Consider the following 230,686-nt stretch of genomic DNA (forward strand, 5'->3'; position numbering starts at 1 on the left):
GCCAACATAAATTCATTTAACAGTTTCTTCATAATTATATTTGGTACTTACCTTTTTATTTTAGTAAATTTCCTACAATTTATAAAGTAAATAACTATAAACCAAAACATTTTTCCTTCCCAAGTCAGGAAAACATTAAACAGTATTCCATGAAAAAAGCATTAAAAACCTTTTTATTGCCTATTGCTGCTTTGTTATTTTTTTCAATAAATAGTAACGCACAAATCAATAGTAACCGATACACGGTTAACTTGACACCTGAAAATTTGGCTACCTGTGGAGGCGTCAACAATTCTCTTGAAGAAGTTTTCATAAGAGGTAATAACCCTACGTGTCATGACTTTAGTATTACTTTTGATCTTCCGCCTGGTGTAGAATATGTGGCAGGGACAGCAAGTATAACTTCGCAAACAGATTCATTTGGAAATCCAATTACTTCGGCAACGAAAATATATACTATTGGAGAAGGAGGCACACCCTCTGACCCAATTTTCACTATTTTACGAGATAGTGATGCTACATGGGATAATGGGGACGAAGTGACTTTTACTTTTGAACGTAGTGCAAATTGTGATGCGGTAGCGCATTCTAATTCAGGTGGACTGTTCAAAGATGCTCATACCATTAACTTTCAAGACATTAATGGAGCCAATTCAGATTCTGATACGGAAGTAACTTTATCTTCATATCCATTATTGGCCGCTTCACTAAATATTTCTGCCATACCTACCGTCAATGCTAACGTAGGGGATACGTATACAAGAGATATTACTTTAGCGCAAGGGGGTAATGGGTGTACAGAAAAATTCACCTATTATGTAGATATCGGTGAAGATGTAGATGACGTTTATGAACTATATTATTTAGAAAGTCCGTCAAACCCAATTCTTTTAACTCCTGAATCTAAAGTAGGTCAAATTTGGACATATATAATTGACTTAAATGCCGCTTTCTTAAATACTACTTTAAATCCTGTATTTAATGGTAATGTGGGTAACGGTGATAATTGTTTTGATAATGGCGAAGTAATTATTTTCCAGGAATCTTTTAGGGTAGATGACTGTTTAGATACCGCTATTGTTCATAATACGTATTGGGGCTGTAGCCCTGGCGAAACTTGCCAAGCAGCTGAAAGCCAAACAGGTTCTGTAAACTTTGGAGCTAATGTTCCGGAAATAGCTATAACAAAAATAGGTACAACTACGCCAGATTTATGTCAGGCAGTAACCTATACCGTACAAATAGAAAACACAAAATTAACAGCAGGGTCTATGGCCCTAGACGTTGGAATAAATTTAGGTTTAGGAGCTAACACCACACCAATTTCAACAGCTGCAAGTAATACTCTATGGGACTTTGACTACCATGGAACAAGAAGTGTTTCTAATTTTAGATTTGGTACTAATCCAACTTTTAACCCGGATAATAGAGCAAGTACAAGCTTTCCGACTAGAGGTTCTGGTAATACGATATCTATTCCTCCAAATTTTTTCAGCTCTGATCCCGACGGACCTGGTGGCTTTGATGATTTGGATAACGACGGCTTTTATGATGATTTGCCTCCTGGTGCTTCTACGCAGCTCTCTTTTGACTTTGCTATTGCTCCTAAAGACAATTGTGGAACAGGAACTTACAATTACATGGAATGGGAACATACCTACTTTGATGCTTATTTCAAAGATCAATGTAAAAGTGATAGATTACCAGAACGTATAGATCTTAATTACTTTAATATTATTAGAGATTACAGAAGTGTAACTGAAGTTGAAGCTCCTACCGATATTGTTAACAATGAAGATTTCGTAATAAGAATTGCACCTTCAATCCAAGCAAATGGAAATGGAACCCCACTTATTGGTGGTCAACCTTTATTTTCTACTGGCAATAACTCTACATGGAGCGTAACGATTACAGTACCTACGGGAATGGCTTTGCAAGGTTCAGTACCAACTGGTTTTACACAATCTGGAAACCAAATTACATATACAACTACAGATATTAGTGGTCCTGAATATAAAGAATGGGTAGAATTCCCTTTAACCTTTACCTGCGGTCCAAATGGGGTGCAAGCTATTCCTTATACTACAAACTATACGGCAACAAGTGGTGGTAATGTTTGTTGGTCTCAAGATATTCATTGTGGTACAGTAAACATATACACGCATTGCCCAGGTGGTTGTGTTGGTCCTGCAATTGAAGGCTTTACGGCCAGAAGACTTACCGCTGGTTGGACAGATGATACCATGACCACTAAAGTTATTTTAGATGACAATACAGATGGTATCAAGAAATATTTAGCAGGTGATCAAATGAAGATTACGACTACAGCTTCTATCAACAGTATTTCTTTAGATAATCTATATTTCGATTTGACCTATGATACTTTTAGCGCAGCAGCAGGTGGATCAGGAATCATAACATTAGTAGATTCGAAAATTACCATCATTGATAATAGTGCTGGCACATCAGATTCGCGTGCAATTACTACGGCTCCAGTTTTAACAACCAACGGTACTACGGAGCATATGCTCAGTTTTGATTTAAGCGATGAAAGAGATGTAATAAGTGCTGCTTATTTATATGAAGGGGATGCTACAAATAGAGATATTGTAGAAGTTGAATTGACTTTTGAGTTTAGTAAAGATTTTAAAGACATTGATTATTTTGAACTAACCAATTTAAGAGGCGAATTTTTCGCTTTCACAGATTACCCGTCAAATACTGCGCTCAATAGAGTTGGCTGTGACACTTGGGGAGATAGGGCTTATTATTCACGCCCTAGAATTTATGGTAGTAACCAAACAAGAGCTACCAGCGGTTGTACTCCTTCTAATGGATGGCTATACTTCCAACATAATATGGCACCTAGTGATATGCATACAGATGAATACAGACCTCTTACCAATTGGACATCTACAGTAGTAGACATTCCTGAAGGGGCTAGATTTACTGGTAATGTTACATCCGCACAATTTCAAGGAGCTTATTCAACGACTAGTACAGATTTTATAGCTACAGAAAGTAATGGCCAGGTAATTATTACGCCAGGACCTAATTTTAAAAATAAGGATCAAACAGCATTAACGCAACCAAGATTCTATGTAGAATTTATAGGCACTTGTGAATCTCCTGCATCAGCTCGATATGACTATACCATAAATTATGACGATTTTGCGTATGCAACTCCAGTAAGTTCTAGCTTTACAAATACAAATACTTTTAATTATACCCAACCTACTTTTATTATACAATCTCCTTTACCAACAGTTAATGGTGATGCGTATACAGTATATTTTGATACCAACATAAGCAATACTAGTCCAGATGCTGTAGATTATAACTGGTTACAGGTTACTTCACCAGTGGGTATAAATATTACTAGTGCATTTTCTGTCAATGCGGGTGCTGAAACACCAGTTAACTTCTATCAATCTGGAGATAAAACTTGGATCGAAGCTGGTTCCGTTGCTTCGGGTGCAACAAAATCTATACGTTTCAAGGCAGACTTTGATGATTGTCAAGATCTAACTGTTCTTGTTGAGCATGGCTGGGATTGTTCAGGCTACCCTGGCTATCCAAATACAAGTATAGATACTTCTGACTTTCAAGGAGTGGGAGCAACATGTTATCAAAATTCTACTTCTATAACATTAGAGCCTAAAGGTTCACAAGTACAGGTAGCTATTACGAATCAACCTAGTATGTCACAAGATTTATGTACTCCGTTTGATATAGGAGTTGATGTTATTAGTGCACAACTGGCAGATTTAATAAATCCTTCACTACAGTTTGCCATTCCTGGAGGAGCTGGTGGTATTACTATAGTAACTACAAATGTTACTTATCCTAAAGGGTCTACTATTGCAACTGACACTCAGGCGGTAACAGTTACTATAGAAAACGGTATAGCCAAAGTAAATCTATTGGAACATACAGGTATACTTGCTTTAAATGGCATAAAGGGTAATCCTGCAGTCAACTCTATAAATGAAAGAACGGCACATGTTGATTTTGAAATTCAATTGGAGTGTGAATTTATTTCCAATTCTAAATTCACCTTTAAGGTATTCGGTGAAGAGCCGTGCGGTGATATTGCGGCTGGTAATGGTTCTAGAATAGTTTCTAATGCTATTCAGGCAAATGGCGCCGTAACTCCTTATAATGCAATAAGCAATATTTACTTACCTGGTTCGCCTATCCAAGGCTGCGGGGTAACAGATAATATCAATGTAGTTACTACAATTACGGACGGTACCACAGGTAGCTCAGATTTTGGAAAAATAATACTAAGATCTGGTCTAGAATATGTTGATGCCACCTTTGCAAGTGCAGATGGAGCTACATTCAATAGCATAGCAACTGTCGGAGACCATCAAGAATTAATATTGAACTATCCACCAGGTATTTCTGGAGGGTCTACGATAACTTTTAACTTTGATTTTATCACTACCAACGATGGTATTTGTGATGATGAAGCAGAAGTACAGATTGTAAACTATGTAAGCGTTACTGGCGTTACTTGTGCTACACCCAGTTCTACAAATAATTGCCCTGATTTTCAAGTTGCTACAGGTTCTTCTTATGAAATAATGCCTTTAGAAAAGCCAATTTTAGTTGGAACGGCAAATGAAAGTTTCTTTTCTGTAGATACTGGTAATAATTATGAATATCATTTAGCTCTAGATATTGAAAATACAGCTCTTGTAGATGCAGATGCTGGTTATGCGTATAGCGTATACTGTGCAGATGTTAATGGTGATATCGATGGCGCTGCTATCGCAACAGGTACCATAGCCGATGTAATTCCTAATTCGTCTACAATTACAGATGAAATAATATTCACTACTGCCGGTGCCGCTTGTACAGGTACTAATTTTATAGTAGAGTTTTTACCTTCAAGTACCAACTGTCAGTGCGAGGCTATCTTAATTCCTGTTTCTGTAGCTTCGGGTGCGCCATTAGATTTAGATGATGATAATGATGGTATACCAGATGTTATTGAAGTTTATAATGGCGATGCAGATGGTGACGGAACTTTAGATTATGAAGATCCAGATTTCTGTGCTGCAACCTTTGATGGTATTAATGGATGGGATTGTGCAACAATGGGCTTACCTGATCCAGATGATGATTTAGATGGCGACGGTACTCCAAACTACTATGACACAGATTTCCTAACTTGTGGCGGATTAAATGCGAACGGTATATGTATCAATTTTGATACAGATGGCGATGGTGTTCCAAATCAATTAGACCTAGATTCTGACAATGACGGTATTACTGACCTTGTTGAGGCAGGCTCAGGTAATATAGATGCAGATGGCAATGGTGTTATAGATATTATTACAGATATAGATAAAGATGGTCTTGCAGATGTAGTTGATAATGATACTACAGACGGACCAGAAGGTAGTGCACCTTGTACTCCACAAAATGGTTGTGTACAGGTAAACTCAACTTCAAATGTTTTTGATACAGATGGAGATGGTACTACTGATGATAGTGGAGATTTTGATGGCGACGGTATACTTAATGCTTACGATTTAGATAGTGATAATGATGGTATTTTAGATACGGTTGAAGCACAGACTACAAGTGGCTTTAATACCCCGGGTACTATTGATCCATTAACAGGTATTCCTGCAGTAGGGTCAGATACAGATGGTATTGATCCAATTGATACTGATGGTGACGGTAATCCAGATTACTTAGATTTAGATGCAGACAACGATGGTATCACAGATACTTTAGAAGCTGGTGGCGAAGATATTGATGGCGATGGTGCCGTAGATGGTTTTGTTGATGCTGATGGTAACGGTGTTGCCGATAGCGTAGATACTACTCCTTTACCAGATGAAGATTCTGATAACGACGGTATTCTAGACCGATTAGATTTAGATTCTGATAATGACGGAATTACAGATACTACCGAAGCTGGTGGTATGGACGGTGACGGTGATGGTATCATTGATACGTTCATGACCGATACCGATAATGACGGACTAGCAGATAGTGTAGATCCAGTGGGTCCTGCTACTCCAGGTACGCCAATTCCAAATCCAGATACGGATAATGATGGTTTAGATGATAGAATAGATTTAGATTCTGAAAATGATGGTATTCCAGATGTTATTGAAGCTGGTGGTTCTGATCCAGATAACGATGGTAGAATCGGTGCTGGTCCAATAGATGATACAGACGGAGACGGACTTTCAGATCTAGTAGATCCAGATGATAATACGACAACTGACTTTGCAGATGGTACAGGTACTCCATTACCAATTGATAATTTTGATAGTGATAGTGTTCCAAATCATTTAGATATAGATTCAGATAATGATGGTATTACAGATACTACAGAAGCTGGTGGTCTTGATGTTAATGGTGATGGTCTAGTAGATGGTTTTGATGATACCGCTACAACAGATGGTTGGGATGATGCTACGGCTTTATCTCCACTTCCAATACCAAATACAGATGGTACAGGTGGTGTAAACTATTTAGATATCGATGCTGATGATGATGGTATTCCAGATAACGTAGAAGCACAACCAACTGCTGGGTATATTGCTCCTGCAGATGCTGAAGCTGCTAACGGATTAGATACTAACTATCCTGTTGGTTTAACTCCTGTAAGTACAGATGGTGATTTAATTCCAGATTATTTAGATTCAGATTCTGATAATGATGGTATTGATGATGTTGTAGAAGCTGGTCAAGATACCATCACAGATCCTTTAGCCGATGCTGATAATGATGGCTTGAATGATGCTTTTGATGATACTCCTGGTAACGATGTAAATAATGATTTAGATACTGGTGCAATTGCAACAGATAATGTAGATGATTTAGATACTGCTGAGGTTGATTTTAGATCGATATTAGATTCAGATAATGATGGTATTATGGATACTGTTGATATTGATGATGATAATGATGGAATCTTAGATAGTGTTGAATGCGCTTCTGTGAACCCTTCTGGAAAAACAGTAACACCTTATGCTAATTTACTACAAATATTTTCTTTTACACCTACAGTAACTTTAAATGGAAACTCTACTACCTCAAGTTTAACTACTCCTTTTGGTACAGTAATAGCTACTATAACTCATTCCGGTAATCCTATAGAATCTATAAATACTTCTGCAGTAAGACCTGCTGGGACTTTTTTAGATATTAAAAGTAATCCTAATGATGATGGGTTTAGAGGAGTAAATTCTGGAGGTAGTTATACCTTAACATACGATTTTGATAAACCTATTGATGTTTTCTTTTTTGATGCCGAAGCAAGTGTTAGCGGAGAAAATTACTCCACAAGTACAAACGGAAATGCTTTTGAAATTATAGATAGTAAAAATATTAATTTTGCAACAATAACTGGATTAGGTACTAAAAACATTAATGTAGCAGCCAATAATACTACAATAGCTGATGCACCTGTTATCCTTTTTGTTTCTAAAAACACTACCCAAATTACCTTTAACATTTCTCAGTTACCTGGTGGAAAAACAGGAATGGGAGTAGGTTTATTTTCTTCTTTATGTATTGATACAGACGGTGATGGTATTCCAGATAGTATTGACTTGGATTCTGATAATGATGGTATTCCAGATTCTATAGAAGCTGGTGGTACAGATACAGATGGTGATGGTCATATAGACTACCCAATTGCGGGTGACCCAACTTCTATGACAGATATCAATAATGATGGTCTTGCAGATGAAATTGCAGATACTCCTTTACCAGATGAAGATTCTGATGGTGACGGTATTGAAGATAGAATAGATTTAGATTCAGACAATGATGGTATTCCAGATGTAACAGAAGCTGGTGGTCCAGATGCAGACAACGATGGTGTTATAGATACTTTCGCTACAGATACAGACCGTGATGGTTTGGCTGATAGTGTTGACCCTGCAGATGCAACTACTCCTGGTACGCCTTTAGAAAGTCCTGATACAGATGATGACGGATTTGATGATAGAATAGATACAGATTCTGATAATGATGGTATTCCAGATGTAACTGAAGCTGGTGGTTCAGACCCAGATAACGATGGTGTTATTGGAACAGGAACTATTGATGATGCAGATGGTGACGGACTTTCAGATATCGTAGATACAGATGATAATACAAGTCCTACGGCTACAGATGGTCCTGGTACCGCTTTACCAATCGATAATTTTGATGGTGATGCTAATCCTAACCACTTAGATATAGATGCTGATAATGATGGTGTTCTTGATCTAGTTGAAAATGGAACAGGTCCTTTAGATACCAATAACGATGGTGCTATTGACAGTACTGATGATGTATTCTTAGATGCAAATGATAATGGTCAAGCTGATGCTACAGAAGGTACAGCCCCATTAAATACAGATACAACAGGTGGTGCAAACTATGTTGATATTGATGCAGATGATGATGGTATTCCAGATAATGTAGAAGCACAAACTACGGCAGCTTATGATGCTCCAGATGATGCTTTTGACGCTGAAGGTTTAGATACTCAATATCCAGGTGGAATTACACCTGCAGATACGGATAATGATTTAATTCCTGATTACTTGGATCCAGATTCTGATGATGACGGTACGCCAGATGTTATTGAAGCTGGTCAAGGAACATTAACTGATCCTTTAGCTGATGCAGACGGTGACGGATTAAATGATGCTTTTGATGATACACCGGGTACAGATGTAAACAATGATTTAGATACTGGTGCAATTGCAACAGACAACGAAGATGATTTAGATACCGCTGAGGTTGATTTCAGATCTATATTAGATCGCGACCAAGATGGTATTATGGATATCGTTGATTTGGATGATGACAATGATGGTATTTCAGATTTAGATGAAGCCAACGGAGTTGACCCAAGTGCTGATGATGATGGCGATGGAATCGTAAATTATTTCGATGATGCTCCTGCTGATCCATTAGTTGGTGATGTAAACGGAATTGTTGAGCCAGCATTCGACTTTGATGGTGATGGTATTCCAAATCACTTTGATATTGATGCTGATAATGACGGAATCTTTGATGTATATGAAGCTGGCAATGATGCTTTAGATACTAATAATGATGGTGTTATCGATGGTGTTGATGACAATTTTGAAGATAATGATAACGATGGTCAGGCTGATAGCTCTGAAACTACTTCACCTATCAATACTGATACGACAGGTAATGCAGATTTCTTGGATATTGATGCAGATGACGATGGTATTCCAGATAACGTAGAAGCACAACCTACTACAGGTTATGTTGTTCCTGCAGATGCTTTTGATTTCAATGGTGTAGATACTAACTACCCTAACGGATTAAGACCTGAGTATACAGATACAGATCTTACTCCTGATTATTTGGATACTGATTCTGACGATGATGGTACGCCAGATGCAGTGGAAGCGGGTCAAGGTGCAATTACAGATCCATTGGCTGATGCTGACGGTGACGGATTAAATGATGCTTTTGATGATACACCAGGTAACGATGTCAATAATGATTTAGATACAGGTGCAATAGCAACCGATAATGTGGATGATGTTGATACTGCTGAGGTTGATTTTAGATCTATATTAGATTTTGACCAAGATGGTATTATGGATATTGTTGATTTAGATGACGATAACGATGGTATCTCAGATGTAGATGAAGCCAATGGAGTTGACCCAAGTGCTGATGATGATGGCGATGGAATCGTAAATTATTTAGATGATGATCCTGCTGATCCACTTGTTGGTGATGTAAACGGAACAACAGAACCAGCATTTGATTTTGACGGTGACGGTATTCCTAATCACTTTGATATCGATGCTGATAATGACGGAATCTATGATGTATACGAAGCTGGTAACGATGCTTTAGATACGAATAATGATGGTGTTATTGATGGTCTTGATACTGGTTTTGAAGATAATGATAATGATGGTCAGGCAGATAGTTCAGAAACTACTTCGCCTATCAATACAGATATGACAGGTAATGCAGATTTCTTAGATATTGATGCCGATGATGATGGTATTCCAGATAACGTAGAGGCACAACCAACAACTGGTTATGTGGTTCCTGCAAATACTTTTGATGTTAACGGTGTAGATACAAACTACCCTAACGGATTAAGACCTGAGGATACAGATACAGATTTAACTCCAGATTATTTGGACGATGATTCTGATAACGATGGTATTTCAGATATGCTGGAAGCTGGACAAGGTACTCTTGTAGATCCTTTAGCCGATGCTGATGCAGATGGATTGAACGATGCTTTCGATGATACCCTAGGTACAGATGTAAACAATGATTTGGATACTGGTGCAATTGCAACAGATAACGAAGATGATACAGATGTGGCTGAGGTAGATTTTAGATCAGTACTTGATTTCGATCAAGATGGTATTCCTGATACGGTAGATCTTGATGATGATAACGATGGTATTTCAGATTTAGATGAGGCTAACGGAATCGATCCAAGTGCAGATGATGATAACGATGGTGTTCCAAACCATTCCGATGATGATCCTGCTGATCCACTTGTTGGTGATGTAAACGGAACAACGGAACCAGCTTTTGATTTTGACGGTGACGGTATTCCAAATCATTTTGATATTGATGCTGATAATGACGGAATCTTTGATGTGTACGAAGCTGGTAATGATGTTTTAGATACTAATAATGATGGTGTTATTGATGGTCTTGATACTGGTTTTGAAGATAATGATAACGATGGTCAGGCAGATAGTTCAGAAACTACTTCGCCTATCAATACAGATACGACAGGTAATGCAGATTTCTTAGATATTGATGCAGACGACGATGGTATTCCAGATAACGTAGAAGCGCAGCCAACAACTGGTTATGTGGTTCCTGCAAATACTTTTGATGTGAACGGTGTAGATACAAACTACCCTAACGGATTAAGACCTGAGGATACAGATACAGATTTAACTCCAGATTATTTGGACGATGATTCTGATAACGATGGTATAAGTGATGTCTTAGAAGCTGGACAAGGAACTCTAGTAGATCCTTTAGCCGATGCTGATGCAGACGGATTAAACGATGCTTTCGATGATACCTTAGGTAACGATGTTAATAATGATTTGGATACTGGAGCAATTGCAACAGATAACGAAGATGATACAGATGTGGCTGAGGTAGATTTTAGATCAGTACTTGATTTTGATGGTGACGGTATCCCTGATACAGTAGATCTTGATGACGATAACGATGGCATCTCTGATTTAGATGAGGCTAACGGAATCGACCCAAGTGCAGATGATGATAACGATGGTGTTCCAAACCATTCTGATGATGATCCTGCTGATCCACTTGTTGGTGATGTAAACGGAACAACTGAACCAGCGTTCGATTTTGACGGTGATGGTATTCCAAATCACTTTGATATTGATGCTGATAATGATGGTATCGTAGATGTTGTGGAAGCTGGTAACGGTGACCTTGATACAAATAATGATGGTGTTATTGATGGTCTTGATACCGGTTTTGCTGATACTGATGATAACGGTCAGGCTGATGATTCAGAAGGAACGACTCCACCAAATACCGATGGTACAGGTGAAGCTAACTTCTTAGATATTGATGCAGATGATGATGGTATTCCAGATAATGTAGAGGCACAACCTACTGATACGTATACCGTACCAGCAGATGCTTTTGATGCAACCGGATTAGATACCAATTACCCAGGCGGAATTGAGCCAGAAGATACCGATATGGATGGTATTCCAGATTATATCGATACTGACTCAGATGCAGATGGTGTAAGTGATGCTTTAGAAGCAGGTCAAGGTACTATGACAGATCCATTAGCAGATGCTGACGGAGATGGTCTAAACGATGCTTATGACGATACACCGGGTAACGATGTAAACAATGATTTGAATACTGGTGCAATTGCTACGGATAACGAAGATGATGCTGATTTAACTCAGGTAGATTTTAGAGATATCCTAGACTTTGATAAAGATGGTATTCCTGATTATATAGACCTTGATGACGATAACGATGGCATCTCAGATGTAGATGAAGCTAACGGAATCGACCCAAGTGCAGATGATGATAACGATGGCGTTCCAAACCATTCTGATGATGATCCTAACGATCCATTAATTGGTAATGTAAACGGAACAACTGAACCAGCATTTGATTTTGACGGTGATGGTATTCCTAACCACTTTGATATTGATGCCGATAATGATGGAATCTATGATGTGTACGAAGCTGGTAATGATGCTTTAGATACGAATAATGACGGTGTTATTGATGGTCTTGATACTGGTTTTGAAGATAATGATAACGATGGTCAGGCTGATAGTTCAGAAACTACTTCACCTATCAATACAGATACTACAGGTAATGCAGATTTCTTAGATATCGATGCCGATGATGATGGTATTCCTGATAATGTAGAAGCACAAACAACTGCTGGGTATATTGTTCCTGCAAATACTTTTGATGTTAACGGTGTAGATACAAACTACCCTAACGGATTAAGACCTGAGGATACGGATACAGATTTAATTCCTGATTACTTAGACTTAGATTCAGAAGATGATGGTATTTCAGATATGCTAGAAGCTGGTCAAGGAATTATGACTAATCCTTTAGCAGATGCTGACGCAGATGGTCTTAACGATGCTTTTGATGATACCCCAGGTATTATTGTAAACAATGATTTAAATACAGGAGCAATTGCTACTGATAACGAAGATGATACAGATGTAGCTGAGGTTGACTTTAGATCAATGTTAGATAGCGACGAAGATGGTATTCCTGATACTATTGATCTTGATGACGATAATGATGGTATTTCTGATTTAGATGAAGCTAACGGAATCGACCCAAGTGCAGATGATGACAATGATGGTGTTCCAAACCATTCCGATGATGATCCTAACGATCCATTAATTGGTAATGTAAACGGAACATCTGAACCAGCATTTGATTTTGACGGTGATGGTATTCCTAACCACTTTGATATTGATGCCGATAATGATGGTATCGTAGATGTAGTGGAAGCAGGTAACGGTGCACTTGATACAAATGGAGATGGTGTTATTGATGCTAATGATACTGGTTTTGCAGATGCAAACAATGATGGTCAAGCAGATAGTTCAGAAGGAACAGTACCACCAAATACAGATGGTACAGGTGAAGCTAACTTCTTAGATATTGATGCTGATGATGACGGTATTCCAGATAACGTAGAAGCGCAGCCTACCTTAGCGTATGTTGTTCCTGCCGATGCTTTTGATGCAAGCGGATTGGATACGAACTACCCAGGCGGATTGGTGCCGGAAGATACGGACGGTGACGGAACTCCAGATTACTTAGACCTTGATTCTGAAGATGACGGTGTGCTAGATATTGATGAAACAGATGAAGGTACTTTTACAGGTGTTGATTCTGATAATGATGGTCTAGATAACGGCTTTGACAGAACTCCTGGTAACGATGTAAACAACGATTTGGATACAGGTGCCGATGGTACTGACAATGACGACGATGCAACGACACCAGAAGTAAACTTTAGAGAAATAGGTGACAGTGATGGTGACGGTGTTCTTGATACGCAAGAAGAAGCAGACGGTACAGATAAAAATGACCCATGTGACTACGTAATAGAGAATATTACGCTTGATTTCTCAGGTGATTATCTAGTTGCAGATTGTGACGGTGATGGTGTTCTTAATGGGCAAGAGCTTGACGATGATACCAACCCAGAAGATCCTTGCGATTATGATGAAGGCAGTATTACCGTTGAACAAGGTGGCGATTATTTGATCTCTGATTGTGATGAAGATGGTCTAACCACTTCTCAAGAATTAGCGATAGGTACTGATCCAGATGTAGCAGATACTGATGGGGATACCATTCTAGATGGTCAAGAAATAACAGACGGTACTGATCCATTGGATCCTTGTGATTCTATTGGTGGGGTCCCTACCCTAGCAGCTGGTTGTACACCGGAAGTGGTAGACTCTGGTATTGCTGTTACCAATGAAATTCTAACTCCTGATAATGATGGTATAAATGATTTCTTTAGGATTGAAAACATTGAGTCTTTCCCGAACAATACGGTTCAAATTTATAACCGTTGGGGAGTGGTAGTCTATGAAATGGCCGGGTATGATAATCAATCTAACGTATTTAGAGGTATCTCTAATGGTAGAGTAACTATCAGTACAGATTCTGAATTACCAGTAGGGGTTTATTTTTACGTAATCAAATACGTTAAAGACAATGAAAACCTAAGTAAAGCTGGATATTTATACATTAACCGATAATAAGCATTAATCATTAAGAATAAAACATGAAAAAATATTTGATCATAGCACTCTTTGTCTTTGCAGGGACCACCACTCTCTCTGCACAGCAAGATGCACAATACACACAGTACATGTACAATACCATCTCGGTGAATCCTGCTTATGCAGGATCACGAGGGGTACTGAGCATTGCTGCTTTACACCGCTCACAATGGGTGGGCCTTGATGGCGCGCCAACTACGCAAACCCTAAATATACATGCTCCTGTTTCTAGAAGAATAGGTTTAGGACTTTCTATCGTAAATGATGAAATAGGAAATGGCACCAATCAAGATACGTATTTTGATGCCGCATTTTCCTATACCATCCCTACTTCTGAAGAAGGTAAACTTTCATTTGGACTGAAAGCAGGAGGACATTTCTTAAACATCGATTTCTCTAAACTTAGAAATTATGGTGCAGAAAGTAATTTGCCTAATGTAGATAATAAATTCTCTCCTAATTTTGGAGCAGGGGTATATTACCATACCGATAAGTTTTACTCTGGACTATCTCTTCCTAACTTTTTACAAACAGAACATTTTGATAGTGCAGGAACCAATAGCTCCTCTTTCTTAGCAGAAGAGCGTTTGAATATTTACTTTATAACAGGTTATGTATTTGATTTAAATCCCAACCTAAAATTCAAACCTGCAGGTCTTGTAAAAGCTGTAAAAGGAGCGCCTTTACAAATAGATGTCTCGGCTAACTTCCTCATTAATGATAAATTTTCTGTAGGAGCTGCATACCGTTGGGATGCTGCAGTGAGTTTATTGGCAGGATTCCAAATCTCTGAACAGTTAATGCTAGGATTAGCGTACGATAAAGAAACAACAGATCTTGGGGCTACCCGCTTTAACGATGGGTCTTTTGAAATCTTCTTACGCTATGAATTCTTAACGCGATACAAAAAAGTAATTACACCTAGATTCTTTTAAGACTATTAACATGAAAATTAACTTATCACATATTGTTCTCTATACTGCCTTTGCGTGCTTTGGCTTGCAAGCACAGGAAAAACAAGTGGAAAAAGCGCAATCTAAATTTAATAGTTTTGATTATGCAGATGCTATTAGTACGTATGAAGATTTAATCAAAGAAGGATATTCTTCTGAAGAAGTCTATAAAAATCTTGGAGATGCAAACTATATGAATGCTCAATACAAAGAGGCATCAACTTGGTATCAAAAATTGTTTGAACTGGAAAATACTACGATTGATTCTGAGTATCTGTACCGGTATGCTCAAACCTTAAAATCTTTGAAAGAATATGATGCCTCGGATGCCTGGATGGAAAAATTTGACCAAGCAAAAGCTACTGATGGCCGTGCTCAAAAATTTAATAGCGAAAAAGACTATCTAACCGCTATCAAAGAAAATTCTGGTCGCTACACCATTAAAAATTTACCAATCAATTCTAAAGAATCTGACTTCTCTCCTGCTTTCTATGAAAATGAATTAATATTTTCTTCTGCAAGAGATTCAGGAACCGTAACCAAAACAATTCACCTTTGGAACAGAAAATCATTCTTAAACTTATACAAAACAACGGTAACAGAGAATGATGATTTTACAACCCCTACAAAGCTTTCTAAAACAGTGAATAAAAAAGCACATGAATCTTCTCCTGTTTTCACTAAAGATGGTCAGACTATGTACTTTACCCGAAATAATTTTAAAAATGGAAGCTTTTCTAGAGATGAAGAAGGTGTGAGCCATTTAAAATTGTACAAAGCAACTTTAAAGGACGGGGCATGGACAGATATTACTGCATTGCCTTTTAATGGAGAAGACTATTCTACGGCACACCCTGCATTAAGTACGGATGAAACTAAATTGTATTTTGCTTCGGACAGACCCGGAACTATAGGGGCTTCTGATATTTTTTATGTGACTATTAATACTGATGGCTCTTATGGAACTCCAGTCAACTTAGGAAGCTCTGTAAATACAGAATCTAGAGAAACGTTTCCTAATATTTCTGATGCAGCTATTTTATATTTCGCCTCAGACGGACATCCTGGATTAGGAGGCTTAGATGTTTTCGGAATTGATTTAGCCGAATTAGAACGAACGAAAGCAAAGAACTTAGGGCAACCTTTAAATAGTGAGCAGGATGATTTTTCATACATTATCAATGACACAACTAAAAAAGGCTATTTTGCTTCTAACCGTGAACATGGTGTAGGTAGTGATGATATTTACAGTTTTTCAGAATCAAAAGCCCTAGACTTTAACTGTTACTCAAATTTAAAAGGCATCGTAAAAGATGAAAAAACAAAAGAAATAATAGCTGATGCTATATTAAATATCACCAATGCAAACGGTGAAATTATAGGAAAAGGTATTTCTGATTCTGAAGGAAACTTTGATCTAGACAGCTCTTGTGAAAAAGGAACATATACCATCATCACCTTAAAAGAAAATTACGCAGAAGCAACTACCGCAGTTGAAATAGGAACAAACTTAGAAATCAATAATATTGAAATTTTTCTTATTTCTAATTTTGCTCCCGCAGATTTAGGAGCAGATCTTGCTAAAAAATTAAATTTAGAGAAAATCTATTTTGATTTTGATCAATCTTATATTAGAAAAGATGCACAAATAATAATGGAAAAGGTCATAGCTTATTTAAACCAATACCCAAATACTAAAATAAGAATTGGTTCTCATACAGATGCTATAGCAAATGATGCCTATAACAGTAGGCTTTCTGAACGAAGAGCCAAAGCTACCTATGAGTACTTAGTGAAGAAAGGTATTGCTGCTTCCCGATTAACATTCAAAGGATTTGGCGAGACGCAATTAAACAACGAATGTAAAAACACCGTTAACTGTAGCGCTGAAAAACACCAACTCAATAGAAGATCTGAGTTTATTGTTATAGAATAACAAACTCCTACTCTAAAAAAGCGGAAAATCTCTGTGTGAGAATTTCCGCTTTTTTATTTTAACACCCCTTGAAACATCCCCAAACTTTCTTCATAAATTGAGCAAAGAGTAGTAATTTTGTAAAATAAAAAAGTGAATGCAAAAGTACTTTAGAAAAATAGCCCAAATAACCTTAGTATTGGTGTATTTGGTGATCGTAGCAGGAGCTGTCGTGCGCATGACGGGGAGTGGAATGGGATGTCCTGATTGGCCTAAATGTTTTGGATATTACATACCTCCTACAGATGAATCTGTTTTGAAATGGGAAGAAAATAAAGATTTTGAAAAGGGTCAAGTAATTATTCACCGTGAAGCTTTAAAAGTTGCTAAATCAGACTTTACGACCTCAGCAACCTACAATACATCTAATTGGGAGAATTACACCAAACACGATTATGCTATTTTTAATGTTTGGCATACCTGGATTGAATATATTAATAGACTTTTTGGAGCACTAGCTGGTTTTGGCACCCTTATACTTGCAATTTGTTCTTTTGGATATTGGAAAAAAAGTAAGCTTATAACAATACTCTCTTGGCTGGTAGTTTTCGGGATGGGGTTTCAAGCATGGTTAGGAGCTACAGTTGTCTATTCTGTATTAGAACCTGTTAAAATTACCGTACATATGGTCATGGCTCTTGTAATTGTAGCTATGTTAATCTATATTATTTATAAAACTGCTGTAGCAGGTAAAGAGCAGAACGCAAATCCTAACTTATTAAAACTACTTTGGGCTTCTTTAATAGCTACCCTTATCCAAATTATAATAGGAACTCAAGTACGGCAATTTGTAGACTTGCAAATAGATATTTTTGGAGAAAACGCTAAAAATCAATGGCTACTGAATCCCAATATTCAATTCTACATCCATAGAACTTTTTCCATTTTTGTAGCTTTATTAAATCTATATATCGCATATCTAATTTACAAGTTTGGAGTAGGCTTTGAAAAAATAAGATGGGTATTATTATTATTATTGTTAGAAATTGTATCAGGAATAACCATGTATTATATAGATTTTCCTTTTGGCAGTCAGACCTTTCACATGGTTGTAGCGTCTATTCTTTTTGGCGTGCAATTCTATTTGGTTTTAGAGGCCTCAAAAACTAAATCAAACCCTAATTCTTTGTAACTTTGTACCCCTAAAAAAATCAACATAATGATTTATAAGATTCGAATAATTTTAGATACAAAGGAAGATATCTTTAGAGACATTGAAATTGAGGCAAGTACCACGCTAGAAGATTTTCATAATGCCATAACCCAAGCTTTTGGGTTTTTAGGTAATGAAATGGCATCTTTCTATACTTGTGATGAAGAATGGATTCAAGATGAAGAGATTGCTTTACATGACATCAGTGAAAATGGTTCTGATATTCGTTTAATGAACGAAACGTTTCTAGAAGATATTATCACAGAAGACACCCCTAAACTTATCTATGTCTATGATTTTTTAAGTATGTGGACCTTCTTTGTAGAGCTAGCAGATATTGTTCCTAAAGAAGATGGTAGAACCTATCCTAACATATTATTTAGTTTTGGTGAATTACCAGATTCTCCTCCTGAAAAAAAATTTGAGGCTGACCCCTCTTTTGATTTTGATGATACTTTTGACAATTATGACGATTTAGATTTTGATGAAAACTGGAATTAAGACTATCCTTTTTTTATTTACCGTAAATACACTAAAAAGCAAAAACACTAATTTACTTTTATATAAACTATGATTAATTTATACGCGACTCAAATAGAAAGTATCTCGCTTCATCGTGTGGGTAACAAAAATAAAAACGAAGCTATTTTCTTATCAGAAACACCGCATAGTTTAAATGATGAAACTACAGGTCTATTAAAAGAATATTTCTTTAAACCTTTTAGAGAAAAAGAAGAAAACTACTTCAACTTTGCTAATGATGTTGACGTAGAATTCAATGAGATGTATAAAATTACTTCTGAAATTTTTGCTGATCCAGATAGTATTCATGCAAATTCGAAAAAAATTGCTTCATACTTATATGAACAATCTAACCACCCACACATTAAAAGTGGTGAGGTTTATGTTGCCCATCTAAGTGGTGTACTTTTAGATAATGTAAAAGTAGATGCCATTGGTATCTTTAAAAGTGAATTAAAGCATGACTTTATTCAATTTGAAGAAAAGGGAAGTAATTTAGATATTGTTATTCAACAAGGTATTAACATTAATAAATTAGACAAAGGATGTTTAATTTTCGATACTGGAAAAGAAGAAGGGTATAAAGTCTTATCTGTAGATAGTAATAGGTATGATACTAAATATTGGCTAGAAGAATTTTTAGGTGTAGAACCACTTTCTGATGATAATTTTAAGACTAAAAACTATCTGAAATTTTGTCAGAACTTTGCAAAAGATGTGGTTTTGCCTGCGGAAGATAAACAGCAAGAAGTACTTTTCATGAACAGAGCAGTGAATCATTTTGCTAAAAATGATTCTTTTGAGGAAAGCAATTTCTTGAATGAAGTAATGGCAAATCCAGATTTGATTCCTGAATTTCAAAATTATAAGACAGAAAAAGGTCCTAAATTTAGCGTAGAGGATGTTTCTACATTTGATATTGCCAACAAAGCAGTGTCTGATGCTAGAAAAAAAATAAAGAATGTTATTAATTTAGATACCAATATTCAAATAAAACTAGACTTCATCAATCCAGAATCAGCAGAAAAATTTGTTGAAAAAGGATGGGATGAAGAAAAGCAAATGTATTACTATCTAGTGTATTTTAATAAGGAACAAAAAAGCTAATTAGTGTTAATTCTATGTTCCATGATTTGTTTCATGCTTACATCTTCATAATTACGTTTCACAAAATCTAGGGCGAGGTTTAATACTTCGCCCATTTTTTTGCATGTTTTAAAATCCATATCTAAGGTAAGTTCATAAATTTCTGATTTTAAACGCTCTGTATTTTCTTTTGTAGAAATAGTATCTACTAAACAAGCCTTTAACAATCTTTTTATTCTATTTCCTGAACTTTTCATTCTTTTAGCTACAATAGAACGTTCTTCTAATTTATATTGATCTACAGACTTAGATTGTAGTTTAGCCCTTACCAATTCTACCATTTGGTAATTCTCTTTAAAAAATTGAGGACGATACACCTTCAATTTCCCTTCATAACACTGTTGATCAAAATCTATAGCTCTAATTTTATACACGACATGATCAAAATCGTGCGTAGGTACTATTACATAATTATAAGAACGCATATCTCCTAAAAGGCGAATCATACATCGCTCATTAAATTTTACAAATTCTTTAGCCAATTGTGCTTTTTCAGATTCAGTACAGTTTGGAAGCATCTCTTTTATAAAAACATCTCCAGGAATACCTGCTATATGCTCTTCAATCAATGTATTTTTATAGACCAAAAAATTTAAATTATAAGGCGATAACATATGCTCTAACTCCAAACCATAAATCCGAGAAGCATCCGTTTTCTTTATATAAAAATAAGTGAAATTATCATTTAAAATATTCCTCACCTTTATTCTAAAGGGTTTAGAGTTACCAAACGTACAATAATCAACTGCATCAATATTTAAATATTGAAAAATATGATCACCTCCATCGGCTAATAAAATAGAATATACTTTTTTTAGACTTTCATCAATTTCTCGTCTTTCAAATTCTGAATAATACACACGCACCCAAAGGCTATCTTCGTCATTAGAATCATACACTACAATGGACCCCGAAAAACGAAGTAAATCCTCATAAAAAATAGGAATCTCAATATTTCGATTGTACAATTCCAAATAGGCATTTAGTTTCTTGCTCACAGGATAAGCAGGCTTCTTTTTCGACATTAACTTTTCTTCAGACATAAAAGCTGGCTAATTATATTGATTTCTTCTAAAGTTATTATTTATATTCAAAAAAACGAATAAAAAGCGCAAATAGCGTCATAAAAATTTTGTCCTACATAAAAAAAACTTTTCTTACACAAAATATTAAGCCAACACCCTTTCAATACTTCACTACAAGAGGATCGTTGTACACAACAAAGTTTTTTTTAAGTGACCAAAATTCATTTTTTTTAGGGTAAAATCTATTTTGAATTCCTTTTAAAGCATGAAAAAACAGCTACTCCTCCTACTTATAGTACTATCTTTTAGTTCCGTTAGTTATGCCCAATTAAGTGACCTTCATTACTTGCCACCTTTAAAACAGGGGCAAAATAACCAAGGAATACAAAATCAAGCTATATACCTTTCTACACCAGAACCAACAACATTTACCGTAAATGCCTATAGAGGTACGAATACCAGTCCTATAGCAACATTTTCTATATCAAATGTGAGTCCGGCTGTATATACACTAAGTAATGGAGACAACAACATAACGTTAGTAGACAATAGTAACACAGGAGTGGTATTAACTAATAGCGGACTCCGATTTGAATCGCCTAGTGGAAATAAATTTTACGTAAATTATAGAGGATACTCAGCTTCTCAAGCAGCCTCCTTAACTTCTAAGGGTAGAGTCGCTATGGGGACTAAATTTAAATGGGGCGGAATTCCTAATTTAGGAGAACACTCATCTAAGTCTAATACCTTAGGGATTATGGCTACAGAAGACAATACCATTATAAACCTTTTTGGTTATGATCCAAACTGTGTATTTAGACTAGGGAACAACGTTTCAGGAATAACGGCAAATACCTATCAAATTACCTTAAATAAGAATGAATCTTTTGTTTTTGAAGCTTATGTAGGTAATTCTCCTACACAAGCGCAAAGAGATGGGTGGATTGGAGCTTCTATCACCGCAACTAAAGATATTGTGATTAGTAACGGCGCTATGAATTTTGGTCGACAAACAGGCTCATCCAACCGTGATGCAGGGATTGACCAGCCTGTTCCTGAAAATAAACTAGGAAAAGATTATGTTTTTGTAAGAGGAAATGGGAATACCAATGGTACTACCGAATTTCCTTTAATGATCGCAATCGCTGATAACACACAAATTTTTGTAAATGGAGGCACTACCCCTATAGCAACTATAAACAATGGAGATTATTTTGAAGTTCCTAGTAGTTATTATTCTTCTAATACAGTGGGTGCAAATATGTTTGTACAAACCTCAAAAGATACGTATGCCTATCAATGTATGGCTGGAGCTAGTGAAGTATATACACAAGGATTAAACTTTGTGGCCCCCGTAAACTGTTTGTTACCAGATGTCATGGATAATATTCCGGACATTAGAAATGTTGCCGGGACTATTATGTCTGGTGGCGTAACTATTATCGCTGCTGTAAATACTCCAGATGCAAACATTGTAGTTTCAGATGGTAGTGGTACCGTATCCTTACCTTCCTCTGTTCCTGTTGCAGGAACCAATGATTGGAAAACCTTTTTTATACCAAATTTAAATGGAGATGTAAGTGTACAATCAACGGGACCTATTGCCGTTGGTTTTTTTGGTTATAATGGTGCGCAAGGTGTTGCCGGATATTTTTCTGGATTTGATACCGTACCTGAAGTTACTTTAGAGATTAGAGGAGGAAGTGGGTGTTTTATTGGTTCTGAAATATTTGAAGCCTCTGGAAATTTTGATGCCTACCAATGGTTTGAGGACGGAGAGCTTATCCCTGGAGCAAATAGTCCAAGTTATGCCCCTTCTGGAGCTGGAGAATTCTATGTAAGAGGTACAAAAGGTCCTTGTACGTACGATTCTCAAACCATAAATGCACTATACTGCGATCCAGATGTAGTACTAAATAAAACAGTTGATAAGTCCGAAATTGTGGAGGGCGAAACAGCAACGTTCACGATAAAAGTAAAAAATTTAGGTCTTGGTCCATTAACCAACCTTAGAATTACCGATAATATTCCTGCAGGACTAACCCTTGTTTCTAACTTTACCATATCTGGTACTTTCAGCGGTACTATTTGGAATATAGGTACTCTTAATGGTGGAGAATCTGCTGAATTAGAATTAGTAGTTCGTGGAGATGAAATAGACATACTTCCTTTATTGAGCCTAGTAAATATAGTAACTAATACACAAGACCAAACAGATAACAATATTACGACTGATAATCCTTCTGCAAGAATTATTGTACATAATGATTATGATAAGGATGGTGTTATTGATTCTATAGATTTGGATGATGATAATGACGGAATCTATGATTCTGTAGAACAACTTTGTACTATTTCAAGTGGAGTAACCTTTGGCTCTCCATCCTCTACGGTGCAAGGTGGAACCCCAATAACTGAAATTTTTACCAATTTTAATGATTTGTGGAGAAGTTCTTCTGCAAGTTTAAATAGCACAAGACCAAATCTTTCTCATGAATTATTGGCTTTTACTTCCGGTGGTACTACATTTTCTACGGGTGTTCTAGATGATGATATTTTTGATACCAATAATAATGGTTTGATGGATGGTATTGATACTAATAATGACGGTTCGGCGGATTTAAATATTTCGGAATCTAACTGGTTAGGCTTAACACCTTCTAATAATATCTATGGCGAAATGACTATAGAAGCTAGTCTTAATGATGGTGATGCAAATAACGCTTTAGGCTTAACGGTAGTAGGCGACCCTAGCTCAGATCCATTAAATCCGTTACTAACCAATGGTCAAAATAGTTTAGACTTAGGTACTGGAATAGCAAATATTGGAAATAATTGGGTGTATGAAATAGACCCAATTGTAGCATCTACCGTTGGAGATGGTGTTCCAGATATTTTATTGACACAGATTGCTCAACCTGGAGGATCTGGCCATATTATTAGCTTATACGATGCTAGCGGTGCGCCCTTGGGTAATGCCGTACAGGTACAAGATTCAGGAAGTGGTGCGCTATCTACCGTAGTGGGTTCTTACAAATTAGATGTCTATAACGCTAATGGGAGTGTTTTTGCCGCTAATACAACTAGAGATTACCGTTTAGCAACCATTGAATTATCAGAATTTGGTATACCCGCTAGCAGTATAAATGATGTTGCATTTTTACGTTTAGAATTATCTAGTAATGCAGATATTGCTTTCTTAGCTTATAATACTGATTCATTCTCTGGGTTTTGTGCAAATTTAGACACAGATATGGATGGTATTCCTGATCATTTAGATTTAGATTCTGATGGTGATGGTTGTAGTGATGCAAATGAATTTTATAAAAGCGATACCGCTGATGGTGGCGATGGCGGAGAGTATGGAACTGGAGTACCTGCGGTAGACCCTACAGATGGTACTGTAATTGCAGCTTCGTATATTCCTGTATTTGCGCCTGAAATATTTTTAGGAAATACTGCTGAAAATTTAGGAGGTACTGATATTAACGGCCAAGCAGTAACCTTAGGACAGAGTTTAGAATACGTACTTCGTTTTCAAAATACTGGAGATGATAATGCTGTAAATTATACAATCAGAAATATACTACCTAACAATGTAACTTTAGATGGGGTAGATTTTTCTGATGCTCCTGGAGCATCGTATACCGAAGATGTTGCTAATAATACCTTAAACTTCACAATTCCAAATAACTTAGTAGAAGTTGGCGATCCCGAATATAGTATCCGTATTGCAGTTTCTATAACTGGAAACTGTTCTGATTTCGTAGCGGCTTGTTCTTCTACCCTAGAAAATATAGCGTATTCTACGTATCAAGGGGTATTAAATACTAATACGTTTACCGATGAAGGTGGATCTAATTCAATTGGCGCCTGTGAGAGAACTATAGAAGTTGCCAGTAACTCTATCTTAAATGATTTGTCTGGATGTGATGTAGCAAGAACAGTTCAACTCTGTGGAGATTTTACAATCTTAACTGCAGGTGAAGGTTTCCTTACATACAATTGGGTATTAGACACCAACAACAATGGCGTGATAGATGCATCAGATACGGTATTAAATGACGGTGATCCTGATGGCGACCCTAGAACCTACCGTACTACCGTTGTTGGAGATTTTATTGTAGAAAAAACTACAGATGGTAGCTGTCCAAATTTAATAGAACGTATTAAAGTAGAGCGTTTTGGAACCACACAAACAAACCCTATTGTAGATTATTTTAATCAAGTAAATAATGATACCAATCCTGACAATGATATGCAGGGAGAAATTGCAACCTGTTCTATTGATGGTGATTTATTACCTAAAATATACTTATGTGGTGCTGCAGATGAAGTAACACTACAATTGGGAATCACCGATGCTCAAAGTATTTCTTGGCAATTGCTCGATGAAGCTAGTTGTGCAGACAGTGGAGAAGATTGTGGGAATAAAAACGGAACTTGTACTTGGTCTGAAATATCAACGCTCAACAACTTTACGGCTACAGATAGTGGCGAATATAGAGTTGTATTAAATTATACCAATGGATGTTCTAGCCGTTTCTATTTCACGGTATATAAAAATGAGTTGGATTTAGAATTTACTTCTAAGAATATTTTATGTGATACCGATGGAAATATCAGAATAACAAATGTAGGTTCTGGTTATGGTTTTCAGTTATTAGATGCGATTAGTGATGCTATTGTAGTTCCTTTTTCTGCCAACAACGGACCAAATTTTGATATTGCTACTAATGGAACCTATAAAGTACAGGTTACCCAATTAAATCCTATAGATAATACTCCAATAGCTGGTGCTTGTATTTTTGAAACAGAAGATATAGGAATTAGAGAAGAGGACTTTACGGTTACTGTAACAACTACCCCAGAAGATTGTAATGATGGAGGTACTATACGCGTACAAGTATTAAATGCATTGCCAAATTACGGGTATGAACTTCGTTTAGACGATGGCACCAATGGTGGTGATGGTTCTCTAATCAGTACTCATCCTACCATAAATGATAATTCTTATGATTTTACAGGATTAACTGCAAATGATTACATTGTAATTACAACGACACAAGATGGTTGTGCAGATACTCAAAATATCACAGTAGCTAGTATTGAAGAACTTGATCTAGTAGCGGTAACTTCAGAAAATATTACCTGTACTGCGGGTATTGTAAATTTATCTGCCTCTGGCGGACTTCCAAGTCCTATCTATGAAATGGCTATTTACAGTAAAAATGGCGTGCCTTTATATGGTGATGAAGCAGCTGTACCCGATGCGGCCTTCACTGAAAATTCTAGTTTCTTCTTTGGTTATAGAGGTTCTCCATTAACCTACTACCCAGGAGAAGAAGGTGATTACACCTTTATCTTAAGAGACGGTAATGGTTGTTTTGGAATCTCTAATTCGGTTCGTATAGAAGATTTAGGTGCGCCAGAAATAACCCCAACTCATAGTACAATAACCTGCGCAGATTCTGCAACGGCTACACTAAGTGTTGGAGTAACTGGCGGAACCGCTCCTTATCAATACAGTTTAGATGGCGGTACGACCTACCAATCTCCAAATACGTTTAACAATTTAGCAGCAGGCATATATACGATTACTGTAATGGATTCTAGTGGAGAAACAGCAGCAACAGGTTGTATAACTAGTTTTGATTATGAGATAGACCAACCTTTTAGATTAAATGCATCTGCAGCTATATTAGAAGATGCCTCTTGTAATCCTGCTGGTGCTCTTGTAAAAATACTAAACCCTTCTGGTGGTGATGGTACGTACGAATACAGTTTTGATGGCGGGACTACTTTTACAAGTACTGCTTCTAGCTTATTGGCTCCTGGAGATTATGACTTGGTATTAAGAGATGGTTTAGACTGTACGTATGAAATGAACCTTACAGTGCCAACAGCACCTGCAGATCCTAGTTTTACAAGTAGTATTGCTTATGATTGTGATGGATTAGGCACCGTAACGATTACCCCTTCAAACACAACAGATTTTGAGTATACGTATCAACTAAACGGTACAGATAATGCACCGATTGATAATAATATTTTTACCGGAGTTAGTAACGGTTCTCAAACAGTTACCGTAGGATTTTCGGGTACCATAACTCCAGATCAAAGCACCTTATTCTTTGAAAACTTTGGAGCTGGCCTCTCTACGAAAATAGCAGAAATAGGAACCGACTATTGTTACGAGCCACAAACTGGTGCAGCCACTGCTTGTAATCGTGGACCAGCAGGAATTTTAGTGAATGGTGAATATACAGTTACCAATCTCGTAACCAACCCAATCCCAACCTTAAGAAGTCCAAATGACCATACAGGAATAACAGATGGTCGTTTCTTAGCTATAGATATTAGCACCTTTTCAGATGTATATCCATCTCCAGTATTAAATGGTATTTTGTGGTCTAAAAACGGAATAGAAGTACAACCTAACCTAGAAATTACCTTCTCTCTTTGGGCTTATAACTTAATGCAAGTTAGTGGAAGTGGTAACAATCCTGAAATGACCATAGAATTGGTTGATGGATCTGGTACTGTTATTTCTAGTGTTGCTACTGCAGCAATTCCTAAAAACACTAATGCAGACGACTGGCATAACCGAACAGTTACTTTTAACCCCGGAGCGAACACCGTTGTGGGAATTGTTATCCGTAACAATGTAAATAGTAATGATGGTAATGATTTAATTATAGATGATATACAAGCATCTCAAGCCCCTGAAGTTTGTGAAAAAACACAAGATGTAACTGTTATCGTAGAAGATAATAAAGAGTTTTCTGCACGTTTATTAGGAACGTCAGATCCTAGTTGTAACGCTGGAAGCGACGGAAGCATACGTTTTGAAGTAACTAATTTTGATGCCGTTACAGGTTTTGAATACTCTGTAGATGCCGGTACTACTTGGACAACTTCATTAGTTTCTCCAGTGACTACTGCTGCTACTTTAGCAGAAGGAGCATATACCGTACAAATACGAAAAATAAGCGATAATACCTGTATTACGACGGTAACGGCAAGCTTAACAGCGCCCGCAGCCATCATTCCTAGTTTGAGTCAGACTGCGGAATATACCTGCTTTAATACAGGTGGAACTTTAGAGGCAAGCGCTACAGGAGGTTCTCCTGGATATGAATATCAAATAGAAACTACATCAAATGTAATTGTTCGCGCATATCAAACAAATCCTTCATTCACCAATATTACAGAAGGAGATTATGTAGTTCGTATTAGAGACGCAAAAGGGTGTATTGTGGTAAGCACAGTTCCTGTAACTATAGATCGTTTTGATGATATTGATTTTGACCTTACCGCAACTTCTTGTTATGATGGCTTAAATAATGCTACAATTTTAGTTACTGTAAATAGTGGTAACGGAAATTATACCTTTAGAGTAGACGGTGGCGCATGGATCACCCCTACCCCAGCTACTGCTAACACACATACATTTACAGGTCTAGCAAATGGTAGTTATGATATAGAAGTTACAGATGCTTTTGGATGTATATCTGTTTTAAAAACTATTGACATTCAACTTAATTTAAATGCAACAGTAACTACCGTAGATGTTAGCTCTTGTGGAGACGGTAGTATTAGCGTTACCGCAACAGGTGGTGATGGCAACTTAGCCTACGCTTTTGTTCCAACAACAACCCCAATAACCGCAGCAGATTTTAGTACAACAAATACATTTACGGTTGCAGCAGCAGATGCGGGCACCTATGATGTGTATGTTTGGGATAATGGTGCCGCAGATCCACATTGCGAATATATGGAAACCGTTACCGTAGCCCCTGCAACTCCGTTAACCTTTACGGCAACACCAACAGATCCTGAATGCTATAATGGTCTTGGAACACTAGCTGTTGAAGTAACTTCTGGTGTGGCACCCTATACCTATGAAATAATAGACTTAGACAATGCAGGAGCATCAAATGCTACAGATACAAACGTGATTAGTACTACAAAAACGTTTTACAATTTAGCATCTGGAAATTATACCATTAACATTACGGATGCGAGTGGTTGTACGGTAACAACAACTCCTAATATTTTAATTAATAACCCTGATGAGTTAACAGGAGAATATAGAGGTGTTTTACCTACGTCTTGTACGAGCACTGATCCAAATGAATATGGTTTTGAGTTTTTTAACTACCCTACTACATTAGGTACTATAGAGTTCAGTGCAGATGGTGGTCTTACTTGGACAGCAGACAATACGGTTCCGGGTACATCGGATAGAATAACTGGTTATTTATCTGGTGAAAGTGTTTACCCTTCTATGAGAACGGTAGATGGTTCTGGAAGTACAATTTGTCAAACAGACTTCCCTAGATATATAATTCCTTACCCATTAGATAACTTAGATATTCAATTAACGGCTATTGTTGTAAATTGTAATGAGTTACAAGTAAAAGTACAAGGTACTGAAGGTACGCCAGGGTATGAATATGCATATTCAGACAATCCTTCTAATTTTGACCCTACTTTGGCTGTTTGGAATGCAGGTGGCACTACCAATGATTCATCAGGTACGGCAGTTACTGTAACCGCAGGTCATGGTAATTATGTATGGACAGGATTAATTCCTGGTAGAACCTATGTTTTTTATGTAAAAGATTTAAATGGGTGTGTACGTGAAAGCGATAGAAATGTAAACGATATTATAGATCCTCTTCCATTAGCAATAGATTTTGTTTCTACACCTTCTTGTGACGGAGCTTCTAACGGTAGTATCACCTATACAATTACAGATAATCAAACTCCTTTTGGTTCTCAATTTAGATGGGAGCTATTTGATATGTCTACAGGTAGCGCTACTTTAGTTACAGATAGTGGAGGAAACACAAGTTTTGTTTCTCCTCAGGATGTGAATATAACTGGTTTACCTGAAGGTGAGTACTTTATTCAGATAACAGAAATTGATGGAGCTACAGATACCTGTATATCCGCATCAGAAAATTTATTGTTGGAAGAGTTAGCTCCTATAACAGCAACCTTAACTAAACTAGAAGATATTGCTTGTGCTAACCCAGGATTGATACGCGTTGATGCTATCACTGGCGGTGGTGGCACCTATACTTTTACGGTAACAGATCCTTCTGCTGTAGTAATAGCGACGGGTACAACAGACAATCCTCTTGAGATACCAGCTGGTTCTGTTGCAGGAGATTATGCGGTAAGCATCAGTGACCAATACGGTTGTGCTTATCCTTTAGGTACAGTTACTATGGCATTATCTGCACCTCCTACGATTACCAGTGTAGCGGTAGATAACTGTAGCACCTCAGCTATAGTTACCATTAATACTACTATAGGAGATTCTTCAACCTTATTATACTCCATAGATGGAGGTGTTACGTATGTGAACAACTCAGGTGTCTTTACGAATGTAGCCGTAAATACCTATACTGTTTTTATAAAAGACGGTAATGGCTGTACAGCTTCAGATACTGTAGAAGTATACCCTACCATACAAGCTTCAGCTACTTTAGAAGAAAGTTTAGGTTGTACCAATGATGCTGAAATTTTAATAAGCGCATCATCAGGTTCTGGTGCCTATGAATATGAAATTATAGATTCATCTAGTGGAATATTTACGGCAAGAACAGCATTTACGACACCAGCAACGGCCTTAATAAATACTGCAGATACATATACCATAAGAGTATATGATACCAATACCGCTAGTCCAGAATGTTTCAGAACATTCACGGTAAATGTTCCTGTAGCCATACAACCAGACTTTACGGCAACACCAAAAGATGTTACGTGTAATGGTGCTTCAGATGGTACTATTGCAATTGCAGAAGTAAATAATGGTAATAATCCTTTAGGCTACACGATACTGCCTAATAACGGAAGTTATGACACAGCCACAAATTCATTTATAGGGCTTCCTGCAGCTACGTATGAAGTAACAGGAACAGGTCCTAACGGATGTATTACCTCTAGAACGACTATTGTAGTTGGAGAGCCAAATACCATTACGTTTGACCTACCAACAGTAAATAGATTTGGTTGTACAACAGACAATACCACCACTAATGCTACTATTGTTTTAGATGCTTCTAGTATCTTAGGGGGTAGCACTACCTATGCTCGTTTTGAGTTTGAAAATGTTGCAACAGGTACTATTTTGCAAAACGGTACTGCAACAACCTATACGTATACAGATTTTGCCGGTGGCGATGTTATTGTTCGCGTGTTTGATTCTAAAGGTTGTAATGCACAGATGACCGTTACGGTTCTTCCTTATGACCAACTAATTTCAGCAGCTACAAGCGTTACAGAAGCTATTAGTTGTGCCAATCTAGGAGAAGATATCAGTGTTAATGTAACGAGTAGTCTTTCTACTTACGCTACAAATCCTGGAGATTACAGCTTTAGGTTGTTACCTTCTGGAGCCGCACAAGGATCTAATCTATTTTCAGATTTACCAACAGGAACGCATACCATTCAAATAACCAATACGGTTACAGGATGTGTGATTACCACGCAACATGTGGTAGCGGAACCGAACACTTTTAGTGTTGCTGTAGAAAAATTATCAGATGTGATTTGCTTTGGTGATGATGGCAGTATCCGTTTGACCATGAGTGATGCTACCTATACCGGAAGTTATACCTATTCTATTTACAATACGAACGGTACACCTAATGACCCTAGTGATGACGGTGCTTCTATCTTTACTGATAACGTACCAAATGCGGGTCCAACTGCAGCAATTTTTATAGCCGCAGGAAACTATAGGGTTGAAGTTATTCAAGACGGACTACCAAACTGTCCGCAGAATAGAGTATTTAGTATTGCTACACCAAGCGCTCCAATAAGCCTAGCTCCTATTACTACGGAAGATGTAGGATGTACAAATGATCTAGGAACTGCTAATGTAGATCCAACAGGTGGATTAGCGCCATACACGATTACCTTAATCAATGAGGGTACGAGTAGTACGGTTGAAATTGCAACGAATGTAAATGCGTATCTATTTCAGAACTTACCTGCGGGTAATTATGCGGTGAATGTTGAAGATGCCCTTGGGTGTTCTATTCCTTTTGCTAATGCATTTGAACTAGTAGTACCAGATCCTATTACAGGAACTATGAGCAATACCAACTTGGTTTGTCAAGGAGATACAGATGCTTCTGTTACGTTTAATTTAACTCCGAGAAATGTAAACTCTAATTACAGATATAGGTTGAATACATATAATGACGCAACAGGCACTACCTTATTACGTACTTCTGTTAGTCAAGTTTCAGCCACATTCAATAATCTTGCCGCTGGTTTTTATACTATTAGTGTTTTAGATGACATGAATTGTGATTTTGAATCAACGGTGGTAGAAATTGTAGATCCACTAGAGCCTGTAGGGTCTTTAGTAACCGTAGCTCCTTTAGGATGTACTGTAGATGCACAGTTGCAACTTACAGGAACAGGCGGTACAGCACCGTATACTTGGAGTGTTGATGGGGCAACTTTTAATGCCATGAACGAAATTAATGGTAGTGATACGCACCTATTCCAAAATAGTACTGCAGGAACCTATAAGTACTTTATTCGAGATAGTTTTAATTGTATTTCAACTGTTTCTAATACCGTAGTGATAGATCCAATTGAAACTTTAACTCTTGCTGTAGACACCTCAGGAGCTGTTATTAACTGTAACGGAGAAAGTACAGCTGTAATAAGTGTGAGAGCAGACGGCGGATTAGGAAACTATCAATACGGACTATTTGCTGATGCAGGTTTAGTTACTGAGATAAGACCATATCAAATATCAGAAGTGTTCGCTGATTTACCAATGGGTACCTACTATGTAAATGTCCAAAGTAATGATTGTGAAGCCATATCTACCCTTATACAAATTACAGAGCCAACACCGCTAGTAGTGACTCCAGAAATAACGAACATAAGCTGTTTTGGAGAAAATGATGGAAGCGTTGTAGTGAATATGTCAGGCGGTACAGGTATATATCAATATGCAATTTCGCCAAATCTTAATAAGTTTGATGAGACAAATGAATTTAGCGATTTAGCTCCTGGTATGTACACGATTATTGCGCAAGACAGAAATGGTTGTTTTGAACAATTAGAAGTTACCATTACAGAGCCTACCCTATTAGAATTTACAACCAGTACCACTCCAGAGATTTGTTTTGGTGATGAAGATGGTACTATTAATTTAACCATCAATGGCGGAACAGCGCCTTATAGTAGCAGTCTAAACTCTGATGCTGATGCCGATTTCGTAGCCGGATTAATAGCCTACCAAAACTTGGCAGCAGATACGTACACCGTATATGTCAAGGATGCTAATGGCTGTATTACCAATCAAACCGTAATTGTTGATGCCGGAGCAAATTTAAATGCTACAGCAACCGTAATGTATGTATGCACAGGTGATACTCCTGAAAATAACTTAGAAATAGTGTTTGAAGATCCTACGGTAAGCGGCGACGTATTATATGGCCTTGATTCGGTAGATCCTAATGATTTTGTAATGGATTCTAACTTTACAAATATGAGTCCTGGAGCTCATTATGTAACTATTGCCCATGCGAATGGATGTATCAGAACATTTAATTTTGTAGTAGAAGGTTATGAACCTCTTATGTTGAATCTTGAACAAAGGGGAATTAATGAAATTACGGCTATTGCCACGGGTGGAAAAGAAGGATATACATTTTACTTCGATGATAGAGACAATGGAGATGATGACACTTTCTATATCAAACGAACAGATACCTATGAAGTACGTGTAGTAGATGAAAATGGTTGCGAATCGGTATCTAGCATCTACATGGAATTTATAGATATTGAAATTCCAAATTTCTTTACTCCAGATGGTGATGGAACGAATGATTTATGGGTTCCTATAAATATAACTCAGTTCCCTGAAATCTATATTGTAATATTTGATCGTTATGGTAGAGAAGTTTATAAACTAATTGATAACCCTAGCGGTTGGAATGGTTTGTATAAAAACACAGATTTACCAACAGGAGATTACTGGTATATAATTAAATTAAATGGAGAAGATGATACCCGCGAATTTGTAGGTCATTTTACACTTTATAGATAAAATAATACCTAAAATAATTTAATAGAAAACCGAATGAACCAGTACATACAGTTCATTCGGTTTTTATTTTTTAAAGTTTTCTGTAACAATTAGTCTCCTCATTCGTCAAACAAACACAACCTTAAATAAATAGATTTTGAATACCATATTATCTGTCTCTAACTTAACAAAAAAATTCGGGTCCCTTGTCGCCGTCAATGATTTATCTTTTACTATAGAAAAAGGTAATGTTTACGGTATATTAGGACCTAATGGTAGTGGTAAATCTACCACCCTAGGAATAGCTTTAAACGTCGTAAACAGAACTTCCGGTGAATTTAGTTGGTTCAATGGAAAGATTTCTACTCATGACGCATTAAAAAAAGTAGGCGCTATTATAGAAAGGCCTAATTTCTATCCGTATATGACGGCAGTTCAAAACCTAAAATTAGTTTGTAAAATTAAAGAGGTTCCGACCACAAAAATTGAAGAAAAACTAGAACTAGTCGGACTCCTAGACCGTAAAGATAGCAAGTTTAAAACGTATTCTTTAGGAATGAAGCAACGTTTAGCCATAGCCTCTGCTCTACTTAATGATCCTGAAATTTTAATTTTAGATGAGCCTACCAATGGCCTTGATCCTCAGGGAATACATCAGATTAGAGAAATTATTAAAAAAATTGCATCGCAAGGAACTACCATTCTCTTAGCATCACATCTTCTTGATGAGGTAGAGAAAGTATGTAGTCATGTCGTCATTCTTCAAAAAGGAGTAAAACTATATGCTGGAAGTGTAGATAATATGTTAGCGAGTCATGGTTTTTTTGAGCTTAGAACTTCGCAAGAACAAAATCTTATTACCTTTTTAGAAAGTGATGTAAGATTTGGAACGATCAAGAATGAAGAAGGTTTAATCACTGCTTACCTTAAAGAAGATTTACTCGCAGAAGAATTAAACAAATCGTTATTTGAAAAAGGAATTATACTATCGCACCTTTCTAAAAGACGCGAAAGCCTGGAAGAACAATTCTTAACCTTAACAAAAAACGCCTAAAACTTCATAGTCTACACCAACAAAAAAACAGTCTAAAATGATACGTTTACTTCAAATAGAATTTATAAAACTTTGGAATAATAGAGCTAGTAAAGTTTTAATTCTAGCATACTTCTTCTTATTAACCACTATTGCACTTGCGGCTGCAATTAAATTTGACTTCGGTCCTTTTCAATTTCACTTGGCAGAACAAGGAATTTTTAACTTCCCTTATATCTGGCATTTTAACACTTTTATTACTGCCTTTTTTAAACTTTTCCTAGCCATAGTAATCGTTTCAATGATGGCAAATGAGTACAGTAATAAGACCATTAAACAAAACTTAATTGACGGGCTTTCAAAAAAAGAATTTATCCTTTCTAAATTTTTAACAGTACTTACATTTTCTTTGATATCAACACTTTTCGTTTTTGTTGTATCCTTGATTTTAGGCTTAGCTTATTCAGATTTTACCGAATTTTCTATAATTTTTTCTGATTTAGAATTTATACTAGCCTATTTCGTAAAGCTAATGGGATTTTTCTCTTTCTGTTTATTCCTTGGAGTTTTAATAAAACGATCTGCATTTGCATTAGGTTTTTTAATCTTATGGCAGATCATAGAGCTTTTTATTAGAGGAATTATCCGTTGGCAGTTATTTGATGGTAAGACTACCGACATTATTATGGGATTTTTTCCTTTATCTTCTATGTCTAATCTAATTAAAGAGCCATTCTCTAGATTTAAAGTGGTACAAAGTGCTGCTGCAGAATTAGGTCAAAAACTTGAATTAAATTATCATGTACACTGGTATGAGCTTCTAATTGTAGTTTGCTGGACGGCTATTTTCATCTATTTATCTTATGTATTATTAAAGAAAAGAGATTTGTAGTATATTGTAGCGTCTGAGAAACGCAATGAAAATGACTATTGAAGTAACCAAAACTATACCCGCTATAGCATTGGTTACTTTACCTATTTTCATCTGAGCGATAAAAACAGCAACAGATGAAAAAAAAATATTTTAGTTTTCTATTTTTTATTTTCACGCTCTTTACTACTGTAGCACAACGCGAAACTTCTAATTGGTACTTTGGTTTCGGTGCTGGCATTCATTTTAATGATAATGGCTCTGTAACTCCTTTAACCAACGGGAAATTAAATACCCTTGAAGGCTGCACGTCTATCTCTGATGCAGATGGCACCCTATTAGCATACACAGATGGTATTACGGTTTATAACAAAAACCATCAAATAGTTCAAAACGGTAATGGCTTACTTGGCGATCCTTCCAGCACACAATCAGCAATTATAGTCCCTAAGCCACAAGACCCAAATATCTATTATATTTTTACTGTAGATACCTCTGCGATAGAAGGTGATCCTGATTTTGGACTCAATTATTCTGTATTAGATATTTCACAAAATGATGGCAATGGAGCTATCACAGAAAAAAACAAAAAACTTCTTACTGATAGTTCTGAAAAAATTGCTGGAGTAATAAAAGATTGTTTTGATCAATCTATTTGGGTCATCACTTTAGCGTCAGAAAGCGGAGGAGTAGGTTTTTTCAATACCTATCATTGTTATGAAGTAAGCACTGCAGGAATAAATACCAATGCGGTAAAAAACACTTTTCCAGACTTACTAATTAGTGATCCAAGAGGCTATTTGAAACTATCTTCCGATGGAACAAAAATGGTAAGCGCAAATGCTTATGACGGATTGTTTGTTTATGATTTTGATCCAAAAACTGGGATCCTTAGCAACCAACTACAATTAACCGTACCAACGTCAAATACAATTCCCTATGGTGTAGAGTTTTCAACGGAAGGGCAATTTTTGTATGTAAATACTTTTAATGATGAAGAAATAAGCAATGCATCTTTAATTCAATATGACCTTTTTGCTAGAAATATTTCTAATTCTGCTGTTGTTTTAGATGAAAGAGCAGCGTATAGAGGTGCGCTACAAATGGCAGAAAATGGAAAAATATACCGTACGACTCCAAAAAATTACTTTGAAGGTAGCGCCTATTTAAGTGTTATTAACACCCCTAACGTTAAAGGAACCGCAGCAGACTATGTACATAATACTGTTTCTTTAAATGGAAAAATGGCAATGCAAGGGCTACCTCCATTCATCCAATCTTTTTTTAATAAGATTGATTTGATAAAAAATCCTGATGGCAGTACGAGTACCTCCTTAACTATTTGTGAAAAAGAAACATTCATTCTTGAGGTTGATGAATATTTAGGAGCAAAGTATGAATGGGAAAAAGATGGAATACCTTTAGTAAACCCAAACAACCACTATTTAGAAATACCAAGTGCATCATTAGCAGATGCTGGAAAATACAAATTAACACTAACTTTAGCAGACCCTAAAGAATGTCCTATTATCGGAGAATCTGCTATTGTAGTAAACCCTGTACCAATAATAGAAAATCTACAAATCATTCAATGTGATATAGATGAAAATAGCACCACAGACGGAATCACATCGCTTAATTTAGAGCAAGCCTACCTTTTAAAAAACTATCCTGAAAATTACAAATTTTCGTTTTTCGAAAGTACCTCGGCAATCACTAACAATCAACCTATTTCAAACCCAATTGGATATAGAAATACAACTCCCTATAATCAAACAATTTATTATACGGCTACCAATGAATATGGTTGTTCTTCTGAAGGCATTTTGGAAATAAGCGTACAAGCAACGACTATAAATACGAATAATGAGAGTCCGTTTTACGCCTGCCAAAGCAATTTAGATACTGCTGAAATAGTAGGCATTTTTGATATAGAGCAAATTAGACAGAATAGTTACCCCGCTATTAATGCTACGTTTTACACAAGCTTAGAAGATGCCTCTTTAGAGCAAAATGAAATTTCGGGAACCTACACTACTCCATCCATCAATTTATATGTGCGTCTTGAAAAAGACAATGAATGCCGAGGTGTAGAAACCATAGCACTTATTGTAAATGCAGCACCCTCTTTTACCTTTCCCGAAGAACATTATGTATGTACAGACGGAGAATATCTAGACTTGATGGCTCCAAGCGGTTATGATTCTTACGAATGGAGGAATACAACAAACAATTCTGAAGTTATAATTAGCACCGCTCCTACTATAGCCATCTCTGAACCTGGAAATTATAGGTTAACACTCGGTTATGACTATAGTACGCTAAGAGAAACGCTACTATGTACGAATAGTGTTGATTTTACAGTTTACCCTTCTAACAGGGCACAAATTGAAAACATTATCATAAAAGATATTTCAGATAACAATACTATAGAAGTATTAGTTACCGGTGACGGGGACTACGAATACTCTTTAGACGGAATTGACTACCAACCCAACCCGAAGTTTTTAAATCTAGCACCAGGTTTTGTTACTGTTCACGTACAAGATAAAAAAGGCTGCGGAATTACTATCGAAGAAATTTCAATTATTGGCTACCCAAAGTTTTTCTCGCCTAATGGTGATGGCACAAATGATTATTGGCAATTAATTGGTGTTGATGAACTATTTCAAGCGGATAGCGAAATAACTATTTTTAATCGTTACGGTACTCTAATAACAAGTATTACTCCTAAAAGTGAAGGTTGGAATGGAAATGCAAATGGAAAAAGTTTACCTGCCTCTGACTACTGGTTTAAAGTAAACCTTGAAGATGGTAGGATTTTCACGGGTCACTTTACTTTAAAGCGATAAATTGAGTTAAAAATAAGCGCACCTGTGTCTATTTATTCAAGCTTCCTTTCGTAATTTTATGCTATGAAATTTAAGGTAGTATCAGAATTCAAACCTGCTGGAGATCAGCCTAGTGCCATAAAACAACTTGTTGAAGGTCTTAATACCGACGAAAAATATCAAACTTTACTCGGGGTTACCGGTTCTGGTAAAACATTTACAGTTGCCAATGTTATTGAAACTGTTCAGAAACCAACACTCGTTTTAGCACATAATAAAACTCTTGCGGCCCAATTATACTCTGAGTTTAAACAATTTTTTCCTGAAAATGCAGTAGAATACTTTGTATCCTATTACGATTATTATCAGCCAGAGGCTTATATACCGTCATCTGGACTTTACATTGAAAAAGATTTATCTATTAACGAGGATATTGAAAAACTACGTTTAAGTACAACATCATCTTTATTATCAGGAAGACGTGACGTTATCGTTGTTGCCTCTGTTTCTTGTTTGTATGGTATTGGAAACCCTGTAGAATTCCAAAAGAACGTAATTTCCGTACATAAGGATCAAGTAATTTCAAGAACAAAATTTCTTCATCAATTGGTACAAAGTTTATATTCTAGAACTACAGCAGATTTTAGAAATGGAAATTTTAGAGTAAAAGGAGATGTAGTTGATGTATTCCCAAGTTATGCAGATCATGCATTCCGAATTCATTTTTTCGGAGATGAAATTGAAGAAATTGAAGCCTTTGACCCTTTAAAAAATACCAAATTAGAGAGCTACGAGAATCTGAATATCTATCCTGCTAACATGTTTGTTACTTCACCAGATATTCTACAAAATGCGATTCGACATATTCAAGATGATTTGGTTAAACAGATTGATTTTTTCAAAGAAGTAGGCAAACCTCTAGAAGCTAAAAGACTAGAAGAGCGTACAAATTTTGATTTAGAGATGATTCGTGAATTAGGGTATTGTTCCGGAATCGAAAACTATTCGCGCTACTTAGATGGTAGAGAACCTGGTACCAGACCATTCTGTTTATTAGATTATTTTCCAGACGATTATTTAATGGTGGTTGATGAAAGTCACGTTACTATATCTCAAGTACATGCCATGTATGGTGGTGACCGTTCCAGAAAAGAAAACTTGGTAGAATATGGTTTTAGACTACCTGCCGCAATGGATAACAGACCACTAAAATTTGAAGAATTTGAAGCCTTACAAAACCAAGTAATTTACGTAAGTGCAACACCTGCAGATTACGAATTGCAATTAAGTGACGGAGTTTTTGTAGAGCAGATTATTAGACCCACAGGACTTTTGGACCCCATTATAGAAGTACGACCAAGTTTAAATCAAATAGATGACTTGGTTGAAGAAATTCAACAACGTAATGAAAAAGACGAACGTACTTTAGTAACTACACTTACTAAGCGTATGGCAGAGGAATTAGCAAAATATCTAGATCGTATAAATATACGTTGTCGTTATATTCATAGTGATGTAGATACCTTAGAGCGTGTCGAAATCATGCAAAACTTAAGGAAAGGAATCTTTGATGTTCTTATTGGCGTAAACCTATTACGTGAAGGTCTAGATTTACCAGAAGTATCTCTTGTTGCTATCTTAGATGCCGATAAAGAAGGGTTCTTACGTAGCAATAGATCTTTAACCCAAACCGTGGGTAGAGCTGCAAGAAATCTAAATGGGAAAGCAATAATGTATGCCGATAAAATTACAAAAAGTATGCAGCAAACTATTGATGATACCAACTACCGTAGAGAAAAACAAATGGCATATAACGCCAAACATAACTTAGTTCCAAAAGCGTTAAATAAAAGTTTAGACAGTGTACTGGCCAAAAATTCTGTGTCTACCTATCATTTTGAAAAGGAAGTGGCAAGAGCTGCAGAACCAGATTTAGATTATCTAACAAAAGAGCAAATTGAAAAAATGATTCGTGAAAAACGAAAAGATATGGAAAAAGCTGCTAAAGAGTTGGACTTTATGCAAGCTGCTAAACTTCGTGATGAGATAAAAATGCTTCAAAAGCAAGAATAAAAAAACGCCTCGGAAATACCGAGGCGTAATTAACTAACCAACTTAAACCAACCATTATGAAAACCTTACAGTTCACACAAATTTGTATTGCATTACGCCAATTCAATTAAACGCTTTGGCTTTGGTAATGCTTCTTCCTTTTTCGGAAGATTAAAACTTAATATTCCATTTTCATAAGAAGCTTTAATATCTTCTACATTTACCGTATCAGGTAATGTAAACGCTCTTTTAAAAGAGGTAAACGAATATTCTTTTCTAGTGTATTTCACTTTCTCAACTTCTTTGCTATCCAAAGTTTCTGAAGATTCTTTTTTTACCTCAGAAGAAACACTCAATAAATCATTATCTATTTCTATTTTAAAATCTTCTTTTTTTCTTCCTGGAGCAACTAACTCTAAAACAAAAGAAGTATCACCCTCTCTAATATTAACTGCAGGAACTTTACTATTTAATACCTCTGCCCCACCAAACCAATCTGGCTTAAATAGTTCATTCATTAATGCTGGGATTGAAACTACATTTTTATGTGTTGTACTCATAACTATTTATTTTTTATTAAAATTATTTGTTCTTTGGTTTAGAAGAAACAAAATACATACCAAGAGACAAAAAACGTCATTTTGTCACTACTCGTGCTATTAAAGATGACATATTGACTCTTTTTAAGGTTTTTAAGGACTAAATAAGGCAGTACTTCCTATTATTCCTTAACAGATAGCAGGAAACGATTAGAAAAACCTAGAACTTTAGTATAAAATAGTACCTTGCAGCAAAATTATAGTATATGACTAATAATGATATTCTTAAGAAGCTAAGAGTAGCACTAATGTTAAGGGATGATGAAATTGTAGACATTCTAAAGCTTGTAGATTTCAAGATATCTAAAGCAGAACTTGGTGCTTTTTTCAGAAAAGAGGATCATCCAAATTATATGGAATGTGGAGACCAAATACTCCGAAACTTCTTAAACGCACTTGTAATTCACTTTAGAGGTACTAAGGAGAATCCTAAAAATCCAAAAGAGGAACTAGCCAATATTAAAAAAGGCCCTCAAGGTAAAAAAGGATACGATCCAGACTTTAAAGCAAAACAAGAAAAAAAAGTAGATAAAAATATTATCCACGGAAATTATAAAAACAAGAAAAAATCCTGAGTTTCCTCAGGATTTTTTTTATAGTAAACAACATAAAGAAATTACTTATGCTTTAAGTCTTACTGGAACGGTATACATTCTACCTTCTCTGTAATTTTCTAGACTTACTTTTTGGTAATTTAATTTCGATTTTACAAATTGTGCTATAACTTCACTATTTGTAGTCACAGATAAAACTACAATCTCTCTATCTTCGTTTAGTGTAAATAGTACATTGGCAGTTAGCTCATCTTCAATCACTAAATTACTATTACTTAACAATGTTGCTATTTGAGTTGATAGATTTTCTGATGGCTTTTCAGATTTCTTAACGTCATTAGCTAAAACTGATCCTGTAAATAACAATAGTGCACTGACGAATACTAGACTTAATTTTTTCATGATAATTTGTTTTAAGATTGATATTTGATTAATTGATGCTATTAGAAAGACGCCTCAAGAATTATAGTGTTACACTCGAATCTCATTTTAACACATCCTTAACTTCGCGATGCGGCTTCTAATTTCATTACAAAATTAGATGTTATACTCACCTAAAACTAATTATCAAAGTAGTCTTAACCCATACTTAAACTTCATAACACTAGTTTAAAATTGCGCATTCTAAAATAAGATTTTTCTTACTTAATGATTCTTCAAAAAAAAACCACACAACAAACATTATTTATAACTCGCAATACAGAAACATTGCATTATGTGTAGTTAATGATCATTTTCGTTACCAACAAAAAAATGGGCAATGTTAAGATAACATTGCCCATTTTAAGGATATATTTTTCTGAGTTATGATACTATTAACCCAATACAGCTTTTACTTTATCTGCAGCTTCTTGGAATTGTACAGCAGACTGTACATCTAAACCAGAATTATCAATTAATTCTTTTGCTAAATCTGCATTTGTACCTTGTAAACGAACAATAATAGGCACGTTTATAGTTCCCATATTCTTATATGCATCAATAACACCCTGAGCAACACGATCACAACGAACGATACCACCGAAGATATTAATCAAAATTGCTTTTACTGCAGGATCTTTTAATATAATTTTAAAAGCAGCCTCTACACGAGCAGCATCAGCAGTACCACCAACATCTAAAAAGTTAGCTGGCTCACCACCTGCTTGCTTAATTAAATCCATAGTTGCCATTGCTAAACCAGCTCCGTTTACCATGCACCCAACGTTACCATCAAGATCTACGTAATTTAAACCTAAAGCACCAGCTTCAACTTCAATTGCATTTTCTTCACGAAGATCACGCATTTCTGCATATTGTTTTCTTCTAAAAAGTGCATTATCATCTATAGATACCTTAGCATCTACAGCCATTATTTTATCATCCGAAGTTTTTAAAACTGGGTTGATTTCAAACATACTTGAATCACTTTCATCATATGCTTTATATAAAGATGCTACGAACTTTGTCATTTCTTTAAAAGCAGTACCAGATAATCCTAAATTAAAGGCAATCTTACGTGCTTGAAAAGGCAATAACCCTGTTCCAGGATCAATCTCTTCTGTAAAAATTAAATGAGGTGTATTTTCAGCTACTTCTTCGATATCCATACCACCTTCTGTAGAATACATAATCATGTTTCTACCAGTACCACGGTTTAATAAAACAGACATGTAAAACTCTTTAGTTTCACTTGCTCCTGGATAATAAACATCCTCTGCAACTAATATTTGGTGTACCTTTTTACCTTCAGCAGAAGTTTGAGGCGTAATCAAAGTCATTCCAATGATTTGTCCTGCAATTTCTTCAACCTCTTTTAAATTCTTAGCTAATTTAACTCCACCACCTTTTCCGCGGCCACCAGCGTGAACTTGCGCTTTTATAACGTGCCATCCAGTCCCTGTTTCTGCTGTTAATTGCTTTGCAGCATCTACAGCTTCTTTTGCAGTATGAGCTACAATTCCTCTTTGGATACGTACCCCAAAACTTGCTAAAATTTCTTTTCCTTGATATTCGTGAAGATTCATAAGTAAATCGTGTCTTTATTTAATGATGACAAAAATAACAAACCATTGCTAATTACCCTAATGAAATTAGAAAGCTATTTCCTTAAATTTTAAATTATCATCAAAAAATAACATATTAGGTATTTTTTTAGCTAAAATATACGCTTAATTCTCATATAAAATCTTTAAAAATAATGATCAAAATAAATGATTGCTTAAACAATTGCCCCTCAACTCCAAACCCACAGGGTTGTTATAAATAAAACAATTTGTTGTATTTTGGTTTTTTGATGTTTTATTTTGTTCAGAACAAAGAAGAAGTATAGATTTGCTTTAAAATTATAGTGCAATGACGAATCACGATTTATTGAACATCGCAAAAACCTACGGAGATCCGGTTTATGTGTATGATTCTGAAAAAATAATAGCCCAGTTTAACAGGCTTACTAACGCATTTAGCGGAGTTAAAAAACTAAAATTAAATTACGCCGCTAAGGCCTTATCAAATATTACTATATTAAAACTAATGAATAGTCTTGGTAGCGGCTTAGATACTGTTTCTATTCAAGAAGTGCAATTAGGTCTTCTTGCTGGTTTTAAACCTGAAAACATCATCTTTACCCCTAATGGAGTTTCTTTAGAAGAAATTGAAGAAGCTGCTAAATTAGGCGTACGTATTAATATAGATAACTTATCTATATTAGAACAATTTGGAAGTAAGTTCCCTAAAGTTCCAGTATGTATTCGTATCAACCCTCATGTAATGGCTGGAGGAAACTCTAACATTTCTGTAGGCCATATTGATTCAAAATTTGGAATTAGCATTCATCAAATACCGCATTTATTACGCATTGTAGAACTTACACAAATGCATATAAATGGCATTCATATGCATACTGGGAGCGACATATTAGATATTGATGTATTCCTTTATGCTTCTGAAATATTGTTTGAAACTGCTAAAAACTTCAAGGAATTAGATTTTATTGATTTCGGAAGTGGTTTTAAAGTACCTTATAAAGAAGGAGACATTGAGACAAACATAGAAGAATTAGGTAGTAAACTAACTGAAAAGTTTAATGCTTTCTGTAAAGAATACGGAAAAGAATTAACCTTAGCTTTTGAACCTGGTAAGTTTCTAGTGAGCGAAGCGGGCCAATTTCTTGCAAAAGTGAATGTTGTAAAACAGACAACATCTACGGTTTTTGCTAGTATTGATTCTGGATTTAATCACTTAATTCGCCCTATGCTTTATGGTTCTTACCATCAAATAGAAAACATCTCCAACCCAGAAGGTAGAGAACGTTACTATTCTGTGGTAGGCTACATTTGCGAAACGGATACTTTTGCTAGTAACCGTAGAATTACAGAAATATCTGAAGGAGATATACTTACCTTTAAAAATGCTGGTGCTTATTGCTTTACCATGGCAAGTAATTACAACAGCAGATTTAGACCTGCCGAAGTATTATGGCACAAAGGAGAAGCTGTATTAATTAGAGAGCGCGAAACTTTAGAAGATATCATTAAAAACCAAGTAGATGTAAAAAATCTTTTTTCAAAAAAAGAAAAAGCAACTGCTAAATAATAAAGTAAAATAATACCTATCTAAAAAAATCCTGCAATGCAGGATTTTTTGTTTTACAACGTTTTACTATTTTTTGGAAATAAAATAGCAATTAAAACGTTATTTTTATACATGTTAAGAGACTAAACAATCAAATAGTACAAAATGAAATTAACCTTATACGCTTTCTTTATCGTTAGCATGTTAAATATATTTACCACAAATGCTCAAGAAGTTACGTGGTTATCCTGGGAAGAAGCTGCAAAACTTGCCGAAACAGATAAAAATCCGAAGAAGATTTTTGTAGATGTCTATACGGATTGGTGTGGCTGGTGCAAAAAAATGGACAAGGATACTTTCCAAGATGCTACTGTAGCAGCCTATATGGAAAAGAATTTCTATATGGTGAAACTAGATGGCGAAGGCAAAGAACCTATAGAATTTAAAGGAAAGACTTTTAAGTTTGTTCCCTCTGGAAGAAACGGATATCATGAATTTGCTGCTGCATTAATGCAAGGAAAATTAAGCTACCCTACTACTATATTTTTAGATGAAAAAATGAATATGCTTTCTCCGATTCCAGGATATCAAAAACCGGATGCATTTTTACAAATAGCGAAGTACTTTGGAGACAATATCCACAAGGAAAAAGACTGGAAAACGTATACCGAAGGAAAATAAAATTTACAATACTTTTTGTGCCCACTCTGTCCATGATCCGTCATAGACAGATTTTTTATTTTTAATACCCACTAGTTCACTCGCTAATAAAAGTATACATGCAGTGACTCCCGACCCACAACTAAATACTAATGGTCGAACGTCATTTTTTACATTTTCAAACAGTTGTAGCAATTCCGTTTTATCTTTAAATTTATGATTATCAAGCACTGTGGTGTAGGGTATATTTATTGAATTGGGTATACTCCCGCTCCTTAAATCTTTTCTAGGTTCTGCCGCCGTTCCATTAAACCTACCTTGCGATCGTGCATCAATAAGTATGGCTACTTCTGATATCGTATTTTCTAAAACGGAGTTAAAATCGACCACCATTTCACTATTGAAAGATGCTGTAAAGTTCCCTCTTACATACGTTTCTTTCTTATTTTCTTCTAAAGGTAAATTATGATGAATCCACTCTGGTAAGCCTCCGTCTAAAACTGCAATATTTACATGTCCCATAGCCTTAAATAGCCACCAAACTCTAGGGCTCCAATAAATTCCCATAGCATCATAAACCACCAGTAGACTATTTTGATTAATTCCAAGATTTTGACACTCCTCTTGAAATTGCTCAGGGCTTGGTATCTTATTTGGATATGGATTTTCCGTTTCTGAAAAATTAGTTTTCAAATCAAAATAGCGCGCACCCACAATTCTAGTACTTATATTTTCCGAAAGAGCGCCTGACATTGGATTTGCAGCACTCGCGTCTAAAATTATCAAATTAGAATCGTTTAAATGTGCCTGCAGCCATTTTGATGAAACTATAGAAGTTTGTATTGTGCGCATTCTTTACATTTAATTGGCGTCACAAAAATTGAGCATAATTGCCTCGCGTTCCACAAAATCTGAATCTACAGTATAATCGATTATATCAAATTTATCAACAGGATAAACAATATTAGCGGGGTTACATATATTAAAAACTACACCTTCTAGAATTTGATTCCCCCCTAAAGCAGGTTCTGTTCCAAAACCAGAAAACACCAAAGCATCAGATAAGGGTACTCCTCGGTTTTGTCCTAAATCTCCACAAATATTATTTTTTACGCGTACTCTTCTAAAAATCACATTACCCGAACCATCTACAGATGATACCGCGCCATTACCCATTTGTAACAAATCAACATCCTCTACCAAACCACCGAGTCCACCTCTTGCCTCTGGGTCATTTTGATCTTCAAATAAAATACCAACACCATACGGGCTATTGTTTCCTATAATTAGTCCTTTTTTAATTTGTTGTCCACCGCTTTTATAAATACTAATATTATCCTCTGTCCAAGCTATTTCTCGATCGTTAATAACTGAAAAGTGTTCTAACAAACCGCCGTCACATTTATCATACTGAACAAGCTGACCTCTTGGGTACGGACCTCGCATGTTATGCCCTTCCAAAAAGGTAATTTTAGAATTATCACATTGATTCATTCGAACTCCTGTAGAACCATCTTCAACCTTGACTTGGTTTATAACTAAATCTTTAGAATTAAACCCATCAATACAATTTCTTTCTGCATCGGGCAATGGCCCTTGTGCAGGTGCATTTATATACTTAATTGAGCAGTTCTCTATGGTCAAATTATCTGCCTCAGAAAACTTAATACCCATATGAGCTCCGGTATATGTAATGATGCAATTTGAAATTTTAACGCCAGAAAAACCTGCTATAGCTATAGCGTCACTAGAAGTCGCAGTAATAAATACATCCTTGATTATTTGGTTATTCTCAGTGACAACAATTGGGCCTGAAGCTTTGAGATCTAATCCAATACATGATGCTTCTAAAACTGTACTTGTTGTTGTATACGAATTCTCAGTGCCATCTTCAGCCGTAACTGTATACACAACAGAATCAGAAAAGTCTTTTGCAACTTTAGAAGCAGGAAAAATAGTAGCATTATTTGAATAAACAATAGTAGGAATGAGCACATCTAAAGGGGTGCCCGGTTCAAACAGTGCATTTATTGTTTTTCTCTCCTTATCAATAGTAGCGCGAATATCTTTAGCTAATATTGGGTTATCAGCAGCTAAAAACGAAAAAGACAAAATTATTTTCTCACTACTTTGTTTTATTTCAGATTGTGTAGAATCTTCTTTTTTACATGACGTTAGCACTAAAAAAAGCAAAATTGATATCCTAATGTTTTGCTCCAGTATTGATGTTTTAAAATTCATACCGTTTGATTTTAAAATACCTTTAAAAAGGGTAGTATATTCCTAGTGCTAACGTATTATTTAAAGTTTTATTTAGAATTAAACGGTAAAAAACTATCTACTATAATTTGGAGATTCTTTGGTAATCGTCACATCATGTGGGTGACTCTCATTAATACCACTAGCGGTAATTTTCACAAACCTTCCAGTGTCTTGTAGTGTTGCAATATCTTTTGCTCCACAATAGCCCATACCTGCTTTTAAACCTCCAATAAATTGGTGAATACTTTCAAACAAATCGCCTTTATAAGGCACACGCCCTACTATACCTTCTGGTACTAATTTTTTAATATCGTCTTCTACATCTTGGAAATAACGATCTTTAGAGCCTTGTTTCATAGCTTCAACAGACCCCATTCCGCGATATGATTTAAATTTTCTTCCTTCGTATATAATAGTTTCTCCTGGAGATTCTTTAGTACCTGCTAAAAGCGAACCTAACATAACGGTATCTGCTCCAGCTGCAATAGCTTTTGGAATATCGCCTGTATAGCGAATACCTCCATCTGCAATTACAGGCACTCCACTCCCTTTAATAGCTGCAGCTACTTCTAGCACTGCCGAAAACTGAGGAAAACCAACTCCTGCAACTATTCGAGTGGTACAAATAGATCCTGGGCCTATACCAACCTTTACGGCATCTGCACCAGCTTCTACCAAATACTTGGCAGCTGCTCCTGTTGCAATATTCCCAACAATAACATCTAAATCTGGAAACCTTGCTTTTACTTTCTTTAAAACTTCAACGACTCCTCTGGTATGCCCATGCGCAGTATCAATTACCACAGCATCAACACCTGCATTTACTAATGCTTCTGCTCTTTCAACTGCATCAGCAGTAACTCCTAAAGCAGCAGCTACTCGTAAACGACCATATTGATCTTTATTGGCAATAGGCTTCTGCGTAAGCTTTGTTATATCTCTAAACGTTATTAATCCAACTAGTTTGTAGTTTTTATCTACTACTGGAAGTTTTTCTATTTTATTCTCTTGTAAAATATCTTCAGCCTGTTCTAGTGAAGTACCTTCTGCTACAGTTACTAAATTTTTAGTCGTCATCACCTCAGAAATAGGGCGATCATTATTTTTTTCAAATCGCAAATCACGATTAGTCACAATACCAATTAATTTACCATCGCCATCAACAATAGGAATTCCTCCTATTCCAAATTCTTTCATGTTTGCTTTGGCGTCACGAACAAAGGAATTTAAAGGTAACGTTACCGGATCGATAATCATACCGCTTTCTGCCCTTTTCACTTTACGAACTTTCATTGCTTGCTGTTCGATAGTCATGTTCTTGTGTAAAACACCAATACCACCTTCCTGAGCCATAGCAATTGCCATTTTAGACTCCGTAACGGTATCCATAGCGGCGGAAACTATAGGAACATTGATGGTAATGTTTCGGGTAAATTTTGTTTGAATATTTACTTCTCTTGGAAGTACTTCAGAATAAGCTGGGACTAAGAGTACGTCATCGTAAGTAAGACCTTCTCCAACTATTTTATCAAGATGTGCTTGCATGGCAATTAAAGATTAATTGCGTGCAAATATACGATATTAATTGGTTTCTATTATCGAACCTACAATTATATAATCATTTCATAAAACAGATTAGAAAAAGACCGATTAAACTTAAAATTTAAATTGTAACGTAGTATAAAATGTTCTTGGTTGAGAAGGCAAAATACCAGGCCCTGGATACCCCGTAGCTCTACGTGTAAAATAGCTATTATCTAAAAGGTTATTTACGCCTGTCTCTAATTTAAAATATTTATAAGCGTAAGACAACGAAAAATCTAAAATATCATACGCTGGTATCTCACCAATGATACCACTTTGACTATCAAAATCTCTTGGAGAATTGGTGGCATCTGTAAATTGACTTCCTAAATAGGTATACTGCAAACTTCCCAACAGATCTTTATATCCAAAATTCAAGCCTGTTTTGATATTATAATCAGGAATAAACTCTACTTTATTTCCTTCTACGTTGTTAGCTCCGGATGAAATATACTCGCTACCTGTAAATGCCATATTTACAAATACATTCAGCTTACCATTTTTGTTACTTGATAGTACCTCCCACAGATTGAAATCTAAAAAACTTTCAAAACCATAGGTTACCGCATCTCCAATATTTCCTCTAAACTGTTCTTGCTCAATATCACTAACTTCCCGTAAAACAACCCCTATACGATTGTCATAACGCAATAAAAAAGCCCCTACATCATAAGAAAGCACATTTCCTAACCTTCCTCTTGCTCCCAAATCAAACGTATACCCACTTTCATCTGAAATATTAGGATCTACAACTAAAGACGGATTATTAATACGGATATCATTGAACGTAACCGATCTAAAATTTTGACTAAAATTACCATACAATTCTACCGCATTAAAAGGCTTGTAACTTACCCCTACCCCTAGTAAAACAAACTGACGTGAAAAATCTCTATTATCTGGCACCTCAATATTTAGAATTGGGTTACCCGCATTATCCAAGTTTATTTGCTTGTATGCTCCCTGACTTTCTGTTTTTATATATTCAAAACGAGCACCTGGAGTAATGGATAGATTATCTTTAATATTAAAAATGTTTTCAGCAAAGAGCGCTAAGTTTAAGTTTGGAAATTCAAAATCGCTCTGTCTGGAGTAATCTGGATATTCATCATCTGCAAAACCAAAATTGGCATCTGCTCCATTAGTCCCTGGGCCCTGACGTTCCGAGTTTTTAGACTGATAGTACTTAGAACCCACCAAAAACACGTGGTCTCCATCTAGTAAACTGTAGCGAGTTAAGACTCTTGCTTCTGCTCCCCAGTTATTAAAATTACCAACGATAAGCTCTCTTGGCGCCGTTAAATCATCTTCCTGAGAAACTCTATTTTCTCTAAAACCTACCGATTTTCTAAAAGCATTTAAGGCAAATAAGTTAAGACTAAAATCTGTTTTATTTGAAAAGGAATGATCTAACCTCACGGAATATAATTTCCAGTCTACATTAAACCAATTTCTTGTTCTATTACTAAAAGTTGGATCATCTTCAAATTGTTGATCTGTTAAACCACCAGGCTGATGCGCCAAATAATTTAAATAACTAAACTCAAAGGTCAGTTTGGTTTTATCTGAAAAATTATGATTTACATGCAAATAACCGTTATAGGAATCAAATTCTGAATTTGGCCGAAAGCCATCTCCTGTTTTAAAATTATAAAAAGCATAATACTGTGTTTTACCAACCGTTCCTCCAAGACTATTAAAGCTGGTAATTAAATTATTAGACCCCAAAGTTTGTCTAGAAATCCACTCAATTTCTTTATCAGGGTTAGGCTGCTTCATTTTAAAATTAATAAGCCCCCCAAATTGAGTTCCGTATTGTAAAGATGCTGCCCCTCTAACCACTTCTATTTGAGCTACAGCTTCTGCCGGTGGCGTATAATAACTTTCTGGATATCCCAAAACATCAGCAGAAATATCATATCCATTTTGCCTTGTATTAAAGTTAGATGTGCGGTTTGGGTCCAAACCTCTACCTCCTATATTAAGCTGCAAACCAGCATCACTATTATCGTATATATTTAAACCAACTACCTGCGCGTATAATTGCCTAGCAGTACCACTAGCAAGATTTGCTGTTAAATTTTCTACCAATACAACCTCACTTTTTTTACCTTCATAAATTGCAGTACCTTCTACTGCTTTTAATTTATTTAAGGCGAAAATCTTTTCTTTTCTAGCCACCAAAACAACTTCCGATAATTGTTCTCCAAGCGTTTCTAAGGCGATAGCTAAAGAAGTATTACCTACAACTTCAATAGTTTGTTCAGATATGCTATATTCAAATGAAAAAACAACAATTTTATAATTTCCTGGCTTCACATCACTGAATTGGAAAGTCCCATCTGATGCGCTAACAACCTTCTTTGACAACTCATAGATGTATACTTCTGCATCTACCACAGGTGCATTAGTTTCTGCGCTAGTGATTGTTCCTGAAATGGTAAATTGTGCCTGCGCTGCAGCGGTAAATAGTAAAAAAATTACCCCTACAATTGTTTTAAAGTCCTTTAATATCATCATTAAAATTAAGTATCCATTTTTTTGGCGCAAAAGAATCTTTTTCCTTTGCTAAATCAACTTTTGGGTCTATATACGGCTGACTCAATCTTCCGTTTATAGCCACATAACTTTCTACATACACTTCTATATTCTTTGAACCATTCTCTGAAAAATGATCTGCCAAATAATGCGCATATTGCAATATAAAATCAGGCTGTGTACTCATTTGCTTTTCCTGAAACGAGCTTAAAAAATCATTATTATCTATTAAAAATGATTTTCCAGTAGCGCTATCAACCACTTTAAATTGTGCATAACCTGCTTTTTCCATTAACATAACACGCCATGAAAACCGATACCCTTCCTCTGTCCAGAAAAGCTCCTTTTCATAAAGCAAATAACGCCATGGCAAAAGTAATTGTAATAATAGAAATAGGCCTATTATTAGTAGTGGAATTTTACGAGGAGACTTCCGTACGACTGCTGCGTTCTTTAAGGGTTTTAATTTCAATAATTCTGAGGCTTTATTGATTAATTTCTCATGAAAATCACTATCAAAGAAAATTAAAGCACTTACGATCATCACGAAAGGAAATACACCTATCGGAAACAAAATTCTTGTGAGCACATGAAAAACTACGACCATAAAGAAACCAAACCAACGGGTAGGTTTGTATAGTAGTAAAAAAGGAATCATCAAATCATAAAGCGCTCCTCCCCAACTAAAGGCGTAATGCACCCATTCTTTTTGCAACCAACTCCCTAAGACTGGAAGATCATAATTAGAAGGCAACCATATTTTAAGCGGCATAGCCTCTACCAACCAATCACTATTTAATTTAGCCAAACCCGCATAAAAATATACGATGAATAGCATTACCTTAATACAATCTACATTCCATTTTGGAATATATTCTTGGTTTAATGAGTTATCTAGATACGCATCTAAAGAAAATCTTCTATTGGCTGGTAAAAATAACAATAGAAAGCTAAGGCAACTCACAAAATAATAATGGTTAAGATAGGTGGTCTTATCCATCAATTCAATATAGGTAAAGCATAAAAAGAAAATGATTATGCTTGGTTTATATTTATAACCAATAGTTATTAGAACTGAAGTTATGAGGCACACTATAAATAGTAGGTAGGTATAATTACCTAAAGGCTTAATCCATTCAAAACCATAATAAGAAAAGAAAAATTTAGGTTGTATATACAGCTTTTCCACCCAACCATAACTAATAAACCTTATAGCACTATAAAACATCATTAATCCAAAAAAAATACGAAAGACCGCTAAATTAGCGGTCTTAATATTTTTATCTAAATATGTATTTAAAAACGATTTCATTAATCTCCGTCGGCATCAACAAAATCGACATTTATACTTAAGGCTTGCAGCATATCAACTTTAAGTAAAATTACATTACGTTGTAATTCATCATAAGTCTCTGTCATTTTAGAATTATCGGTAGTCACTTGAAGTGCTAAGTCATTCCCTAACTCCGCCGCTTTCGTCTTAGAACTCTCAAACTGATTATTGATAAGGCTACTTAAATCATCTCCATTCTTAATGGTATTTAAAAAATCTAAATATGATTTTAAGCTTTCCCCTTCTGAAGCTGATGTAAAGCTTTTTCCGTTAAAAAAGTTCTGAGATGCTGTAATTGCAGCTAACAACAATTCTTTCCCAATTTCTTTACTATATAGTGCTTCAACTTTTTCTGGCAATGGATCTACAGAGAAAACCCCTGCTGGAATTCCAATCTTACCTGCTCTCAACGATTTTTCATAATAGAAAAGAAAATCATTGACCAACTTATCTACAGAACCTGTTGCCGATGAACTTGTCCCCGTCACAAAAGCACTTCTATAACTGCCTTCCCAATCATTTAAAACGGTATTTGACAATTCTAAAACAGTATTAGTCAATTCATTTAAATAGCCGTTATATCCTGTAGCAGTAGATTCTGAATTATAAAAAGCCACTATTTCTGCATCAGTACTAGCTAAGCCGTTAATCAAATAATCTATTGCAGGAAAACCTTGAATGGCAATATTGGAAGGCAATGAAAAATTATACGTGTTATTGCCTATATTTTGTTCAATGCTTGTTACATCCGTTGGATACACATTTAAACGGTTTCTAAAGTTTAACTCTTCTGCTTTCCCTATCTCAAACATAGATACAGTTTGAAAAGATACGTAAGCATCTTTCCATGCGCTACGTAAATTCTGAAGATTTTCTTCTGTAGGAGTTTCTGTAAATACAGAAGAAGCCTGTACCATTACAGCAACATCTGCATTAAAAGCAGTATATGCCGGAATAATAATATTGTCTGCCCAATTTATAAGCATTGCACTACGGTTGAAATTATCATTATTCTCTTCCGAACTACTTCCTCCATTATCACTAGTGGAGCAAGCGAAAACAATTAAACTCAAAAGGATAATAAATCCCCAAACTTTTGTTCTTTTCATACTAACTTTTTTCAACAACCAAGCCTTATTGTTTTAAATAAGGCTTGGTAATTTATGTGTTTTTCTAATAAAACTTATTCAATACTTGCAGCCTGTGCAACAGTAAAATCGAATTCTGCAGCTATAGCTTCTGAAATACTTTCTATAGTAGCTACTTCCAAATCCCAAAGACCATTCTCACCATCTCCAGTTAGTTGTGAAAGCAATGCATCTACTTCTTCCTTACTAAAGTAAGCGTCATTTGTTCCTGGCACTCTTGTAAATCTAAGGCTATATATAAATCCGTAAGCTTCAGATAATGCATGGAAAGATCCAGTAACTTCACCATTTGCAATTTTAGTTTTTGCTTGTTGTAGGTAGTAAATTCCTCTAACCGCGATTACTTTAGAAATATTCTCACGAATTATTTCTGCTTGCTCATCACGTACTTCGTAATCTTTAGCAACAATAGCAGCTCTACCTAATTTAAAAGCTTCAAAAATATCTGCTGCAATGGTAGCAAAATCTGTGTCATCATTTACACGACCTGTATATTCATTTAAAAACTTATCATCTTCACCAATTGTTAAGTTAGGATTTGCAGGGTTTTCAGAAGTACCATAAATGTAGCCATACGCTTCATCCCACTTATGCTCCATTGAAGTATATGATTTTCCCTCTTCTACGATATCACTATCATTGTTAGCTCTATTACTTTCTGCATCTAAAACAGCAGTACTTAAATAGTTATTTAAGATTTGATCTACCATTAATGCGCCTAATACTGATTTTGCAAACATTTGATTGTATTCCAATCCTAGAGCATTAACATATCTTGTAGACGTACCATCCGCTACTTGACCTGCAACACCCGCAGAAGCAAGTACATTTTCATTAGGAAATACTTCATTGATCTGCCCTTCTATATATTCTGCAAACTCTCCTTTAATAACAGCCGCTTCGGTCGTATTTGCAGCAAAGAAGTCTGCAGAAGCAGCCACTTTACTCTCTATACTTTTATCTGAACTATTTAAATCATCTTCTGAAAAATCAGTAGCACCTTCTACATGCGCAAACATAGCTTTTATAGAAGCTTCTGTTGCGGTCTCAAAAGCTTTAAAGGCATCAGATGTTTCTCCCGCCATTAAAATTCTTGTCGTTTGTCCGTCAAAACTCACCGTAGAAACACCATCTCTTTCGAAGGTATATAAAGCAGGGGTTGAAATATCTGGTGTATTATCTCCAGAAACATTATCATCATCATTATTGCAAGAAGTGAATAAAAGAGTAGCACAAAGTGGTAATAAAAGCAATTTTTTCATAGTAATACTTATTAAGATTTAATATAAATAATCTTTCGAGTGCAAATTTAATATCAAAATTGAGACTACCAAATTTTATTTATATTAAATCTAAATAAATATTAAAAATTAATTTTAAATTTTCTAATGGTACGCTTTAAACAGTTCTGTTGCTTTATTATAAGCTGCTTCAAAAACCATCCAATTAACATTAGTAGCTACTTTTTCTGATGTAAAATAGGAAAGCATTTTTTCTGTAGGCATATTGCCTGTGAGTTCATCCTTTGCCATAGGGCAACCTCCAAAACCTTGTATGGCTCCATCAAATCTGCGACACCCAGATGTGTAGGCTGCATTAATTTTTTCATGCCATTTTGTTGGCGTAGTATGAAGATGAGCACCAAATTCAATATGTGGATATTTTGGAATTAAATTAGAGAACAGATAGGTGATCTGTTCCGGAGTAGAGGAACCTACAGTATCGGAAAGTGATAAAATTTTTACGCCCATTGCTGATAATTTCTCCGTCCACTCCCCTACAATCTCCACATTCCATGGATCGCCGTACGGGTTACCAAAACCCATAGAAATATAGGTAACTACCTCTTTGTTTGATTTATTAGCCACCTCAAGGATTTCTTTTAATATTTCAACAGATTCTGCGATTGTCTTATGGGTATTCCGCATTTGAAAATTTTCTGAAATAGAAAAAGGATAACCTAAGAAATCTATTTTCTCTTCTTTTGAAGCCTCCTCCGCACCCCTAACATTAGCTACAATGGATAATAACTTACTTTGTGTTTTAGATAAATCTAGCAATGAAAGTACTTCTGAAGTATCTATCATTTGTGGAATAGCTTTAGGAGACACAAAACTACCCACATCAATAGTATCAAAACCACAGCCCAACAAAGATTGAATATACTTCACCTTTTCTTCTGTAGGAATAAAAGTCTTTATTCCTTGCATTGCATCACGAGGACACTCTACTATTTTTACATTGTTAGTCATAAAGCCAATTGTAATCTATTTCAAAATTACCACTATTTATTTAAAAATAAGAGGTAGACGCCAATCCCAATAAAAACAACAATTTGCATCCACTTTAAAATAAAGCCCACTTTTTTATTAGATTTTATATATTTAGACACCATACCTGATAAAATGGCAATAATAACAAAAACTATAAATGAAATTAGTATAAAAATAAATCCCAAAATATAGAACTGAAATTGAACACTAATATCATCGCTAAAAAGAAAACCAGGAAAAAATGCTAAGAAAAAAATAGTCACCTTAGGATTCAAGACATTCATTATAAACCCTTGTCTAAAAAGAGATACGATGTTCTTTTTGGGAATGGCATCTGATTTTAAATCAATCTGTCCAGAACTTTTAAACACTTTATAGGCCAAATAAAATAGATATAAAGCTCCAAATACTTTAATACAGGTTAAAATTAAAATATTTTCTTTTATTAATGCAGAAACACCAAAAGCCAATAAAGTAGTATGAATTAAACAGCCACTAACCAACCCAAAAGCCGTAGCTATGCCGTCTTTTCTACCATTTATCACACTTTGCATTAATACATAAATGATATCTGGACCTGGTGTTATTGCAAGTGCCGCTGTGGCTATAATAAAGGTATAAAGGAGATCGTAATTCAAACCGAAAATTTATAATAAAGCTAAATATACTCTTAAAAGGTAAAATATTTAGGCCGTATTACCCTATCTTACCTAAAAGATTTCTTATGAAGAATATTGCTTTAGTTTTAATCTTGCTCACCATCACATCAATTCATGCGCAAGACGAAACAATAACAACGGAAAAAATGACAGAAACTATAAGTATTAACGACAACAAATTATTAAGACATGTTGTTTTATTTCAGTTTAAAAAGGGTACTACTGCTGAAAAAATAAAAGAAATAGAATCAGCTTTTCATAAGCTACCCTCCAAGATTAAAGAAATTTCCAGTTATGAATGGGGATTAAACAATAGTCCTGAAAATTTAAACAAAGGCTTTACGCATTGCTTTTTTATAACATTTAAAAATGAAGAAGACCGCGCTAAATATTTACCACACCCAGACCACAAAGCTTTTGGAGAATTATTAACACCACATTTAGAAGATGTACTTGTATTAGATTACTGGACCAACTAACTTCTTTTTAAGATAGCCTTGTTAATTCTCTTCACTAAAGCAGGGCCTTCGTAGATAAAGCCTGTCCATAATTGAATTAAATCTGCGCCAGCATCTAATTTCTCTAGCGCTTCTTCTGGAGAAGTAATTCCGCCTACCCCAATAATAGGGAATGCTTTATTACTTTTCTCAGATAAAAACCTAATAACTTCCGTACTTCGCTGCGCTAAAGGTTTTCCGCTTAAACCACCAGCTTCTTCTAAAAGCAACTGATGAGACTTTAAACCCTGTCGGTTAATTGTCGTATTAGTCGCTATAATGCCGTCTATCTTTGTAACAGCAACAATTTCAATAATATCTAATAGCTGACTATCCGTCAAGTCTGGAGCAATCTTAAGTAAGATTGGTTTTTCTTTAACTGCTTTGGCGTTGGCTATTTTAGTGTTTTCTAATTTTAGTTGGTTCAATAATTTAGTCAAAGGTTCCTTATCCTGTAACTCTCTTAAGCCTGGAGTATTTGGCGAACTTACATTTACGACAAAATAATCGACATGATCAAAAAGAGCATCAAAACAAATAAGATAATCTGAAGTTGCTTTATCGTTAGGTGTAATTTTATTTTTACCAATATTTCCACCAACAATAACTCTATGTTCTTTTTTTAGCTCCGCTACAGCTTCTAAAACCCCTAAATTATTAAATCCCATTCGATTAATAATCGCTTGATCTGCCTTTAATCTAAAAAGTCGTTTTTTAGGGTTGCCTTCTTGTGGTTTTGGTGTGAGCGTACCTATTTCTATAAATCCGAATCCGAAATCAGATAACTCATTATACAGCTTTGCATTTTTATCAAACCCTGCTCCTAATCCTACTGGGTTTTTAAATGTAAGACCAAATAAGTTACGTTCAAGCTTCTTATCCTCTATAACATAGATTGATCTAATGAGTTTTGAAAAGCCCATTTTACCTAGTAGATTAATCATAAAAAAAGAAAAATGATGAATCTTCTCTGGATCAAACAAGAAAAATATAGGGCGTAGAATAAGTTTGTACATGAATGGATAAAATTTTCACAAAAATACAAACATCAACAAGGAACTTTACCAGTTACTCCTAATTTTATTAACACAACAATACACCTTATTCTATAAGTTTCTCAATTGGTGTTCTTTTTGCAGATTCGCACAGTAATTGATAGCGTTCATATTGTTTTTCGTTAAATAATGAAATCAGTTTTTGATCATAACTCACTGTAATTGCAAACATTTTATCTTCTAATTCCTTATGCTTCTTAGCAAGAATTAAAAGTTCATCTGGTGTACTTTGCGGATGGGTTTCAAAAAGTTTTTTAACTTCCAATTCCTGATCATCCAACTCCGCCTTCAGATCTTTCCGCAACACCTCTAAAACCGTTGTTTGCTCTTCATTTAATTGAAAAATAGTCTTTATAGTATCCGCATTTTTACTGCCAATATCTAAAATACAAGCTTGCGCATTTGTTTTGATTACACTTAAAAAAAGGACTATCACTGAAAATAAAAGTTTAAACTTCATTTGTTTGATTTGAATTGAATTAAAAAACAATGGACTATAGTTAAAACGCACTTTTTACTAAATAGTATAATTTAAAGTACTAAAAAATAAAAAGCCACCTATTGGTGGCTTAAATACTTAAACGATCTGTTCTTATTTTAAAGTAAAGCTTACTCTTGCAAATAAAAACCTTCCACCAATTCCAAATTGTTGTGCTCTTCGAGACCAATCAAAACGACCATCACTTCTATTATTAAAAGCATCTTCTGCTCTGTCTGGATAGATATCAAATAAATTATTTGCCCCTATTGTAAATGTTAATGCATCTGTAGCTTTATACCCGACTGATAAATCAGTAACTAACTTTTCTCCAAAAACTTGTTGGTTCGCTATGGTCGTAGTCGCTTCTGTGACTTCTCCGAAATAAACATTTCTTAAAAAGAAAATTAACTTTTCTGAAGTAAGGCTATTAGATAAATTAAACTTAGTTCTTGGCACAGCCTCTTCAAGATAAACTCTACTATCTTCTGGAAAATAAGTATCTACTAAACCTGCATCTTGTAAAACTTGAGAAGCATTTATATCTCCTACTTTTTTAGTCTTTGAAAAAGTACCCGCTAAATCAGATTTAAGTCTCCAATTATCACCAAATGTTGCTTTATGTGTAATTACAATATCTAATCCTTTAGATTCTGTATCTATCGCATTTGCAAAGAATGACGCAGCCGTTGCATTAGCTTGACTCAAAAGATTGAACAATTCTAGTTGAGGACCTGAATACACTTTAACGTCACTACCAGAACCGTCATCTGCATCCGGCGTAGGCTCAAATTGACCTGTATACACCACCCTATCATTTATTTTTACAAAATACCCATCTACTGTAACTGTTAGATTAGCATTTGGAATTTTAGCGGTAAGCCCAAAACTAGCACTACTAGATGTTTCCTCTTTTAATTTAGGAATACCTAACAGTTTTGCTGCTCTACTATCATTAGCAAAAGTTCCTACTTCTTGCGGATCACCATTCTGATCAAATATGGTTGAAGTAGAATTAAAATTAATTTGATGCAAAGATGGTGCTCTAAAACCCGTATTTAAGGCTCCTCTAATATTTAGATTCTCTGAAGCTTTAACCCTTGAAGCTAATTTAAAATTTATCGTGGAACCAAAATCACTATAGTTTTCAAAACGAGTTGCAAAACTTAATAAAAATTTCTCAGTAACATCTGCTTCTAAATCAAGATATCCTGCAACACTATTTCTCCCTCTAGATAATTCATTCTTAGGGCCAAAACCTGGAAATACCTGAGAGCCTCCGGGTCTTGAATTGCCAAAGAAGTCTGAAGGCACTAATAATGCAGAATTTGAATTTGGGATTGTTTTATTGTCTCCATCTAAAACTGGACTACCGGCATCATCCCTAAGAATATCATCATAAGGATTATTTATATTTCCCGTACCATCATATAGACCATAGGAAGCCGGCTCACCCGCAACAATATCATAATTTTCAACTCTATATTCTGCGCCAAATGCTATGTTTAAGCCAGACATAACGTCTTCAAAAAACTGACTAACATCTAAATTAGAGGTATTCTGTGAAAATGAGAATCCACCAGCATCAAAAAACGTTGGTGAAGCATTTTCTAAAGAAGCATTAAATGTATTTCCTATAGTATACAAAAAAGAGTTTTTTCCATAAGTATTACTAAAATCCACACTCCAATCACCAATCATACCTTTTATTCCTACAGACAAAGATTGATCTTTGATTGTTGAATTAATTTCTGGTAAAAATCCATCAATATACGCAGGAGTAAAGGTTCTACTTTGATTTGGCAGTCTATAAAAACCTGCAGAATTACCGGTTCTTGAGCTGAGACCAGCAAAAGAATAAAGCTCCGTTCCGTTAGTATCTAATGGTAACGAGAAATTAGCAAATAAACGACCACCTCTTAAAGCTGATTGTCCTACACGCATATTATAATCACTTCTTTCCTTTCCTCTCGCTGCTAATTCTGCAGTTGTATTGTCTGCTGATAAAAGCGTTCTTAATTCATCTTTAGTAGCTGCTCCATTTCTATTAATTCCCGCCTGATCTGTATACTGAATTACATCAGCAACATCATTATCAAGTAAACTTGAAATATCATAACCGTCTGCACCTGCAACTCGTTCTACTGTATTATACAAATTAAAAATAGAACCCTCCCATTCATTCATTCTACCATAGGCTTCACGAACGTCAAAATCTCCTGAAAAATTTATAAATCCTCCATTTTCTCCAATGGGAAGTCCATAACTTGCAGCCACATTTGTTGTCTGCCCGTCTACTCCACCAGTTTGATCATTTGCATTTTTAGAGAAATTTGCTCCTGTTGTTACTGTAGCCGTTAACTCGTTTACACTTTTATTCAAAATAATGTTGATAACACCCGCAATAGCATCTGAACCATATTGTGCTGCAGCACCATCTCTTAAAACTTCAATACGTTGTATTGCTGCAGCAGGAATAGCATTTAAATCTGTTCCTACACTACCCCTACCAAATGTTCCGTTAACATTAATTAATGAAGAAGTATGTCTCCTTTTACCATTAATTAATACCAAAACTTGATCAGGACCTAAACCTCTCAAAGAGGCTGGATCAACATGGTCTGTACCATCTGAAATAGTTTGTGTATTTGAAGTAAACGATGGCGCTACATAATTTAATATTTGATTTAAATTTACCTGAGGCGCAATATTATTTAATTCCTTCATATTAATAACATCAACAGGGACCGTACTTTCTGTAGCTGTTCTATTTGGGTTACGAGAACCTACAATAACCACTTCTTCTAAGGCTAGACCCGATGCTAATCTAATTGTCATATTAGAATTTGCAACTGTAACATTTTTTGTTTCAAAACCTATATAAGAGACTATTAACATATCACCTACAGCTGCTTCGATACTAAAATTTCCATCAAAATCTGTAGTGGCTCCTGTTGTAGTTCCTTTTTTTACTATTGAAGCTCCTGGTAAAGGAACTCCTTCATCATCTAAAACTGTTCCCGTAATTTGGGCGTTAGAAAAACTTACGGCACTGAGTAAAACAATAAATAATAAGTACATTTTTTTCATAAGATAGTATTTGAGTTATTCTTGTATGAAGTTAGCATAAAATTATGTAATCCTCAACTTATTAAATAAATGTTAAAAAAAAATTTAATAGTTATTCAATAAATTACCTAATTCGTATTTTTATAAAAAATTATAATAAATGAACCCTATTCTTAATAGATTTTTGAGTTACGTAACTATTGACACTCAAAGCGACCCAAACTCATCAACAACACCGAGTACCGAGAAGCAATGGAATTTAGCCAATAAATTAGCCGAAGAATTAAAATTAATTGGACTAAGCGATGTTACCATCGATGAAAATGCTTACATCATGGCAACCCTTCCAAGCAATAGCACTGACGCCAGCATTCCTGTAATAGGTTTTATAGCGCATTTTGATACTTCGCCAGATTTTTCAGGAACGAACGTAAATCCACAAATTATTGAAAATTACGATGGAAAAGACATTGTATTAAATAAGGAAAAAAATATTATTCTTTCTCCAGATTATTTTGATGATTTACTTCAATACAAAGGACAAACTATTATAACTACAGATGGTACGACTCTTCTTGGTGCCGACGATAAAGCAGGAATTACAGAAATAGTTTCGGCGATGGAATATTTAATACATCATCCTGAAATAAAACATGGCACTATAAAAATAGGTTTTACTCCTGATGAGGAAATTGGTCGTGGAGCACATAAATTTGATGTGGAAAAATTTGGTGCAGATTGGGCGTATACTATGGATGGAAGTCAGGTTGGAGAATTAGAATACGAAAATTTCAATGCTGCTTCTGCTAAAATTGTAATTTCAGGAAAAAGTGTCCACCCTGGTTATGCCAAAGGAAAAATGATCAATGCGATAAGTATAGCCAATGAGTTTATGACTTTGTTACCCGAAAACGAAGTTCCTCAAAAAACAACGGGTAGCGAAGGCTTTTTTCATGTTCATCATATTTCTGGCGAAATAGAAAACGCAACGATTGAGCTCATCATAAGAGATCACGACAAGAGTCTATTTGAAAAACGCAAAGTACGTATAGCTACTATAAAAGAGCAACTAAACAAAATTCATGGCAACTGTATACATATTGAGGTAAAAGACCAGTACTTTAATATGAAAGAAAAGGTAGCTCCTGTTTATCATATTGTAACTACTGCAAAAGAAGCAATGGAATCCTTAGGCATTACTCCACTTATAAAACCAATCAGAGGAGGCACAGACGGATCTCAATTAAGTTTTATGGGGTTACCATGTCCTAATATTTTTGCTGGAGGACATAATTTCCATGGAAAGTATGAATATGTACCTTTAGAAAGCATAGAAAGTGCTATAAAAGTAATTGTAAAAATCTGTGAACTTACCGCTACAAAATCAAACCGATAGTGCGTAAAAATTAAAACTTGTAAAATGAAAAAAGCACCTAAAAAGGTGCTTTTTTTAAACGTATAAAAAATACAATTATTTTTTCTCAATTACTGCTGGAGCATTAAGCTTTGAGCTCATCTCTAAAGAAAGAGCAGAACGCTCAAACTTTATTTTCCCCGCTAAAGTTTCTATTACACAAGAATTATCTTTGTCGTTTAATTCAACAATCTTACCGTGCATTCCGCTTTTAGTAACAACTTTATCACCTCTTTTTAATTCAGCAGAAAATTTCTTTTCTTGTTTTTGCTTTTTTCTCTGAGGTGCAATCATAAAGAAATAAAATACTACGAAAATTGCAATCAGGGGTATAAATGGATATTTTTCTAACATGTAATTATGACTGTTTTAATGGCCCTACTGGAGCGCCACCTTTAGGGTTTACAAATGCTTTTATTCTTAATTGTTCTGATCCTTTTTCTGTATTTGCTGATACGGTAACTACTTTCTGTACCAAATTGTTTCCTGAACCATTATAATTTACTACCAACTCACCAGATTCTCCTGGAGCAATTGCACCTTTTGGAAACTTTGGAACTGTACAACCACAGGTGCTTTTTGCATCTGTAATAATTAGTGGAGCATCACCCGTATTTGTAAACTTAAAAACAGTTTCCTGTGGAGTATTTTGAATTATTGATCCAAAATCATGTTCAACCTTTTCAAAAGCCATAACAGGTAGCATTTTTGCTGCTGCATCTCTTTCCCCTGCTGCTTCAAGGTTTGAACTGTTGATTTTACTTGTTGCATCATCCTTACAGGACATTAAAACAACTACCAACAATAGATTTAACGTGATAACTATTTTTCTCATAACCGTTTAAATATTTAAAATTTTAATCAAAAATAAACAATATTATAATAAACCTCTGCCTATTTTGTTCAGTTTTCCTTCTTGTTGATATTCCTTAACTAATTTATCTAAAATACCATTTATGAATGTACTGCTCTTAGGAGTACTGTACTCTTTGGCCAATTCTAAATATTCATTTATGGTAACTCGTTCTGGTATCGATGGAAAATTTAATAATTCTGCAATGGCCATTTTTAATAAAATTGCATCTATATCTGCAATTCTATCCTTATCCCAATTAGGCGTTTTACCTTCTATTTCTTTGACCAATTTCTCATTTTGAAGTAGCGTTTTAGAAAGTAATCTTTTTGAAAACTCTACATCTTCTTGATCTTTAACTAAAGGAGGTAAGAAGTATGAATCTACGGCATCTGCTCTTGTCTTCTTCAAAAGCTTTAGAATAAATGTATTTACCAAAGGAATATCATCTACCCAAGTAAGTTTGTCATCCTCAAAATAATCGTAAATTTTTTCGTTTGGAGCAATGATATTCTTAAATAAATCTACCACAAGTTGCTTGTCTTCCTCAAAGGAAGATGACTCAGCGTACATGTACTTTGTGTAATAATCACTTGCGATAATCTCCTTATAAAGCAACTTTACATATTCATCATTTAAATACCAATTTTGCAGTTTTCTAATCTCAAGTTCTTCATCAAGAACCTTATTCTCAGAAATCATTTTTAAAAATCGGTTATTTACAAACTTCTTCTTATCATCAAATGAACTTGAAGAATTAGATAAATAAGATTTTGCAGAAAGTTCTACTTGATTTTTAGCCAAATGATGGATTTCTTTCATCAAACTCATCATCAATAAATACAAAGAATATGTATTTTCAATACTGAATTTCAAAAACTTTTGTTGTTTTTCTAAAGAATCATCATTGGAACGTGTTAATGCATAAATACATTGCATTACTTTTACTCGTACATGCCTTCTTGTAAGCATTTTTTAAAGAACTTAAATGGGTTAAACTTCGAGCGGCAAAAATAGAACTATATTTTTAATACTAGGTTATGGTTTGCTTATATCTTATCAGTTTTATAACATTTCATTTTACTTTAATCCCATATCTTTGCCTATCAGATTATAAAAATCAACAGTTTACAGCAACTAAGGCTTCATGAAGGAATTAAAATACATCAATAAATATTTAAAAAAGTATGGTACACAGCTACTTTTAGGGCTTATTATTACTATAATAGCTAGAGTATTCTCTTTAGTAACCCCCTCTTATGTAAAAAAATCTATTGAAGTTGTAGAAAAATACGGCAATAATAGCATAGATAGATCTGAGGCAAAAGAATTACTGTTAGAAAACATTCTTATTATTTTAGGGACCGCACTACTTGCTGCTTTGTTTACTTTTTTAATGCGACAAACCATTATAAAAGTATCTCGTTACATTGAGTATGATTTAAAAAACGAGGTTTTTGATCATTATCAGTTACTAAACCTTAATTTCTACAAAAAAAATAGAACAGGTGATTTAATGAATCGGATTAGTGAGGATGTAAGTGAGGTAAGAAATTATGCTGGTCCTGCACTTATGTATGGTATCAATACAATAACACTTTTTGCTTGTATTATACCCATAATGTTTATGACGGCTCCTAAATTAGCTTTATACACCTTAATACCACTCCCTATATTGTCGGTATTAATTTTTAACATTAGCAAAGTCATTCATAAGCGGAGCACCATTGTACAGCAATACCTTTCTAAACTTTCTACGTTTACTCAAGAATCCTTTTCTGGAATTTCTGTAATTAAAGCATATGGTTTAGAAAATAATATTAATAAAGAACTTACGGAGCTTGCCATAGAAGGTAAAAACAAAAGCATGAATCTTGCTAAAGTAAATGCTTGGTTTTTTCCGTTAATGGTTCTTTTAATAGGCATAAGCACCATTTTTGTTATTTATATTGGGGGTCAACAATATATTAATGGTGAAATAGAATCTGTTGGAGTTATTGCAGAATTTGTAATTTACGTAAACATGCTTACATGGCCAGTTGCAATAATTGGGTGGCTTACTTCTATTGTGCAACGTGCAGAAGCATCACAGAAACGTATCAATGAGTTTCTACACATTACCCCTACTATTAAAAATGAAGTTTTAGAACTAACACCATTACAAGGAAAAATTGAATTTAAAAATGTAACATTTACCTACGAGGACACAAATATTACTGCGTTAAAGAACATATCATTTACCATAGAGAAAGGCCAAACGGTTGCTATTATCGGAAAAACCGGCTCTGGGAAATCTACAATCTTAGATCTAGTTGCTCGTCTATATGATGTGAGTTCTGGTGAAATTCTATTAGATAATACGCCTATTAAAAATTTAAATTTAAATTCTATTCGTCAAGAAGTTGGCGCTGTACCACAAGATGCTTTCCTTTTTTCTGATTCTATAAAAAATAATATTAAATTTGGAAAAGAAAATGCTACCGATGAAGAAATTATTAAGGTAGCAAAAAAGGCCGTTGTTCATAAAAATATCATGGATTTTACTAAAAAATATGATACTATTTTAGGTGAAAGAGGTATTACTTTAAGTGGCGGACAAAAACAACGTGTTTCTATTGCTAGAGCTTTGTTAAAAGACCCTCAAATTTACTTATTTGATGATTGTTTATCTGCCGTTGACACAGAGACAGAAGAAGTAATACTTAAAAACCTGAAGAACGCATCTAAAAGCAAAACTACTTTATTGGTAAGCCATAGAGTATCCTCAGCAAAAAACGCCGATAAAATAATTATTTTAAAAGAAGGAAAAATATTACAAGAAGGAACACATACCTCTCTTATTGAGACAGATGGGTATTACAAGGATCTTTATCACACACAATTGATTGATAAAGAAAGCTAAAAAAAGTTGTTAGATTAGCATTTTTTTTCCATTTTTGAAGGCACACTATTAATTAACTATAGATTTTTTTAGCAATGGGGGAAAAAGAAATGATAGATCAGGAGGAAATATACTCCAAGGTCTTAAGAGCAGGACGAAGAACTTATTTTTTTGATGTAAGAAGCACAAAAGCAGGTGATTATTATCTTACTGTTACTGAGAGTAAAAAATTTACTCATGACGATGGGTCATTTCACTACAAAAAGCACAAAATTTACCTTTATAAAGAGGACTTTTCTGCGTTTAAAGAAAATTTAGACGAAATGATGAATTACATCATTGAAGAGAAAGGTTCAGAAGTTATCTCTGAGCGTCATCAAAAAGATTTCAAAAGAGAAGACGAAATAATGATTGAAAATGATGCACCAAAAGCTGCTACCGAAAGCTTCACAGATGTTAGCTTTGATGACATATAAAAATAATTGTAATGAATTATGATAAAAACGGCTCTTATTAAAGAGTCGTTTTTTATTTTTATAGAGGCTAACAAAACTACTCTATGAAAAAAATTCTCTTACTCACTCTTATTCTTGCAACTGCTGCACTTAAGTCTCAAGAAAAAGTAACTCTTGATTATTATTTACCTGCAAATATCACTTATAATGAAAATGTTCCTACTCCTCAATCTATAATTGGTCATGAAGTAGGAGAATGGCATATTACCCATGACAAACTAGTCTATTATATGCAAGCCTTAGCAGCCTCTAGTGACCGGGTAAACATTGAGAATCGCGGAGAAACATTTGAAGGCAGACCATTACTTTTACTCACGATTACTTCTCCTGACAATCATAAAAAAATTGATCAAATCCAAAAAGAACATTTAGAAATAAGCACCCAGGATGGTAGTGCCAAAAGTACAAATGACTTACCTGTAGTTGTATATCAAGGTTTTTCTATTCACGGTAATGAACCTAGTGGTTCTAATGCTGCTTTAGTCTACGCCTACTATTTAGCTGCTGCCGAAGGAGAAGAAATTGAACAACTATTAAAACATACCGTTATACTATTAGACCCTTCTTTTAACCCAGATGGCTTACAGCGTTTTGCTTATTGGGCCAACACCAATAAAAACGCTAATTTAAATCCTGACGGTAATGATCGTGAATATCATGAAGTTTGGCCCGGAGGAAGAACCAATCATTATTGGTTTGATATGAATCGTGATTGGTTGCCCGTACAACTACCCGAAAGTAGAGCAAGAATAGCAAGTTTTCATAAATGGATGCCTAATATCTTAACAGATCATCATGAAATGGGTACCAACTCCACATTCTTTTTTCAACCAGGAGAACCTAATAGAGTACACCCATTAACCCCAAAAATAAATCAAGAGCTAACTGCAGAAATTGGAACCTTTCACGCTAAAGCATTAGATAATATTGGATCTTTATATTATTCAGAAGAAGATTATGACGATTATTATTACGGTAAAGGATCTACTTTTCCGGATGTAAATGGAGGTATTGGTATTTTATTTGAACAAGCTAGTTCTCGCGGACACATTCAAGAAAGTGTTAATGGCATTCTTACCTTCCCCTTTACTATTCGCAACCAATTTGCCACCGCACTATCTACCATTGAAGCTGCTCAGCATATGCGGATTAAATTACTGCAGTACCAACAGCAATTTTTTAAAGACGCACTTATTGAAAGTTCAAAAAACAAAACCAAAACTATTATTTTTGGGGACAGCAAAGATGCTGCAAAATCTTGGCATTTAGCAGAAATATTACAGCGCCAGAAAATTAAATTTCATCAATTAAATACTGATGCTGTTATAGACGGTAAAACATTCAAAAAGGAAAATAGTTATGTTGTTCCCATGAATCAAAGAAATAGCCGTTTAATAAAAGCTATGTTTGAAAAGCGAACTACATTTACAGATAGTATTTTTTATGATATTTCTGCTTGGACATTTCCACTTGCTTTTAACTTAGATTATACAGAAGTAAACTCTTCTACTTATTTAGGCGAAGAAATAACTACTTTAAAAAATTTAACGGGTACAATTGGCAACCTTTCTAATTATGCATATGCCTTTGAATGGAATGAATATTATACCCCTAAAGCTTTAAATAAAATTTTAAACAAGGGTATTCGTGCTAAAGTAGGAAAGACTCCTTTTTCCGTAGAAGGTAAAAAGTATGATTATGGCGCTATTCTAATACCGGTACAAAATCAAGAGTTAGACCCTAAAGAATTACATGCTTTTTTAACAGAAGTAGCTCAAGAGAGCTTTATAAACATTGCTTCCATAGGAACAGGTCATACCGTTGGTATTGATTTAGGCAGCAGCAGTTTTGAAAGTTTAAAAAAACAAGAGATCGCAATTATCGTAGGTAACGGAATTACATCTTATGATGCAGGCGAAATTTGGCATCTATTTGATCAGCGTTATGACATTAAATTAACGAAACTAGATACTGATTATTTTAGCAGAATTAATTTAAGTCGCTACACGGCAATAATAATCCCTAATTCATATAAAGGATTAGACAAGAATTCTACAGAAAAATTAAAAACTTGGGTTAAAAATGGAGGTACAGTAATTGGCTACAGAGGTACCACTGAATGGTTAGCAAAAAATGAATTTATTGACTTAAAATTCATAAAAGATACTTTAGTCGCTAAAGATATTAGCTATGAACAAAAAAAGAAATTTTCTGGTGCTCAAGTTACCGGAGGAGCCATTTTCGAGACTAAACTTGACCGTTCACACCCTATAAACTTTGGATATAAAAATAACAAATTACCTATTTTCAGAAATACAAATAGTTATATAGAACCTAATAAAAGTAGTTACAATAACCCTATACAATATACCAATTCCCCATTACTGAGTGGTTATGTTTCTGAAGAAAAATTAGAACTACTTAAAAACAGTGTGCCTTTTCAAGCACAGCGTTTAGGAAGGGGAAAAGTTATTGTATTTACAGACAATACTAATTTTAGAGCATTCTGGTATGGTACAAATAAACTATTAATGAATGCTATTTTCTTTAGCGAAATTTTATAGGTCTTAACAAAAGCATCTTCTTAAATAAAAGAGGATGCCTTTTAACTTGTTTTGGTATAGAACAGATTATAAATAAATACCATTAAAGAAATCAAAATACCTGTTATTAAATCTAAATTAAAGAGATAAGATATACCTATAATAAGTCCGTAATATATTGGATAAACAAGTACAGCATAAGCAAACCTAAAGGTGCTTAAAAATGCTACTTCTTTTATTTTAGATTGTATAAATTGATTCCAAATTAATAGTACTGGAAAATTAAGAATGTTGTATATCCATTTCTTTAAAACGTCAAAAACATTAGCTTCCGTAATTGTTTCTGGTAGTTTTGATATCGAAGATAAATAAAGTAATTTTTCATTTACTTCTTTTGGTTTTGTATAATCTGCTCCAAATGCAGCTAACTTCTGAATTGTAAAATCATACCTTAAATCATCTGGAATATGTGTAGTAAGTGTGGTTAATGATTTAAAAACTTGGTTTTTAATTTCCTGCATTGAAGCATTTTTATCTTTAGGATTAAAAAATTGCCTCACAGAAATTGGAGTTCCATAATATATGGATGCACTGTCTGGAAATTTATCTGCAGCTTGATAATTTAACCCTACAGGTACTAATTGAATATCCAATGCTGGATTAACCTCTAAAGCATTTAAAATAATACGTGTAAATCCTTTACTTAAGGGCCTAACACGCCGATTTAAATTATGATTTGCTTCCGGAAATACAACTAATGCGCCATTTTTAGCTAATAAATTTGAGCAATAATCAAAAGTTTCTTGATTATTTTTCAAAGAAGCAATTCCATCTCTAATCCTATAAATCGGAATCATTTTACAAAAAGAAAAAATGCTTTTTAAAATAAAATTTTTAAAAACATCAGACCGTGTTAAAAAATAAGGACTACGCTTACAATTGGTACCCACCAAAATAGTGTCTAAAAAAGCATTTTGATGGTTCGGAAGAAAAATAACAGGCTTATCTTTTGGAATATTAGCCAAGCCATGATGCGTAATTTTTTTAAAATAAAACCATAAAAACATTCCTATAAAGAATCGAACGACTAAGTATCCTATTTTTTTCAAGCTATTTCTTCTTTTCTTATTATTTTTTTTGAATGCCAAAAACCAGCCAGGATTAATCCAGAGATTAAATGCCAGATTCCCCAAAAAGCAGCTAATAAAGCCATACCGCCTAAACCATCAAAAAAAGTAAATATTAATAACAACCCCAGTCCTGAATTCTGAATTCCAGTTTCTATGGTTATAGTTCTCGTATTTTCTACGGATAATCTAAACAATTTTGCTATAGAAAAACCTGTAATAAATGCTATTAAATTATGGAGAACCACAATCCCAAAAACGTAAAAAATATAGTCTAAAAATATAATTCGGTTTTTATACAGTGCTAAGAAGATTAATATTATAAAAAACAAAAGTGATACTATTTTTAAGACTTTAGCTATTCTTTTTGCAATTTTTGGTTTAAAATAATTTACTATCATTCCTAAGACCAAAGGTACCCCCAATAATAGAAAAACCAATTTCATCATTGCTCTTGGTGCTATGGAAACGTCTTTTAAAAGTAATGCTGTAGGATCATATAATGAACTCCAAAATTCAAGATTTAATGGCGTCATCAAAACAGCTAATAAAGTTGCTATTGCTGTTAAAGAAACAGATAGTGCCGAATTACCTTTCGCTAGATGTGCAATAAAATTAGAAATATTCCCTCCAGGACATGCTGCCACCATAAACATTCCCATAGCGATACTAGGGTATGGTTTTATAATGAAGATTAATAGGAATGTCACGAGAGGCAGAAGAATAAATTGACTAAAAACTCCGACAAAAATAGCTTTTGGTTTTTTAATAACGTCTTTAAAATCGGTTAGAGATATCTCAAGAGAGATTCCAAACATTACCAGAGCTAAAGCAATATTTAAAATCCATAACGATGGTTCGCTAAAGTTTATATGAATACTATCTACACTGTTTTCCGTCAAAAGCTTATGATATCTTAAGTCCGTTTGCTACTTTCAATCCTGGATGAAGTAAGGTAACATCTTTCTTATCAACAGCGCCTAATACTAAGCATTCACTCATGAAATTTGCTATCTGTTTTTTCGGGAAATTAATCACAGCGACTATTTGTCTTCCTAAAAGTTCTTCTTTTTTATATACCGTTGTGATCTGGGCAGATGTTTTCCTGATACCTAATTCAGTTCCAAAATCAATTTCTAGTTTATAGGCAGGATTTCTAACTTCCGGAAAATCATTTACAGAAATTATAGTTCCTACGCGCATATCTATTTTAGAAAAATCAGACCAATTTATCATTTCCATATCAGGTTAAAGGTTTTTAGCTAAGCCTACCAAATTAAATATAAGCCGTGATTAAAACAACTAATCGTATAAAAACAAAACTAGAAACACCAATTAAAGCTATATCCTCTTAAAAACTACCAATTCATTCTGTTTATCAAACCCTTAATCTGTGCTAAATGATGATTCCCATGCCAAGCGTACTTACCCACATTTTCTGCAACAGAAACTCGAGTCTTACCTTCTGGATGCAAGTACACTTTCTTAAGATCTGAAGCAGGTAACCCTTTAAGCATGTACACTAATTTAGCATGTAGCGCAACTAGATAAGTAAGAGATAACGCTATAGGCGCTGTTCGTGCATCAAAAAGAGCGCTCCAATCTTTCTCTTCATAAGCTTTTATCAATGGCTCATCTTCTGTTAAAGCCCATTTAAAACGAGTATAACTATGATGGTGGCTATCTGCGATGTGATGTATTAATTGCCTAAGCGTCCAACCACCAGGTCTATACGGCGTTTCTAATTGCTCAGAAGTAAGTGTGCTTACTAAAGAGTTAATTCGTTCGGGTAGCAACTGTAGCTCTAAAATCCATAATTTCAGTTGTTGCTCAGTAATCGTATCAGGGCAAGTAAATTTCCCAATAGGATACTTAAGTTGTTCTAATTGTAGCTCCGTCATCCCTTAAAAGTAATAAATTTTAATACATTTTTAACCTCATTTTCTGTTTTTTGAGTCTTTAATCCACTAATTTTATGGGATACTAATTTTCAAACTAAAAAACATAGAATATGGCAACAATACGATTAGGAGATGTAGCTCCAGATTTTACAGTAGATAGCTCAATGGGTATGATTAATCTTTATGATTATTTAGGAGACTCTTGGGGTATACTTTTTTCTCATCCTGCAGATTTCACTCCAGTATGTACAACAGAATTAGGTACTGCAGCAAAATTTAAAGATGAATTTGACAAGCGTAATGTAAAGATGTTAGCTTTAAGCGTTGATAGTGCTGCTTCTCATGCTGAATGGATTAAAGACATTAATGAAGTACAAAATACAGAAGTAAATTTCCCGATTCTGGCAGATGAAGATCATAAAGTATCAGATTTGTATGATATGATTCACCCAAATGCCAATAATACATTAACGGTACGTTCGGTATTCATCATTGCACCAGATAAGACCGTTAAACTTATTTTAACTTATCCTGCATCAACAGGTCGTAATTTTTATGAATTAGTTCGTGTCATAGATTCATTACAATTAACCGCTTATCATAAAGTAGCCACACCTGCTAACTGGAAAAATGGAGATGACGTTGTTGTTAGTCCTGCTATTAAAACAGAGGATGCTAAAAAAATATTTACAAAAGGGGTAGAAGAGATTAAGCCCTATTTAAGAATGACACCACAGCCAAATATCTAGAAATTAGAAAATTATTGTAAATAAATGGTTATTAAAAAAATATAAGTGCCAAAAAATCACTGTGTTAATTTTATATGTATTACATTTGTAGCATAATTAATTTTTTTAATATTTTATAATGAATAAAGGAACAGTAAAATTTTTCAATGATTCTAAAGGTTTTGGATTTATCACTGAAGAAGGCTCAAGCGAAGACCATTTTGTACACATCTCTGGTTTAGTAGATGAAATTCGCGAAGGTGATGTTGTAGAATTTGAATTACAACAAGGAAAAAAAGGATTGAACGCAGTAAACGTAAGAGTACTATAATACATACGTAAATTTTTTTTTATTAGAAGCCCGACCTTTTGGTTGGGCTTTTTTATTGCGCAAAAGTCTAAAATAGCAAACCCTTTATTCTTCTGATAAAAAAAACTTACAAAATATTTAAATTATTTACTAAATAGACGCAACTATTTCACAGGTTAAGTATCTAGCAATTATAAAAGAGTTCTCCCAAAACAATTTTTAGTTGAAATAAACCTGACCATATGAATACATTTTTTGGAATTTTATCGCTTTTAATATTTGTTAATATTGTTTTACTTCTCCTTAGTGTAAACAATTCTAAAACAAAAAATAAAATAATAGTAGGGTTTAAGCGTTTGAAAGTGTTAAACAGACATACGAACATTCTTAAACAATAATCTTATGGGCACCTTCTTTAGTATCTTAATGATTTTAGTACTGATTAATACACTATTACTTATAATTAGTGTAAACAGAAAATCGAATAAAATATAAAAAGGGCTCCAAATTGGAGCCCTTTTACTTTTCTAGTACTAACAGAAATATTTTATTAGCTAATTTTCATTAATTCTACATCAAAAATTAGTGTAGCATCTGGTGGTATTACTCCTCCTGCTCCTGCACTACCGTATCCTAAATCTGAAGGGATAACAAATCTTGCCTTATCACCCACTTGTAATAAGCAAATACCTTCATCCCATCCTGCGATTACTTGACCAACACCAACTTGAAAATCTATTGGTTCTTTTCTCTTATAAGAAGAATCAAAAACGGTTCCGTTAATTAAAGATCCTTCATAATGAACAGAAACTTGCATTCCTGCTTCTGCTTTTTTACCATTCCCTTTTTGAATGATTTTATAACGTAAACCACTTTCTGTTTCTTCAAAACCAGCAGAAATCTCATCCAATTCAGATGATTTTTTTGCTCTTTCTTCTTCTATTCTTTTTGCTCTAGATCCTTCAAAAGTTCTAAAAGCTTCAACTGCATTAAATGCTTCTGCTTCTGCCCCTACTCTAACAATTTCTAAAGAGTCTATCTTATCACCTTGCTTAATAGCATCAACAATATCCTGTCCTTCTACAACATTACCAAAAACAGTATGTTTATTATCTAACCAAGGAGTAGCTATATGCGTAATAAAAAACTGACTACCGTTGGTTCCAGGACCTGCATTTGCCATTGACAAGACTCCAGGACCATCATGTTTCAAATCTACATGAAACTCATCATCAAACTTATATCCAGCATCACCTGTTCCTGTTCCTTGAGGACAGCCACCTTGAACCATAAAATCAGGAATCACTCTGTGAAATTTAAGTCCGTCATAATATGGTGTTCCTTGAGGCTTTACTTTATTCTCTAAATTACCTTCAGCTAAGGCTACAAAATTACCTACTGTTCCAGGTGTTTTATCGTGAGTCAATTTTACTAAAATCTCCCCTTTTGAAGTATTGAATTTTGCGTAGATTCCGTCTTTCATTTTACTTTTTTTTGTGAGCGACAAAGGTAGTATTTTGTTTTGGGTAAAAAAACTCTTTACATTTTTTACCACAGCTATATTATTCAAAAAAAAAGGAGCCTTTTAGGGCTCCTTTTTTAACTACTTATTTCTATACTTTTTTTTTACCAAATTCTTACTCTATTTTCTGGTGCCAGATACATAGAATCTCCTGGCTTAATACTAAATGCCTCATAAAAAGCATCAATATTTTGAAGAGGTTGCGTAGCTCTATATTTTCCAGGCGAATGTGGATCTGTTTTTATCTGTGTACGCAAAGCATCTTCCCTTGATAAGGTACGCCATACAGTTGCCCAAGACATAAAGAAGCGTTGTTCCGCAGTAAACCCATCAATTGGATCTGGCTTACCATTTTCTTTAAAATATTGTTGCAATCCGTCATAAGCACCAAGAACACCACCAAGATCTCCAATGTTTTCTCCTAAAGTAAACTTACCATTAATATGTACACTATCAAGAACTTCAATTTGATCATATTGATCAGCCAAAGCGCCACTACGATCGGTAAACTTTGCTAAGTCTTCATCTGTCCACCAGTTTGAAAGATTACCGTTGGCATCAAAACGAGCTCCACTATCATCAAAAGCGTGAGATATTTCATGACCAATAACAGCCCCTATACCACCATAATTAACAGCGTCATCTGCCAAGTAATCATAAAATGGAGGTTGTAAAATTGCTGCAGGAAAAACTATTTCATTATTTAATGGATTAAAATAAGCATTCACCGTTTGCGGAGACATCCCCCATTCTGTACGATCAACAGGTTCGCCTATTTTAGCTAAATTTTTAGCTTTTCCCCATTCTTGAATTGCAGTCATATTATCAAAATAACTATCTTCCTTCTTAACGTCCATTGTAGAGTAGTCTTCCCACTTATCAGGATAACCAATTTTTACAGTGAATTTGTCTAGTTTCTCTATCGCCTTTATTTTTGTAGAATCACTCATCCAATCTAGCACTTTAATACGGGATTGAAAAGCAGCAATAATATTGTGAATCATTGTTTCTGCTTTCGCTTTGGCTTCTGGCGGAAACATCTCATCAACATATAATTGCCCTAAAGCTTCACCTACAGTATTATTTACGGTAGCTAACGCTCTTTCATCTGCAGGTCTTTGCTTTTGGTCTCCACTTAAGTATTTACTATAGAATTCCCAATCTATAGTTTCTATTTCTGTTGTTAACCTACCTGCAGCACTATTAAAGGTATCCCAAATAACAAGAGTTTTTATATCTTCTAAAGGTGTCTTTTCTAAAAAATTATTTAATTGCTGTATATACTTAGGTTGCGTTACAATAAGAGTATCCACTTGTTTTTTTATTCCCATATCATCCATCAATTTCTTAAGACTGATCGCAGGAATAAGACTTTGTGCTTCTTGAATAGTTTTGGGATTGTTAAAATTACGAGCATCACGACTTGCTACTTTATCCAATCTTGGCTCTGCTAATGTAGTTTCCATAGCCAGAATTTTGACAGCGGATGCATTGGCTATTTCTACATTTTCCCCTAAAATTTGAAGCATTTTTGAAATATGTTCCACATATTTTTCACGAATTTCTTTAGATTTTGAATCTTGATCTAAATAATAATCACGATCTGGTAATCCTAAGCCATTCTCTCCTAAATAAACAGCATTCATTTTACTATCACCCAAATTAGCAAAAGTACTAATACTCATAAATGGAGCGCTTGCTACTGGATTTGTAGCTAATAATGTTTGTAATTCCACTATATTTTTTACGTTTTTAATTGCGTCTATAGTTGGCTGCAAGGGAGCAATACCTAATTTATCTCTTGATACAGTATCCAATTTAGAATCAAAAATAAATAGCGCTTTAGCTTGATCAGTGGTAGGAGCATAGGTATTACTTTCTTTAGCTTTCGCTATAATTTTTAGCACATCTGCATCTGTAGATTTTCTTAAGACACTAAAGCCTCCCCAACTTGATCTATCTTCTGGTATTTTTGTATTCTTTAACCAATTACCATTTACAAACTCATAGAAATTTGTTTTTGGACTTATAGTGGTGTCCATATTAGCTAAAATAATACCTCTTGAGGGTTCTTTAGCCGCTGTTTCAGATTTTTTATTCTTACAAGAATATGTTAGACAAATTCCTAAAAGAGCAATAATAATTTTGTTTTTCATCTAATGAAATTTAAAAATTTAATAAGCATTTCTGATCGTAATTGCAAAATACAAGGTTTTGCTAAGCACGAGTAAATATACTACAAACACATTATTTATTTGCTGTAAAACAGCTTATTTAGCGGCAATTACACCATATTTATCAAAAAGATAAATTAAGCTAGCCATTGATGCAGCTCCTAATTCAAGTTCTCTTTTATTTACATGTTCAAAAGTATCATTTGCAGCATGGTGATGATCAAAATAGCGTTGAGAATCTGGACGCAATCCTGCTAAAACCATTTGATCATCTTTTAATGGGCCGATATCTGCTCCGCTATGGCCTTTAACGAACATATGAATTAGGTAAGGCTCAAATAAAGGCTTCCAAGATTGTACCTGAATGAAGTTTTCTTCCGAACAATCAAACGAAAAACCCCTTGGTGTAAATCCTCCTGAATCGCTCTCTAACGCAAAGACATGTTTTTCTTTCTTTGATTTAGCTACTTCAGCATATTTATTACCGCCGCGCAATCCATTTTCTTCATTCATAAATAAAACTACTCGAATAGTTCTCTTAGGTTTGTAACCAGACTCTTTCAGCAAGTGAAGTACTTCCATACTTTGTACACAACCTGCCCCATCATCATGAGAACCATCTCCCAAATCCCAAGAATCTAAATGCCCACCAACGACCATTATTTCTTCAGGAGTAGTTGTTCCTTTTATTTCTCCAATTACGTTATAAGATTGTACATCATCAAATTGCTCACAGTTTTGTTTAAAGTAAAAACTGATATCGGGATTTAACCGTAATGAAAGACTCAATAAATCTGCCGCATTTGTACTAATTGCTGCCGCAGGTATACGCTTATTTATAGCTAAATCACCATAACTCATAGTGCCTGTATGTGGTAAATCATCTAACCGAAGATTCATCGACCTTACTATAATACCAACTGCTCCATATTTTGCAGCCTCAGCAGCACCAGCATAGCGTTGATCTACACAACCTGAATATGCGTCAAAAGTGCTAATATTAGTAGGATCCATAGGGCGATTAAAAAATACTATTCTCCCTTCCAATCTCTGCTTACCTAAAATAGCCAAGTCATCTAAGCTTTTGACCTCTACAACATTCGCCTTTAAACCACCAAGCGGTGTTGCTACAGAACCACCCAAAGCACAAATAGGAACATTTGTAGTTACACCCGGATCTGATTCAAAATAAGCAAATTCAGGTAAACCACGATTCCATTTTGGAACCATAACTGGTTGCAACCATACCTTATCTAACCCTAACTCATCTAATTGTAATTTAGTGTAATCTACAGCCTGTTGCGCTTGTACTGATCCAGATAACCTACCTCCTATTTGATTAGAAAGGTAATTTAACCAATCATAAGCCTTACTTTTTGTAAGCGCAGCATCATAAATATCTTTTAATTGTTCCTCATCTGTCTTCTGGGCAGACACCGCTGTTATAATAAATAAACTTAAAAAATAAATTACCTTCTTCATTATTATTCCTTTTCCAATTGATTTTTATAATCCTCTAAATTAGCCTTAATTTTATCATCTAATTCTGGTTCTTTAATATCTTTGTATTTTTTTAACTCTTGTAGCATGGTTTCTGCAACGATTAACCGAGCTGCCTTTTTATTATCAGCAGGAATTACAAACCAAGGCGCATGTGTTTTAGACGTTTTATTTATAGCATCTTCATAACATTCTTGATACCTATCCCATAGTTTTCTCTCTTTTAAATCACCTGGAGAAAACTTCCAATTCTTACGTTTTAAGTTTAGTCTTCGCAACAACCGTTGCCGCTGTTCTTCTTTGGATAAATGCAGGAAAAATTTAAAAATTATAGTTCCGTTTGCAGCAATATGTTTTTCGAAATTATTAATTTGTTCAAAGCGTTTTTCCCAAAAAGCATCGTTTAAATCAGCTACTTTATGAATTCCAGGGATGTGTTCTCCCATAACATATTCTGGGTGCACCCTAGTGACTAGTACATTTTCATAGTGCGTACGATTAAAGACACCTACCTTACCTTTTGCCGGAAGTGCTATGTAATGACGCCATAAAAAATCATGTTTTAATTCTAATGCTGTAGGCACCTTAAAACTATGAACAACAACGCCTCTTGCATTAAAATCTTTAAAAACCTCGCGGATAAGACTGTCTTTACCAGAAGTATCCATTCCTTGCAAACACATTAAAACACTATACTTTCCATGTGCATATAGTACATCTTGAAACTCCCCCAATTCTCTTCTGATTTTTTCAAGTTTTTTTTTGAGCTTGGCATCATCTGCATCAAAATTTTCAAAGGTTGCAGCTGTATTTAACGTAATGGATTCTTTAACTCGGTAAGAATCAATATCAATTTTATTCATCCTATGAATATAAAATATTTTTTTAACACTAGAGTATAACTCGCTTTTAAAGCTTCATAAAAAAAATCTTAGCACAAATTATAGCCAAAAAAATTGGTTTACAACGAATAAATAGGCCTTGTATCATTAGTTAACAGTAAATTTGTATTCACATTCCCAAATGTTTCTATTAAAAGTCTTGACCTATGAAAAGTAAATACACTTTACTTTATGTTGTATTAATTATTGCTTGTTCTTCTTTCGCTACGAATAGAGATTGTGAATATGTTGGCTCCAACATAGAATACATAACATCACAAACTAAAAAAGCATTAACAGAAACTGATTTAAACAAAACCAAATATCAGATATATAAGGCGATAAATGCTATAGAAAAAACAAGGGTTAAACTTAATGACTGTGGTTGTAGTTATGCTTCAAAAAACTTGTTTGAAGGTTTAGACAACTTAATTCTTGCTACAAAAACATCTTCTATTGCAGGTGCCAGAGTATTAATTAATAAGGCTCTAGAAAAAACCGCCTTAAGTTTAGAATCCTTAAAGGAACATCATACGCACCAAAGTAAATACCAAGCAGATGTATTAACTCTTAATACTAAAAATTCAGAAAAAGAAAAATTGGACTCTAAAGAGGCTCGTGATCGCGAATTACGCCAGGCTATTGATAGTTCTTTAGTAAAATTTGAAAAATCTTTGGAGGATGTAATTACCACGGTAGATTGCGAAGAAGCCAAAAATTTTATTATTGAAATTAAGAATAAATGCGACCAAGCACTTTTAAATGATGAATTATCTGAAGGAAAAAAATATTTCAACTTAAGGACAAAAGTAATTGCTACTAATGCCCTAACTAAAATAAGTAATTGCCATTAGTATTTATTTACTAGCAAATAATTTTACGTCAGAGGCATCTACTTCCGTATTACCAAGTATAATTAGTCGTTCTACGACATTTCTTAATTCACGTATATTACCCGTCCAATCATATTCTTGAAGTAACTCAATAGCTTTACTTGAAAATGTTTTAACCGCAGTTCCATGTTCTGATGCTATTTTAGACGCAAAATGATTGATCAGTAAAGGAATATCATCTCTTCTTTCGTTTAAGGCTGGTACCTTTATTAAGATTACTGCTAAACGATGGTATAAATCTTCTCTAAAATTACCTTCTTCTATTTCTTTTTTTAGATTTTTATTGGTCGCTGCAACAACACGCACATTTACTTTAATATCTTTATCTGATCCAACTCTTGCTATTTTATTTTCTTGTAAAGCCCTAAGCACTTTTGCCTGCGCAGAAAGGCTCATATCGCCAATTTCATCTAAAAATATAGTTCCATTATTGGCCGCTTCAAATTTACCAGCTCTATCTTTAACAGCAGAAGTAAAAGCACCTTTTACATGACCAAATAATTCACTTTCTATTAATTCAGATGGTATCGCTGCACAATTCACTTCTATAAATGGCGCACTACTTCTTTGACTTTTCTCATGAACCCAGTGTGCCACCAACTCTTTACCCGTACCATTTGGTCCTGTAATTAATACACGAGCATCTGTAGGGGCAACTTTTTCTATCATATCTTTAATCACATCAATAGCTTCACTTTCGCCCACCATTTCATAATTTTTAGATACCTTCTTTTTTAATATTTTATTCTCTACTACTAATTCTTTTCTATCTAAAGCATTCCGAACTGTAGTTAACAACCTATTTAAATCTGGCGGTTTTGAAATATAATCAAACGCACCTAAGCGCATTGTATTTACAGCTGTATCTAAATCTCCATGACCGGAAATCATAATGAAAGGAATTTCTGGTTTTATTTTTTTTGCGGCTTCCAACACTTCTACACCGTCCATTTTTGGCATTTTAATATCACAAAGCACCAAGTCGTAATCTTCTTTTTTGACTGCTTCAAGACCTTTTAAGCCATCTTCTGCTTCTTCTACCGTATAGGTATCACTTTCTTCCGATAAAATTTTAACTAAAACTCTTCTAATAGCCGCTTCATCTTCAATAACTAATATTCTAGACATGTATTATATTTTTAGTACTGGTTGTACAACCAATTTAATTATTTTTAATATGAACATCTCGCTGTGGAAATGGAATACTAATTTGTTGTTCTCTAAATTTAGCATCTATGTTATACCGAATTGCACTCTTTATTCTTGGATCCGAAAAGCTATCGCCTATATAAAAATTAACAGCAAACAACAACGCAGAATCTCCAAAATCCTCAAACAAGACAAATGGCTTTGGGCTTTTTAAAACACCTTTCTGACCAATAACAGCTTCTTCCAATAGTCTCGTTACTAAATTTACATCACTACCATAAGCGACACCGACCCTTACTGTTTCACGAGTAGTTTTATGATTTTGCGTATAATTATAAATTGTTTCACTTATAAATTTATGGTTTGGTATTATAATTACCTTATCATCTCTAGTAATACATCTGGTTGTTCTTAATTTAATTTCAAAAACCTTACCAACTTTACCTTCGACTTCTACAATATCTCCAACGCTTAATGATTTATCTACAATTATAAATATACCTCCAATCACATCTTGAAATAATTCCTGAAGTGCTAAACCTAAACCTACAAATAGTGCAGCAGAAGCGGTTAAAAGAATGGTTATATTTATTCCTGCAGCACTCATGGTTAGCACAATAACTACCAGAAAAGCTACATATCTGATAAATTTAAAGACACTATGAAACTTATGCTGATCATCTAGCTCCATTCTTCTCGTAAAGAGATAACGCATCCATTTTAAAATAAAACTAGTTGCTATAAACGCCAGAACTAACAAAAGCAAGAGTCCTATCGTAATGTGAATTTCATTTGCACCTTTCCCAAAGTGTACTCCTAGTTCTAAAATATTTTTGATAACACCCCAAACATCTTCCTTTAAAATTTCTGCAACTTTTTCAGTATGATCTTGAATCATTGATTAATATTTTAACCACTTATATAACTCCCTATAACTTGGCTTCTTCCCATACATTAAAATACCAATGCGATAAATTTTTGCCGCAAGCCAAACAATCCCTATAAATGTAACCATTAAAAGTAAAATAGAAACAATTACTTGCCAAATAGGAACGCCACCTTCTCCTAAACCACTAGATAAACGCATAAGCATTACAATTGGAGAGGTTAACGGAAATAGAGAAAAAGCAACTGCGATGGGCCCGTGGGGGTTATTAAACACGGAGAAAAAACCTACATAAATTGCTAACATTAAAGGAGTTATAACCGGTAAAATAAACTGTTGCGTGTCTGTTTCATTATCAACAGCAGCTCCAATTGCCGCATATATTGAACTGTATATTAGATATCCCAATAAGAAATAAACCAGAAAAAAACTGATTAACATAATCCATGGTATTTTGAAAATTTCGACCCCTAAAGCCAAAACCTTTTCATTCATCATTGATACGTTTGGTACCGTTGACATTGCCGCCATTGAGGGGGTATCCCCACTAAATGCTGCAGGATCAATATCAAAAACAAAAATTACGATTAGCATTAATATGGAGGCAGAAAAAATCCAAATAGCAAACTGGGTTAACCCAGCTAAGGAAGTCCCAATAATTTTACCCATCATTAATTGAAAAGGTTTTACCGATGAAATAATAACTTCAATAATTCTACTGGTTTTCTCTTCTATAACGCTTCTCATAACAAAACCACCATAAATGATAATGAACATCATTATTAAATATCCAAAACCACCACCAATAAATGCCCTGATTTCATTAAATCCTTTAATATTAATATCTCCTGAAAAGGTAGATAAATTAATATCGTAAGTCTTATCAACCTCTAAAAAATCTTGTTTTGAAACTCCTAATTGTTGCAATCTATGTTGTTGAAGTCTTGTCTTAAAGACCCCTTCAATTTTATCTAAAACAGAAGTACTTGGCGCTTCTTTTGTGTAGAAAAACGATTTATTTGTAATTTCTTCTAAACTTGCCGCATTGGGTATATATAAAAGTCCATAATACCCCAAGCTAGAGGTAGAGTCTATAGCGCTTTTTAAGGACACATTTCTAAATTCTAAAAAGGAGGTACTTTCTGTGGTTACAAATTCATTATGAAAAAAATCACTTTCATTTAAAATGGAAATTACTTGTTTTTCACTATCATTTAATTGGGTCAAAAAAGCAATAAGGACCACCATGGCAACCATAAGTATGGGACTCAAAAAGGTCATAATAACAAAAGACTTATTTCGAACTTTTGCCAAATACTCCCGTTTAATAATAAGCAGTAATTTATTCATTAGAATTTTTACTAGATATGGTTTGTATAAAAATATCGTTTGCTGAAGGAATTTTTTCTAGAAAATGATTTATAGGTGCTTTCGTTGCCAAATACGTTAGAATTTCTTGGGTAGACTTTCCATTTAACTGTAATTTAAAACGCAACTGATGTTCATTCACATCATAAGATTCATCAAAAATAGAGAGCTTAGTTTGTAATTCAGATATAATTTCTGAGGGGTTATAAACTTCCATACCTACTTCAAAAATATTCTTCTTATACGCTTTTTTAATATCCGTAAGTTTACCATCTAATATTTTTTCAGATTTATGTATCAGTGCTATGTAGTCACAAAGTTCTTCTACAGATTCCATCCTATGGGTAGAAAAAATAATGGAGGTTCCATTTTTCTTAAGCTCTAATATTTCGTCTTTAATGACATTGGCATTTATAGGATCAAATCCACTAAAAGGTTCATCAAAAATTAAAAGTTTTGGTTCATGCAAGACCGTGACAATAAATTGTACTTTTTGAGCCATTCCTTTAGAGAGCTCCTGTACTTTTTTATTCCACCAATCGCCAATCTCAAATTTATCAAACCAATACTTCAATTTCTTCTTAGCTTCGGCTTTCCCCATTCCTTTGAGTTGTGCCAAGTATAGCGCTTGTTCACCAACCTTCATACTTTTGTACAAGCCCCTTTCCTCAGGAAGATAACCTATCATCGCTACATGCTTAGGGCATAAAGGCTCCCCATTAAATAAGACAGTACCTGAGTCCGGATATGTAATCTGATTAATAATTCTAATTAATGAAGTCTTACCAGCGCCATTGGGACCTAGTAATCCGTAAATACTATTTTCGGGAATTTCTAAAGAAATATTGTTTAGCGCAGTAAATGCACCATATTTCTTGCTTACTTCTTTAGCTACCAAAACATGGTTCATGCAAACAATTTTATCAAAGATATTCAAATGCTTTAAAACTCCGTATTTCCTGTATTAAATAATAACATAAAAATAAAAAAATTTTAAGAAACACCTGTCTTTATAGTTCTTGTTTTAAATTTAAAAAAAAGGGTTAAAAACAAAACCCACCCTTAATAAAATCAAGGATGGGAAAAAAATTGCTATGAAAAAGAAAATTAACATTGAAAAAACAATGTTATTTCAAATATACGTTATTATTTTAAAAATAAATTATAAAGTACTTAAGAAAACATTTCTTTTACTTTTTCAAAAAAAGATTTATCAGATTTTTCTGGGCTTGGAATAAAATTTTCATTCGTCTGCATTTTCTCAAAAAATTCTTTTTGTTCTTTATTTAATGTTTTCGGCGTCCAAACATTTACATGCACTAATAGATCACCAGCTCCATATCCGTTAAGACCCGTAATACCTTTACCTCTAAGACGTAAAATTTTACCTGACTGTATTCCTGGCTCTAATTTAATACGCACTTTACCTACAACAGCATCGATCTCCTTAGAGGTCCCTAAAACTGCATCTGATATGCTAACATATAAATCATAGTGCAAATTATCACCTTCACGCTTCAGTGTTTCATGCTCTAGAGTTTCAATCGCTACAATTAAATCTCCAGGAACACCATTACCCGGCGCATCATTACCTTTTCCGGTAACCTTCAATTGCATACCGTCTTCTACTCCACCTGGTATTTTAACCGATACAGTTTCCTCCTTAACGATCATACCTTGAGAATCGGCATCATTAGGTTTACGGTCTAAAATCTGACCACTACCACCACAAGAGCTACAAGTAGCTGCTGTTTGCATTCTACCTAAAATAGTATTGGTAACTTTCGTTACTTGACCTCTACCACCACAAGTGCTACACGTTTTATACGTTACACCACTTGCCTGAATTTTACGTTTAACTTTTATCTTCTTCTCAACGCCATTCGCAACTTCTTCTAACGTAAGGGATACTCTAATTTTTAAGCTGCTTCCTTTTACTCTTCGCTGACCGCCTCCGCCGCCACCGAAACCACTAAATCCGCCGCCACCGCCGAAACCACCAAAAATATCGCCAAATTGGTTAAATATGTCATCCATATTCATACCGCCTCCGCCGCCGCCGCCAAATCCACCAGAGCCATCAAAAGCTGCATGGCCGTATTGATCGTAACGTGCTTTTTTATTATCGTCGCTTAAAACTTCATAGGCTTCTGCTGCTTTTTTAAACATCTCTTCAGCCGATGCGTCTCCAGGATTTTTATCTGGATGATATTGCACGGCTTTTTTCCGATATGCTTTTTTAATTTCTGCTGCGCTTGCGCCTTTGGCTATGCCTAAAATGTCGTAATAATCTTCCTTCATACTTTATGTTTAATTACCAACAACCACTTTTGGATGACGGATAATTTTATCGCCTAACTTAAATCCTTTTTCAATTACATCTATAATCTTGCCCTTCATCTTCTTATTTGGAGCAGGTATTTGTGTTATTGCCTCATGAATATCAGCATCAAATACGTCACCAGCTCTAGCCTCTACTTCTTCTAGGCCTTTAGATTTAAGTACTTGTTCGAATTTGATTTTAATTAATTCTACCCCCTTGAATGTTTCTTTATCATTAGATTTCGCTAATTCTTGCATAGCTCTATCAAAATCATCAGACACAGGTAACAAAGCTACAATCACTTCTTGCCCTGCAGTCTTAAATAAATCCATTCGTTCTTTAGAAGTTCTTTTTTTATAGTTTTCGAACTCCGCAAATAATCTTAAAAATTTATCTTTTTCTTTAGCTAAATCTTCACTTAATTGTTCTTCAACAGAAAGCTCTACAACTTCAACTTGCTCAGGTGAATTATCTTGATTCTCTGTGCTGTCTTGTTGCTCTAAGTTTTCTTCTTTTATATCTTCTGTGTTATTTATATCGCTCATTTTTGACTCAATTTTTCATTCTGCTCTTAACAGTTGGCAAAAGTACTGCCAATTCTTTAAAAATGTCAAAATGTCATCAAACTTTATAAAAAACACGCCGAAAAGCATTAAAATGATTAGTCGACTTAGCCAAAATCACGAAGTGTACTTAGATTTGGCAGATTAATTTATTTTTTAGGATATAAAGACTCCAGTGCCGGACACACATTTAAGTATTTAAACTTAAAACCTTCTTCTAAAATCTTCTTATTACTAACACGTTGACTATCTAATAATAAGGCAGACATTTCTCCTAAAATTAATTTTAAAATCGATGCTGGAACTTTTGGAAACACTAATGGTTTACCCAAAATAGCGGCTACTTTTGATACTAGCTTTTCATTCGTTACAGGGTTTGAAGCTACTCCATTGTACACCCCATTTAATTCATTCTTAATCGCAAAAACAAAAAGTTTTGCCAAGTCTTTAATATGAATCCATGATTGCCATTGCTTGCCAGAACCGAAGGCAGACCCTACAAATAATTTAATAGGCTTTACCATCTCTGGCAAAGCACCTCCTTTATTTGACATGACAAGCCCTATTCTAATTTTAGCGAGACTAAAATTAAAGCCTTTAAGATTATCCACTTCATTTTCCCATGCTGTTACAACTTCAGATAAAAAGCCATCTGCTTTAAATTGATCGTCTTCTGAATAGAATTTTTTTATTGAATTAGGATAAATACCAATAGCAGAAGCCGACACAAAAGACGTAATAGCCGAAGAATCAACTTTTAACAAACCCGAATTAAGTGTTTTTAAAGAATTGATTCTACTTGTAAGAATTTCTTTTTTATAGGAAGATGTCCATCTTTTAGAAATTGAAGCACCTGCTAAATTTATAATAGCCGTAACCCCCTTAAAACAATTTAAGTCTATTTCTTTCTTATCTGGATTCCAATAAAAACCTGAATAATTTTCTTTCGTTACTATTTTATCTTTCCTTGTCGTAAGGAAATTTACCGCAATATTATTCTTATGACATTCGTTTACTATAGCATTGCCAACCAATCCTGTAGCACCTGTTATTAATACCTTCATAGCAATTTTTTATAAAGGTAATTTTTTAAAAAAGCTTACCGATGCTATTTAATTAAGGTTTAACATAAAACCCACCTAACAAGCTTCTTAACTTACTTTTTCGTAGCCCTTAACATCTCTCTTTTCCCAGGAGGACCTTCTAATCGTTCTACGGTAAACCCTACCGCTAACATAGCTCTCCGAACGCTCCCTTTTGCAGCATAAGTAACTAAAACTCCATTTTTATTTAAAGCTGCATACATAATTTTAAAGATGTCTTCTGTCCATAATTCTGGCTGAACGCGGGCCCCAAAAGCATCAAAATAAATTAAATCATAAGCACCTTCATTTTTAATATGCATAAAATCCTTCTGTTCTTTGATAAGTTCAAAAGTTGGAGACAGCTTGATAGGTTTTTCCCAGTCTGACGCATGCATTTTTAAAAATAGGTCTTCGTACGTTTGCGCTTTAAGCTGTTCTATGTAATTGAGCTGCTTTATCTCTAATAGACTTACAGGGTAAGCTTCTATGCCAGTATACTTTACATTTAAATTAATTTTTTGCGCCTCAATACATGTTATTAAGGCATTTAATCCTGTTCCAAAACCAATTTCTAAAATAGACACATCTCTATCCTTATATAAAGACAAACCCATTTTTATAAATACATGATATGCTTCTTGTATTGCGCCGTGGATAGAATGGTATTGTTCATTCCAATCTACAATCTGAATGGTTGTAGAACCATCTGATGTTGTTATAATTTTTCGTTCCAAATTATTGTTTTACAAGTACCCCGTCAGCTTCAAATCTGAACGTCTTTTTTGGAGAAACAATAGCTGCTATTGCCGCTACTGATTCATCACCATCTTCCGCATAGTGCTTTTGCTCTTCTACAGACATTTCTTCTACGAATGCCAAACCGTTGATCACAACTTCTTTACCCGCAATATCTTTAGGTACAAAAAAACCATAATCTTTAAATTTAACCATTGCCTCAGATCCATTATCCAATTTAACATTCATCCAACATCCTTTTGCCTGACAAACCGCTAAGACTGTTCCTGAAAATTTTGTTGAAATAGTATCTGCAACACCCAAATTCTGATATTTTAACGTCATCTCACTTGTATTTAAAGCATTATCTGCTCCAATTTCAGTTCCAAAAGAAGAAAAATTAGTAGCAACCTCTGGTAATGGCTGCGCTACACTCTGTTTATTTTGACCCTTGCAACTCACAAAGCATACAATTATCACAAGTAAAATGTTAATTCTTTTCATATCTATTAGTAATTACGGAATTGTTACAAAGTTGGTTATTTTTAGATAAAAAAAGAAGCACTACTAGTTATTATTCATTAATTTTATTGCATTAAACATATAATAAATGGAAACTACCGCAAATAGCTTAGTTACGGTTGAAAAAAGTAAAACATCTAAAATTGATCAAGTAGATTTTGACAATTTATCATTTGGAAGTACCTTCTCAGACCATATGTTGGTCTGTGATTATAAAAATGGTGCTTGGGAAAACCCAAAAGTTGTACCCTACGGTCCTGTATCCCTAGATCCTTCTGCAAAAATCTTCCATTACGGACAGTCTATTTTTGAAGGAATGAAAGCGTACAAGGACACCGAAGATTCTACTTGGCTATTTAGACCATTAGACAACCACAAACGACTTAACATCTCTGCAAAAAGATTAGCTATTCCAGAAATTCCTGAAAATTATTTCATGGAAGGTCTTAAAACACTTTTAAAGGTTGACGAAAAATGGATTCCTAAAAACGAAGGAAGCTCTATGTATATACGACCTTTTATTTTTGCATCTGGTAACGGCTTCCACGCATCTCCAGCAAATGAATACAAATTCATGATTTGTCTTGCCCCTTCAGGAGCATATTTCTCTGGAAAAGTAAAGGTATTGATAGAAGAAAAATACTCTAGGTCTGCAAATGGCGGAGTAGGTTTTGCAAAAGCAGGAGGTAATTATGCAGGACAATTCTATCCTACTCAATTAGCCGTAGAAAAAGGATATAATCAAGTAATTTGGACAGATGACAATACACATGAATATATTGAAGAGGCTGGTGCAATGAACATTTTTGTTCGTATTAATGACACTTTAATTACCGGACCAACTAGTGATAGAATCTTAGATGGTATTACCAGAAAAAGCATTATAGAAATAGCAAAAGACGAAAACATTAACGTTGAAGTTCGAAAATTAACAGTTTCTGAAGTTGTTACCGCTGCAAAAGATGGTTCTTTAAAAGAAATGTTTGGCGCAGGAACTGCTGCTGTTATTTCTCCTATCTCTGGATTTGGTTATAAAGAAACTGATTATGACTTACCTGAACTAAAAGAAGGTTTTGCCTCTTTATTAAAGAAAAGAATCACCGATATTCAGTATAATAAAGCTGAAGATAAATTTGGTTGGCGTTATAAATTATAGAAAAAACTCAAATAATAAAAAAAAACCGCCAATTGGCGGTTTTTTTATTCCTTTAAAATTTCATCAATATTCGGCGCAAAATAATTCGGGCCTTTTAAAACTTTACCATCTTCTCTATAGATAGGTTTCCCATCTGCTCCGAGCTTACTCATATTACTACGTTGAATTTCATTGAACACCTCTTCTATTTTGTATTGCATACCATGTTCTAGAATAGTACCACATAAAATATACAACATATCACCTAAGGCGTCTGCCACTTCAACTAAGTCGTTATTTTCAGCAGCCTCCAGATATTCCTTATTTTCTTCATCCATTAAATTAAAACGAAGCAGGTTTTTACGTGATCCCAAAGTAGCTTGCATAGCTTTAGAAACGCCCATTCCAAAAGTTTCATGAAAAAGTGCTACAGCTTTAAGTTTATTTTCCATCTGTCTTATTATTAGGTTATTTTTGCATAAAATTAAAAAATATGTTCAGTACAGGACAATTAATATTTGCAGGTCTATTTTTTTTATCATTTGTAGTAATTATTTTTTTTACTTATAGAAGAGATAAAAATCTACATTTAAAAAATTATAAGGGCGTTAAATGGGTTGGACTAACATTCCTAATATTCATTATTTCACTATTCGTTATTAAATATTTACTTAAAAATTAACATTAAAGTTATATACACCACAAAAATCAAGTGGGTCACAACAATTTTAAGATTTTTGTAAGAAAAGACGTATTTTTGCGTTGTAATACTATAAACAAAGTTCTATGGTTACCTTTTTTAGTGTGTTGTTAATTTTAGTCGGTTTAAATGCATTTTTATTACTGTTTAGCGTAAATAGTAATAAGAAAAGAATCGAGAAAAAAGACATAAACCTTCCAGAAATTTCTACAGAGAATATTTATCCTTTAAATATTCTTGAGACAAAGTATAAAAAGGCAGTTTAGTTTTATACTTTTAAAGTATGAAACAAATTCTACTTGTTTTTTTAGGCGGTGGTCTTGGCAGTGTACTAAGGTATATAATCAGCAAGCCACTTAATTTCTATTTCACTAATTTTTATTTAGGCACTTTTATTGTAAATATATTAGGATGCCTACTCATTGGACTTATTCTAGGACTCTCGTTAAAGAATAATTATTTTAGCGAAAACCAAATATTACTTTTAGCCACTGGTTTTTGTGGAGGCTTTACCACCTTCTCTACTTTTGCATTAGAAAACAATTCTCTTTTAAAAAATGGAGATTTACTTGCCTTCGCTTTATATACTACCTTAAGTATTACGGTTGGCATCATTGCAGTATCTCTTGGTATCTGGCTGACTAAGCTTAACTAAACGATCATTACAACTTCCACATTTTCTACATTCTCTATTGCTTGTTATAATTTAAACGATAACGAATCTATTTTTAGATTTTATGTACTTTACCTCTTTTCTTGTTGGTTTTTAAACATATCATAATAAAATCTATAAAAAAATCTACTTCTCCCAAGTTTTACGGCAAATAATCAATTTAATTAAATCAAATTTTTATTTATTTCATCAAAAAATAATGATACCCATAAATTTTAGGGGTATATATTACAATTATCAAAAAAATAATAGCAACACCCCTCATCAACAAGGGGTGTTAATTATTTTAACATACATTTGCCTCATCAACAAACAAATCAAATATGAAAAAAATCGAGGCAATTATTCGAAAATCAAAATTTGATGAAGTGAAAAAAGCACTCCATCAAATTGAAGTTAATTTTTTTAGTTACTGGGATGTAACTGGAGTAGGTAATGAAAAACAAGGACATGTATACCGTGGTATTTCATACAGCACTTCAGACATTCAAAGAAGATACTTAACTATAGTTGTATCCGATGAGTTTTTAGAAAAAACTGTAAGCACCATATTAGAAGCTTCTAGTACTGGCAATGTAGGTGATGGAAAAATATTTGTTTCAGATGTTTCTGAAGCTTATAGAATAAGAACCAAAGAAAGCGGACAAGCTGGTATTAACTAATCAAGATTTTCAAAAAAAACTAACATTATGAATGAAGCACAACAAGAAGCTATAACAAAAGTAGCTGAAGGTGTCAGCCAAGAGACACTAGACCAAGCTATTCAAAGCATTAATGGCGATATGGGCGCATTATGGATTATAATAGCCGCTATTTTAGTATTTTTTATGCAAGCTGGATTTACACTTGTAGAAGTAGGTTTTACTAGAAGTAAAAATTCTGGTAACATTATTATGAAGAACATTATGGACTTATGTATTGGTTCATTACTATTCTGGGCTGTAGGTTATGGTATTATGTACGGCAGCGATACCGTTTTAGGAGGCTTTTTTAGAACAAGCCCTTCTGATCAAGGATATTTCTTCTTCTCTGCTACTGATTGGTACAATTTACTTTTCCAAACAGTATTCTGTGCAACGGCTGCTACCATTGTATCTGGAGCAATCGCTGAAAGAACTAAATTTTCTACTTATTTGATATTCTCTGCAGTATTAACTACAATTATCTACCCTATATCCGGTAGTTGGTATTGGCCATTTGACGACAGTGCGTGGTTAAATGTTGCAGGTTTTGTAGATTTTGCAGGATCTTCAGTAGTACACGCTGTAGGTGGTTCGGCTGCTTTAGTTGCTGCAATTTTAGTTGGACCTAGAATTGGTAAATATAAAGACGGTAAAGTAAATGCTATACCAGGTCACAATATGACGTATGGTGCCTTAGGTGTTTTAATTCTTTGGCTAGGATGGTTCGGATTTAACGGAGGATCACAATTGGCTTTCGGCGGTAATGATACTATTGCCGTAGGTAGCGTAATCATAAATACAAATATTGCTGCCGCTATCGGAGCAGTAGCTGCTATGGTATTATCATGGCTTAAGTATGGTAAACCAGACATCTCTATGACTTTGAACGGAGCTTTAGCCGGTCTTGTGGGTATTACTGCAGGTTGTGGTGCTGTGAATGCTTGGGGAGCTTTAGCTATTGGTTTAATATGTGGTATCACTGTAGTTTTATCTATAGAATTTATTGATAGAAAATTAAAAATTGACGATCCAGTTGGAGCAATATCTGTACACGGTGTATGTGGTTTCTTAGGAACTGTATTAGTAGGTGTTTTTGCTTTAGATGGAGGTCTTCTTTCTGGTGGAGGTGCTGGCTTATTATGGGTTCAATTTTACGGATCACTAGCCTATATAGTTTGGGCAGCAGTTGCTTCTTTTATCGTATTATTCATTTTAAAGAAAACCATAGGGTTAAGAGTTACACAAGAAGAAGAAATGGACGGATTAGATATTCACGAACATGATTCTAGTGCTTATCCTGAGTTTACTATCAACGATAAATAAACATAAACAATGGAACGTTCAAACGAACGTTCCATTACAATACTCATTATTTCAACAAACAACACTTATTTTCAAACAATTCCTTTAACAGAAAAAAAAAGGAACATTTAAAACATCATTTATGAAAGCGATTACAAAAACGAATTACGTAAAAAATATATTTTTTGCAGCAGTACTTTTTACAGGAGCTAGTTTAGTTGCCCAAGAAGAGGTTGAAGAAAAAAAAGCATTATCTATAAGCGGTACAGTTGATGCTTATTACAAGACTAATTTGAGTTCTAGTGATGTTGGAGCGCAAACTCCAGGATCTTCTTTCGCAAATGAAACAGGTTTTGCATTAGGTATGGCTAATTTAATAGCTAGCTATGAAGGTGAAAAAACAGGAGCTGTGGCTGATTTAACTTTTGGACCTAGAGGTGATGACGCTACTGGTGGATATAACATCAACCAATTATATGCATACTGGAATGTATCTGAAGGGACAAAGTTGACTGCTGGTCGTTTCAATACGTATTTAGGATATGAAGTAATATCACCTGCTGCGAACTTTAACTACAGCACATCTTACTTGTTTTCTTACGGACCATTTTCACATGTTGGAATTAAAGCAGATTTTGCTTTATCAGAAGACTTCAGTTTAATGCTTGCCGTAATGAATGTAACTGACGTAAATAATAACCTTACAGGAGAATATTCTTTAGGAGCTCAATTAGGATATTCAGGACAATTTTTAAACCTATACTATGATGGAAATGCAAACCTAGGTTTCGAAATTGACTATACAGGTGGATTTGATTTATCTGACTCAGTTTTCCTAGGACTTAATGCTGCTTACCAAGATAATGACGGTAGTGGTTTCTTTGGAGCTGCAATCTACCCACAATTGGCTACTTCTGATAGCTTTACAGTAGGATTAAGAGGTGAATATTTTGCTGAAAGCGGTGCTTATGGCGCAATTGGAACAGGCGTTGAAGATTCTAGCGTTTTCGCTGCAACTTTAACAGGAAGTTATACTGTTGAGAACTTAACTATCAAACCTGAATTAAGATTAGACAATGCTTCTGATGATGCATTCTTTGATAACGATGGTGCTGCTTCTAAAAGCCTATCTTCATTCTTAATTGCTGCGATTTATTCGTTCTAAATTAAATTTGTTAATTGTTTATATTTTGAAAAGAGCTTGACTTTTAAAAGTCAAGCTCTTTTTCTTTGCCTAAAGGTCAGATTTCTCACAAATTAGTTTCGAAATACTTGATTTCCTAACATCATAAAAAACACGATACAAACACCTAAAAAACAATTAGTTACAATAAATAATAGCGCTTCACTATCAACCAATTAGCTTGTTAATGAATTGTTAAAAATTATTTTTAATTTACATTTGTAGCAAATCAAACAAATCAATCATGAAAAAAATCGAGGCAATTATTCGAAAGTCCAAGTTCGATGAAGTAAAAAAAGCACTTCATGAAATTGAAGTAAACTTTTTTAGCTACTGGGATGTAACTGGAGTTGGTAACGAAAAACAAGGTCACGTTTATCGCGGAATATCTTACAGTACCACAGACATCCAACGAAGACATTTAAGCATTGTAATATCTGATGAATTCTTAGAAAAAACAATTCATACGATTTTAGAAGCTGCTAGTACTGGAAATGTTGGAGATGGAAAAATATTTGTATCAGAAATAACGGAAGCCTATAGAATAAGGACAAAAGAAAGCGGAAGCGCAGGAATCAACTAATAAAAACACTATGAACGACGGATTATTTACAGCTAATAATGTTTGGATGATGATATGCACAGCACTCGTGTTTTTCATGCATTTAGGCTTTTCTTTTTTAGAGATTGGATTAACAAGACAAAAAAATACCATCAATATATTATTTAAAAACCTATTTATTATTTGTGCCGGACTTTTACTGTACTATATAGCCGGATTTAACCTTATGTATCCTGGGGATTTTAATGGAGTTTTAGGATTTGCAGGATTTGGAATTGAAGCTCCCGCAAATGGCATGACTGCTGAATACGCCCCTAGTGGAGGCTATACATATTGGACAGATTTTCTTTTTCAGGGGATGTTTGCTGCAACAGCTGCAACTATAGTTTCTGGAGCAGTTGCTGAACGCATAAAAATTGGAGGTTTCATGATTTTTACTGTCATCTATGTAGGTCTAATTTATCCAATTGTAGGTTCATGGCAATGGGGCGGCGGATTTCTTTCAACCCTAGGCAACGAAGTAAATGCAGCAGGAGAACTTGTAAAAGAAGCTGGGTTTCATGATTTTGCTGGCTCTACACTAGTACATTCTGTAGGTGGATGGGCAGCACTTGTAGCCGTTTATTTATTAGGTCCAAGAATTGGTAAATTTGATGAAAACGGAGAAACATTCGCTATTCCTGGTCATAATATTCCCATAGCCACTGCTGGTGTATTAATTCTTTGGTTAGGATGGTTTGGTTTTAACGGAGGCTCTGTACTTTCCGCAGATCCAGGAGGCACTTCATTAGTACTTGTTACCACATCATTAGCAGCAGCAGCTGGAGGAATTGCTGCTTTCATATTTTCATTTATACTCTATAAGAACTTAGATTTAACTATGTTCCTAAATGGTATTTTAGGTGGCCTAGTAGGGATTACCGCAGGAGCAGATTTAATGTCTCCTAATGAAGCCATAATTATTGGAGCATTAGCAGGTATTCTTGTTGTAGGAGCCGTTGCTCTTATTGATAAAATAAAATTAGACGATCCTGTAGGAGCAATTGCCGTTCATCTTATTTGTGGCGTATGGGGAACATTAGCTGTTGGGTTCTTAGGAACTAAAGCTGGTGGATCACAAATTCTATATCAACTAGCAGGTATTGTTATTATTGGTATCTTTTGTTCTTTGACTACGTTTATAATACTTTTTACGTTAAAGAAAACCGTTGGCATAAGAGTATCTCGAGAAGAAGAACTTGAAGGACTAGATCTTCATGAACATGGCATGGATGCTTATCCAGATTTTAGGCTGAATCAACATTAATAAATTATTTTCAATAAACATCGGGTCTAAAGTAATTTAGAACCGATGTTTATTTATTGTTTTTTAAATGCCATTACTCCTGCATTAATTTTTATAGGAAGGTAATTCACCTTGGGTACTATGGGACAGGAATACTTTTTGTTATATGCGCAATAGGGGTTATATGCTTTATTAAAATCTATCACTATAGTATCTCCTTTAGGGATAGATAAATCTACATACCTACCACCTGTATAACTTAAATTCCCATTAGTTTCATCCGAGAAGGGTAAAAATAAATACTCCCTAAATTTCTCTTGCACAGTTAACGAAGGGCTTTGATATACTTCTAACTGATAGTCTTTACCATCAATAGCAAAATAAGCAATACCATACACTACTTCTTCAGATTTTCTATCTGTCGTAGTAGCCATTAAAAAAGGCAAAGCGTCTGGTGTTCTTTCAAATTTTGCAACTACCCTTAAAGTAGTGTCCGGCTTAAAAAAATCTAAGGTCTCAAAATTTTTCCTATCCTTATTATATAGAGGAGAGGTTTCAGGATCTTTATATTCCTTATTTAATTCGCGTTGAAATTTTAAAATATCTGCCATCGCATTAGAAACATCTTGAGGAATTTCATTTGCCACGACATCATGATATTTTTTCTCTTGCTTACAACTCAACAATAGTATTACCGCTAAAAAAAGCAATTTTCGCATACCTAAAATGGTTTAATTTAAGATAAATTAAAGTCTCTTTTTACTACTAATTAATTGAAGCAAAACAAGAATTACCTCTAAGTTACAAACTTATAAATAAAATAGTTACCATTCATATCTTGCACATCTAGGTTTTGTTTGTAAATTCGGTTTAAATTAAAACCCCTATGAAAGCTGCAATTATTTTACTCCTTTCTATATTCTTGCTGGTCTCTTGTAGCGAAATTAATTCTACTCATAGTAATAAAAAAGCCTTAGAGAAAATACAACCCGATCGCTACAATGTCGCTTTTTTAATTATGGATGGCACCTATAATACAGAGTTTACCGCACCATACGATATATTTCAACACACACAGTTCCGAAAAAACATTAAGGCAATGAATGTCTTTACCGTAGCGAACACCTTAAAACCCATTACCACTTTTGAGGGCGTACGCATTCTCCCAGATTTTGATTACACAAAAAATAATCTTCCTAATATTGATATTTTGGTAATTCCTAGCGCTGAACATCATATAGATACAGATTTAGATGATGTTGTAATGCTTAGTTTTGTAAAGAAAGTTGATGAAAAAGCTCTTTTTATGACCAGTCATTGCGATGGGGCTTTTGTATTAGCTAAAACTGGTTTATTAGACACCGTTGCCTCTACAACTTTTCCTGGAGATTTACTTAAATACCAAGAAAAATTCCCGCAATTAAATGTAAAGAAAAATTCATTATTTGTTCATGATGGTAAGTATATTACATCTGCTGGTGGTGCAAAAAGCTTTGAAGCCGCTCTTTATTTATGCGAATATTTATACGGGAAAGAAGTAGCACAATCCTTAGCAAAAGGTCTTGTTATTGATTGGGACGTAAATAAAGTACCTCATTTTATTGTTCCTTAATATCATACCTAGCTTCTTTTAAATAGGTTAGCATTAAGGCATTATACTCTGGAGAAATTCTTAATAAAGCAGTATTAGGAATATCATAAAGTCTTTGTTTATCTGTAAATCCTGTTTTCAACAACTCTTCTAAATAAAATAATGCGGTACTATAATCTTCCACTTTAGAACTTAAAGATATCACTCCTATATAAGCATCATGATTGTCAGAATCTGTTATCGTATTCAGCATATAAAGAAGAGTAAGACCTTCTTCATCTAGTACGTTCTCTTCTTTTAATTCTTTTATATTTTTATCTACCAGATAGTCTACAAAATCCTTTAACCTATTACCCATCTGACGTTCGTAAGGGTTTTCAGCATTCTGAAACTTTTTAATTTCCTGCATTTGAAAATTCCACCAGCCTAAATTATTAAAATTATATGTAGCTACATCTTCATAAACGGCATAATCATAATCTTCTTGCAATAATTCTTCTTGAAATCTATAATTAGATTCCATACGTTTCGCTACCTTATATTCTTTGCTTTTCCTAAGACTCTTTTGTACTTCTTTAAGTTCCGAAATATCTAAATGTACACGAAAAATCTCCATTATTTCCTCTGAAAAACTATAAGCTCGCAATAACTTCTGATCCTTTATAAGACTATTTACCACCATTAAATTCTTGCGATAGCTGTCTAAAATAAAGTCTTCATCTTTTACAACTTCTCCTTTGGCCATTGCATTTAACGTAAATACTTGTAAGGCTAAATCAACAAAATAAATAGCACTAGGATTTGTATGCTCCTCATAAAAAAACAATTGATTTGAAAACCTTAAGTTATTTAAAAGACGCTCTGATTCCTCCATTTGAATACTTTTATATTCATTTACTGATGTAATACCAATAAATTGAAATGGATTTCCTGGCGTTAAAACATCTGCGTTTGCAATACCACCACCCACAGAAACAATACCCTTTATATTTTTACTAACAATAGGCATTATAGAAGCAAACGTTCCTCCTAAAGCTATACCTCCCGTATAAATTCGCCTAGCATCTATTGGTAAAATAGCAAGAACACGATTAATCACCCTACTCGCGATTAATACATTTTGGGTAATGGAAAGCGAATCATTTACATGATTAGAAGCTACAAGAATATAATTCTGATTTTCTCCTGCCTGAACAAAAGGTTGAATCGCAGCCTTACCTTTACCTTCCATGTTAAACAAAAAAAGCACTGGCCAATGTTCTTTTACATCAAATTTCCTAGGAAGATATAATGCAAAATTTTCTGAAATGGAATCATTTACACGAATAGAATCTAAGATAATTCCTTTTCTTAGCGTTATTTCTTGCGCTGATGTAGTTGACACACAACAAAAGGCAAAAGTTAGAAGGAGTATTATTTTTTTCATATCAATTTGATGCATCAAAAATCTCGCCAAATTACAATTAAAGTTACAAATTTAAAAAGCAGTTACATAGTAGATCCCATAAAAAAATAAGACTATCCTGGTTTTGGCCTTCTACCCACAGGTGCATCAGAAACTACTTCGGAGAGAATTATATGTGTTCTAGTCTCCCCGTATTGAATTAGTTTATCAATAAATTTCTCTAAATGAAATTGATCTTTGAAAACTACTTCCATGATAATATTCTCATTTCCAGTTATTCGGTAACAATTTACTACTTCTTCATAAGTTTTTACCGCTTCTAAAAAAGGCTTCAATTTCCCCATAAAAGCGCGCAACGTAATCATGGCTTTTAGCTGATATCCTGTTTCTGTATGAGATATAATAGCTTTATAACCATTAATAATTCCCATGTCTTCCATTTTCTTGATTCGCTCTGCAACAGCAGGAGGCGTTAAGCCCACTTTACGACCAATATTTGCAAAAGAATCTCTTGCATTTTTCTGGAGGCTTTGAAGAATACCCCAATTTAAATCATCAATCTTTGGATTCAATAGTAATGTGGTTTAAAATATTTGTATTCAAAAGCAAAACTTAATATTTGCTTTATAAAAATAAGATAAATTTTATAATCTAGCCGTAATTTTATAGAAAATTGCTAAAGATGCCAAATCGAAATTTGAATACATTACCCGTTTATAGAAAAGCCTTAGACTTATGCTCTATAAGCAGAGAAATTGTATCTTATATCACCTACAATAAAGATTTGCTGCATTTGTATAAATCTCAAAGCCACAGAGATATCATTGCAGATTCTTTACTAACAGACACTATTTTAATTCCTCAAAAAATTGAATTAGCAGAACGTTCTGATTCCTACCTAATTAGAATATCAACAATACATCATATTAACATCATCAGTAAAAACATTCTATCCTATTGTAGAGGTTTAGAAATGGATGGTTTAAAAGAAAAAGAATATTTAAATCTTTTACGCGAAGAATTAAAAATTTTTAGAAAAACTTACAGAATATGGAAACGCTCTTTATAAAGAGCGTTTTTTTTATTCCTAGCCTCAATTTATCTCTTACATATTTCTTCGGTACTGCCCTCCTACTTTAAATAGTGCATTAGTAATCTGCCCCAAAGAACTTACTTTAGAAATCTCCATTAACTTCTCGAATATATTTTCATTATTCATAGCTGCTTGTTGTATTTCACTCAACGCCAGTTTAGAGGCTTCTTCATTCATTTCTTTAAGATGCTCTAAAGTCACAATCTGCGCTTTTTTCTCTTCATCTGTTGCCCGAATTACTTCTGCGGGCAGCACTGTTGGCGATCCTTTTGAACTTAAAAAAGTATTAACTCCAATAATAGGAAATTTACCATTGTGCTTTAATGTCTCATAATACAAACTTTCTTCCTGTATTTTTGAACGTTGATACATCGTTTCCATGGCGCCTAAGACCCCTCCTCGTTCTGTAATTCTATCAAATTCTATTAATACGGCTTCTTCTACTAAATCTGTTAATTCTTCAATAATAAAAGAGCCTTGAAGCGGATTCTCATTTTTAGCTAAACCTAATTCCTTATTGATAATTAACTGAATTGCCATTGCTCTACGAACAGACTCTTCTGTAGGCGTAGTAATTGCCTCATCATACGCATTGGTATGCAATGAATTACAATTGTCATAAATTGCATATAACGCTTGCAACGTTGTACGGATATCATTAAAATCTATTTCTTGTGCATGCAAACTACGACCAGAAGTCTGTATATGATACTTCAACATTTGAGCTCTTGGCCCTGCTCCGTATTTATGTTTTAATGCTTTTGCCCATATTTTACGCGCTACACGCCCAATAACGGCATATTCTGGATCAATACCATTTGAAAAAAAGAATGATAAATTAGGTCCGAAAGCATTAATATCCATTCCTCTACTTAAATAATACTCTACATAAGTAAACCCGTTAGATAAGGTAAATGCTAATTGCGTAATTGGGTTAGCCCCAGCTTCTGCAATATGGTATCCTGAAATAGAAACTGAATAAAAATTACGAACTTGCTGCTGAATAAAATACTCTTGCACATCTCCCATTAGACGCAATGCAAATTCAGTTGAAAAAATACAAGTATTTTGTGCTTGATCTTCTTTTAAAATATCAGCTTGTACAGTACCCCTAACTTCATGCAAGGTTTTAATCTTAATACTATGGTACACCTCCAATGGCAACACTTGGTCGCCAGTAACCCCAAGAAGCATTAAACCTAACCCATTATTACCTTCTGGCAAAGCGCCGTTATATTTAGGTTTTTTCTCTTCCCTTCCTTTATAAAGTGCTGCTATTTTAACAGTAACTTCTTTTTCTAAACCATGTTCTATTATGTATTTCTCGCAATTCTGATCTATTGCTGCGTTTAAAAAGAAACCTAATAACATGGGAGCTGGGCCATTAATAGTCATACTAACCGAAGTCATTGCATTAGACAAGTCAAAACCTGAATACAGTTTTTTAGCATCGTCTAAACAACATACAGAAACCCCTGCATTACCAATTTTACCATAAATATCTGGTCTAATATCTGGATCGTTACCGTATAAGGTTACCGAATCAAACGCGGTAGAAAGTCGTTTTGCCGGCAAGCCTAAACTTACATAGTGAAAACGACGATTGGTACGCTCTGGTCCACCTTCGCCCGCAAACATTCTTGTAGGATCTTCTCCAGTACGCTTAAAGGGATACAAACCCGCGGTATATGGAAATTCTCCTGGTACGTTTTCCTGAATCATCCAACGCAGCAAATCGCCCCATGCTTTATATTTTGGGAGTGCTACTTTCGGGATTTGAGTCTGCGAAAGAGAACTTGTATGTGTTTCTAATTTTAATTCTTTATCGCGAACTTTAAATGTATAAATAGGATCTTTATATTTCTGTACTTTTTCCTCCCAGTTTACAATAGCTTCCCAATGGTACGGGTCTAAATCTAACTTTACCCGATCAAATTCTTTGAGCAATAGGTTTAGAAATGCTTTATGCTCTTCTGATATGCTTATCGCTGTAATAGCAGCTTCATCCAATCCATTTTTTGAAAGGTATGTCTGCTCAGATACCGATGATTTTATATTCAGAATGGACAAAATAGCTTGAAAAACACCATAAAGGCGCTGTGCAACGTGTATTTGTTCAATTCCTTTATCATCATAACTTCTATTATTCTCCGCTATTTCAGAGAGGTATCTTATGCGAGACGGAGGAATTACGAAGGCATGCTCTTTGTCATCTGTATAAAATTCAAAAGTCGATTTTAAATCAGCCTTCGCTTTTTCTACCAATTTATCCATTAACGTACGATACAACCTATTGGTCCCGGGATCGTTAAACTGACTCGCCATAGTACCAAAAATTGGCAAATCATTTTGATCCATATCCCACAGGTTATGATTGCGCATGTATTGTTTTTTCACATCACGCAAAGCATCTAAAGAGCCTCTTTTATCAAATTTATTTATAGATACAACATCTGCAAAATCAAGCATATCTATCTTCTCCAACTGTGTTGCAGCTCCAAACTCTGGCGTCATTACATATAACGAAACATCTGAATGTTGAATAATTTCGGTATCGGATTGCCCTATTCCTGAGGTTTCTAGCACTATTAAATCAAATTCGGCTGCTTTTAGCACCTGAACTGCCTCCTCTACATATTTTGACAATGCCAAATTAGATTGCCTTGTTGCTAATGAACGCATATAAACGCGCTCATTATTTATAGCATTCATACGGATACGGTCGCCTAATAAAGCACCTCCTGTTTTTCGCTTAGAAGGATCTACAGAAATTAATCCGATTCTTTTCTCTGGAAAATCTGCTAAAAATCTACGCACCAATTCATCTACCAAACTAGATTTACCAGAACCACCGGTTCCTGTAATTCCTAAAACAGGAACAGTATCCGGTATTTTTACATCAGAAAAATGTTTCTTAAATTCATCCGGTCTGTTTTCTGCTAAAGAAATTAACCTAGATATGGTATTAATATCTTTAGCCTTTAACGCTTCTGTAACGGAAACATTCTTTTGTTTTTTTAAATCTGGAACTGGAAAATCACTTCGCTCAACCAAATCATTAATCATTCCTTGCAAGCCCATGGTACGCCCATCATCTGGAGCATAAATACGAGCAATACCATACGCCATTAATTCCTTTATCTCGTCTGGAAGAATTACTCCTCCACCACCACCAAAGATTTTTATATGTTCTGCTCCCCGTTCTTTGAGTAAATCGTACATGTACCGGAAATATTCATTATGCCCGCCTTGATAAGAGGTTAATGCAATTGCGTTTACATCTTCCTGAATTGCACAATCTACCATTTCCTGAACACTACGGTCATGTCCTAAATGAATAACCTCTACTCCTGTAGACTGAATAATTCTTCGCATTATGTTAATTGCGGAATCATGCCCATCAAAGAGAGATGCTGCGGTAACTATTCGTATTTTATTCTTCGGTTTATAAGGTATAATTTGCTCCATTGATAATAAAAGGTGTTTTTACAGCATGCAATTTACGAAAAACGCAAAGATTATTTAATAAAATTTACAATATTGTAAAAATGACTATTTAATACAGCCTATTCTTTTCAATATCATAATTTTACCTCTTAATTAAGTCTCGTGAAAACAACAATTTTAATACATTGCCCAGATCAATCTGGAATTATTTGTACCGTTACTGGTTTCGTTCATGCTCAAGGAGGAAATATTATTTACTTAGACCAACATGTTGATAAAGCTTCTGGCGAATTATTCATGCGTATTGAAAGCGAATTTTTGGATACTAAGCTTAGTGTGCACCATTTTAAATCTAAATTTGAAGAGCAATTAACCGCAAAATTTAAAATAAAGTGGAGTATTCATACCGATGAGACCAAACCTAGAATGGGATTGTTTGTATCTAAATACAACCATTGTCTATATGATTTGTTAAGTCGATTTAATTCAGGAGAATTAGCCGTTGACATTCCCTTTATTATAAGTAACCACAATGATTTAGAATTTGTAGCCAAGCAATTTGATATTCCTTTCTATCATATTCCTGTAACAAAAGCTACAAAGGCTGAAGCTGAGAACAAACAATTAGAACTCTTAGAAAAATATAAGATAGATTTTATTGTTCTTGCTAGATATATGCAAATTGTAACTAGTAAGATTATTGATCATTACCCCAATAAAATAATTAACATACATCATTCTTTTTTACCTGCCTTTGCTGGTGCCAAGCCCTACCATGCCGCTTTTAAAAGAGGTGTAAAAATAATAGGCGCTACAGGTCATTATGTTACAGAAGAATTAGATGCTGGACCAATTATTGCGCAGGATACCACTACGGTCTCTCATACAAATTCTATTGATGACCTTATAGCCAAAGGGCGTGACCTTGAAAAAATAGTTCTTTCTAGAGCTGTAAAACTCCATATTCAACGCAAGACGATGGTTTATAACAACAAAACCATCATTTTTTCATAGCATCAATTTTTTAAACTATAAATTTGTAAAAACATTACCCATGAAATATAAAATTTTTACATTAAGCGCAGTTTTTTTATTATTTAGCTGTCACGAATTACAACAAGTTGTAAACCAACTTCCACAAAGTGGAACGATTGGCAATGACCAAATTGCAAGCGGTTTACGAGAAGCATTAGATCTAGGTATTGAAAAACAAGTACAAAAACTTACGCAAGAGGATGGTTTCTTTAAGAATGATCTTGTAAAAATTGTTTTACCTGAAGATTTACAAAAAGTAGATAATACACTCCGTAAAATGGGTTTAAGCAGTTTAGCCGATGAAGGTCTTAAAGTTTTGAATCGTGCAGCGGAAGACGCTGTGAAGGAAGCTACCCCAATATTTGTTAACGCTGTTAAGGGAATTACCTTTAGTGATGCTAAGCAAATTTTATTAGGTACTGATGATGCTGCCACTAATTATTTAAAATCAACTACTGAAACACAACTTTACGCTTCGTTTAGTCCGGTTATAAAAAATTCATTTTCAAAAGTAGGTGCAGATCAAGTATGGAGTAACCTTATCACCAGATATAACAACATTCCTTTTGTAACCCAGGTAAATCCTGATTTAACAGATTATGTAACCGAGGAAGCTTTAAAAGGAGTTTATACGATGATTGCTGTTGAAGAACAAGAAATAAGAACGAAAGCTTCTTCAAGAACCACGGCATTATTGCAAAAAGTATTTGCCCTACAAGATTAAATGTAACTATTTTAAAATAAATAGGTTACGAAATATAATAACTCAAAAGAATGTGCGTTATTTTGTTATAAGCAACATTGATAACAATTAGCTAAGGTTAGATTAACCTTAGTATATAAAAATGATATTACTTTTGAAGAATAATATTTGAGTTTAGTAATTTTTTGAGTTAGTTAGTCTAAAACCGGTGGGAGCACCGGTTTTTTTATGCCTAAATTTTAGACAAATAAGAAATAACGGTTTCATTAAACACTAGTGGTTGCTCTACATTAACAACATGACCGCATTTTTCAACTATAAATAATTCTGAGTTAGCATGCGATGCTACTATTTTTTCTATGGAAGGTAAAAACAGATAATCCTCTCTACCCATAACGTACAACGTAGGTATTTTAATATCTACCATTCTAAAAAAGCGCAGTAGCGGAGTAATCTCTGAGGTAAGCTTAAACCAACGTATAAACTCTTTTTGGTACAATTTCTTTGCTTCCCTTACAAATAGTGATCGGGACTCTTTATGGTTCTTATTGGGCATGATAATAAATGCAAAAAACTTATACAACCACAAATAGGGTACTACGGATTTAAAGATAACACCCAAACGTATTAACACTTGTGATCTTAAATTCAATTTCATAATTGCTCCTCCCATAATCATGCTCTCTACACGATTGGGATACTTCTCTGCTAAATTTCTAATTAAAATAGTACCCAATGAGATACCCACAAAATGAGATTTCTCTATTTTCTCATGGTCTATAACATGTAAAATATCATCGGTAATAAAATCAAAAGTATACTTATCACTAAAAGCATCTTTTAAATGCACTTTTGAATTTCCGTGCCCTCTTAAGTCTAGAAGTAAAACATTAAAATGTTTTCTAAATTCACGAACTTGCTTAAACCAAATTGTTGAACTCCCTCCTGCTCCATGAACAAAAGTCACCCATTTTGTAGAAGTTTTATGTTTGTGTTTGGTATAACTTAGCAATCGGTTCTTTTTTTGTAAATGTACTTAATTTTTTTAATAGAAAGAATTATCAGTATAACGACTAAAAACGGAGTTTATTTAAAATGATCAATACTTTCTATAATCATTTACGAGCAAAAGTAAAAACACTATACAAAACAACTGATTTTTAGGTACATATAACGAATAGCAAACGTCCATAACCTGCTTTTCAACGTATATTTGTTATACTTAAAATAACGAGAAACACTATGAATAATCAATACTGTAAAGTAGGAACAGTTAAAGCATTAAATAAAGAAGAATATTCTATTACAGCATTAGAATTTCTGTATCAAAATTTTATAGAAAAAGCTAATAATATTCAATATGCAAATACCAAATTGGGTGATTTCTTTGCATCTAAAGCTCAAAAGCTAGAGAAATTATTAAATGAATTTTAATTAGAATTTTTTCTCTAATTCTATTTTCATTTGTTTTTGCAGGTCTTTTGCTTGCTCTCTTGAAGATTGTGCAAAATCTTCCTCATTTGAAGCATATAGAATACCCCTAGAAGAGTTTACTAACAATCCAACATTGTTAGTCATTCCATAAGCACAAACTTCAGATAAGCTTCCTCCCTGAGCTCCTACACCAGGAACTAGCAAAAAACTATCCGGAATAATTTGTCTTATATCCCCTAAGTACTTGGCTTTAGTTGCCCCAACAACATACATTAGATTTTCTGAATTTTTGTACGTTTTAGAAGTCTGCAACACATGCTTATAAAGCTCTTTACCTTCTATTTCTTTTGTTTGAAAATCAAAAGCACCTTCATTAGAAGTTAATGCTAATAAAATGGTATGTTTATCTTTGAATGCTAGAAAAGGCTCTACGGAATCTTTTCCCATATAAGGAGCTACAGTAACAGAATCAAAGCCTAAATCGTCTAAAAATGCCTTCGCATACATTGTTGACGTATTACCTATATCTCCTCTTTTCGCATCTGCTATGGTGAAAATTTCAGGATACTTATCATTCAAGTATTTTATTGTTTTCTCTAAAGCTTTCCACCCCCTAATACCATAAGCTTCATAGAACGCTGTATTAGGCTTATAAGCAACACAGAATTCATGAGTCGCATCGATAATTGCTTTATTAAAAGCAAAAATCGGGTCTTCTTCTTTTAGTAAATGTTCTGGTATCTTGGCTAAGTCTACGTCTAAGCCGACACATAAAAACGATTGCTTTTTATGGATTTGCGCTACTAAATGTTCTGTGGTCATTTCTAAAAAATTTCTGAAGCTTCTTTTAGTTTCTCCGTATTTTCAACAAGACTTAATTCGTCAATAATTCTTTGAATATCACCATTCATAATATTTTGCAAATCATATAAAGTAAGTCCTATTCTATGATCTGTAACTCTACCTTGAGAGTAGTTGTATGTTCTAATTTTCGCAGAACGGTCACCACTACTTACTTGAGAATTACGTTTTGCCGCATCTTCCTCTTGTTTCTTAGCTAATTCTTGGTCATATAAACGAGAACGAAGTACTTTAAAGGCTTTTTCCTTGTTTTTATGTTGTGATTTCTGATCTTGACACTGCGCTACCAATCCGGATGGAATATGCGTTAAACGTACTGCAGAATAGGTAGTATTCACCGATTGCCCTCCTGGTCCTGATGAACAGAAAAAATCTATACGAACATCTTTTGGCTCAATTTGAACATCAAAGTCTTCCGCTTCCGGTAAAACCATCACTGTAGCAGCACTGGTATGTACACGACCTTGCGTTTCTGTTTGAGGAACACGCTGTACACGGTGCACTCCTGCTTCAAATTTTAAGGTACCATACACATTGTCACCAGTTACTTCAAATTGAATTTCCTTGTAACCACCACTAGTACCTTCACTTAAATCTATAACGTTAGTTTTCCAACCTTTAGATTCACAGTATTTGGTATACATTCTGAATAAATCTCCAGCAAAAATACTGGCTTCATCACCGCCTGTACCGGCTCTAACCTCAACCACAACGTTTTTAGAATCCTCAGGATCCTTTGGTATTAAAAGAACTTTTATCTCTTCTTCTAATTTAGGCAATCCAACTTTAGCTTCCTCTAGTTGCATTTTAGCCATTTCTACCATTTCTGCATCACTTCCGTCAGAAATAATTTCTTGAGCTTCTTCTACATTATTAGTGAATTCTATATATAAATCTCGTTTATCAACTAAACTTTTAAGGTCTTTGTACTCCTTATTTAACTCAACATATCGTTTTTGATCAGAAATTACATCAGGTTGAATAATCAAATCTGAAACCTCATCAAAACGTTGTTTTACTATATTTAACTTATCTAACATGACCGTGCTAACATTTTGTGCGAAATTACAATAAATTTGCACATTTAAACATATCTTAATTATTCGATATCGTCAATTTAAAAAAACTTTCTTAAATAAATGTCGTTTTTAAATTATTGATGAAGGAAAAAAAACATAATTATCTTACAAAAGTAGTCCCAAAGGTAAAAATATAAGAACTTAAACCATCACTACGGTCGTAATTACTAAAACGTAAATCTATTGTTTTAAGCCCAAAACTTAACAATTTGGCGTCGGTAAAAATATCTTTATACCGAATTCCGAATCCGTATTGGTGCGCATTAAATTTTGACAAATCATAATCTGACGTATAATAATCTAAGCCTGAAGTAGCCTCTTCTTTTGCGTAAAAATAATCTGCAGCGGTCTGTGTATAATACCGGTATGTTGGATACACCGTAAACAAACTACTTATTTTAATAGGCAATTCTAAACTTGCCGTATGAGATTTTATCCCCCAATCATCAGAATAAAAGCGATAATAACTTCTTAAAATCAAATAATCATTAATAAAGTAATTTAAACGCCCTCCTATAGGAATTTTAAAACGCGTATTAGGCAATCGTTCTACATCATCTGCTAGTTGAAAATCTTGAATAAAAAAATCGTCTACATCTGAAAAATATACCCTTTGAAATGGTGTACTTAACAACCCATCTTGCGCTACCAAATCTAGAAAAACTGAGCCCTGTACTCGCTTGCTTAAAATTTGTGAAACCCCTAAAGACAAGGAGTATGAATTTCTGTTTTCTGACTCAAATGCTGTGAAATTAGGAGCATAAGTACCATTCCCAATTACCCGATCATCAAAAAAACCATCTCGCAGTTCTATGGGATATTGCGGTTTCCAGGTATCAAAATAAACCTTTGCACTCGCCGTTATTTCAGTATTTTTTTCGTTAAACAATTGTGCATACCCTCCTCCAAAACCAATAGAAGAATAATCATACTCTGAAGATAAATATGCGTTTGCTGTCCATACTTTATTTCTATCATCTGAACTATGTTGATAAGTAGGATTCACATGTACCAAAACATCTGATTGTGAGGCTCCTGATGAAGCTATATAAGGACTTACACGTTCATTTACACTACCGTCTAACGGATTTATATTACTAGAAGATGCTGATGAATATGCAGAAATACCAACATCTACTGTTAATACATCATCATCATTCATAGGCAACCGAACAACTATTGTTGATGTTACATCTGTTAACTCTTCTGACCCATCTCCTCCTGAAACTGCGGCATTTGAACCATCTTGATTGTAATAACTAAATAAGGCATCTACTTCTGTTGTTTCTAGAACACGCTTTTTATAAGCAGTTTCCTGCGTATGAAGTGCTAAACCGATAAAAAATAAAATAATGAATGCTATTTTTTGCATTATGCTTTTCAAATTTAAATGCTTCCTTTAATTACAACCACAACCACCACCAGATTTACCCCCATTGGCACCTGCTGCCGCTTCACGATAAATTTGGAAATTAGTCTCGAATTGATCCATACTTTTTGCTGACAAAGCCATTTCTTCATCATTTAAATAAACTTTATCATATTCTTTAACAACAACACAAGATGTAGCGCAAATAGTTACTACAACTAATAAAATACCTTTTCGCATAGTCTTAAAATTACGGATTATTATCAAACTTAATTCCATTACTTTTATGAATTTTATTTTCAGAATCTACAATAATAACCTCCGTACCTTTTAATTGATTGATGAAGGAAATACCTGTATCTATCCCCATAATAAAAACTGCAGTAGCCAAAGCGTCACACAATTCTGCGCTTTTAGAAAGTACAGAAACACTATTAATGCCTTTAGATGGGTATCCTGTTCTTGGATCTATGATATGAGAATATTTCTCCCCGTCAATAACTACATATTTTTCATAGTTTCCTGAAGTTGCTATAGAAGACTCATCTAAAGGCATCCACGAAAATACGTTCTCCTTCTCTAAAGGATTACTTATCCCTACAATCCATTTTTCTCCTGTAGCTTGCCTACCCCAAGTGGTTAAATCTCCTGAGGCATTAATTACACCCGCAAACACTTTTTTTGAAATCATTAGTGCTTTTGCCTTCTCTGCAGCATATCCTTTACCTAGCGCACCAAAACCAATTCTCATACCTTCCTTTTTTAAAAAGACTGTAGAATTCTGTTGGTCTAATATTATATTTTCATAACCTACCCTAGCAATAGATGTTGTAATTTGTTCTGGTGTTGGCGGATACTTCATCGTACCATCAAATTTCCAAACTTGATCCATGGAAGCGTATGAAATATCAAATGCACCGTCTGTAATTTCAGAAACTTTAATTGCCCGCTCAATTAAACCAAATAATTCTGGGCAAATTTTTACAGGTTTTATTCCTGCATTTCTATTAATCTCTGAGGTTTCAGAATTTTCATCCCAAGAAGATATTATCTTTTCTATTCTACTGATTTCCGCAACCACCTCCGCTATATTTTTCTTAGCAGCACTCTCTGCTTCTGCAACAATAGTAATATCAAACCGAGACCCCATAAGCCTCATGGTCTCTACCAAGGTTACATACTTTTTTTCTTGACTATTTACCAATACCGTAAAGAATATCAGCAAATAAAGGGGGAAGTTTTTCACTCTAAAAATTCGTTTAAGACCGAAATATACTCATTTGGCGTCACTTTTTTATATCCAGTTTCACCTAATTTATCTCCTTCTACATTTAAAATCACCACAAGCGGAAAATATCCTTTAGAGTTGTATTTATCCGCTAATAATTTATGCCGATTTTCTATTCCTTCAGAAAGTTTATTAGCTGTACGCCGCGGAAAATCTGCTTTATACAATACATAATTTTCTTCTGCATATTTCTTAAACTCTTCTGACTGCCAGATATCACGGTCTAATTTAATACACGGAGCACACCAATCTGAACCAGCGAATACTAGAACTATAGGTCGATTTGTTTTTTTTGAAAGTGTTTGTGCGTCAGCAAATGTTTTTTTGCCAGTTTTGTGCATTAACAACCATCACACACAAAAATATACTTAGAAAAAACAGCTTTTTCATAATCAAAAATATTACGCTTCAAAAATACGCAACATATCATCTGCTAAAACTTCTGTACTATAAATTTTTAAAGGCCTACCTTCTGATGTACTATTTAGAGGGGTACCATCTTGCGCAAATCTAGAACCATGAACATCACAATAAAAAATCCCTACATTATCTGGTGATGCAAAACGAACTTGATCATAACCTTCATGACTACATATTTGACTTGCAGCCACAAATTCACCTTCTAAATTTTTTACGATTACCACTAAATCTTTAAGAATAAAACCTCCATTACTAGTTAGATTTACTGCTTCGGCAGAATTTAAATCAATTGTAAAATCTATCCCTGTAGGTTCTTCTACAACCTCTCCTTCAATCTCGTTATCACCACTATCAGAAGAACAACCATGTAAACATGAGAATGTAAGTGCAAATGCTGCTCCAGCACCTAGAGTTTTTAAAAAAGCTTTTCTTTCCATAATACTATTCCGTTTAATGACACAACGAAAAACTACCGCTTATCGTATGTATTAATATACAAAAGTTCCTTTTGGACTCTTTATCGTTAATTTCTTTTCTTCGCTTTCTTCTACCCGACCTACGATTCTACCGCGGACACCAAAAGTATCGGCTATCTGAATTAAATCTAAAGCAATAGCTTCATTTACATAAAACTCTAAACGATGTCCACAATTAAATACCTGATACATTTCTTTCCAATCTGTTTTAGACTGCTCTTGTATTAGGTTGAATAATGGTGGTACTTCAAAAAGATTATCTTTTATAATATGAAGGTTATCAATAAAATGAAGAATTTTAGTTTGCGCCCCACCACTACAGTGTACCATTCCATGAATATCTTCGCTAGTGTATTTCTCTAAAACTTTTTTAACTATTGGAGCATAAGTACGTGTTGGCGATAATACTAACTTACCTGCATCCAATGGCGCATCTTTAACAGCATCCGTTAGTTTTATTTTACCTGAATACACTAAATCTTCAGGCACTTCCGCGTCATAACTTTCAGGATACTTATCGGCTAAATATTTAGAAAACACATCATGGCGCGCAGAAGTTAATCCATTACTCCCCATTCCTCCATTATATTCTGTTTCGTAATTGGCCTGACCAAAAGATTCTAATCCTACGATAACATCCCCGGCTTTTATATTAGCATTATTTATAACATCACTTCTTTTAAGTCTTGCCGTTACTGTAGAATCTACAATAATAGTGCGCACTAAATCTCCTACATCAGCCGTTTCTCCGCCAGTAGAATGTATTGTTACTCCATGCTTTTTTAAATCTAAAATTAATTCTTCGGTACCATTAATAAGTGCCGAAAGTACTTCTGCCGGTATCTTATTCTTGTTTCTACCTATTGTAGAAGATAACATAATATTATCTGTAGCTCCTACGCAAATTAAATCATCAATATTCATAATTAAGGCATCTTGAGCAATACCTTTCCAAACTGATAAATCGCCAGTTTCTTTCCAATACATGTATGCCAAAGACGATTTTGTTCCTGCACCATCGGCATGCATTACCAAACAATAAGCATCATCATTGGTTAAATAATCAGGTACAATTTTACAGAATGCTTTTGGAAACAATCCTTTATCTATATTTTTAATAGCACTATGCACATCTTCTTTTGATGCCGAAACACCTCTTTGATTATACCTTTCGCTGTTTGATGAACTCATGAATGTTGATTTTCGACAAAAATAGTGGAATCATAAAAAAAAGCACCCCTATTTGAGTGCTTTTAGTTAAAAAAAATGTGATATTATTTTTGAAATAATAATTCCCGGTACTTTGTTAGTGGCCAAAGATTATTATCCATTAGACTTTCTAGCTTATCACAATGCAAGCGAATCTTATTAAAGTACGGTTTTACCGTATCACAATACGCAAAAGCCTTTTTATCAATGTCTTTTAATCGATTAGCACTTCTACGCGCATCTGTCATTAAATCTGATTGCTTTTTAACATCTGCAATATGTTCTGCAATTTGTTCTATAAGCGATAATTGACCGTCTGTTAATTTTTTATGTGCAGCACCATAAATATCTTTTAGTCCCATTACATTCTTAATCAATTCATTCTGATACTTTACAGCAGCAGGAATTATATAACTATAGACCAATTCATTATACATTCTACCCTCTATTTGTAGCTGAAAAATATAAGTCTCTAATTCCACTTCCTTTCGAGCAGAAATTTCTACCTCACTCATGACTTTCATAGTCCTGAATAAATCTAAACTCTCTTTAGAGGTTAAAACCTGAAGTGCAGAGGGGGTGTTTTTATTATTGCTTAATTTTCTACGTTCTGCTTCTTTCTCCCATTCATCGCTATACCCATCGCCATCAAAACGAATACGTTTTGATGTCTTTATATATTCCCTTAAAACATTAAAAACAGCCTCGTCTTTTTTGAGACTCTTTTTATCTATAAGAATATCTACTTCTTTCTTAAAATCTATCAGTTGTTTTGCGACAATAGTATTTAATACTGTCATTGGTTTAGCGCAATTGGTCTTAGCTCCTACTCCACGCATTTCAAATTTATTCCCTGTAAAAGCAAATGGGGATGTTCTATTTCTATCTGTATTATCTAATAAGATTTCCGGAATTTTCCCAACAACATTTAGTTTAAGCTCCGTTTTTTCTTCAGGTGATAATTTTCCATGAGAAACTCCTTCTAACTCATCTAATACATTGCTTAACTGGGTACCTACAAAAATAGAAAATATAGCTGGTGGAGCTTCATTTGCTCCTAATCTATGATCATTACTTGCAGATGCTATAGATGCTCTAAGCAATTCCTCATAGGTATCTACCGCTTTTATAGTATTAATAAAGAAGGTTAAGAATTGCAGGTTTTTCATTGGCGTAGAACCAGGACTTAATAAGTTTACCCCTGTATCTGTTGCTAAGGACCAATTATTATGCTTTCCAGATCCGTTTATGCCTGCAAATGGCTTTTCATGAAATAGAACTTTAAAATGATGTTTATCTGCAATTTTATCCATAACATCCATTAGTAGTAAATTATGATCTACTGCTAAATTAGCCTCTTCAAAAACTGGAGCAAGCTCAAACTGATTTGGAGCTACCTCATTATGCCTAGTTTTTACTGGAATACCTAGTTTAGTACACTCTTTCTCTAAATCGCTCATGAAACTTAATACGCGATCTGGAATCACTCCAAAATAATGATCATCTAATTGTTGCCCCTTCGCGGCCTGATGTCCTATTAAGGTTCTACCCGTCATTACGATATCTGGTCTAGAAACAGCTAAAGCTTTATCCAATAAAAAATATTCCTGTTCCCAGCCAAGTGTTGCATTTACTTTAGATACATTTTTATCAAAATATTTAGCCACAGCAGTTGCCGCCTCATCAACAGCGCCCAATGCCCTTAATAAAGGAGCCTTATTATCTAAAGCCTCTCCTGTATAGGATACAAATATTGTTGGAATACACAGTGTAGTCCCATAAATGAAAGCTGCGGACGTAGGATCCCATGCAGTATATCCCCTAGCTTCAAATGTATTTCGGATTCCTCCGCTCGGAAAACTAGACGCATCTGGTTCTTGCTGCACTAATTGCCCGCCTCCAAATTTCTCTAAAGCACGACCATCAGGCAATAAATCAAAAAAAGCATCATGTTTTTCTGCTGTTGCACCCGTCAAAGGCTGAAACCAATGTGTATAATGCGTAGCACCCATAGTAATAGCCCAAGATTTCATAGATTCTGCTACCTGATCTGCTATTTTTCGATCTATTTTAGAACCTGAAAATATTGCACTTTGCACACTTTCAAGCGCATCTTTAGTTAAATACTGAAGCATGCGCTCTTCATTAAAAACATTCACACCGAAAAGTTCTGAACGTCTACCTTTTTCTTCGATAGGAATACGTTCACGGTCTTGGCTTTTAGAAATAGCCTCTAATCTTATTTTAGACATAATTATAACCCGGATTACATTGCTTGCAAAATTAACGATTTAATAATTTAATCAGCAAAAAATTAAATTAAATATAAAATACCCCAAAAAAAATACACCTTCATCGAATTATAATGAATATTTTGACATTTACCCCCTAAAAAACGAGAAGTAACGCTAAAAAAATTTATTTTTGTTGGAATCTATAAAGAATTATAATTAGTTAATATTATGGCCAAAATTAAATTAGAATACATCTGGTTAGATGGGTACTTTCCAACACAAAACATGCGAAGCAAGACAAAAGTTGAAGAGCATGAAGACTTTAAAGGTACAATTGAAGAAATTGGTAATTGGTCTTTTGACGGATCATCTACGAGACAAGCCGTAGGCGGATCTTCTGATTGTTTATTAGTTCCAGTTGCAATTTATCCAGATCCAGACAGAATTAATGGTTACTTAGTTATGACCGAAGTTATGAATCCTGACGGGACACCACACGTTTCTAACGGAAGAGCAACTATAGACGATGAAGATTCTGATTTCTGGTTTGGTTTTGAGCAAGAATATTTTATCATGGATAACAAAACTCAATTACCTTTAGGTTTCCCTATTGGTGGTTACCCTGCTCCACAAGGAATGTACTATTGTTCTGTTGGTGGTAAAAATACGCACGGTAGAGGTTTAGTTGAGAAACATGCTGATTTATGTATTGAAGCTGGTTTAAACTTTGAAGGTATCAATCAAGAAGTTGCTTCTGGACAATGGGAGTATCAATTGTTTGCTAAAGGTGCTAAAAAGGCAGGTGATGAAATCTGGATCTCTAGATACCTATTAGATCGTTTGACAGAAAAATATGGTTACTATATAGATTATCACCCAAAACCATTAGGAAAAGACATGGACTGGAATGGTTCTGGTATGCATGCTAACTTCTCTAACGAGGTTTTAAGAACTTGTGGCAGTAAAGAAGTTTATGCTACAATATGTGAAGCGTTCAGACCATTTGTAAAAGAGCATATTGCTGTTTATGGTGAGTTTAACGACCAACGTTTAACTGGATTACATGAAACTGCATCTATCAATGATTTCTCATGGGGTGTTTCTGATAGAGGAGCCTCTATCCGTATTCCATTAATTGCTGTTCAAAAAGGATATAAAGGATGGTTAGAAGATAGACGTCCTGCTTCAAATGGTGATCCATACAAAATTGCAGCTAGAATTATCAAAACGGTAAAAACCGCTAAGATTTAAATTATAAAATTATTTTTATACACAAAAAGAGCTGTTGATTATTTAACAGCTCTTTTTTTATACTTCTATTTCTACTTACGGCACTACTATAGTGTAAAATAAACAAAAGTGAGGTAAGTAAGCAACAATACAATTCCTTCCCATTTTCCTAAATGCATTCGCTTAGGAAAGAATACCATTGGCAATATTAAAAACGATATGCCTAACATCCAGAAAATATCATTATCTAAAAGTCCTAAATCTTTGACTTTAATTGGTGTTATAATTGACGTTATCCCTAAGACTGCTAATAAATTAAAAATATTAGACCCTATTAAATTACCCAAAGATATTGCTTTTTCCTTTTTTATTATAGCTATAATAGACGCCGCTAATTCTGGTATACTAGTACCTATTGAAATTACTGTTACTGCTATTACACGTTCACTTACTTTATAAAACTCTGCCAAGCCAACTGCTCCCATAATTAATAATTCTGAACCTCCCCATAAGGCGACTCCCCCTAAAATTAAGAATAATGCCGTTTTATAATTTGGTAATAAAATATCATCCTCAGGTTTTTCATCTTCGACCGCTTGTTTTTGAAAACGCAGTAAATAGATTAAAAAAGCAAATAGAAAAACAACCATAATAATCCCCTCATAACGCTGAATCTCATGATCAAAATAAATAAAGCCAAAAAATAATAATGAGGCTATCATCATTACAGGCCAATCTGTAGTATAAAAACTCTTTTTAACATCCATAGCGCCCAAAACTATAGTCACCCCTAGTACTAGCCCTAAATTTGCAATATTAGACCCTACTACGTTACCTACTGCTAAATCTGGAAAACCATCTAAGGCTGCTTTTATACTCACGATAAGTTCGGGTGCCGAAGTTGCAAAAGAAACCACAGTCATCCCTATTACAATTTTAGGAATATTTAACCGAAGTGATAAGGCCACTGCCGCTTTTAGAAGCCAACTACCCCCAAAAATTAAAAGCACCAAACCAGCAATGATAAAAAGGATATTTTGCATTCTTATGTTTTTTTGACAAATATAAAGGAAGTACTAATCTTATAATACCGTTTAAATCATATTAATTTTTAATTCAAAAACCTTTTTAGAAACAGAAGAGTACTTGAATAACTGTGAGACTATACAGTGATAAAAACCATTTTATTGGGCGACAAAAAGTGTTTCTCTGAGTAGGCATACTTCTCTGTAAAAAAATGAAAGCTATAAAAAAAGTGGTAAAAAACACCAAAACGCCCTTGGTGTGCAACACAACATTCAAAAACACACTACAATACTTTTAATTTAAAACAAAAAACACCTAATTCACTACAATATTAAAACAGCAATACAGCAAAGTAAGTTTCATTTTAAAACAAATTACATTAAAACAATAGCATAATCATATGCACTTTTAATAAATCGGATAGTACAATTTGCTTGATAGTATTACTATTATATATATTCATCAAACAATCGATTATAAACTATTTATAACCTTTAAAACTTTCAACTATGATTATTCTCGCTAAACTATTATTATTAATGATGTTGTCACTGATCATGACTATTGCATAATAAAAAATCATATAGGCCTATATTTACAAAAGACTGTCACCAATGGCAGTCTTAATTATTAAATTTTACAGCTATATTTGCGTAAAGATTAGAAAATGAAGAAATCTATATTCAAAATTTTAGCAAAACTGAATACCCTAATTCTTCCTTCATTTACCAAAAAGAGATTAGATTTAGCCAAAGCTTCAAAATTTCAATTAGCACTTATTGGTTGGCGCTATTATGTAACCACTAATGCATTGGATTAATACGCTATTTTAGATTAAAAAAACCATACCCTGTAATTGACACGTTTTACAAAAAAAATTGCTTAAAGTTAATAAGCTTATCAAAACGTAAAATACAGAATAGATCCTTTCCCAAAGTATACACCCTGTTTTACTATTAACTTGTAGCTCTTAAACCATTAAAGAGCAATTCTCCTGATTTTAAAAAAAGCCAAATAACGCATTTAATTTAGTTCTTGACACCGGTATAAAGTTAAGTTTTGGCTTTAAAAACTAAAAATTGTATCTAATTATTCAAAGAACGCCACTCATTTGCGGTATTATTCAACATTTATGAATTACGCAACAAAGCTGTAACACTCTTAAATACAATACCTTGATTTAAAAAATAAAGAATTTCGTGCATACACTTTTAAAATTCGAACTTTTTTACGAATTCTTATTTTGCTGTAACGTTAAAAAGAAATATATTTGCAGCCCGTTAAGGGTGAAAAAATGGCCTCGTGGCGCAACTGAATAGCGCACTTGATTACGGCTCAAGAGGTTACTGGTTTGAATCCAGTCGAGGTCACCACTAAAATCAAAGCTTCCAAGAAATTGGAAGCTTTTTTGTTTTATTATATTCACACTTTTCTATTATTAAGATCATCCAGACTATACCAGATATTTAAAAATCTTCAAGTTTACTTTCATTGATTATAAAAATAATTCTTTTTTTTTAGAGCTACACTTACTACATCTTTTAGGCATTTATCATAATGAATATATACCAGTTGCTTAATGCTTTGTAAATTTCATTATTTTTACTCCATATTGTAACGGGAAATATATTACCCGAATTACGTATATTTGTGTAATATATTACACGTTATGTCTAAAAACAATTCAATACTCCTACCAAAACTAGAGCGCTTGCTAGAAGAAATGGGAGAGCAAATAAGGTTAGCACGTCTAAGAAGAACGTTAAGTGCAGATCAAGTTGCAGAACGAGCAGGTACGAGCAGAAGAACATTATATTCGATAGAGAAAGGGAAAAGTTCTGTTGGTATTGGTATTTACCTTAAAGTATTAAACGTACTCGGATTAGAAAAAGATGTTTTAAATATTGCAAAGGATGATGTTCTTGGTCGAAAATTACAAGACATAGGGTTAACCACTAAAGAACGTGCTCCAAAAAGAAACTAAGAAATGAAAAGGACAATATATGTTTATGCCGATTGGTTAGAATTTGATTCTCCTGTATTAATAGGTGAATTGTATTCAGAGACTTTAAGAGGCAAAGAGGTGTTTTCTTTTACTTATCATAAAGATTGGTTGCAATCTGATTATGCATATCAATTAGATCCAGATTTGGGTCTGTTTGAGGGTATACAATATTTGAGTGATGAAAAATCAAATTTTGGATTGTTTTTAGATTCTTCTCCTGACCGTTGGGGTAGAGTGCTAATGAAAAGAAGAGAAGCTGCATTTGCTAGGAAAGAAGAAAGAAAAATTGATAAATTATTTGAAACTGATTTCTTATTAGGTGTTTTTGATGATCATAAGATGGGTGCTTTACGTTTTAAACTTGATAAGAAAGATTCTTTTTTAAATGATAATAAAGAATTAGCAAGTCCACCTTGGACATCTATTAGAGAACTAGAGCAAATAAGTTTACGCTTAGAAGATGATAGTAGTTTAGATGATCCTGATTATCTAAAATGGTTACAAATGTTAATTTCTCCTGGTTCTTCTTTAGGAGGTGCAAGACCAAAGGCAAGTGTTTTAGATAACAAAGGTAATTTATGGATTGCTAAATTTCCAAGTAAAAATGATGGTGACGATATTGGTGCATGGGAAATGGTAACCTACCAATTAGCCATTCAATCTGGTATTGAAATGGCGGAGTCTAAGGCTGAAAAATTTAGCAGTAATCAACATACCTTTTTAACGAAACGTTTTGATAGGACAATTAATGGTAAAAGGATTCATTTTGCATCTGCAATGACATTATTAGGCTATACGGATGGTACAGATGCATCAACCGGTGTTAGTTATTTAGAATTAGTAGATTTTATTACAAAACATGGTGCAAACACTGAAAATGATTTAAAACAATTATGGAGAAGAATTGTTTTTAGTATTTGTGTTTCTAATACAGATGACCACTTAAGAAACCATGGTTTTTTATTGACCGATAAAGGCTGGATTTTATCACCTGCCTATGATATAAACCCCGTTGAAACAGGTATGGGTTTAAAATTAAATATTTCTGAGGATGATAATGCTTTGGATCTTGATCTTGCTTTGGAAGTTGCTCCTTATTTTAGGCTAGAAAAAGAGGATGCGAAAATTATAATTGATGAAATTTTAGCTGTTATTTCTCAATGGAAAAAATATGCCACTAAATTTGGAATTTCTCGATTGGAACAAGAGCGCAAGGCGGAAGCTTTTTTCAAATAATCTCTTTAGCGATCTGATGGTCCAATGCTAAAGTAGCATACATTTGTTTGAGTTTGAGGTTCTCTTCTACTAAAAATTTAAGACGCTTTAGTTCTTTAGAATTTACACCTGCATAATTAGAACGTCACTTATAAAACGCGGCTGAACTAACACCATGGTTTCAGGTATTATCTGCTACAGATTTGTCGTGTTCAAACTCCTTTAATATAGAAGTGATTTGCTGTGGACTGAATTTGTTTTTTCTCATAATTACCGTTTAAGGTTAAATCTATTTTTACACTTTTAAACAGTTTGGTTTTAAGAGGAGCTTACATTATGATTTACAGGAGTTTTTTTTATTAGTATAATTAGCCTTTAACTGTCTCTTTAAATAACAAATAAGACTATAGCAAGAGGCTCCAGTTCTTCTCTTAATACCGTCAAATACATTTGGCTCAAATTAAAATATCAATCCAATCAAAAAAAAATTCTATAAAGCTAATTCGTCATAAAACTAGAACGTAATTTTCCACTTAGAAGTTATATTTCTGTAAAACTTCATAAACTGGATTATATCAATTATTTTTATCAAATAAATTACAAGTATGAAATGGCAAGGCAGACGTCAAAGTTCAAATGTAGACGACCAAAGAGGTAGGTCTAGTTCAAAAAGAGGTACCGGTGGTTTTAATCCCATGTTACTTGGACCATTATTTAAACTTCTATTTTCAAAAGTCGGTCTAGTTATCGTCGGAGTGCTACTTTTATTTTCATTTATTACTGGAAATAATCCATTAAATTTTATTGGTAATTTATTTCTTGGTGGCAATAGTAACAATCAAGCAGTGTCAAGCACACCCTATCAAGGCACTGAGAAAGAAAATGAACAAGCTGCATTCAGTGCTACTATACTTGCCAGTACTGAAGATGTATGGAATGATATTTTGGATAATTATAGAGAGCCAACATTAGTTATTTTCACAGGCCAGGTTACATCTGCCTGCGGCTCTGCTTCTAGTGCCACTGGGCCTTTTTATTGTCCTGGTGACGAGAAATTATATCTTGACCTTAGCTTCTTTCAAGATATGGAAAACAAAATGAATGCCCCTGGAGATTTTGCACAGGCATACGTAATTGCCCATGAAGTTGGCCACCATATTCAAAACCTTATGGGAACAACCGATAAATTAGATAAACTCAGAGGACAAGTAAGCAAAACAGAATTCAATAAATATTCCGTTCGATTAGAGTTACAGGCAGACTTTTTAGCTGGTGTTTGGGCAAACCACTCACAAAGTATGACTCAAATGATGGAAAATGGTGATCTTGAAGAGGCTCTCAATGCCGCCAATGCTATTGGAGATGACCGTTTACAGCGCCAGTCTACAGGAAAGGTAGTCCCAGATTCTTTTACGCATGGAACATCTGAACAACGGATGAGATGGTTTAAGAAAGGGTTTGAAACCGGAGATATTTCTCAGGGAGATACTTTTAGTGCAACCTCTCTTTAGGCCACTCAAAGTAAGTACTATATTACTTTAGAATACTCTAAAAATTTAAGCTTGCATAGGGATGACAGCTCTTATAAATAATATTGAGTCAGATGGTATTACAAGTCATTAATTTCTTTTACTTAGATTTTAGCTGAGATAAAATACTAGTTTAAGTTTTTATTACACCCATTTTTATTGAACCACAGTAGTAGATACAAGTATAGAAATAAAATAAACGAATCATCATAGTTTAGTATACCCCTTTTCTTTTTTTCCTTTTTATTTTAAACACCGCTATACTTTATATGAAAAGAACATTAGTTAAATTTAGAAATAGCGCTTTTAGGAGATATCTAAGGAAATATCAAAAATATGCTCCTCTTGTATTCTTTATTGGCGGATTTATATTTGATTCTTTAACTCTTGGACGTATTGACAGATTGTATGATTTAATAGTTTTATGCTTACATATGTCATCCTTGACCGTAGCCCTGTATCTCTATAATTTAGCGGACGATGGTAAATGGAAAAACACCGTACTTGAGCGTTATCAGGAATATCTCCCATTAGCTATACAATTCTTTTTCGGTGCGCTTTCCAGTGCATATGTCATTTATTTTTCTCGCAGTGTTTCTCTGTCTAAGACAATTTCATTTTTTATTATTCTGGTTTCATTATTGGTTGCTAATGAATTTTTAAAAAAACAGATTTCCAATAAGTACCTACAATTTAGTCTCTACTTCTTTGTAAACTTTACCTTTTTCACTTTTATGATACCCGTATTCATAAAAGTAATGAATACAAACATTTTTATAATATCGGGTTTACTCAGCTTACTATTTACCATACTATTCATATTCGTCATTTATCGCGTTAGCCCGAGTACTCGTAAAGAAATACATATTGGAAGAATTCTGGGTATTGTATTCATCATGTACGCTTCCATTAATATATTTTATTACTTTAGACTCATTCCTCCCGTACCTCTTGCGTTAGCAAATGGTATTGTAGCACACAATGTTGAAGTGAAAAACCATAATTATGTAGTTACCTACGAAACTGATGAATCGTACGTATTCTGGAGGGAACATAGGCTAAAATTCATTCATAATCCAGGTGAAAATGTATATATTTTTACCTCAATATTTGCTCCAACAGATATTGAAAAGTTAATATCACACCGTTGGAATTGGTATGATGATACGATTAACGAATGGCAAGTGATTGAAGATATAGGCTATGATATTACAGGAGGCAGAGATGCTGGTTATCGCGGCTATACATTTAAAAATAATTTAAAACAAGGATTATGGAAGGTTGAAGTCATTACAAAAGAAGAGCTTATTTTAGGCGTGGTTGACTTTGAAATCATTATTAACCCTACCCTGCACCCAAGGGGCTTAGTCGTAAAAAATTTTTAATTACTAATGGGGTTTCAAAACCTGACATTAGAAAAATGAATAGCGAAGGAGCATTTTTTAACATTTAAGTCTCTTAACTCATCTAATTAAAATAAAGCCCAGTCCTACCAATCCCATAGTGTTCAATTGCTACAATTACAAAGTACTCATAACGTATTGAATAAATAACCAATGAACTACCCTCAAAGCATGTATCTACCAGAATTGCAGATACTATAATTCATTAGATAGATAACTGAATACACTAGAGGGAATTAGCCTACAAAACTGCTTTAAAAATAAAATATATTTCCTGAAATCTTGAAACATAATCAGAAAATTATATAACAATTCTAGCACGAGTATAATTCATCTTTACCGAACACCAAAAACTTCAACCATGAAAAATAAACACTACGTAACAATAGCTACTTCTACCGAAAAAATTATTCTTACTACAGATGAAATATTCTTACACGAAAGTCTTATTCGTGCACAATTTTCAAAAGAAGATGATGGATTGGGTTCTGAAATGGCTTAGTATACCTTAGAAAAAAGTCCCCTATAGACTTGGAATTATCTAAAAATATCTCACAGCTAAATTAGCTTAAAAGGAGTACATATTAACTCCTACCCTATCTTACAATTATAAAAAAAAGAGTATAAACAGTTAATAACTCTAGTTCTTTTACTAGCGTTGTTTTAAAGTTTGACTATTTGTTTAATGTAATGAAACGCAACAAAACAAACCTATTGAACTTCTCAATAAATTTTATTTTAAATACTATAGTCATTTACTTATTTAGAAAGCTTCATTAGTTACAACCGAATACGATCTAAGTAAACTCACTTTATACTTCAAGTATAAGCTTTAGCAGATAACATTTTACGATTAGCGGTTAACTCTGTCCGTTTTTTAGATTTAATCCAACTAAACTATAAAAAGGATTTAGCTGAACCCATATCGATTCCTTTTGTGGATATATTAAATAGCTTTGGAAAATTATACATAATATATAAAAACACCCCTAAATATAGCCAACGTTAACGAACAAAATCAATTCCCGAGGTACCAAAACAGGCACAATAAAACGCATGATAAATAAAATATTATGACACTATTCTATCTTAAATATTAAATTATTCATTTTTTTTGGTTAATTTTCTTCCTTTATCAATATTTTTACCCCTATAAATCTCTGAACTTAGCATTAAATCTTAGCTAAAATAAAAATTAAAACTAATGAAACTAACCTACAAGCAAACTGAGAATAGACCTGAGAACTCGTTTCTTGCTAGACAAGATAGACTGCCATGTATTGAGCAAAATTGGCATTTTCATAAGGAGTTAGAGCTAATATATTTTATTAAAAGTACAGGTACTAGATATGTAGGCAACTCCATAGGTAATTTTGCTCCAGGTGAGCTATATTTAATCGGTAGCAATGTACCACACCTCTTCAAAAATCATAAAGAATATTACGCAGACAAGCTAGAGGATGAAGCGGTAGATTTGGTTGTGATTAAATTTGTCCCTGATTTTTTAGGGGATGGTTTTTTAGATTTAGCTGAATCAAAAAAAATACAACTCTTATTTCAACGTGCAAATATGGGCTTAAAATTTTCTAACGCAGCTAGTTATTTAGTCCATAACTATATTTTAGGTTTAATAGGAAACCAAGGGCTCTCTAGAGTAATAGGCCTATTGCAAATCTTAGATATTCTATCTGTAGGAGAAAATTATAAAACCTTATGTTCTGAAGTTATTACAAATACCTACAGTAAAAATGAAAAAGATCGAATGGGTAGAGTCATTACTTTTTTAACTGAAAATTTTGATAAGAAAATAGAATTAGAAGAAGTAGCGGCTATCGCCTATATGACTCCTAATGCATTTTGTCGTTATTTTAAAAAACGTACATTAAAATCTTTTACGCAATATTTAAATGAAATTCGGTTAAGACACGCTTGTAAACTTTTGATTGAAGGCGAAATGCAAATAGCAACAGTTTGCTATCAATCTGGCTTTAATACCTTAACCAATTTCAACAGGCAATTTAAAAATCTGATGAAAGTTACCCCTTCCGAATACATGGAAAAATACAATAAAAGTTTAATGAGTAATTAATATGGTATTAAAAATTAAAATAATTTAACAGCCATTAATCTTAGGGTATAATAGTGCTATTTTTAGATAAAGTTAAAGAACCCAAAATAACAAGCTTCCTTTATTTTTGATTCTATAAAAACCTGCCTAATCCTCATTTATGTCTGCAACAGTTATTCTAGTACTATGTATTGTCTTATTAATTGTAGCCGTTACAATTCTTAAAATTCACCCTATTCCTGCCTTATTAGTTTTTGGTTTATTGCTGGGCTTAGCTACTGGCGGTACCGTAACCACAGTCACAGAAAGTCTTTTAAATGGTTTTGGGAATACGTTAAAATGGATAGGCCTAATCATTTTCTTTGGAGCTTTTTTAGGTGAAATACTCTCCAAATCTGGGGGTGCAGAAATTATCGCTAATACCCTTATTAAATTATTTGGAACAAAATTCCTACCGTTAAGCATGGCAGTAATAGGTTTTTTAATTGGAATTCCTGTTTTTATGGATGTCGCTTACCTAACCTTATTGCCTACGCTTCATGTATTATCCAAAAAATCTGGTCATTCCATATTAGTGTTGGGTCTTTCATTAGCCATGAGTTTAACTGTTGCCCATGCGCTAGTCCCCCCCACTCCAGGCCCTTTAGCTGTCGCGGCTATATTAGAAGTAAATGTTGGTGAAATTATACCCTTAAATATGCTAATTGCTATTTGCGCTATTGCGGGAGGTTTAATCTGGTTAAAACTAAACAAGAATTTTTTAAAACAAACAAAAATTCAAGAGTCTATTGAAATTAACACTAAGGAACATCAAATTAAGGGCTTTAAGAGATTACTCCCTTTTATAGCACTTTTACTTCCTTTGGCTTTGATGTCTATTGGCTCTTTTTTTAATACCGAAAATCAATATATTGCTTTTATTAAAAACCCTATGTGGGCATTATTAATAGGTATTCTATGCGCACTTCCCCTTTTACCTTCAAAAAAATTTAGTAGTACTGTAAATCAATATTTTCAAAATGCTGCTACAAAAACTGCCATTGTAATCTTAATAACAGGTACAGGAGGCGCTTTCGGACAAGTAATAAAAGATACTGAAATAGTAAATTCTATGTTTGCTAATGTTAATGCTACTGGAGTTATGACAGTAATAATTCCTTTTCTCTTGAGCATGTTATTTACTACAATTACCGGTTCTATTACTGTTTCATTGATCACTACGGCATCAATTGTAGCCCCATTAATAGCTAATGGCACACTCGACCCACAGTTTACTACTGCAGCTATCTGCACAGGATCATTAGGCATAATTCACGTAAATAGCAGCTTCTTTTGGCTCTTTAAGGAAGTACATGATGTGTCGGTTAGTAAACTTCTAAAATCCTTTAGCCTACTCTCTTTTGTCGTATCTCTATTTGGCGGATTTACAGTACTATTGGCATACTATTTTAAAGAATTACTCTAAAACAGTATAAGTATCCCCATTAACGGTTAAAATAATGCCTACTTGGGGTAAAATCATTGAATACAAGCATTGCTTATTCTTTTTTCTTTGTAATGGCATGATAGAGAATAGTTTTCCATGTACTAATTTACAAACTATTCATCTAAAAATACAATCAATATGAATGAGTATACCTTAGCTATAACCCTAGTTGTGTTCGCTAGTTTCTTTCAAGGAACTTTCGGATTAGGTATGAAGAATATAGCCCCGTTAAAATGGGAGGCTTGGTGGGTAATTCAATCTTTAGTAGCTATGATTATAGTGCCAGTAGCCTGGGCTCTTTTTGTTATTCCAGATCTTTTTGAGATTATCCAGCAAACTGAAAACTTTACATTATTCATTTCTGCCTTTTACGGTTTACTATGGGGCATAGGTGGCATTTTATTTGGTATTAGTGTTGAAAAAACAGGAATCTCCATCACTTATGGTATTGTAATGGGGCTCGCTGCATCTGTAGGCTGTATAATTCCTTTATTCCAAATAGAAGGTGCATTCGCACAACCCTCATTTCCTATAATAGTATGCGGCGTTGTACTTCTTTTAGTTGGAGTAACGATAACTGCAATTGCAGGAGTAAAAAGAGATCAATTAAAGGAGCAGAATTCAACAGCAAATAAATCAATTAAAATTGGAGTACTTATCGCAGTAGCATCTGGTATTTTATCCGCCTTTTTAAACGTAGGTTTTATTAAAGCGGGTCCTGTTGCGAAATTAGCGGTAGAAGCTTATAATACCTCTACACAAAATGCTAGTCTAGCCTCATGGGTAGTGGTTCTTGTAGGAGGATTTGTCATGAATGGCGGCTATGCATTATTCCTATTGATAAAAAATAACTCATGGAGTTCCTTTAAAGTAAAAAATAGTAAGAAAGCCTATTTCTGGTCCGTATTAACGGGGGTTTTCTGGTTTTCAGCCTTAGGAGTTTACGGCCAAGGAGCTGCACTGATGGGAGATTTAGGCCCCGTAATTGGCTGGCCTATACTCTTAGGTTTAGCATTAATCATTAGTAATATTTGGGCATATCGTGCAGGAGAATGGAAAGATGCACACAAGCCTTTCAAAATTCTCTTAACAGGCTTAGCCGTTTTAATAGGAGCAATTTGCTTATTAGGATATGCAAATTATTAAGACTTATAAATTAAAAACAAACCATTAATTTCTTGTAATCAAACACAGGAAACTTTATAAAATATCGACTAGGCATGAAGATCAAATCAATAGAACCTTTCGTAATTAGCCATAAGCTAGATACACCTTTTTATTTCTCACAATGGCAATATGATACCCGAAAAATATGCCTTGTAAAAATTACTTTAGAAGACGGTACCTATGGCTGGGGAGAAGGGTATGGTCCTGCCAATGTTATAAAAGCTGGAATTGAATTTTTTGAACCTTTTTTAATTGGTAAAATTGCCATTGAAAACGAGGTCCTTTGGCAAGAAATGTATCGTAGATCCATGGATTATGCCCGAAGCGGAACCTTACAAGCCTCTATAAGTGCCATTGATGTTGCTCTTTGGGACATTAAAGGAAAACTTCTAAACTTACCTGTTTCTGTTCTTTTAGGCGGGTTAAAAAATCCGATTATTGAACCCTATGCAACAGGATTATATTTTACACGAGTAGAAAACTTAGAGCAATCGCTTATAGCAGAGGCCTTGCTTTACAAATCTCAAGGATTTAAAGCTATAAAAATGAAAGTAGGCTTAAGTGTAAATGAAGACATTAAATACGTTGGTGCAATACGTAAAGCTATTGGTCCTAATGTGCGCTTAATGATAGACTCTAACCATGCGTATTCCTACAAAGAGGCTATAGAATTAGCTAGAAAAGTAGAGAAATATGATATCTCTTGGTTTGAGGAACCTGTTTCTCCAGAAGATTACTCTGGCTATAAAAAATTAAGAGCAAACACTACAATTCCTATCGCTGGTGGAGAATGTGAATACCTTAAATTTGGTTTTAAACGTTTATTAGAAAATGAATGCGTTGATATTGCGCAACCCGATATTTGCGCCGCAGGCGGATTAACAGAAGCAAAGAAAATTGCCACTTTAGCACAGGTCTTTAACAAAGATGTAGTACCACATACTTGGGGGACCTGGATCGCTATTAGTGCAGCAGCACATTTTATAGGTAATTTAGATAAAAATCCTGGTAGGATGTATAATGATCTTCCAACTATGGAATTAGACAGAACAGAAAACGCCTTAAGGGATATTGTAACTAAGGGCGAAATAAATGTGGTAAACGGACAGTTTTGTGTCCCTACGTCTCCCGGATTAGGTGTTGATGTAGACTTGAATAAATTAGAAGAATATCTTGATAAAGAAATACACCAAAATGAAAACAAATTTAAAATTCGGTCATAAAAAGTTATATATAAATGGGGAATTAAGAGATGCTTCTAATGGAGCTTCTTTTGATGTCATTTGCCCTGCAGACGAGCAAGTCGTTGCAAACCTTGCTTGGGCGAGTAAAGAAGATACTCAACTTGCTTTATCTAGTGCTCAAAAAGGATTCGAATATTGGTCAACATTACCTATTACCGAACGTTTAGATTGGATTGATAAGCTAAGAAATAAATTAATTGAAAATAGTGATTTATTACGAGAAAGTATCATGTATGAAATGGGAAAAACTTGGGAAGGTAGCGCCGAAGACCTTACGAGTATTACCAATTCTCTTAAATATTATGCCGAAGAAATTGTAAAACGTCATGATATTAATATTGACGATAAAGAAGGCACACATTCACATTATGTAAAATCGCAACCTTTGGGTGTTGTCGTGGCATTTTTAGCCTATAACTTTCCGTTATTAAACCTAGGTTTTAAACTGGGACCAGCACTTGCGGCTGGGTGTAGTATTATACTAAAACCATCAGAATTCTCGCCGCTCTCTGCTTATATTATCGGAGCGCTATGCAAAGAACTAAATTTCCCTAAAGGGGTTATTACTATTATAAGTGGCGACGTAGAAAATGTTGGAATTCCACTTTGCGAAAGCAAAATTCCACGCCTGATTACAATGATAGGTTCTACAGAAACTGCACAAAAATTAATAGCACAAAGCAGTAAAACATCTATTAAAAGATACAGTATGGAATGTGGTGGAAATGCCCCATTTATAGTTTTTGATGATGCTGATTTAGAATTAGCAATCACAATTGGAGCTGCACTTAAAACAGGCAACACAGGTCAAATTTGTGTTGCTCCCAATAGATTTTTTATCCATGAATCTGTAATTGATGCTTTTACTGATGGCATGGTAGCCAAGTTTAAAAATACAGTTATTGGCTTCGGAAAAGAGAATAAGCCAGACATGGGGCCCATGACCAATAAACAATCCGTTTTAAAAGTAAGTAAGATTGTAAAAGATGCTATAGCACAAGGCGGGAAATTAATTTATGGAGGAAAACCTATCAATAGAAAAGGATTTTATTTTGAACCTACCATAATCCGAATGGATGATAATAATGCTGCAATTTTACAAGAAGAAATTTTTGGACCCATAGCTAATATTGTTACTTTTAGCTCTAAAGAAGAAGTTTTAGAATTAGCCAATAATACAGATGCTGGATTAGCTTCTTATGTCTTTTCTAAAAATACTGACACTTTAAATTATTTTGCTGATAAATTAGAATTTGGCGAGGTACAATTGAATGGTGTAAAATATGATATCTACCTACCTCATGGCGGAGTAAAAAATAGCGGAATAGGTGTAGACTGCTCTACTTATGCTTTAGATGATTATTTAGCTAAAAAGAGGGTAACAAAAGCTTTGATATAAATGAAAAAACGTGAATATTTTATTAGTTGTGACTGGGGAACCTCCAATTTTAGATTGAGAGTTGTAGAAAATTCTAGCTTAAAAATACTAGCGGAACATAAAACAGACCAAGGTATAAAGTCATTATATGAAAAATATTTAACTCAGACGGTAAAAGATCAAACCACTTATTTTGCGGAGTATTTAGCTTCCGAAATTTCAAATTTACCTAAAATACATAGAAAACACATTGTAGTAGCAGCTGGTATGGCATCTGCTAATATTGGTCTGTATGAAATGGATTATGCCGATTTTCCTTTAAACGGAAATGGAGATAATTTAAAATGGAAACATTTAAAACTTCCTAATAATCTAGAACTTCTGCTAATATCTGGAGCAAAAACCAACTCTGAAATGATGCGAGGAGAAGAAATACAAGCGGTAGGCTTAAATGATCAATTAACTCCTTATCAAAAAGGAGTCTTAATATTACCAGGAACGCATAGCAAACATCTCACATACAGGAATTCGCAATACCTAGACTTAAAAAATTTCATGACAGGAGAGCTGTTTGAAGTACTTTCTCAAAAAAGTATTCTTTCAAATTCTATTCTTAAAGAAAATACGATTATTAATGAAAATGTTTTTATTGAAGGGGTAAAGCTGGGCCTAAAAGGACTTTTAAGTGAGCGTTTATTTTCGGTTAGAGCTAGGCACATATTGGACCATAAACCTAAAGAAGATAATTACTATTTTTTAAGCGGACTCCTAATTGGTGATGAAATAAAATACTTAGCGAATACTGTTGATACCATTTTTTTAGTAGCTCCAGATCCTGTATTCAGTCTCTACAAAATAGCATTAGAACAAATAATTATAAAAGAAAAACTAATCCTTTTAGATGGTCACTATCTAGAAAAAGCACTCTTAATTGGCCAACAAAAAATATTAAAAAATTATGACCAGTAAAACATCATTTTCTTGGGATGCTTATAACAAAGCTCCAATTGTAGGGATTATACGAGGCGAAAGTATTGATATTGTTCGCGAAATTGCCAAATCTTATATTGCCGCAGAATTGTTTACCATCGAAATTACAATGAACACAAAAGATGCTGACAAAATCATTACAATGCTTAGAAGCGAATTTCCTAATTTAAATGTAGGTGCTGGTACCGTCTGCAATATAAATGATTACGAAAAAGCTATAGAAGCTGGTTCCCAATTTATTGTAACACCTATCATTGACGAAGTAGTAATCAAAAAAGCCGTTTCTGATAATATTCCGATTTTCCCAGGAGGTTATTCTCCTACGGAAATCTATAAAGCATGGGATTTGGGTGCTTCTGTTGTTAAAATTTTTCCAGCCACGCTACTGGGGCCTACTTACGTAAAAGATGTATTAGCACCTCTAAATAAAATAAAACTGCTACCAACAGGAGGCGTTAATAAAGATAATATAAAATCTTTTTTTGCTGCCGGAGCTACTGGTGTTGGCATGGGTAGTTCACTATTAAACAAGCAACTTATTAAAGAGAGAAATTTTGATGGTTTAACAGAATATTTCAAAAATATAAAGTCAGAAATACAAGAGTATATAAAATAATCTTCTTGTATTTATTCTAGAATAAAAGCCACTTAACATAGCATCGCTAAAATAATATAACACCTAATAATTTCTAGTATGAACTACGAATTTAGCCATATCGGCATACCTACAACTGAAGAAAAAGCGTGGGATGGTTTTTACGAACCTGGAAAAATACATTACACAGCGTTTGATAAAGACGAGTACAATATAGAATGGGTAAAATTTGATACTGACAGTCCAATGCCAGAGTTAATACGCACCATACCACACGTAGCTTACTTTGTAGATAATATGGAAGATGCTTTACAAGGCAAAGATATTTTAGTGGATACTTTTTCTCCTGGCGAAGGCGTGCGCGTAGCTTTTATAAAACACAACGGTGCTCCTGTAGAGTTTATGGAGATAAAAGACGCATAAAGGATATTTAAAAAATTAAAAAATGACCAACCTTAGCCCAACTAAAAAAAGATATAATATTCTGGCCTTGATATTTGGCACGGTTGTAATTAATTATTTAGACAGAACCAATATATCTGTTGCTGCTTCCGCAATTAGTGAATCTTTAGAGCTTAGTACAGTGCAAATGGGGCTTATTTTTTCCGCATTTGGATGGACTTATGTTGCATTGCAAATTCCTGGCGGTCTTATTGTTGATAAAATTAGATTACGTGTTTTGTATGCTGTAATGCTATTTTGTTGGTCTATTGCTACCTTACTTCAAGGTTTTGTAAACTCTTTTTCTGTTTTATTAGGCTTAAGAGCTAGTATTGGTGTATTTGAAGCCCCGTCTTACCCTGCAAATAATGCCATCGTAACTAAATGGTTTCCAGAAGAAGAAAGAGCATCCGCAATAGCCATTTACACCTCTGGTCAATTTATAGGTTTAGCATTTTTATTTCCTATACTGGCATTCATACAAGATAAATTAGGTTGGCGAGGATTACTCGTAGTCTCTGGGGTAATCGGTATTATTTGGGCGTTTATTTGGTATTTTATTTACAGAGATCCAGACACGCATAAAACAGTAAATAGAGAAGAATTAGACCATATCCAAAAAGGTGGTGGTTTAGCAAATGGTTCTAATTCAGAAACTAAAACAAAAATCAATTGGTCTGATTTAGCAGAGGCATTCAAATACAAGAAATTATGGGGGGTTTATTTAGGACAATTTTGTGTAGGCTCAGTATCTATATTCTTTCTAACGTGGTTCCCTACCTATTTGGTAGAATACCGCGGCTTAGATTTTATTAAATCTGGATTTTTAACCTCTTTACCTTTTTTAGCCGCTTTTTGTGGTGTTTTACTTTCTGGTTTCACATCAGATTATTTAATAAAAAAAGGAAAAACAAAAGAATTTGCACGAAAAACACCTGTGCTAATCGGACTTTTACTTTCTACGACTATCATTGGCGCCAACTTTACTGACAGTACTTTTTACATTATTTTATTTTTAGCTATAGCCTTTTTCGGAAATGGTTTAGCATCTATCACTTGGGTTTTCGTATCCTTATTAGCTCCAAAACGCTTAGTAGGTTTAATAGGAGGCGTTTTTAATTTAGCAGGTGGCTTATCTGCTGTTGTTGTGCCGTTTGTAATAGGAATCCTCGTAAAGGATGGTGACTTTAGTCCCGCATTATATTTTATAGGAGCAATGACCCTAATAGGATTTTTATCATTCTTATTTATTGTAGGTAAGGTTGAAAGGGTTGATGAAATAAAAAAGAAATAAAATGAAAATATCAGACATAAAAACATACCCGATTAATGTAGGTTTCGGTAGTCAATTAGTGGTAAAAGTAGAAACCAATAAAGGTATTTATGGCTACGGGACTTCTGGTTTATCTGGGAGAGAATTAGCAGTAATAGGTGCAATTGAGCATTTTAAAACGAGTTTAATTGGTAAAGACCCTAATAACATTGGCGCCATTTGGCAGGACTTGTATAGAGGGCAATATTTTGAAGGTGGTAGGGTTTTAACCGCTGCTATTTCGGCTATAGATATTGCTTTGCATGATATAAAAGGTAAAAAGTTAGGAGTTCCTGTCTATGAGCTTTTGGGAGGAAAACAAAGAGATTATATAGATTGTTTTGCTTCATTACGCTTTACCTCTAAAGAAGAATTATTTACCAGAGCAAAAATTCTAATTGCTGAAGGATGGAATGTGTTACGACTTGCTCCTGCTGAGTATGAACAAGATTCTCATGCCACTTTTGAGCCAAGAGCATCTATTGTGAAAATTGCAAACTGGGTTTCAGAATTACGTAAAGAAATTGGTTCTGCTCCCACAATTGGGATAGACTATCATCATAGATTATCTGTTGCAGAAACAGTTTCTTTTATACAACGTATGCCGGCTGGAACTCTAGATTTTATTGAGGAACCCATTAGAGACGAAAAACCCAATGCCTATGAAACTTTACGTAAAATGATAGATATTCCTTTTGCTATAGGCGAAGAGTTTGCTAGTAAATGGCAGTTTTTACCTTATTTAGAAAAAGGACTTACCCAGTTTGCAAGAGTTGATGTATGCAATGTCGGCGGATTAACCGAAGCTATGAAAGTCGCCGCAATTGCCGAAGCTCATTATATAGACTTAATGCCACACAACCCGTTAGGTCCTATCTGTACAGCGGCATCTATACACATGGCAGCCGCTTGTCCTAACTTCAATTGGTTAGAAGAAATTAATACCCCAGCAGAACAAGCGGGTACGAACAGTCCTGATTTCTACCCTATACAACCAATATTAGAGGGCGCTCGCTATCTGTTGCCCACAACACCTGGTTTAGGAGTAGAGTTTAATGAAGAATTAGCACTCAACCATAAATTTGTACCCGTAGAAACCCCTCGTTTAAAAAGAAAAGATGGGTCTTATACCAACTGGTAAACAAAACTGTAACGTAATATAACCTAATCTAATGGAAATTATACCTAAAATTCGACTATTAATTGCTTTACTTTTTTTACTAGTAAATCCATTTAACCATAAAGCTATTACCGCTCAAAAAAGACCGAATGTTATTATTATGATGACAGATGATCAGGGTTATGGAGATATTGGCATGCACGGCAATCCGTATTTAAAAACACGACATATTGAGGCTATTGCCAAACAAGGTATAGAAATGGAAAGTTTTATTGCCTATCCAAACTGTTCTGCCTCTAGAGCAGCATTGTTAACTGGTCGATACCCTTACCGTACAGGGGTTACAGCTGTTACTCAAGTAGATCATTTTATGAATACATCGGAAGTTACCATTGCAGAAATACTTAGCAATAATGGGTATCGAACGGGTATTTTTGGTAAATGGCATTTGGGTGATAATAATCCTATGCGTCCTACCGATCAAGGTTTTCAAGAAGCATTGGTGCACAAAGGAGGCGGAATTGGACAAGCTGCAGGGCCAGCTGGTAATACTTATTTTGATCCTGTGTTAGAACATAATAATGTATCTAAAAAATACAAAGGATATTGTGATGACATTTTCACTGATGCTACACTAGATTTTATAAGTGCAAAAAATGATAAACCGTTTTTTGCATATTTAGCTACAAACTTGCCGCATTTTCCGCTTCAAGTACCCGATGAAAAAGCAGAACCATATAGAAAAATGGGACTCCATGAAGACAACGCCCTTACCTACGGAATGATTGACAATATTGACGGTAATGTAGGTAGAGTTTTAGCCAAACTGAAACAATTAGGAATAGAAGATAATACGATTGTTATTTTTCTTTCTGACAATGGTCCTAGACAAAGAAGAACAAAAAATGATGTCTATCCAGGACGTTGGGTTGCCAATTTAAGGGGAACAAAAACGAGCGTGTATGATGCTGGTATCCGCGTTCCTTTCTTCGTAAAATGGCCCAATCATTTTAAAAAAAATGTAAAATCAAAAACTATGGGGACGGTAATGGATATTTTACCTACCATTTTAGATATTGCAAAGGTACCATTACCCGATGCATTACAATTAGATGGTAAATCATTATTACCTCTTTGGAAAAATGATGATGCTGATAGTTTACAAGGAAGAGAATTTATAGTCCAAATGCATTATGGACCAACCCCTTTTAAATATATGCATTTTACGGTACGTACTCAAACCTACAAATTAGTTAGTCCAAACGATTTTCCTCACGGAATTTTATATCAACCTAAAGATGATCAACTAAAAGAAGTACTATCAAATCTAGAACTTTATAATATTGAGGAAGATCCAAGCGAACGAATAGATTTAGCCAAGAAGTATCCTGAAATTGTTGAAGATTTATTAGCTAAGTATGAAAATTGGTTTGATGAAGTTACCCAAGAGCGAGACGCTAAAGGCATACAACGGATATATTTGGGAGAAACAGCAACACCAGAAGTAAACCTTTCTAGATTTGATTGGGGTGGCCCACGTGTAATCTCTGAAAATGAACTTGGCTTTTGGCGTGTTAGAACAGAAGCTGGCATCTATGACATTAGTATGGATTTACCTGAAGTAATAGCTGATGGTTTAGCCCATATTAAGTACCAAAATGTACACAAAACACTCGCTATTATAAAAGGTCAAAAACAAATTATCTTTAAAAATATTTCTTTGCCAAGCGGTGTCGGAAATTTTCAAGCATTTTTCAAAAGCAACCGTTTAGCCACTGGTCCACTATTTGTGACTATAAAAAGAATTGATGTTTTACCCTAATTTCAACTTAAAAATAGCTAAATAAGCAACACTTCTCCTCTTACATGGATAAAATAGTGCTATAACTGGATAAAATCAGTCGAACTTCTTCACTTTATTTTTTATTAATTTGTATCTATTCCTTGTTTTTATTGATAATAACTCAATAAACAAGAATTAAAATTAATAATTTAAAAATGAAGACTCTAATACTATTTCTTTCTATTTGCTGTTTCAGCATAAGTTCCGCGCAAGAAAAACCAAACATTATTTTCTTGTTTTCAGATGATGCTGGATTTGCAGACTTCGGATTTCAAGGTAGCACAGAGATGAAAACGCCAAATTTGGATAAGCTTGCCAACTCCGGTGTCAAATTCACTCAGGGCTATGTTACAGATGCCACTTGTGGTCCTTCAAGAGCAGGTCTAATCACTGGAAAATACCAACAACGTTTTGGCTACGAAGAGATTAATGTACCCGGTTATATGAGTGAAAACTCAAAGTTTCTTGCAGATGACATGGGGCTACCTCTTGATCAATTAACTATAGGAGATTATTTAAAAAAGTTAGGCTACAATACCGCAATGTATGGAAAATGGCACTTGGGTAATGCAGATAGATTTCATCCAATGAACAGAGGTTTTGATGAATTTTACGGATTTAGAGGTGGTGCTCGCAGCTATTTTGGGTATGATGTAGCTTCCTCAGCTCACCATGACACTAAAATGGAACGAGGTTTTGGTAACTTTGAAGAACCTCAAGAATATGTCACCGATGCTCTTGCAGATGAAGCAATTTCATTTATAGAAAAAAATAAAAAGAATCCTTTCTTTATTTACTTAGCGTTTAATGCAGTACATACCCCGATGGAAGCTACGAAAGAAGATTTAAATCAATTTCCAAACTTAACGGGTAAACGTAAAGAATTGGCTGCAATGACATTAGCATTAGATAGAGCTTGTGGTCGGGTGCTCGACAAACTGAAACAACTCGGCTTAGATAAAAACACAATCATAGTATTTTCTAATGATAATGGTGGACCAACAGATAAAAATGCCTCTTTAAATTTACCTTTAAGTGGCACAAAATCTAACCATTTGGAAGGCGGAATTAGAGTTCCCTTTTTAATGAGTTGGCCAAAGCACATTCAACCAAAAACAACCTATACCTTTCCGATTAGCACCATGGATTTATTACCAACTTTTTACGCCGCCGGTGGTGGTAATACCAAAGATTTACAAGAGATAGATGGTATAAACCTTATGCCCTACATTTCAGGAGAAATTAAGGAGAGACCCCATCAAACTCTATTTTGGAAAAAAGAAGTACGCTTAGCCTTTAGAGAAGGAGATTGGAAACTAATTCGGTTTGCCGATAGACCCGCAGAGCTTTATGATTTGTCTAAAGACATAACAGAACAAGATGATTTAGCGGCTACTAATCCAGAACGTGTTAAAAGCATGTTTAAAAAAATGTTTGAATGGGAATCTACTTTAGAGCGTCCATTATGGATGTTAAAACGAAGTTTTGAAAACTATGATATTGAACGTATGGATCGCTACAGAACGCCTGCTTTAATTCAAAAAGAGAGACCAAATCTTTTAAAATATTAACGACTAAACCAAACTAAAAGTTTCCAAAATGAGAAGGATACAAGCACTATTAACACTGGGATTATTTTTTATTTCGTGCAAACAAGAGGTAAAAGATACAGTAGCTTCAAATACTACAGTAACAGCATCAACTTTAGCATTAGATAACGGTAAGGGCATTTTAAATAATACCAATAGTCCTCATGTAAAGTTCAAAAGTATAGATTTTGGCGAGTGCCAATGGACGGAAGGTTTTTGGGCAGAAAAATTTAAAACTGCTGAAACCAAAATGATTCCTTACATGAGGAGTTTACTAACGGGTGATAAGGGTCATGCGCTTAATAATTTTAAAATAGCTGCAGGATTAAAAGAAGGTGAACACAAGGGCATGCATTGGCATGATGGCGACTTCTATAAATTTATGGAAGCTATCATGTATGTTTACGGGCAAAATAAAGATGAAAATCTTCGCAAAGAAATAGACGATTACATTTTAATTATCGGAAAAGCCCAAAAAGAGAATGGGTACCTTCAAACTCAAATTCAGTTGTATGCTGACCGGAAGCCCTATGAAAATAGAAAGTATCATGAAATGTATAATTCAGGACACTTACTTACTAGTGCATGCATCCATTATCGCATTACAGGACAAACCAATTTTTTAGATATTGCTATTAAACATGCTGACCTGATGTATTCTTTATTCATGACGGATGATTCGCGCTATGGCAGATTTGGTTTTAATCAAACTCAAATCATGGGGCTGGTAGAATTATACAGAACAACTAAAAACAAAAAATATCTAGATTTAGCAGAGCAATTCATCAACAATAGAGGTAAATATGAGGTTAAAGAGACTCCTGAAACGAAAGGGTATCCTATAGGCGACATGGTTCAAGAACGTACCCCGCTTCGCGAATCTGATGAAGCTGTTGGTCATGCCGTTTTAGCTTTATACTACTATGCAGGAGCTGCAGATGTTTATGCAGAAACCGGTGAGCAAGCTTTAATAGATGCTTTAGACAAACTATGGATGAATGTTGCACTGAAAAAAATGTATGTAACTGGTGCTGTAGGTCAAGCACATTACGGTGCATCAACCAATAGAGATAAAATAGAAGAAGGTTTTATTAATGAATATATGATGCCTAACACCACGGCCTATAATGAAACTTGTGCAAATATCTGTAATTCTATGTTCAGCTATAGAATGTTAGGACTTCACGGTGAATCTAAATATGCCGATGTAATGGAGACGGTATTGTACAACAGTGCGCTTTCTGGAATTAATATTGAAGGAGACAGGTACTATTATGCCAACCCACTACGTACTGTTCACGGTTCACGAGACTATGATAAGATGAATACCGAGTTTCCTGTGCGACAAGATTATTTAGAATGCTTTTGTTGTCCGCCAAATTTAGTACGCACTATTGCTCAAGTATCTGGTTGGGCCTACAGCAAATCTGAAAATGGAATCGCTGTTAATTTATATGGGGGAAATAAATTAGCGACTACTTTAAATGACGGCTCTTCACTTAAACTAAAACAAGAAACAAAATATCCTTGGGAAGGTGATGTTGAAATTACTATTGAAGCATGCAGAAGTGATGCTTTTGACATTCTTTTGAGAATTCCGGAATGGGCAGAAGGTTCTAAAATAATGATCAATGGTAAAGAGTCTGAAATCCTTGCTACTCCAGGAACCTATGCTACATTAAACCGAACTTGGAAAGCCAATGACACTATTCGCTTAGACTTGCCTTTAGCTATCAATTTCATTGAAGGTCATGGTCGTATAGAAGAAGTAAGAAATCAGGTGGCAATAAAAAGAGGTCCTGTAGTATATTGCTTAGAATCTGTAGATTTACCAGCGGAAAGCAGCATATTAGATGTGTATATCAAAGGAGATACAAAACAATTAAAATCTGATTTTCATCCAGATTTTTTAGGAGGAGTGTCCACTATATCCGGAGAGGTATTATTACGTAAAGAACATAATGCTGATGATGCGATGTATCAAAAAATAGAACATCCAGAATGGACAACTTTTAAAACGACATTCATACCTTACTTTACGTGGTCAAACAGAAGTAATGAAGAGACAGAAATGTCTGTATTCTTACCTGTTGTATGGGAGCAAAAATAGATTGAACAGTAATACGAAAAAAAACATTTAAACCAATAGATTTATGAATTCATTTAAAAGAAATGCATACACCTACTCTACCATTGTTGCTATTGGTGGTTTTATTTTTGGATTAGATGCTGCCCTTATATCAGGAACCATAAATTTCATTACTAAAGAATTTGGTTTAACAGCATTAGAATTAGGTACTGTAGTGAGTGCTCCTGGACTGGGTGTTTTAATTGCTTTACCCATTGCAGGTTATGCTTGTAATTCTTTAGGAAGAAAAAAAACATTACAAATCGTTGCGGCACTTTATCTAATTTCTGCCATAGGATCTACTTTTGCTCCAAACTATTGGACCCTAGTTATTGCTCGTTTTTTAGGGGGTTTAGCATTTAGTTCTATATCATTAGCCTCTATGTACATTGGCGAAATAGCTCCACCAAAATGGAGAGGCAAACTAGTCTCTATGACTCAAATTAATATTGTATTTGGTTTATCTGCTGCCTATTTCATTAATTATATCATCATACAGTCTATAGATCTCAATGCCACTTGGGTCATTAATTGGGGCGTAGATCAACATACATGGCGATGGATGCTTGGTTCAGAAATAATACCTGCTTTGGTATGGTTACTACTATTATTTTTTATTCCAAGAAGTCCGGCATGGCTGGTTTATCAAGGTAAGCAAGAGGAAGCAAAGAATACATTAAGAAAAATTATTCCAGAAGAAGAAGCTCAGATCCAAATTATAGAAATGCAGCACACTATGGATACTGGAAATCACAATCATTCTGCGGTATTACAATTAAAAGCAATATTCAGTAAGCCAATGCGTGTTACAATGATTATTGCAATGACGATAGCTATAGCACAGCAATCTACAGGTATAAATGCTATACTATTTTATGCTCCAACCGTTTTTGAACAATTAGGTATTGGCACAGATGCTGCATTCATGCAAGCAATTTGGATTGGCTTAACTAGCGTTGTTTTTACTATTTTAGGTTTACTATTAGTAGATAAATTAGGACGTAGACCTCTTATAATTTGGGGAATGGCTTGGATTATTTTAAGTCTAGGCATTTGTTTTTACGGATTTAAAACAGCAAGCTATACGATCTCTTCTGAGGCCATTGTTGAAATGAAGGCAATACCCAACGTAGAGCGACTTAATCCAATAATAGGGATTGAGTATGGTTCTGATATTGCATTTAAAGAAGCTTTAAAAACTACTTTAGGTGATAATGATTCTAGAGAATATGCAAGCTTATTACTACAACAGTCTGCAGATATTAATGCAGTATTAATCTTAATAGGAATTTTAAGTTTCATTGCTGCTTTTCACTTTTCTGTAGGCCCTGTAATGTGGGTGCTCTTTTCAGAGATTTTCCCAATCTCCTTAAGAGGTATTGCAATCCCGTTCTTTACGCTTGTAACAAGTATAGTTAGCTATTTAGTACAGAAATTCTTTCCATGGCAATTAGATACCATGGGAATAAGCAACACCCTTTTGTTTTATGCGATAACTGTAGCAATTGGCTTAGTGATTCTTTTTAAATATCTGATTGAAACCAAAAATATGACCATTGAAGAAATTCAATTAAAACTTCAAAATAAATAAACATTCTCAAAAAATACTCATGAAATACTTCAAAATTTATAAACTACTATTTATAGTTTGTGTTCTGCTTTGTACCTCAGAAAACCATGCTCAAAAAAAAAGCGCCAAGGCTGCAAAAGAAAAATTGAATAAGAAGAATAATGCATCAAACGCATATCCTTTTTCTGATCCCAATAATGAAGGGAATTGGATGCTGAATAAAGAGGTTAGTGATGAGTTTGAAGGCACAGAAATAGATACCACAAAATGGTTTGTAGAAGGTCAGAATGGAGATTACTACATTTGGAAAGGCAGAGCCCCTTCTCAATTTGCACCCCATAACGTACGCGTAGAAGATGGTATTCTAAAATTACGCACTCAATGGGAACCTGATTATCCTTTTGCTAACGAGAGCTACGCAGATGGTAGTAATAATGATACCTATGGCGTTTTTGAAGGAGAATCATTACCAATAACTACAGCTGGTATTGTAGGAAAAAAACGTTTCTTAAATGGATATATGGAAGTAAAATCTAAACAAGGTAATGCTGCCATAACAGGTGCCTTCTGGGCCATTGGATATGAACAAGAGTTAGATGTCTATGAACTTATGGGAAACCCAAAAATAGATGGGAATATAAAGGCTAATTCGTATCTGGCTACAGCTCACGATTGGAGTCCACCTGCAGTAAGACCTACTAAAGTATTTAACCATATAGAAGAGTTACCTTTTAGAACTGCAGATGATTTTCATGTGTATGGTGCTGAATGGGGGAAAGACTTTCTTAAATTATTTATTGATGGTAAATTGGTACATCATTTTACCCAAGACCAAGTAGGGACAGATTGGGTATTAAATAACCCGATGGAAATCTGGTTAGATTCAGAAATTTTCAAATGGTTAGGACTTCCTCACAAAGAGGAGCTTCCTGTAGATTTTGAGATTGACTACATGCGTGTATGGCAAAAACCTACAGACAACTTGTTAGCTCCTGCATTTTTTGGCTTTGAAGGCCCCATTTTATTTGAGGAAAACCCAAGACCTCTAAAAATGGTTCCTGAAGACTCTACCCCTAATGATTATCAAAAATTTTGGTCTATAGACGACTCATCTGCTACTTATCTAAGCATTGTTCATGGCGATTATGCTTCTGGCGTAAATAGTTTGAAATTTACAGGCTATGGAAAAAATGACTCATTAAATGTAGATACTGTCAAAATTATTAGCCCAGAAGGTGCGCTCAAGTTACCCGCTGGAGCATTAGAAGTTTCTATGAAAGTTTGGTTAGATCAAGGTCGTGTAACCGATAAAATTCATGTTACCTTAACCAACCCCAATGTAAAAGTGGTTTTTTCTGATCTTAATAAATTGGCCAGACGTGAATGGATAACGGTATCTGCAAAAATAAACAGAACACAGGCCTCTAAAAAAGAAGATCAAATGATTATCGAAATTAAAAAAGAAGACCTCCCTGCTACAAAAGCAGCGAAATTCCTTATTGATGACATAAAAATTAAAAAGTAAGCTATTTAAAAATATATAATCTAGTATTTATGAATACCACCATGAAAAAATCTACCGTCTCAAGTATAGATAATTCTGCAAGCCCATTTGTACAACTAAAAAACATCAATCTTACAGATTGCCAATGGACCAATGGTTTTTGGGCAGAAAAATTTAAAACCTGTGAAGATATTATGGTACCATATATGGGTGAGGTGCTCTGTGGTGATATAGGGCATGCTTTAAACAATTTTAAAATTGCAGCTGGCGAAAAAGAGGGAGAACACAAAGGAATGTTTTGGCACGATGGTGATTTCTATAAATTTATAGAAGCCAAAATTTACGTGTATGCACAAAATAAAGACATTAAAATACTTGAAGAAATAGACCACTATATCCGTATAATCGCCAAAGCTCAAGAAGCAGATGGATACCTACAAACACAAATACAACTGCGACCAGAAGTAGATCGTTACGAAAATAGGAAGTACCATGAGATGTACAATACAGGGCATCTATTGATTACAGCTTGTGTACATTTTCGAGTGACTGAGCAACGTACTTTTTTAGACATTGCTATCAAGCACGCAGATTTATTACATACCATTTTTATGCCTGAAACTAAACATTATGGTCGGTTTGGTTTTAATCAAACGCAAATAATGGGATTGGTAGAATTATACAGAACTACGGAAGATAAAAAGTATTTGGCCCTTGCAGAACGTTTTATAAACAATAGAGGTGTCTATGCCGTAGAACATAATGATACTACCATTGGCTACCCTATTGGAGATATGGTTCAAGAACGTACTCCTTTACGTGAATCTACTGAAGCTGTTGGTCATGCAGTTCTTGCTTTATATTTCTATGCAGGTGCTGCTGATGTAGCCGCTGAAACTGGCGAAGAAGCTTTAATAAAAGCTTTAGACCGACTTTGGGAAAATGTAACTCAGAAAAAAATGTACCTTACTGGAGCTGTTGGTCAAGCCCATTACGGGGCTTCGACTAATTTAGATATGATTGAAGAAGGCTTCATTAATGAATATATGATGCCAAACATGACAGCGTATAATGAGACGTGCGCAAATATTTGTAATGCCATGTTTAGTTATAGAATGTTAGGACTCCATGGAGCATCTAAATATGCAGATATTATGGAGCTTGTACTCTACAATAGTGCACTATCTGGAATTAGTATTGAAGGTAATTCATACTTCTACGCTAATCCATTAAGAATGTTAAACAACACTCGAGATTACGATGCGCATGAAAATGTTACCGAGACACCCAATAGAGAACCTTATTTAAGTTGCTTTTGCTGCCCTCCTAATTTAGTGCGTACCATTGCGCAGGTTTCTGGGTGGACGTATAGTATAGCAAAAAATGGTATTGCTCTAAATTTATTTGGCAGTAGTGTACTAAAAACAACGTTAGCAGACGGCTCTAGTTTGGTGATACATCAAGATACGGAATACCCTTGGAAAGGCTTAGTAAAATTAACTATCGAAGAATGTAAAGATACTGCTTTCGATATTTTAGTTAGAATCCCTTCTTGGGCTACTGGAGCAACATTAACTATTAATGGCACTAAAACTGATGCCCCAGTTACGGCTGGAAAATATGCCATTATTAACAAAAATTGGAAAAAAGGAGATTTGCTTGTGTTAGACATGCCTATGGATGTTCAAATTATAGAAGGCCATCCAAGAATTGAAGAAGTTAGAAATCAAATCGCCGTAAAAAGAGGTCCTATTGTATACTGTATAGAATCTCCAGATTTACCCAAACATACGAGTATTCTAGACGTGTATTTTAATAAAAATGCCTCCTTAGAAGCTACGCATAAACCTGATTTTTTAGGCGGTATAACAACGTTACAAGGAGAGCTATTAATACGAAAAGATAAAAGTGAAAGCATGTACAGAACGGTTCAAAAACCAGAATTTGAATCTTACAAAACACAACTTGTACCCTATTTTGCATGGAGTAATAGAGGTCAAGCAGAAATGACTGTATTTATGCCCGTAGTCTGGGAATAATAAATTGAGTAAGTTTAATTAAGCTTTATTTTAATAACCACTACAAATTAAAAAATGTAGTGGTTATTTTATGAGCAAGTTTTATTATTTAAACAAAACTATAGTCCATCAAAAGTAAATTCTTAAACCCTTTACTCTATGCTTTACCACTAACATTGATAATCGCAGTTGTAAGTATAGCTAACAGACTCCCCTATCCCCCCAACTATTTATTATTCACTACTATTTTAACATAAAGATTAGGTGCATGTGGCATTATCTGCTGGTAAATTTTAATCCTGTCTGCATTTTTTTGTTACTATTTTCAAAACATATTATAAATGAGCTGTATCCTATTTATGGTCATTTTCAATATCTTCTATACAATTAGTACTCATAAGATATAATCTAAAACGTAAATCTCTACTTCCTATGCTAGTTGATGGGTTAAACCATACCTACACCACACAAACCTTTACCTCATCCCAATTTGAAACCCGTAAAATATATAATACCTCCTGCAGCCAAAAGTAGTGACAGATCTTCACTTACCTGTACTTAATATACGCTTCTGTTCATTTAAGTTTAACCATATATTAGTAGGATTAAATTTAATTTGAAATAAGATATGGTAAATAGAAAGCCCAACAACAGCATTTTTAAATCATTGAGTACTGTACTTCCCCATTTCTATCAGAATATAAACTTTTATTTATCAAAATAGACAGAGATAGTAGGCCCTTACTTAAAGCAACTAATCATTTCTATTACCCAACAAATACTAAGATTCTATATAATTAGGGTAAAATAGTGCGATAATAGGTTAAATGATAAGAAGTCTTTATACTTAAAATTGATTTATTTTGACTACTATTCAATTTTTACAAACATGACAAAGTATCTAAAATTTTTTATCCTTCTAGCAATCGTAAGCAGTTGCAAAGAAAATGAAGTCAAAAAAGAGGAAATTAAAAAGCAACCCAATATTCTTTTTATTGCCATTGATGACTTGAGACCTGAATTGGGTGCTTACGGTTCTGATATAGCCATCAGCCCAAATATAGATGCATTAGCCGCAGACGGTTTACTATTTAATAATGCGTATTGTCAAGAAGCAATTTGCAGCCCATCAAGGGCTAGTGTGATGACAGGAGCACGACCAGAAACCTTACGAGTAATTGAAAACTACTCCTATTTCCGTGATTTAAATCCAGATATTGAAACCCTACCTCAGCATTTACGCGCAAATGGTTATGAAACCGTGTATACGGGTAAAATTTTTCATCCAGGATATACTGATGCTGCTTTATCATGGAGCAGAAAAGCAGATCCTAATAGCATAAGTACTAAAGCACCTAGAACTCCAGGGGGGTTTAAACTTGTTGAAAACCAAGAACTTTATAAAAGCAATAGTGCCGAGATGGCTAAAAAGTATGGGAAAGAATCTTTAAAAAGTGGTTTAGGCCGCGGTCCAGCATATGAATTCGTAGACTTACCCGATAATGAATACGAAGATGGCTACAATACCGATTTAGCAATAGCTACCTTAAAAGATATGGTTAAAGAAGGTGATAAGCCTTTCTTCTTAGGATTAGGATTTCTAAAACCACACTTAGACTGGGTAGCACCAAAAAAGTATTGGGATTTATATGATGATAAAGACATTAAATTAGCGAAAGAAACAACAGGTCCAAAAGATGGTGCTGAAATGGGGTTACACGCTTCGTTTGAATTAAGAGCACGAGCTAATATTCCTAATGCGGGAGAAATAAGTGATGAACAAGCCATACAATTAAAGCATGCCTATTTAGCATGTGTAAGCTATGTAGACGCACAAATAGGAAGAATGATTGACGCCTTAGACGAGGCTGGTATCCGTGACAATACTATTATTGTACTTTGGAGTGATCACGGTTGGCACTTAGGCGATATGGGTATTTGGGGAAAAGCCACCAATTATGAAATAGCTACACGAGTTCCCTTAATTGTTTGGAGTCCAGAAATGGCAAAAGAAAATAGAGGTAGAAAAACAGATGCATTAGTAGAACTGGTAGATATGTATCCAACCCTATGCGAATTAACAGGGGTTTCTATTCCAGAAACGGTAGAAGGTCAAAGCTTTGCTCCGCTTTTAAAAAACCCTGATTTGGAATGGAAAAAAGCGGCATTTAGCCAATTCCCTACACCCGCATTACGAGAATGGGCAGCAAACCCATTATCAAAAGGAATGCGAGAGACTTATTTTGGTCCGTTAATAGAAAAAGTAGAAGAACGTATTATTAAACAACAAGGTGATACTTGGGACAGAGATTTATTTGAAAATAGATTAATGGGCTATTCTATGCGTACAAAAGACTACAGGTTTATTGTATGGAAAGACTACACTAAAAAAGATGCAGAACCTATTTTTGTTGAGTTATTCAATCACCAAACAGATCCTTCTGAAACCATAAATATTGCAAAAGAAAATCCAGAATTAGTGGCATCGCTTTTGGTTCAATTGAATAAAGGTTGGCAAGGTAATTTATCAACTTCAAGTAACTAGATCTTTATGTTTAAACGATGTAAAATAGCGTTCTTATTTCTAGTTTTTATTTCTTATCAGTTCCATGCTCAAAATCAACCGACAAAGAAAAAACCAAATATCCTATTTATAGCAATAGATGACCTTCGTCCGGAATTAGGAACTTATGGCTCAGAAATTGCCGTAAGTCCGAATATAGATAAATTGGCTAGTCAAGGTTTACAGTTTAATAAGGCCTATTGCCAGCAAGCCATTTGCGGACCTTCAAGAGCTAGTGTAATGACAGGATTACGTCCAGAAACGAGTGGTGTTTTTCATAATTACATTCGCTTCAGAGAAAAGAATCCAGAAGTAGTTACCATTCCACAGCACTTTATTTCTAATGGTTATGAGACCGTTTATTACGGTAAAATATTTCATCATGGTGATGAAGATGAATTATCATGGAGTACACCACAACTTAAAAAAGAACTAAGTGGTAACGTAAAAGGGTTTGCCCTCGCTGAGAATCAAAAAATTCAAGAAGATACTCGAAAAGAAATGTTCGATAAATATGGGGATGTAGCTAAATATGGTTTAGCGATGGGACCGGCATATGAGTCTGCAGATGTTCCTGACAACACCTATATTGACGGGTACAATACAGATTTAGCCATAGAGACCATGAAACAAATGCTAAAGGAAAGTGACAAGCCTTTTTTCCTTGGTCTCGGTTTTAACAAACCTCATTTAAACTGGGTAGCTCCAAAAAAATATTGGGATTTATATGATGAAAGCCAAATACCACTCACTACGCTAATAGATGCACCAGAAAATGGTGCCGCAGTAGGGCTTCAACCTTCTTTTGAATTACGCGTACGTTCTGGAATACCAAAAAATGGACCTATAGATGAAAAACTCGCTAGGAAACTAAAACACGCCTATTTAGCTTGTATCAGCTATGTTGATGCACAATTGGGTAGAATGATTACGGCATTAGATGAGGCTGGTATTCGAGATAACACCATTATAATAGTATGGAGTGATCATGGTTGGCATCTTGGTGAAATGGGTATTTGGGGAAAAGCGACAAATTACGAGATTGCCACTAGAGTTCCTCTGATTATATCGGCTCCAAATTTACCTGCAAGAAATAAAGGAATAAAAACCAATGCACTTGTAGAGCTTGTAGATATTTATCCTAGTTTATGTGAATTGGCAGGCATTGAAATTCCATCCAATTTAGATGGTAAAAGTTTTGCTCCCCTTCTCAAGAATCCCAATAAAAAATGGAAGAAAAAAGCATTAAGCCAATTCCCGAGCCCAGCGCTTAGAGAATGGGGTGCTTACCCACTTAGACCCGCAATGAGAGAAACCTATTTTGGTCCCTTATTAGAAGAAGTTGAAATTAAGATCAAAAATCAAATGGGCAAGCAATGGAATCGAGATTTGTTTGAAAATAATCTTATGGGATATGCTATTAGAACAAAACGATACCGTTTAATAACTTGGAGAGACAGGACCAAACTTTCAGGACAAACCATTTTTACAGAATTATATGATCATAAAAATGATCCATTTGAAAAAAACAATATCGCCGAAGAACATCCGAAAATTGTAAAAAAAATTCTAAAAAAATAGTTTTAAAGAGATAAATAGTATCCCTTATTAAAATAAAATATCAGCTTAATAATCCTATTCAGTAATGAAAAAAATAATAAAAATTAGTTGTGCCTTAGTAAGCGCTGTTGTACTTTTTAGCAGTTGCATTAATGCTCAAAGTCAGACAGAACAACCAAATATTCTACTTATCCTATGTGATGATTTAGGGTATAATGATGTTGGCTTTAATGGATCAACAGATATAACCACTCCAAACCTTGATCAATTAGCTCAGGATGGAACTATTTTTACTTCGGCTTATGTTGCTCATCCTTTTTGCGGACCAAGTAGAGCTGCGTTGTTAACAGGTAGATACCCACATACTTTGGGGTCTCAATTTAATTTACCCGCGAATGGTGCTTCTACAGGTAAAGGAATTTCTGTCGAAGAAAAATTTATGGGAGTACCTATGCAAAAAGCAGGGTACTATACGGGTGCTATTGGTAAATGGCATTTAGGAGAAACGGCTGAATACCATCCTAATAAAAGAGGGTTTAATGACTTTTATGGTTTTCTTGGAGGCGGACATAAGTACTTTCCTGAAGAATACAAACTGCAATACAAGCACCAAAAAGAAATGGGCACTAAAAACATCAATGATTATGTTCTTCCCCTGGAACATAACGGAGCTATTGTTGAAGAAAATGATTACCTAACAGATGTACTTTCCAGAGAGGGAATTCGGTTTACAAAGGAAGCACATGATAAAAAGAAACCTTTCTTTTTATATTTAGCCTATAACGCGCCACACGTACCTTTAGAAGCAAAAGAAAAAGATCTTGAAAAATTTAAAGACATTGAAGATATAGACAGACGCACCTATGCGGCTATGGTTTATGCTGTAGACCGTGGTGTGGGAGAAATTGTAGCAAGTCTAAAAAAAACAGGTCAGTTTGACAACACACTTATTATATTTTTAAGTGATAACGGCGGGCATACAGGACATGGTGCCAATAATTATCCCTTAACCGGGAGAAAAGGAGACACCTGGGAAGGTGGTTTCCGCGTTCCAATGTTCTTCCATTGGCCTAAAAAAATTAAAAAAGGACAAAAATTTGATTATCCAGTTTCTGCCTTAGATCTTTACCCCACTATTGCACATATAGGTCAAGCTAAAATAGGAAGTGATAAGATTCTTGATGGTAAAAACATATGGGAAGCTATTATTTCACTAACAAATCCGCATGATAAAGAAACGCTTTTTGCGATGCGTCATCGTGAAGGGTATACTGATGTTGCTGCAAGACAAAATGAATGGAAAGCTGTGAAAGTTCTTAGAGAACCTTGGAAACTGTTCCACATTACAGAAGACATCAGTGAAAAAAATGATCTCAGTACAGCGCATCCAGATATTTTACAAAAATTAGTTTCAGATACAGAAAAATGGAGTAAAACACACACGGAACCCTTGTGGTTTGACCCACTGTATTTAGAGCAGATGTGGAAAGATAGTACTATGGCAACATTCAATGATACTTTTAAACTTGAGCAAAAGTAAATCTGCGTAAAATATTTAAAATCTCTAGTAAAAAATATGACATCTTCAAAAACAGTATTATTATCCTTTTTCTTATTCGTTAACGTATTAACCTTTTTCTGTACTAAGGAAATTAATGCGCAAGAGTATGATCACAAAGTGGTTTTTTCAGAAGTTTTTAAAGACTTCCCTAAAGAAGAAAAAAATCTTAGAAAATGGGGAGCCCCAGTTGTTGCAGATTTAGATTGTGACGGCTTTTTGGACATCCTTTTAAATGATCATGGTTTTAGTGTTAAAGTACTATGGAATAATAAAGGCACATTTGAAAAACCATACGATCTTATCATGGGAGATATGCATGGCATTGCTGTAGGGGATTTTGATTTTGATGGTAATTTAGAAGTTATTATTGCTAGAGGCGGAGGTTCTGGTAGCAATGCTCGAAATTCTAAAATTTTCAGGGTTGATGCTTCTCGAACATTTACTGCAGTACCTGATTTTGATGTTCCTTTAAAACTAATGCGTGGTAGAACGGTTAAGTTTATAGATGCTGATAATGATGGTGATTTAGACCTACTTAATTTTGCTTTTCCAGACGCAAAAAAAAATGGAGTAAGTGAAAATTATAGTTACCAAAACAATGAAAATCATCAATTGGTGGAAGCCGCTACCCTACCTGCCATAAAAGCTGATGGACAGAAGACTTTAGTTACTGATTTTAATAACGATGCCATAAAAGACATTATACTATATGGAAATGGAAATATAATAGTATACCAAGGTAATGGAGATCTGACCTTTACAGATGTTACTTCAAAAGTACTTAGCAATGATATGGATGAAGTTACCGATATAGCAGAAATAGATTTTGATAATGATGGTGATTTTGATTTATATCTAACTAGAGGAAAAGATTTTGAGGTCGGAGAAACTTTTTATGATACAACCACTAAAGTTTGGGGATTTTATACTAAAAGAGGTGAATTTAAATTTGATCCATTAGAAGTTGGTGATGTTTTAAACATCGAGAACTTACAATCACAATGGCCACAAAAAACGTTATATATAGGAGAATCTGGCTACGAATATAAATTCCCCGGCGAAACACATTCTGGCAGGGATATACGACTAGTAAATAGTGACGCCTTAGGATTTCCTGACACCTACGAAAATAAAGGCACTTATATTGGCTATATTGGTAACCGAGAATGGATGCTAGCGGGTTCTATTTGGTCTCCTTCTACCGGAATTATACACGGTGTGGAGCACTACAAACAATATGAACATCCAAAAGGACCAAATGACATTTTACTAGAAAATAAGAACGGAAAATTCTACGATGTCACCAAAAATAAAAACCTATATTTTGAAGAACATAACAATGGCATTACCATAGCTGATCTAGATAATAATGGGTATCAAGATATTGTAATTATTCCCAGAGGGGATTTAATTCACGGAATAAAAGCTATTATTTACCTCAACCAAGGAGAAAAAGGTTTTAAAAAACTAGAACATCATACAGTTTTAGCTCCTGAACTTGGTGCTATTGGCATGAGTGTGGAAGCATTCGATTATAACAATGATGGCATGGTAGACTTACTCATGGGCAATGACCGAGGTAAATGGCACTTATTTCAAAATAATTTTGACACAAATACCGAGAACCAATTTTTGGTCTTAGATATAAAAAACGCTCCTTCAGGAAAAGCAACGGCACTAGGTGCATCGGTTTCTATTAAAAATTGCAAAAGCCAACAAAACAAAATTATTGGAGCTACAAGTGATGCCTATTCACAAAGCTTCAATAATTTGGTGCATTTTGGATTAGGAAAATGTAAAAGCCCTGTAGCAATTAAAGTTACTTATACGAATGGGGAAATTATTGAGGAGAAAGTACCTAATTTAAATACTACCCTTAGTCTTGGATTAAAAAAATAGCCTTTTTAATAACCAAAAATGCATAAAATGGAAAGAAGAATTTTTTTTAAAAAAGGAACTCAGGGCGCAATAGCAGCTAGCATTCTTCCTATAGTAGGAAGTTCATGTGTTAGTACAAAAGAAAATGGAATTGTCCTAGCTACAACAAACGATAATGCCCATAATCCTGGCAACCCAGAACAATGGCAACAAATGGGTACAGGAATGAGGGCTAACCCACTTCGTAAAAAAATAGTAGATTTTGATGTTGTTGTTATTGGCGGTGGTGCAGCAGGAATTTGTGCAGCTGTGTCGGCAGCAAGAAATGGCTCTAAAACAATTTTAGTACAAGATAGGCCCGTTTTAGGAGGTAACGCATCTAGTGAAATTCGTGTACATTTAAATGGCGTTAATCATTTAAAAAATGGATTACCCGAAAGAGAAACCGGTATTATCGAAGAACTTTTATTACTCAATAGATTTCAAAACCCGCAAGAATCCTTTACCGTATGGGATCATGTTTTGTATGACTTTGTAACTAGGGAACCTAATCTTGAGCTTTTATTAAATACCTCTGCTATGAGAGCAGAAATGAAAGACGGCAAAATTGCTTCGGCAATTTGTTGGCAACTTACTACTGAGATGGAATACACCATTAACGGTAAAATATTTATTGATTGCTCAGGAGATGGCTTATTAGCTGCGACTTCTGGAGCTTTATATCGTACTGGTAGAGAAGCTTCTTCTGAGTTTAACGAAAAGTACGCACCAGAACAAGCTGATGGTTGGCAAATGGGAGCCACAGTTCTTTTATCTTCAAAAGACATGGGCAAACCCATGCTTTTTTCACCGCCTTCTTTCACGCTCAAATACGAAGCAGAAAAATCACACAAAGGGAGAAAGCTCAAACCTTTTGTTGAAGGATTTTGGTGGGTAGAATTAGGTAGTGAAGATGATATAATTGCCGATTATGAAGAAAACCGACATAAGTTAATGGGCTACGCATATGGCGTCTGGGATTATGTTAAAAATTCGGGTAAATTCCCAGAAGCAGAAAATTACGCCTTAGATTGGGTTTGTTCCCTTCCAGGGAAACGGGAATCAAGAAGATTTATGGGGGATTACATACTTTCTGAGGGTGATATGCTAGGAAATAAACAGTTTGATGATGCTGTTGCTTACGGGGGATGGTCCTTAGATGAACATAACCCAGGAGGCATTGAAAATTTAAGTGAACCACCGAGCTATTTTCATGAAAAATTTGCGGAAGTATACCAAATTCCTTTCCGCTGCCTCTATTCTAAAAATATCTCGAATTTACTATTCGCAGGTAGAAACATAAGTCAAACTCATATAGCGCTATCTTCTTCTCGTATTATGGCAACTTGCGCACTTGAAGGGCAAGCTGTAGGTACGGCAGCTTCAATTTGTATTAAAAAGGGAGTTTTACCTCGCAATATCACCGAAAGCTACATAAACGAATTACAAGAACAACTTCTACGAGATGATGCTTTTATACCTAAACGGCCTTCAAATAATCCAAATGATATCGCTAAAAAGGCCTCTTTAATTTTTGCTTCCTCTACCCTCTCCGGAGACGCTAAATTTCTAACGGATGGGATGTCTAGAGACATCGATGGCAACATACATCATTGGGAATCTGATAAACTACCTGCTGAGATTCAATTAGAATGGGATAACTCAGTAAATTTATCCAAGGTAGAATTAAAATGCGATACCAACGTAAAGCGAAATTTAATGATGCGAAAAGATTCCTTAAATGATGAACATTTTAGCAACCAAGTACCAGAAGAATTGTTAAAATCACTTTCTTTAGAAGCACGTATTGATGGTAATTGGGTTTCTATTAGCAGTATCAATAAGAATAAAACAAGGTTAATTAAATTTAATTTTGATACCATAAAGGCTACTGCTATAAAGATAATAGTCAAAGAAACGTATGGTAAGGAAAATGTGAAATTATTTGGAATAAGTTGTTTTGAATCTTAATGCTAGGAGCACTTAAATATCACCATATACTAATTCTATTCCTCCTAGGGTTTCAATCTTCAATACCTCAAAAAAGTTGTGAAATAATACATGATGTATCTATTCTGCATCCAGGGATAAGCTTAACAGACAAAATCCAGAAAAAATTAATTGAAGACAATTGTGCGTCAGATAAAAAGGTCACATTCTATATGGATGTTGAAAGTGTAGTCTGTGGTGATAAACAATGTAGCATAGATATTGTACGTATTTTTTGGAATGAATTAGGCTTCTTCCAAAAAATAGAACTTAGGTCTGGCGTGGATTTAGAAAAGGCTGAAGGTAAAGATTTTACGAAAGAAGATTATATAAAATTAAATGAAATTCTTTCCGATAAAAATGCTCCATTAAAAGCTATTTACAAGGAAGATGTTACTAAAAGTCAGACAAGTGAAGGCGTAGATGCGTTATCTGGAGCAACAATTGCCTTAGACACAAAATCATACGTAAAAGGCGCTGTTTGGACCTGTTATACCTTATGGCATTGGGTAAATAGTGACATATGCAACCAAATAAGAACTATCACTGCAAAATCAAAAAAGACAGCACAACTCTATTCCTATATACAATCTGATCAGTTATCAAATAAAATTTTCGGATTAGAACAAATTATCAAACGAAATGAATACCATCAAAAAACGGTAGATTTAGTTGTAGACCAACTTGAAAACAATAATTATCTATTGCATAAATTTATTCTAGAATATGCAGAGAATGCTCCAGACAGCATTTATTATAGTATTGCAAAAGCTGCTCTTGAAACCAAGAACGATCAATTAAAGCTACTTTTTTTAATATCCTTAAGAACAACTAATAAAAAGGCATCTATAGAGTTCTATAATGAATTGGGAAAACACCTTATTAACTGGCAAGATTCCTATCAAAACACACATGAGCTATTTAAGCTATTTGAAAGAAAAAATTACTATTCTACAACCATTAAGGATAACTCAATACTTCTTCTAAGTAGTCCTAATTTCATTATTTCCCGCAGCGCATATTGGTTTCTTAAAAAACAAAAACTATCAAAAAAAGAGCAAGAAAAATTAGAGGCCTACAAAAATTTACACAAAAACAGATTGTAGTTATTTTACATTCATTCTCAAGGACTTACCCTTTAATAAAATTTAAACCTAGCACGTATCTGATATTTGAAAACGATGGATTCTTAAAATCTCTGCCATTATTATCCAATTATTACCCTAAGTAGCTTAAAAAGGTTAAAATAATGTTACTGAAAGGTAAAATTGATAACTAAGATGGCCATAATTTCCATTTATTTTGATATCTCAATAGGATTTTTATCAAATATGTATTTTGATGGTTCTATTTTATTAATCTGAAAATACAGATTAAGCAGAAATAAAATAATTAACTACTAAACAAACTATGCTAAAAATCAGAAAATGGGCAGCTAACAAAATTAGCCTTAAGCAATCATTTTAATCGCTGCAAACAACCATTTAAATTATGTCAAAAAAAAACTCACTTAATTACTCACAATTATGAAAGAACCGAAAAACAAACAAAATGGAAATCACGCGTCCATAAAAACGAAATACTGTCTTTTGCACGTATTTTTAATTTCGTTATTCTTAATTCCCCTTTCTGGGTTTGCAGAAGTAACTGAAACCACATATGAAGCTACAAATAAGGAAGAACAACAACGAATTATAACAGGTACGGTCTCTGATGTTGATGGTCCTTTACCAGGAGTTAGTATCGTTGTAAAAGGTACTACCAACGGTACAAGTACTGACTTTGACGGTAACTATAGTATCAATGCAGATGGTGATGCTATCGTATTACAATTCTCCTATATAGGGTATGCTACAAAAGAAATAACTGTTGGCAGCCAGTCTAGCGTAAATGTAACTTTAGAGGCAGATGCACAAAGTCTTGATGAAGTTGTTGTATTAGGATATACCACAAGAAAAAGAGGCGAATTAACAGGTTCTGTAAGTACTCTTAATACGGAAGAAATAGAAAATACGTCAAATAAAGATGTTGCTAAATCTTTGGCAGGTAAAGTTTCTGGATTAATTGTATCTGATAGAGGCGGGTATCCAGGATCTAATGATGATATCTCTTTGTTAATACGGGGTAAATCTACATTAGGTAATAACTCACCCCTTATCCTTATTGATGGAATTGCAGCAGGTCAAGGTTCATTCTCTCAACTATCACCACAAGACATTGCTTCAATAAGTATTCTTAAAGATGGTGCCGCTGCCATTTATGGTACAAGAGCTGCAAATGGTGTTATTCTGGTAACTACTCGAAGAGGTAAAAATGGAAAACCAAAAATTAATTTTTCTACATCTTATGGTATATCTTCCTTTTCGGTTGCTCCGAAGTTAATGTCATCCTCACAGTTTGCAACTTATGAAAATGAAATTGCTGAGCGTAACGGAACTGGGTTACCTTACTCTCAAGAGCAAATAAATAGTTACGCCGCAGGAACTGATCCTATTAATTTCCCTAATACAGACTGGGCTGATTTAACATTTGCTAAAACTGCTCCTGAATCAAGAACATCATTATCAATTTCAGGAGGTAGTGAAAATGTTAAATACTTTGTGAGTGGAGATTTAATAGATAGAGACGGTATGTTTGCTTCTGGAGATTTAAATTTTCAGCAAAAACAAATACGTTCCAACTTAGATATTACAATTACCGATAATTTTAAAATTGGTATTGATTTATCTGGCAGGTTTGGAGAAACTAGTGAGCCTGGGGTAGATGCGACTAACATTTACAAACAAATATATACCAACCAACCAACTCTTGTAGGTATTTACCCGAATGGATTACCTTCTGGCGTTGGTCTTGAAAATGGATCAAACCCATACGTAATGTCAAGTAACGCTTCTGGTTTTACAAAACAAATTGATAATGACCTTAGAAGTAGGTTTTCTTTTGATTGGGACTTAAGTAAATTAACGAAAGGACTAAGTTTAAATGGATATGCTGGTATTCGTAGAATGAATAATGACCAAAAATCATGGTATACACCATGGACCACGTATGCTTTTGATGAAATTTCTAATGAATACCTACCCTCTACAGGGTTCTCTCAAAGAGGTAATGAAAGAATTTTAAGAGAAAGCTTTTGGAAGTTTGATGAAACACTTTTAAACACTACGATAAGATATGCTAATACGTTTGGTGACAAACATTCTTTAAGTGGATTTCTGGGTTACGAACAACAAAGCTCTAATTCTCGTAATTTCTGGGCAGAACGTAGAGGATTCCCAACTGAAGACCATCCTGAATTATTTGCAGGAAGTGACGATGGCCAACAATCTTCAGGTGTTTCAAGTGAGTCTGCTACAGTAAGTTATTTTGGATCTTTGTCTTACGATTTTGATAAAAAATATTTTTTAGATGTTACCATACGTCGTGATGGTTCTAGTAATTTTGGACCAGGAAAACGTTTTGGAACATTCCCTGGAGTAGCTGCTGCTTGGGCCTTAAACAAAGAATCTTTCTTAGAGGATGTAAGCTGGATTAATGCTTTAAAAATAAGAGCTTCCTATGCTATAATGGGTAATGATCGTATTGGCCCTTTCCAATACCTAACGCGCTATGATTATGGTAGCGACACCAATGTAGCACAACCCAATTATTACGTTTTCGGATTAACTGGAACAAGTTATAACGGATATAGAAGTGATAGCGTTCCAAATGAAGACGTTACTTGGGAAACTGCCTATATGAAGAATATTGGTTTGAGTTATACTTTATTTGACAATAGACTAAACGGTGATATTAATTATTTCAATCAAAATAGAGAAGATATTTTAGTTACAAGAGCAGCTGCTATCCCTGATGCTGCTGGATTAACCTTACCTGCCGAAAACATTGGAAAAGTAGCTAATTATGGCTGGGAATTTGAATTAAGTTGGAGTGATCAAGTCAATGATAACTTTTCCTATAATCTTGGAATGAACTATACGTTAGCTAAAAATGAAGTTAAATATTTAGCAGAAGCACTAGATACTCCTGATGCGTTAAAGAGAGAAGGCAAGCCATTAGATTCCTATATTATATACCCTACCAATGGTATCTTTAGAGACCAAGCTCAGGTAGATGCTACTGAAGTTAAATTAAATAATACGGTAGAAGGTGAACCTATTTATTTAGATACGAATGGCGATGGCGAGATTAGTTCTTTAGATCGTGTTCGTAAATTCACCTCAAACGTACCTCAAGTTCAATACGGAATTTTTGGAGGCTTCAAATACAAAGCGGTAAACTTTAGTTTTTTATTACAAGGACAAGCCAAAGCAGAAACTTTAGTGTTCTTTGATCAATCTGGAGCAAAACCAGAATACGTATTTAACCAAAGGTGGACGCCAGAAAATAGAGATTCTAGATATCCAAGAGCGTTCCAACAAGGTGACTCATATAGTGGACAATTAAATAACGTTTCTGATCCAAATTTTCAAGGAGCAGATCTTTGGTTGCGTGATGCATCGTTTTTAAGATTGAAAGAAGTAGAAATTGGCTATACCTTATCAAAAGACGTTATCAAAGTTGGCGATATTAAATTATTCGTAAGAGGCTTTAATTTACTTACCATGTTTTCTGATGTGTACAAACTAGGTCTAGACCCTGAAGCAGATGGTTACAACAACTTTAGAGGAAGTACCTACCCATCTTTGAAAACGTATACCCTTGGTTTAAATTTTACATTCTAAACTAAAAGCAAGAAATTATTCTTATTTAATTAATTAAAAATAAATAAAAATGAAAAAATTTAAATTTATATATTTATTTGTTGCTTTCACCATGTTAGCTACAATCAGCTGCGAAGACATTTTAGATGTTGAAGCTGCAGATGCTTTTACTGAAGATCTTATCTATAGTGACCCTGTGCAAGTAGAACGATTAGTGTACACTGTGTATAATAGTACAGAAAGTTGGGGATTAAATAAAGCCCAATGGTGGTCACGTAGATTCAATATTGAGGTTGGCTCTTTTGAAGCTAAATTCAATTTTCAAAATAGAGACTTAATGCGTCTAAATGCAGGATGGACCAATAGTAATGTTGGTGTACTCTCTCAAAAATGGAGTAACTATTGGGACTACATAAGACTTGCTAATGAATTTCTTGATCGAATAGACGAAAGCGAAGCGATGCAAAAAGACCCTGAAAAAGTTACTGCTCTTAAAGCCGAGATGAAATTTTTACGCGCCAATGTTTACGCTAAGCTATTAAAATACTATGGCGGTGTTCCAATTATGGAAAATGCATTAGGCCTAGATGATAACTTTCAATTAGTTAGAAATAGTTATGAGGATTGTGTCGCTTTTATTGTAAAAGAGCTAGATGAAGCTGCAGCTATATTACCAGAAACACGTCCGGATGTTGAATTTGGAAGAGCTACTAAACTTGCTGCATTAGCCGTAAAGTCTAGAACATTATTGTATGCTGCTAGTAAATTACATGACCCAAGTACAGCTCCAAACGGACCACTTTATGATTATGCTAAAGCAAGTAAATGGCAAGATGCTGCAGATGCTGCAAAAGCGATTATCGATATGGTAGGCGCCAGAGATTTAATAACGGTAAGTGATGCTACTGATTATCAAAATTTATTTATAACACCCAATCAGGATCTGCTTTTTGCAAGACCATTTAGTGCTGCCTATTATGATTTTGGAACAGATGTAGTATCGCTTCCTGACCAAACACAATCACCAAGTGGTTATGGAGGATGGGGATTATCATCGCCTTCACATAATTTCGCATTAGAATTTAATATGGCTGACGGTTCAGGTACTACTGATGCCGGAACTACGTATGATGCTACAAACCCAAATGCGAATAGAGAAATGCGCTACTATGCCGATTTAAATTTTCAAGGAGCACAATTCAGAGGACGTGCAGTAGATTACGCCTTAGCCGATACACCTAGTGAAACAACTCCAGACGGTCCAGATTCTTCAAACGGTGTTGTTGAAGGAATAGGAATAAATCAACAACATTCTTCTAAAACAGGATATAATATCAGAAAATTTCAGGACGAAAGTTTAGCTGCTTTGACGGATGTATCACCGCAACGTCCCTATATTTTATATCGTTTAGCAGAAGTATATTTAAACTATGCGGAAGCACAGGCAGAATTAGGGAATGATGATAGTGCTAGAACCTTTGTGAATAAAATTTCTAGTAGAGCGCTACAACCAGATATTACTGCTAGTGGAGCGGAATTAAAAGAAGCGATTAAAAGAGAACGAAGAATTGAAATTGCTTTTGAAGGGCATAACTTTTTTGATGAAAGACGTTGGATGAATGAAGCACATTTAGGCTTCCCTATCAAAGGATTAACATGGACTAAAGCTACAGATGGTACGGTATCATTTACGGAATATACCGTAGAAACTAGACCTTGGTTCCAAAAACATTATTATTTACCAATACCAGCTACTGAAGTTGAAAAAGCACCTTCACTATTACAGAATTCTGGGTATTAAAAAGCTAGTTTAAAGTTGAGTTGAGACTATAGTTGAGTTAGTTTAGTAAAAAAGGGTCCTTGAAAAAGGACCCTTTTTCTATATAAATATAAACCACACCTCTATTATTATTATTATTATTCTGAATCTTAAAAGATATAGAGACTTACTATTGTCAGTACACAGGTTAATAACCTAGGGGCTAAAATTATAAAGAAACCTTATACTTACTGGTATTTCAAAATTTAAAACCAGACAAAGTCACTAAATTATATTTTTATATAGGTTTTATTTTTATTCATATACCATAATAAAAGATATAGAATACCAAAACCTCCTGTGATTTTTAGTGTTTCATAGTAATTGCCTACATATTGTTCAAACACAAAAAGCAAGTAATTTGCTATTTGTGAAAAGTCTATTACATGTGATAATACATAGGCCGTAATTGCATTAACACCAATTACCTTTAAAGGTTTCGTCCATTTCACATATCCCTTTATGTCTATGATCCAATAAAAACCGGCTAGCAATAGAAAACAAATTCCAGAAGAAAACAGAACAAAAGAACTAACCTATATTTTCTTTACAATAGGATGCCAAATATTCAAAATTAATCCTAATAAAACTCCAATGGATCCTACTATAACTAAGTTCAATTCTATTTTTTCCCTTGGTAGTCTAGAACGAAGTATTTCTCCTGCAAATAAACCAGATAATGTTGTTGCTGTAAACCCAAAACCGGACAACAACCATGTATATTGAGTACCATCATCAAAACGACCAAAAATATACTGATCTATAATTATGGCAATATTTTTATCTGGCAAAAACTCACTAGTACCTAAACCAGGAATAGTAGCAAGCTCCACCCTTGCCATTTTTTATTATCTGAGGTAAAGGTAATCCGAACATGATTTTTAGACTCGATTTCTACAACAGAACTTGAGGGGTCTGTTCCTGCCTTCATGGCATGAAAATAGTTTCCAAAGTTCAAATTATAACACTTGAAAAACTATGATTATTAGGATCTATGCCTCTAATTAAAGGGTAATTTAGTCAAGCTATTACCCTTTCAAAAACATTAAGACTCGAATCTAATTTAGCTTATGTTATTATTCATTACTAGATAGAACAGCAGAAGCAGCAAGAAAGACGTCTAAAATTTCAACGTACTATAGCAAATGATGCATATGCATAAAAAAGCCCCTGTACCAATTTAGAAGTTACAGGGGCTTTTTTATATGTAAGTGTTATAATTTAAACCAAATTATAATCCATCAACGGTAAATTCTTAAATCTTTTACCTGATGCTTTAAATATAGCATTAATAATTGCAGGGGCTATTACAGGAACCCCAGGCTCCCCAACTCCTGTTGGTCTCTCGTTATTTTCTACAATCTCCACATGAATATTAGGTACTTGTGGCATTCGTATCATCTGATAATCGTGAAAATTACTTTGCGTTATTGCGCCTTCTTTTGCTGTAATCTTACCATAAAAAGCTAATGACATCCCGAAGATTGCAGCCCCTTCCATTTGTGCTGTAATTGTGTTCTTATTCACTGCAAGACCACAATCTATAACCGAGTGAATATTATGCACTTTTACTTTATCATTGATAACAGAAACTTCTACGACAGAAGCTACATAGGATAGAAAACTATAATGCACCGCTAAGCCCATAGCATGACCTTCTGGCAATTTTTTACCCCAATCTGCATTTTTTGCTGCTGTTCTTAAAACATGTTTTAATCTGGCTGTATCATATTTATAGTCATTTTCAGTAGTTTCTATACGATCACTACCAATAAGGTTTAATCTAAATTCTAAAGGATCAATTCCTGCTTCATGTGCTAATTCATCTGCAAATACATTTATAGCAAAACCATGTGGAATATTAATTACAGAACGCAACCATCCAATACGCACATGCGCTGGTGCTTTGCCCGTTTCAAATTGCATATTCGGAATTTCAAAGGGTACATTAGCCGCGCTTGCTGCCTCCCAAGGTGCCGGTTCATCAGCACCAGGGCTAAAAGTTGATCCGATAGTAGGAAAAGCAAAACGATGCAACCAACCTGTTACCTTTCCATTTTCATCTATACTTCCTTTCATATATTGAGAAGATACGGTATGATAATAACTATGTTGTATATCATCTTCACGGGTCCAAACTACTTGTACAGGAGCCTTTATTGCTTTAGATATTGCTGCAGCTTCCACCACATAATCAGGCTTTGATTTTCTCCCAAAACCTCCCCCTAAAAAGGTAACATTAACCGTAACATTCTCTTCAGACGTTCCTAAAAAATCACTTACTTCTGTTCTTGTTCTTTGAGGTTCTTGTGTGGGCGCCCAGATTTCACAGGTATCTCCCTGTACCCAAGCTACTGCATTAGGTACCTCCATAGGAGCATGTACTAAATGTGGCAGTTGGTAAGTACTTTCAATTGTTTTTGATGCTTTTTTAAATGCTTCATCAACACTACCCGAGCTTTGAACAACATTTCCTTTTTTAAGAACATTTGCTGTAATCTCCTCCATATATGCTTCGGAATCATAGTCTTTATTAGCTCCTAAATCCCATTCTACTTTTAAAGCTTCTTTACCTTTAAATGCTGCCCATGTATTTGTTGCAATTACAGCAACACCTCCTAAAGGACCAAATGGTTTTATAAGCATCGGAATTTCTACAACATCTAAAACACCTGCAATTTTTAAGGCAGCTGTTTTATCAAAAGAAACAACCTTACCAAAAGCTACTGGGCATCTTTTTACAGCTGCGAATTTCATCCCTTCCAGTCTTGCATCTAATCCAAAAACAGCAGTCCCATTTGATAGATTTTTCACATCTTTACTCGGTAGATATGTACCAATAAATTTAAAATCTTTAGGATCTTTTAAGCGCACATCTGTAGGTACTTCAAGCGTTTTTGCGATTTCAACTAAATCTCCAAAACCAATTTTATCACCTTTTGTATTTAGAATAAAATGATTTTCCGCACTACATTCAGATTCATTTATTTCCCATTTTTTGGCCGCAGCAGCAATTAATATTGCTTTAGTAGCTGCACCAATTTTTCGCATTTCTTCATATAGGAGTCGGACACTTTTAGAACCATCCGTATTTTGATCACCATACTTAACATCGCCCACTGCCTGCTGTATACTAACTCGGTCCCAATCTGCTTCCATTTCATCTGCGATAACAGAAGTTAAAGATGTGCGGACCCCTTGACCCATTTCTGATCTAGAGGCTACCAATATTAATGAGCCATCAGAATTTAACTGAACAAATAAATTTGGATTAAAGGCGATAAGTTCTTTTGTTTCTACAGAACAGCTATTAAAAAGACTTGTTCCTGAAGCTATAATAAGACCTCCAGAAGCCAATCCAATGCCTTTAATGAAACTTCTTCTGCTTACATTTTGTACATCTTTCATAACTATTCTTTATTTTTTAATGCTACAGAATTAGTAATCGCTTTTTTAATACGTGGATACGTACCACAACGACAAATATTTCTACTCATCGCAGTATTTATATCTTGTTCTGTAGGATTAGCTTTTGAATTTAATAAAGCTGTTGCTGTAATTAATTGCCCAGATTGGCAAAACCCACATTGTGGTACATTAAATTCTTCCCAAGATTCCTGTAATCGTTGCAAGTTTTCTTGATCACCTTCTACCGTAATTAATTCTTTGCCTACCGCTAAAGAAACTGGCAATTGACAAGAATTTATAGCAGCACCATCCATTAAAACCATACAAGCACCACATAAACCTTTACCACAGCCAAATTTGGTACCCGTAAAACCTATAATATCTCGTATAACCCAAAGTAGCGGCATTTCTGAATCTGCATCTACTTGGTGTTCTTTTCCATTAATTTTAAGTGTAACCATATATTTTTTATTAGGACCAAATTTTATTTGAACAAGATATGCCAAACATTGGGTATAAAAATAACGGTTTTTAACTATTGACAACTGTATTTTACCTTTTTAACAATTTAAGTCAGAAAGTAAACTTCTATTTATCAATAAAGAATAGTAAGCAGTAGTTACTCTTTTAATTGTATTATGTCTAGCGTATAAATATTTAAAATCATAAAAAAAAGTCCTTAAATTAGACCTTTTATATTTTTATTTGATAACAAACTCAACCGTTTTACCTGGTTTAAGCGGCACCATTTGTTTATTTTTTTTATTCCTAAATGACAGTTCAGCTTCTTTTTCCCCTATAGACTGCACCGTTAACAGATTATCTTTAAGGGTAACCAACACATCTGTAGCATTTGAAAATGTTAATTCAATTTTCTCAAATTGCAGCTTATTTACTGAAAAAAATAGTGTTTCTATTCCTTTAGATAAAGAATTAGGTTCTTTACCTTCTATAATCCAAAAAGTATCATTCCATATCCAATCTTTAAAATTGGGTTTCTCTTTCTCTTCATCTATTCTATTTGCATAGCCTTGATATGGATATAGGACACTAATAAAACTAAATGCATTCTGACCTTTTTTAGTAACTACAGCCCATTGTTTACCTCGTGTTCCAGATGTGGTAACTGTGTCTGTCTTTTTAAGTTGATATATGTCCAACCCTGATGCGTTATCAAATGTTGAACGGATTAGATTTGGAGTTTCTTCTAAAGAGTAATGTCCTTGCCAAACTTGCTTGTAATCATGTGGGGTCTCTGATGAAAAATTATCTTTTATAACCCAAAAATCATCTTTCAAATAAATAATTTGTCTACTGTACGATACGCCATTTTTTTCAAATCCGTCATGACGACCTACAAATACATCAATATTATTGTTTGTTTCCCAAGCAATAGTTTTAGGATGTGGCAATTCTAAAAACTTACCAAAACCACTACCGCCTTGGTTGGATGTATACTGTTTGCCTTGTAACACATTGTCAACAAGGGCTACATTTTTTACCATAGAATTTTTAAAAAATCCGTAATCACTTAAAGAATAGCGCACTTGATAATTTGGTAAAATATTTTTCCCATTCGCCATTGCTTGTACCCCCAACATATCTCCATGCTGATGATCTGGTTTGTCCTTATCCAAGCCAGCAGAAATTATCATCATTTTATCCTTAGGTTGCCAACCCTCACGCATTACATAATAGCCTGTTTTAGGAAACTCTAGCGATTTCATCGTTGGAGATTGCGCTTCTATATGATCCAACATATCTAATTGTGAATTGCTCACATACCAAAACATTTTTTGTTCGACATGATCATTTGCGAAATGACCAATTTTAGGTGATTCAAACAATAAATAGCCTAATGTTAAAGCTCCCGAAATATCATTACTTTCTGCCCAAGGATCATCTGTATCATCAGACAATACCGGTGCTGTTTTATTTGGATACGAAATTTTTGTTAAGGTAATAAACAATGATTTTAACCGCTCCTTCCAAAATGGTTTTACTTCTAATTTACTAATTTTCGCTAATTGATATACATAAAAATAAGTTCCAATATCACTCATATGATAATGCACAGAACGTTCAAATTGAAAACCATCATCATTAATTTCTTTGGACATATGTTCTTCTAACAATGACATGGAATGCTCATACCACCTATCTGTACCTTTAAAATCTCTAAACAATACAGAAATCATCGCTAAAGCAGACATTCCTCTTGTTTGATGGTTTCCAGAAGCAAAATCAGGATTGCGCTCATAAAGATGAGCTCCGTGTTGTAATAAGGTCGCTATTGTGGCTAATTGATCTTTATCTGTATAAGCTTCTTGCCCCAAAAACATCGTATGTATTTGCAACCAATTAAGTACTCTATACCCCGAACGAAAAACTTCGTATACTCCATTACCATCTTCTATTTTCTCAAATTGATCAGCTTTTAAAGCTCCATTTAAAGACTGTAATTGATTTTTAAAATAGGTAATGTATTTAGGGTTCTTATCTTCATAGAAGTATTGAAATGCAACATCTACCATTTTATGTTGCCGTGCCAAATGGCGCAATGCATATGCATTTACAGGTGCTCCATTTAGGTAATTAAAAGGAAGTTTCCATTGTGTAGTTCCTGAAAACTTATCCATATGATCCTTCGCATTTTCAGCATGTGATTTTTCTGCGCCACTATTGCTGCTCTTGTATTTTTGAAACCGAGCATCAAAATCATTCCAATCATAAAAATAACGCTCCGCAAATTTGTCTCGGAAATATTGCGCTAAAACAGCTTCAGTAATAGGGCCATTACTGCCTAATTTTACTTTAACTTCTGGAGTTAAATAATTAATTAAATCGTTGGTTGCTATTACTTCATTAGTTGGTATTGCTTGCGAAAACCCTAATCCCGAAGCTAAAAAAAATAGGATATAATATAATTTATAAAAGTTCATAAAGCGCATCTCTAGTACATTAGTTTTTGTTTCAAGTTTTGCTCTATTCTAATTTCTCCCGAATTTGACATCGTATTATTCACTGGTTTCTGACCTTTCTCTCCCCATAAAACAGCAATTTCTTTTACTGGATTGTCTTTGAAAGTATTGTCTGAGAAATCAACATTTACGATACCGTGGTTTTGAATTAATAGCCCACTCTCATCTGCTTTACCACAATTGGTAAATGTATTATTTTTCAACACTAAGTTTCCACCAATACAGGACTCATCGTAACCACCACGATAATAATTTAAAACTGAAGATTGAACCTGATCAAAGGTAGAATTCGTGATAAAAACAAACTCTGCATTATAATCCCCTTTTGCATCAATCTCTGTATTTAAAAGAATCCCTGTTAGACAATCTTTGATGCTGCTATTATCTATAGCTATTGTATCTGCAAATGATGCCTTGTAAGCTTTAATAACACTTTTAAACTTTGAAATCTCTGTGTTTTTTATAAAAAGGTTGAAGGCTTTAGACATATTTTTATCCAAGGTAACTATCGCATCTTGTGTTTTGTCTCCTTTTAAGCTTAGGTTTTCTAAATTTAATACTCCCTTAGGGTGCATTTCAAACCCAGTTACTCCTGTAGCAAATCGCAATTCGGCTTTCTTTCCTTTATCCGAAGAAATAATGGTTACATTTTTATCAATAATCAATGTTGCATTGATTTTATAAACTCCTGAATTTAAAGTTAAAATATCCCCAGAGTGTGCACTTTTAAGCTTAGAGACTAATGACTTCGCTGAACTTACTGCTATTGTTTTAGGCTTGTAATTAGATGCTTCTGTTGAAAACCATTTAGTTCCATAAAGTTCTTTTTGAATCAAAAGCGGATTTCCTGTTATAGGTAAAGTAATAGCTCCAACACTATTTTGTTTTTGTCTGTCTGCACCGAAAAGATCTGTTTTAATAGTTTCAAAATCGAAACCATGATACACATCCTCTTGGTTTTTTGTAGGCACATAAAGATCTTTTGATATTTTTTTTACCTCGAAAACGCTAGTTCTAATTCCGTCATTAGAGACATCACTTTTATTTTCACTATTTAAATAATTATTTTTAAAAGTAACACCACCAACATCATCATAATTTACAACTGGGTATTGATCTTCCTCGTGGTTAAACACTAAATTATTAGCCAGAAGCATACGCTCTGGTCTTGCTGAACGAATTTCTGAAGCGGGTAATACATCTTTTTTATCGATGTTAGTACCTACGCCAAATTGAAATGGAGACTTGCAATCTATATACGTATTGTAAGCTACAACAACATCTGTAACTTGGTTGTAACGGTTTAAAGGTGACTTTGGAATACCATTCATCACGGCTAAAGCACTTCTAAATTCATTACCTCTTATTTTATAGAAGTAATTATTGGTAATCCAATGTCCGGTATTAATTACACGAATACCTCCTATAAATTCAGAATTATCATTCCCTATAAAAACGTTACCATCAATAGTACAATAATTTCCATGTCTTAAAACTAAAGACCCCTCACTCTCAAAAAAGATATTATTTCTGTATTCGTTAAAATTAGATTTGTTTGAAATTATTTCTACTTCACCATTACATTTATCAAAAAAATTATTTGAAACATTCGTATATGAGGGTGTCATTGAAGTGTAACTATCGCCAATTTGCAAAGTTTCACCGTGTGGTCCTCCTTTACGAGGCCTTGGTCCAAAATGATTAAAAACAATTTGATGGTAATTATAGACATTCTCATTCCCATTTAAGAATACTCTTACCGTTGGTCCAAAATTTGATTTACCAACTATATTACAATGATCTAATTGATTGTGCCTACCCCATAATTCTACCCAATGATCTGTATCTTCTCTATTTGGTTGTGTAAACTCATCTATAACGCAATTCGTAATTCTACTATAGTTTGCAAGAGAGTCATTATTAATTTTAAATTGAATAACACTTTTAGTTGGCGTGTGTCCATTTTTAAAATGTAAATCTTTAACTACAAGATATTTTCCTCCTATTCTTAAATTGGAAACTCCTTCTATGGTAACTTTACCAGCTGTTTCTGCACGTAATATGATCGGATTTTCTTTTGTTCCTTCTCCATAAAACTTAATTTGAATATCGTTCCAAACTCCATTTTTCATTATAATCTCGCTACCTGCTTTCGCATTGAATATGGCCTCTTGCAACTCTGCTTGAGTGCTAACTTTTGAAGTTTGTGCGGTTAATATTTCTTGGTAAGAAAAGAACGTAAAAGTTAAAAATAAAAGGATAAGACTTTTTTTCATGCTATTTGGTTTATGTAATATTCAGAATGAATACCATTTTGGGATAGTAACTATTCAGTGTAATAAAAGCACTAAAAGATTGCGTTAATTGGTTTTCCAAACTGGTTTACCAAATATACGGCTATTTGTTGTATTATTGAATTTTTAACTTTTTTTTCAATTTAATAAAATTTGTTAAGGAAAGATTTATCATTAATACAAAAGAGAATAAATTTACTTAAGGTATCTAAGCTCAAAAACATTTATATATTGTTTGGAAACTTCAGAATTCAAGTGCAGATAGCTATAGCTTTATAAGCTATAGATTAATAACTATTAGCAATAATATCATATGCCAAACGCTCATCTGCTGATAATTTATATTTACTCCGTGTATTCTTATAAGGATTAGGGTTCGGAACTTGTTTCTTGTCTATCGCATTAAAGACTGCAGGATGTACATAATAATTTTTACAAACAGTTGGTGTGTTTCCTAATTCTTCGGCTACCATTTTTATAACTATATTACTAAATTTTTTTCGAGACCTTTTTTTTTGACCATTTAAAGCATGACCATAACATTCAATAGCCAATCTACTTCCGGACCAAGTTCTAAAATCTTTACTCGAAAAATTATCTCCCATAAATTTAGAAATATACGCATTGACTTCTTCACTATCTACATCTTGAAAAACTCCTTCTTTATCTTCGTATCTAAATATTTCATAACCTGGCTGGCTAGCGGCTTCTTTGATAAAAGGAATTAGGTCTATATCGTCAATATGTACTTCTCTTTCTTGGTTACTTTTACCTTTATAGTTAAAGATTAACTCATCATCTTTAAAATTCAAATGTTTTCTACGTAATGTGGTTAGCCCAAATGTTTCATTTTCATTGCGATAGTGTTTATTGCCTATTCTAATTCCATATTCATCCAGTATCAAAATAATTAAAGCTAGCAATTTACGCTTAGTCCACTCTTTAGACTGAAGATCTTTATAGGCTCTTTTTCTTATTTTAGGAAGATAATCTGCAAAGTCTAACATTTTTCTAAACTTAGCCTCCTGCCTATTTTTCTCATATACGGAGTGATAAATATACTGTTTACGACCTTTCAAATCTCGCCCTATGGCTTGTATATGTCCGTCATCAAATTGACAAATAAAAACATCTGACCACATTGGAGGTATCACAAGGTTTCTAAGCCTCTTTAAAATCTTTTTATCAACTATTTTAGATGCATCTTCGTTATAAAAAGCAAAACCTTTTCCGCTTTTTTTTCTAGAAATACACATTGCCGAATCATCTACTTCTTTAATTTTGATTATGGAACAACTATTAAACTCAATTGGATAAAGTGATTACTAAATTCCTGGTCGTTGTATCGCATTCAAATTTAAAACACGAACCGCATCTTCTGTTTTAGCACTCCTGATTTGATCCATAGCGATTACTAAAGTTCTAAATTCTTTTGCACAGGATAAATTTTCAAGTACTACAGTATTTATATTTAAGCTAGTCATAACTTTACTTCCTGGATTTAAAACCTCATTGATGAGGCTAATTAGGTGTCTATTTTTAGCACTAGATCTTAGAATAGAAATATTCATATCTCTTACTTCATCCAAACCATTAGCCACAACAAGAGCGTAGTACTTAGAAACTAATATTTTTTTATACTTTTCAATTCCCCTGGCTCTAAGAATTACCTCACCTTTTAGTGCGCCAAATTGTTCTTTTATAGTCGTATCCATTTTTTTTCTTTTTAGAACTATAAAGCTATATTATACTTGAAAAAGCAATTACTCCTAATACTTTTTTTTTGAATCTAATCGCTCTTTATTTTGAGTCGTCCTAAAATAGGTTGACAGTTTTTAAATAATTAATATTAAACCAGAGAAGCTAGCTTCTCTGGTTTTTTGTTATGTACAAAGTTAGGTGTTTTATATTTTAGACTCAAGTGTGGTCTTTTGTTGTTATACGTTTTTATTGATTCTGCTATAAGCTTTTTCAACTCTTTGCCAGTGTTACATTTATAGATTAGGAATTCCCCTTTCAATATGCCGTTGATTCGTTCTGCCAATGCATTTTGGTAGCAATCATAACCATCTGTCATTGACGGAGTCATATTGCTTAGCCTTAGTTCTTTTTGGTATATGCCGGAGCAATACTGCAATCCTCTATCGGAATGATGAATTAGATCTTTACTTGTCAATCTATTGTTTTTAGCCATTCTTACTGCTTTTACCACATTTTCGGCACTCATATCATCACTAAGGTGATATCCCATTATTTTTCTACTATAGGCATCGGTTACCAAGGATAGATAATGTGTCCGCTCTCTACTTTTGATATATGTAATGTCACTGACGAAGAACTCTTCTGGTCTGGAAACTTTGATTTCTTTCATCAGATTAGGATGTTTTCTAAGCCAATGTTTAGAGTTTGTTGTCTTGGTGTAATTCTTCCTTGGCCTTATCAGCATCGATTCCGAGCGCAAATATCCAAACAGGGCATCTCTTCCTATTTTTAAATTGTGCTTTGCGAATTCTTCCTTTAACAGGTAATACAGCTTTCGTGTACCGAGCCGGGGCATATCCTTGCGAACACCTTCAACCAAGTTCTTTACTTTTATAAACTCCTGTTCTCTTTTTATAATCCGTTTTTCTGCTTGATAGACCGCTTGTCTACTTACCCCAAACAATCGACAACAACGAGATAAACTTAATCGTTGTTCTTGTCGGATGCGCTGGATTGATTGGGCGAATGCTTTTTTCTGATAGCGGTACCATACTGTTTATCGGAGATGTCAATCATAGTATTGAGAATTTTGTTCCTGAGTTTTTCATCGGAAAGCTCTCTCTCCAAGCGTTTGATTTTTTGGGCAGGTGTTTCTTTTGATTTTGGCATTTGATGGCGTATTGGTTTAGTCCAATCTAATGTACCATGTTTTCTCAACCAAACCAAAACAGTACTTCTACCTTGAATACCATAAGCCTTTTGCGCCTGCTTATAAGTCATTTCGCCTTTTTCAACCTGATGGACAACACTTAATTTAAAGCCCAAATTATAATCGCGTTGGGTACGCTTGTCTACCGTAATAATTGAATGTTTCATAAATAAGTCGATTTTGTGTCAACTTATTTCAGGACGGGACATTTTCATAAAAAAAAGCCTTGAGGGTTTCTCAAGGCTTTTTAAATAATTCTAGACACGGTATTAGTGCTGCTGTATTTTCTCTTTCCGTTTTCTTAGCTGTCGCTCTAATTCATTTATAGATTCACTTATAGAACTTTCAAAATTATCATGACTAGACTCCGCGAATAAACGCGGGCCAGGTAAACTTAATCTAATGTTACAAATTTTCCCTGTTTCATCCGAAGAGGTGTTTTCTTCTTTAAAAAAGACATCAGCTCTAATCAGCATGTCATATTTCTCTTTTAAATTATCTAATTTTTGTTTTGCCATTGCCTCTAGTCGATCACTAGAAGCAACATCGTGGTATTCATATATTATCTGCATAGTTCTTATTTTATTTATCACAATTTACCATCCAACCAATTCCGTATTGGTCACTACATCTACCGAAATGGCCCCATTCTCTTTCTCCAAATTCATGATGGACCTGTCCTCCTTTTGAGAGTTCCTTAAATACTTTTTCTGCTTCGTCAACGGTATCTAAATCAACACTCATATGAATCTGACTTCCGCTATTTATTGGGGTGTCTGGAGCTGCATCATACGCCATAAAATGTACGCCTTTCCCTTTAAGTTCTGCATGCTGTAGTTTTCCCCGATAATTACCAGGTACGTCTATTTTTTTATCCTCATAGGTTTGACGATTTTTAATTTCTGCGTTAAATATATCCCCGTAAAAACTTAGGGCTTCTTGACAATTGCCATTAAAGGCTAAATATGCTTGTACGTTCATAATTTTAATTTTCATCTAAATTACAAGTAAGTGTATTGATGGCTTTGCTCGAAAGAGATAACTTTTGATGCGTTCCGTAATCTAAATAAAGTTTTCTAAAATAAAAATACCACGGTATTTCCATCACTACTTTGCAAAGAGAAATCCTTACTATAAGGTATAGAATTAATTTGAGGTCTGAATAATTACAATATTCTTAATAAAAGTAATTTCATTGCGTTAATAAAATCGTCGTTAAAGCAAATTTATGATGAAATAGCGCTCTAATTTTGTAGTAGTAATAATTTAAATAATACATATATGAAAACTTTGAAAACAATATTATTAGGAGCAATACTTTTTACATCATTCAGCGGATTTTCTCAAACAGACAAAGAAGCAAAAATCATGAAAGATGCAGAAAAAGTAAAAATTAAAATGGTGAAGACCGATAAAGGATTGAAAACTTTTATGGATAATTCTACAGCTTATGTAATCTTCCCAAATGTAGGTGAAGGCGCTTTGATTATCGGTGGAGCTTCTGGAAACGGGGTTGTGTATGAAAATAGAAAACCAATTGGTTTCGCTGATTTAAAAAAATTAGATATTGGACTACAAGCTGGTGGACAAGCATTATCTGAAATTATTTTCTTTGAAACAGAAGAAGCATTGGCAAAATTTAAGGATGATGAACTTACATTTTCTGCAGAAGCATCTGCTGTAATTTTAGAATCGGGAGCATCTAAAAACGCTAATTACAGTGATGGTGTAGTTGTATTTGCAATGCCTAAAGCTGGAGTTATGGCTGATTTATCTGTTGGCGGACAACGTTTGAGTTACGAGTCTTTTGATGATCGTTCTGAAAAATAAGTAGTACCATATTGATACTTAAAAGGTTGTCTAAATAGACAGCCTTTTTTTTGCCAATACATCATATAAAAATCTAAAAATAATATAGAAAGTATTTTAACAGGGTACTTTTTTTAGCGTCAAAAAGTGTTTTGATTGTTTTAAATTCTTCTCTTTTCCAGTCCTAATTTTGGCCTAAATTAAAAACAATTTATAAAATTTTAAATATAAAAATTATGAAAAAAGTAGTAGCATTATTAGTATTTATGACGGCTGGTTCCTCGTTATTTGCACAATCATGGTCAGACAAATTTCAACTTGGTGTTAAAGGTGGTGCCAACTTTGCTACCGTAGTTGGTGATGACTTTAATAGTCCAGATAGCAGAACCAGTTTTTACGCAGGTCTTGTTGCAGAAGCGCCAATAACAGAAACATTTTCAATTCAGCCAGAGGTATTTTATTCTGGACAGGGTTTTGATTTGAGCAATAATAATGATGGAATTGATGCACAATATAAACTAGATTACATTCAAGTACCTTTACTATTAAAGGTTTATTTGATTGATGGTTTAAACATTCATGCAGGACCACAATTTGGTTTCAAGGTCAACGAACAAATAGATTTTGATCCGTCTAATGGTGGTGGTGAAATTGATACAAATTCAACAGAAGATTTTGATTTTCAACTTACTTCAGGTGTAGAATATAAATTTGCCGAATCGTTTTTTGTTCAAGCAAGATATACCTACGGATTTTCTGAATTAATTAAAGATGCTGATATCCACACTTCTTATGTTTCTGCCGGTGTTGGTTTTATGTTTTAAATAACACTTGAAAAGTTTTCGAGTCAAAACTCAATTGAATTGAATCATTTTGTTTTATGTTACATTACTAATTTTATAGTATACAAAAATTAATAATCTAAAAAATTAAAGATATGAATACGACACAATTAGAAGGTAAATGGAAACAAGTAAAAGGTCAGTTTAAACAAAAATACGGTGATTTAACCGATAATGATTTGACTTATGCCGAGGGAAAATTTGATGAGATGATAGGAAAACTTCAAGAAAAAACAGGCAAGAAAAAAGAAGAGCTTGAAAAAGAAATTAATGAATTATAATATTCATTTTTTTAGTCTGTAATTTAATAGAGACAAACAAAAAACCACCAAAATAATTTTGGTGGTTTTTTAGGTTATAACTACTTCTGTTTTCTAATAAAAATCTTCAACTATTTCATGTACTTTCTATACACTAAGCGGCCATAAAAAGCAATAAATAAGAAGCAAAAAAACGGAAGTATAAATGAAAAATTCACTTCTGTAACTCCTGCTATTTTAAGATCATTTACATTGTTACCTCCTAAATCTATAATCATACCTTGAAGCTTAGGCATCAAAGCACCACCAACAATAGCCATGACTAGGCCAGCAGCTCCTATTTTTGATTCTTCTTCTGCAAGACCATGCAATGCGATTCCATAGATCGTAGGAAACATCAACGACATACAAAATGATATGGCAACTAAGCTATACAACCCATAGACACCCTCAATAAAAACAGTTCCTAAAGCGAAAAACGCTGCAAGAATTGAAAAATACATTAACAGTTTTCCTGAACTTAAAAAGCGAAGTAAATAGGTGCCGATGACTCTTCCTATCATGAATAAGAAAAAAGCTGCAAATTGATAGTTAGCAGCGTCTTCACCAGACATTCCTATAGCTTCTGCATATTGATAAATATATGTCCAGCACATAATTTGCGCCCCTACATACATGATTTGAGCAATAACCCCTAAAACATATTTATGATTTTTGCCTAAATCTTTAAAAGTGGTAGATAGACTTGGTATGGCTCCTTCTTCCTGAGCTTGAGGCATTTTACTCACTAAAATAAAAATAAAAACTCCCAATATGACCAAACCTAAGATTACATAGGGGTCTCTAATCACCATTAAATCAGAAGTACGGATCAACGCTTTTTTTGTTGCTGCCAATGCACTAAAATTCTCAATATCATCTGATTGTAATTTTTTAAGTACAAACTGTTGTGCCACTAAAAGTCCCAATAATAAACCCACAGGGTTAAAAGCTTGTGCTAAGTTTAATCGTAAGGTTGCTGTTTCTGGAGCTCCCATAGCCAATACATAAGGATTTGCTGTAGTTTCTAAAAAAGCCAACCCAAAGGTTAGAATGTATAGTGCCAAACAAAAAAACCAAAATTGCTGTGTTATTGCTGCGGGATAAAACAAAAGTGCGCCTCCTGCAAATAGCGCTAACCCAATTAGAACTCCAGTTTTATAAGAATACTTGCGAACAAACAGAGCTGCTGGCAAAGCCATACAGAAATATCCTCCATAAAATGCCATTTGTACCCATGCTGCCTGAGAATTAGAAAGCTCTAATACTTTTTTAAAAGCTTGCACCATGGGATCTGTAACCGCATTTGCAAAACCCCATAAAGCAAAAAGTGAGGTAATTAATATAAATGGCAATAAAACCTTTTTAGAAACAATTGCAGGTTTACTCATTGTAATGAATTTTATATATTTTAATTAGTACCTAAAAGCACATAAATAACCACGGTAATAGTACAGAGTGCTATTGCCATAGGTTTTGTGTATTTCCATTCTTTCATTTCTACATAATCATGTTCTTCTTTAATGTCCTTTTTATGATTTGGATACCAATAAGAAACGATAAACATTACTAGAATATTCAAGACAAATTCTATTCCCCAGATATGTACGAAATGGATATTCACTTTAAAAATAAAAGTGGTTAGAATATAGAATGCTAGTCCAATAAACAATGCCACTTTTGCACCGGTTGCAGATATTTTTTTCAGAAAAAAGCCTGCTAACATGATTGATGCAATCGGGATAAAGAAAATTCCGTTTAATTGTTGCAGTAATTGATACAATCCATCTGGTGCATTTGCAACCATTGGTGCGACAAGAATGGCAAAGACGGCTAAAACTGCAGAAGTAAGTTTCCCTATTTTAACGAGTTTTTTATCATTACATTCTTTTTCTATATGTCTTTTATACACATCAATACTAAATATGGTTGCTGCACTATTTAAGACACTATTGAATGTACTTAACACAGCACCCATAACAATCGCTGCAAAAATACCCACCAAACCAATAGGCAATACTTTTTTAATTAACTCCGGATATATCATATCCTGATCTTCATATAATGAATCTCCGAAATAATAAAATGCAATAACACCTGGTAAAATTATGATGATAGGAACTACTATTTTTAAAACTCCAGTATAGAGTAATCCTTTCTGTGCTTCAACTAAATTTTTTGCACCTAAGGCACGTTGCACTATAGTTTGGTTCATACTCCAAAAATACAATTGGTTTATAATCAACCCCGTAAACAACACCTCAAAAGGCAATACAGAATCTTTGGCACCAATTACATTAAATTTCTCGGGACTATGATTATATACTTTTGTCAATCCATCTAAAGGGTTTCCTTCTCCGATACTTACTAAGGCAATAATCGGAATTGCGAGTCCGCCTATTAACAACCCATACCGATTGATGGTATCTGAAACTGCAACAGCTTTTAATCCACCGAAGATGGCATATATGGATCCAAGCACGCCAATGGAAATTACCGTGATCCACAGCCCTTGCTCTTTAGATACGTTTAAAACTTCAGAAATATTAAATATACTTTCAATATTGATGGCTCCAGTATATAGTACTATGGGCAATAAGGTTACAATAAAAGAAACCATTAAAAACAAAGCTACTAGCGTTCTTGTGGTACTATCAAATCTTTTTTCTAAATATTCAGGTATGGTGGTGAGTCCCATTTTTAAATATTTTGGAACAAAATAAATAGCAGCGATAACTAAGGCTATAGCCGAGGTTACTTCCCAAGCGATAATAATAAATCCGTTTTTATAAGACGAACCATTCATACCAATTAAGTGTTCAGTAGAAATATTAGTCAAAAGCATTGACCCGGCAATAACTACCCCAGTTAAGCTTCTGCCCCCAAGAAAATACCCATCTTTAGAGTCTAATTTTTCTTTTCGGAGTTTAAACCACGAATAAAATGCAACAAATGCGGTAAAAGCAATGAAAGTAATTACGGTATACATGAGTTAGTTCGTTAGATTAAAAAATAAAAAAAATGCGCTAGTATTTAATGCTAGAGCATTGCAAAATTTAAAAATGTAACGCCACTAAAAACTCAACTTTTTAGGTAAATATTTTGCGACTAATTCTTTATAGTAAGGAAGTAATTCTTTTGCATCTGGCGGTACTGGTGCTTTTGAATATAGATCGTATGGGTTAAACCTTTTTACCCACTCAAACAATTCTATATCTTTTTGGGTCATTAAATGCAAGTAATCATTTTCGCGATGTTGCGAATAAAAAGAATGATATCTAATCATGTATAATGCAGGTTCTGGCAAATAATCTTTCAGTATTTGATATAAATATTCATCATGACCCCAACTCATTTTTACTTGATCTAAACCACAATTAGGTTCGTAAATACCATATTTGGTATTGTAGCGCTCATCCATAGTATCCGGATTTGCTGTAAAGAAATCTGGATATACAATTTTGTCTGAAAAGGCACAGCCTACAGGAAAAGTATCTCCAACTACAGCCCATTGCGGTTCTCCAAAAAGACATAAAACTTTACCTAAATCATGAATAAAACCAGTAAGTACAAACCAGTCTGGATGACCATCTGCTCTAATTGCTTCTGAGGTTTGTAAAAGATGTTGTAATTGATCTAAATCAATATCAGGATCACTATCATCTACTAGGGTGTTTAAGAAGTCTAAAGCTTCCCAAATAGACATTTCTCTTTTATCAAATTTTAAAAACTCTTTTTCCTTCTCACAAACAAAATCATAGGTTTGGTATTGATGGTTAATTTTATAGAATTCTTTTACGGTATCTAACCTTTCAGAATCTACATAATTCCTAAACTCTTCTTTTTCTTTTACAGCTTCTACAGGATCAGGATAACGTTCTAATAAGTTGTCTTCCCAATCATCAATGTTATCCATTGGATTTTTATGATTGCTATTCAATGATTCTTCCATTACGATCTTTAATTTTAAATGTTGAGTCTATGTAATTAAAACCATAATTACACTAGGCAATTTAAAATATAAATACGGTAAACAAATGGACTAAAACACCAAAAACATGGATTTTTAAAGAAGAAACAAAAAACTAAAACCCACTATTTCAGCAATTTACTTGGGGGGAAACCAAACTGTTTTTTAAAACAGCGACTAAAATAAAGCGGGTCATTAAAACCAATTAAATCGGTAACCTCGGAAACATTGTATTTTTTTGTTTTCAATAATTGAGCAGATTTCTTTAATCGGATAGTTCTAATAAATTCATTAGGAGCTAAGTCTGTAAGCTCCTTTATTTTTCGGTATAATTTTGAAGAGCTCATACCTAATTCTTGACATAAATAGGTCGTAGTCAAGTCTGCTTTATCTAGATTCTCTTCTATAAGTTTTGTTATTTGCTCTATCAGCGCTTTATCTATAGGAGAATGGGCTAGCAAACCAACTTCACTTTCTACTTCATCAGAAAATTTAGTCTTTAGTTCTAGCCTGGTTTTGATAATGTTTACAATAACAGACTTTAAGAGCGATGGATCAAAAGGCTTTACTAAATATGCATCTGCCCCCACTTCATACCCCTTTACTTTGTCTTCATTTTCTGATAATGCTGTTAATAGCACTACAGGAATATGACTTATAAATTCATCATTTTTTAATTCATTACAGAATTCAAGTCCCCCCATAATAGGCATCATTACATCTGCTACGCACAACATAGGTTTTATTTTTCTACAAATCTTTAATCCTTCTTCTCCGTTTTCAGCTTCATATACTTTGTAATAATCAGAGAGGTAATCTATTAAATACTTTCGGAGTTCAGTGTTATCTTCTATCACTAGTATTTTCTCCTTTATAGCTGTATTCGTCGTTACTTTCTTTTGGGGAATATATGCAGTTACTTCTTCTTTTTCTGTATTAGAAACAAACTCAAAAACTTCCTTTTTAGAATAGCTTTTTCTATTTATAGGGATTTCAAATGTAAAAACACTTCCCTGGTTGGGTTCGCTTTCTACTTTAATATTCCCCTTATGCAACTCTACTAATGATTTGACTAAAGATAAACCAATACCCGAACCTGTGTTATTTTCTTTACTATTGGTAGCTTGATAAAATCTATTAAATATTTTTTCTTGGCTCTTTAATGGTATCCCGATACCATCATCACTCACTTCTATAACCAGCACTTCGCTAGCCTCTCCTTTAAGTCGAATAAAAACATCTACATGCCCGTACTTATTGGTAAATTTTATCGCATTAGATAATAAATTGTATAATATCTTATCATACTTATCTCTATCTATCCAACCAAAAAGAGTTTCATGCTCACTATTAAAATTCAGCTCTATATTTTTATTATAGGCAAACTCTTTAAAAGAATCAAAGGTGTTTTTCGTGTATAAAAGGATGTCCGTTTTAGAAACTTTCAGCTTTAATTCTCCCGTTTGTGCTTTTCTAAAATCGAGCACTTGATTCACTAAATTTAAAAGTCTACTGGCATTTTGATGAATAAGATTAAACCTACTTTTTTGATAATCACTACTATTCTCATTTGCCTCTTCTAGCAATTGTTTTGCCGGGCCTAATATTAACGTTAAAGGTGTTCTCAGTTCATGCGAGATATTGGTAAAAAAACGGAGTTTTTCATTATTCAATTTTACATCGCGCTCCCTGTTTACTTTTTCGGTGACTAATTCTTGCTTTAATCGAAGCCTATTTTTCATATCTCTTCTAATTAAATAACCAATACTAATTAGAAGCACGAAAACTAAAAGTAATGCTTGGTAGGTTAGCCAAAAAGGAGGTTCTATTTTAATAAGGTAAGACACTTCATCACTCCAAAAACCATCACTATTGCTAGATTTTATTTTAAAAACATAATCGCCAGGAAATAAATTAGTATACTGTACGGTCCTAGAATTACTCGTTGTCGGAATCCAATTATCATCAAAACCCTCTAACATATATTCAAACTTATTCAGTTTTTCATTTGCATAGGATGGCATCGAAAATTGTAACGAAAAGTTTCTGTTTTTATAATTTAAAACGATGTTTCTAGCTTCATTTATATCTTTTTCTAGAGGTATTTGATCATTAATTTCTGTTCCAGGATACACTACTTCATTCTGGATTTTAAATTCTGTAATTACCGGTTCTGGAGCTATTTGATTTTCTCTAATGGTGTAGGGTGAGAAATATATAATTCCGTTTTTACCTCCTAAATAAATATTAGAATTTCCAAAATTATAAAATCCACTTGAACTAAAAACATCTAGACGATTACCACTGTTTACATTATAAATATTATAACTTTTTAGGTTAGACTTTAATCTTGCAACACTATTGTTATTCATGTTTAACCATATATCCCCATTCGCATCGGTAAGCATATCGGTCACCCATTTTCCTTGAAGCTCTTTTGGTTCTTTTAACGGTATAAAATTATTACTTTCAGGCTTAAACCAACTAATTCCCTGCCTAGTTGCTGCCCATAATTTACCCTCATTATCAAACATAATATCACTTACATTATCATGTGGTAAACTTTCATTATTTGTTAGAGATCTCTTGTAGAATTCAAAAGAATCTGATCCTCGTTCATATTTTACAACTCCAGTCTCTGTCGCAAACCAGATAAGTGTATCCGTTTCTGTAATAATTTCATTAATCTGAAATCCTTTCAATAGCGTTTTAGTACCCTCTTCTTTTTTAAGAGTTTCTGTATTAAAAATAACAGCACCTTCTCCAAAAGAACCTATAATTAATTTATTATCTTCTAAGTTTTCAAATGCAAAAATGGGTGATTGTTCAAAACCTACACTAACTACTTTTGAAGTATTTTTTTTGTAATCATAGACTAGTAATTTCCCGTTCCATAAACCACAATAAAATACTTCTCCATCTAAAGAATAGATACTCGCAATATCTTTCTGATTGTTATATAAAGGTGCAAAACTATCTTCATCTGAAATAAACAATCCGTTATGACGCGTAGCTACGATAACCTTACCATCATAGGTTTTATTAAAGCCTCGAATTCTTGGTACTTGATTATTAATATGAAGTGATATGTCTTTATTAATATTAAACTGATTTTCAAAAGGGTCGTATTTATCTAAGCCGTCTTCTGTACCAATCCATAAAATTCCTGAAGCATCAAAATATAAAGCTGAAACCAAATTATCTACCAATGAATTATCATCAGGCAAAACAGAATAATGCCATTTAAATTCGCCTTTACTAATATCTTCTAATTGGTTGCAAACAATTACACCTCCTAAAGTACCCAACCAGTACCTGCCATCTGGCGCCTGTATGACCGATAAAAAATAAGGCCCTAAACTATCTTTAACCTCTACATCATCAATTTCAAGGTTTAAAAATTCGTTCGTTGTTTTATTAAGTTTATACAAGCCTTCTCTAGTACCAATAAATATATCAGACTTAGCATCTTCATAGATGAAATTTAAGTATGGATTTTTTTCAATAGAATTAGGAATAGAAAGTGTATACGTTACTTTTTGAGCAATTTCACCGTTTGTATCTAAAGTAATTTTTGCTACACCACCAGTACCATAACTTCCTACCCATATATAGCCGTTTTTATCTTCAAAAATTTCTTTTACATAGTTAAAATTATCTATTTCAACTTTTTTGAAACTTTCCTCTTCAGGATTAAAAATGTAAAGGCCTTTTGTTTTTGTACCTACCCAAACCCGTTTAAATTTATCTACATATACCGATCTTATTTCCGCATCCGGCAAACTATTTGGGTTATCCTTTTCTGGTAAATAGGTAGTAAAGGTCTGTGTATCTGTTTTAAAAAGGGTTAAGCCATTTCTAGTTCCAACCCATAAGTTATTATTATCTTCATCTAAGACTAGCGCAGTAATATCATCGTTATAAATTTTATTACTTCCTGTAGAGGTACTCAAATAAGATTTAAACTCGTACCCATCAAACCTATTCAAGCCAGAAAAAGTACCTAACCATAAAAAACCATATTTATCCTGAACAATATGACGCACCGAATTATGTGACAATCCGCTATCATCATTATAATGTTCAAATTTTATATTCTGTGCATTACTGCACAAAACAGAAAATAGTACAAAAAATGTTATCGCAACAATGTTTCGCATCTATTGATTTTAATACTTAAGTTGAGTTAATGCTAAATTTACAAAAGCGAATTGAAATACCCCCTTATTATTTGGACTCAATCCTAGTTATCTTGTCTGACTTTAAGTCTATCTTAAAATGATTAGCAGGTTGTCCTTTTCTGGTTTTTTCAAATATTTGAGCCCAAAGCTGATATGTCTTATTTTCTGATTTTTTAAATTGCTGGCATACAAACTCATATTGTTTTAAGCGATTAGCACCAATATCAGAAAGTGCCAGTTCATCTGCACTTCTTAATCTATAAAAATCGTAAATCATATCAAAACCTGTCCACGTTTCAAAATCTTCTAAAACTAAATTATCAACTTTTAATTGCGCTTTTATATTTTCAGGATGATCCGATTGTACCACCATTAATTCTGCTCCCGATTTTCTTAAAACAGCTTCTGAAAATTCTTTTGGCCAATCATCAGGCAAAAACCGGAGTCGTACTAATTCCATCAAATGCCATTTCGTAAAATCTTTGTAATTTTTGGTAGTCAATATAGTCTTATCCCATATATTTTTTGCTCCCGTTTCTTTTAAATAAGCATATTCTTGTTCATATAATGGAAACAAACTATTGAAGTTTTTTGCGGACTGTATCACTACCGTTTCTACTTCAAACTCCGTTTTAGAATGAATCTTTAATATTTTATAGCCTGGAGCATATGCTGCTAATGAAGGCGTTTGAATATTAAATAAGGTATTGCCTTTATCGCTTGTTCTTACTCCAGTATCATTAATATGCATATGACCTCCAAAATGAATCCGAAAAGTAGAATTATTACCTTCTTACTTAAGCAAGCACAGTGGTTCTTCCATGAAAACTGAACTCTTTGGAAAAACTTACGATGCTCCATTTGGGATAGCACCGGTAGGCTTGCAAGGATTAATGTGGCCAAATGCTCCAGAAATTTTGGCAAAGGCTGCATTTGAACACAACGTACCTTTTGTATTAAGTACGGTCTCTACGAGTAGTATAGAAAGAATTGCTGAGATTACAGAAGGTAATGCTTGGTTTCAATTATACCACCCTACTGAAAATAGATTGAGAGATGATATAATTAAAAGAGCCGCAGAAGCAGAATGCCCTGTTCTAGTTATTCTCTGTGATGTACCTACCTTCGGTTTTAGACCAAGAGATATTAGAAATGGCCTAGCCATGCCTCCAAAAATGTCATTTAAAAATATATTACAAGTTTTAGGCAAACCACATTGGGCTTTAGAAACTTTAAAACATGGGCAACCAAGTTTTGAAACCTTAAAACCATATATGCCTAAAAACTTAGATTTAAGACAATTAGGCAAATTCATGGATCAGACTTTTACGGGTAGGCTTAATGAAGAAAAAATAAAACCCATTCGCGATATGTGGCCTGGTAAATTAGTGCTTAAAGGTGTCGCTAATGAAGCCGATGCAGAAAAAGCTATCCAACTAGGTTTAGATGGCTTAATTGTCTCTAACCACGGCGGCAGACAGCTAGATGCTGGAGAGTCTACCATAAAACCATTAACTAGAATCGCAGAGAAATATGGTCATGAAATTACCGTGATGATGGATAGCGGTATACGTTCTGGGCCTGATGTAGCAAGAACCATGGCTTCTGGAGCTGCATTTACTTTTATGGGTCGTTCGTTTATGTACGGTGTTGCAGCCCTAGGAAAACAAGGTGGAGATCATACCATCTCTTTATTAAAAACAGAACTACAGCAAGTTATGGAACAAATTTGCTGTGAGGATGTCACTGATTTCAAAAAACATTTAATTAAATAAAACCTTTTTTAAACCGAAGTTTAAAGAACTTATTTATTTTGAGAATAAGTTCTTTCTAAACTTCCATTTTCTTTATAGAATTCTATCTTAGTTACCATAGCAACATTGCAAAAAACTATTTGCGATGATTGTGAAAGATACCCAGAACCTTTATAATTTTCTTGCTTTTCTATTGTACCATTTTTTTTATAAATTAATGCATATTGCTCCTCTCTTTCAAAATCAATATGTTGATTGTTTAAACTATCCGTGAGAGCAAACACTAGAGTTTTACCTGCACTACTCGTAGCCACCCAACTCATACGGTCTTCAATCTTTAATAGTGCTAACGCTTTGGCATCACTATCTACCAGAAAATTTGTAGTGTTTAGCGTTTCACTAGAAAAGCCCCCTTCACCATCGCCTAACAAGACAATACCCTTACCAGCATCATATCTTCCCGAAATTACTTCCGTCTCATAATAATTCCCAACCCCTAAGACATCAAGGTTTCCATCTTGGTTTATATCAAAAACCTGTACTCCAAATAATGGCGCAAACTGCGCTTCTAGAGGTAATGGTGTAACCTTAAAATTTCCATCCCCTAAATTCTCAAGATAACTAGAGTTAGTATAATTGGCTTCAAAAACAGCCATACCCGTAGTATCTAAAACAGCTAAAAAATCTGCACTACTCGCATTGGCATACGTACTATAAGAAGGAAACGTTTTATACAATTGCCGTAGTTGTCCGCCTAAGGCCCCTCTTGGAGCAATAGGAACCTCAACATCTTGAATATACCTAGTTATTATAGGGTCCATACTACTATTCTGATCAAAATCTTTAGCATACATACGCAAAGGTTGCTCTTTGCTTGCTTTATAGGCTGTGTTGGCCCCTAAATTACCTGCAATGTAATCAATGTCTCCATCGCTATCAAAATCTGCTCCAGTAATGCTATTCCACATTCCGGAGTACTCATTTAATGTAGTATTTGTAACCCTTTCAAAACTCCCAGCTGTATTTTTATAAATTACAAGCGGCATCCACTCCCCTGCCAACAGTAAATCTAAATCATTGTCATTGTCATAGTCGCTCCATAAAGCAGCTCTTACCATACCTACATTTTGTAATCCTGGTGCTTTGTAGGTCACGTCTGTAAATTTACCTTCATTATTTTCTAACAAATAACTATTAGGACTTAGAGGAAAATTATCTGGCTCTACGGCTCCACCTACAAATAGATCTAAATCTCCATCATCATCAAAATCTGATGCAACCACACAAGAACCGCTCGCCTTTAATAGGGGTAATGCTTCTTTATCAAAAACAAAATTACCCTTACCATCATTCTTATATAACCTATCTTGATAATGCCCTTTATCATAGTACTTTACAGAACTCCCGCCACTGACCACATAAAGGTCTAAATCGCCATCTTGATCTGCATCAAAAAACAGTGCTCCTAGATCCTCGTACTTTTCAGAATCTACTAATTCATGGGTACTAAATTTCCCGTCTTTCTGAATCAAAAAAGCTCCTTTTTGGTTTCGTGCGCCACCAATATATACATCATCCGTACCATCGCCATTAATATCTCCCACAGCTATTCCCGGTCCAAAATAGTCATTTAAGTGTAAAAGTAAGGGTTCATGCCTAAAGTCATTTGCTTCATTCTCTATATGAGTATATTCAAAATTTAAAGCAGCACTAATCTCTGATACTAAGAAATTTTTAGACTGTAATACGGGAAAATTAAGCGACTCATTTTCTCCCTTTACTACGGTATACAATGTATCTATTTGTAAGCTCCCCAATCTCTCAAAAGTACCTCCAGGCCATTTAATATGCACAGAATCAATCTTTGAAATAGTACCTACACCAATAGTAGCTTTTACCGATGATGTAGATAAGTACCCCCGTATAGGTGTAATTTCTTGATGAATCTTTGTATCGTTAGGCATAAAAAGAGTTAGCTGCGCTCCTACAGCATCTCTATTTCCTTTATCTGCTTTTAGTTGTAGTTTCAGATAATGATTCTTATTTAGTTGTCTGCTATTATTTTTATATACTAACGGCGTACTATTTATGGTATTCATAACAAGATCTAAATCGCCATCATTATCAAAATCGGCATAAGCAGAACCATTAGAAAGTGAGGCCTGATTCATTCCCCAATCTTCCGTATGATTTGTAAAGCTTAGATTGCCATTATTTTGAAACATATAATTAGGCAAGTAAACGCTTTCTAAATTTTTAAGCTTTTTTAGTAAATCCTCTTTGGACAACTTCCCGGTACCTTTGACAAAAACGTTAGACTGACTTGAATATTCCTGAAAATCATGATCAGTAATATCCCGCATAAAACCATTGGTAATGTATACATCTTTTTGTCCGTCATTATCAAAATCGGCAATTAAAGGAGACCAACTCCAATCTGTTTCATATACGCCTGCCAAGCGTCCTACTTCACTAAACACAGGGTGGTTATTTGCGCCTTGCCCTCTATTCAATTGCAATGCATTTCGAATAAATTGAGGTGAGAAATCATTCTTTAAAACATCTTTATAATGTTCATGATTCATGTTAGAGGTCATTGTTTTTTTCCTAAGATTACTTTCAGGAAGCATATCTAAGGTTATAAAGTCTATAAGGTCATCATTATTAATATCGGCAGCATCAATACCCATACTATTTCTACTTGTTTGTTTAAAGTACTCTTTTGCTTTGTTTGTAAAAGTCCCGTCTTGGTTGTTTACATACAGAATGTCATCAGCAATAAAATCATTTGTAATATAGAGATCTAACCAACCATCTTGATTGATATCAGTAACAGATACTCCAAGACCATACCCTTCAATAGTTACGCCTGCTTTTGTAGAACTATTTTGATACTTTGGATGTCCATTTTCAATTCCTATATTTTCATATAACCGATCTGTACTGGGGCCCGTACCATCGGTAAGCGTATAAATTTTATCAATATTCGCTGTAGGTTCATTGGCATGGGTTAAGAGATACATATCCAAATCACCATCATTATCCATATCAAAAAACGCAGCTTGAGTAGAATGGCCGTCATCATCTAGACCATATTCACCTGCCATTTCTGTAAATGTAAGGTCGCCATTATTTACAAATAATTTATTCTTGCGCTTTACTCCTCTTGCATGACCACCAACGCTTAAATAAATATCTTGCCAACCATCTTGGTTGATATCGATAATAGAAATTCCCATGACCCATACGTTGGTTTCTAGACCTGCTTTTTGAGTGTGGTCCTCAAATTTAAAACTGCCTTTATTGATGTACAATTTAGAGGATACCATGTTCCCCGAAAAGAAAACATCTTCTAATCCGTCATTATTAAAATCGGCCACCCCTACGCCTCCTCCATTATACATGTATGGAAAATTGAAATAATGTAAGGTATCTAATTCTTGAATTTTATTGACAAATTCAATGCCAGAGTCCTCTGCTTCAATTAATTCAAATTGTTTTACTTCTGTAGTACAAGAATATAAAACGGTTCCTATTCCGATTAAAAGAAAAAGCTTTTTAATCCACATAGATTAGATTGGTTTTAGGTTGATAAACGCTTCGTAAAAACGAAGAGGGACTATAAAAATAGTCCCTCTTTATTGAATAAAAAATATTCTCCTGTGTTCTTTAGAAATGAACGCAGTTATAAAACAGACAAATTAGTATCCAGGATTATGTTTGAAATTAGGATTTGCATCAATTTCATTCTGAGGAATATCGATATATTCTTTCCCAGGCTTGTAAGATGATGTTCCACCACTTTCAGATTTAAATTCTGGATTAGCAACAATACGAGATTGCACTTTGTCCCATCGTAATAAATCAAAATAACGTGTTCTTTCTAAACTAAGTTCTTTTACTCTTTCGTCTTCAATGTCTTGCATGGTAATGCTCGTGAATGCAGGCATATCTACTCTTGCTCTCACTTCATTGATTGCATCCAATGCAGGTTGTGAAGAACCGCTTAAATTAAATTCTGCTTCTGCAAACATTAAAAGAATATCAGAATAACGTAATAATCTTAAGTTATTACCAGATTGATGCCATCCTTTATCTTGAGAGCCTGTATATTCTCCAAACGCTATATCTAACCATTTGTTACCCCAAACACCATCTTCACCTGGGTATACATCTTGGTAGCTTTTTTCCCCATAAGTCACAGATTTTAACTCCTTACCTTCATAATTAGTAACCTCATCTGTGTCAAAAAATAATGTTGTAAAAGCTCTAGGGTCTATTTCATCATTCACCGTGCGCTCGTCTAGAAATAAATCTAATACCCATTGATTAATACGCATCCCATCTTGACCTGTAAATCCTTTAGGTGCTATATCTGGATGAAAGGCTGCACCTTTACCTGTACCAGGAGCATCACCACCCCAACCTTGGCTACCGTCATTCACTAATTGAATTTCAAATAATGATTCTTTATTGTTTTCAAAAGCTTGTGTGAAGTTTGCTGAATAGTCTGCCATTAACTCATAACGGCCATCCATAATTTTTAAAAACTCTGTTTTAGCCTCAGAATCTTTTCCTTGATATAAATACACTTTACCTAATAAACCTATTGCTGCACCAGCAGTAACTCTACCAGTATATTGAGTAGGCCAAGAATCTGGTAACAGCTCCTCTGCATTCATTAAATCTGATTCTATTTGTGCCCAAACTTTTGCAGGATCTTCTTGCAACAAGCTTTTAGGGTTTTCTAATTCACTAATTGGATCTGTAATCAAAGGCACATTTTTCCAATTATTTAATAAATTAAAATAGTTAAATGCTCTGATGAAATACGCTTCACCTAAGATATTGTTCTTTGTATCTCCATTCATTTCAATTTCTGGAACATTGGCTAATACTTCATTTGCTCTAGTTATACCCTGAAACATAGTACTCCATACCCAAAATGCTCCGTTTGATGTTGACACCCCGTTAAAAGAACCCGCAGCCGTACGCTCCGATGTTCCAAAAGCATTTACAACATCATCTCTATAATCTGATAAGAAGATTTCAAAACGACTGTAATACCATATATGTGTAAACGGACTATAGGCGCCCACGATACCTTTAACGGCATCTTCTTCTGTATTCCAAAATGAATCAGGAGTTACCGCATTTGGATTTTCAGTATCTAATATCTCGTTTTTTCTACAACCGTATATTACGACTGCCATAACGAACAGTGATAAATACAAGCTTGCTTTTATATTTCTTTTTTTCATGTTATTAATTTTATGATTAAAATGATGCTTGTATACCTAATTGAAATGATCTTGCTGTTGGGTAAGCACCTTCATCTACACCAGAACTAAAGATTCTTCTTGAACCTCCTCTATTATTTCTACCCACTTCTGGATAATATCCTGAATAGTCTGTGATGGTAAATAAATTACTAGCAGATACATACAATCTAAGCTTAGATAAGCCTACAGAATTGATAACATCTTCAGGAAGTTTGAAACCAAGTTGTACATTACGCAATCTAATATAGTCTCCTTTTTCTAAGTAAAAATCTGACATACGTCTATTAAATCCAGGATCTAACAATGTATTTCTAGGAATAGTAGATGCTGTGTTTTGTGGCGTCCAAGCATTTAAAGCACCTGCTAAATAGTTACCCTCTGTATCAAAATAACCACGGTATAAATTTGAGTTCAATATTTTATTACCCGCAACACCATTAAAAAATAAATTAATATCAAACCCTTTGTAATCTGCTGAAATATTAATTCCATAATTTAAATCTGGAGAAGGATTTCCTAAAAATTGTTGATCTTCCGTATCTATCTGACCATCTTCATTTAAATCTTTGAAACGAATATCTCCTGCCTGTGGGCTGAAAGAATCATTAGCCGCTGCAGCTTCTGCATCTGTTTGGTAGATACCGTCGGTAACATACCCAAAGAAAGATGATACGGGCTGCCCAACATCAGTTTTTGTGCCTTTTAAACCGTTTGAAGTAAACTGTCCTTCTATAATTGGAGTAGCATCACCCAACGTAGTTACCTCGTTACTCAATACCGTAAAGTTTCCACTTATATTAAAGTTTAACTCCCCTACATTATCAGAATAGTCTGCTAAAAACTCAAAACCTTTATTGGTAATACTTGCCGTATTGAAAGGTACTCTATTACCAAACCCAGTATATAATGGTAAAGCAAGTTCTACTAATACATCTTCAGACTTCTTATTAAAATAATCCATCGTAAAACGCAACTTATTATTGAACGTTGCAAATTCTAAACCTATATCTGTAGTCTTACTGGTTTCCCAAGTAATATCATCATTTACACCTTTGGTAATGGAGTATCCAGTTTGTCTTTCTTGATCTGTACCTAAAGGATATTCACTGTTTAAGTTCAATTCTGGGCTAATAGCATAGATAGATACGTTATCTGAACCTACTTCACCGTAACTAGCTCTTATTTTTAAGTTAGAAATGGCCGTAACATCTTCCATAAATTTTTCATTACTGATATTCCATCCAACAGCTACAGAAGGAAAAGTACCCCAACGTAAGCCATCTTTAAATAATGAAGACCCATCACGACGTACGGTAGCGGTTAACAAATACCTACTATCATAAGTATAACTTACTCTACCAAAATAAGAACGAATTGCTTTAGTTAAATCTAATGATGGCATTTCTGCTCTATCTTCCGCCGCAGAAGCTACACGAACATCATTTGAAGGAAACCCTCTAGCCACAACACCTAAAGATCGTGTATTAGAAACCTGATCTGTATACCCAATAATTGCATTTACATTACTCTTACCTATAAGTTTATTGTAAGCCAAGGTATGCTCTATTAAAGAAGAAATAAAATTGTTATTTGTTTCTCTTAATTCTGCAAATTGCTGATTTCCTACCGTACCTGCATTTAAGAGGTAGGTTGGTGTAAATCTATAATTATTAGTGAACGATGCATCTAAACCTAAATTTAGTTTATACGTTAAGCCATCAAAAATCTCATAAGAAGCAGCTATACTTCCTAAAATAGAATTACTTGTAACTGTTCTGTCTTCTAGACTTGCAAGCGCTAAAGAGTTTCCTATATTCCCTATACCGTAATAAGAAGCTAAAGTAGGAGCTCCGTCTACATCTGGAATATCACTAGCACTAAAATTTCCGTTTGCGTCATAAATATTAATAGTTGGCAAAAGATCTCTCTCTTTATTAAAATAGGTATTAGGATTATCAATAGACCTGGTTAAGCCTATGGTATTTTCTAATTTAAACTTTCCAAAATTTAAGGTTGCATTAGATCGTACTGTTGTTCTTGTATAATCAGACTCTTTAATTATACCATCTTGTTCTAAATGGTTTAACGAAAGGCTAAAACGTACATTTTCGCTACCTCCATAAATTCTTGCATTCGCGTTTAATATAGGTGCCGTTCTTAAATTTGCTTCTTGAATATCACTATTGATATTAGGATTAAATTGCGAATCGTTTGCTGGAAATCTAGGGTTACCATCGTTATCTCTTGCACGATTTACGATGTCTGCATATTGCCTTGCATTAGCCCAGTCCAATTTATTAACGGACTGCTGAAACCCATAACTGTAATCTAAATCTACCCCTACTTTACCAATTGCACCTTTTTTAGTGGTAATAAGAATTACCCCATTTGCAGCTCTTGAACCGTAAATTGCAGCAGCAGAAGCATCTTTTAATACAGAAATTGTTGCTATATCTGCAGGGTTTAAAGAATTCATGTTGTCTGTGAACATACCATCAATCACATAAAGCGGGCCTACATCTGATAATGTGCTTGCCCCTCTAATGGTTACAATGGCATTAGCTCCAGGAGCACCACCATTAGCTTCTACATTTACACCCGCTACTCTACCTTGTAAGGCTTGGGATGCATCAGAAAAGGTGTACTTATCAATATCATCTCCATCAACCTGCCCAACAGAACCTGTTAAATCTGATTTTTTCTGCGTCCCATACCCAACGACTACAACCTCATCTAAAGCTTGCGTATCTTCTTCTAAAGTAACTGCTAGATTAGAAGAACTACCCACGGTAACTTCGCTTTTCTTGTATCCTATATACGTAAAAAGCAATACCTCTCCTGAGGACACTGAGGTAAGTGTAAAATTACCATCAAAATCTGTTTGGGTACCATTACTGGTTCCTTTAACAATTACGTTAACTCCTGGCAATGGCCCGTTTGCATCGGATACTACTCCTGTGACCGTTTTTGATTGCCCATTCATACTCATAAAAGCAAAAAATAGCAGCAATGCACTTAAGTACCTGCTAAGGCTTCGCCCTTCTTTTAACATCATTATTTTACTCATAATTTTAAGTTGTTAGTTGAATCTGCAAATTCAAAATATTAAAATGATTCTTAGGTAATAGATGATTATTAAACTAGAACAAATGTTTAAAAGCTGCTGTAGTCCTTGGCCTACATGGAATAATGAGATAGAATGATTTGATCTCAATTATTATTTAAAAAAACACAACATGTTTTCTATTACATTGTTTTTTGTAGCTTTAACACCAGCCAAAAAAAAGAAAAACTTACTTCTGATATGACCACAAACCAGCCCGCATCAACTACTCCTAAAAATAACACGTTAGTCCCTATAGCTATTATTGCTGGGTTATTTTTCATTTTCGGATTTGTTACATGGATCAATGGAGCTTTAATTCCATTTATGAAAACCATCAACGAACTGACAGATACACAATCTTATTTAGTGGCTTCGGCATCTTATATTTCATTTGTGGTCATGGCATTACCAGCTTCTTATATCTTAAAAAAGATTGGATATAAAAAAGGAATGTCTCTTGGATTAATCATTATGGCCGTAGGGGCTTTGGTTTTTATTCCTGCAGCAGAGGCTAGAACCTATTGGATTTTCTTAACTGGAATCTTTATACAAGGCGCAGGAATGACACTTTTACAAACTGCCTCTAACCCATACATAACCATTTTAGGGCCTATAGATAGTGCCGCTAAGAGAATTGCAATTATGGGAATTGCGAACAAAGTAGCTGGAGGATTGGGCTCAGTTATTTTTGGAGCTATTCTATTATCTGGAATAGGAGGGGTTAAAGAACAATTAGCAACCGTTAGTGCTGAAGAAAAAATAACGGTACTCAATACGATGGCAGATAGTGTGGTAATACCTTATATTATTATGGCAATAGTACTTTTTATATTAGGACTACTAATTTTAAAAGCTCCTTTACCAAATGTAACCGCACAGCCTATAGAAGTACCAAAGGAAGGTCATAAAACAAAAACAAGTATTTTTCAATTTCCACATTTATGGTTGGGTGTTTTTGCTTTATTCCTATATGTTGGTGTTGAAGTTATTGCAGGAGATACTATTATAGCATACGGGATATCATTAGATATTCCTGTAGAACGTGCTAAATTTTTTACCCTATTTACCCTAATGGCTATGGTGGCCACTTATGCTCTTGGTGTTGCCCTTATTCCTAAAATCATAAGTCAGGCTTTTGCACTTCGTGCAAGTGCTATTATAGGTATTGTATTTTCCTTATGTATTGTAAGTACCTCTGGTTTTATCTCTGTTCTTTTTGTGGCCGCTTTAGGAATTGCAAATGCCTTAGTTTGGCCTGCCATTTGGCCTTTAGCATTAACCGGTTTAGGAAAATTCACAGAAAGAGGTGCTGCATTATTAATTATGGCCATATCTGGAGGGGCCATATTACCTTTACTATATGGAGCATTAGTTGATCATAAAAAAGAAGCCTATGTAGCCTCTGCTATAACCGAAGCTTCCGCTACCGCTCAAGCAGCAACCTTTGGCTATTGGATACTAGTACCATGTTATGTATTTATTCTTTATTATGCCTTCTGGGGTCATAAGCGAGGATTAGAAAATAATTAAACTTTGAAAAGTGAAAAGCTAAATCCTTTATTTTTTAATTTTCTATATTTCGCATAATCAAATTCATATAAAAAAGCTCCTTTTTTAGAACCAGATTTATCTTTTTCATCTAATTGAATAAGAATATTCAGCGATAAGAGTTTCTTTCTAAAGTTACGTGTATCCATTTTTTTTTGAAAAATTTCTTCATACAACTTTTGAAGTTGTGGGATCGTAAATTTCTTTGGAAGTAACTCTAAGCCAATAGGGTAAAACTGGGCAACATTTCTTAATCGCTGTAACCCATCAGCTACCATTTGGTTATGATCTAAAACTAAATCTGGCACTTTTGAAACTTCAAACCATTTAGCACCATACTTAGCAGCTAAATTGGTGTTTTTTTCGGTTAACCGTATCAGCGCATACTGCCCTATTGAAATACAACGTGCTCCAGAGTCTCTCGCTACATCAGAATATGTTTTCAATTCTTCCATAAAAATATCATCTAATCCCGTAAAATCTTTTAAAACCCTCTTACCTGCAGCTTCAGCAGATTCATTGATTAAAACGAAACTACCTATAAGCGACCACATTCCTTTTAAAGGCGCTACTTGTCTATTAAATACTAATATCTTTAGTTCTCCGTCATCAAAACCAAAAATTATACAATCTACCGCTACATATAATTTAGATGCCAATGCATATCTACTTTCTTCCAAATGAAAATTTTTTACCAAATATAATAAATGTAATAAATACATTTATTATATTTGTGATTCTAATTCCTGAATTATGAGCTTCTATATCAACTTTACCCCAGACTTAATTGTTGAATCGCCTGGACGTATTAATTTAATTGGTGAACATACTGATTATAACCTTGGTTATGTATTACCAACAGCAATTGATAAGAAAATCACGCTAAAACTACGAAAAAATAACAGCGCGGATTGTAATGTTTATAGTTTAGATAATGAAAAAAATATTACTTTTTCATTAAACAATATTAGTCCTAGTACTGAAAGTTGGGAAAATTACATTCTAGGTGTTTTACATGAAATACAACAACTAACAGATAAACTGGAAGGTTTTGATTGTGTTTTGAGTAGTACGCTTCCTATAGGATCTGGGTTAAGCTCTTCTGCCGCCTTAGAATGCGGACTAGCTTTTGGTTTGAACGAATTGTTTGATTTGGGATTATCCAAAATTCAAATTGTTCATCTATCCCGTGCTGCAGAACATAATTACGTAGGTACTAAATGCGGTATTATGGATCAATATGCATCTGTAATGAGCAAATCTGGATATGTAATTAAATTAGATTGCAGAAGCTTAGCCTCTGAATACATCCCTTTACACCTAGGAGACTACAAATTACTTTTATTAAATACGAAAATTTCTCATAGCCTTGCAGATAGCGAATACAATACAAGATTAGCAGAATGTAGTACCGGGGTTGAAGCAATTAAAACATTAAACCCATCTGTTGTATCCCTACGAGATGTAGATGCATCAATGCTAGAAGCGGTAAAAGATACTATTACCGCAACAGTTTTTGATAGGTGCGCATATATCATTGAAGAAAATGAACGTGTATTACATGCCTCAGAAGCACTTACCCAAGGAGATTTAACTTCTTTTGGCACCTTAATGTATGGGTCTCATGACGGTTTACAACACAAATATGAAGTAAGTTGTCCTGAATTAGATTTTATGGTTGCCTATTCTCGTGCTAAAGATTTTATACTTGGCTCTAGAATGATGGGAGGTGGTTTTGGCGGTTGTACCATCAATTTAATTCATAAAGATGCCATTGAAGACTACATCTCTGAAATTGCTAGCGCTTACAAATCAAAATTTAATATTGAATTAGACGCATATATTGCCATGCCAGCTCACGGTACTATGCTTAAAACACTATAATTATGAATACAGTTTTTAACGAAAACCCACACAGAAGATATAATATACTTACCGGAGAATGGGTATTGGTTTCTCCTCATAGAACAAAACGACCGTGGCAAGGAAAGGTAGAAAAGCCTTTTATTCCTTTGACAGCAACCTATGATAAAAACTGCTATTTATGCCCTACGAACACAAGAATGGGTGGCGGACAAAATCCTGATTATAAGAGTGCTTATTCATTTGTGAATGATTTTTCGGCATTATTATCAGATACTCCCTCTGGAACCGTTGATGATAATTTATTGCAAGCTAAATCAGAAAGAGGCTTATGTAAAGTGATCTGTTTTTCACCGAATCATTCGCTAACATTACCTTTAATGGAAGAAAATGATATTGAAGCGGTAATTTCCCTTTGGCAAAAAGAGTATACGGAATTAGGCAATCTATCGTATGTGAATCACGTTCAAATTTTTGAAAATAAAGGAGACACTATGGGCTGTAGCAATCCACATCCGCACGGACAAATTTGGGCACAAGAGTCAATTCCCCAAGAAATTGCGAAAAAGTCAAAAAATCTAAGTGATTATTGGAACAAAAATAAAAAAAGTTTACTTTTATCTTATATTGAGCAAGAATTAAAGCTCAAAGAACGTATTGTAATTGAAAATGAGCACTTTGTAGCCTTAGTACCATTTTGGGCAATTTGGCCATACGAGACCATGATTGTTCCGAAAAGACATATTAAGAACATTGCTTTAATGAATAATGCTGAAAAAACAGATTTTTCAAAAACAATTAAAGAGCTTACCATTAAATATGATAACCTTTTTAGTACAAGTTTTCCTTATTCTGCCGGTATACATCAAGCACCTACTGATAATGAAGCACACGAAGAATGGCATTTTCACATGTCTTTTTACCCGCCATTGCTAAGGTCTGCTACGGTAAAGAAATTTATGGTTGGTTATGAAATGTTTGCAGATGCGCAAAGAGATATTACAGCAGAACAAGCTGCCAAAAGTTTGAGAGAATTAGACCGTGTTCATTACAGTAAACGTTAAATAATTACCTATGATATGAGTAAAAAAATCACCCTAAAAGAATTAGCACTCATATCTGAATTTTCTGTTTCTACTATTTCTAAAGCACTATCAGATAATCGAGAAATTAGCACCAAAACAAAGAAAAAAATAAAAGCCCTTGCTAAAGAATACAATTACAGGCCTAATATATATGCACGAAGTTTAAAAACAAAAAAAACAAAAACGATAGGGGTTATTATTCCTAATATTTTAGCACACTATTTTGCCAAAGTATTATTGGGTATTGAACAAGAAGTATCAAAAAAAGGGTATAGTATCATTACTTGTATTTCTGATGAATCTTATGAAAAGGAGACCAAAAGCATCGAGTTGTTTAATTCTGGATGCGTAGATGGTTTTCTTATTTCTTTATCAAAAGAAACGCAGTCTAACAATTTCTACGAGGAAATAAATGATGCTATTGAACAAGGGCTGCCTGTGGTTATGTTTGATAGAACTTCTGATAAGGTTAATGGCGATAAAGTAACTATCAATGATTTTGAATCTGCCTATAATGCCACACAATTATTAATTGAATCTGATCATAAAAAAATTATTTTTGTTTCCCCTATTTCAGGCACCAACGTAGGCAATGAAAGAGAAAAAGGCTATAGACAAGCTATCACAGAATTTTTTAAAGGAACAATAGCTCCTGAGGTTTTAAACTTTACGGACTATCCTGAATTTACCACAACACTTAAGCAGTATTTGGAAACTAACATTATTGATGGCATCGTAGCAGCAGATGAATTGTCTGCTATTTACGCTATGAATCTTGCCATTTCTAAAGGCTATAAGGTTCCTGAAAATTTAGCTGTGATTGGTTTTACTGATGGGATTCTTTCCAATAATAGTAATCCGCCTTTAAGTGTTGTAGATCAACATGAAACAGAATTAGGAAAAATTGCAGCAGCCACATTAATAGAACGTATTGAATCTAATGAAACTACAGCACCAAAAACCATTGTATTACCCTCAGAATTAATTCTGAGAAAATCTACCCACTCCGCAAGTTAATTTTTTTGCTCGTCCAGTATTAAAAAATTAATCTACAGTCCTATTCCAAAGGCTTTATTTCTATTCGTTAATTAAACCTGAATGTTCTTAAATTAGCGTTCATTTTAGGTACTTTTGCGGACTGAAAACAATATGAAAATGAATTTTTTATTAGATCCTTGGCCATGGTATGTTTCGGGGCCACTTATAGCAGTGACTATGATTTCCCTCATACTCTTCGGGAAAACGTTTGGAATGTCCTCTAACCTAAGAACACTATGTACTATTGGCGGGGCAGGAAAATATGCTGATTTTTTCAAATTTGATTGGAAGACCCAAAAATGGAACTTGACAGTAGTTTTAGGAACCATAATAGGTGGCTTTATTGCCGCAAATTTATTATCAAATGATAGTACTATGGCTCTTAGTGAAGCTACCATAACAGACTTACAGGCTTTAGGATTTTCAAATATTGGAGAAACTCTTTTGCCTCCAGAATTGTTTAGCCTAGAAAATATGTTTACGTTAAAAAGCTTATCCATTCTTATTATCTCAGGATTTCTAGTGGGCTTTGGCACACGCTATGCTGGTGGTTGCACTTCTGGACATGCTATTACAGGTTTAAGCAACTTACAGCTCCCTTCTTTAGTTGCTGTGATTGGTTTTTTTATCGGAGGTCTATTTATGATTTATGTATTATTCCCTTTAATTTTTTAATATGAAATTTTTAAAATTCTTATTCGTCGGTATATTTTTTGGAATAGTTTTGGTGAAATCTGAAGCTGTTTCTTGGTATAGAATCTTTGAAATGTTTAAGTTTCAGTCATTTCATATGTACGGAATTATTGGTTCTGCGGTATTCATTGGTATCATCGCTTTACAAATTATTAAAAAATACCATATAAAAAGTATTGACGGCGAGGCAATTATCGTTCCTCAAAAAGCTAAAAATTATAAGGCTAATAGTATTGGCGGTATTATTTTTGGATTAGGATGGGCACTCGGAGGTGCATGTCCTGGCCCTATGTATATGCTTTTAGGAACTGGAGTGTTTGCTATGGTCATCGTTATTTTATCGGCCATGCTAGGTACCTTTGTGTATGGGCTGATAAAAAACAAACTACCCCAGTAAATAGCACACTTTTTAAGAAAAAAAATATTTTAGTTAATTCATAATTTTTTTGAAATGCAACCAATTAGTACTGCATTATGTTCTTTTGGAATGAGTGGCCGTGTTTTCCACGCCCCATTTATAGCGGTAAATCCAAAATTTACCTTGTACGGTGTCTTAGAAAGAACTAAAAACTTAGCGCAAGATAAATACCCACATATTAAAACGTTTAGATCTCTTGAAGATTTACTCGCAGATGATGCTATAGAATTAGTAGTGGTAAATACTCCTAATATTACGCATTATGAATTTGCCAAAAAAACTATTCTTGCTGGTAAAAACCTAATTGTTGAAAAACCTTTCACCGCCACTGTTACAGAAGCAGAAGAATTAATAGCATTAGCCCAACAAAAAAATGTTATGATCTCTGTCTATCACAATAGAAGATATGATAGTGATTTTCTAAGTTTAAAAGAAGTGTTAGATAGCGGCGTACTCGGAGAAATCGTAGAAGCAGAATTTCATTACGACAGATATAAGCCCGAATTAAGTGAAAAAGTACATAAGGAAGTACCTACCGGAGCCGTTGGTAGCTTATATGATTTAGGAGCACACCTTATAGACCAAGCTATACAATTGTTTGGCACTCCTGATGCTGTATTTGCGGATATCGCTGCCTTTAGACCAAACTCACAAGTAGGTGATTATTTTGATGTGAAACTCTTTTACCCATCACATAGGGTAATTCTCAAATCTAGCTATTTTGTACGTGAACCTTTACCTGAAAACATCTTACATGGTAAAAAGGGTTCATTTATAAAAACAAAAGCAGATGTTCAAGAGCAAGATTTACAGACAGGAAAAATACCTAATGCTCCGCATTGGGGAATAGAACCCGATGCCGATAAAGGAATTTTACATACCGAAAAAAACGGAGTGGTGGTAAAAGAAAAAATCACCTCTTTAAAAGGTGATTATATGTTGTATTACGATGCCATCTATGATGCCATTAGAGCTAATAAACCTGTTCCAGTAAGCGCAAAAGAAGGCATGGAAGTCATCCGCATCATTGAAGCGGCGCTCAAAGTAACCAAGAAAAAAGAGTGGTATACTTAAGTGCTGATTAATTTTCATAGACCTTGATATAATCGATAATAAATTCTTGAGGAAAAATGCTATCATCAATAGTATCTCCTCCCAAATTACCACCAACCGCTGTGTTTAATATGATGAAAAATGGTTGATCAAAAGGCCAATTTTGTTCTGTTTTATGATCTGGTTCGTATTCGAACATTTTAACATCATCTACAAAAAAAACTATTTTATCAGGAGACCAATGTACAGCGTATACATGAAAACCATCTTCAATTCCATTGATTGTAGTAGTTTTCGTATACGCGTTTTCTCCATATTGCTCCTCAAAATGCAGTGTTGTGAATATGGTATTCGGTTTTCTTCCAATATATTCAAGGATATCTATCTCTCCACACAAGGGCCAGCCTACTTCAGAAATATTTGAACCTAACATCCAAAATGCTGGCCACAAACCTTTAGCCAAAGGCAACTTTGCTCTTGTTTCTATTCTTCCGTACTTAAATTCTTTTTTTCCTTTGGTAGTTATCCGTGAAGAAGTATATTTTTCATCTTCCTTTTTAATAGTTATATGTAAAAAACCATCTTTAAGCGTGTGGTTAGTTTTTGTATAGATTTGCTTTTCATTATTACCCCAACCACATAATTCTGGACAGCCATCTCCTAGCTCATAGTTCCAAACCTGTTCATCTAAAGTAGTTCCATCAAAGTTTTCTTCCCAAACCAATGCTTTTTTATTTGCACAACTTTGTACAAAAAAAGATAAACATAGCATGGCTAAACGCATATAGTTGTCCATGTACCTATTTTATTCTACTACTGAAAAATCTGTTTCTAAAGTAGTGATAGAACTTCCGCCAATAAACACTTTAAATGCTCCTGGCTCCACTTCCCACTTATTATTTGCGGTGTAAAATTGAAGTTTCTCTTTAGTAAGATCAAAACTTATCGTTTTAGATTCCCCCGGCTTAAGCGTAATCATTTTAAAATCTTTTAACTCTTTTACGGGTCTAGTTACACTAGCAAAAAGATCACGTATATACAATTGCACAACTTCTTTACCTTCGTATTTACCTGTATTTTTCAAAGTAAAAGAAACTGTAATAGACTCCTCTTCTTTCATTGTCGGTGCACTCAATGTTAAGCTACTATATTCAAACGTAGTGTAACTCAACCCATGACCAAAAGGATATAAAGGTGTATTACTCACATCACTATAATGTGACCAAAAAACCACATCTCCTCCGGGACTTGTTGGGCGTCCTGTATTTTTGTAATTGTAATACATAGGAATTTGACCTACATTTTTAGGGAATGTCATAGGTAGTTTACCACTTGGATTGTAGGCTCCATATAATACTTCTGCAATAGCATTACCACTTTGAGATCCTAAATGCCAAGCTTCTACTATTGTTGGTATATGTTCTTGTGCCCAATTAATTGTCAAAGGTCTCCCGTTCATTAAAACTAAAACAATATTTTTATTAACCGCATATACTTCTTTTAACAACTCTTCTTGTAAGCCTGGAAGATCTAAAGATGTTCTGCTACGTGCTTCTCCTGTTTGAAAACCATATTCTCCAAGCACCATAATTACAACATCTTTATTTTTTGCGGCCGCTACAGCCTCCTTTATTCCTGTTCTATCTGTAGTGTTGATTTTGGTTTCTAAAATAAACTTGTTCTCTCCTGTTGTTAGGTTTACACCCTTATGATGTTCTAAAGTATTCTTTGTATATTTTTTTAAGCCTTCTAAGACGGAAACCGCAGTATTATCATCTCCTGCAATTCTCCAACTACCTAAAGGGCTATTCTTATCTGCTGCTAAAGGACCAATTAAAGCAATATTTAAGCCTTTCTTCTTTAGAGGAAGAAGCTGACCTTCATTCTTTAAAAGAACAATAGATTTTTTAGCAATATCCAATACCGCTGCTGTATTCTCTTTACTTCCTATCACCTCTTTTTCTCGTGCTGTATTGCAATATAAATAAGGATCATCAAAAAGACCTAATTCAAACTTAACACGTAATATTCTTTTTACCGCGTCATCAATCTTAGCGACATCTACCTTACCTTCTGCTACTAATTCTTCTAAATATTTTACATACACATAAGATTCCATATCCATATCAGAACCTGCATTCAATGCCAAATTTGCTGCTTGCTTTCCATCTTTTGCATAGCCATGAGCAACCATCTCATTAATTGAACCCCAGTCCGAAACCATAAAACCTTTGTAATTCCATTCTTTTTTTAGTACTTCTCGCTGTAAAAAAGCATTCCCCGTTGCTGGAATCCCGTTTAACTCATTAAAAGAATTCATAAAGGTCTTAACATCTGCTTTTATAGCTGCTTGAAAAGGAGGAAAAATAATATTGTATAAGGTTGATGTACCTACGTCTACGGTATTGTAATCTCTTCCTGATTCTGAAAAACCATAACCTGCAAAGTGTTTAGCTGTAGCTGCAATGGTAAAGGGTGAAGCTAAATTATCACCTTGAAACCCTTTTACACGGGCGTAGGCAATCTTACTCCCTAAATAAGGATCCTCGCCTGCTCCTTCCATCACTCTACCCCAACGTGCATCACGAGAAATATCTATCATAGGAGCAAAAGTCCAATTAATACCGCTTGCTGCTGCTTCTGCCGCGGCTACTTCTGATGATTTTTTTATAGCTTTAAGATCCCAACTTGCAGCCTCTGCTAAAGGAATAGGGCTAATGGTTTTATAGCCGTGTATGACATCAAAACCTATAATTAAGGGTATACCTAACCTTGTTTCTTCTACTGCTATTTTTTGTACTTTACGTACTTCTTCAACCCCAGTAACATTTAACATAGAGCCTACCAAGCCGGTTTTAAGATGCTCGTATTTATTGGCTGCATCACCATCTTTAGGAGAGGGCCCCGTAACATTCCAGAAACCATTGTATTGGTTCATCTGACCAATTTTTTCTTGGAGGGTCATTATAGAAAGTAGTGAATCTACCTTCTGATCAATGCTTGACTTTTTTCCTTGACTCAGGCCTAGATTGCAAAACAATCCGATACAAATAATCACTTTGAAATTCATGTGTTCTAATTTATTATAATAGTACGGTATTTTATTGAACTAAAAAAGGAGTAATTGAGCTATGAATTCTCAATTACTCCAGCATAAAAAACTCAATTATTGATACACTCTCACATAATCAATTTCCATAGTATCTTCCGTAAAAGCAGGATCAATATCTCCTCCTAAAGTTCCTCCCATAGCAACATTTAAGATCAAGAAAAAATCTAAATTAAATACTGAATCGCTTGAATTTGCTTGTGTAAAGAAAACTTCATCATCTACAAGAATATTTATTTCATCGGCGGTCCAATCTACTACATAGTTATGAAATTCTGTTGTAGAAGTCTCATTATCAATAGAATTGGTAGGCGCATCTCCTCCACTATTACCTGGAAAATGCAGGGCTGCCGATGTTATCGTTTTATCCCAACCTGTCTGCTCCATGACATCTATTTCTCCACATGCTGGCCAATTAACATCTTCAATATTTGATCCTAACAACCAAATTGCAGGCCAAGTACCTTGTGCTGCTGGTAGTTTAGCTCTAACTTCTACACGACCATATTTAAAATCAAAAAGCCCTTGAGATTTTAACCTTGCTGAAGTATACCCTCCTACACCATCTGCCTTGGCCGTAATTTTAAGAGAACCATCTTCTACGATAGCATTTTCTAAATTATTCGTATAGTTCTGAGATTCTCCATTTCCCCAACCTCCTGCTCCAAGGTCATAGGTCCAACTTAAAGCATCTGGTGCTCCTGCAATATCAAATTCATCTGACCAGAACAAGGTGTTAAATTCTGATTCAAATTCTTCGTTAACCGTTTCCTCTACTTCTTCTTGATTTGTTAAAATAAACCACCAGTTAAATTCGCTGTTACCATCTGCAGTGGTCAGTATCATTTCATTTGCAGTTCTACTGAATATTCTATACTTATGGTTTCCACCTGTGTAATACCCTAAAAAAGCAGTACCTCCTAAACTAAGAGTTTCTACGCCATCAGGAGCGGTAAGAGACCACTGGTTACTATAATCCGTATACGGATAATTTTCAATATCGGATCCATTCGCCTCTTCATTATGAGCACCAAGTTCATCTACTAAATTTACTCTCCCAAATATGGTTCCGCTAGTATCCACAGAAGGGTCATCATTCACGCTATTTGTAATGTGGGTAAAAGTACCATCGGCATTAAAAATATAACGATCATCATACATTCCTGTAGCAGACTTTTCATTTGCCGCAGCGCTGTACCATTCTGCTGGGATATTTCCTCCCACAGGCCCAAGGCCAAAATGCCCACCTGATTCTGCTTTAATACGCCAAGTTCTAGTCCCGTCTGCCACCAACATCTGCAACAATTCTTCCGGAGCTGAATACGAGGCAAAAACCTCTAAATCTAATAAATAGCTTGTAGATAACCCTGCAGATCCAACAGCAATAACTGCCACTGTGTAAGTGTTTAACCCTGTAGTACTAAAATTATAGGTTTTAGCCCCAGAAGGAATTGCTTCCCTATTACCGTTATAAACAAACTGGTAAGAAATAGCATCATCTGCAGTAGCTATTAAATTTACAGTACCACTACCATCTCCATTTGGATTATCTGCATCTGCACCCACCAATTCTACAGATACCTGTAAATTGGAAGGGGCAACTATAATATCTAGATCAGGCTCATCTTCTTGACACCCCAAGAAGAATACCCCAAAAATACCTATTAGGATTATTTTAAAATTTCTCATAATTATAGCTTTTTTTTATTAATCTTTTACAAGCTTGAATTGCCAAAAAACACCAGAACCTGTTCCAGTCTCAATCACTACACTCATAGTATTGTTATCTATAAATGTAGCATTATAGACAATTGAACTAGGTGCATCTCCTGATGCTGCTAGCTCCCCTGTATTTGTTCCTTTAGCTAGGGTAATATAAGCTCCAATACCACTTATCGTAATCGTACCCGCAGACTCATCATATACATAGGTAGCAGCCGCAGATCCGTCATGAGGAGCAACAGGGGCAGCACAAGAATCTGAACCACCTTGCCAGCCTTCTGTCCAAGTTTCGGTTCCTAAATCTACAGAATAACTGTCATCTGCACCAAAAATATATGCATCATCTATTAAACATGCGTGATCAATAATACCTTGATCATCCAAAGAGAACCAACTCACATCACCGATAGCTGGACCTACTCCATAAGAACCTGCCTCAGAAGCTAATCTCCAGGTACCCACAATTGGCGCTGCAACTTTTTTAACTAATTTAAATTGCCAAAAAACTCCCGCACTAGTTTCTAAATACATATTCATAGTATTTTTGTCTTCTGATAAAGAGACATTGTACGTAATTGAATTTGGAGCATCAGCAGGTGAGCTCAATTCGCCATTATTGGTTCCTTTTGCCAGCGCTATAAAAGCTCCTGTTCCCGTAAGGGTAAGTGTACTCGTTGCATCATCGTAACTATAAGATGCTGAACCAGAACCATCATGTGGTGCTACAGGAGCTCCACAAGAATCTGTACCTCCTTGCCAAGCTTCAATCCAAGTTTCTGATCCTAATAGCGTATTAAATGTACCCCCTGATCCAAAAACATACTCGTCATCAATAAAACATGCTCTATCTTCAATACCTTGCGCATCTAGCGAAAACCAACTCACATCACCAATAGCAGGACCTACTCCAAAAGAACCTGCCTCAGAAGCAAGTACCCAAGTACCTATAAAATCTTCTAAAGTTGCAGAAACAGGCTCTGTAATACTCACAGTCTCTTCATATTCAATAGTGGTTACACTTGCACCTTTAGCAACAACTCTAATGGTATAATCTCCAGCAGTAGCGTAAGTATATGTAGCCACTTCACCGGCCATAATCGTTATTGGTTCTTCCGCCGCATCTGCTCCAAAATAAACATCAAAAACAGTAGCATTATCTGCAGTAGGAGTAACAGATACCTCATACGTATTAGCAACCGTTATCTCTGCTGCTAAGTTTGATGGTGGCGTAAAGGAAATTGAAATGCTTTTATTAAGTTCACTCGTAAGACCTGAAGCACTCAAGGCGACAATTCTTATGATATAATCCCCTTCTTCATATACGTGCGAAGCCTCTTCGCCAGGAGCAATAGCTGCAGGCGTCTCATCTTCTATATCTCCAAAGTATACTTGAAAACTTGTTACACCTTCTGCTGTGGGCGTAAGTGTTACCGTACCCGTATCATCATTAGATATATCAAATGCCGCTGTAACATTAGAAGGTGCAGATACATCTTTAAATGCATAGGAAACTTCATCATCTGTACAAGCACTAATTGCGATTATGCTCAAAAAGCAAATAACTAAATTTTTTATAATCTTCATTTTTACAATTTTTTTTTATTAATATCCTGGATTTTGATCCCAACGGTTTCCTGACAATTCTATTTCTATAGATGGAATAGGAAATAATTCATGCTTTCCTGATTGAAACCCATCTATTTCTTCAGCTGCTCTTCCTGTTCGTACTAAATCAAAAAAGCGATGCCCCTCCCCTACTAATTCTACTCTTCTCTCTTGGTAGATAGCGGTAGTTAAACTAGAACCAGTTGTGGTCACCTCATCTAAATTTGCTCTTTCCCGTACTCTGTTAAGGTAAATAAGCGCACGTGAATCGCTTATACTACCTCTGTTTAAAGCTTCGGCTGCCATTAGTAAGACATCCGCAAAACGTATTGCTCTATAATTATTTGGGTTTGTTAGGTTGGCATCTCCTGTATTTGAATCTTCGGCAGCATCTAACCTTGGAAGGTATTTTCTGTTGAAATATCCCGTATGTTCATTACCCGTTCCAAAAGTTGCACCGGTTTCTTCTGCCCATGCCTCTATATTTAATATGGCAATATCTCTACGCGTATCACCCGCTTCAAATGCATCGTAGACTTCTTGAGTAGGGATATTAAAACTAAATCCTGATTCGAAATTAGGACCAGCATAATTTCTAATTCCATTAAACCCAACAGCAACATTACCTTCACTACACTGCAAGCACTCAAAGCCAGCGCCTTCTTTATCCGTATACTGTACTTCAAAAACAGATTCTATATTATTTTCATTATCCAATTCAAACATGGTGCTGTAGTCTTCTAAAAGATCATAAGGACCGTTATTTATTAAATCTTCTAACACATTTGCTGCTTCGGTAAATTTATCTTGATATAGATAAGCTTTTCCTAAAAGTGCCTGTGCTGCTCCTTTGGTAATTCTACCTTTTTGTGCTTGGGTATACGGTAAATTGTCTACTGCATATTGTAAATCAATTTCAATTTGTGCGTATATCTCAGCAACAGGTGTTCTTCCTACCAAATACTGATCGCCAAATAATAATCGTTGATCTACAGCCAAAGGAACATCTCCAAACCATTTCACGAGTTCAAAATAATAATAAGCCCTTAAAAATGTAGCTTCTGCTAAAAGCGCTTCTTTTCCTGTGAAATCGGTTTTATCTTTAAATTCCAAAACATAGTTGGCCCGATTAACGCCAGCAAACATCCATCCCCAGATACTTTCTAATTGTACATTTAAAGAGGTATGCAACATATCATCTATTTGTTGTATTCCAATTACATCTGTAGCACTTTCACCACCTGCCAAAGTGTTATCAGAAGCAATTTCCCCCAACATTACATTAAGATATGTAGATTGAAGCAAATCATAAGCCCCCGTTAGTGCCGATTGATAATCTTCTTCTGAGTTGAAAAAATCTTCTGAGTTTTCATCTTCTGATTCAACATTTACAAAGTCATCACTACAGGATATAGAAAATATCGTAATACTGGCAAACGCAATAACGTGTTTTAAAAAAGTGTTTTTTATCATCATTACATTAAAATTTAAGGTTTAAACCTAATAAGTAGGTACGTGGTACTGGATAAAATCCTGAATCAAATCCTGATCCTATTGGATCTCCAGAAGATGCTGATGGATCAAATCCTTTATATTTAGAAAAAGTAAAAACATTACTAGCAGATACATACAAACGTAATTTGCTTATCCCCATGTCCTTGATTCCCTCGCTATTTAGAGCATATCCTAATTGCATATTCTGTGCTCTGACAAATGAACCATCTTCTACATAAAAATCTGAAAATAAAATATTAGAAGTTGCTCCATTTGTTACCCTTGGATATTCATTGGTACTTCCTTCCCCTGTCCATCTATTCAAAGCATAAGCAGATTGATTTGTTATAGGATTATTTCTGTCATAATTTCTAACAATATCATTACCAAGTGATGCGAAAATATAAGTCTGAAAATCAAAATTCTTATAATCAAATGAGAGGTTTAAACCCATTGTAAAGTCAGGAATTGGATTTCCTAGATCTGTACTATCATCAAAATTAATGATGCCATCTCCGTTCACATCTGCGAAGCGAATATCTCCAGGAGCTGCTGCCGAACCAAGGCCTATTTGAGTTGGGTGTGCATCTATCTCTGCCTGGTTTTGAAAAATACCATCTGTCTTAAGTCCATAAAAATATCCTATTGGAAGACCAGCCTCCATACGGGAAACACCTGATTGTCCTATTCCAAAACTACCGCCTTGCTCATATCCTATTCCATTTTCAACACTTAGTACTTCATTTTCTAGATATGTGAAATTATAATTGATTCCGAATCTAAAATTTTCCGAGTATGGTGTTTCATAACCGATAGCAAACTCAAAACCACTATTACGTACAGAGCCCGCATTGGCAATAGGGTTTCCTGCACCTGGTGCAGCGGTTCCTAGAATTCCGGAAGATTCTACAACTAGTAATAAATTATCTGTTTGCTTATTAAAGTAGTCTGCAGTAATATTAATTGTATTATCAAAGAGTTTTGCATCCAATCCAATATCTAAGGTAGTTTGTTCTTCCCACTGTATTTCTGGATTAGAAACTCTACCTACCGCTTGTCCAAATACTAATTCATTGTCAAACACATAGGTACCTTCCCCTGATAATAAAGAAACAAACCCAAACCCAGGTATTCTATCATTACCTAAGATTCCGTACGATGCTCTTAATTTTACAAAATTAAGCACAGTATTCTCCTTAAAGAAATCCTCATCAGACACTACCCATCCTAATGAACCTGAAGGGAAATAACCAAATTTATTATCTGGACCAAATGCTGTTGAACCATCTCGTCTAACTACTGCAGAAAGTAAATATTTTCCTTTATAGTTATACTGCATTCTAGCAAAATAAGACAGTAATCTTGAATCATATAATCTATTGGAACGGGTCACAAAAGAATCATTGAATAAATTAGCTGTTTCTAAACTAGGATCAGACAAGGTAGTATTGGTTACACCTTCATAGGTTCCTCCGTACTCGTCTGCTGTAGTTTTAAACACGGAAGTACCTAATGTTATTTTTAAATCATGGACCTCATTAAAGAGCTTATCATAATCTATATAAGCATCAAAAGTATAATCTCTATAGAACTCATTGGACACTCCGTAAGCAGCAGTTGTTCTATCAAATACCGTATTATTTCCAACATTTCCAAAATCTGAAATTGGAAAATAGGCAGAATAATCTACTTCTGAATAGTTCCATTGATAGTTAGAGGTTACTTTAAAATTATTTAAAAAGGAATAATCTAAACCGAATACGCCACTAATTTTATCAATTTTTGTTCTATTGAAAGTGTTCTGCAATTGCGCCAATGGGTTTATCACCTCAATTGGATGCCCAAGAGCTCTAGTAAAACTTCCATCTACAGCTGTAGCACTAAGTATTGGTGAAATATTGAGTGCATTGAACAAAACAGAACCCAAGCCTCCCTCGGCCAGTGTCTTTCTCAATGTACCTGTATAAATTAAGTTGGCTTTAAAATTTAAACCATCAAACAGTTCCGTATTGAAATTCAATCTTGTATTATACCTCGTAAAATTAGCTTTAGACCCTCCAACAATACCGTCTTGTGTAAGTACAGAGGAACCAAAAGAATATCTTGATTTTTCTGTACCTCCGCTAATCGTTAAGTTATGATTGAAAATTGGAGCTTTTTGGAAGACTTCATCTTGCCAATCTGTACCCGTTCCCAATAGTGCTAAATTAGGATATGGAATTGCTTCACCATTTGCCGCGGCAGCCTCATTTTTAATAACTCCATATTCCGTAGCGTTTAACAGAGGTAATCTTCTGGTAGTTTCTTGAAAGCCTCCATAAGTATCATAAGAAAATTGCAGTGGTGTTGATTTCTTTCCTGTTTTTGTTGTAATTAAAATAACTCCGTTTGCTGCTCTAACTCCGTAAATACCTGCTGTAGCATCTTTCAATACATTGATACTTTCAATATCTCCTGGATTCACAACACTCAAATCTTCAATAACATTACCATCCACTAAAATTAATGGGTTGTTATTTCCATTTGTAGAGACACCCCTTATTCTAATATTTGATGCACTACCTGGAGAACCAGATTGTGAAGTTATATTTACTCCAGCAACTTGCCCCTGTAGCGCTTGCTCTATACGCGTTGGCTTCAATTGCTCAATAGTTTCTGCTCCAATTACAGTAACCGCTCCTGTGATTTCTTTTTTAGTCTGAGTACCATACCCTATGACCACCACCTCACTTAAGGCACTAACATCTTCGCTTAAAGTAATCGTAATAAAATTAAAATCTTTAATTGCGATTTCTTTGGTAGTATACCCTATGTATGAAACCACAAGTACATCTCCTACTTTTAATTTATCGACAGTAAAATTTCCATCAAAATCTGTTGTAGTTCCTCGTGTTTGATTTTTTACGACCACATTCACCCCAGGCAAAACATCATTAATGCTCCCATCCTTTACAGTACCATTCACTGTAAAATCTTGAGCCCAAGAAGTTGTGGTTAAAAAAATTGCTAAGAGCAACAAAAATATGTTTTTCATATGTTGAGTTTTAGAATTCCGAATTTATAAAGACATATTTTATCATTATAATAACAGACCACAACAAAAAATATACATATCGTAATTAAAACTTCATAAATAGAGATATAAGCAATGAGAATAAGCCTTAAGCCCTTTCTTCTTTTAAGATAGTTTTATCTTAATGAAGTCTTAAAGAACCTTGTTGTATGGGTAATGTTGTAGTGTAAAAAATACGTGTAGTGTTCACTAGAGCTTAAGAATGTAATCTGTTAAGCCCATTTCATGTGCTAGATCCATTTTTTTACGCAAACGGTAGCGCTTAACCTCCACACTTCTTACAGAGATATTCAATAGCGGTGCTATTTCCTTGGAAGATAAATTTAAGCGCAGGTAAGCGCACAACCTTAAATCATTGGGGGTTAAATCTGGATGTGTTGTTTTTATATTTTTTAAGAATTCTTTGTCTGCATTATTAAATGCATCTTCAAAAAATTTCCAATCATCCTCATTATTAATATTCCTATCAATAGTTTTAATTACGGAATTTACTTGTTGTGGCGTCTTACTCTCTTGCAGTTGCGTTTTAATAGCATTTAGAAATTCATTCTTTTTAATAATACTCATTGTAGATATAGCAAGCTCTCTACTTTTATTATCTATTTCCTGATTTAATTTCTCATTTTTAATTTGAATAAGCTTTTTTTCTGCTTTGATCTTTTTTCGTTTTAGCTTCTTCTCATTCTCTTTTAAGAGTTGTTCTTGCTGCTTTCTATAATATCTACGATATAACCTATGTATAAAATACCCTAAAGCAATAAAAACTAGTACGTATATCAAAATTGCTAAATTGGAAGCATACCAAGGCCTTAAAATCTCAAAGGTATAACTCGCTATATTTTCACTTAATTCATTACCAACTTTCGCCCTTACTTTAAAGGTGTACTCCCCAAAAGGCAAGTTTTCAAAAGCAACCTTAGAAGTCTCTGACCAAGAACTCCACACTCCTGATAAGCCTATTAATTGGTATTGATAATTTACCTCTGTATATTTCTCATAGCTAGGAACACTATACTCAAAGTATACATTATTCAAGCTATACTCAAAAGTAGTACCAATATCCTTTAGAGAAACTTTTTGCAACGCAATAGAATCACTATTCTTATTAGCTACATCTGTTAAAGCTATTTCAAATTTCCTAACCCTTAATTTATCTAGATCTAGTGTTATATACCCATTAGAAATCCCAATTAAATAGGTGTTTACCGCTATTCTTTTTATATTTTCAAAACCTAAGACGCCTAAACTTCTTCTGAACGAACTTGGGATTGCTATTTTCTTTACCTCTGGTTGCCCATTAAATTTATTAGCCGCTAAGGCTATAATATTTTTATCTGTAAAAGCCCACAACAAGTCCTCGCTAACATCTGGAACAACAATACCTATTAAACGTTCATCCTTTTCAAATAAGAGACTGGTGAAAAGCGAATCTTTTTCCAGGTTTTTATTTTTCTCATTGAAACGTAATACCCCATTATTTGAAGCGTGTAAAATAGTTTTTTCATAAGCAACTAAGCTTGCACCTGTACCTAATACTGGAGCATCAACCACCTTAATAACTTTAGAAAAAGAAGAATCTAAGCTTAGCCTAAAGACTCCTTTAAATTCATGATTTACAAGTACATCTTGACTTTGGGTGAATTCAAAAAAGCGACTAGAAATATCAAACCCTTCAATTTTGTTTCTGAAGACCCATTGTGAACCTTCTTTTTTAAGAATACTGAGTCCGTTATAATTACCCTGCAACAAAAGTGAATCATTGCCTGGAATTTTTTTAATATCCCAAGCCCCAGGAAAGCTTGTTATTTGTGTTGCTAGTTTACCCGCTACCGTAAAAGTTCCTGCATTGTGACCACAAAAAAGAACCCCATCTATTTCTTTTAAAAACCAAACTTGACCGTTTGTATTCGCCACAATCTTGAAATCATCATTACTTGATTTTTCCTTATAAAATAATCCCTGGTTAGTTCCCAAGTACAAGTAATCTTTATAAATTGCCGCTGTATAAACCACTCCTAATTTTCCAACAGTATCTATATACTCCTTAAATGGAGCACTAAAATTTAAGACACTAATGCCATTATTTAAACCTAGCCAAACATTGCCCTCTAGGTCTTCAAAAATAGAAAGTACAGTATTGTCATGGAGTCCTTTTTTCTGATCAATCTTTTCTAATAGTACTCCAGACGCACTCACATGGTACACCCCATCTGAAATAGTCCCTAAAATAAAACTACCATTCTCTAATTGAGCACTACTATAAATATTTAATTCCTGTAATTCATTATTTATAGCTACCTGCCACTTTGCGATCTTACCTTCTTTCAAAAGAAAAAACCCTTCTTTCTCAGTAAGTACTAATGCGCCAGCAGAAGTAGTGAACAAACCAATTATAAAATTTGATTTTAAGATAGCATCATCAGATACTAAAAGAGCTTTACCACTTTCAATTTTAAAAAGCCCTTTACCTGACTTTTGAAAATAGATTCCTGACTTATTTTTAAAGATTCTGGCTCTAGTGCTTTCGGAAGCTACTACGGTAAAACTTTCTGTTTTTAAATTGTAGATATAGATGCGTTGTAAAGATTGAAAAAGGACATAGGAATCTAAAGTAATAATATTCCAAAACTCCTCATCCTCAATCATAGGAGTACTTAATTTTTGATTCAAAGATTCATAGATTAAATCTCCGAAATCATCTTTAGACCAATAACCAAACTCCATATAACACCCCGTAAAAATACGATCATCAACGACTTTTACTGCACGTATATGAGAGCCATTAGGAGAAGCATAGGTTTTCCATGAAGCACCATTATAGGCTAATAACCCATAGTTATTTCCTACATAGATGTATTTTTCACTTGATTGTGAGATGCTCCAATTTTGATTACCTCCATTATAAGCGGTAGGAGAAAAATTATGTACAGGAGGTAATTCTTGCGCAAGACTAATTAAGGTGTATAGGAATAAGCTGATACCTAGTATATATCTCAAAAGCGATAATTTAAATCCATGAGGTCTTGGAATTAAAGATAATGATTTGAAGAGAAAATGTAATTATACAATTTCGGCACTAAGCCCTGCTTGTAATAGTTTCGTACAGCGTGGTTTTAGGTCTTCATAATCACCTGTTTTTACGGTACATTTTCCATTATGGTGCACAATAATTGAGCATTGTTCTGCTTGCTCAGGAGTATGATCACAAACACCAATTAAAGTTTCAATGACATGATCAAATGTATTTACCTCATCATTAAACAAAACAATTTCGTTTTGTTTTTGGGTTTCTTCTTCTAAAAGTAAATCTTCTAAGATCTTTTCCTTCGTGCTCATAGACCTAATTTTGGACTAAGATACAAATTCTAATAAATCAGAAATAGAAAATTGCTATAAAATCCAAGAAACTAGTACTAATTATAGAATAATAAAAAAAGGTATTCTAAAATTTAGAATACCTTTAAAATTGTAATGTATTTTTTTAAGTCTTAGTTAATTAATAAAGATAGTTTAATGCTGTAATGTCATTATTATTAAACTCACCATCTTCATTTGAGCTAAAACATGCTAACATAATAGATGTAGGATCATAAGCAGATGGTGTTCCTGGTACTGGTATAGCGCCCACTCCTGCTGTTCCTTCATTTGTATTCTGACCGCAACTTTGACGACTAAACCAATCTGTATGTCTGAAACCAACAGAATGACCAATCTCATGCGTAATTACATGCTCAATAACATTTACATCATAATTGCTTAAGCCGTAAATCTGAACAAATTTATTTGGATTTCCATTACTAGGAAATCCCGCAGAACCACCTGCACCTGATTCGCTAGGGTTAAGGTAAACTACCATATCTTTATCATCATAAGATGTCCCAAATGTTAAGGTAAAACGAATACTTAAATTTAAAGCATTGTAATTACTAACAGCGTATTGCAAAGCAGTTTGCTCTTTGGTTGACAAGGCATTTTGACCTCCAGTGTACCCAATAATTGTTAAGGTCCTAGGACTAACTAAATTAGTGGTATGGTAATTTTTAGCGCTTTTAATATCAATTTCTGATAAACTTTTAAACTGTTCTGCAGAAAATAAGATATCATTCTCTAATTGAAATCGCTCCTCCATTGAACCATCAGGAAGCATAAAATCTATAACGTCAATTTCGTTAACATTATAGTAGTTGTTTTTAAAAACACTTGTTACTTCATCAGTAATTTGTAGCTTTTCTTGTTCAACATTTTCTACACTAGCTTCTGGCACCAGAAGGTCGTTTTCTTTCTCTTTTTCACATGAACTAGCCACTAATAAAAGTGACATAGCAATAATAGTTAAATCGCGTTTTTTCATAAATAATTGTGTTAAATAAGTTAAAAAATATAAAACTATATCTTAAAAAAAATACATTACACCGACAATATATGACAATTCAACGATAATTTTGTAAAAATTTTAACATTTTCGATAAACGGCAGCAACCCAATTATTTCTACTCAAATTAGAGGTAAACTCCAAATGATGTTCTTTACACTTGGCTGATATTGTGGGAATATCTTCTGCATAAAAACCACTTAAAAACAGGGTCCCATTCACTTTTAAACACTTTGAATATTCAGAAATATCTTCTAGTAGAATGTTTCTATTTATATTCGCTATGATGATATCATAACTTTTATTCTTTAAAAGATTAACATCGCCTTCGTATACATTTATATGACTACAATCATTACGCTCTACATTTTCTAATGCATTTAAATAGCACCAATTGTCTATATCTATAGCGTCTATTGTACTAGCTCCTTTTTTTGCCGCCAAAATAGCCAAAACTCCTGTACCACTTCCCATATCTAGAACAGATTTTCCTTTAAAATCTGTATCTAATATATGTTGCAACATCATATGTGTAGTTTCATGATGACCGGTACCGAAACTCATTTTCGGCTCGATTACAATATCATACTCCACTTCCGGTTTTTCATGAAAAGGTGCACGTACTACACATTTTTCATCTACCTGAATAGCATTAAAATTCTGTTCCCAAGTTGCGTTCCAATTCTCCTGTTCTATTTCTTTAAAATCATACTCAATTTTAAAAATATCATTATCCAAAATAGTGACATTATTAAGAATAGTATCTGACCAATCCTCTTTTTTGATATATGCTAAGACTCCCTCTTCGGTTTCTAAAAAGCTTTCAAATAAGACCTCTCCTAATTCTGCTATTAATATATCTGACGCTGGCTGTAATGGCGCTACTCTAAAAGTATACTCTATGTAATTATTCTCTTTTTCCATTTTAGGTATAATATAAAAGGGCATTCTAATAGAATGCCCTTATGCTTTAATATGTATTTATTCTTTAGATTGCTTTGATAATGGCAACAAAATCATCTGCCACTAACGCTGCTCCTCCAATAAGACCACCATCTACATCTGGCTTAGAGAAAATCTCTACAGCATTGTTTGGTTTAACACTACCTCCATATAAGATAGATACGTTATTAGCAATTGTAGCATCATAAGCTTCCGTGATAGATTTACGGATAAACGCATGCATTTCTTGTGCTTGCTCCGGAGATGCTGTTTCTCCAGTACCTATAGCCCAAACTGGTTCATATGCTAAAACAATATTTTTCCAAGAGTTTGCTTCTAAAGAATATAACGCATTTTTAAGTTGACTTGCTACTACATTAAAATGATTGTCTGATTTACGATCTTCTAATTCTTCTCCAAAACAAAACATAATACGCATATTTTTAGCAAGCGCAGCAATCACTTTTTTTGCCAAAATCTCATCTGTCTCCCCAAAATAAGCTCTTCTTTCTGAGTGACCAATAATTACAGTCTTTACGCCTACATTCTGTAACATATCTGCAGAGATTTCTCCTGTAAATGCTCCGCTTTCTGCATAATGCATATTTTGCGCTATAACTTCAATAGTAGAAGATTCTAAACTACGTACTGCACCAGCAAGGTTTACAAAATTTGGCGCAACCATCACCTCAGCTGTTGTATCTGGTAATTTAGCAGAAAGTTCTGCTAATAATGCTTCAGTTTCAGTACCATTCTTATTCATTTTCCAATTCCCTGCAACTATTTTACTTCTCATTTTGTTCTGTTTTCAATTATTAAATGACTAATTATATACTACTTTAATTTAAACGAAAAACTATTCTAACGTTATCGCATCTAAATCATTATAATGTTTTTTCTGTGTGATGGTACCTTTATTCAAAATTAGGACTCCTGGGTTAGAACGAACTATTGTTTTTAAGGTAGTTTGATCTGTAAAATAAAACTCAAAATTTAATTTATACTCTTTTAGCAATTTAGTCGCAAAATCTTCGCCAGAGGCAGACATGCCTATAACTTTATAGCCAGCTTTTTGCGCTTTATCTGTAAGCTCTTTTACATCTTCAAAAGCACTATACGTACTTTGTCCTAGATCATAAGCAATTACCATCATTAATTTAGGCTCTTGCAATAATTCTGTTGCATAATCTACCCCGTCTTTTTCTATGGTAAAATCATGAATTGGAGGCTCATAACCTTCTTGTACTTCTGTCGTTTCTACAGCTATAAATTCACCATCTACGGTAGGGTAGTCACCTTGAGTAACAATAATTTTTTCCTCTCCATCTACCTTGAACTTCCAAGCATAATCAAATATTGCTTTTGGCGCACCTTCTGGAGCAGACATACCTTCTTCTATATTTGCACCAATTTTATAGGGCCTAAAATCTATCGCAGGTAAATGATTAAGCACGTAATACACAAAAATTACACACGCAGCCAAAGATGCTCCTGTGACAATCCTATTAAAACTAGGATTAAAAATGGGCTGTACATACCGTTTACCTACTACTATAATAACAATAAGAATTAATAGTATTATATCTTTGGTAAAAGACTGCCAGGGTGTTAATTTTAAAGCATCACCAAAACAACCGCAATCTGTTACTTTATTAAAATAAGCCGAATAAAAAGTCAAGAACGTAAAGCCAATAATCATGACTAATAAACTATACATAGTAAACCTTTGCCTAAACCCTATTAGGAGTAGAACACCTAACAAGACTTCCAAAATCACCACAAAAATTGCAATTTTTAACGCATGTGGCTCAAAAAACGGCATATTTAAAACGCCGAAACTAAAATACTCTTCCAACTTAAATGAAAACCCTACAGGATCATTTAATTTTATAAAACCACTAATTATAAATAATATTCCTACAACTGTTCTACAGAACCCAACCAAGTACTTCATGTAATTATTTAGAATTTAATGTTAAATGTATCATAGCAAATACTGCATAGTTTACCATATCTTGGTAATTAGCATCAATACCTTCACTCACTAAAGTTTTCCCTTTGTTATCTTCAATTTGCTTAACACGTAATAATTTTTGTAAAATTAAATCTGTTAAAGAGCTTACACGCATTTCTCTCCATGCTTCTCCGTAATCATGATTTTTATTTTCCATCAGTGTTTTAGTAATGTTTACGTGGGCATCAAATAACGACACTGCTTCGTCAACATTTAAATCTGGCTGATCTGCAATTCCTTTTTCTATCTGGATTAAGGCCATTATCGAATAATTAATAATTCCGATAAATTCAGATTGCTCCCCTTCTTCCACTTTCTGTACTTCATTCTCTTGAAGACTACGAATTCGTTGTGCCTTAATAAAAATCTGATCTGTTAAGGATGGTAATCTTAGAATTCGCCATGCACTACCATAATCTTTCATCTTTTTAGAAAATAAAGTGCGACATATTTCTATTACGGCATCATATTGTTCTGAGGTTTTCTGCATGTATTCTTTCTAATTTGTGTAAATTTCGTTCAAAATTTTTAATTGTTCAAGTATAGTGCTTTAAACTTGCAGTGCTATTGTAATTCTTGACTAATTCTCAATAAAAATGACCATAAACTGCAAAGGAGATCTAATTAAAATTGGAGTACCAAAAATAATGGGTGTTCTTAATACTACGCCTGATTCATTTTATGATGGAGGAAAATACAAAAATGAAACTGAAATTCTTAATCAAGTTCAAAAAATGCTTGTTGATGGAGCCACTTTCATAGATATTGGCGGATATAGCTCAAGACCTGGTGCTTTACACGTTACAGAAGAAGAAGAATTAAATAGAGTTGCACCTATAGTAGCTTTGGTACTTAAAAATTTCCCTGAGTGTAAAATTTCAATAGACACCTTTAGAAGTAAAGTAGCAGAAGCCTGCATTAATGAAGGCGCAGCAATGATTAATGATATTTCTGCAGGAAATATGGACCCTGACATGATGAACGTTGTTGCTAAACATCAAGTTCCCTACATTATGATGCATATGAAGGGAACCCCTCAAAACATGCAGAAAAACATACAATATGATAATTTACTTACTGATATTCTAAGTTATTTTGCCGAAAGAATAACTACAGCTCAAGATAAAAAAATTAATGATATTATTTTAGATCCTGGATTCGGGTTTTCAAAGACATTAGAGCAGAATTATGAATTAATGCAAAAATTAGAGCTCCTGAAAAATGCTAAAAAACCAATCTTAGTTGGTATTAGCAGAAAATCTATGATCTATAAGTTATTAAAGAGCGATGCTCAAAATGCTTTAAATGGTACGACTAGCTTACATACAATTGCTTTAATAAAGGGCGCTAACATACTCCGGGTTCATGATGTAAAAGAAGCTGCAGAATGTATTACTATAGTACAGCAATTAAAGTGCAAAAATACCTAGTTTTTGTTCATGTATTTTTCCTAATTTTACAAAAACCCTAACACTTGGATTTTTTAAGCTTTCTAGATTTTAAGATTACAGATTTAATAGACATATTACTTGTCGCTACGCTGTTATACTACATTTACAAATTGGTTCGCGGCACTGTTGCGATAAATATTTTCATTGGTATTGTTCTTGTTTGGGGTTTCTGGAAACTCACAGAGCTTTTAGAGATGAAAATGATTTCTAGTGTTATTGGCGGTTTTATGCAAGTTGGTTTAATTGCACTAATTATTGTTTTTCAGCAAGAGATAAGAAAATTTTTGCTAATGATTGGTTCTACCAATTTTGCGAATAAAAGAAAATTTATTAAACATTTCAAATTCCTGAAACAAGAAGTGACCACCATCGGCACAGATGTGGACTCACTTGTAAGTGCCTGCGACAAAATGAGTTCATCAAAAACTGGCGCTATAATAATTATTAAGAGAAGCAATTCCTTAGATTTCGTAAAATCTAGTGGCGATAAAATGTCTATTAAAATTACCCAACCTATTATTGAAAGTATTTTTTACAAAAACAGTCCATTGCACGATGGAGCTGCTGTGATTGAAGGCAATTATATTGTTGCAACCCGAGTGATACTCCCCGTATCTAACGAACGTAATATTCCATTACGCTTTGGATTAAGACACCGAGCTGCCGTTGGCATTACGGAGAAAACAGATTCTCTAGCCATTGTAGTAAGCGAAGAAACAGGAATGATTACCTATATTAAAAACGGAGAATTTGTATTATATAATGACTTAACAGAGCTTTCTAGCATGATCAAAGAAGATTTGATGTAAGTAAAAAAACCGCCAACCAACCAACCAACCAACCAACCAACCAACCAATCAACCAACCAACCAACCAATCATTTACCATCATGGAATGCAAAAACTGCACCCTTACCTTAGAAGAAAATCATAATTTTTGCGCTGATTGTGGAGCGAAAGTGGTCAGAAATAGATTGACAATTAAAAATTTATTTGGTGATTTTGCACAGCGCTATTTAAATATTGACAATACCTTCATTCGCACTTTTGGTAAATTATTTGTAGCTCCTGAAATAGTAATTCTTGGATATATTAATGGTGTTCGTAAAAAATATATGAATCCCATCTCTTATTTCACAATTGCTGTTTTCTTGGGGGGACTTTTCTTTTTCTTAGTTCAAAAATTCTTTCCTACAGCAATGGATTTTCAATTTACACAAATGAACGTTGACAGTTCCGATGCATCACAACAAATGGGATTAGAGTTTGGGAAGAAGTTTCAAGATATTACAGTTGAATATCAAAGCCTCTTTTATTTAGCAATGCTCCCTTTTCTATCCTTAATATCAAGAGTAGTTTTTTACAACAAAAAGCAATTTAATCTCAGTGAGCATTTCGTCATCAATATGTATGCGTATACACAAATGTCAATTTTAGTCAACATTTTATATATCGCAAGTATATGGAATAGCCAATGGATATATTATCTTTCAATGAGTAATGTTATTACCTTAGTTTTATACTTTTCTTATGTATATAAAAAGGCATTTCAATTATCGTTTAAGCAAATACTCTTAAAGCTTTTGTTATTTCTGGTAATTTTCGGAATACTATTCTTAGGTATTATTATTTGCGCAGTTATTTACTTGGCATTTTTTACAGACACTTTCAAAAATCTTAAAGATGCGCAGGCAATGCTGTACTAAGCCACTTCTTCTATAGAAAATTGTGCTTCATAAAGATTATTATAGTACCCACCCTTTTTAAGAAGTTCTTTGTGTGTGCCTATTTCAACAATTTTACCGGCATCCATAACAATAATCTTGTCCGCTTTTTTAATCGTTGCTAATCTATGTGCTATAATAATTGAAGTTCTACCTTCTGTAATTTTATCTGTTGCTTTCTGTATCAACTGCTCAGAATACGTATCTACAGAGGACGTTGCCTCATCTAAGACCAGAATGCTCGGGTTACTTACATACGCTCTTAAAAATGCTATGAGCTGCCTTTGTCCGCTAGATAACATAGTACCGCGCTCCTTTACATTATAATTATAACCTTCTGGTAAACTTGCTATAAATTCATGCACCCCAATTTCTCTAGCAGCAGCCTCTATTTGTGCTGTTGTTATGGCTGTATTTTTAAGTGAAATATTATTGGCAATAGTATCTGCAAAGAGAAAAACATCTTGTAACACTACCGCTATTTTAGAGCGAAGAGATGACAGTTTAAAATCTTTAATAGAGACACCATCAATAGCTATTTCTCCAGAGTTAATCTCGTAAAATCTATTTAGCAGATTGATAATAGTAGACTTCCCTGCTCCTGTGGCACCAACTATTGCTACGGTCTCTCCTGCTTTGACATTGAAAGATATTCCATGCAATACCTCTTCATCTTCTAAATACCCAAAACGAACATCCTTAAAATCAATAGCTCCTAGAATAGCTGCTTTTTCAATAGTTCCAGAATCTTCAATTTGACTTTCGGTATCTAATATTTTAAACACTCTATTAGCCGCTACCATACCCATCTGTAAGGTGTTAAACTTATCTGCAATTTGACGTAAAGGTCTAAACAACATATCAGAAAGTAAAATAAAGGCGAAAATAGCCCCGTACTCACTAGGGCCAACATTAGCTATATTTAATAATCCGCCATACCAAACAATTAAACCAATGGCTATAGAAGATACAATTTCTGCAATCGGAAAGAAAATAGAGTTATACCAAACTGTTTTTAACCATGCATCTTTATGCTTTTCGTTAATTTCTCTAAACTTTTCCTTTTCAATTTCTTCCCGGTTAAAAAGCTGAACTATTTTCATTCCAGTTATCCGTTCTTGTACAAATGAATTTAAGTTAGACACCTCAGCTCTAACCTCCGTAAAGGCAATTTTCATTGCTTTTTGAAACAATCTGGTTGCATAGGCGATAATAGGCAATAATGCAAAAACGATTAAAGCCAATTTCCAGCTTTGATACAGCATGACACCTGCCACAACAATCATTTTAAGTAAATCTGCTACAATTACAAAAAAACCCTGACTAAAGATCTCTCCTATTCGCTGCATATCTGCAACTGCTCTGGTAACCAAAACACCAATAGAGGAACTATCAAAATACTTCATCTTAAACCCTAACATGCGTTTAAACAGATCTATTCTAACATCTTTGATTACAGATTCTCCCAACCAGTTGGCATAATAATTAAACCCTAACTGACTCACTACCTGCCCAATAAGAACCGCTAGCATAGCCATTGTCATATATAATAATTTCTGACTGTCTTTCTGTGTAATTGCTTCATCAACAATATTACCAACAATTATCGCCGTCATTACAGCAAAACCTGAAAGTAAAATTGCAGCAATAGCTACCCCGTAGAAAGTAACACGATAAGGCTTTGTGTAGTTTACTAATCTTTTAAACAAGAGAAAATCAAATGCTTTTCCTGATTTATTATCCATGGTTTTTTACAATATTATCTGGGTATAAAACTGAGGTCAAATATAAGCCTTTTGCTGGGGCTGAAGCCCCTGCCTTGCTCCTATCTTTACTTTTTAATATAGCTTTAACATTGGAGATATCTATCTTACCCAAACCAACCTCTAGCAATGTACCAACTATAGCGCGCACCATATTCCTTAAAAAACGATCTGCTGTAATTGTAAAAACTAAGATTCCGTCAGTCACTTTCCATTCCGCATATTTTACATCACAATTAAACGTATTCACAGCTGTATTACTTTTTGAAAAGCACTCGAAATCTATATGTGATAAGAAAACCTGAGCAGCTTCATTCATTTTATTGATATCTAATGGATATTTAATTAAATGAGCATGGTTCGTCAAAAACGGATTTTTCTGTTGTACAATCCAATATTCATAAGTTCTAGCAACTGCATTAAATCTTGCATGCGCGTCTTCTGGAACCTGAAAAACATCCAGTATAGCAATATCTTTCGGCAAAAAAGCATTTAACCTAAACACAAAATTTTCTTTATTTGGTATTTCTTCAAAATCAAAATGAGCATACAATTCCTTTGCATGCACTCCCGCATCTGTTCTACCGGCACCCATCAAAATAATTTCGTTAGCTAATAATTTTGATAAGGCATCTTCTAAAACGCCTTGTACCGTAACGGCATTAGGTTGTTTCTGCCACCCATGATAATGTTTTCCGAAGTAAGAAAAACGAATAAAATACCTCAAAGGAATATGTTATTTTTGTGAAATACAAAGGTACTAAAGAAATACGATATTGCTTCTTCACCTCTTGGTCTGAATCACAACAACACGATGACACTAGAGAACCTTTTTTAATTTATTTTGAAATTTAACAAATGACCCGAATACTTTTACTTTCTGATACACATAGCCATATAGATGATACGATACTGAAATACGCTAAAAAAGCAGATGAAATATGGCATGCAGGTGATATTGGCACACTAGATGTTACTGATAAATTAAAAAAAATAAAACCTATCAGGGTAGTCTATGGCAATATTGACGACCATGTAGCACAAATGGAATTCCCGCTAGACAATAGGTTTATGTGCGAAGGGGTTGATGTATGGATGACCCATATTGGTGGCTATCCAAATAGATACAATCCTAGAATTCGTGAGGATATTAAGAAAAACCCGCCTAAATTATTTATTAGCGGACATTCGCATATTTTAAAAGTAATGTGGGATAAAAAACTGAATCTTTTACATATGAATCCTGGAGCATGTGGCAAACATGGTTTTCACCAAGTGCGCACAATGCTACAATTTGTTATTGACGGGAAAGAGATAAAAGATTTAGAAATAATTGAGTTAGGACAGAGAGGATAGCTGATTCTCATTAAGAATTCCTACAAAAAGAAAAACGATTGCCTTTCGACAATCGTTTTTTTTCTTTAAATTTTGACACTCAACTATTCGCAGCTATTAAGCGCTTTTGCAAATTTTGTTAAATCCTCTTTAGTATTTTTAAATGCTCCTGATTCTACATTTGCTTTTAAAGCCGCACAACCATCACCAAAGACAGCCAGTTCTTTATTAAAACCGAAAACAAAATTCTTTCCCATAGTAGATGTTCCTTCTTCAGATCCATTCAATAAAAGCACATATTC

General features: G+C 34.4%; 168 protein-coding genes, 1 tRNA gene and 2 pseudogenes (1 of these 171 running past the window's edge). 82 read left to right on the top strand and 89 right to left on the bottom strand.

The window, feature by feature from the left end; all coding sequences use genetic code 11:
• Positions 1 to 149 precede the first annotated feature (149 nt).
• The 6 genes from CELAL_RS01570 (at position 150) to CELAL_RS01595 (ending at position 20,046) form a co-directional block, all read left to right on the top strand.
• Positions 150 to 14,312 (top strand): T9SS type B sorting domain-containing protein, encoded by a 14,163-nt coding sequence (locus tag CELAL_RS01570; protein WP_013549156.1) that lies wholly within the window; start codon positions 150 to 152, stop codon positions 14,310 to 14,312.
• A 26-nt stretch (positions 14,313 to 14,338) separates the two neighbouring features.
• A complete protein-coding gene (locus CELAL_RS01575) occupies positions 14,339 to 15,271 on the top strand; it encodes a PorP/SprF family type IX secretion system membrane protein (protein WP_013549157.1) in 933 nt (310 codons plus the stop codon).
• 10 nt (positions 15,272 to 15,281) lie between these two features.
• A complete protein-coding gene (locus tag CELAL_RS01580; RefSeq protein WP_013549158.1) occupies positions 15,282 to 17,225 on the top strand; it encodes an OmpA family protein in 1,944 nt (647 codons plus the stop codon).
• Positions 17,226 to 17,361: 136 nt separating this feature from the next.
• Positions 17,362 to 18,396 (top strand): COX15/CtaA family protein, encoded by a 1,035-nt coding sequence (locus CELAL_RS01585; protein WP_013549159.1) that lies wholly within the window; start codon positions 17,362 to 17,364, stop codon positions 18,394 to 18,396.
• Positions 18,397 to 18,423: 27 nt separating this feature from the next.
• Positions 18,424 to 18,918: an IS1096 element passenger TnpR family protein gene (locus CELAL_RS01590; RefSeq protein ID WP_013549160.1), complete on the top strand. Its 495-nt coding sequence runs from the start codon at positions 18,424 to 18,426 to the stop codon at positions 18,916 to 18,918.
• A gap of 69 nt (positions 18,919 to 18,987) precedes the next feature.
• Positions 18,988 to 20,046 (top strand): nucleoid-associated protein, encoded by a 1,059-nt coding sequence (locus CELAL_RS01595; RefSeq protein WP_013549161.1) that lies wholly within the window; start codon positions 18,988 to 18,990, stop codon positions 20,044 to 20,046.
• On the opposite strand, the gene CELAL_RS01600 is transcribed toward CELAL_RS01595, so the two are convergent.
• Complete coding sequence (locus tag CELAL_RS01600) at positions 20,043 to 21,128, bottom strand: hypothetical protein (RefSeq protein WP_013549162.1); 1,086 nt, start codon at positions 21,126 to 21,128, stop codon at positions 20,043 to 20,045. The two genes, CELAL_RS01595 and CELAL_RS01600, sit on opposite strands and share 4 nt — an antisense overlap.
• 247 nt (positions 21,129 to 21,375) lie before the next feature.
• Between CELAL_RS01600 and CELAL_RS01605 the strand changes: the two genes are divergently transcribed.
• The 5 genes from CELAL_RS01605 (at position 21,376) to uvrB (ending at position 40,993) form a co-directional block, all read left to right on the top strand.
• Entirely contained in the window at positions 21,376 to 34,206 is a 12,831-nt protein-coding gene (locus tag CELAL_RS01605) for a T9SS type B sorting domain-containing protein (protein ID WP_013549163.1), read from the top strand.
• 136 nt (positions 34,207 to 34,342) lie between these two features.
• Positions 34,343 to 35,239 carry an ABC transporter ATP-binding protein gene (locus CELAL_RS01610; RefSeq protein WP_013549164.1) on the top strand — a complete coding sequence of 299 codons (897 nt, stop codon included), beginning with the start codon at positions 34,343 to 34,345 and terminating at the stop codon, positions 35,237 to 35,239.
• A 37-nt stretch (positions 35,240 to 35,276) separates the two neighbouring features.
• A complete protein-coding gene (locus CELAL_RS01615) occupies positions 35,277 to 36,110 on the top strand; it encodes an ABC transporter permease (protein ID WP_013549165.1) in 834 nt (277 codons plus the stop codon).
• A gap of 116 nt (positions 36,111 to 36,226) precedes the next feature.
• Positions 36,227 to 38,941, top strand: coding sequence for a T9SS type B sorting domain-containing protein (locus tag CELAL_RS01620; RefSeq protein WP_013549166.1), 2,715 nt, complete (start codon positions 36,227 to 36,229; stop codon positions 38,939 to 38,941).
• A 63-nt stretch (positions 38,942 to 39,004) separates the two neighbouring features.
• The gene (uvrB, locus tag CELAL_RS01625) at positions 39,005 to 40,993 is read left to right on the top strand and encodes an excinuclease ABC subunit UvrB (RefSeq protein WP_013549167.1); all 1,989 of its coding nucleotides are present in this window, start codon (positions 39,005 to 39,007) and stop codon (positions 40,991 to 40,993) included.
• Positions 40,994 to 41,085: 92 nt separating this feature from the next.
• Here the strand turns inward: uvrB and CELAL_RS01630 are convergent, their stop codons facing one another.
• A complete protein-coding gene (locus CELAL_RS01630) occupies positions 41,086 to 41,532 on the bottom strand; it encodes an Hsp20/alpha crystallin family protein (RefSeq protein ID WP_013549168.1) in 447 nt (148 codons plus the stop codon).
• A gap of 245 nt (positions 41,533 to 41,777) precedes the next feature.
• Here CELAL_RS01630 and CELAL_RS01635 point away from each other — a divergent pair, with 245 nt between their 5' ends.
• A complete protein-coding gene (locus tag CELAL_RS01635) occupies positions 41,778 to 42,146 on the top strand; it encodes a DUF1456 family protein (protein ID WP_013549169.1) in 369 nt (122 codons plus the stop codon).
• Positions 42,147 to 42,191: 45 nt separating this feature from the next.
• On the opposite strand, the gene CELAL_RS01640 is transcribed toward CELAL_RS01635, so the two are convergent.
• Both CELAL_RS01640 and sucC read right to left on the bottom strand, forming a co-directional pair.
• The gene (locus CELAL_RS01640; protein WP_013549170.1) at positions 42,192 to 42,527 is read right to left on the bottom strand and encodes a hypothetical protein; all 336 of its coding nucleotides are present in this window, start codon (positions 42,525 to 42,527) and stop codon (positions 42,192 to 42,194) included.
• Between the two features lie 413 nt (positions 42,528 to 42,940).
• The gene (gene sucC, locus CELAL_RS01645; protein WP_013549171.1) at positions 42,941 to 44,131 is read right to left on the bottom strand and encodes an ADP-forming succinate--CoA ligase subunit beta; all 1,191 of its coding nucleotides are present in this window, start codon (positions 44,129 to 44,131) and stop codon (positions 42,941 to 42,943) included.
• Between the two features lie 328 nt (positions 44,132 to 44,459).
• On the opposite strand from sucC, the gene lysA reads away from it, so the two are divergent.
• A complete protein-coding gene (gene lysA, locus CELAL_RS01650) occupies positions 44,460 to 45,698 on the top strand; it encodes a diaminopimelate decarboxylase (RefSeq protein ID WP_013549172.1) in 1,239 nt (412 codons plus the stop codon).
• 144 nt (positions 45,699 to 45,842) lie between these two features.
• The gene (locus CELAL_RS01655) at positions 45,843 to 46,358 is read left to right on the top strand and encodes a thioredoxin family protein (RefSeq protein ID WP_013549173.1); all 516 of its coding nucleotides are present in this window, start codon (positions 45,843 to 45,845) and stop codon (positions 46,356 to 46,358) included.
• A 3-nt stretch (positions 46,359 to 46,361) separates the two neighbouring features.
• On the opposite strand, the gene CELAL_RS01660 is transcribed toward CELAL_RS01655, so the two are convergent.
• The 9 genes from CELAL_RS01660 to CELAL_RS01700 all read right to left on the bottom strand — a co-directional run bounded on the left by CELAL_RS01660 (position 46,362) and on the right by CELAL_RS01700 (position 58,113).
• On the bottom strand, positions 46,362 to 47,189 hold the full coding sequence (locus tag CELAL_RS01660; protein ID WP_013549174.1) for a sulfurtransferase: 828 nt from the start codon (positions 47,187 to 47,189) through the stop codon (positions 46,362 to 46,364).
• 9 nt (positions 47,190 to 47,198) lie between these two features.
• Positions 47,199 to 48,578, bottom strand: a complete 1,380-nt coding sequence (locus CELAL_RS21325) for a DUF5018 domain-containing protein (RefSeq protein ID WP_013549175.1) — start codon at positions 48,576 to 48,578, stop codon at positions 47,199 to 47,201.
• A gap of 93 nt (positions 48,579 to 48,671) precedes the next feature.
• On the bottom strand, positions 48,672 to 50,144 hold the full coding sequence (guaB, locus tag CELAL_RS01670) for an IMP dehydrogenase (RefSeq protein WP_013549176.1): 1,473 nt from the start codon (positions 50,142 to 50,144) through the stop codon (positions 48,672 to 48,674).
• A 111-nt stretch (positions 50,145 to 50,255) separates the two neighbouring features.
• Positions 50,256 to 52,700: a TonB-dependent receptor domain-containing protein gene (locus CELAL_RS01675; protein ID WP_041557414.1), complete on the bottom strand. Its 2,445-nt coding sequence runs from the start codon at positions 52,698 to 52,700 to the stop codon at positions 50,256 to 50,258.
• A complete protein-coding gene (locus tag CELAL_RS01680) occupies positions 52,681 to 54,033 on the bottom strand; it encodes an HTTM domain-containing protein (protein ID WP_013549178.1) in 1,353 nt (450 codons plus the stop codon). Before CELAL_RS01680 ends, CELAL_RS01675 begins: the two co-directional genes overlap by 20 nt.
• Entirely contained in the window at positions 54,033 to 55,163 is a 1,131-nt protein-coding gene (locus tag CELAL_RS01685; protein WP_013549179.1) for an imelysin family protein, read from the bottom strand. Before CELAL_RS01685 ends, CELAL_RS01680 begins: the two co-directional genes overlap by 1 nt.
• A 74-nt stretch (positions 55,164 to 55,237) precedes the next feature.
• Positions 55,238 to 56,464 carry a DUF4856 domain-containing protein gene (locus tag CELAL_RS01690; RefSeq protein ID WP_013549180.1) on the bottom strand — a complete coding sequence of 409 codons (1,227 nt, stop codon included), beginning with the start codon at positions 56,462 to 56,464 and terminating at the stop codon, positions 55,238 to 55,240.
• A 123-nt stretch (positions 56,465 to 56,587) separates the two neighbouring features.
• Positions 56,588 to 57,454, bottom strand: coding sequence for a hydroxymethylglutaryl-CoA lyase (locus CELAL_RS01695; RefSeq protein ID WP_013549181.1), 867 nt, complete (start codon positions 57,452 to 57,454; stop codon positions 56,588 to 56,590).
• A gap of 32 nt (positions 57,455 to 57,486) precedes the next feature.
• Positions 57,487 to 58,113 carry a LysE family translocator gene (locus CELAL_RS01700; RefSeq protein WP_013549182.1) on the bottom strand — a complete coding sequence of 209 codons (627 nt, stop codon included), beginning with the start codon at positions 58,111 to 58,113 and terminating at the stop codon, positions 57,487 to 57,489.
• An 86-nt stretch (positions 58,114 to 58,199) separates the two neighbouring features.
• Here CELAL_RS01700 and CELAL_RS01705 point away from each other — a divergent pair, with 86 nt between their 5' ends.
• Positions 58,200 to 58,613: a Dabb family protein gene (locus CELAL_RS01705; protein ID WP_013549183.1), complete on the top strand. Its 414-nt coding sequence runs from the start codon at positions 58,200 to 58,202 to the stop codon at positions 58,611 to 58,613.
• On the opposite strand, the gene CELAL_RS01710 is transcribed toward CELAL_RS01705, so the two are convergent.
• The 3 genes from CELAL_RS01710 to CELAL_RS01720 form a co-directional block, all read right to left on the bottom strand.
• Positions 58,610 to 59,647 (bottom strand): quinone-dependent dihydroorotate dehydrogenase, encoded by a 1,038-nt coding sequence (locus CELAL_RS01710; protein WP_013549184.1) that lies wholly within the window; start codon positions 59,645 to 59,647, stop codon positions 58,610 to 58,612. The genes CELAL_RS01705 and CELAL_RS01710 overlap by 4 nt on opposite strands.
• An 85-nt stretch (positions 59,648 to 59,732) precedes the next feature.
• The gene (locus CELAL_RS01715; protein ID WP_041557416.1) at positions 59,733 to 60,146 is read right to left on the bottom strand and encodes a hypothetical protein; all 414 of its coding nucleotides are present in this window, start codon (positions 60,144 to 60,146) and stop codon (positions 59,733 to 59,735) included.
• A 132-nt stretch (positions 60,147 to 60,278) separates the two neighbouring features.
• Entirely contained in the window at positions 60,279 to 63,254 is a 2,976-nt protein-coding gene (locus CELAL_RS01720; protein WP_013549186.1) for a TonB-dependent receptor, read from the bottom strand.
• A 139-nt stretch (positions 63,255 to 63,393) separates the two neighbouring features.
• Between CELAL_RS01720 and pepT the strand changes: the two genes are divergently transcribed.
• Positions 63,394 to 64,629, top strand: coding sequence for a peptidase T (gene pepT, locus CELAL_RS01725; protein ID WP_013549187.1), 1,236 nt, complete (start codon positions 63,394 to 63,396; stop codon positions 64,627 to 64,629).
• Between the two features lie 75 nt (positions 64,630 to 64,704).
• On the opposite strand, the gene yajC is transcribed toward pepT, so the two are convergent.
• From yajC to nusB, 3 genes are read right to left on the bottom strand one after another with little or no spacing between them, the layout of a single operon-like run.
• The gene (gene yajC, locus CELAL_RS01730; protein WP_013549188.1) at positions 64,705 to 65,001 is read right to left on the bottom strand and encodes a preprotein translocase subunit YajC; all 297 of its coding nucleotides are present in this window, start codon (positions 64,999 to 65,001) and stop codon (positions 64,705 to 64,707) included.
• A 4-nt stretch (positions 65,002 to 65,005) separates the two neighbouring features.
• Positions 65,006 to 65,482 (bottom strand): DUF1573 domain-containing protein, encoded by a 477-nt coding sequence (locus CELAL_RS01735; RefSeq protein WP_013549189.1) that lies wholly within the window; start codon positions 65,480 to 65,482, stop codon positions 65,006 to 65,008.
• A 42-nt stretch (positions 65,483 to 65,524) separates the two neighbouring features.
• On the bottom strand, positions 65,525 to 66,472 hold the full coding sequence (gene nusB, locus CELAL_RS01740; protein ID WP_013549190.1) for a transcription antitermination factor NusB: 948 nt from the start codon (positions 66,470 to 66,472) through the stop codon (positions 65,525 to 65,527).
• Between the two features lie 175 nt (positions 66,473 to 66,647).
• On the opposite strand from nusB, the gene CELAL_RS01745 reads away from it, so the two are divergent.
• From CELAL_RS01745 to CELAL_RS01755, 3 genes are all read left to right on the top strand, one after another.
• Positions 66,648 to 68,402 (top strand): ABC transporter ATP-binding protein, encoded by a 1,755-nt coding sequence (locus CELAL_RS01745; protein ID WP_013549191.1) that lies wholly within the window; start codon positions 66,648 to 66,650, stop codon positions 68,400 to 68,402.
• Positions 68,403 to 68,476: 74 nt separating this feature from the next.
• Positions 68,477 to 68,857, top strand: coding sequence for a PUR family DNA/RNA-binding protein (locus CELAL_RS01750; RefSeq protein ID WP_041557419.1), 381 nt, complete (start codon positions 68,477 to 68,479; stop codon positions 68,855 to 68,857).
• A gap of 83 nt (positions 68,858 to 68,940) precedes the next feature.
• Positions 68,941 to 71,460 carry a M14 family metallopeptidase gene (locus tag CELAL_RS01755; protein ID WP_013549193.1) on the top strand — a complete coding sequence of 840 codons (2,520 nt, stop codon included), beginning with the start codon at positions 68,941 to 68,943 and terminating at the stop codon, positions 71,458 to 71,460.
• 41 nt (positions 71,461 to 71,501) lie between these two features.
• Here CELAL_RS01755 and CELAL_RS01760 read toward each other — a convergent pair whose 3' ends face one another.
• The 4 genes from CELAL_RS01760 to CELAL_RS01775 form a co-directional block, all read right to left on the bottom strand.
• Positions 71,502 to 72,548, bottom strand: a complete 1,047-nt coding sequence (locus CELAL_RS01760; protein WP_013549194.1) for a lysophospholipid acyltransferase family protein — start codon at positions 72,546 to 72,548, stop codon at positions 71,502 to 71,504.
• Entirely contained in the window at positions 72,545 to 73,468 is a 924-nt protein-coding gene (locus CELAL_RS01765; protein ID WP_013549195.1) for a bile acid:sodium symporter family protein, read from the bottom strand. The genes CELAL_RS01760 and CELAL_RS01765 overlap by 4 nt, the downstream gene beginning before the upstream one ends.
• A 4-nt stretch (positions 73,469 to 73,472) precedes the next feature.
• On the bottom strand, positions 73,473 to 73,802 hold the full coding sequence (locus tag CELAL_RS01770) for a tRNA-binding protein (protein ID WP_013549196.1): 330 nt from the start codon (positions 73,800 to 73,802) through the stop codon (positions 73,473 to 73,475).
• Positions 73,803 to 73,924: 122 nt separating this feature from the next.
• Positions 73,925 to 74,467 (bottom strand): YfiT family bacillithiol transferase, encoded by a 543-nt coding sequence (locus tag CELAL_RS01775; protein WP_013549197.1) that lies wholly within the window; start codon positions 74,465 to 74,467, stop codon positions 73,925 to 73,927.
• A 110-nt stretch (positions 74,468 to 74,577) separates the two neighbouring features.
• Between CELAL_RS01775 and CELAL_RS01780 the strand changes: the two genes are divergently transcribed.
• Positions 74,578 to 75,216, top strand: coding sequence for a peroxiredoxin (locus CELAL_RS01780; RefSeq protein WP_013549198.1), 639 nt, complete (start codon positions 74,578 to 74,580; stop codon positions 75,214 to 75,216).
• A gap of 118 nt (positions 75,217 to 75,334) precedes the next feature.
• On the top strand, positions 75,335 to 75,526 hold the full coding sequence (locus CELAL_RS01785; RefSeq protein ID WP_013549199.1) for a cold-shock protein: 192 nt from the start codon (positions 75,335 to 75,337) through the stop codon (positions 75,524 to 75,526).
• A 529-nt stretch (positions 75,527 to 76,055) separates the two neighbouring features.
• Here the strand turns inward: CELAL_RS01785 and CELAL_RS01790 are convergent.
• From CELAL_RS01790 to CELAL_RS01805, 4 genes are all read right to left on the bottom strand, one after another.
• The gene (locus CELAL_RS01790) at positions 76,056 to 76,988 is read right to left on the bottom strand and encodes a peptidylprolyl isomerase (RefSeq protein ID WP_013549201.1); all 933 of its coding nucleotides are present in this window, start codon (positions 76,986 to 76,988) and stop codon (positions 76,056 to 76,058) included.
• Positions 76,989 to 77,131: 143 nt separating this feature from the next.
• Positions 77,132 to 79,183, bottom strand: a complete 2,052-nt coding sequence (locus CELAL_RS01795; RefSeq protein WP_013549202.1) for a M13 family metallopeptidase — start codon at positions 79,181 to 79,183, stop codon at positions 77,132 to 77,134.
• Between the two features lie 114 nt (positions 79,184 to 79,297).
• Positions 79,298 to 80,683, bottom strand: coding sequence for a M20/M25/M40 family metallo-hydrolase (locus tag CELAL_RS01800; RefSeq protein ID WP_013549203.1), 1,386 nt, complete (start codon positions 80,681 to 80,683; stop codon positions 79,298 to 79,300).
• A 2-nt stretch (positions 80,684 to 80,685) separates the two neighbouring features.
• A complete protein-coding gene (locus tag CELAL_RS01805) occupies positions 80,686 to 81,564 on the bottom strand; it encodes a PPK2 family polyphosphate kinase (RefSeq protein ID WP_013549204.1) in 879 nt (292 codons plus the stop codon).
• A 185-nt stretch (positions 81,565 to 81,749) separates the two neighbouring features.
• On the opposite strand from CELAL_RS01805, the gene CELAL_RS01810 reads away from it, so the two are divergent.
• Positions 81,750 to 82,436, top strand: a complete 687-nt coding sequence (locus CELAL_RS01810; RefSeq protein ID WP_013549205.1) for a hypothetical protein — start codon at positions 81,750 to 81,752, stop codon at positions 82,434 to 82,436.
• Between the two features lie 3 nt (positions 82,437 to 82,439).
• On the opposite strand, the gene CELAL_RS01815 is transcribed toward CELAL_RS01810, so the two are convergent.
• From CELAL_RS01815 to CELAL_RS01855, 9 genes are all read right to left on the bottom strand, one after another.
• Positions 82,440 to 83,603 carry a sigma-54-dependent transcriptional regulator gene (locus CELAL_RS01815; RefSeq protein WP_013549206.1) on the bottom strand — a complete coding sequence of 388 codons (1,164 nt, stop codon included), beginning with the start codon at positions 83,601 to 83,603 and terminating at the stop codon, positions 82,440 to 82,442.
• 34 nt (positions 83,604 to 83,637) lie between these two features.
• Entirely contained in the window at positions 83,638 to 84,522 is an 885-nt protein-coding gene (locus CELAL_RS01820; RefSeq protein ID WP_013549207.1) for a mechanosensitive ion channel family protein, read from the bottom strand.
• Positions 84,523 to 84,525: 3 nt separating this feature from the next.
• Positions 84,526 to 85,860 (bottom strand): ABC transporter permease, encoded by a 1,335-nt coding sequence (locus CELAL_RS01825; protein ID WP_013549208.1) that lies wholly within the window; start codon positions 85,858 to 85,860, stop codon positions 84,526 to 84,528.
• Positions 85,853 to 86,788: an ABC transporter ATP-binding protein gene (locus CELAL_RS01830; protein WP_013549209.1), complete on the bottom strand. Its 936-nt coding sequence runs from the start codon at positions 86,786 to 86,788 to the stop codon at positions 85,853 to 85,855. The genes CELAL_RS01825 and CELAL_RS01830 overlap by 8 nt, the downstream gene beginning before the upstream one ends.
• A 263-nt stretch (positions 86,789 to 87,051) precedes the next feature.
• Complete coding sequence (gene dnaJ, locus CELAL_RS01835) at positions 87,052 to 88,179, bottom strand: molecular chaperone DnaJ (RefSeq protein WP_013549210.1); 1,128 nt, start codon at positions 88,177 to 88,179, stop codon at positions 87,052 to 87,054.
• Positions 88,180 to 88,188: 9 nt separating this feature from the next.
• A complete protein-coding gene (locus CELAL_RS01840; protein WP_013549211.1) occupies positions 88,189 to 88,746 on the bottom strand; it encodes a nucleotide exchange factor GrpE in 558 nt (185 codons plus the stop codon).
• A 167-nt stretch (positions 88,747 to 88,913) separates the two neighbouring features.
• Positions 88,914 to 89,828: a TIGR01777 family oxidoreductase gene (locus CELAL_RS01845; protein ID WP_013549212.1), complete on the bottom strand. Its 915-nt coding sequence runs from the start codon at positions 89,826 to 89,828 to the stop codon at positions 88,914 to 88,916.
• A gap of 92 nt (positions 89,829 to 89,920) precedes the next feature.
• Positions 89,921 to 90,583, bottom strand: coding sequence for a tRNA (5-methylaminomethyl-2-thiouridine)(34)-methyltransferase MnmD (gene mnmD / locus CELAL_RS01850; RefSeq protein WP_013549213.1), 663 nt, complete (start codon positions 90,581 to 90,583; stop codon positions 89,921 to 89,923).
• A gap of 1 nt (position 90,584) precedes the next feature.
• On the bottom strand, positions 90,585 to 91,088 hold the full coding sequence (locus tag CELAL_RS01855; RefSeq protein WP_013549214.1) for a DUF4920 domain-containing protein: 504 nt from the start codon (positions 91,086 to 91,088) through the stop codon (positions 90,585 to 90,587).
• A 106-nt stretch (positions 91,089 to 91,194) separates the two neighbouring features.
• On the opposite strand from CELAL_RS01855, the gene CELAL_RS01860 reads away from it, so the two are divergent.
• Positions 91,195 to 92,262 carry a branched-chain amino acid aminotransferase gene (locus CELAL_RS01860; RefSeq protein ID WP_013549215.1) on the top strand — a complete coding sequence of 356 codons (1,068 nt, stop codon included), beginning with the start codon at positions 91,195 to 91,197 and terminating at the stop codon, positions 92,260 to 92,262.
• Positions 92,263 to 92,306: 44 nt separating this feature from the next.
• On the opposite strand, the gene CELAL_RS01865 is transcribed toward CELAL_RS01860, so the two are convergent.
• The gene (locus CELAL_RS01865) at positions 92,307 to 92,693 is read right to left on the bottom strand and encodes a pyrophosphohydrolase domain-containing protein (protein ID WP_013549216.1); all 387 of its coding nucleotides are present in this window, start codon (positions 92,691 to 92,693) and stop codon (positions 92,307 to 92,309) included.
• Positions 92,694 to 92,734: 41 nt separating this feature from the next.
• On the opposite strand from CELAL_RS01865, the gene CELAL_RS22825 reads away from it, so the two are divergent.
• From CELAL_RS22825 to CELAL_RS01905, 7 genes are all read left to right on the top strand, one after another.
• Complete coding sequence (locus CELAL_RS22825) at positions 92,735 to 92,923, top strand: hypothetical protein (protein ID WP_013549217.1); 189 nt, start codon at positions 92,735 to 92,737, stop codon at positions 92,921 to 92,923.
• Positions 92,924 to 93,224: 301 nt separating this feature from the next.
• Positions 93,225 to 93,596 carry a fluoride efflux transporter CrcB gene (crcB, locus tag CELAL_RS01880; protein WP_013549219.1) on the top strand — a complete coding sequence of 124 codons (372 nt, stop codon included), beginning with the start codon at positions 93,225 to 93,227 and terminating at the stop codon, positions 93,594 to 93,596.
• A 341-nt stretch (positions 93,597 to 93,937) separates the two neighbouring features.
• Positions 93,938 to 94,276, top strand: coding sequence for a P-II family nitrogen regulator (locus tag CELAL_RS01885; protein ID WP_013549220.1), 339 nt, complete (start codon positions 93,938 to 93,940; stop codon positions 94,274 to 94,276).
• Between the two features lie 27 nt (positions 94,277 to 94,303).
• Positions 94,304 to 95,620: an ammonium transporter gene (locus CELAL_RS01890; RefSeq protein WP_013549221.1), complete on the top strand. Its 1,317-nt coding sequence runs from the start codon at positions 94,304 to 94,306 to the stop codon at positions 95,618 to 95,620.
• 121 nt (positions 95,621 to 95,741) lie between these two features.
• The gene (locus CELAL_RS01895) at positions 95,742 to 96,764 is read left to right on the top strand and encodes an outer membrane beta-barrel protein (RefSeq protein ID WP_013549222.1); all 1,023 of its coding nucleotides are present in this window, start codon (positions 95,742 to 95,744) and stop codon (positions 96,762 to 96,764) included.
• A gap of 262 nt (positions 96,765 to 97,026) precedes the next feature.
• Positions 97,027 to 97,365: a P-II family nitrogen regulator gene (locus tag CELAL_RS01900; RefSeq protein WP_013549223.1), complete on the top strand. Its 339-nt coding sequence runs from the start codon at positions 97,027 to 97,029 to the stop codon at positions 97,363 to 97,365.
• 10 nt (positions 97,366 to 97,375) lie between these two features.
• Positions 97,376 to 98,650: an ammonium transporter gene (locus CELAL_RS01905; RefSeq protein ID WP_013549224.1), complete on the top strand. Its 1,275-nt coding sequence runs from the start codon at positions 97,376 to 97,378 to the stop codon at positions 98,648 to 98,650.
• A 53-nt stretch (positions 98,651 to 98,703) separates the two neighbouring features.
• Here CELAL_RS01905 and CELAL_RS01910 read toward each other — a convergent pair whose 3' ends face one another.
• Positions 98,704 to 99,348: a DUF1684 domain-containing protein gene (locus tag CELAL_RS01910; protein WP_013549225.1), complete on the bottom strand. Its 645-nt coding sequence runs from the start codon at positions 99,346 to 99,348 to the stop codon at positions 98,704 to 98,706.
• A gap of 167 nt (positions 99,349 to 99,515) precedes the next feature.
• Between CELAL_RS01910 and CELAL_RS01915 the strand changes: the two genes are divergently transcribed.
• A complete protein-coding gene (locus CELAL_RS01915) occupies positions 99,516 to 100,241 on the top strand; it encodes a DJ-1/PfpI family protein (protein ID WP_013549226.1) in 726 nt (241 codons plus the stop codon).
• Here the strand turns inward: CELAL_RS01915 and CELAL_RS01920 are convergent.
• On the bottom strand, positions 100,228 to 101,646 hold the full coding sequence (locus CELAL_RS01920; protein ID WP_013549227.1) for a hypothetical protein: 1,419 nt from the start codon (positions 101,644 to 101,646) through the stop codon (positions 100,228 to 100,230). The genes CELAL_RS01915 and CELAL_RS01920 overlap by 14 nt on opposite strands.
• A gap of 92 nt (positions 101,647 to 101,738) precedes the next feature.
• Complete coding sequence (locus CELAL_RS01925) at positions 101,739 to 102,197, bottom strand: Lrp/AsnC family transcriptional regulator (protein ID WP_013549228.1); 459 nt, start codon at positions 102,195 to 102,197, stop codon at positions 101,739 to 101,741.
• Between the two features lie 110 nt (positions 102,198 to 102,307).
• Between CELAL_RS01925 and CELAL_RS01930 the strand changes: the two genes are divergently transcribed.
• Positions 102,308 to 102,694, top strand: a complete 387-nt coding sequence (locus CELAL_RS01930) for a hypothetical protein (protein ID WP_013549229.1) — start codon at positions 102,308 to 102,310, stop codon at positions 102,692 to 102,694.
• 36 nt (positions 102,695 to 102,730) lie between these two features.
• Here CELAL_RS01930 and CELAL_RS01935 read toward each other — a convergent pair whose 3' ends face one another.
• Positions 102,731 to 106,186, bottom strand: a complete 3,456-nt coding sequence (locus CELAL_RS01935) for a methylmalonyl-CoA mutase family protein (RefSeq protein WP_013549230.1) — start codon at positions 106,184 to 106,186, stop codon at positions 102,731 to 102,733.
• Between the two features lie 141 nt (positions 106,187 to 106,327).
• Here CELAL_RS01935 and purU point away from each other — a divergent pair, with 141 nt between their 5' ends.
• Both purU and CELAL_RS01945 read left to right on the top strand, forming a co-directional pair.
• Complete coding sequence (gene purU, locus CELAL_RS01940) at positions 106,328 to 107,179, top strand: formyltetrahydrofolate deformylase (protein ID WP_013549231.1); 852 nt, start codon at positions 106,328 to 106,330, stop codon at positions 107,177 to 107,179.
• Positions 107,180 to 107,219: 40 nt separating this feature from the next.
• On the top strand, positions 107,220 to 107,924 hold the full coding sequence (locus CELAL_RS01945) for a DUF4197 domain-containing protein (RefSeq protein ID WP_013549232.1): 705 nt from the start codon (positions 107,220 to 107,222) through the stop codon (positions 107,922 to 107,924).
• Between the two features lie 211 nt (positions 107,925 to 108,135).
• On the opposite strand, the gene CELAL_RS01950 is transcribed toward CELAL_RS01945, so the two are convergent.
• Positions 108,136 to 108,915, bottom strand: coding sequence for an alpha/beta fold hydrolase (locus CELAL_RS01950; RefSeq protein ID WP_013549233.1), 780 nt, complete (start codon positions 108,913 to 108,915; stop codon positions 108,136 to 108,138).
• A 230-nt stretch (positions 108,916 to 109,145) separates the two neighbouring features.
• On the opposite strand from CELAL_RS01950, the gene CELAL_RS01955 reads away from it, so the two are divergent.
• Positions 109,146 to 109,337: a hypothetical protein gene (locus tag CELAL_RS01955; RefSeq protein WP_013549234.1), complete on the top strand. Its 192-nt coding sequence runs from the start codon at positions 109,146 to 109,148 to the stop codon at positions 109,335 to 109,337.
• Here the strand turns inward: CELAL_RS01955 and pyrF are convergent, their stop codons facing one another.
• The 9 genes from pyrF to CELAL_RS02000 form a co-directional block, all read right to left on the bottom strand.
• Complete coding sequence (pyrF, locus tag CELAL_RS01960) at positions 109,338 to 110,159, bottom strand: orotidine-5'-phosphate decarboxylase (RefSeq protein WP_013549235.1); 822 nt, start codon at positions 110,157 to 110,159, stop codon at positions 109,338 to 109,340. It abuts the gene before it with no gap.
• 2 nt (positions 110,160 to 110,161) lie between these two features.
• The gene (prfA, locus tag CELAL_RS01965; RefSeq protein ID WP_041557425.1) at positions 110,162 to 111,238 is read right to left on the bottom strand and encodes a peptide chain release factor 1; all 1,077 of its coding nucleotides are present in this window, start codon (positions 111,236 to 111,238) and stop codon (positions 110,162 to 110,164) included.
• A 139-nt stretch (positions 111,239 to 111,377) separates the two neighbouring features.
• The gene (locus CELAL_RS01970) at positions 111,378 to 112,649 is read right to left on the bottom strand and encodes a DUF3570 domain-containing protein (RefSeq protein WP_013549237.1); all 1,272 of its coding nucleotides are present in this window, start codon (positions 112,647 to 112,649) and stop codon (positions 111,378 to 111,380) included.
• A 27-nt stretch (positions 112,650 to 112,676) separates the two neighbouring features.
• Positions 112,677 to 112,886, bottom strand: coding sequence for a DUF4266 domain-containing protein (locus tag CELAL_RS01975; RefSeq protein ID WP_041557427.1), 210 nt, complete (start codon positions 112,884 to 112,886; stop codon positions 112,677 to 112,679).
• A 10-nt stretch (positions 112,887 to 112,896) separates the two neighbouring features.
• Positions 112,897 to 113,892, bottom strand: coding sequence for an FAD:protein FMN transferase (locus CELAL_RS01980; protein WP_013549239.1), 996 nt, complete (start codon positions 113,890 to 113,892; stop codon positions 112,897 to 112,899).
• On the bottom strand, positions 113,889 to 114,275 hold the full coding sequence (locus tag CELAL_RS01985; protein ID WP_316928348.1) for a thioredoxin family protein: 387 nt from the start codon (positions 114,273 to 114,275) through the stop codon (positions 113,889 to 113,891). Before CELAL_RS01985 ends, CELAL_RS01980 begins: the two co-directional genes overlap by 4 nt.
• Before the next feature lie 60 nt (positions 114,276 to 114,335).
• On the bottom strand, positions 114,336 to 114,791 hold the full coding sequence (locus tag CELAL_RS01990; RefSeq protein ID WP_013549240.1) for a QcrA and Rieske domain-containing protein: 456 nt from the start codon (positions 114,789 to 114,791) through the stop codon (positions 114,336 to 114,338).
• A gap of 51 nt (positions 114,792 to 114,842) precedes the next feature.
• Positions 114,843 to 116,021 (bottom strand): AIR synthase related protein, encoded by a 1,179-nt coding sequence (locus CELAL_RS01995; RefSeq protein WP_013549241.1) that lies wholly within the window; start codon positions 116,019 to 116,021, stop codon positions 114,843 to 114,845.
• An 83-nt stretch (positions 116,022 to 116,104) separates the two neighbouring features.
• A complete protein-coding gene (locus CELAL_RS02000; RefSeq protein WP_013549242.1) occupies positions 116,105 to 118,291 on the bottom strand; it encodes a glutamine synthetase III family protein in 2,187 nt (728 codons plus the stop codon).
• Between the two features lie 210 nt (positions 118,292 to 118,501).
• Here CELAL_RS02000 and CELAL_RS02005 point away from each other — a divergent pair, with 210 nt between their 5' ends.
• Positions 118,502 to 119,524, top strand: a complete 1,023-nt coding sequence (locus CELAL_RS02005; protein WP_013549243.1) for a glutamine synthetase beta-grasp domain-containing protein — start codon at positions 118,502 to 118,504, stop codon at positions 119,522 to 119,524.
• 86 nt (positions 119,525 to 119,610) lie between these two features.
• Here the strand turns inward: CELAL_RS02005 and CELAL_RS02010 are convergent, their stop codons facing one another.
• Entirely contained in the window at positions 119,611 to 120,546 is a 936-nt protein-coding gene (locus CELAL_RS02010) for a calcium/sodium antiporter (protein ID WP_013549244.1), read from the bottom strand.
• Between the two features lie 650 nt (positions 120,547 to 121,196).
• Between CELAL_RS02010 and CELAL_RS02015 the strand changes: the two genes are divergently transcribed.
• From CELAL_RS02015 to CELAL_RS02030, 4 genes are all read left to right on the top strand, one after another.
• Positions 121,197 to 121,349: a hypothetical protein gene (locus CELAL_RS02015; protein ID WP_013549245.1), complete on the top strand. Its 153-nt coding sequence runs from the start codon at positions 121,197 to 121,199 to the stop codon at positions 121,347 to 121,349.
• A gap of 476 nt (positions 121,350 to 121,825) precedes the next feature.
• A tRNA-Arg gene (locus CELAL_RS02020) sits at positions 121,826 to 121,902 on the top strand.
• A 296-nt stretch (positions 121,903 to 122,198) separates the two neighbouring features.
• Positions 122,199 to 122,513 carry a helix-turn-helix transcriptional regulator gene (locus CELAL_RS02025; RefSeq protein ID WP_013549246.1) on the top strand — a complete coding sequence of 105 codons (315 nt, stop codon included), beginning with the start codon at positions 122,199 to 122,201 and terminating at the stop codon, positions 122,511 to 122,513.
• A 3-nt stretch (positions 122,514 to 122,516) separates the two neighbouring features.
• Positions 122,517 to 123,770 (top strand): type II toxin-antitoxin system HipA family toxin, encoded by a 1,254-nt coding sequence (locus CELAL_RS02030; RefSeq protein ID WP_013549247.1) that lies wholly within the window; start codon positions 122,517 to 122,519, stop codon positions 123,768 to 123,770.
• On the opposite strand, the pseudogene CELAL_RS22550 reads toward CELAL_RS02030, so the two are convergent.
• Positions 123,766 to 124,017 (bottom strand): annotated as a pseudogene (locus CELAL_RS22550) (transposase); the annotation flags it as partial. The gene CELAL_RS02030 and the pseudogene CELAL_RS22550 sit on opposite strands and share 5 nt — an antisense overlap.
• A 337-nt stretch (positions 124,018 to 124,354) precedes the next feature.
• Between CELAL_RS22550 and ypfJ the strand changes: the two are divergent.
• From ypfJ to CELAL_RS02160, 27 genes are all read left to right on the top strand, one after another.
• Positions 124,355 to 125,260, top strand: coding sequence for a KPN_02809 family neutral zinc metallopeptidase (ypfJ, locus tag CELAL_RS02035; protein WP_013549248.1), 906 nt, complete (start codon positions 124,355 to 124,357; stop codon positions 125,258 to 125,260).
• A gap of 287 nt (positions 125,261 to 125,547) precedes the next feature.
• Entirely contained in the window at positions 125,548 to 126,663 is a 1,116-nt protein-coding gene (locus CELAL_RS02040; RefSeq protein WP_013549249.1) for a DUF2914 domain-containing protein, read from the top strand.
• 379 nt (positions 126,664 to 127,042) lie between these two features.
• The gene (locus CELAL_RS22270; protein ID WP_013549250.1) at positions 127,043 to 127,183 is read left to right on the top strand and encodes a hypothetical protein; all 141 of its coding nucleotides are present in this window, start codon (positions 127,043 to 127,045) and stop codon (positions 127,181 to 127,183) included.
• Positions 127,184 to 127,885: 702 nt separating this feature from the next.
• On the top strand, positions 127,886 to 128,770 hold the full coding sequence (locus tag CELAL_RS02045) for an AraC family transcriptional regulator (protein WP_013549251.1): 885 nt from the start codon (positions 127,886 to 127,888) through the stop codon (positions 128,768 to 128,770).
• A gap of 139 nt (positions 128,771 to 128,909) precedes the next feature.
• Positions 128,910 to 130,214, top strand: coding sequence for a GntP family permease (locus CELAL_RS02050; RefSeq protein WP_013549252.1), 1,305 nt, complete (start codon positions 128,910 to 128,912; stop codon positions 130,212 to 130,214).
• A gap of 159 nt (positions 130,215 to 130,373) precedes the next feature.
• Positions 130,374 to 131,381 (top strand): L-rhamnose/proton symporter RhaT, encoded by a 1,008-nt coding sequence (locus tag CELAL_RS02055; RefSeq protein ID WP_013549253.1) that lies wholly within the window; start codon positions 130,374 to 130,376, stop codon positions 131,379 to 131,381.
• Between the two features lie 74 nt (positions 131,382 to 131,455).
• A complete protein-coding gene (locus CELAL_RS02060) occupies positions 131,456 to 132,625 on the top strand; it encodes a mandelate racemase/muconate lactonizing enzyme family protein (protein ID WP_013549254.1) in 1,170 nt (389 codons plus the stop codon).
• On the top strand, positions 132,597 to 134,045 hold the full coding sequence (locus tag CELAL_RS02065; RefSeq protein ID WP_013549255.1) for an aldehyde dehydrogenase family protein: 1,449 nt from the start codon (positions 132,597 to 132,599) through the stop codon (positions 134,043 to 134,045). Before CELAL_RS02060 ends, CELAL_RS02065 begins: the two co-directional genes overlap by 29 nt.
• Positions 134,046 to 134,993, top strand: a complete 948-nt coding sequence (locus CELAL_RS02070) for a 2-dehydro-3-deoxygalactonokinase (protein WP_013549256.1) — start codon at positions 134,046 to 134,048, stop codon at positions 134,991 to 134,993.
• Positions 134,983 to 135,630: a bifunctional 4-hydroxy-2-oxoglutarate aldolase/2-dehydro-3-deoxy-phosphogluconate aldolase gene (locus CELAL_RS02075; RefSeq protein ID WP_013549257.1), complete on the top strand. Its 648-nt coding sequence runs from the start codon at positions 134,983 to 134,985 to the stop codon at positions 135,628 to 135,630. The genes CELAL_RS02070 and CELAL_RS02075 overlap by 11 nt, the downstream gene beginning before the upstream one ends.
• A 78-nt stretch (positions 135,631 to 135,708) precedes the next feature.
• Positions 135,709 to 136,032 carry a VOC family protein gene (locus CELAL_RS02080; protein ID WP_013549258.1) on the top strand — a complete coding sequence of 108 codons (324 nt, stop codon included), beginning with the start codon at positions 135,709 to 135,711 and terminating at the stop codon, positions 136,030 to 136,032.
• 22 nt (positions 136,033 to 136,054) lie between these two features.
• Positions 136,055 to 137,344 (top strand): MFS transporter, encoded by a 1,290-nt coding sequence (locus CELAL_RS02085; RefSeq protein ID WP_013549259.1) that lies wholly within the window; start codon positions 136,055 to 136,057, stop codon positions 137,342 to 137,344.
• Position 137,345: 1 nt separating this feature from the next.
• Positions 137,346 to 138,503, top strand: coding sequence for a mandelate racemase/muconate lactonizing enzyme family protein (locus CELAL_RS02090; protein WP_013549260.1), 1,158 nt, complete (start codon positions 137,346 to 137,348; stop codon positions 138,501 to 138,503).
• A 31-nt stretch (positions 138,504 to 138,534) separates the two neighbouring features.
• Complete coding sequence (locus CELAL_RS02095) at positions 138,535 to 140,304, top strand: arylsulfatase (protein ID WP_013549261.1); 1,770 nt, start codon at positions 138,535 to 138,537, stop codon at positions 140,302 to 140,304.
• Between the two features lie 176 nt (positions 140,305 to 140,480).
• On the top strand, positions 140,481 to 141,896 hold the full coding sequence (locus CELAL_RS02100) for a sulfatase-like hydrolase/transferase (protein WP_013549262.1): 1,416 nt from the start codon (positions 140,481 to 140,483) through the stop codon (positions 141,894 to 141,896).
• Positions 141,897 to 141,924: 28 nt separating this feature from the next.
• Positions 141,925 to 144,024, top strand: a complete 2,100-nt coding sequence (locus tag CELAL_RS02105; RefSeq protein WP_013549263.1) for a glycoside hydrolase family 127 protein — start codon at positions 141,925 to 141,927, stop codon at positions 144,022 to 144,024.
• A 43-nt stretch (positions 144,025 to 144,067) separates the two neighbouring features.
• Positions 144,068 to 145,633, top strand: a complete 1,566-nt coding sequence (locus CELAL_RS02110; RefSeq protein WP_013549264.1) for a sugar porter family MFS transporter — start codon at positions 144,068 to 144,070, stop codon at positions 145,631 to 145,633.
• A 19-nt stretch (positions 145,634 to 145,652) separates the two neighbouring features.
• Positions 145,653 to 147,137, top strand: a complete 1,485-nt coding sequence (locus tag CELAL_RS02115; protein WP_013549265.1) for a family 16 glycosylhydrolase — start codon at positions 145,653 to 145,655, stop codon at positions 147,135 to 147,137.
• Positions 147,138 to 147,166: 29 nt separating this feature from the next.
• Positions 147,167 to 149,155: a glycoside hydrolase family 127 protein gene (locus CELAL_RS02120; protein ID WP_013549266.1), complete on the top strand. Its 1,989-nt coding sequence runs from the start codon at positions 147,167 to 147,169 to the stop codon at positions 149,153 to 149,155.
• Between the two features lie 868 nt (positions 149,156 to 150,023).
• Positions 150,024 to 151,679 carry a sulfatase gene (locus tag CELAL_RS02125; protein ID WP_013549267.1) on the top strand — a complete coding sequence of 552 codons (1,656 nt, stop codon included), beginning with the start codon at positions 150,024 to 150,026 and terminating at the stop codon, positions 151,677 to 151,679.
• A gap of 6 nt (positions 151,680 to 151,685) precedes the next feature.
• Positions 151,686 to 153,278, top strand: a complete 1,593-nt coding sequence (locus CELAL_RS02130) for a sulfatase (RefSeq protein WP_013549268.1) — start codon at positions 151,686 to 151,688, stop codon at positions 153,276 to 153,278.
• A 64-nt stretch (positions 153,279 to 153,342) separates the two neighbouring features.
• Positions 153,343 to 154,797, top strand: a complete 1,455-nt coding sequence (locus CELAL_RS02135) for a sulfatase family protein (protein WP_013549269.1) — start codon at positions 153,343 to 153,345, stop codon at positions 154,795 to 154,797.
• 36 nt (positions 154,798 to 154,833) lie between these two features.
• Positions 154,834 to 156,717, top strand: coding sequence for an FG-GAP repeat domain-containing protein (locus CELAL_RS02140; protein WP_013549270.1), 1,884 nt, complete (start codon positions 154,834 to 154,836; stop codon positions 156,715 to 156,717).
• Positions 156,718 to 156,744: 27 nt separating this feature from the next.
• A complete protein-coding gene (locus tag CELAL_RS02145) occupies positions 156,745 to 158,706 on the top strand; it encodes an FAD-dependent oxidoreductase (protein WP_013549271.1) in 1,962 nt (653 codons plus the stop codon).
• Positions 158,706 to 159,830 carry a hypothetical protein gene (locus CELAL_RS02150; RefSeq protein WP_013549272.1) on the top strand — a complete coding sequence of 375 codons (1,125 nt, stop codon included), beginning with the start codon at positions 158,706 to 158,708 and terminating at the stop codon, positions 159,828 to 159,830. Before CELAL_RS02145 ends, CELAL_RS02150 begins: the two co-directional genes overlap by 1 nt.
• Before the next feature lie 420 nt (positions 159,831 to 160,250).
• Positions 160,251 to 163,448: a SusC/RagA family TonB-linked outer membrane protein gene (locus tag CELAL_RS02155; RefSeq protein WP_013549273.1), complete on the top strand. Its 3,198-nt coding sequence runs from the start codon at positions 160,251 to 160,253 to the stop codon at positions 163,446 to 163,448.
• Between the two features lie 49 nt (positions 163,449 to 163,497).
• Positions 163,498 to 165,228 carry a RagB/SusD family nutrient uptake outer membrane protein gene (locus CELAL_RS02160; RefSeq protein ID WP_013549274.1) on the top strand — a complete coding sequence of 577 codons (1,731 nt, stop codon included), beginning with the start codon at positions 163,498 to 163,500 and terminating at the stop codon, positions 165,226 to 165,228.
• A 248-nt stretch (positions 165,229 to 165,476) separates the two neighbouring features.
• Here CELAL_RS02160 and CELAL_RS21330 read toward each other — a convergent pair whose 3' ends face one another.
• The 11 genes from CELAL_RS21330 to CELAL_RS02215 form a co-directional block, all read right to left on the bottom strand.
• Positions 165,477 to 165,698, bottom strand: a complete 222-nt coding sequence (locus CELAL_RS21330) for a hypothetical protein (RefSeq protein ID WP_148229646.1) — start codon at positions 165,696 to 165,698, stop codon at positions 165,477 to 165,479.
• 84 nt (positions 165,699 to 165,782) lie between these two features.
• Positions 165,783 to 166,088 (bottom strand): hypothetical protein, encoded by a 306-nt coding sequence (locus CELAL_RS21335; protein WP_052303970.1) that lies wholly within the window; start codon positions 166,086 to 166,088, stop codon positions 165,783 to 165,785.
• Between the two features lie 379 nt (positions 166,089 to 166,467).
• Positions 166,468 to 168,654: a xanthine dehydrogenase family protein molybdopterin-binding subunit gene (locus CELAL_RS02170; protein ID WP_013549275.1), complete on the bottom strand. Its 2,187-nt coding sequence runs from the start codon at positions 168,652 to 168,654 to the stop codon at positions 166,468 to 166,470.
• A 2-nt stretch (positions 168,655 to 168,656) separates the two neighbouring features.
• Positions 168,657 to 169,115 (bottom strand): (2Fe-2S)-binding protein, encoded by a 459-nt coding sequence (locus CELAL_RS02175; protein ID WP_041557894.1) that lies wholly within the window; start codon positions 169,113 to 169,115, stop codon positions 168,657 to 168,659.
• Between the two features lie 240 nt (positions 169,116 to 169,355).
• Positions 169,356 to 171,596 carry a heparinase II/III family protein gene (locus tag CELAL_RS02180; protein ID WP_148229647.1) on the bottom strand — a complete coding sequence of 747 codons (2,241 nt, stop codon included), beginning with the start codon at positions 171,594 to 171,596 and terminating at the stop codon, positions 169,356 to 169,358.
• 11 nt (positions 171,597 to 171,607) lie between these two features.
• Positions 171,608 to 173,911, bottom strand: coding sequence for a chondroitinase-B domain-containing protein (locus CELAL_RS02185; protein WP_013549278.1), 2,304 nt, complete (start codon positions 173,909 to 173,911; stop codon positions 171,608 to 171,610).
• Between the two features lie 305 nt (positions 173,912 to 174,216).
• Positions 174,217 to 175,185, bottom strand: a complete 969-nt coding sequence (locus tag CELAL_RS02190; protein WP_013549279.1) for a DNA topoisomerase IB — start codon at positions 175,183 to 175,185, stop codon at positions 174,217 to 174,219.
• A 69-nt stretch (positions 175,186 to 175,254) separates the two neighbouring features.
• Entirely contained in the window at positions 175,255 to 175,644 is a 390-nt protein-coding gene (locus CELAL_RS02195) for a hypothetical protein (RefSeq protein ID WP_013549280.1), read from the bottom strand.
• Between the two features lie 134 nt (positions 175,645 to 175,778).
• A protein-coding gene (locus tag CELAL_RS02200; protein ID WP_085951515.1) for an IS3 family transposase occupies positions 175,779 to 177,007 on the bottom strand; the annotation gives its coding sequence in 2 pieces (ribosomal slippage) (positions 175,779 to 176,659 and positions 176,659 to 177,007; 1,230 coding nt in all).
• 102 nt (positions 177,008 to 177,109) lie between these two features.
• Positions 177,110 to 177,412 carry a ribosome hibernation-promoting factor, HPF/YfiA family gene (gene hpf / locus CELAL_RS02210; protein ID WP_013549283.1) on the bottom strand — a complete coding sequence of 101 codons (303 nt, stop codon included), beginning with the start codon at positions 177,410 to 177,412 and terminating at the stop codon, positions 177,110 to 177,112.
• 10 nt (positions 177,413 to 177,422) lie between these two features.
• Positions 177,423 to 177,821 carry a VOC family protein gene (locus tag CELAL_RS02215; protein ID WP_013549284.1) on the bottom strand — a complete coding sequence of 133 codons (399 nt, stop codon included), beginning with the start codon at positions 177,819 to 177,821 and terminating at the stop codon, positions 177,423 to 177,425.
• A 300-nt stretch (positions 177,822 to 178,121) separates the two neighbouring features.
• On the opposite strand from CELAL_RS02215, the gene CELAL_RS02220 reads away from it, so the two are divergent.
• From CELAL_RS02220 to CELAL_RS02230, 3 genes are all read left to right on the top strand, one after another.
• The gene (locus CELAL_RS02220) at positions 178,122 to 178,670 is read left to right on the top strand and encodes a lipid-binding SYLF domain-containing protein (protein ID WP_013549285.1); all 549 of its coding nucleotides are present in this window, start codon (positions 178,122 to 178,124) and stop codon (positions 178,668 to 178,670) included.
• A 215-nt stretch (positions 178,671 to 178,885) separates the two neighbouring features.
• Positions 178,886 to 179,473, top strand: coding sequence for a porin family protein (locus CELAL_RS02225; protein WP_013549286.1), 588 nt, complete (start codon positions 178,886 to 178,888; stop codon positions 179,471 to 179,473).
• A gap of 113 nt (positions 179,474 to 179,586) precedes the next feature.
• Complete coding sequence (locus CELAL_RS02230) at positions 179,587 to 179,772, top strand: CsbD family protein (protein ID WP_013549287.1); 186 nt, start codon at positions 179,587 to 179,589, stop codon at positions 179,770 to 179,772.
• A 110-nt stretch (positions 179,773 to 179,882) separates the two neighbouring features.
• On the opposite strand, the gene fucP is transcribed toward CELAL_RS02230, so the two are convergent.
• The 5 genes from fucP to CELAL_RS02255 form a co-directional block, all read right to left on the bottom strand.
• Entirely contained in the window at positions 179,883 to 181,181 is a 1,299-nt protein-coding gene (fucP, locus tag CELAL_RS02235) for an L-fucose:H+ symporter permease (RefSeq protein ID WP_013549288.1), read from the bottom strand.
• 20 nt (positions 181,182 to 181,201) lie between these two features.
• Complete coding sequence (locus tag CELAL_RS02240; RefSeq protein WP_013549289.1) at positions 181,202 to 182,779, bottom strand: solute:sodium symporter family transporter; 1,578 nt, start codon at positions 182,777 to 182,779, stop codon at positions 181,202 to 181,204.
• An 84-nt stretch (positions 182,780 to 182,863) separates the two neighbouring features.
• Complete coding sequence (locus CELAL_RS02245) at positions 182,864 to 183,742, bottom strand: inositol oxygenase family protein (RefSeq protein WP_013549290.1); 879 nt, start codon at positions 183,740 to 183,742, stop codon at positions 182,864 to 182,866.
• Positions 183,743 to 183,885: 143 nt separating this feature from the next.
• On the bottom strand, positions 183,886 to 187,920 hold the full coding sequence (locus CELAL_RS02250; RefSeq protein WP_013549291.1) for a hybrid sensor histidine kinase/response regulator transcription factor: 4,035 nt from the start codon (positions 187,918 to 187,920) through the stop codon (positions 183,886 to 183,888).
• A gap of 67 nt (positions 187,921 to 187,987) precedes the next feature.
• On the bottom strand, positions 187,988 to 188,692 hold the full coding sequence (locus CELAL_RS02255) for a hypothetical protein (RefSeq protein ID WP_052303971.1): 705 nt from the start codon (positions 188,690 to 188,692) through the stop codon (positions 187,988 to 187,990).
• A gap of 16 nt (positions 188,693 to 188,708) precedes the next feature.
• On the opposite strand from CELAL_RS02255, the pseudogene CELAL_RS02260 reads away from it, so the two are divergent.
• Positions 188,709 to 189,716, top strand: a pseudogene (locus CELAL_RS02260) (alpha-hydroxy-acid oxidizing enzyme); the annotation flags it as partial.
• A 29-nt stretch (positions 189,717 to 189,745) separates the two neighbouring features.
• On the opposite strand, the gene CELAL_RS02265 reads toward CELAL_RS02260, so the two are convergent.
• From CELAL_RS02265 to CELAL_RS02275, 3 genes are all read right to left on the bottom strand, one after another.
• On the bottom strand, positions 189,746 to 193,264 hold the full coding sequence (locus CELAL_RS02265; RefSeq protein ID WP_013549292.1) for a VCBS repeat-containing protein: 3,519 nt from the start codon (positions 193,262 to 193,264) through the stop codon (positions 189,746 to 189,748).
• A gap of 132 nt (positions 193,265 to 193,396) precedes the next feature.
• Positions 193,397 to 194,956 carry a RagB/SusD family nutrient uptake outer membrane protein gene (locus CELAL_RS02270; RefSeq protein ID WP_013549293.1) on the bottom strand — a complete coding sequence of 520 codons (1,560 nt, stop codon included), beginning with the start codon at positions 194,954 to 194,956 and terminating at the stop codon, positions 193,397 to 193,399.
• Between the two features lie 16 nt (positions 194,957 to 194,972).
• On the bottom strand, positions 194,973 to 198,044 hold the full coding sequence (locus CELAL_RS02275; RefSeq protein WP_148229649.1) for a SusC/RagA family TonB-linked outer membrane protein: 3,072 nt from the start codon (positions 198,042 to 198,044) through the stop codon (positions 194,973 to 194,975).
• 237 nt (positions 198,045 to 198,281) lie between these two features.
• Between CELAL_RS02275 and CELAL_RS02280 the strand changes: the two genes are divergently transcribed.
• A complete protein-coding gene (locus tag CELAL_RS02280; RefSeq protein WP_013549295.1) occupies positions 198,282 to 199,613 on the top strand; it encodes a sugar MFS transporter in 1,332 nt (443 codons plus the stop codon).
• Here the strand turns inward: CELAL_RS02280 and CELAL_RS02285 are convergent.
• The gene (locus CELAL_RS02285) at positions 199,610 to 200,311 is read right to left on the bottom strand and encodes an NUDIX hydrolase (RefSeq protein WP_041557897.1); all 702 of its coding nucleotides are present in this window, start codon (positions 200,309 to 200,311) and stop codon (positions 199,610 to 199,612) included. The two genes, CELAL_RS02280 and CELAL_RS02285, sit on opposite strands and share 4 nt — an antisense overlap.
• A 73-nt stretch (positions 200,312 to 200,384) precedes the next feature.
• Between CELAL_RS02285 and galK the strand changes: the two genes are divergently transcribed.
• The 6 genes from galK to CELAL_RS02315 all read left to right on the top strand — a co-directional run bounded on the left by galK (position 200,385) and on the right by CELAL_RS02315 (position 205,802).
• On the top strand, positions 200,385 to 201,515 hold the full coding sequence (gene galK, locus CELAL_RS02290) for a galactokinase (RefSeq protein WP_013549297.1): 1,131 nt from the start codon (positions 200,385 to 200,387) through the stop codon (positions 201,513 to 201,515).
• 2 nt (positions 201,516 to 201,517) lie between these two features.
• Positions 201,518 to 202,558, top strand: coding sequence for a UDP-glucose--hexose-1-phosphate uridylyltransferase (locus CELAL_RS02295; RefSeq protein ID WP_013549298.1), 1,041 nt, complete (start codon positions 201,518 to 201,520; stop codon positions 202,556 to 202,558).
• 15 nt (positions 202,559 to 202,573) lie between these two features.
• Positions 202,574 to 203,596 (top strand): LacI family DNA-binding transcriptional regulator, encoded by a 1,023-nt coding sequence (locus tag CELAL_RS02300; RefSeq protein WP_013549299.1) that lies wholly within the window; start codon positions 202,574 to 202,576, stop codon positions 203,594 to 203,596.
• Positions 203,597 to 203,734: 138 nt separating this feature from the next.
• Positions 203,735 to 204,292, top strand: a complete 558-nt coding sequence (locus tag CELAL_RS02305) for a YeeE/YedE family protein (protein ID WP_013549300.1) — start codon at positions 203,735 to 203,737, stop codon at positions 204,290 to 204,292.
• Position 204,293: 1 nt separating this feature from the next.
• Positions 204,294 to 204,707, top strand: coding sequence for a DUF6691 family protein (locus CELAL_RS02310; RefSeq protein WP_013549301.1), 414 nt, complete (start codon positions 204,294 to 204,296; stop codon positions 204,705 to 204,707).
• Between the two features lie 54 nt (positions 204,708 to 204,761).
• Complete coding sequence (locus tag CELAL_RS02315; protein WP_013549302.1) at positions 204,762 to 205,802, top strand: Gfo/Idh/MocA family oxidoreductase; 1,041 nt, start codon at positions 204,762 to 204,764, stop codon at positions 205,800 to 205,802.
• Positions 205,803 to 205,809: 7 nt separating this feature from the next.
• On the opposite strand, the gene CELAL_RS02320 is transcribed toward CELAL_RS02315, so the two are convergent.
• The 13 genes from CELAL_RS02320 to CELAL_RS02380 form a co-directional block, all read right to left on the bottom strand.
• Positions 205,810 to 206,577, bottom strand: a complete 768-nt coding sequence (locus CELAL_RS02320; protein ID WP_013549303.1) for a glycoside hydrolase family 16 protein — start codon at positions 206,575 to 206,577, stop codon at positions 205,810 to 205,812.
• Positions 206,578 to 206,586: 9 nt separating this feature from the next.
• On the bottom strand, positions 206,587 to 208,851 hold the full coding sequence (gene bglX / locus CELAL_RS02325) for a beta-glucosidase BglX (protein ID WP_013549304.1): 2,265 nt from the start codon (positions 208,849 to 208,851) through the stop codon (positions 206,587 to 206,589).
• Positions 208,852 to 208,947: 96 nt separating this feature from the next.
• Complete coding sequence (locus CELAL_RS02330; RefSeq protein ID WP_013549305.1) at positions 208,948 to 210,579, bottom strand: glycoside hydrolase family 16 protein; 1,632 nt, start codon at positions 210,577 to 210,579, stop codon at positions 208,948 to 208,950.
• An 18-nt stretch (positions 210,580 to 210,597) separates the two neighbouring features.
• On the bottom strand, positions 210,598 to 212,196 hold the full coding sequence (locus CELAL_RS21340) for a fibronectin type III domain-containing protein (protein ID WP_013549306.1): 1,599 nt from the start codon (positions 212,194 to 212,196) through the stop codon (positions 210,598 to 210,600).
• 18 nt (positions 212,197 to 212,214) lie between these two features.
• Positions 212,215 to 213,693, bottom strand: a complete 1,479-nt coding sequence (locus tag CELAL_RS02340; protein WP_013549307.1) for a RagB/SusD family nutrient uptake outer membrane protein — start codon at positions 213,691 to 213,693, stop codon at positions 212,215 to 212,217.
• 4 nt (positions 213,694 to 213,697) lie between these two features.
• Positions 213,698 to 216,745 carry a SusC/RagA family TonB-linked outer membrane protein gene (locus tag CELAL_RS02345; RefSeq protein WP_013549308.1) on the bottom strand — a complete coding sequence of 1,016 codons (3,048 nt, stop codon included), beginning with the start codon at positions 216,743 to 216,745 and terminating at the stop codon, positions 213,698 to 213,700.
• Between the two features lie 228 nt (positions 216,746 to 216,973).
• Positions 216,974 to 219,781: a helix-turn-helix and ligand-binding sensor domain-containing protein gene (locus CELAL_RS02350; protein ID WP_013549309.1), complete on the bottom strand. Its 2,808-nt coding sequence runs from the start codon at positions 219,779 to 219,781 to the stop codon at positions 216,974 to 216,976.
• A gap of 63 nt (positions 219,782 to 219,844) precedes the next feature.
• On the bottom strand, positions 219,845 to 220,120 hold the full coding sequence (locus CELAL_RS02355) for an ATP-dependent Clp protease adaptor ClpS (RefSeq protein ID WP_013549310.1): 276 nt from the start codon (positions 220,118 to 220,120) through the stop codon (positions 219,845 to 219,847).
• A 160-nt stretch (positions 220,121 to 220,280) separates the two neighbouring features.
• Positions 220,281 to 221,135: a M57 family metalloprotease gene (locus tag CELAL_RS02360; protein ID WP_013549311.1), complete on the bottom strand. Its 855-nt coding sequence runs from the start codon at positions 221,133 to 221,135 to the stop codon at positions 220,281 to 220,283.
• Between the two features lie 102 nt (positions 221,136 to 221,237).
• Positions 221,238 to 222,080: a 50S ribosomal protein L11 methyltransferase gene (gene prmA, locus CELAL_RS02365; RefSeq protein WP_041557431.1), complete on the bottom strand. Its 843-nt coding sequence runs from the start codon at positions 222,078 to 222,080 to the stop codon at positions 221,238 to 221,240.
• A gap of 64 nt (positions 222,081 to 222,144) precedes the next feature.
• Complete coding sequence (gene tpiA / locus CELAL_RS02370) at positions 222,145 to 222,894, bottom strand: triose-phosphate isomerase (protein WP_013549313.1); 750 nt, start codon at positions 222,892 to 222,894, stop codon at positions 222,145 to 222,147.
• A gap of 60 nt (positions 222,895 to 222,954) precedes the next feature.
• Positions 222,955 to 224,052 (bottom strand): BT_3928 family protein, encoded by a 1,098-nt coding sequence (locus CELAL_RS02375; protein WP_013549314.1) that lies wholly within the window; start codon positions 224,050 to 224,052, stop codon positions 222,955 to 222,957.
• Positions 224,053 to 224,056: 4 nt separating this feature from the next.
• On the bottom strand, positions 224,057 to 224,602 hold the full coding sequence (locus CELAL_RS02380; RefSeq protein ID WP_013549315.1) for a DUF1599 domain-containing protein: 546 nt from the start codon (positions 224,600 to 224,602) through the stop codon (positions 224,057 to 224,059).
• 106 nt (positions 224,603 to 224,708) lie between these two features.
• On the opposite strand from CELAL_RS02380, the gene folP reads away from it, so the two are divergent.
• From folP to CELAL_RS02395, 3 genes are all read left to right on the top strand, one after another.
• Positions 224,709 to 225,542 carry a dihydropteroate synthase gene (folP, locus tag CELAL_RS02385; RefSeq protein WP_013549316.1) on the top strand — a complete coding sequence of 278 codons (834 nt, stop codon included), beginning with the start codon at positions 224,709 to 224,711 and terminating at the stop codon, positions 225,540 to 225,542.
• Positions 225,543 to 225,586: 44 nt separating this feature from the next.
• Positions 225,587 to 226,372 carry a diadenylate cyclase gene (locus tag CELAL_RS02390; RefSeq protein WP_013549317.1) on the top strand — a complete coding sequence of 262 codons (786 nt, stop codon included), beginning with the start codon at positions 225,587 to 225,589 and terminating at the stop codon, positions 226,370 to 226,372.
• Between the two features lie 80 nt (positions 226,373 to 226,452).
• Positions 226,453 to 227,268, top strand: a complete 816-nt coding sequence (locus CELAL_RS02395; protein WP_013549318.1) for a DUF3667 domain-containing protein — start codon at positions 226,453 to 226,455, stop codon at positions 227,266 to 227,268.
• Here the strand turns inward: CELAL_RS02395 and CELAL_RS02400 are convergent.
• Positions 227,265 to 229,031: an ABC transporter ATP-binding protein gene (locus CELAL_RS02400; RefSeq protein WP_013549319.1), complete on the bottom strand. Its 1,767-nt coding sequence runs from the start codon at positions 229,029 to 229,031 to the stop codon at positions 227,265 to 227,267. The genes CELAL_RS02395 and CELAL_RS02400 overlap by 4 nt on opposite strands.
• Positions 229,024 to 229,776 (bottom strand): tRNA pseudouridine(38-40) synthase TruA, encoded by a 753-nt coding sequence (gene truA / locus CELAL_RS02405; RefSeq protein ID WP_013549320.1) that lies wholly within the window; start codon positions 229,774 to 229,776, stop codon positions 229,024 to 229,026. Before truA ends, CELAL_RS02400 begins: the two co-directional genes overlap by 8 nt.
• Before the next feature lie 131 nt (positions 229,777 to 229,907).
• Here truA and CELAL_RS02410 point away from each other — a divergent pair, with 131 nt between their 5' ends.
• Positions 229,908 to 230,405 (top strand): metallophosphoesterase family protein, encoded by a 498-nt coding sequence (locus tag CELAL_RS02410; RefSeq protein ID WP_013549321.1) that lies wholly within the window; start codon positions 229,908 to 229,910, stop codon positions 230,403 to 230,405.
• An 83-nt stretch (positions 230,406 to 230,488) separates the two neighbouring features.
• Here the strand turns inward: CELAL_RS02410 and CELAL_RS02415 are convergent, their stop codons facing one another.
• Positions 230,489 to 230,686, bottom strand: the end of a protein-coding gene (locus CELAL_RS02415) for a hypothetical protein (protein ID WP_013549322.1). The gene runs 1,347 nt beyond the window's last position; only the last 198 of its 1,545 coding nucleotides appear in the window; its start codon lies off the right edge, out of view; it ends in the stop codon at positions 230,489 to 230,491.

Source organism: Cellulophaga algicola DSM 14237 (assembly GCF_000186265.1).
GTDB lineage: Bacteria > Bacteroidota > Bacteroidia > Flavobacteriales > Flavobacteriaceae > Cellulophaga > Cellulophaga algicola.

Coding starts and splice junctions, on each gene's coding strand:
- CELAL_RS02160 (WP_013549274.1), top strand. CDS start 163,498: ATGAAAAAATTTAAATTTATATATTTATTTGTTGCTTTCACCATGTTA.
- CELAL_RS01775 (WP_013549197.1), bottom strand. CDS start 74,467: ATGACGGAGCTACAATTAGAACAACTTAAGTATCCTATTGGGAAATTT.
- CELAL_RS02265 (WP_013549292.1), bottom strand. CDS start 193,264: ATGTGGATTAAAAAGCTTTTTCTTTTAATCGGAATAGGAACCGTTTTA.
- CELAL_RS02255 (WP_052303971.1), bottom strand. CDS start 188,692: ATGCATATTAATGATACTGGAGTAAGAACAAGCGATAAAGGCAATACC.
- nusB (WP_013549190.1), bottom strand. CDS start 66,472: ATGCTTACAAGAAGGCATGTACGAGTAAAAGTAATGCAATGTATTTAT.
- CELAL_RS01895 (WP_013549222.1), top strand. CDS start 95,742: ATGAAAGCGATTACAAAAACGAATTACGTAAAAAATATATTTTTTGCA.
- CELAL_RS02070 (WP_013549256.1), top strand. CDS start 134,046: ATGAAAAAACGTGAATATTTTATTAGTTGTGACTGGGGAACCTCCAAT.
- bglX (WP_013549304.1), bottom strand. CDS start 208,851: ATGAATTTCAAAGTGATTATTTGTATCGGATTGTTTTGCAATCTAGGC.
- CELAL_RS02030 (WP_013549247.1), top strand. CDS start 122,517: ATGAAAAGGACAATATATGTTTATGCCGATTGGTTAGAATTTGATTCT.
- dnaJ (WP_013549210.1), bottom strand. CDS start 88,179: ATGAAGGAAGATTATTACGACATTTTAGGCATAGCCAAAGGCGCAAGC.
- CELAL_RS01845 (WP_013549212.1), bottom strand. CDS start 89,828: ATGAAGGTATTAATAACAGGTGCTACAGGATTGGTTGGCAATGCTATA.
- CELAL_RS02010 (WP_013549244.1), bottom strand. CDS start 120,546: ATGCAAAATATCCTTTTTATCATTGCTGGTTTGGTGCTTTTAATTTTT.
- CELAL_RS02410 (WP_013549321.1), top strand. CDS start 229,908: ATGACCCGAATACTTTTACTTTCTGATACACATAGCCATATAGATGAT.
- CELAL_RS02320 (WP_013549303.1), bottom strand. CDS start 206,577: ATGGACAACTATATGCGTTTAGCCATGCTATGTTTATCTTTTTTTGTA.
- CELAL_RS01770 (WP_013549196.1), bottom strand. CDS start 73,802: ATGATAAATTGGTCTGATTTTTCTAAAATAGATATGCGCGTAGGAACT.
- CELAL_RS02130 (WP_013549268.1), top strand. CDS start 151,686: ATGTTTAAACGATGTAAAATAGCGTTCTTATTTCTAGTTTTTATTTCT.
- CELAL_RS02310 (WP_013549301.1), top strand. CDS start 204,294: ATGAAATTTTTAAAATTCTTATTCGTCGGTATATTTTTTGGAATAGTT.
- CELAL_RS01985 (WP_316928348.1), bottom strand. CDS start 114,275: ATGCACAAAACTGGCAAAAAAACATTTGCTGACGCACAAACACTTTCA.
- CELAL_RS01995 (WP_013549241.1), bottom strand. CDS start 116,021: ATGAGTTCATCAAACAGCGAAAGGTATAATCAAAGAGGTGTTTCGGCA.
- CELAL_RS01715 (WP_041557416.1), bottom strand. CDS start 60,146: ATGAAGTTTAAACTTTTATTTTCAGTGATAGTCCTTTTTTTAAGTGTA.
- CELAL_RS01955 (WP_013549234.1), top strand. CDS start 109,146: ATGAATAATCAATACTGTAAAGTAGGAACAGTTAAAGCATTAAATAAA.
- CELAL_RS01840 (WP_013549211.1), bottom strand. CDS start 88,746: ATGAGCGATATAAATAACACAGAAGATATAAAAGAAGAAAACTTAGAG.
- pyrF (WP_013549235.1), bottom strand. CDS start 110,159: ATGACCACAGAACATTTAGTAGCGCAAATCCATAAAAAGCAATCGTTT.
- CELAL_RS02275 (WP_148229649.1), bottom strand. CDS start 198,044: ATGAGTAAAATAATGATGTTAAAAGAAGGGCGAAGCCTTAGCAGGTAC.
- guaB (WP_013549176.1), bottom strand. CDS start 50,144: ATGCAAGCACATCTTGATAAAATAGTTGGAGAAGGTCTTACTTACGAT.
- CELAL_RS01735 (WP_013549189.1), bottom strand. CDS start 65,482: ATGAGAAAAATAGTTATCACGTTAAATCTATTGTTGGTAGTTGTTTTA.
- CELAL_RS01890 (WP_013549221.1), top strand. CDS start 94,304: ATGAATGAAGCACAACAAGAAGCTATAACAAAAGTAGCTGAAGGTGTC.
- CELAL_RS01855 (WP_013549214.1), bottom strand. CDS start 91,088: ATGAAAAGAATTAACATTTTACTTGTGATAATTGTATGCTTTGTGAGT.
- CELAL_RS02395 (WP_013549318.1), top strand. CDS start 226,453: ATGGAATGCAAAAACTGCACCCTTACCTTAGAAGAAAATCATAATTTT.
- CELAL_RS02040 (WP_013549249.1), top strand. CDS start 125,548: ATGAAAAGAACATTAGTTAAATTTAGAAATAGCGCTTTTAGGAGATAT.
- CELAL_RS02095 (WP_013549261.1), top strand. CDS start 138,535: ATGGAAATTATACCTAAAATTCGACTATTAATTGCTTTACTTTTTTTA.
- CELAL_RS02125 (WP_013549267.1), top strand. CDS start 150,024: ATGACAAAGTATCTAAAATTTTTTATCCTTCTAGCAATCGTAAGCAGT.
- CELAL_RS02050 (WP_013549252.1), top strand. CDS start 128,910: ATGTCTGCAACAGTTATTCTAGTACTATGTATTGTCTTATTAATTGTA.
- CELAL_RS02140 (WP_013549270.1), top strand. CDS start 154,834: ATGACATCTTCAAAAACAGTATTATTATCCTTTTTCTTATTCGTTAAC.
- CELAL_RS01805 (WP_013549204.1), bottom strand. CDS start 81,564: ATGAATAAAATTGATATTGATTCTTACCGAGTTAAAGAATCCATTACG.
- CELAL_RS01975 (WP_041557427.1), bottom strand. CDS start 112,886: ATGCGAAAAGGTATTTTATTAGTTGTAGTAACTATTTGCGCTACATCT.
- CELAL_RS02230 (WP_013549287.1), top strand. CDS start 179,587: ATGAATACGACACAATTAGAAGGTAAATGGAAACAAGTAAAAGGTCAG.
- CELAL_RS02345 (WP_013549308.1), bottom strand. CDS start 216,745: ATGAAAAACATATTTTTGTTGCTCTTAGCAATTTTTTTAACCACAACT.
- CELAL_RS01695 (WP_013549181.1), bottom strand. CDS start 57,454: ATGACTAACAATGTAAAAATAGTAGAGTGTCCTCGTGATGCAATGCAA.
- CELAL_RS01885 (WP_013549220.1), top strand. CDS start 93,938: ATGAAAAAAATCGAGGCAATTATTCGAAAATCAAAATTTGATGAAGTG.
- crcB (WP_013549219.1), top strand. CDS start 93,225: ATGAAACAAATTCTACTTGTTTTTTTAGGCGGTGGTCTTGGCAGTGTA.
- CELAL_RS01800 (WP_013549203.1), bottom strand. CDS start 80,683: ATGAAGAAGGTAATTTATTTTTTAAGTTTATTTATTATAACAGCGGTG.
- CELAL_RS21325 (WP_013549175.1), bottom strand. CDS start 48,578: ATGAATTTTAAAACATCAATACTGGAGCAAAACATTAGGATATCAATT.
- CELAL_RS02055 (WP_013549253.1), top strand. CDS start 130,374: ATGAATGAGTATACCTTAGCTATAACCCTAGTTGTGTTCGCTAGTTTC.
- CELAL_RS01620 (WP_013549166.1), top strand. CDS start 36,227: ATGAAAAAAAAATATTTTAGTTTTCTATTTTTTATTTTCACGCTCTTT.
- CELAL_RS02315 (WP_013549302.1), top strand. CDS start 204,762: ATGCAACCAATTAGTACTGCATTATGTTCTTTTGGAATGAGTGGCCGT.
- sucC (WP_013549171.1), bottom strand. CDS start 44,131: ATGAATCTTCACGAATATCAAGGAAAAGAAATTTTAGCAAGTTTTGGG.
- CELAL_RS01580 (WP_013549158.1), top strand. CDS start 15,282: ATGAAAATTAACTTATCACATATTGTTCTCTATACTGCCTTTGCGTGC.
- prfA (WP_041557425.1), bottom strand. CDS start 111,238: ATGTTAGATAAGTTAAATATAGTAAAACAACGTTTTGATGAGGTTTCA.
- CELAL_RS02005 (WP_013549243.1), top strand. CDS start 118,502: ATGGCCAAAATTAAATTAGAATACATCTGGTTAGATGGGTACTTTCCA.
- CELAL_RS01720 (WP_013549186.1), bottom strand. CDS start 63,254: ATGAAAAAAATGTACTTATTATTTATTGTTTTACTCAGTGCCGTAAGT.
- tpiA (WP_013549313.1), bottom strand. CDS start 222,894: ATGAGAAGTAAAATAGTTGCAGGGAATTGGAAAATGAATAAGAATGGT.
- CELAL_RS22825 (WP_013549217.1), top strand. CDS start 92,735: ATGTTCAGTACAGGACAATTAATATTTGCAGGTCTATTTTTTTTATCA.
- CELAL_RS02085 (WP_013549259.1), top strand. CDS start 136,055: ATGACCAACCTTAGCCCAACTAAAAAAAGATATAATATTCTGGCCTTG.
- fucP (WP_013549288.1), bottom strand. CDS start 181,181: ATGAGTAAACCTGCAATTGTTTCTAAAAAGGTTTTATTGCCATTTATA.
- CELAL_RS01860 (WP_013549215.1), top strand. CDS start 91,195: ATGGAAACTACCGCAAATAGCTTAGTTACGGTTGAAAAAAGTAAAACA.
- CELAL_RS02045 (WP_013549251.1), top strand. CDS start 127,886: ATGAAACTAACCTACAAGCAAACTGAGAATAGACCTGAGAACTCGTTT.
- CELAL_RS02400 (WP_013549319.1), bottom strand. CDS start 229,031: ATGGATAATAAATCAGGAAAAGCATTTGATTTTCTCTTGTTTAAAAGA.
- CELAL_RS02145 (WP_013549271.1), top strand. CDS start 156,745: ATGGAAAGAAGAATTTTTTTTAAAAAAGGAACTCAGGGCGCAATAGCA.
- CELAL_RS02110 (WP_013549264.1), top strand. CDS start 144,068: ATGAATTCATTTAAAAGAAATGCATACACCTACTCTACCATTGTTGCT.
- CELAL_RS02090 (WP_013549260.1), top strand. CDS start 137,346: ATGAAAATATCAGACATAAAAACATACCCGATTAATGTAGGTTTCGGT.
- CELAL_RS02225 (WP_013549286.1), top strand. CDS start 178,886: ATGAAAAAAGTAGTAGCATTATTAGTATTTATGACGGCTGGTTCCTCG.
- CELAL_RS02340 (WP_013549307.1), bottom strand. CDS start 213,693: ATGATGATAAAAAACACTTTTTTAAAACACGTTATTGCGTTTGCCAGT.
- CELAL_RS02280 (WP_013549295.1), top strand. CDS start 198,282: ATGACCACAAACCAGCCCGCATCAACTACTCCTAAAAATAACACGTTA.
- CELAL_RS01865 (WP_013549216.1), bottom strand. CDS start 92,693: ATGGAAAATAAACTTAAAGCTGTAGCACTTTTTCATGAAACTTTTGGA.
- CELAL_RS01830 (WP_013549209.1), bottom strand. CDS start 86,788: ATGAACCATGTTTTGGTAGCTAAAGAAGTAAGCAAGAAATATGGTGCA.
- CELAL_RS01605 (WP_013549163.1), top strand. CDS start 21,376: ATGAAAAAACAGCTACTCCTCCTACTTATAGTACTATCTTTTAGTTCC.
- CELAL_RS01680 (WP_013549178.1), bottom strand. CDS start 54,033: ATGAAATCGTTTTTAAATACATATTTAGATAAAAATATTAAGACCGCT.
- CELAL_RS01685 (WP_013549179.1), bottom strand. CDS start 55,163: ATGAAAAGAACAAAAGTTTGGGGATTTATTATCCTTTTGAGTTTAATT.
- CELAL_RS01825 (WP_013549208.1), bottom strand. CDS start 85,860: ATGAATAAATTACTGCTTATTATTAAACGGGAGTATTTGGCAAAAGTT.
- prmA (WP_041557431.1), bottom strand. CDS start 222,080: ATGGAAAAAGAGAATAATTACATAGAGTATACTTTTAGAGTAGCGCCA.
- CELAL_RS02355 (WP_013549310.1), bottom strand. CDS start 220,120: ATGAGCACGAAGGAAAAGATCTTAGAAGATTTACTTTTAGAAGAAGAA.
- CELAL_RS01655 (WP_013549173.1), top strand. CDS start 45,843: ATGAAATTAACCTTATACGCTTTCTTTATCGTTAGCATGTTAAATATA.
- CELAL_RS01595 (WP_013549161.1), top strand. CDS start 18,988: ATGATTAATTTATACGCGACTCAAATAGAAAGTATCTCGCTTCATCGT.
- CELAL_RS02240 (WP_013549289.1), bottom strand. CDS start 182,779: ATGTATACCGTAATTACTTTCATTGCTTTTACCGCATTTGTTGCATTT.
- CELAL_RS01615 (WP_013549165.1), top strand. CDS start 35,277: ATGATACGTTTACTTCAAATAGAATTTATAAAACTTTGGAATAATAGA.
- CELAL_RS01915 (WP_013549226.1), top strand. CDS start 99,516: ATGAAAGCTGCAATTATTTTACTCCTTTCTATATTCTTGCTGGTCTCT.
- pepT (WP_013549187.1), top strand. CDS start 63,394: ATGAACCCTATTCTTAATAGATTTTTGAGTTACGTAACTATTGACACT.
- CELAL_RS01755 (WP_013549193.1), top strand. CDS start 68,941: ATGAAAAAAATTCTCTTACTCACTCTTATTCTTGCAACTGCTGCACTT.
- CELAL_RS01815 (WP_013549206.1), bottom strand. CDS start 83,603: ATGTCTAGAATATTAGTTATTGAAGATGAAGCGGCTATTAGAAGAGTT.
- CELAL_RS02115 (WP_013549265.1), top strand. CDS start 145,653: ATGAAATACTTCAAAATTTATAAACTACTATTTATAGTTTGTGTTCTG.
- uvrB (WP_013549167.1), top strand. CDS start 39,005: ATGAAATTTAAGGTAGTATCAGAATTCAAACCTGCTGGAGATCAGCCT.
- CELAL_RS02215 (WP_013549284.1), bottom strand. CDS start 177,821: ATGAACGTACAAGCATATTTAGCCTTTAATGGCAATTGTCAAGAAGCC.
- CELAL_RS21335 (WP_052303970.1), bottom strand. CDS start 166,088: ATGGCAAGGGTGGAGCTTGCTACTATTCCTGGTTTAGGTACTAGTGAG.
- CELAL_RS01920 (WP_013549227.1), bottom strand. CDS start 101,646: ATGAAAAAAATAATACTCCTTCTAACTTTTGCCTTTTGTTGTGTGTCA.
- CELAL_RS01690 (WP_013549180.1), bottom strand. CDS start 56,464: ATGAAAAAATTGCTTTTATTACCACTTTGTGCTACTCTTTTATTCACT.
- yajC (WP_013549188.1), bottom strand. CDS start 65,001: ATGTTAGAAAAATATCCATTTATACCCCTGATTGCAATTTTCGTAGTA.
- CELAL_RS22270 (WP_013549250.1), top strand. CDS start 127,043: ATGAAAAATAAACACTACGTAACAATAGCTACTTCTACCGAAAAAATT.
- CELAL_RS01570 (WP_013549156.1), top strand. CDS start 150: ATGAAAAAAGCATTAAAAACCTTTTTATTGCCTATTGCTGCTTTGTTA.
- CELAL_RS02380 (WP_013549315.1), bottom strand. CDS start 224,602: ATGCAGAAAACCTCAGAACAATATGATGCCGTAATAGAAATATGTCGC.
- CELAL_RS02195 (WP_013549280.1), bottom strand. CDS start 175,644: ATGGATACGACTATAAAAGAACAATTTGGCGCACTAAAAGGTGAGGTA.
- CELAL_RS01790 (WP_013549201.1), bottom strand. CDS start 76,988: ATGAAAGACGGAATCTACGCAAAATTCAATACTTCAAAAGGGGAGATT.
- CELAL_RS01900 (WP_013549223.1), top strand. CDS start 97,027: ATGAAAAAAATCGAGGCAATTATTCGAAAGTCCAAGTTCGATGAAGTA.
- CELAL_RS01810 (WP_013549205.1), top strand. CDS start 81,750: ATGAAAAGTAAATACACTTTACTTTATGTTGTATTAATTATTGCTTGT.
- CELAL_RS01590 (WP_013549160.1), top strand. CDS start 18,424: ATGATTTATAAGATTCGAATAATTTTAGATACAAAGGAAGATATCTTT.
- CELAL_RS01585 (WP_013549159.1), top strand. CDS start 17,362: ATGCAAAAGTACTTTAGAAAAATAGCCCAAATAACCTTAGTATTGGTG.
- CELAL_RS01905 (WP_013549224.1), top strand. CDS start 97,376: ATGAACGACGGATTATTTACAGCTAATAATGTTTGGATGATGATATGC.
- CELAL_RS01935 (WP_013549230.1), bottom strand. CDS start 106,186: ATGGAGCAAATTATACCTTATAAACCGAAGAATAAAATACGAATAGTT.
- CELAL_RS02185 (WP_013549278.1), bottom strand. CDS start 173,911: ATGAAAAAAAGTCTTATCCTTTTATTTTTAACTTTTACGTTCTTTTCT.
- CELAL_RS02220 (WP_013549285.1), top strand. CDS start 178,122: ATGAAAACTTTGAAAACAATATTATTAGGAGCAATACTTTTTACATCA.
- CELAL_RS01710 (WP_013549184.1), bottom strand. CDS start 59,647: ATGTACAAACTTATTCTACGCCCTATATTTTTCTTGTTTGATCCAGAG.
- CELAL_RS02105 (WP_013549263.1), top strand. CDS start 141,925: ATGAGAAGGATACAAGCACTATTAACACTGGGATTATTTTTTATTTCG.
- CELAL_RS01970 (WP_013549237.1), bottom strand. CDS start 112,649: ATGCAAAAAATAGCATTCATTATTTTATTTTTTATCGGTTTAGCACTT.
- CELAL_RS01780 (WP_013549198.1), top strand. CDS start 74,578: ATGGCAACAATACGATTAGGAGATGTAGCTCCAGATTTTACAGTAGAT.
- CELAL_RS02245 (WP_013549290.1), bottom strand. CDS start 183,742: ATGGAAGAATCATTGAATAGCAATCATAAAAATCCAATGGATAACATT.
- CELAL_RS01945 (WP_013549232.1), top strand. CDS start 107,220: ATGAAATATAAAATTTTTACATTAAGCGCAGTTTTTTTATTATTTAGC.
- CELAL_RS02175 (WP_041557894.1), bottom strand. CDS start 169,115: ATGGTTACACTTAAAATTAATGGAAAAGAACACCAAGTAGATGCAGAT.
- CELAL_RS01910 (WP_013549225.1), bottom strand. CDS start 99,348: ATGCGAAAATTGCTTTTTTTAGCGGTAATACTATTGTTGAGTTGTAAG.
- CELAL_RS21340 (WP_013549306.1), bottom strand. CDS start 212,196: ATGAAGATTATAAAAAATTTAGTTATTTGCTTTTTGAGCATAATCGCA.
- CELAL_RS02295 (WP_013549298.1), top strand. CDS start 201,518: ATGAATACAGTTTTTAACGAAAACCCACACAGAAGATATAATATACTT.
- CELAL_RS02120 (WP_013549266.1), top strand. CDS start 147,167: ATGAATACCACCATGAAAAAATCTACCGTCTCAAGTATAGATAATTCT.
- CELAL_RS02170 (WP_013549275.1), bottom strand. CDS start 168,654: ATGAAAGATGTACAAAATGTAAGCAGAAGAAGTTTCATTAAAGGCATT.
- CELAL_RS01820 (WP_013549207.1), bottom strand. CDS start 84,522: ATGATTCAAGATCATACTGAAAAAGTTGCAGAAATTTTAAAGGAAGAT.
- hpf (WP_013549283.1), bottom strand. CDS start 177,412: ATGCAGATAATATATGAATACCACGATGTTGCTTCTAGTGATCGACTA.
- CELAL_RS01705 (WP_013549183.1), top strand. CDS start 58,200: ATGAAGAATATTGCTTTAGTTTTAATCTTGCTCACCATCACATCAATT.
- ypfJ (WP_013549248.1), top strand. CDS start 124,355: ATGAAATGGCAAGGCAGACGTCAAAGTTCAAATGTAGACGACCAAAGA.
- CELAL_RS01990 (WP_013549240.1), bottom strand. CDS start 114,791: ATGGAAAGAAAAGCTTTTTTAAAAACTCTAGGTGCTGGAGCAGCATTT.
- CELAL_RS02190 (WP_013549279.1), bottom strand. CDS start 175,185: ATGTGTATTTCTAGAAAAAAAAGCGGAAAAGGTTTTGCTTTTTATAAC.
- CELAL_RS02180 (WP_148229647.1), bottom strand. CDS start 171,596: ATGAACTTTTATAAATTATATTATATCCTATTTTTTTTAGCTTCGGGA.
- galK (WP_013549297.1), top strand. CDS start 200,385: ATGAGCTTCTATATCAACTTTACCCCAGACTTAATTGTTGAATCGCCT.
- folP (WP_013549316.1), top strand. CDS start 224,709: ATGACCATAAACTGCAAAGGAGATCTAATTAAAATTGGAGTACCAAAA.
- CELAL_RS02250 (WP_013549291.1), bottom strand. CDS start 187,920: ATGCGAAACATTGTTGCGATAACATTTTTTGTACTATTTTCTGTTTTG.
- CELAL_RS01575 (WP_013549157.1), top strand. CDS start 14,339: ATGAAAAAATATTTGATCATAGCACTCTTTGTCTTTGCAGGGACCACC.
- CELAL_RS02025 (WP_013549246.1), top strand. CDS start 122,199: ATGTCTAAAAACAATTCAATACTCCTACCAAAACTAGAGCGCTTGCTA.
- CELAL_RS02305 (WP_013549300.1), top strand. CDS start 203,735: ATGAATTTTTTATTAGATCCTTGGCCATGGTATGTTTCGGGGCCACTT.
- CELAL_RS01750 (WP_041557419.1), top strand. CDS start 68,477: ATGGGGGAAAAAGAAATGATAGATCAGGAGGAAATATACTCCAAGGTC.
- CELAL_RS01795 (WP_013549202.1), bottom strand. CDS start 79,183: ATGAAAAACAAAATTATTATTGCTCTTTTAGGAATTTGTCTAACATAT.
- CELAL_RS02155 (WP_013549273.1), top strand. CDS start 160,251: ATGAAAGAACCGAAAAACAAACAAAATGGAAATCACGCGTCCATAAAA.
- CELAL_RS02300 (WP_013549299.1), top strand. CDS start 202,574: ATGAGTAAAAAAATCACCCTAAAAGAATTAGCACTCATATCTGAATTT.
- CELAL_RS02000 (WP_013549242.1), bottom strand. CDS start 118,291: ATGTCTAAAATAAGATTAGAGGCTATTTCTAAAAGCCAAGACCGTGAA.
- CELAL_RS02150 (WP_013549272.1), top strand. CDS start 158,706: ATGCTAGGAGCACTTAAATATCACCATATACTAATTCTATTCCTCCTA.
- CELAL_RS02015 (WP_013549245.1), top strand. CDS start 121,197: ATGAAGAAATCTATATTCAAAATTTTAGCAAAACTGAATACCCTAATT.
- CELAL_RS01785 (WP_013549199.1), top strand. CDS start 75,335: ATGAATAAAGGAACAGTAAAATTTTTCAATGATTCTAAAGGTTTTGGA.
- CELAL_RS02080 (WP_013549258.1), top strand. CDS start 135,709: ATGAACTACGAATTTAGCCATATCGGCATACCTACAACTGAAGAAAAA.
- CELAL_RS01635 (WP_013549169.1), top strand. CDS start 41,778: ATGACTAATAATGATATTCTTAAGAAGCTAAGAGTAGCACTAATGTTA.
- CELAL_RS02360 (WP_013549311.1), bottom strand. CDS start 221,135: ATGAAAAAACGCGATTTAACTATTATTGCTATGTCACTTTTATTAGTG.
- CELAL_RS02065 (WP_013549255.1), top strand. CDS start 132,597: ATGAAAACAAATTTAAAATTCGGTCATAAAAAGTTATATATAAATGGG.
- CELAL_RS01675 (WP_041557414.1), bottom strand. CDS start 52,700: ATGATATTAAAGGACTTTAAAACAATTGTAGGGGTAATTTTTTTACTA.
- CELAL_RS02075 (WP_013549257.1), top strand. CDS start 134,983: ATGACCAGTAAAACATCATTTTCTTGGGATGCTTATAACAAAGCTCCA.
- CELAL_RS01930 (WP_013549229.1), top strand. CDS start 102,308: ATGCCAAATCGAAATTTGAATACATTACCCGTTTATAGAAAAGCCTTA.
- CELAL_RS02330 (WP_013549305.1), bottom strand. CDS start 210,579: ATGAGAAATTTTAAAATAATCCTAATAGGTATTTTTGGGGTATTCTTC.
- lysA (WP_013549172.1), top strand. CDS start 44,460: ATGACGAATCACGATTTATTGAACATCGCAAAAACCTACGGAGATCCG.
- CELAL_RS02060 (WP_013549254.1), top strand. CDS start 131,456: ATGAAGATCAAATCAATAGAACCTTTCGTAATTAGCCATAAGCTAGAT.
- CELAL_RS02135 (WP_013549269.1), top strand. CDS start 153,343: ATGAAAAAAATAATAAAAATTAGTTGTGCCTTAGTAAGCGCTGTTGTA.
- CELAL_RS02375 (WP_013549314.1), bottom strand. CDS start 224,052: ATGAAGTACTTGGTTGGGTTCTGTAGAACAGTTGTAGGAATATTATTT.
- CELAL_RS01600 (WP_013549162.1), bottom strand. CDS start 21,128: ATGTCTGAAGAAAAGTTAATGTCGAAAAAGAAGCCTGCTTATCCTGTG.
- CELAL_RS02100 (WP_013549262.1), top strand. CDS start 140,481: ATGAAGACTCTAATACTATTTCTTTCTATTTGCTGTTTCAGCATAAGT.
- CELAL_RS02270 (WP_013549293.1), bottom strand. CDS start 194,956: ATGAAAAAAAGAAATATAAAAGCAAGCTTGTATTTATCACTGTTCGTT.
- CELAL_RS01745 (WP_013549191.1), top strand. CDS start 66,648: ATGAAGGAATTAAAATACATCAATAAATATTTAAAAAAGTATGGTACA.
- CELAL_RS01630 (WP_013549168.1), bottom strand. CDS start 41,532: ATGAGTACAACACATAAAAATGTAGTTTCAATCCCAGCATTAATGAAT.
- CELAL_RS01660 (WP_013549174.1), bottom strand. CDS start 47,189: ATGCGCACAATACAAACTTCTATAGTTTCATCAAAATGGCTGCAGGCA.
- CELAL_RS01640 (WP_013549170.1), bottom strand. CDS start 42,527: ATGAAAAAATTAAGTCTAGTATTCGTCAGTGCACTATTGTTATTTACA.